Genomic DNA, 230686 nt, shown 5'->3' with positions numbered 1-230686 from the left:
GTTTCCCGGGCGTGTCTGACCGCTGGCTCGGAGCAGGACCGCCCGTTTCAGGGCGATCCGGTGACATTGCCTGCCTTGTCCGCGGCCCGGCCGATGAGCATCGACGGCGAGGGGCCCATGACTTCCTGCGTGGTCTTCGAGGTCTCTATGTCGTCACCCTGCTCGACCAATTCTTGGTGAGATCGCCAAATCGCCGAAGCCCGACACCGCCCTCGTCCGGCCTATCCGTCCTCAGTACTTCCCCGAAGTACGTTGCTCTACAACATTTCCCACCGAGCGATCCAGACGGATCAGTAGGTACGGCCGGAGTCCGGCCTGATGCGGCGGGCCTCCACAAGAGTTCGGTAGGCCGCACGCTTGCGCGGGCAGTCCTCCCGGCGGCAATCACGGTGCTGCTGCATCGCCGCGTGCGCCTGCTGCAACGTGAATGGACGCCCCGGCGCGGTGTGCGTGTAAGCCGCGAACCCGAGGGTCTGGGTGGGTTCCTCGTCCTCCAGCTCGACGCGCCTCATCACCCCGACCACGCCAGCGAACACCACCATGAGACCGGCGAGCACCGACCAGGCCACCGCGGTACTCATACCTGCCCCACCTGACAGGGAAATGTTGTCCAGCGGGCGAAACTCATTCGCGGCGAGGCCGTTTCGACATCCGTGATGCACATCAGCGCGTGTAGCTGGATTACGTCCAGGTGGCTGGGTGACGGCGTGATCACGGCGTCGACATCGGCGGCGCGCACCTGGTCGACCAGCGGGAGCACAGAAGGTCCGGGCCAGTGCAGGACAAAGCCGAGTTGCCGTGCGAGCCTGCGAATTCTGGCGATCTCCAACTCCGACCACGGGCTGACGGCCGGGTCGACCCACACGAATGCTGTCGGATGTGCCCTCACTGCCCGCCGCCTCCCTGCGCTGGTCCGTCGTAGGGCACCCGCCGCCGGGGAGCCGGACCGGGGGTGTCGGTTACGGCTCGGCGGCGGGGCCACCTCGAACGCTAAGCGTGGGAGAGCGGGAGGCTTGTCCCGTGAGGACAACAGCTGAAATCGGCTACCGCGGTGCCAATCCCATGCGGTGAGCCAACCCGCGCAATTCGCGTCCCGTGTGATCGCGGGAAGCCGTCGGCAACAGATCAGTCACGGTCTCGCGAATGAGGACATTGTTGTGGACGTACTGCGGTGCGAGCTGTTCAGCGGTAACGAGGGACTGGACACTCTGAACGCGGGTCGTACGGTCGGTGGCCAACGCTCGGCCGAGATCGCCGTGAAAGCTGGCCTGCCAGCTGCGCAGTGGAATTGCGGCGGGGTGCGCACCGTGGGCAAGTTCTGCCACCTTGCTGCCCTCGCCCAGTTCAGTGGCGAGCGATACCCGCCACAGCTGCACGTTGTCCGAACCGAAGTACAGCCCGGCGAAGTTCTCGCGCTGCTCGGGCAACCGCTGGGCCAAGTCATCGGCTTCGGTGAGATGGTCGTAGGTGCGTACCGCGTCCCCTTGGACGGCGGAAGCCAACGCAGCGATGAAGTGCAAGGTGCCGGCAACCTGGATCGCGTTCGGAGCCTGGGCGGCTGCCAGGTCGTCGATCGCCCGCACGGCCAGATCGTACTGGCGTTGCCTAGCTCCCGTTCCGCCCATGATGCCGCGCAGATAGGCGGCATATCCGAGCCATTCGGGTTCATCCAGCTCTCGCGCGCAGTCGTGTGCCATCCGTACGGCAATCATCGGCAGCCCACGGACTCCTAGATTCTTGCAGACCGATGCGGCGGCCCGATACGCATAGATCAAGGCGACCAACGCATCTCGGCGGTGTTCAGGGTCACGCACGTGGTAGGCATGCAGTTCGCCGAGCAGACCTGGAAGAACGTGGCCCATCGCGGCGTAATCGGCGTTCTCCCGCAACTGATCGGACAAGGTGCCGATCGCCTGAACCACCTCGGGCCAGGGACGTACGACGACACCAGGGTCCTCACCGAGATCGTAGGTCTCCAAGGCGGCCTCGACTCCGGTAATAGCCGCGTGCGCTTCGGCGGTGAGTGGGTCGGTCGGGGGGAACGGCTGGCCGGTCAGTTCCTGGGGTGCCACCCGCAATGCAGTAGCGAGAGATTCGAGCAGTCGGCGGCTGTCGACGTGCTTGTCTCCCCGCTCCAGCTTGCCGAGGTATCCGTACGAGATGCCGGCGAGGCCAGCCGCCACCTCGAGGCTCAGCCCGCGCCATGCACGGATCTCGCGCAGCCTGCGTCCTACTTCGTTCGGCGCAATATCGCCCATGACGCGAGGCTACGCACGACGCCACAGGACGTACAGGCGTCGCTCGGTTACGGGCACACTGTCACGGCTGCACGCCGACCCCCTCCGCGTACACCTGAATGATGCGGGGCGCGTGGAGGGTGCGGAGCATCAAGGTGGTCCAGCCGGTGCGGGAACGGTCTACGGCGAAGTCGTCGGCCTCGAGGAGCATGCGTTCGGGGCCCTGTTGCTCCATGGTGACCGCCGGGTGGCCTAACGGCACGTCTACCAGGGCCGTGCGGTTGCCCCACACGATCAGCCGGCGGCGGCTCATCGCGATCGTGCCGGCGGCGATGTTCTCCCAGTTGGAGGAGGCGTAGTGCAGCGTCGTCCGATAACTGCGGTGTGCCACCGACCCTCCGACCGGGCCGAAGACCACGATCCCTTCCGACTCGAGATCCGAACGCAGTTGTAGCGGTAGCTCTTTCGAGCCGAACGCTCGGGACATCCACTTCACGGAGAAGCATCGTAGGGGGATTACGCCGTCGGCGTCGACGGAGCTGGTCGAGCGACCTGCGCAAATGCCGAATCCGGACATCACAATTCGAACACGTCTCCGCAACATACACGAAGCTGGACGCGCGACCAGATGCCCGCTAGGTTGCGAGCGGCACTTGGCCGTGGAATGTCCTGGGGTGGCCCAGCGTCAACGTCCCGGCGGGCTTCACCGATACGGGACTTCCGGTCGGCGCTCAGCTGATGGGTCCGGCCGAGTCCGAGCCGCTCCTCGTTTCCGTTGCCGCGCAACTGGAATCGGAACTGCATTGGGAGCGTCACCGGCCCGAGCCCTGGTGGGTCGAATAGCCCGGTCGGACAGGTGCGTCAGGGCGACGGCGGACTCCAGGTCTCGTCGTCGGCCCGCGTGACGTCCGGGCAGCGGTTCGACTGCGGATCACCGGGACCCAGGTCGATCGCGGTGCCGTGCAACAGGACACAGCGCTGCTGCTGCCCCGGATCGCGGACATTGTCGCTGCGGAGAATGCCCAGCGTCGCATCGTGCGCGATGCGGCCATCGCTGAAACGCAACGTCCCGGTCATGCCCGCGTAGGGCTGTTCGCGGATCTCCATGGCGACGGCCGCGCGATTCGGGATCGTTTCGACCCCACCGGTCCGGGCACTGCGACCGGCGTTGCGGCCTACCGCGTCGAGGACCATTCCCGCCACCTCGTACGCCAGCCCGGTCCGGTCGGCCGGCCATGCGGGCCGATATCCCGCGTTGTCCCGGCTCAACTCGGCGAGCAGGGCGCAGAACTCCAGATAAGCCGGACCGGCAGGCAGTGTGCCGATCCGGTCCGCGCCCTCGACACAGGGGCGACCGCCCAGAACGACCGGAGCACCCTTGGTCACGTAGCGCACCGGCAGCCCGATCGGGATGGTCTCCAGACCGTGCGGATCGGCGATCACCCGGGTCACCGCGTCGTCGCCGAGGATGGTCGGCAGGTCGGCGCTGCCGCACCCTTGCACCGCGGACTTCAGGAAGGGCACGAAATCGTAGTTGCGCCCGGCGAACACGTGCACCGTGCGCGTATCGGCCATGCCGTTCGAGCACAGCGAGTCCATCCCGTTCAGACCGGCCTGATGTGCCCACACGAGTTTGTCGAAGCCGATGGGTCTCGGCCGCAGCTCCGCTTCCAACGCCGCCGCGAGCGACCGCACGTACAGATCGTCGGGCGCATCGGGGTAATAGACGACCACCTTGTCGTAGCGACGCTGCCCGGCCTGCGCACTACCGGCCGGATAACGCGCTCCCAGCACATAATCGGCGATCAGCCGCGCCTGCTGCACATTGCTCGGGACCGGTTGCAGATACAGCGGCGAAGCGTCCTCGAGGCCATCACCCGACAACGTCGTGGGGACGACCGGCACGCCCAGCTCCCCGAATCTGCCGATGACCTGCTGGGTGTCCTTGCTGCTGCGGTCCATCCCCACCACGGCCAGCACGCCGGGATCGGCTCGCACCAGCGGACGCAGCAGATTGTCGGTAACCCACGGCGCCGCAACCATATTCGCGCCGCCGTTGGCGACGACAACCCGCAACAGCGGCTCCGAGGATTGCGGCGCCCGATTCAACTCCCGTTGCCGCATGGCCAGGCCCGCCAGCTCCTCCACCTGCGCGCGGGGATACTGCTCGTTCGTTTTCGTCGAGTACGTCAATCCGGCGAAGTAGATCAGTGACACCAGCGGCCGCCGCGGGCTCGCCGCGTGCCGCTGCGCGGCGATCTCGTTCTGGCGGAACACCTCTCGCTGCATATCGGTCAGCACTTGATCGGAGCCGAAGGTCAGGCGGTCGTCGGCGCTGTAGCCGACGCACTCCCCCGCTCGAATCACGGTGCCGGGGTGGGATTCACACGGCGCTTGCTCCGGTAGCAACGACCGGGCCACCGGAACCGCCGCCACCAGCAGGACGACCACGGCCACCAGCGCGACGACCTGGCGCCGCCGCGTCCAGAACGGCGGCAGGGGCGGCAGCGACCCGGGTCCCGCGGGCAGCGCGCCGACCGACCGCACCAGCGAATCGGGCAGGGACAGCACCAGATACCAGGCGCCGTCGGCATGCCGGCGGCGCAGTGCGCCGATGGTGTCCCGCCACTGCGCGAGCGGTCCGCGCGGCGCTCCCGTGCGGCCCGGCGGTTCGGCGAACAACTCCTCGATCTCGCCGACGGGCCGGTTGTCGGGCGCATGGGTCATCGTGGCGACCACGGCCAGCGGATCGAACATGCCGGTGTCGTTGCGGATGTCGTTGACCGTGCGCAGGAACTTGCCCGCCACGCCGCCCGGTTCCACCGACTGCAGCAGCACCACCGGATAGGCCGTGCGCCGCCAACTGGAGGGCCGCAGCAGGCGGTGTCGATACGCGCACCGCAGATCCTCCAGAAACGCGTGTACGAGCAGCTTCGCTACCTGCTCCGGATCCTCGTGCCGCCGGTTTGGCTGGACCAGGCGGCCCGCGAAACCCAGGAAGCTGACCGACAATTCGGGGCTGAGGTACCGCTGACCCATGAACCAGCGCGCCTCCCGCGACAACCCCGGCGCCCGCCCGCTGACGAACAGCCACAGCTGCAGCGCCGGCCACAGCCGCACCAAAACCTGTACCGGCCATGGGGTCTTGTCGGCGGCGGCGTCGGCCGCATCGTGCACCGCGCCCTGCGGACGGCCACGCGCCACCCGCAGCAACTCGGGCACACAATCCTCGAGTTCCGCTGTGACATCGACATCGGCGGCGAATTCGCGGCCGACCAGCCACGCCGCGATGCGGTAGCGCGGGAAGGTGATCGGCCCGGCGCCGGAGTTGTCCATGGCCAGCCCGATCCGCAGCCGGTCGAGTAGTCCGACCAGCGCGGTGAGGGCGGAATCGGCGGATGTCGCTCCGGTCGGCGGATCGGCGGTCACCAGTACCCGCGGGGCGGCGCGCCCGTTCCCCCGCACCAACCATGCCGAGGTCCGTTCCAGCAGTGTGCTTTCCGAGGCCTTCGCGCCGACCAGGCACACGATCGGCGGCGGCAGCGGCCGGCGGCGGTGCCGCAGCAGGGTCCGCCAGAAATGCGGCCACACCCGCGGCTTCTCGTCCGGCACGAACAGCGCGCGCAGCAGCGCCAAATACTCGACGACGATTTCCGGCACCCTCAGTCCCCATCGTGCAGCGCGTGGCGGGCGCGGCGATCACCCCACCCGGTACGACGTTTCCGCCCGCACCGTGCTGCTCGCCGCCGCGGTACGGCCGAAAAACCGAGTGTGCCAGGTAATCCCGGACCGTGCCGGGCTTCGCGGCCCGCGGAGGTCGCCGCGCCGGGCTCAGAAGCCGAGCTTGCCCAGCTGTTTCGGGTCGCGCTGCCAGTCCTTGGCGACCTTGACGTGCAGGTGCAGATAGATGCGGGTGCCGAGGATGAGTTCGATCTGCTTGCGGGCGGCGGTGCCGACCTCCTTCAGGCGGGAGCCGCCCTTGCCGATCACGATCGCCTTCTGGCTGGGACGTTCCACGTAGAGCAGCGCGTGCACGTCGAGCATGGCCTCGTGTTCCTCGCGCGGCAGGATCTCCTCGATGACGACCGCCAGCGAATGCGGCAGTTCGTCACGCACGCCCTCCAGCGCGGCCTCGCGGATCAGCTCGGCCATCAGGGTTTCCTCGGGCTCGTCGGTCAGCTCGCCGTCGGGGTAGAACGCCGGGCCCTCCGGCATTTTCGAGGCGATGACGTCGACCAGCACCTCGACCTGCTCGCCCTTCACAGCCGACACCGGAACCACGTCCGCGTCCGGGCCGAGCAGCTGCGATACGGCAACCAGCTGCTGGGCGACCTGGTCCCGGCTCACCTTGTCGATCTTGGTGACCACGCCGAGCAGGGTGGTCTTGGGCGCCATCTGGGTGATCTGCTGGACGATCCAGCGGTCGCCGGGACCGATCTTCTCGTCGGCGGGGATGCACAGGGCGATGACGTCGACCTCGGAGTAGGTGTCACGCACCAGATCGTTGAGCCGCTGTCCCAAAAGGGTGCGCGGGCGGTGCAGACCGGGCGTGTCGACGAGGATGAGCTGGGTGTGCTCGCGGTGCACGATGCCGCGGATGGTGTGCCGGGTGGTCTGCGGGCGCGAAGAGGTGATGGCGATCTTCTGACCCACCATGGCGTTGGTGAGCGTCGACTTGCCGGTGTTCGGGCGGCCGACGAAACAGACGAAGCCGGAACGGAATTCGTCGCTCATTCGAACACCCCGGATTCGGCGTCGGGATCGAAATCGTCGGGTAGGTTGCCTCGGCGCGGAGCGGTCACCTCACCGCCGATCGGGTTCTCCACCCCGTACGGGTTCTCCTTCGTACCGCCGCCCGCCGCGCCGGTGAACGTCTCGACGACCTCGCCCTTGTGGTCGGTGAGAACGATCCGCGCCTGCCGCGACACCTCGTGCACGGCGCTCGCGCCCGGGTCCTGCCGCTGCCCGCCGACCACCACCGCCGCCTCGAAACCCGCTGCGCCGCTGGAGATCGCGGCCGCCACCGCCGCCTGCAACGCGGTCAGCGACAGGGCCCGCAGCTCCACCGCGCCGGCGGCGTAGGTGCGCCCGTCGGTGTCGCGCACCGCGGCGCCGCTGCCGCCGCCGGTGCGGCCCATCGCGCCGCGGGCCAGCACCAGCAGCTTGTTGTCCTCGGCGTCCAGTCCCGCGGTGTCAGTCATCGCCATCTCCATCCTCGTGTCCGGCAAACCCGTTGTTCCCCTTGCTTCTCGCGTCCACCTTCTCCGGTGCGCGCTTGACCACCACGGTGTGCACCCGCACCCGGCCGCGCGCGTCGGCGCCGCCCTCGCCGCGCAACTGCAACCCGTGCACCACGATCTTCGAACCCGGCAGCGGAACCCGGCCGAGCGCGTGCGCCAGCAGGCCGCCCACGGTGTCGACGTCCTCTTCCTCGATCTCCATGTCGAACAGCTCGCCGAGGTCGTCCACCGACAGTCGCGCCGCCACCCGGTACTTGCCGTGGCCGAGATCCTCGATGGGGGCGATCTCGTCGGTGTCGTACTCGTCGGCGATCTCACCCACGATCTCCTCGAGCACGTCCTCGATGGTCACCAGTCCGGCGATGCCGCCGTACTCGTCGACCAGTAGCGCCATGTGGATGCGGCGGCGCTGCATCTCGTCCAGCAGCGCGTCCAGCGGCTTGGAGTCGGGCACGAAGACCGGCGGCCGCATCACCTCGGCGACCCGCACCTTCTTACCCCGATCCGCGTATGGCACAAGGTCTTTCAAGTAGACGACACCCAGGATGTCGTCGACGTTCTCGCCGATGACCGGGATGCGCGAGTGTCCGGACCGCACCGCCAGCGACATCGCCTGCGACGCGGTCTTGTCCGACTCGATCCACACCATCTCGGTGCGCGGCACCATCACCGCGCGGGCCGGGGTGTCGCCGAGTTCGAAGACCGACTGGATCATCCGGCGTTCGTCGGAATCCACCACACCGCTCTGCTGAGCCATGTCCACGACCTCACGCAGCTCGACCTCGGAGGCGAAGGGGCCGTTGCGGAATCCCTTACCGGGGGTGATCGCGTTACCGATCAGGATCAGCAGGCGGCTCACCGGTCCCAGCAGCGAGCCGATCGTCTGCAGCGGCAGTGCCGCGCCGAGCGAGATCGAATAGGCGTGCTGCCGGCCGAGCGTGCGCGGGCCGACACCGATGACCACGTAGTCGACCAGCACCATCACCACCGCGGTCACCAGCAGCGCCCAACCGGTGCTCAGCCAGTCGGCCAGCGCGGCGGCGAGCAGCACGGTGGCGGTGATCTCGCAGACCAGGCGCAGCAGCACCATCAGATTCACGTAGCGGGGTCGGTCCACCACGATGCGGGCCAGGCGACGGGCGCCGCCGCGGTCGGCGCGCACCAGATCGTCCACGCGGGCCGGCGAGATGGTGGCCAGGGCCGCGTCGATGGCCGCGAACACGCCACCGACGGGGACCAACAGGATCGCCAGCAGCAGCAGGGTCAGCGAATTCACGCGTCGCCCTTCGCGGGGGGTTCGGGGCCTTCGCTCATGCCGGGTCCAAGGGGTCCCCGGGCGCGGTGAAACCGGTCTTGCCGAGCAACCGGCGATCGCGTTCGGCGAGTTCGGCACGCCGCTGCGCCTCGCGCAGGCTCTCGTACCATTCGGCGAGCAGACGATTCTGCAGGCCGAACATCTCCTTCTCCTCCTCCGGCTCGGCATGGTCGTAGCCGAGCAGATGCAGGACGCCGTGCACGGTGAGCAGCGCCAGCTCGTGGTCGAGCGCGTGCCCCGCCTTGGTCGCCTGCGCGGCCGCGAACTCCGGGCACAGCACGATATCGCCGAGCATCGACGGCCCCGGCTCGCCACTGTCCGGGCGGCCACCGGGCTCCAACTCGTCCATCGGAAACGACATCACGTCGGTCGGCCCCGGCAGATCCATCCACCGCATGTGCAGGTCGGCCATCGTGTCGAGATCGACCAGCACCATGGACAACTCGGCCGCCGGATGCACATCCATCCGCCCGATCACGAACCGCGCGACACTGACCAGCTCTTCCTCGGATACATCCATACCCGACTCGTTGGCGATCTCGATACTCACCCTGTCAGCCTAATCGCAGGTCGAACTACCACCGCCCAGCGGTGCACACGAGCCGCCCCGGCACCGTCAGCAAGCCACACAACCCCGCTCACCACAGTCAATCTTCGCAACCACCACGGTTTTCGGCGCGTCTCGGTTTTCGGGTGCCGCTGCGAAGCGACGAAGGAGCCAGCAGCGGCACCCGAAAACCGAGACCAAGGGCGCCGAAAACCCGCCGCAGCGAAGCGGAGGCCAAAATTACCGCCGCGTGGAGCGGCTGGCTGCTCGGCGCTGGGCTCGGTTGCCCGGGTAGTGGGGTAGCTGGGGACGATCCTCGGCCTCGTAACGGTCGTAGGCGTCGACGATTTCCGCTACCAGCCGGTGCCGGACCACATCGCTCGAGGTCAGTTCGGCGAAGTGGATGTCATCGATGTCGGTGAGGATATCGCTGACCACGCGCAGGCCCGACCTCGTCCCGCCGGGCAGGTCGACCTGGGTGATATCGCCGGTGACGACGATCTTGGAACCGAAGCCGAGCCGGGTCAGGAACATCTTCATCTGCTCGGGCGTGGTGTTCTGCGCCTCGTCCAGGATGATGAAGGAGTCGTTGAGCGAGCGGCCGCGCATGTAGGCCAGCGGCGCCACCTCGATGACACCGGACTGCATCAGCTTCGGAATGGCTTCCGGGTCCATCATGTCGTGCAGCGCGTCGTAGAGCGGGCGCAGGTACGGGTCGATCTTCTCGTTCAGCGTGCCGGGCAGGAACCCGAGGCGCTCGCCCGCCTCCACCGCGGGACGCGTGAGGATGATCCGGCTGACCTGCTTGCCCTGCAGCGCCTGCACGGCCTTTGCCACCGCCAGGTAGGTCTTGCCCGTACCCGCGGGGCCGATGCCGAACACGACCGTGTGCTCATCGATGGCGTCGACGTAGCGCTTCTGATTCAGCGTCTTGGGCCGGATGGTCTTGCCGCGACGGGACAGGATGTCCAGGCTCAGCACCTCGGCCGGGGAATCGGAGGATCCCTCGGTGAGCATGGAGAACGTGTGCCGCACCGCCTCCGGCGTCACCACGCGGTTGCGCCCGGTCAGTGCCACCAGCTGCTCGATGACCCGCTCGGCGAGCGCGACGTCGGCGGCCCGGCCGGTCAGCGTGACCGAATTGCCGCGGACATGGATATCGGCGTCGAGCAGACGCTCGAGTTCCCGGAGATTCTCGTCGGCCGAGCCGAGGAAGCCGAAGACTGATTCAGGAGCGAGTTCGATGCTGGAACGTACGGTCCGTGCGGCGGGGCTGGAGCCGTTGCCGCCGGCGCCGAGGCCGGCCTGGGGAGTAGTCGGGTCGCCGATGTCGCCTGAGGTTCGCAATAGGTGCTATGGCCTGCTTTCGTTCTCGAGCGTGTCGATTCGTTGTGCTGAAAGTTTAGCTCGGACCACCGACAACTCCCAGTGAATATGCGGCCACCAGCAGGTCACGGGCGCATTCCGCTAGGTTTCGCCGAGCGCGAACAGGGTACGCGCGATTCAGCGCTGCGACCAGTCGAAAGCGAAGTCGCGGAAGCGCCGGACGGCGTCGGAGGGCACCGCGGTCGCGGACCAGATCAGCCCGGCCGCCCGCACCGCACCCGGGTCGGCCAACGGCAGTAGGACCGGGGCGGGTTGCGGCCCGCGCACCGGCGCCTCTTCCATGGGCAGCAGCGCGACCCCCATCCCGGCGGCCACCAGACCCGCGACGGTCACCAGATCCGTGGATTCCAGGCCGATGCGCGGACGGAAATCGGCTGCCGCACAAAGGTCGTCGAAGATGCGTCGCATGCCGAAGCCGGTGGGCATGGCGATGAACTCGGTGTCCGCGGCCTCGGCCAGCCGCACCTGCCGCCGCCCGGCGAGCCGATGTTCGGCCGGCACCGCCAGCGCCAGCCGCTGCCGCAGCAGCATCCGCCAGCCGAGCCCCGCGACCGCCGGTTTCGGCGACACCAGGCCCAGATCGGCCTCGCCGTCCAGCACGTGTGCCGTCACCACCTGGGCGGCGTCCTGGCGGAGGCTGAAGGTGATGCGCCCCGAGCCGCGACGGAAACCCGCGACCAGATCCGGAACCAACCGTGCGCCGAACGAGTGCACGAACGACAGCCGCACGACGCCCTTGGCGGGGTTCGCGAGGTCCGCCAGTTCCCGTCGGGCCGCGTCCAGTTCCGCTTGGGCGCGGCGGGCGTGTTCGTAGTAGACGCGGCCGGAGTTGTTGAGCGTCAGGCGTTTTCCGTGCCGGTCGAACAGCCGCGCGCCGAGTCGGTGCTCCAGCCGGGCCAGCATGCGCGACAGTGTCGGCTGGGCGAGATGCAACTGATCGGCGGCCGCGCCGACGCGTTCCAGTTCGGCGAGCGTGAGAAACCAGTGCAAATCGTCACTCGGCACGCGCGTCCTCTTCCGCTAGACCTTCGCTAATGCTGTTTCGGCATGAACTTCGTGATCATTATGCATTTCCTTTCGAATGGACCGGCGTCGATGCTGGGGATATGACCACCACACCGGCCCCGACGTCGCCCGATACCTCGGCACACGACCGCCGGATCACACTGGCGTTGTTCGCGGCGGGGCTGACCACGTTCGCCTCGATGTACAGCGCACAGGCGATGCTGCCGAGCCTGTCGACGGCGTTCTCCGCGACACCGGCGCACGCGGCGCTGGCGGTATCCCTGACTACCGGACTGCTGGCGGTGGCGATCGTCCCGGTGAGCGTGCTGTCGGGCCGGTTCGGGCGGACCCGCGTGATGATCACCTCGGCCGTGGTGTCGAGCGTGATCGGGTTGGCGCTGCCGTTCAGCCCGACGCTGGATGTGCTGCTCGCCGGGCGCGCGATCCAAGGCCTGGCGCTGGCGGGTGTGCCCGCCGTGGCGATGGCCTATCTGGCCGAGGAGATCGGCACCGCGGGCCTGGGTGCGGCGATGGGAATCTATGTGTCCGGCACGACGATCGGAGGGCTCGCCGGGCGGCTGCTTCCGGCGGTCACACTGGAGCTGGCGTCGTGGCGGTGGGCGGACGCCGCGGTGGCGGTGGCCGCGGCGGTGTGCGCGGTGTGGTTCGTGCGGTCGCTGCCGCCGTCCCGGCAGTTCGTCGCCCGGCCGCTCGGGATCCGTTCGCTGGCAGGCGATCTCGTCGGGCATCTGCGCCATCGCACCCTGCTGCCCCTGTTCGGGCTGGCATTCCTGCTGATGGGTGGCTTCGTCTCGATGTACAACTTCCTCGCGTACCGGCTCATCGGCGAGCCGTTCGGATTGTCCGCCGCCACAGCGGGTTCCGTCTTCCTGATGTACCTGGCGGGCACCGTCACCTCCGCCACCGCGGGCCGCCTGGCCGACCGGCACGGACGCGCACGCATCCTCGCGATCTCGGTGGCGACCATGGCCGCCGGTCTCCTGATCACCCTCCCCGACAGCCTGCCGCTCGTCCTGATCGGCGTGTTGTTCTGTACCGCAGGATTTTTCGGCGCCCACTCGGTCGCCAGCGGCTGGGTCGGCGCCGCCGCCACCGGCAACCGAGCCACCGCGTCCTCCCTCTATTTGTTCGCCTACTACCTGGGCAGCTCACTGATCGGGGGCGCCGCGGGCATCGCCTACGGCCTCCGCGGCTGGGCGGGCCTGGTCGTCTACATAGCCGCCCTACTCACCATCGCGGCAGCCCTCACCACAACCCTCACCCTGCAATCCCGCCGTCAGGTGTGATGCCGGTCACATCCTGGCGCCGTCGGGAACCGTGACCACTCCGGAGCGTCCAAAGCCATGAGGGACAACACCGTTCGGAACGAAGGAATACACATGAGACTTCGGATGACTACCGTTCTCGTCTGCACGGCGATCGCGGGTTTCGGTCTGGTCACCGCCGGTGCGGCCGTGGCGACGCCGCCGGTCGTGCAGGTGGACCACCACCAGCCCGGCCCGCCGGAGGGCTGCCCGCCGCCTCCGCTGGGTCCGAACGGCAAGCTGCTGCCGCCGCCGATCGGTCCCGACGGCAAGCCGCTGCCGCCGCCGACCGGCACCAACGGTCAACCGTGCACCCCGCCCAACGGACACCCACCGATCCCGGGCGCCTGACCCCTTCTCGCACAAGGCACTTCCCCGCCGCCAGGCACCTAGCGGTGCAGGCAGTGGACGACACGGCCGCCCTGTTCAGGCTGAGCCCTCACGTTGCGTGGGTGCGTGAGGGCCCGCTCGAGCAGGGCTTCGTGCCGCCGAAGACCGTTCTCGCTGACCAGCATTCGTGACGAGACGCCGCGCAACCAACCCAATCGGTGCACCACACAACCAATCAGTGCGCGGCGCAACCAATCAGTGCGCGGCGCGACGAATCGGTGCGCGGCGTCTCAGCGATTCGAGTGCAGTCACCAGCGCGGCATGGCTACCAGCGCGGGGTCAAGGCGCCCAGCGCGCCGAGGGCGACGGCGGCGGCGGTCGAGGTGCGCAGGACGGTGGGGCCCAGTAGTACCGCGGAAGCGCCTGCTTCGGCGAGGGCCGTGAGTTCGCCGTCGTCCAGGCCGCCTTCCGGGCCGACGATCAGCACGATCCGGGAGGCCGTCGCGACGGGCAGGTCGACGAAGCGCGATCGGCCGGACTCGTGCAGGGCGGCCACGACACCGTTGTCTGCCTTGGTTTTCCGCACCAGCTCCAGCACGTCCGGCGTGCGATGCAGGTCCAGGACCTCGGGAATGTAGGCCCGGCGCGACTGCCGGGCCGCCGAGCGTGCGGCGGCCCGCCACTTGTCGACACCCTTGTGCGCCTTGCCCTCCCAATTGGCGACGCAGCGCGCGGCCTGCCAGGGCACGACGACATCCGCGCCCGCCTCGGTCATCAACTCCACCGCCAGCTCGGACCGGTCCGATTTCGGCAGTGCCTGCACCACCGTCACCGGCGGCGAAACAGGTTCCGCGACAGTCCGATTCAGGACCTTCAGCTCCAGCCGGTCCTTCTGCGCCGCGACCACCTCGGACTCGGCCAGCACGCCGGCGCCGTCCGAGAGGGTGACCGGCTCGCCGACTCGGATCCGGCGCACGGTCGCGGCGTGGCGTCCCTCGGGGCCCGCCAGCACCGCGACGTCGCCCGGCTCCGGAATGTCGTCGAGATAGAAGACCGTCGCGGCCACGGTCCGGTCAGCGTCCGCTGAACGAGGCCCGCAACCGCGCGAACAGGCCGCTGTTGTGCTCCGACTGCGCCGACAGCACCTCGGTGCGCTCACCGTTGCGCGTCGCCTTGTACTTGCGCAACAGGTCCGACTGCTTGCTGTCCAGCTTCGTCGGCACCACGATGTCCAGGTGCGCGACCAGATCGCCGCGCGCGCTGGACCGCAGCTTCGGCATGCCGTGCCCGCGCAGCACCGACACCTCGCCGGGCTGGGTGCCCGCGGGAATGGTCAGCTCGGTCGGGCCGTCGAGGATCGTATTGATCACCACCGTGGCGCCCAGGGCCGCGTCGACCATCGGCACCCGGATCGTGCAGTGCAGATCGTCGCCGTCGCGCACGAACATGTCGTGCGGCTGCTCGACGATCTCCACGTACAGGTCGCCCGCCGGGCCGCCGCCGGGACCGATCTCGCCCTGCGCGGCCAGCCGCACCCGCATGCCGTTGGCCACACCGGCCGGAATCGGCGCGGCGATCTCCCGACGCGACCGCACCCGGCCGTCCCCACCGCACTTGCGGCACGGGTCCGGGATGGTCTCGCCGGTGCCGCGGCAGGTGGGGCACGGCCGCGAGGTCATCACCTGACCGAGGAACGACCGCTGCACGGTCTGCACCTCGCCGGCGCCGCCACAGGTCTCGCAGCGCACCGGCTTGGAATTGCCGTTGGTGCCCGCGCCCTGGCACACATCGCACAGCACCGCGGTGTCGACGGTCAGATGCTTGGTGACCCCGACCGCGCATTCGGCCAGCGACAGCCGCGTCCGCAGCAGCGAATCCGCACCCGGCTGCACCCGGCCGCGCGGCCGACGCGGACCGGCGGATCCCATACCGCCGAAGAACGCCTCGAAGACATCCCCCAGGCCGCCGAAACCGGCGCCGGCGAAACCGGCGCCACCGCCGCCCGCCGACTCCATCGGGTCGCCGCCCATATCGACGATGCGCCGCTTCTCCGGGTCGCTGAGCACCTCGTAGGCGGTCGATACCTCGCGGAACTTCTCCTGCGCGTCCGCGTCCGGGTTGACGTCGGGGTGCAGCTCCCGCGCCAGCTTCCGATAGGCGCGTTTGATCTCCTGGTCGGTCGCGTTGCGGCCGACGCCGAGAATTCCGTAGTAGTCCCGTGCCACTTGCGTCTCTAGTCCTGTTCCGAATCTGTTCCGCTCACAACCGTTGCGGCCGTGGCCAACTCATCGCTCGGCGAGCACCTCGCCGATGTACCGGGCGACCGCCGCCACCGAGGCGATCGTTCCGGGGTAGTCCATGCGGGTCGGGCCGACAACTCCCATGCCCCCGAGCACCGTACCCGGCACACCGTACCCGGTGGACACCACGGAGGTGCCACGCATCTGCTCCACCTGCGTCTCCTCCCCGATCTGCACCGTCACCATGCCCGGTTGCTGCGCCGCGGCCAGCAGTTTCAGCACGATCACCTGCTCCTCGAGCGCCTCCAGCACCGACCGCAGCGAGCCGGGGAAACCGAAGTCGCCGACGTTGCGGGTGAGGTTGGCGGTGCCGCCGAGCACCAGTCGTTCCTCCGGGTGCTCCACCAGCGTCTCCACCAAGACCGTCGAGACCCGCACCAGCACGTCGCGCAGCCGGGGCGGGGCGTGCTCGGGAAGTTCGGCCACCGCCGTGGACGCCGCCGACAGGCGCTTGCCGTCCATGGCCTTGCCCAGCATGCCGCGCAGCGCCGCCAGATCCTCCTCGTCGACGACCGTGCCCAGCTCGACCAGCCGCTGATCGACGCGGCCGGTATCGGTGATCACCACCAGCAGCAGGCGCGCCGGATTCAGCGCGACGACCTCGAGATGGCGAACCGTCGAGGCCGAGACGGTCGGATACTGCACCATCGCGACCTGACGGGTCAGCTGTGCCAGCAGGCGCACGCCGCGGCGCAGCACATCATCGAGGTCGACGCCGCTCTCCAGGAATTCGATGATGGCCCGCCGCTCGGCCGGTGACAGCGGCTTCACCTCGGCGATGTTGTCGACGAACTGCCGGTAGCCCTTGTCGGTGGGTATGCGACCGGAACTGGTGTGCGGCTGGGTGATGTAGCCCTCGGCCTCCAGCACCGCCATATCGTTGCGCACGGTGGCGCTGGATACGCCCAGATTGTGCCTGTCGACCAGCGTCTTCGAGCCAATTGGTTCCTTGGTCGCGATGTAGTCCGCGACGATCGCACGCAGGACCTCGATCCGCCGTTGCTCCGTGCTCGGCATCGGCCCCACCTCCTCGCTCGCCATCGGTCCGGACCGGACACGCGACCACGTCACGGCACGACGCGATCGCACGGATCCGGGTTCATCCGGAACCCAGTCTAATTGCCCAGCGGACAATTACCGGCGCACGCGTCCCGACCTGCGTGGGGATGGGCCGCCGCGCAGGTTATTCGGGGCCGGCGGCCTTTCCGGCAGCAGCGTCCAGACCCAGCATGGCCAGCAGCGACGTGCAGTCGTCGGCATCGGTGGCGTAGCTGGCGACCGCGCGGGCGGCCATCGCGCAGCGGCGCGCGCCTTCCGCCTTCTCCGCGGCGCGAGACTCGGCGAAGTCGCTCTGATCATTGACAAGGGTGATGCGTGCCTGCGGCATGAGACTCCTCGGGGTTGTGTCGAACGCTACACCCCCGTTCCTCCGCTCTCAGCCCCAACCACCGAATAGGGAGGGCGCACAGCGGGGCAAGTCCGGAAAAACACCGGACAGTGAGGTGAGGGCGGAGTGGGCTGTCAGGTGAGGTGAAGACAGAGGGCTGTCAGGTGAGATGGAGGCAGAGGGCCGTCAGGTGAGGAGTTCGCGGACGACGGCATCGGCGAGCAAGCGCCCGCGTGCCGTGAGAACTATCCGGTCACGATCCACATGGGCCAGCCCGTCCGTGACGATGCGGTCGGCGGCGGCGCGTCCGGCGGGGTCGAGGTCGCCCAGTGGCAGGCCGGACCGCAGGCGGACCACCAACATGACACGTTCGGTGTACCGCTCCTCCGCCGTCAGCGCCTCCCAGCCCGCCACGGGCAGACCACCCGCCGCGACTTGGTCCGCATACCGTGCCGGATGCTTCACGTTCCACCACCGCACTCCCCCGAGATGGCTGTGCGCGCCCGGTCCCGCGCCGAGCCAGTCGCCGCCGTCCCAGTAGCCGAGGTTGTGGTGGCAGCGGGCGGAATCGTCTGCGGCCCAATTGGATACCTCGTACCAGCTGAGGCCCGCGGTGGCGAGGCGGGCGTCGATGCGCTCGTAGCGAGCGGCAAGGACGTCGTCGTCGGGGGCGGGGAGTTCGCCGCGCCGGACCTTGCGAGCCATCGCCGTGCCGTCCTCGACGATCAGCGAGTAGGCCGAGACGTGGTCGACGCCGGCGGCCAGCACCGCGTCGAGACTGGCATCCAGATCGGCGTCCGTCTCGCCCGGCGTGCCGTAGATGAGGTCGAGGTTGACGTGGTCGAATCCGGCGGCCTTCGCCTCGCGGGCGGCGGCGACCGCGCGGCCGGGCGTATGCGTGCGGTCGAGCACTCTCAGCACATGCTCGGCCGCGGACTGCATGCCCAGCGATACCCGCGTGAATCCGGCCTCGCGGAGGCGCTCGAAAAATCGCGGCGAGGTCGATTCGGGATTCGATTCGGTGGTCGTCTCGGCATCGGCGGCGAGAGTGAAATTCGCGCGGACGGCATCCAGCACCTCGGCCAGGCCGTCACCGCCGAGCAGCGACGGTGTCCCGCCACCGACGAATACCGTCGACACGTCCGGCTGCGGGCCGGGCAGCGCGCCGAACACCTCCGCGGCCGTGCGTAGTTCGCCCCGCAATGCGTCCATCCACGACTGCGGCGAGGCGGAGGTGCCCAATTCCCCGGCGGTGTAGGTGTTGAAATCGCAGTATCCGCACCTGGTCGCGCAGAACGGCACGTGAATGTAGATGCCGAACGGGCCGCCGCCGAAGTCCCGCAGCACGGGTCCGGTGTCGGGGCGCAGAGCAGACGACGTCACCGGTCCAGTCTGCCGAGCCGCCGAGTGTGACGCGCGGCGGGGCCATCGGCTACCAGGCGGCGGGCTCGTCCTCGCGGAGGCGCCGCAGGGCGCGCTCGATCCAGTTCTGGAACTGGCTCGCCAGATCCTGGGTGGTGGCGGGGCGCACGGTGAGGTGCTCGCGGGTCTGCTGTTGCACGTAGCGGCCGTCGCCGGTGACGTCGAACCAGCCCATGGCGTACCAGGGGTCGGGACGGCTGTGCAGGTAGCCCGTGAGCAGACCGGCCACGCCGGTGCCGTCGAACGGGCGGTCGGTGAGACGGTCGAATCGCTCGCGCGGACCGTTGCGGCTGTAACCGTCCGGTGGGGCACCCAGGTCGTCGACATGGAAGGTCTCCGGCTTGGCGCTGCCCGGCGGAGCGGACGGGAGGATGGCGGCCAGTCGCCCCGGCAGCTGTTCGGTCCGGAACAGGCGGCATCGGATCGGACCGTCGACGCCGTCGGCCGCTGTCTGGGTGAGCATTACCGCGTGGTACGGCGTCCGGGCGCCGAGGACCCGGTATTCGCGGGGCCGTCCCTTGCCGAGAACCGTTGACTCGCCGCCGATTTCGATCCGGAGTTCGGAGGCGGTCAAAGTGTGGAAGGCGAGGTTGATCTGTTCCTGCTCCTCGCCGTCGTACCGTGCGCGCACGGCCGCCCGATGCGCGGCGACCTCGTCGTTCGTGGCGAGACGGCTGGTGTAGTGCAGAGGATGGGGCAGGCGGTCGTTCGCGTCGCTGTACCACAGCACCGCGAAATCGTCGGGGTCCCAACTCCATTCGGGCATCGTGAGGTCTTTCGTTCGGGTTGTGCACAGCGCGGCCGCACCGAAATCGGGATCCGGTCAACGCAAGTCGGGCGAAAGGGCACGCGACGGCGGCAGTCCGCTCGCGCACGCCACCGGCGGAGGTCAGCCGGAAGGCGGTGGCGGATCGCCATAGTCGCCGCCGATCACGCCGCCTGGGATCGTCTTCGGCGCGGGGCCGAGCAACTCTTCCGCGTTCTCCATGTTCCGGAGCCATTCGGGCAGTTCGTGGGCTTTCTCGTCGTCCTCGGGCTTGCCGCGGCCACCGCCGAGACCGCCCATTCCGGGCATGCCCGTCATGCCCGCACCGGCCGCACCCACTCGGCCCGCAGCGGCCGCCGCGCCGCCCGCCGCCGACTGTCCGCCGGCCACACTGCGGCCCGGACCGCCCGCGACGCCGCCCAGACCGCCGCCGCTACCCAGCCCTCCACCGCCGTGTCCACCCGAGGAACCACTCGCGGTCGTCGGCGCGCCGATACTGCTCGGGGTGGTTCCGGCCTGCTCACCGAGCGCGCTCGCGGGAGCCGTCTGCGAGGGATCGGATCCCGCGGCCGCGGTGGACGGGTCCTGTGTGGTTTCGCCGGATTGGTCGCCGGTGCCCACCTCCGCGCTCGGCTTGCCCGTGCCGGGGTCCGGCGCGGTCCCGCCCGGATCCGGAATGTCCAGTCCGCCAGGGACGTAACTGTCGTCCTTCTTCGTCTCCGGCGGTTTGTACAGGGGGTTCGTCGGACTGTCCGGCACCGGGAGAACAGGGATCTGTTTATCTGCCTCGACAAAATTCGCGACGTAATTGTTCTTCATGGCTTCGCGCGCAGTGTTCTCGCAGTCATGGCGCACATGCGCCGAACTGGGCCCGTGCCACACCCCGAGATTCCAGCTTCGCGGGTTGTAGGCGGCACCACCGTCCGGGGGGCGATCCACGGCGTTCCTGGTGTTGTTCACCCCGTCGATCGCCGAGGAAATCTGCTGAGCGAGGTTCTGCAGCGGAACGGTCAGGTCCAACGCACGCTGGGCGTAGTTGCCGATCGCGGTCCGAGACTTCTCCGCCGCGGGACCATCCCAGGCCGCCTCGCTGGAATGCCGAATCCGATTGGCGAACAACTCGGCCGCCGAGGTCCAGCGCCGGGCGATCTGGGCGTACTCGTCAACGCTCTTGTTCGCCTCGGTGGTATTCAGCGGGTTGAAGGCATTGTAAATCCGCCAGTGGTTCCACTCGTCGGTGTTTTCGCCCTTGTTGGGAATCCTCGACGGTTCGGTCCCGCTCATTGCGGCGCACCGATCGCCGGCGGCGGCGTGACACCAGGCTGGATCTGTTGCGTGCCGATCGGACTGGGCGGCGTATTCGCCATCAGCTCGTTATAGCGGGCGGCAAATTCCTCGTCGGTCTGCACATAGTTTTGAGCGATCGTGCGATGCAGAGTTTGGATTTCGTCGACTATGTCGTAGTGCTGCTGCAGAATATCCCAGACATTATTCGCGGTGTCTTTGGACGGATCTACGATCATTGCTTTCCCGCGAAACCGTCCGACCACTATGCTGGCCGATTCGAGGCCATCGGTCTTCTCGCCGAGCCCCCACAATTCACGCCGGGCAATCGATTGTGCAAGGACTTGCAAGGCAGCGATCTCGTCCTTGAACGCCTGGCAGTCACGCTCTATGTACACGAACTCGTCGGCATTGACCCTGATCGCGTCGTTGAAGCTGACCGAAAGGGCCCCGTTCTGAGCGTCGGTGATCAAGCCGCCGAACAGTGTCGGTGACGGTGCGACATCATCAGCCATGATCGACATTCCTCCCCATGCTGCCGGCGACGGGTCGCCGACAGTCCGGCTCCGTTCTAAAGACTGCTCGGGATCGCTGGAGCAATCCCGTCAGCGAGGCGTTTCGCTATATCGCAGGCATGCTGCGAGCCCGACTTCCTCCGCGAGGACGGGTTGTCGATCGCGATCTCGACACTCCCGCCCTTGATTTCGACGTTGATCGTGCACGCCGTATGCGGGTCCTGCTGCCCGACAAAGGAGGTGAGGGCGGGCCGTCCACCGATGGTCATCTCCTCGGAAACGGTGAATTCCCGGTTGGCACGGACCGCCGGCAGTGTGATGTTGGTCGAGTCGATCGTCGCGCCGTACCCGTCGGATTGGATCCAGATACATCCGCGCCACTTGGTGCCGCCGCCCCCGTCGTGGTTGTCGACTCCCTTGTTCTTGAGCTGCTCGGCTTGCAGCAGCGCCTGCGGCAGGCCCGTGCAAGCATCGAACCCCGCCGGCACGTCCGCCGCGACCGTCGGTGTCGCCGAAGTACTGTTCGAACCACTTACCGACTCCCCGCCCCCGGAATTGCATCCGGTCAGGACAGCCACCAGGCCCAACACCACGACCCCGCCCCGCGCTACTTTCCCCCAGCTCGCCATGTCGTCCTCTCATGCCGGTACCGTCCCGCTCGAGGCCGGACCGCCCCCGTCGAGCTCGAATAGACCGTACCGGCGAGGTCATAGGCGCGCAAAGGGTGCGCGCGGTCGGCGGTGTGGCCGGTGTGAGTCCGGCCTACGCGGACACGAATCGGCGGCTGGCGGCAAGACTTGCCGCGTCGGGACAGATCGTGACCGCTCAGGCCGGATCCGTCACCCCGATGGTCCGGCAGGCCGTCAGTAGCCAACGGCCGTCTTCCTTCGGTGGTCCAGACGGCGGCGGGAAGCCCCAAGATCATTCCGGACGGAGGTTCTGCCGTCGATCTATGACCGATCTCACAAATTCGATCAATCGTCCAGGGAATTTCCCTCGAAATTCCGGAAAATATGGGTGGGCGGTCGGAACGACCCTGCTGACATGGCACAATAGGGTCCATGACTGGGCTTGGAGTACGACTGGTGGCGCGTCGCCACGTCGACTACAAGCGTGTCTGCAGTGCCTGCTGTCTGCCGGATTGCCTCCGGTAGAGCGGCCTGTTCCCGACTCGGCGTCCCCTCTCGACGCCCGATTACCCGGCCGCCCGAATACCGAAGGCGTGAGCCAGCCCCTCCGCCTGCCGCAAGGCCTGATCCACCCCGCAGGAGCGACCCTATGACGTCGAGTACCGACGCCGGTCCCACCCCCGAATCCACCCGCTCCGAGCGTGAGCAGGAGATCGCGCGCGAGCGTGCCGCCGCGGCACGCGAGCGACGCGCCCGCCCGCGCCCGGCGGCCGGTCCGCGCGAGCGCACCGGCAAGCCCGTCCGCCGCAAGTCCGAAGGACAGTGGGCGCTCGGCTACCGCGAACCACTCAACCCGAACGAGCAGAGCAAGAAGGACGACAACCCGCTCAACGTCCGCGCTCGCATCGAGAACATCTACGCCAAGGGCGGTTTCGACTCCATCGACAAGGGCGACCTGCGCGGCCGCTTCCGCTGGTGGGGCCTCTACACCCAGCGCGAGCAGGGCTACGACGGCACCTGGACCGGCGACGAGAACATCGACCTGCTCGAGGCGAAGTACTTCATGATGCGGGTGCGCTGCGACGGCGGCGCGCTGAACGTCGAGCAGGTGCGCACCCTCGGCGGCATCTCCACCGAATTCGCCCGCGACACCGCCGACCTGTCCGATCGCGAGAATCTGCAGTACCACTGGATCGAGATCGAGAACGTGCCCGAGATCTGGCGGCGTCTCGACGCGGTCGGGCTGCAGACCACCGAGGCGTGCGGCGACTGCCCCCGCGTGGTGCTGGGCTCGCCGCTGGCCGGTGAGTCGCTGAACGAGGTGATCGACGCTTCGCCCGCGATCGAGGAGATCGTGCGTCGCTACATCGGCAAGAAGGAGTACTCGAACCTCCCCCGCAAGTTCAAGACCGCGATCTCGGGCCAGCAGGACGTGGTGCACGAGATCAACGACGTCGCGTTCATCGGCGTGGAGCATCCCGAGCACGGCCCCGGCCTGGACCTGTGGGTCGGCGGCGGGCTGTCGACCAATCCGATGCTGGCGCAGCGGGTCGGCGCGTGGGTGCCGCTGGACGAGGTGCCCGAGGTGTGGGAGGCCGTCGTCGCGCTGTTCCGCGATTACGGTTACCGCCGCCTGCGCACCAAGGCCCGGCTGAAGTTCCTGATCAAGGACTGGGGCATCGAGAAGTTCCGCCAGGTGCTCGAGGACGAGTACCTGAAGCGGAAGCTGATCGACGGCCCCGCCCCCGAGCAGCCCACCCGCCCGATCGACCACGTCGGCGTGCAGAAGTTGCGCAACGGGCTCAACGCGGTCGGGTTCTCCCCCATCGCCGGCCGCGTGACGGGCAGCATCCTCACCCAGGTCGCCGACGCGGTGGAGCGCATCGGCGCCGACCGCATCCGCTTCACCCCGTACCAGAAGCTGATTGTGCTCGATGTCCCCGACGACAAGATCGACCAGCTGATCGACGAGCTGGAACCGCTCGGCCTGCACGCCCGTCCGTCGATGTGGCGGCGAAACCTGCTGGCGTGCAGCGGCATCGAGTTCTGCAAGCTGTCGTTCGTGGAGACCCGCAAGCGCTCGCAGGTGCTCGCGCCCGAACTCGAGCAGCGGCTCGCCGACATCAACGCCCAGCTGGACGTGCCGATCACGATCAATATCAACGGCTGCCCCAATTCGTGCGGCCGCTCCCAGATCGCCGACATCGGATTCAAGGGCCAGCTGGTCGACGACGGCGACGGGAATCAGGTGGAGGGCTTCCAGGTTCATCTGGGTGGCAGCCTCGGGTTCGACAGCGCCTTCGGTCGCAAGCTGCGCCAGCACAAGGTGACCAGCCTGGAACTCGGCGACTATATCGAGCGTGTGGTGCGCAATTTCGTCAAGAACCGCAACGACGGTGAGCGGTTCGCGCAGTGGGCTGTCCGCGCCGACGACGCCGACCTTCGGTAACGGGAGATTTCAACTATGGCAACCACTTTGGAGAAGCTCTCCGAGCACGAACTGCGCAAGATCGCGGAAGACGGTGCGGCGCAGCTGGGTCCGGACGCCTCGGCGACCGAACTGCTGCAATGGACCGACGAGACCTTCGGGCCCGGCTACATCGTCGCCTCGAACATGCAGGACGCGGTGCTGGTGCAGCTGGCCGCGCAGATCCGCAGCGGTGTCTCGGTGCTCTTCCTGGACACCGGCTATCACTTCGCCGAGACGATCGGGACGCGCGACGCGGTGGAGACGGTGTACGGCGTGAACATCGTGAACGTGCAGCCGGAACACACTGTGGCCGAACAGGATCGGCTGCTCGGCAAGGATCTGTTCGCGCGTGACGCGGCCGAGTGCTGCCGCCTGCGCAAAGTGGTGCCGCTGCAGAAGTCGCTGTCGGGCTACAACGCCTGGGTGACCGGCATTCGCCGCGTGGAGGCGCCCACCCGCGCCAACGCACCCCTGATCTCCTTCGACGAGGGCTTCGGCCTGGTGAAGATCAACCCGATCGCCGCCTGGTCCGATGACGACATGGCCCGGTATATCGACGAGCACGGGATTCTCGTCAATCCCCTTGTGGAGGAAGGGTATCCATCCATCGGTTGCGCTCCGTGCACGCGGAAGCCGGAACCGGGATCCGATCCGCGAAGCGGCCGCTGGGCCGGCCTCGCCAAGACCGAATGCGGGTTGCACGCGTCATGACTACTGCCACCGACACACGATTCGACACCCTGGCCGCACTCGAGAGCGAGTCCATCCACATCTTCCGCGAGGTCGCGGGCGAGTTCGAGCGACCGGTGATCCTGTTCTCCGGCGGCAAGGACTCCACCGTGCTGCTGCACTTGGCGCTCAAGGCCTTCTGGCCCGCGCCGCTGCCCTTCGCGCTGCTGCACGTGGACACCGGGCACAACCTGCCGGAGGTGCTGGCGTTCCGCGACCACGTCGTCGAGAAGTACGGGCTGCGGCTGCATGTCGCCTCGGTCGAGCAGTACCTCGCCGACGGGCGGCTGGCCGAGCGGGCCGACGGCATCCGCAATCCGCTGCAGACCGTTCCGCTGCTGGACGCCATCGCCGAGAACCGGTTCGACGCGGTGTTCGGTGGCGGCCGCCGCGACGAGGAGCGCTCCCGCGCCAAGGAGCGGATCTTCTCGCTGCGCGACGCGTTCGGCCGCTGGGATCCCAAGCGGCAGCGGCCCGAGCTGTGGAATCTGTACAACGGCCGGCACGCGCCGGGCGAGCACGTGCGGGTGTTCCCGCTGAGCAACTGGACCGAACTCGACATCTGGCGCTACATCGCCCGCGAGGACATCGAGCTGGCGACCATCTACTACGCCCACGAGCGCCCGGTCTACCAGCGCGACGGCATGTGGATGACGCCCGGCTCGTGGGGCGGCCCGGCCGAGGGCGAGGAGCTGGTGGTGAAGTCGGTGCGCTACCGCACCGTCGGCGACGGATCCACCACGGGCGCAATACTTTCGACCGCCGCGACCAACGAGGACATCCTCGCCGAGGTCGCCGCGTCGAGGCTCACCGAGCGCGGCGCCACCCGGGGTGACGACCGGGTGTCGGAGGCCGCGATGGAAGACCGCAAGCGAGAGGGTTATTTCTGATGTCCGACCTGTTACGACTGGCCACCGCCGGCAGTGTCGACGACGGCAAGTCCACACTGGTCGGACGCCTGCTCTACGACACCAAATCCGTTCTGGCAGACCAGATCGACGCAGTGACCCGCGCATCGGTCGACAAGGGCCTGGCCACGCCGGACCTGTCGCTGCTCGTCGACGGGTTGCGCGCCGAGCGTGAGCAGGGCATCACGATCGACGTGGCGTACCGCTACTTCGCCACTCCCCAGCGGACTTTCGTGCTGGCCGACACCCCCGGGCATGTGCAGTACACCCGCAACACGGTGTCCGGCGCGTCGACCGCGCAGCTGGTGATCCTGCTGGTCGATGCCCGCAAGGGCGTGATCGAGCAGACCCGCCGGCACGCCGCGGTGATGGCGCTGCTGGGCGTGCCGAAGCTCGTGCTCGCGGTGAACAAGATCGACCTGGTGGACGACGCCGCCGGCGTCTTCGACCGGATCGCGACCGAATTCAACCAGCTCACCACGAAACTCGGCTGGGCGCCGGAGGACGTGGTGGAGATCCCGGTGTCGGCGCTGCACGGGGACAATGTGGCCTCCCGCTCGGAGAGCACTCCGTTCTACGACGGCCCGTCGCTCATCGAGCATCTGGAGTCGGTACCGGTCGACGCGGACAACTCCGGCAAACACCAAGTGGGACTGCGCTTCCCGGTGCAGTACGTGATTCGCCCGCGCACCGTCGAATACCCGGACTATCGCGGGTACGCCGGTCAGGTGGCGGCGGGTGTGGTGTCGAAGGGCGACGAGGTGGTGGTGCTGCCGTCGGGCATCCGCAGCACCGTGGAGCGCATCGACACCCCCGACGGCGAACTCGCGACCGCGCACCCCGGCCACAGTGTCACGCTGGTGCTCACCGACGACGTCGATGTGTCCCGCGGCGACACGATCGCCTCCGCCATCGACGCGCCCGAGCCGATCGACGCGTTCGACGCGACGGTCTGCTGGCTGGGCGACAAGCCGCTGCGTCCGGGCGCGCGCCTGCTGCTCAAGCACGGCACCCGCACCACCCAGGCGATCGTCGGCGCGCTGCTGGAGCGCTTCGACGAACAGAAGCTCGCCGCAGATCCCGACCCGGAGGCCCTGTCGCTCAACGACATCGGCCGCATCTCGGTGCGCGTCGCCGACCCCGTCGTGGCCGACGACTACCGCGTCAACCGGCACACCGGCAGCTTCCTGCTCATCGATCCGGCGGGCGGAAACACCCTCGCCGCAGGGCTGGTCGGCGACGTGCTGTCCGCGGTCGAGGTCGGCACGGAGACCGAGGTCTGAGGGTGAACCCCGCAGTGGGCCGGGAGGATTCGGCCTCACGGCAGCTCGGTCCCCAGGCGCGGGCCGACCAGGCCGCTGAGGCGGGAAGTTCTCTCCGCGCCGACGCGGCCGGAGTCGCGCGGGGTGGCTCGTGCACCTTGGTGCGCTACGGCGCGGCGAGTCCGGCTCGTCGGCCGGGTAAGCCTGCGTTGATTGCGGTGGCGCATGGCAGTCGTGATCCGCGTTCGGCCGCAACGATGTTCGCACTGGTCGCCGACCTTGCGGCGCGGCGGCCGGATGTCGATGTTCGGCTGGCGTTTCTGGACCTGAGCACGCCGCCGGTGCAGCAGGTGGTGGATGCTGTTGCCGCACAGGGATATGCCGAGGCAGTGGTGGTTCCGCTGTTGCTGGGCAGCGCGTTCCATGCTCGCGTCGATCTGCCCGGTTTGCTGGCGGCCGCGCGAACTCGTCACCCGCGTCTGCGGCTGACCCAGGCCGACGTGCTCGGTGCGGATCACCGCCTGGTCACCGCCTTACGCGAGCGCGTCGTGGATGCGGGCGCCGATCCTGCGGACGGACGCGTCGGCGTCGCGATCGCCGCCGTGGGTTCTTCGTCGCCGGAGGCCAATCGGCGCACCGAGCGACTCGGCGGCCTGCTCGCCACCGGCACGGCGTGGCGCACCTCGGTCTGCTTCGCAACAACGAAACCTGCTCTGCCCGAGGCGATTTCGGACCTGCACGCGCAAGGTTGCGGCCGAGTCCTGGTGGCGCCCTGGTTCCTTGCCCCCGGCCTTCTCACCGATCGGCTGATCGCCGCGGCTCCCGGCCTCGCCCACGCGGAGACCATCGGCCCCCATCCCCTCCTCACCGAGGTCGCCCTCGACCGGTACCTCAACGCCGCCACGCCACCACTCGACCTGTCGGCCTGACCCGGCCCCTTCCATCGTTGTTCAGTTGCGAAACCAGCGCTCCAGGACGACGGCGACGCCGTCGTCCTGGACATCGGCGGTTACTTCGTCGGCCAGGGCGAGGATCGGCTCGACGGAGTTGCCCATGGCCACGGAATGGCCTGCCCAGGAGAGCATTTCGCGGTCGTTGTAGCCATCTCCGATGGCGAGGGTGGCCGCGAGCGGGACGCCGAGTTCCTGTCGCAGCCGCTCCAGCGCCCAACCTTTGGACACGCCTTGTTTGGAGGCCACCAGCCAGGGCTCGTTTTCGCCGTGCACCCAGCCCGCGCCCGGCAGGCTCTGCTCGGCCATCACCTTCACCATGTCCGCGAGCGAACCGCCCGGCCACCAGCCGTTCAGGCGGGTGGTGGGCTCCAGGCTCAGGTCCCGATCCTCGACGAAGCGGAATTCGCCCAGCCGGAAACTCCCGGGGTAGTACCCGGTGGCCCACGTGCCCACCCCGACCTTCTCCACCGACAGCACCATGTCGGGGAACAGCTTGCGTAGCACCGCTACCGAGGGCTCCGGGTCGAAGGTATGCACGGATACCGGGTTCCAGTTCGAAATATCAACGTGCACAGCACCGTTCGAGCACAGTGCCCGGCCCTCCGCCAACCCTAACTCCTCCAGCACCAAGCGGGTGGCCAGCAAGGTGCGGCCCGTAGTGATCACAACATGCGCGCCCGCCGCGACCGCGGCGCGCACCGCGTTCCGGACGCGGGCGGTAATCGATCCTCCGGTGCTCAGCAGCGTGCCGTCGACGTCGAGGGCTATCAGCTGCGGAATCTCTGTCTCCACGTGCTTCATTGTCACCGATGATGCAAGTGCATATGCGCGTCCCGACGGGATCACTGCCGGTCGTTACGCTCCTGGAGCGGCAGGTACGGCGTGATCGCGTGAGCGAGGTTGCTCATCGTCAGCGACTGCAACCACACCCGGCCGGGACCGGTCAGCGCCGCGAGGAACAGGCCGTCGCCACCGAACAGGATGTTGCGGATGCCGCGCAGGAGCGTGATGTCGAAATCGACCGTGGCGTCGAACATTCCGATATGCCCGGGATGTACCCGCAGCGTTTGGCCGGGTGCCAGGTCGTACTGGACGATCTCCCCCGACAGTTCCACCCACGCCTGCCCCGCACCGCCGACGCGCTGCAAGGTGAAGCCCGCGCCGCCGAAGATCCCGGCGCCCAGGCGACGCTGAAAGCTGAGCGCCACACGCACATCGCCGGCGGCACAGAGGAATCCGTGTCGATGCACCAGATACTCCACGCCCGGCTGCACCGGCACCGGCACGATTCTGCCGGGTAGCTTCGCCGCGAATGCCACCGTCCCCGGCTGCCCATCCGCGGAGTACTCCGTCATGAACCAGCCCGCACCGGCGAACGAGCGTTTCACGGCGCCGAATACGCCCCCGGGCATCACGCGCGACGAGGTGCGCAGCCGCACCGACTCGCTCATCCAGGACAGCTGTCCCGCCTCGGCGACCACCCGATCGCCCGGATCCAGGGTGACCTCGAGGACCGGCATCACGGTCCCGATGATTCTCGTGTCCACACTTCCAGTGTCCGCGCGCCGTCGCCGCTGACAATAGATGACGTATCAACTCAATGTCCGGTTTCCGCCAGCTCCGACTCGGTCGCGTTGGTTGACTGGGCTCTGTCAGCGAAAGAAGAAGTACCGCAACAGGAGTGGAGACGATGAGCGAACGATTCGAGTCCAAGGTCGTGCTGGTGACGGGTGCCAGCTCCGGCGTCGGAGCCGCAGTGGCGCGCCGGGTGGCGGCCGAGGGCGCCGCGGTGGTGCTCGGGGCGCGCGGCAAGGAGTCCGGCGACCGGGTGGCCGAGGAGATCCGGGCGGCCGGTGGGCGCGCGGTGTTCGTGCCGACCGACGTCACCGTGGCCGACGAGGTGGCGCGGCTGACACAGACCGCGCTCGACGAATTCGGCAGGCTGGACGCGGCATTCAACAACGCGGGCGCGGTGCACGCATTCGGCCCGATTCAGGACATTGATGAGGCGGGCTGGCGCGCCGACCTCGAATTGAACCTCACCGGCGTGTATTACGGCCTGCGACACCAGGTTCCGGCGATCCTCGGCTCCGGTGGCGGCGCGATCCTGAACAACGCGTCCAATCTGGGCGTGGTCGGCATGGGTTCGGTAGCACCCTACGTCGCGGCCAAGCACGGCGTGATCGGGCTGACCCGGGCCGTGGCGCTGGAGACCGCCCAGCAGGGCGTGCGAGTCAACGCCCTGGTCTCCGGCGCGGTGGACACCCCCGCCTTCCGCTCCTCGATGGGCGCCACAGAAGAGGGCGCGGCCGCAGTAGCCTCCATGCACCCCGTCGGCCGAATCGCCCACCCCGACGAAATCGCCTCCCTCTGCGCCTACCTCCTCAGCGACGAATCCACCTTCGTCACCGGCGCCGCAGTAGCGATAGACGGCGGCTTCACAGCGCAATAGCGCTGACCCACATCAGTTCTGGCTCTCCGCATCGAGAATATTGCCTCGCGAGCTACGAGATTGGATCTGTGACGGAAGTAGACCGAGGGGTGTGCGGGAGTGTCTCGATCGCGGACGCAAGCCAGGCGGGCGTCAGCGGCGGTGGGCGTCAGCGGCGGTGGGCGTCAGCGGCGGTGGGCGTCAGCGGCGGTGGGCGTCAGCGGCGGTGGGCGTCAGCGGCGGTGGGCGTCAGCGGCGGTGGGCGTCAGCGGCGGTGGGCGTCAGCGGCGGTGGGCGTCAGCGGCGGTGGGCGTCAGCGGCGGTGGGCGTCAGCGGCGGTGGGCGTCAGCGGCGGTGGGCGTCAGCGGCGGTGGGCGTCAGCGGCGGTGGGCGTCAGCGGCGGTGGGCGTCAGCGGCGGTGGGCGTCAGCGGCGGTGGGCGTCAGCGGCGGTGGGCGTCAGCGGCGGTGGGCGTCAGCGGCGGTGGGCGTCAGCGGCGGTGGGCGTCAGCGGCGGTGGGCGTCAGCGGCGGTGGGCGTCAGCGGCGGTGGGCGTCAGCGGCGGTGGGCGTCAGCGGCGGTGGGCGTCAGCGGCGGTGGGCGTCAGCGGCGGTGGGCGTCAGCGGCGGGAGCCGCCGCCTCCGCTGCTGCTGTGGGAACCGCCGGAGGAGCCTCGTGAGGTGGGGCCGTCAGGCTTGGGATTGCTTTTCGAGCCGTTGGAGGTTCTGCCGGGGACGCCGCCGGTGGATGAGTGGCCGGTGGACGTCGAACCGCCGCTCGCGGTTCCGGGGTTCGACGGACCTCCGCCGGATGAGGAGTTCCCACTCGAAGTTCCACCGCCGGAGGAGGTTCCGCTTCCTTGCGTGCCGCCTCCGGAGGCCACGCCTCCGGAGGCGGCACCGCTACGCTGGGACGAGTCGCCCTGCGCCCCATCGGTACCGCCGCCCGAGCCGGCTCCCGTACCGCCGCCCTGGCCAGTACCAGCTCCGACACCGCCTTGCCCCGCGCCGCCATCAGCACCACCCGCCGCGGAGCCATCCCCAGTTCCGCCGGAGCCGGCATCACCACCGACACCACTCGGGCCCACGCCACCTGACCCGACACCGCCTGGGTTCGTACCGCCGACACCAACTGACCCTGCACCGGAACCGACACCATCCGCGCCCGTACCGCCAATACCACCTGATCCGACATCGGAACCGACACCACCTGGGCCTGTGCCACCGACACCACCCGACCCGGCGCCTGCGCCGACACCACCTTGTTCCGTGCCAGCACTGCCGCCCGGGGCGCCTTGGCCTGTGCCGTTGCCAGGTGGGGCGGGGTTGGTGGGACTGCCTTGGCCGGGGATGTTGGTTCCTGCACCGCCCGGAACCGCGCCCCCGGTGATGCCTGTGGGACTGTTCGGCAGTCCGGCTCCGTTGGTCGTGGAATTGCCGAGGTTGTCGGAAACCGGTGTGCCGGAGTTGGTTCCGGGAGAGCTGGCTGACGGGTTGGACTGGGAGCTTCCGGGGAGGTGGGTGGGCTTGGGTGACGGGGCAGTTGGCTTGGTGGGCAGGCTGATCGAGGGGATGGTGCTGCTGACCGGGCCGATTGTGGGAGCGGCGAACGGCAGAGGGTTGGTGAACCGTGCCGGGTTGGCGTAGGTGGTTGCCATCGGTCGATCGGCCGGACCGCAATGGGTGCCCGGGCCGCGGCTGTGGGCGGAACCGGTGGTGGCCGTGGACGAAGCGGTAGACATCGACTGTGCTGCTGCGCCTTTCAGGCGCAGGGCGGCGGTCGTCGAGAGCAGCCCGTCCGCACCCGCCGACAACGCGGAACCGAAACCGCTCTGCAGGCCGGACCCGAAACCGCCCGGCAGCGCGGAACCGTAGCCGTCCGCACCGGCCGACCAAGTGACACCGGCACCCTCGAACGCGCGAATGTCGCCGAACTGGTTACGGGCGGGGCCAGCCAGCGCGGGTGCGAATTCCAATGCAGGGCCGTCGGTTCCGAGCGGCCCGCTGCCGAGCATCGAGGCTGCCGACATCGCCACCGCCGAAGCGACCGCGGCACTGGAGATTACGGCCGCGCCGCGGGCGTACCGGCCCAGATGTACTCCAGGGTCGGCCATCCGGGCGGCGGCGAGCGCCGCACCGATCGCCACGGTGTGGGCGGGATCCTGCGACATCACCAGCGGCCGGCCGAGTTCGCTCAGCACCCGGGCGACCTCCGGCGGCCGCGCCGCACCGCCGACGAGCAGCACCCGATCAATGTCTCCCACGGTGAGCCCCGCCGCGTACACGCACTTGCGAACCAGCCGAAGCGAATTGCGCACGGTCCACGTGCGTAATCGGGTGGTGTCGTCCAGCGGCACCACCTGCGAGACCGGCGGCGGCGCTCCCGGTGCGAGGGCCCGCGCGTACCGCGCGAGTACGGTGCCCAGCGGGCGGCCACCGTACTCGTGCGAACGCATCGGCTTGCCGAGCACGCCACGCTTGTCGCGATCCCCCTCAGTCCGTACGACCGCGACATCGAGGGTGTTGCCACCCAGGTCGTAGACCAGCGTGAGCCCGTTCTCGGACACGCCGTACTCGGCATCGAGCCATTCCACCGCCGCGACCGCCTCCGGCATCAGGGTCACATCGGTGGCGCCCGCTCGCTCCAGCGCGTGCCGAAGCGGCGACAGTCGGCGGTCGCTGTACACGGCGGGATAGGTGGCGACCGGCCCGGCAGCCGGTTCGTCGACAGCGAGGAGACAGGCGATGACCGCTGCCACCAGATCGGCCTGTGTCCAGATCCGCCCGTTCAGGACGACCGGCTCCGTGTAGCGCGTGAGATCGGCGAAATCCGTCACCACCGGGGCGAATCGCGGGAGCGTGCCCATTCGCGCGTCGCCCGCGCTGTCGAAGGTGACGGCCGTGCGGCGCACGCGCACGGCCGGCTGGTCGCGATCACCGGCAGCCGCCCAGACGGAGTTCACTGTGCCGATGCTCATGCCGAAGCCAACTGTCATTGCCATCCCGTCAACGCACCGAGACCACGGCCTCACGTAATCCAACCATGTGGTCGCGGTCGTTTACCAAACAGCGATCACAGGTTAGCTGGTGACCCTCCAATGCGAATACCGAACGGCCGGAAAAAGTTTCATACCCACCGGTCTATAGCACATAATCGCTGATAGACCAGTGTCCAAGGCGCAGAATGGAGTTCGCATCCGCCCCCAGGGGCCAAATGAGGCACAAAGTTGGCTACCTTCCAGTAATCGACCGCACATACCGACCGGTGTGCTGCGATACACCTGAAATGATCACTCGCCGCCCGAATTCGAGCAGCAGAACCCCAATGGCTGAAAGATTGCCACCCCCATGCACCGAAGCTATTCCGGCAGATCCACCATCACGTACGAACCGCCCGGTTCGCTCGAATTCGCGCCCTGCCGACCCGCCCCACCGTGTCACGATCCGGCCCCACCCATTCGTCACAGTGCTGAAGTCACCGCGACACCCCGGGACCGCACTCCATTCGTCACAGTGCCGAAGCCGACGCGCTCACACACAAACCGCGCCCGAGCCCCGCACAATGCGAGGCTCGGGCGCGGCAACAGTGAGATCAGGCGCGGGCGAGCACCTTACGCTTCCACCACGACCGACCGGCCGTAGCACCGCCCCGGATCGCGGCCGGACGCCGGGCCGCGACCAAGCGATCGAACTCGCCCGCTCCGGACACCGGTTCCGGCAGGCGGCCGGAGTTGAAATCGTCCACCAACTGCCGGATGGTCTCCTGCGCGCAGGACTTGTTGGTGCCGATGAAGCCGGTCGGGCCGCGCTTGATCCAGCCGGTCACGTAGGTCGACGGGAACACCGCACCACCCGCCGCGTCCAGGACCCGGCCCCGCTCGTTCGGAATCACATTGGCCCGCTCGTCGAACGGCAGGCCGGGCAGCGCCACACCGCGGTAGCCGACCGAGGTCAGTACCAGTCCGGCGTCGAGGGTTTCGAGCACACCGGTGCCGATCGCGCGCACCGTACCGTCGTCGGATGTGCGAAGTTCGTTGCGCTCCAGCTCGATTCCGGCCACACGATCGGCGCCGAGCACCGCCGTCGGCGACGACAGGTAGCGGAACACGATGCGCTTGCGGGCGCCCACCGGCCGATCGGCCACGCTACGCAGCAGACGCAGCTTCTGCTCCACCTTCTGCGGCATGCCCGGAACCGCCTCGGGCACTTCGCCTTCCACGACGATATCGACATCGGAGCCGAGCAGTCCCACGAATTCCGGCACGGTGAACGCCGATTCGGCCGGACCACGCCGACCCACGATCACCACTTCCTCGATCTTGCTGTGCCGCAACGACTCCAACGCGGCCGCAGACACGTCGGTGCCGGACAGCGTCTCGGGATCGACGGTGAGGATGCGGGCGACATCGAGCGCCACATTGCCGTTGCCGACGATCACCGCGCGCCGCTGGGACAGGTCGAACTCGCGGCCCGCGTGATCGGGATGTCCGTTGTACCAGGCCACGAACTCGGTGGCAGACACGTTGCCGGGCAGGCCCTCACCGGGCACCTCGAGCTTGCGGTCGGCCGAGGCGCCCACCGCGTACACCACCGCATGGAAGTGCCGCAGCAACTCCTCGTGCGAGACATGCTCGCCCACAGCCACATTCAGGTACGAACCGAAACCCGGCTGGGCGGAGATCACGTCGAACAACCGGCTCACCTGCCGGGTGCGGGTGTGATCGGGCGCCACGCCGTGCCGGGCCAGACCGTAGGGCACCGGCAGCCGGTCGAACACCGTCACCGATACGTCGGTCTGGGTGAGCAATTCGTCGGCGGCGTACATCGCCGACGGGCCGGAGCCGACGATCGCGACCCGCAGCGGGCCGCGGCCGGACTCGACCGCGGCCGCCGGGATCGGCTTGGCCAGCACCGGCCGGGCCCGCGCCTGCCGGTAGAAATCGGCGTTGATCTCGATGAACGGCTTCTGCTCCTCGGTCAGCTTCTTCGACGAGGTGATCGCGTCCACCGGGCAGGCCGTGGCGCACGCGCCGCAGTCCACGCACGCCTGCGGGTCGACATAGAGCATCTCCGCCGACAGGAAGTCCGGCTCGTCCGGCGTCGGGTGGATGCAGTTGACCGGGCAGGCGTATACGCAGGAAGCGTCGCTACAGCACGACTGCGTGACTACGTAGGGCATCGCCGGTCGCCGCTCAGCCGGCCCGGGAGCGCAGCGGCTCCGAACGGTACCGGGTGGTGTGGCCGTCGATGTGCAGCAGCTTCCACACCCGCTTGGCGATCGGGTTCATCAGCCCGATCTCCTTGGCCAGCGTGCGCACGTCGCCGAAGAAGTCGCTGAACTCCCGCTTGGCATCGTCGGTGCCGTAGAACAGCTCCTTGCGCACGTAGTCCGGGATGTCGAACTCGCGCCAGAACGACCGCGGCGGGGTGTAGATCGAGCGGCCCAGGATGAACATGACCACCGGCATCAGCAGCGACAGCGCGAACTTGTTGGCCGCCTTGGCCTCCGGCACGTGCTGCTTGAGGAACTCGTGCGCGAACGAGATGTGCCGCGCCTCCTCCGCCACGTGGATGGACATCACGCCGCGCATGATCGGGTGCACTTCCTCGCCCGAGCGCAGGATCGCCTTCTGGATGTGGTCGATCGGCTCCTCACCGGCGAGCACGGCCATGAAGAACAGGTTCGGGAACTTCGCGGCCACCGGCGCGCCGATGTACTTGAACTTGCTGACCAGCGGCCCCATGCCGGGCACGTCCAGGCCGATGCGGTTCACCATCTCCTGGAACATCAGGGTGTGGTTGTGCTCCTCGATCATCTCGTGGGAGCAGTAGCGGAACTCCGGCGAGCCGTTGGGCAGGCCGAAGTTGTGCGTCACCATGCCGCTGATCAGGATCGACTCGAACTGCAGGCCGACCTTGGCCACATTGGCCTGGCGGTACTTGCCGATGGCGATCTTCCGCTCCAGCGGCAGCGCCTGGTACCAGGGATGGCGGCCGAGGGCGTCACCGGACACCGGCAGTACCCAGCGCTCCTCGCCGGCGTCGGCGGCGAAGTCGGGGTTGTCCCAGTCGATGTCCTCGAACGGGTCGAAATGCTTGTTGACCGAGCCCTCGGACAGCAGCATCAGCTTCTGCGCATACTCCTGAGCCTGGGCGACCACGGGGTCGACGTCGGGCGTCGCGGCAACAGACATTGTCGTCACAGCCTCTCCATCTCGCTTACTAACTGTGTCCCATAGTTACACCAACACCCGAGATGGTCAATAGCGACATGACACCGGAACGAATTCGAGTGCACATCTGTACACCGAAGAACCCCCAGCATCGCGCCACAGCGCAGGCCAGGGCCGCATAAGCGCACCCCTACCGTGCAGTACCGTGTCTCGGATCACGTTCACCGAGTACCGCGCATGACGCGGGTTCACACGGTACTGATCATGGAAAAGTCACCGATACAGGTGCACCAGGCACGAATCGGCAGTCACCGCGCCGACAGTGGCCTCGTCGCCGGCGACGGCGGTCGCCGCGAACAGCGCGCCCGTGGCCACCAAGGACGCGGTGATCGCGGCCCGGCTCAGCCGCCGACCGAGCAGGCGGCCGGCACCGGCCCGCTCGGCGTCGGCCTGGCCCGTGCCCCACCAGCTCCGGCGTACCCGGACCGGGCCGAACTCCTCCTCCGCGGCGCGCCGGGCGAGGATCGCCGCGCCCTCGGCGACCGTGCGCTCCGGGTCGGGCGCCACGATCACGGGGCGGGCCAGGGCGGACGCGAGCACCCCGGCCACCTCGGGCGGACGGGCGGCGCCGCCGATGACCAGGACGCGGTCGACGTCGGCCATGGTGACATCGGCGACGCGCAGGCACTGATAGACGACCTCGAGGGATTTGCGCACGTGCGCAGTGCGGCGTTCGGTGATCACCGTATCCGTGTCGGCGTCCGGGTTCTCCGCGGAACGCCAATCCGAGCGGGCCATCTGAGCACCGAACGCGCGGCCGCCGAACTTGGTGGAGCGCAACGACTCTCCGACCACCGGATTGCCGGGACTGCCCGCGCCGACCCGGACCAGCGTGACTCGCAATCCCGAACCGCCCAGGTCGTAGACCAGCGCCAGGCCCGGCATCAAGGGCCCGCAGGCATCCTCCAGCCAGGCCGCCGCGGCCACCGGTTCGGCGGCCAGCACGGCTTGCTGAAGGCCGACAGCGTCGAGCGCCGCACGCAACTCCTCCACCCGCTGCGGCGGATAGCCGACGGGATGGGCGACGGTGATGCCGTCTTCGGGCGCCGGCTCGGCGCCGAGCACATCCACCAGCACGCTCGAGGCGACCGTCGCTACCAGGTCGGCGGGTGACAACGCGCGGTGGCCGACCCGCGCGGACGGGGCCGTGCGCTGGGTCAGATCGGCGAAATCGGTGATGGCGCGGCCGTGTTTGGGGATGCGGCCGACCCGCGCGGTGCCGGTGCTGTCGAAGGTGAGCGTGGTGCGCCACGTGGCCGGCTGCCCGCCCGACCGGCGACCTCCGCCCCTGCCGCCGATCCCGCCCTCGACGGCGCACACGGTATTGACCGTGCCGATACTGACTCCGAGCCCAACACGCATCAACGTCCCACCTCGATCGACTAACCGCAACCGAACCGTGATCCGAACGAGATACAGGCAACCACGGTGCTGAGAGATTGCCAACTACCGGACAAGTGGTTGTCCGCCCGAGCGCCGGTTACGCGGCATCTCGCCGGGTTATCCGGTACACCGACTTCTACCTGGGTAAAAGTTGATCTTCAACAGTCCGTGGAGCTTGTCTACAGCGGACACACGGCGGCGGAAAGTGGTTTGCTGACAAAGAACTCGCTGCTGAACCGGGCAGTCGGATCCGCGTGACAGCGAACCCTGTTGCCACACAACGCCTCCGGTCCGACGACTCACTCCGCGAGGATGTCGCCGACCATGGCCGCGGCCTGTTCCTCCCATTGCGCGTAGGCCGTCGGGAACGCCGAGGCCTGGGTGGCCTGCGCCGACTGCCACAGCGGCAGTTCGCGGTAGTCCGGGACCCGGGCGGTGAGGGCGTCGAGGAAGGCGCCGGCGGCGTACGCCGGATCGGTCAACTGTTCCGGCGCACCCCACCCGGTCGACGGGCGCTGCTGGAAGAGTCCCAGCGAGTCGTAGTCGACGGGCACGGTCAGGTTCTCCAACAGCGATTCCTGCAGCGCGGTGGCCAGCGCGATCACAGCCGCGTAGACGGGCAGCGCGCGCTCGCGGGCCGCCGCAACGACGACCCGCGCGTTGTCCCACTGATGCGGGCCCGGCTGGAATCGCTGCTGATATCCGACGGTTTCGCGCGGGAGCAGTTCTTCCGGCGCGGGATCGACGTAGGCGTCGCGCGGCGGCCGGGGCAACGGGATCGGGTCGGCGTACATCCGGACGAGTTCCGGTGCGACCACGCGCGGCCGGTCGTGCGCCGCGGCATTGTTTCCGGCGCAGAGCGCAAGCACAATACACACAGCCACGGCGACCAGCGATATTCGGGGAATTGGCATGGAAGAAGGCTTTTCTGTGCAGCCGACGCTCCCCACCCGTTTCCGTGCTCGCAATGTCGACATACGGCAGCGACGGCGGTGACAGGGACTACCCGGCGGCAATTTCCACCGGGCGAGAATTATGCGATCGCGCGTCTGCGCGACCCGACGAGCGCACGTTCCGAAGGACAGCGGAATTACTCGTTTCGCATGAGTGGTATTCGACCACATTCAAGCGAATGCGAACGCTATTTCCTCACGGTGTGTCGCGGCGCGGCACACCGTTGTCCCGTGATTTCAGCATGATCGAAACGTGATCACGCAGATCGCGCAATAGCAGGCATCAACGCGCCGACAGGTCAGGAATTCGGGTGGCCCGGGCGTAGACCGTTTCGCCGTCGGTCAGCCGCAACGCCTCGGCGTCACCGCGGGTGACCTGCGCGGTGAACAGATCGCCGGTGGCCGCGTTGCGCAATTCCAATCGCACTTCGAAGCCCAGCCGGACGATCCGCTCCACGGTGGCACGGGTGACGCCGGCCGATTCGGCGGTGCCCTCGTGCTCGGCCAGCGCCATGCCGGGGTCGCGCCCGATCCGAATATCGTGCGGCCGCACCAGATGCCCGTTCAATTTCGCCACGGCGCCCAGGAACGACATGACGAAATCGTTGGCCGGGCGGTCGTAGACGTCCTCGGGGCTGCCGACCTGTTCGATGCGACCGGCATTCATCACCGCGATCCGGTCGGCCACATCCAGGGCCTCCTCCTGGTCGTGGGTGACCAGCACGGTGGTGACGTGCACTTCCTCGTGCAGACGGCGCAGCCATTTGCGCAGATCCTGGCGGACCTTGGCGTCCAGCGCGCCGAACGGCTCGTCCAGCAGCAGCACCTGCGGATCCACGGCCAGCGCCCGGGCCAGGGCCATGCGCTGGCGCTGGCCACCGGACAATTGGGCCGGATAGCGGTGCTGGAAGCCGTCCAGACCGACGATGCCGAGCAATTCGTCGACCCGCTTGCCGATCTCGCTCTTGGGCCGCTTGCGAATCTTCAGACCGAATGCCACATTGTCGCGCACGGTCATGTGCTTGAACGCCGCGTAATGCTGGAAGACGAATCCGATATCCCGCTTCTGCGGCCGCACCCGGGTGACATCGCGCCCGGCGATGGTCACCACACCGGAATCCAGCGACTCCAATCCGGCGATCGACCGCAACAGCGTCGACTTACCCGAACCGGACGGCCCGAGCAGCGCGGTCAGCTCGCCCGAGGGAATCTCGATGCTGACGTCGTCGAGGGCGGCGAAGGTGCCATAGGACTTCTTGGCATTGGTGACAGTAATCATTTTCCTGCCTCCGGCATGGTGATCATTTCGCAGTGCCCCGCTTACGTTCCAGAACGGTCATGAGAAGAAGAGTGACGAGTGCCATGCCCATCAGCAGGGTTGCCGCACAGTAGGCACCGAAGATATTGCGGTCGTTCATGTATCGCGCGTTGACCAGTAGGGTCAGGGTCTGCCCGCCGCCGGGCAGGCCGGTGGCGACCATGATCACCGCGCCGAATTCGCCCAGCGCCCGGGCCACCGTGAGGACGATGCCGTAGGTCAGGCCCCAGCGGATCGCCGGCAGCGTGATCCGCCAGAACGTCTGCCAGCGCGAGGCGCCCAGCGTCGTCGCGGCCTGCTCCTGATCGTCGCCGATCTCGTGCAGCACCGGCTCCACCTCGCGCACCACATAGGGCAGCGTGACGAAGACGGTGGCGATCACCATGCCCGGCAGTCCGAAGATGACCCGGAAGCCCAGGCTCTCCACGCCGCCGAACCAGCCGCTCGCGCCCCACAGCATGATCAGTGAGACACCGACGACCACCGGCGACACCGCGAACGGCAGATCCACCACGCCCTGGACCAGGGTGCGGCCCGGGAAGTTCCCGCGCACCAGCGCGATCGCGGTCACGATGCCGAAGATGACGTTCAGCGGCACCACGATCAGCACGATGACCATCGAGATGTTGAACGCCGAGATGGCCGCCGGGGTGGAGATCCAGTCGATGAACTGGCCGATGCCGTTCTCGAAGCTGCGCCAGAGGATGAGCAACAGCGGCAGCACGAGCAGGGCCAGCAGATACAGCAGCGCCACGGTGCGCAGCGACAAGCGGGTGAGGACAGACAGTTTCATCGCGTCGCCTGCTCCTTGCGTGCGCTGCGGTCCGAGAACAGCCGCAGCACCAACAATGTCACGAACGAGATCACCAGCAACGCCACCGACACCGCCGCCGCGTTCACCGGACGGTCGACCTCGATCTGCTGCTGGATGTACTGCGAGGCGACCTGGGTCTTGCCGGGAATGTTGCCGCCGATCAGCACCACCGACCCGAACTCGCCGATGGCACGGGCGAAGGCCAGCCCGCCGCCGGAGATGATGGCGGGCACCAGCGTCGGCAGCACGATGCGGCGGAAGGTGGTCCAGTTGTCGGCGCCCAGCGAGATCGCGGCCTGCTCCACCTCCGCGTCGGCCTCAATCAGCACCGGCTGCACCGAGCGCACCACGAACGGCAGCGTCACGAACGCCAACGCCACCACCAGGCCGGGTTGCGTCGCGTTGAGATGCACGTCGATCGGGCTCTGCGGACCGTACAGCGACAGCATCACGATGCTGGCCACGATGGTCGGCAGCGCGAAAGGCAGGTCGATCAGCGCGTTCACCACGGACTTACCGGGGAAGTCGTCGCGCACCAGCACCCACGCCACCAGCGTGCCCATCACGACGTTGAGCAGCGCCACGACCACCGACACCAGGACGGTGACGCGCAGCGCGTCGAGGGCGGCCGGAGCGGTCACCGCGTCCCAGAATCCGGACCAGCCGTTGTCGAAGGAATGAAAGGTCAGCGCGGCCAGCGGCAGCAGCACGATCACGCTCAGCCAGAGCACGGCCGTGGCGATGCTCAGCGGTCCGACCGAGCCGGTCACCCGCAGCCACGATCGGAGGCCGCCCTTGTTTCTCGGCGGCGCGGGAGACCCGGCGCCGACACTGATGTCGCTCACTATTTGGTCGCCTTGTCATAGATGGCCGCGATACTGCCGGAGCCGGGCGCGAACAGCTCCTTGTCGACCTGTTTCCAACCGCCCAGATCCGCGATGGTCCACAATTTCTGCGGCTGCGGGAAGTCCTTGTTGAATTCCTCCGCCACCTCGGGGTCGACCGGCCGGAAACCGGCCTGCGCCCAGGCGCGCTGCCCCGCCGGGGTGTACTGAAAGTCCTTGAACGCCACGGCCTTCTCGAGATTGCGGCTGGTCTTCAGCACCGCGATGGGATTCTCGATCTTGAAGGTGACCGGAGGCACGGAGTACTCGATCGAGTCGCCCTGGCGCTGCGAGAAGATCGCCTCGTTCTCGTAGCTGAGCAGTACGTCGCCGGTGCCCTGCAGGAAGGTCTCGGTGGCCTCGCGGCCGGATTTCGGCTGCACCTTCACGTGCTCGGGGGTGACCAGTTTGCTCAGGTAGTCGAGGCCGCCCTGCGGGTTCTTACCGCCGTCGCTCTTCGCGGCGTACGGGGCGAGCAGGTTCCATTTGGCCGATCCGGAGCTGAACGGATTCGGCGTGACCACCTCGACGCCCGGCTTCAACAGGTCGTCCCAGGTCTTGATGTTCTTCGGATTGCCCTTGCGCACCACGATCGCGACCACCGAACCGAACGGGATGCCCTTGTGAGCGTCGGCGTTCCAGTTCTGGTCGACCAGGCCCGCATCCACCAGCCGGGTGATGTCGGGCTCGACGGAGAAGTTCACCACGTCGGCCTGAGCGCCGTCTTTGACCTTGCGGGACTGATCGCCCGACGCGCCGTAGGACTGCTGCACCTGCACTCCCGACCCGGCCGAGGTCTTGTTGAACGTCGGGATGACCTTGTCGAATCCCGGCTTCGGGGTCGCGTAGGCGTACAGGGTGAGCGTGCCGCCCTTGCCTCCGCCCGCGCTGGTGCCGGGAATATCGCTGGCGCCGCCGCTGCACGCACTGAGCACGGCCGCCGCCAGCACGATCAACGCGACGGCCGGCGCCACCCTGACCGGGACCCACGGGCTGCGAGACATCGGATGTGAACCCTTCCTGTGCCCGCCGGTACCGGTCACGGCCCCGACGGTGAAACTCCGACTTTTGCCGCTACGCTTTGCCGCACATAGGGATTCGGCAATGGCGCGGCCGACCCGAGGGGCCGCCACGACGGAAACGCTCTGAAAGGTGCGTCGGCAAGTCTAAGGGAGCCGACCCAGCGCGAGCGTCACCGCGCGCGCTCAGCGACAGTGAATGTCCGCGACCACGAGGCAGCCGACTGCGATCAACGCCAACTCATGGCGGACCTGCGGCAAAACACTCGATGACACGGGGGAACTGTAGCAGAGCAGAATGACTGCCCGCTAATCAATCGAAAACGAACCGGAGGAACCAAATGACCAGTCCGGACCGTATCCGACGCAGCTTTCCGGAACGGCGAGCCATCGAAGAAACCCCTGATCCGCACGGTGCGCGACCTCGGACGCGATGTCGGCGCCGCGGCGAGCACCGTGGGTCAGGAAGTGGGTGAACAGATGTCGAACAATACGAAAATGGTTGGGGCTGTACGGGACTCGGCGTCAGCCGGTCACTCGTCCTCGACCTCGGGCGGGCTCTCGAGCAGGTCGAGGATCCACTCCTCGGTGGCCGACTCCTCGCCGTCCTCGTTGGTCTCCTCGACCCGCAGCTGGTTGTGCAGCCGCACGCCCAAGCCGAGCACCTGAGCGGCCCGCACCATCTCCACGGCCTCCTCCGGAGACGCGTAGTGGGTGGCGAGAACGCGCGGTCCCTCGTCGAGCTCGTCGGAGTCCAGCAACTGCGCGATCTCCGCGAATTCCTCATCGGTTGACATGCCGTGCACAGTACCTCAGCGGGTCAGCAGCCAGGCGACGATCAGTAGCAGCAGGAGTGCGACCAGGGCTAATTGCACGCGAGAACGGGGCATTAGGCGGCCTCCTCGTGCATGGGGGGGCGGTGTCGGCTGCTGTCGGCGGGTGCGGAGCGGTCTCGGCCCAGCAACCGTAGGACGACGCGGAGGGTGCGGTCGAGGAGCAGGGCTATGGCGAAGCTGGCGGGGAGGGCTCCGATCATTACGACCAGGAATTGGGGAAGGAAGGGGAGGCCTGCTACCCAGAGTTCGAAACCGTCCCACCAGCCTGCTATGCGATGCACGGGGTTCAGCTTATGTCCTCGGGTGTGTGGCTGGGTTGGGAGGGGATGGCTGTGTTTTTGGCCTTCGCTTCGCTTCGGCGGGTTTTCGGCGCCCTTGGTCTCGGTTTTCGGGTGCCGCTGCTGGCTCCTTCGTCGCTTTGCAGCGGCACCCGAAAACCGAGACGCGCCGAAAACTTACGGGGTTGGCGGGCTACAGGGGAGGTTTTTGGCGGAGGGGGTGCGTTTGGCGGGTGGGAGGGCGAGAGGGGGTGGGGAGGCGAGAGGGGGTGAGAGGGCGAGAGGAGGTGGGAGAGGGTGAGAGGGCGAGAGGGGGTGGGAGAGGGCGGGAGGGGGTGGATGAGAGGGGGCTGTGGACGTGGGGGTGGTGGGGCGTGATGATGGGTTTATGTCGTCCTTTGATGAGCCGATCAGTGGTGTGGCGGGGGTGGGGCAGCCGTTGGAACCTGCTGTTCCGCGGGATGCGTTGGAGGATGTGGTGGATGTTTCGCTTGCTGGGGGGTTCATTCCGGGAGGGTCGGGGGGCTCGCATCGGTCGGCGTATCCGCCTATCGATGACTACGCGTTCTTGTCGGATTGTGAGACCAGTTGTCTGGTTGCGCGTAATGGGGCTGTGGAGTGGATGTGTTTGCCGCGGCCGGATTCGCCCAGTGTGTTCGGGGCGATGCTGGATCGGAGTGCGGGGCATTTTCGGGTGGGGCCGTATGGGGTGAATGTGCCGGCGGCTCGGCGCTATCTGCCGGGCGGGATGATCGTGGAGACGACCTGGCAGACCGAGACGGGGTGGTTGATCGTCCGCGATGCGCTGGTGCTCGGGCCGTGGCACAACAACGACAAGCGCAGTCGGACCTATCGGCGTACGCCGCGGGATTGGGATGCCGAGCATATTTTGCTGCGCACGGTGAAATGTGTGAACGGTGTGGTCGAGTTGGAGCTGACCTGCGAACCGTCCTTCGACTATCACCGCGGCGTGGCCTCCTGGGCCTACACGGGGCAGGTGTACGAGCAGGCGACCGCCAGCTGCGCGGACGTTCCGGGCGCGCCCGAACTCACCCTCACCACCGATATGCGGCTGGGGCTGGAGGGGCGATCGGCGCAGGCCCGCACGCGCATGCAGGAGGGCGACGAGGTGTTCGTGGCGCTGTCCTGGTCGCCGCTGCCGCCGCCGCGCACCTTCGCCGAGGCCGCGCAGAAGATGTGGGCAACGACCGAGTACTGGCGCCAATGGATCACGCTCGGGAAGTTTCCGGACCACGAGTGGCGCGGCTACCTCCAGCGCAGCGCGCTCACCTTGAAGGGCCTCACCTACGCGCCGACCGGGGCCCTGCTCGCGGCCGCCACCACGTCGCTGCCGGAAACCCCTGGGGGCGAACGCAACTGGGACTACCGCTACAGCTGGGTGCGCGACTCCACCTTCGCCCTGTGGGGCCTCTACACGCTGGGCCTCAACCGCGAGGCCGACGACTTCTTCGCCTTCCTCTACGACGTCGCCAACAGCGACAACGGGGACACCCTGCCGCTACAGGTGCTCTACGGCATCGGCGGCGAACGTGAGATCACCGAATACGAACTCGGGCATCTGCACGGTTACGACGGCGCGCAGCCGGTCCGCATCGGCAACGACGCCTACCAGCAGGATCAGCACGACATCTGGGGCACCATCCTGGATTCGGTGTACCTGCACGTGAAGTCGCGCCAGCAGGTGCCGGAATCGCTGTGGCCGATCCTGGAGCGGCAGGTGCGGGCCGCGATCGAGCACTGGCGCGAGCCCGACCGCAGCCTGTGGGAGGTGCGCGGCGAACCCCGGCACTTCACCTCGTCGAAGGTGATGTGCTGGGTGGCGCTGGACCGCGGCGCGAAACTGGCCGAGATGCACGGCGAATACGACTACGCCGAGAAATGGCACGACATCGCCGCGGAGATCCACGCCGACATCCTCGACAACGGCGTCAACGCCGACGGCGTCTTCACCCAGACCTACGGGGGCGACACCCTGGACGCCTCACTGCTGCTGGTCCCCCTGCTGCGATTCCTCCCGCCCGACGACGCCCGGGTGCGCAAGACCGTGCTGGCGATCGCCGACGATCTCACCGAGCAGGGCTTGGTGCTGCGGTATCGCACCGAATCCACCGACGACGGTCTGAGCGGAAAGGAGGGCACCTTCACCATCTGTTCGTTCTGGCTGGTGTCGGCGCTGGTGGAGATCGGCGAGGTGCAGCGCGCGCGGCATCTGCTGGAGCGGCTGCTGGGCTATTCGAGCCCGCTCAAGCTCTACGCCGAGGAGATCGATCCGAGATCGGGGCGGCATCTGGGGAACTACCCGCAGGCCTTCACGCATCTGGCGCTGATCAACGCCGTCATGCACGTGATCCGGGCGGAGGAGACGGTCGGCGCGGGCGAATTCCATCCGGCGCACCGGACCGCTTGAGCCCTAGCGGTCGGTCGGCGACTGCCCGCCCGTCGGCGTGCACTTGATCGTGTCGAACTTGGCTTGCCCACGCCATTCCGGGCGCGCCCGCAAACGCGCCTGGGAGGTGCCGTTGCGAGCCTCCACGACGACGGACTCCAACTGCTGACCGTCGTAACCCTGGGCCGTGCAACTGTAGGTCGGTACGGCGGCGGCCTCCGGGGCGACCACCACGGCCACCGCGGAACCCAATAACAGGGCGACCGGCAGACCGGCAACGAGTTTGGTGCGCACAACGACTCCATCCCGCGACAACACGTTCGGCCAGGTAACTTACCTCACCAGCCTGTCGGCAGCACCCGGATCGGGTCGCCGCGGACTAGGCGGCGTCGGCGCGTTCGCGGATATCGCGGAGGCGGACCAGGGTCTTCTCGATCTCGGTGAGGCGGCGGTCGCGGCTCTCCGGGGAGTGCACGGCGGCGGCCTCCTCGGCGGCGCGCAGCGATTCGTCGACCGTGCGCAGGGTCTGATTGGCGATCTCGGTGAAATGGTCGCGCAGGGTGCGCTGCACGTTGCGCAGCCGGAACCGGGATTCCTTGCTGACCTGGAAGATGACGTCGTCCATCAGCCGCGCCACGGCCACCTTCGCCTCGGACTGGCGACGGTCCCGGCGCATCTTGCGGTCCTCCCACACCGCGTTGATACCGAGCGCCGCCGCGGCCGCACCCGAATACCAGTTCACCAGAGGAAGATTCAGCAACTGGGTGAGCACGCCGACCATCAGCAGGCCGCCGTAGGAGCCCCGCATGGCGTTCAGAACCGATTGGGTCACACTGACTTTCGCGCTGCCCAGCGGTTCCAGCGACGCCACCGGCTCGAGTACCTCGCCCGGATTCTCCAGCCGCATGTCCGGCAGCGGCACATCCCATTCGGTGTGCGGGAACTTCTCCGACACCTGCTCGGCCAGTTCGATCGAGCGGTAGTGCGCGATGACGAAGTTCTCCTCGACCGCCTCGCAGATGCGGGCGTCCAGGTCGGCGCCGAACTCCTGCCAGCGACGGGCCGGGTCGCGCTTGCCGATCTCCGACTCGGCCTCCCGGATCAGCGTGCGCAGCCGGTGCCGCAGGTCGTGTTCGATGTCGGCCATCAGCTCCGAACAGCCGTCGGCCAGGGTGACCTGCCAGTTCGCCGAGCGCTGCCGCAGTTCGTCGGCGTCGGCGCGGGCGGTGCGCAGTTGTTCGGTGAGCGCGCTGCGGCGGCGCGGGTCGCGCAGCGTCTCGGCCTCGGTGCGCAGCGCCATCGCGAGGTGGTCGGTGATGGTGCGGATGTCGCGGACCGCGGCCTCGCGGGCCACCGCGTCGGCGCGCGCAAGCACGTACTCGCGCAGGTGATCCAGCAGTTGCGGCACGCCCGACTCGAGGTCGCGGCGCTGATCGCCGGCGGCCCGCAGGTGCAGTTCGGCGGAGATGGGCGCGACGGCGAATCCGAGCCCGGCCGCGTCCAGCAGTTCCCGGTTGCGCTGCTGCACCCGCGCCCAGTACGGGTACCGATCGATCTTGTTGAGCACGCAGATCACCGTCGGGCAGACCTGCTGGATGCGCTGCAGCAACGCGATCTGGTCGGGCGTGTACTCCGCCCCGGCGTCGGCGACGTACAGCGCGGCGTCGGCGGCCGCGATCAGTGACCAAGTGGTCGGGGTGTCGGCGGGTGCGCCGGGCGCGTCCATCACCACGAAGCCCTCGGCCAGCAGCGGGCTGGGCTCGGTGAACTCCGCGCGGATGACATCCGCGGCGGCGAGTGCCGGGCCCGGGTCGAGGGGGTCGACGGACTGGCGTTCGGTGCGTCCGCCGCCGATCGCGCGGACCAGGGTCGCCGTCGGCCGCGGACCGTACTCGGCGATCGCGGGCACGCTGATCGGGCTGTCGGTCGGGCTGACCGCCGTCCCGACCAGGCCGTTGACCAGCGTGCTCATGCCGTTCTTCGGCTCGCCGACCACGACCAGGCGCACCCGGGGATCGGCCACCCGCGCGCGGGCCATGCCCAGCCGGGCGGACAGGTCGGCCCGACCCGCGGTACGGGTCTGTTCGAGCAGGTCGTCGAGCAGTCCGAGCAGCGGCGCCATCGCGTCCGGATGCTTGGCGGCGGCGGATTCCACTGCGGCCGTTCCGGTCACAGCATGATGTGGTGGTCGGTGACGGGGTGCAGCACCGGGTGATCGAATTCCGCGCCGGTCGGGCCGGGCAGCAGGGTGCCGGACAGCGCGTGGTGGTCGCCGCCGGACAGGCTCACCGGCCAGGCCGCGGCGTCGGCCGAATCCGACTGGTACGACATCGGTTTCACCGGGTGCACGCCGTTGGGCGCCGGGTCGATGGTCGTCGGCGGCTTCACCGTGTGCGGCTGGGTCATCGGCTGCGTGTGGGTCGCGACGCCACCGCTGTCGCCGGGATCCGGCTGCACCGGCTTGCTGATGCTGGGAACCGTCGGAGCATGACTGGGCATGGTAGTGGGGGCGGACCCGGTCGGTTCGTGCGAGGGCATGTCGCGGGTGGGTTCGTGACCCGAGCCGTCGTGCGTCGGGAGCGTCGCGGTCGGCTCGTCGCCGTCGGACGGGGTGGGCCGGTGCGTGCCGCCCGCGGGCTGATCGGAGTCCGTGTCGCGCGGCAAGGTGACCGTGGGGGTGACGCTGGTGGGGTCCGTGTCCCTGGTCCCGCTCGGGTTCGTGGACGTTCCCGGCCTGGTGTTGTCCGGCGTCGACGGGTCGGGTTTGGTGGTGCCCGGCTCCGTGGTCGGCACGACCGTGGTGGACCGTCCCGGCCCGAAGATCGGCAGGCCCGGCGCGCTGGGGTCGGTGCTGTGCGACGACGTGCCGCCGGGAGTGGTCGGACCGACATGCGGCATGGTCGACGGCGCGGAGCTGCCCGTCAACGCCTGCGTGGGCGTCGACGACACCGGCGAATCCTCGTGCGGGCGAGTCGAACCCGGATACCCGGCGTGGTCCGGACCGCGTTCGGACAGTGCCGGCCCGGCAACGACGGGCACGGTCAACGGCACCGAACCGGGATGCGCGAACAGGACATTGCCGACCGGGTGCGCGACCATCTCCGGCTGAACGGTGTTCTGCAGCGGTGTCACGACAACGGGCTGAGCGATGACCGGCGCGGGCGGAGGCACCGGAGCCGGCGGAGCCGCGATAGGCGCGGGCGCGGTGGTAATGGGTTGTGCCACAGCGACATTCGGCATAGGCGCGGGCGCCACAGCGGGCATGGGAGCGGGAGCGGCGGCCAGGGGCGCGGGAACCCCCGCAGGGCCACCCGCAACCGGGACAGGCGCACCACCCACCGCGGGCGCACCTACCCCGGGGGCACTACCCACCGCGGGCGCACCACCCACCGCGGGCGCACCTAGCCCGGGCGCACCACCCACCGCAGGCGCACCTACCCCGGGGGCACTACCCACCGCGGGCGCGGCACCCATCGCGCCAACGGGCTGCACACCCGGACCAGCGGACTGCGCACCCACGACAGGCTGCGCACTCCCAGCGCCAGCGACATGTGTACCCGAACCAGCAGACTGCGCACCCTCCCGACCGGCGGCATGCACACCGGAACCGGCGACTTGCGCACCTTCGGGACCGGACGGCAATCCATGCGAACCCGGGATCACGGAACCCGATCCGGCCCCCGGTTGCACACCAGCCGCCACCGGACCACCGTGCACGTCGGTACCCGTACCCTGCGCGCCGATACCGTGCGAACCGGGGATCGCGGAACCCGACGGGGTGCCCGGCTGCGCACCGAACGCTGCGGGACCGGTGTGTCCGTCGATACCCGTGACCTGTGCGCCTGCCGAACCAGCCTCTTGCGCGCCCACTGGACCGGCGAACTGCGCGCCGTGCGAACCGGGGATCATGGAACCCGGTCCGGCCTCCGGGTGGGCAGCAGCTGCCGGACCGATGTGCGTATCCGTGGTTTGCGGGACGCCGATGGCAGTGGGATCTAGTGACGTGCCGGGGGCGTGGGAGCGGAGGCCGGGCAGCAAAGGGCCGTCGCCGGGGGTCGACGGGTTGGCGACGCCGCCGAGCCAGTCGCTGTAGTGGTCGAGTTGGTGACCGACATCCCCGACGACTATGTCGACCTGGGCGCCGCCGGTCACCCAGATGCCGTCGAGACCGATGTGGGCGTCGAGGGTCGCTTGGGTGTCGAAAAACACGCCGATCATGTGGCCGTCGCCGATCCCGTCGAACGCGTGGCCGGTGTCGGTGGTGCCGTCGGGCAGGCCGAAGCCGTTGGCTCCCAGCCCGTTCATGCCCGGGAGATTGAGACCGTAGGTGCCGGGCAGGCCGAGGCCGTGCCCGAACGCGCCCGTCGGATGCGGGTGGGCGTCGAACGGCCCGAACCAGTGCCCGTCCTCGTCGTCGGGCAGCACGCGACCGGTCGAGGCGACGTCGCCGACCGTGGAGCTGGTCGGATGCGTCAGATAACCGGGCAGGTCGAAGCCCTCGTCACTGAAGCCCGGCAGGCCCGGCAGCCCGAAACCGGGATCGCTGAGCGAGCCGAACGGCAGCGAACCGGAATCGCCGTAGTCGGGCATCGTGGACTGACCCGAACCGTGCGACCCGCCGGGCGCCTGCCCCCCGGAACCGCCCGACGACACCGACGGCGAATATCCGTCACCCGTCGGGACCGAGTACCAGTATCCGCCCCCGTTGAACGAGCCGTCCGGCGTGGACATCCCGAAGCCGCCGTCCTGCGGCGGAGTCCACTGGTGCGGGGCGGCGGGCTCGGCCGGCGCGGGCTTGCCGAGCACCGGGGGCGGCACGGAATCCGGATCCGGATCCGGATAGGTCACCACCGGGCTGGGCGCGTCGGGCTGCGGATCGTCGGGAACCAGGCCCGTGATGCGGCTGGTGTGCGACTCGTTGGTGGGCGCCGGGGAGCCGTTGGAGGCGATCAGCGCACCGCCGGTGACATACGCGCCCGCCCGCGCCACCCGCGCGACGCCGGTGGCGACACGATATGCGGCGTCTCCCGCGTGATCGCCCGCGCCCGGATCGTCGTCCTCGATGGGCAGGTCACGCGTCATACAAGCTCCGCTCTCAGGTGTTCGGTGTCCGAACCGAACGGTGGTGTTGCCAATTCAGATCGCTTTACACCTTATTTCCGGACAACCGGCCTGTCACATCCTTTGGGCCCGGTCGGCACGGCCGTCTTCGAACCGCCGAACGGGAACCGACCATACGCCGGTGCGCTCCACATCCTGGCAGTGCTGGTTTCAGTATGAAAGCCCCAAGATCAACGGGCAATACCAACCGGTCACACGCTCAGACCAGCGCGAACGCGCCGCTACTTTCCCTTCGACTTATCCGTCGACGACTCCGTGGAAAGCGCCGCCACGAAGGCCTCCTGCGGCACATCGACCCGACCGATGGTCTTCATGCGCTTCTTGCCCTCCTTCTGCTTCTCCAGCAGCTTGCGCTTGCGGCTGATATCGCCGCCATAGCATTTGGCGAGCACGTCCTTGCGAATCGCGCGAATGTTCTCGCGGGCGATGACCTTCGACCCGACCGCCGCCTGAATCGGCACCTCGAACTGCTGACGCGGGATCAGCTCCTTGAGCTTCTCGGTCATCCGCCGACCGTAGGCCTGCGCCGCGTCGCGGTGCACGATCGCCGAGAACGCGTCGACCGCCTCGCCCTGCAGCAGGATGTCCACCTTCACCAGGTCGGCCTCCTGCTCGCCGGCCTCCTCGTAGTCGAGGCTGGCGTAACCGCGCGTGCGCGACTTCAGCGAATCGAAGAAATCGAAGATGATCTCCGCCATCGGCAGCGTGTACCGCATCTCGACGCGGGTTTCCGACAGATAGTCCATGCCGCCCAGCTCGCCGCGCCGCGACTGGCACAGCTCCATGATCGAACCGATGAATTCGCTCGGCGAGATGATGGTGACCTTCACGATCGGCTCGTACACCGCCCGCGACTTGCCCTCCGGCCAATACGAGGGATTGGTGACGACGTGCTCCGTGCCGTCCTCCATGACCACCCGGTAGATCACGTTGGGCGCGGTGGAGATCAGATCCAGATCGAATTCGCGCTGCAACCGCTCGCGGGTGATCTCCATGTGCAGCAGGCCCAGGAACCCGCAGCGGAAACCGAAGCCCAGCGCCACCGACGTCTCCGGCTGATAGGTCAGCGCGGCATCGTTGAGCTGCAACTTGTCCAGCGCGTCACGCAGATCCGGATAGTCCGAGCCGTCCACCGGATACAGGCCCGAGAACACCATCGGCGACGGCTCGCGGTAACCGGTGAGTGGTTCGGCGGCACCGCCGCGCGCGAAGGTCACCGTGTCGCCGACCTTCGACTGACGCACATCCTTCACACCGGTGATGAGATAACCGACCTCACCGACACCGAGACCCTGCGTCGGCTTCGGCTCCGGGGAGACGATCCCGATTTCCAGCAGTTCGTGCGTCGCGCCGGTCGACATCATCTTGATCTTCTCGCGCGGCGTGAGCTTGCCGTCCACCACGCGGACGTAGGTGACCACGCCCCGATAGGTGTCGTAGACCGAATCGAAGATCATCGCGCGGGCCGGGGCGTCGGACGCACCCACCGGCGCCGGAACCTTCTCGATCACGGTGTTCAGCAGCTCCGGCACGCCCACGCCGGTCTTGCCGGACACCCGCAGCACATCCTCCGGCTCACAACCCACGATGTGGGCGAGCTCCGCGGCGTAGCGATCCGGATCGGCGGCCGGCAGATCGATCTTGTTGAGGACCGGGATGACCTCCAGATCCTTGTCCAGTGCCAGATACAGATTGGCCAGCGTCTGCGCCTCGATCCCCTGCGCCGCGTCGACCAGCAGCACCGCGCCCTCACACGCCTCGAGCGCCCGCGACACCTCGTAGGTGAAGTCGACGTGGCCCGGAGTATCGATCAGGTGCATCACGTAGTCGTCGCCGTCGACCGACCACGGCAGCCGGACGTTCTGGGCCTTGATGGTGATACCGCGCTCCCGCTCGATATCCATCCGGTCCAGGTACTGCGCGCGCATCTGCCGCTCCTCGACCACGCCGGTCAGCTGCAGCATGCGGTCGGCCAGGGTGGATTTCCCGTGGTCGATGTGGGCGATGATGCAGAAGTTCCGGATCCGCGCGGGATCGGTGAACGTCGTATCGGCGAAGCTAGGCACTCCACCCTCTCTCTGATTGCGCCGCCTCCGGCGTCGCGGGTTTGCGGTGTTCGATTGCCGCGGCTCCGCCACGGCGGGTTTGCGGCGCCCTATGGCTCGGTTTTCGGCGGCCGCCGCTTGCTCCTTCGTCGCTTGCGCGGCGGCCACCGAAAACCGAGCCGCGCCGCAAACCGTTGGGGGAGGCGGGGGCCGCTCGCTTGTGTTTCAGCTTATGGGCAAGCGTCGGCGGAGTTGAAACGGCCCTCCTCCCGGGGGCCGGTCGACGGGGTTGCCAGGAGATCTCGGGCACAGCACCGCTGGTTTGTGGTCTGGGGCATCTCGGCTCGGGACGGGTCGGAGGAAGTTCCGGGTTGGCAATTTCGCCCCTCGCGCAAAGGGGTTGGGGTGGGGTGAGTTTGCGTGCTTGCGCCGATATAGTCCGACTCATGGCCAGTGCGTGGAGTTCTCTCGGCAAGCAGTTGGGGACCATTGCCAGGGAGCAGGGGCCCAAGATCGTCAAGAAGCAGGCGCCGAAGCTGGTCGGGCGGGTGCAGCGGTCGCCGGTGTGGGAACGGGCGCTGGGGCGGCGGAAGGCGCCGGTGGTGGCGGTGCGGCCGACGGCGTCGACGCCGGTGCCGACGCGGGAGCGGGCTCGGCAGGTCGTGTATTGCCCGCAGTTGGACGGGCGGGCGGATCCCGGTGAGATCGTCTGGACCTGGGTGCCTTTCGAGGAGGATCCGCACAACGGCAAGGATCGGCCGGTGCTGGTGGTGGGGCGGGAGCGGAAAACGTTGCTGGGGCTTATGCTCTCGTCCAATCCGGAACGCGGTCACGATCGTCATTGGATCGAGATCGGTTCTGGGCCTTGGGATTACGCCGGGCGGCCGAGTTGGGTGCGGCTGGACCGGGTGCTGGACGTGCCCGAGGCGGGCATTCGCCGCGAGGGCGCCGTGTTGCCGCGGAAGACCTTCGATCGGGTCGCCCATCGGCTGTGCGCCGAGTACCACTGGTTCTGAACAGGACCGACGACGACAAGGGGGCGCGGTGGACAGCACACCGGAGGACAGCACCGCGGCACTGCGGCGGGTCATCGAACGGAATTGGGACGCACGCACTCCCATCCACGTGGCGTCCCGGTTCTACGCCGGCCGGGACGCGGACTCCTGGTTCGCTCCGTTCGAATGGGACGATCTCGGCCCGCTCGCCGACCGCGATCTGGTGCACCTGCAATGCCATCTGGGCACCGAGACCATCGCGTTCGCCCGGCGCGGCGCCCGCGCGGCGGGACTGGACATCTCCGGCCGATCGATCGAGTACGCGCACCGCCTCGCCGACGAGCACGGCGTCGACATCGACTACGTCCGATCCGATGTGTACGACGCGGTCCAGGCACTCGGCGCCGAGCGCTTCGACATCGTCTACACGGGCAAGGGCGCACTGTGCTACCTGCCCGACCTGGACCGCTGGGCCGCGGTCGTCCGCGATCTGCTGCGGCCCGGCGGCCGGTTGTACCTCGTGGAATTCCATCCCCTGCTGACCTCGCTGGGTCCCAAACCCGGCCCGGACGACGGCCCGGAACTGCTGCTGCGCCACGACTATCTCGAGGGCCGCGGCGCCGTCGAGCACAACGCCACCCACACCTACACCGACGGTCCCGCCCTATCCGCCGACGCCACGCGGGTCTACGAGTGGGCGCACGGCCTCGGCCACGTCGTCACCGCCCTGGTCCGCGCGGGGCTGACGATCACCGGTCTGCGCGAGACCGAACTGCTGCCGTGGCCGCGCTGGGAACGCATGGTCCGCGACGAGGCGAGCGGATGGTGGCGGCTACCCGCAGCCGATCCGCGGGTGCCGCTGCTCTACGCCCTCAGCGCCGCCAAGCCGTGAGACCGATCAGGAGACCATGTTGCGGGAACGGCCGAACAGCAGCCCGTACACCAGCGCGCCGAGCAGCCCACCGATGAGCGGGAACACCACGAACACCCAGACCTGCGCGAGCGCACCCGGCTGGTAGGGCGCGACGGCCAGGCTGCGGGCCGGATTCACCGAGGTGTTGTCGATCGGGATCGAGATGAGGTGGGCCACCGCGAGCGTGATGCCGATCGACAGCCCGGCCAGCGGCACATCCGACAGCTGGTCGGTGGAGGCCAGCACCACGAACACCAGCAGCGCCGTCAGGATCACCTCCACGGTGATGGCGGCGGCGAGGCCGTAGCCGTTCTGCACCAGCGTCCCCATCGGCCCGTCCACCTGTAGCTTCGACGGACTGTGCGCGCCCCACCCGTTGGCGCCGAGGCCGTCGCGCACCCGGTGGTAGCTCGGCAGGTTCTGTGCCAGCGCGTACACCACCGCGCCCGCCGCGAACCCGCCGATCAGCTGCGCCACGACGTAGCAGCCCGCGGTGACCGCGTTGATCCGCCCGAGCACCAGCTGGCCCAGCGTCACCGCAGGGTTCACGTGGCATCCCGAAATCGGCCCGATCGCATACACCAGAAACAGCAGCGTGAATCCGAACGCGAGCGCCACGCCGAGCGCGCTCACCCGCTCCCCCGCGATCACCGCCGTGCCGACACCCCCGAGCACCAGTACGAATGTGCCGATCGCCTCGGCGAGCAGCTTGCGCGTCAGCGGCACCGGCCGCCGTTCGACATCTTCCTCGACAACTTCCTGAGCAGTCGGAGACATGTATCTGCCACCCTTCCCGTTCGAACGGAATGCTTCGAGACCAGGTAATGCGCGGAGATTTCGGACGCTACGCCGGCCGGTACTCCGGCACAACGGAAACCGCGCCGCCACGCCGGACATTCGGAAATCGGGCACAACGGCGCGGCGCGCTCATCGTGCGGAATCGAGCACGATCGGCAGCTCGACCGGCCCGGTGGTGCTGATCTGCGGCACATACGCCAGATCCGCGGGATCGCAGGCGAGCGCCAGCCGGGGGAACCGGTTGAACAGCATCGACAGGGCGATCCGGCTCTCCAGCCGGGCCAGGGGCGCACCCAGGCAGAAATGCGGTCCACGGCCGAAGGCCAGCTGGTCGCGATGATCGTGGTCGATGTCGAAGGTGTCCGCGTCGGGGTAGTGCCGCGCGTCGCGGCCGACGCCGCCGTGCCAGAGCACCATGCTGCCCGCCGGGATGTCGACGTCCGCCACCGTGACGTCGCGGAGCGGATAGCGCATCAGCGCGCCGACGACCGGCGACCCGTAGCGCAGCGCCTCCTCCACCACATCGGCCCACCGCGACTCCTCGAGCGCCTTGGCGCGCTGCTCCGGATTTGTGCACAGGGTCACGACGGCCGTGCTCAGCAGGTGCACCGTCGTCTCGTGCCCGGCCACGATCACCAGCCACAGCATGTTGACCAGTTCCTCGGTGGTCAGATTGTTGTCCTCGTTGGCCTGCAGCAGGGCGGTGGTCAGGTCGTCGCCGGGTGCGCGGCGCTTGCGATCGAGCAGTTCGGTGAAGTAGCCGATCATGCCGATCATCGCGTTCTGGGCCTGCTCGCCGGTGCTCGTGGCCGACACGATGGTGGCGGTCCAGTCCTTGATCCGGGTCTGCTCGACGCCGGCGGGCACTCCGAACAGTTCGCAGATCACCCGGACCGGGAGCGGGGTGGTGAAGTTCGCGACCAGGTCGACCTCGTTGCCCGCCGGGAAGTTCGCGATCAGGTTCGCGGTGATCTTCTCGATCCGCGGTTCCAGGGCGGCGATCCGGGCCGGTGTGAAGGCCTGGCTGATCGTCTTGCGCAACCGGCGATGCTCGAGGCCGTCGAGGTTGAGCATGTGATCCATATCGGTCAGCGCGCGCAGCGGCCAGTCGGCCGCAATGGTGCCGTCGCGCAGGGCCGGGCAGTTGGTCGCGCTCTTGCCGAACAGCTTGTCGTCGAGCACCTCGCTGACGGCGCGGTAGCTGACCGCGACGAACGCCGGCACGCCCCCGGGCAGCTCGATCGGGATCACCTCGCCCGCGGCCCGAATGCGGGCGTAGGTCTCGTGGACGGATTCGCCAGCGGTAGGAAGCTGGATGACTGCGTCGGACATGATGTCTCCCAAGGGTTTTCCGGCTGTTCCTCCGCAGTCTCGGTGGTGTCGGGCGCTCGCCGGTAGCTCTTGCGGGATCTCCTGCCCGCCAAAACAATTCATCGGCACAAAAACGTAAGTCGCCCGTGACAGGCGATAACTCGCGCCACTGTCGCGACTGGTGGAGAATTCACGCACGCACCGGTCGCCGTCCGAGCCGAGGATCGAGCCACCCATGAGATACGACCAGCTGACCATCGAGGACGCCCAGCAGTGGACCGAACTCACCAACACCTTCGTGCCGATGGATCATCGGATCGGCGCGCCGGAACGCTGGACCTCCACGCTGAGCGTGCAGCAGACGTCCACCTACAGCCTGCTGCGCTGGGACGAACCGGGCGACCGGGTCGCGTACCGCACGCCCACGCATGTGCGGCGCACCCCCGCCGACGACTTCTATTGGCTGGTCCTCCCGCGGCACGCCCCTTTCACCCTCGGCTGGCAGGGCGACGGGTTGACGGTGCCGCCCGGCCGAGCCCTGCTGATGGGCCTGGATCAGGTCTGCCGGATGCGGCCCGGGCCGACCGCGCTGGCCCTCCAGTTACCTCGCACCGAGATCGACCATGCGGTCCCGGCCGCGGCGCCGCGGCGCACCGTGCTCGACCTGACCTCCGGCCTCGGCCGCGTCACCGGGTCGCTGATCCGCAGCGTGCACGCCGAGCAAGCGCGGCTCGGTGACCAGGAGTTCGATGGGCTGTGCGATCGGATCGGCGAACTGCTGTGCATGCTCGCGCTCGGCGATCTGCGGCCGCAGCGGGGGCAATTGGACGAGACGGTGGCGACGGTCCGGCGCTACGTGCGCGAGACGGTGGGATTCGGTGACGTGCGGCTGCCCGCGGTCGCCCGCGCCCTCGGCTGGTCGCCGCGACAGCTGCGCGCGGTGCTGCAGCAGGCCGGCACCACCTATCGCGATCTGCGCCGGGAGGAGGCGCTGCGAGTCGCCCGCGACATCATGGAACGCCCCGGGCCGCCCTCGATCAGCATCACCGAGATCGCCGCGCGCAGCGGGTTCACCGCGACCTGGTTCTCCGCCGCCTTCAAGGCCCGCTACGGTGAGACGCCGCGAGAGTTCCGGCAGCGGCGAACGCGGTCCGGGTGAGCTCCGCCACGGCATTCCTCACAACGGGATTGCCTCGGCACGGCCCCGGCCGGGGTGATTTCGCCCCGGACCATGCCAACTGGTAACCTCGATCGTCGGCGAGGCGCTGCGCAGCTGGCGTGGCGCGCCCAGAGACTTCAGAGCACGAAACCAACTGACGACAGGAATCAGAGGAACAGGCGTGGCCAACATCAAGTCCCAGATGAAGCGGATCCGCACCAACGAGGCGGCGCGGCAGCGCAACCAGTCGGTCAAGTCCGCGCTGCGCACCTCCATCCGCAAGTTCCGCGAGGCCGCGGCTTCGGGTGAGAAGGGCAAGGCGGAGGAGCTGCTGGTCTCGGCGAGCCGCGACCTCGACAAGGCCGCCTCGAAGGGCGTCATCCACGCCAACCAGGCCGCCAACAAGAAGTCGGCGCTGGCGCTGGCTTACAACAAGCTGGGCTGATCCCGCGCGGTAGCACTACCGCGCACCTACTTTCGTGATGCCGCCGTGGCAGAGGGTCTGTGAGAGCAGACGACCACGGCGGCTTTTGTCGTGTCGCGCAAGGTGACTCGCCAGGCTCGGGTCCGTCGGATACCGTGAGCGGGTGTTCGGTGGGGAGTTGAGCAGAATAGCGGTGCTGATCGCGGCGGGGGCGGCGTTGGCCGGATGTGGCGGATCTTCCGCTCCCGCAACGCATCCGGAGCCGGTGGCGGCCACCACGGCGGTGGAGTCGGCGGGGCTGCCGGGGTTCGGGTCGACCGGCGCCCACGGAAAGCTGGATACCGCGAGCAATCCCGACTGGATGGCCGCGTTGCCCGACGATCGTCCGCTGAGCCGGATTTCGATTCCCGGCACCCACGACACCCTGGCCGTGCACGGCGGTAAGGCCGGTCCGGCGGTCGTCACGCAGGAGACCTTCGACAAGGACTGCGCGGACGACCGCTGCACCTCGAAGCAGAGCCTGCGCATCCAGTTGGAGGCCGGTATCCGGGCGCTGGACGTGCGGGTACGCCGCGACGAGACCGACTCGCTCGCCGTGCAGCACGGGGGTTTCTTCCAGCAGGTGAGTTTCGACGACGTGCTCGGTGTGGTCGACGACTTCCTGTCCCGGCACCCGCTCGAGACGGTGCTGATGCGCGTGAAGGCCGAGTGCACCACCGTCGCCAAGCCTTTCGGCTGCGCCGATGCCGGTGGCGTGCCGCCGGACCTGGCCCGAATCGACCGGTCCCTCGCCGGGCAGCCGCGGATCTGGCGACCGTCGGCCACCGGCCGCACCGAGATCCCCGCATTGCGCGAGGTGCGCGGGCGGATCGTGATCACCCAGTTCAGCGATATCGCCGACGGCGACAGCCGCGGCCTGGCCGTCGACGCGCAGGACCTCTGGGACGGCCCCGACATGGACGCGAAGTGGGCCGCCATCGCCGCCCACCTCGACCGCGCCGCCACCGCCGCCCCCGGCACCCTCTACCTCAACTACCTCTCCGCCAACGGCGCCCCCGACCCCACCAAACTCCCCCGCCGCTACGCCGCCGTCGAAAACCAGTACGCCCTCGACCACCTGCGCGCCACACCCGGCACACCGACCGGGATCCTGATGACAGATTTCCCGGGCCCAGCGCTGATCGGGGAGATCATCCGCCACAACACGGGGTAGGCGGCCAACTTGTGACGCGCCATTCTTCCAACACAATGATATCACCGGTAATATCATCTCTGGGTGTCGGCGACTGCGAAGATCCTCCGGAGGATGTCTGAAAGCCCTACCAACGTGAGGTACAGCGACCTACACAGGGTTTGCACCGAACACTTCGGCGCTGCCCGTCAGGAGGGCACGAGTCACGCGGTCTTCAAGACACCATGGCAGGGTGACCCACGGGTCAATATTCAGCGGGGGCACGCCGGCAAAGCAAAGGCCTACCAGGTCAGGCAGGTGCTGGCGGCGATCGAGAAGCTGAGGCAGGCACAATGACTGGACACGAGAGCAAGTACAGCGATATGCACTACTCCTTCCGGGTGGCGTGGTCGCCGGAGGACGAGGAGTTCGTCGGCCGCTGTTTGGAATTTCCGTCGCTGTCGTGGTTGGCCGAAACGGTGCACGAAGCGTTCGACGGGATTGTTCGGCTCGTGGCAGAGACGATCGACGACCTCGAGCGGTCGGGGGAACAAGTTCCCGAGCCGTTCGCGGATCGCACGTTCAGTGGTCACTTCGCTTTGCGGATGTCGCCGGTGCTGCATAGGCGGCTGGCCATGGAGGCCGCCGAGCACGGGGTGAGCATCAATAAGTGGGTGAACGAGAAGCTGGCCAACGAGTGTGCGTGAGCGGCTGTCTTTCAGCGGGTTTCGTGGAGGTCGAGGATTCGGGAGAGGGCGTGTTCGAGGGCGAAGTCGGTGTCGGCGGCGCCACCCTTGACGTCGGCGTTGAGGGCGGCGACCACCTGGAGGGCGGTGCCGATGGTGGCGGGGTTCCAGCCGCGGGCCTGCCCTTGGGCTTTCTTGACCTTCCACGGCGGCATGCCCAGCGAGGAGGCCAGTTTGAACGGGTCGCCGCGGCCGGCCGAGCCGACCCGGGCGATGGTGTGCACGGAATCGGCGAGGGCGTCGGCGAGCAGGACGGCCGGGACGCCACGGTCGGTGGCCCAGCGCAGCGCTTCCATGGCGGCCGGGCGGTCGCCGGAGACCGCGAGTTCGGCGACGTCGAAGCCGGTGACCTCGGCGCGGCCGGAGTAGTAGCGGCGCACGGCGGCGACGTCGATCTTGCCGCCGGTGTCGGCGGCCAGCTGCGAGCAGGCCGCGGCTAGTTCGCGCAGATCCGAACCGACGGCCTCCAGCACCGTCTGCACCACCTCGCCGGGGACGCGGAGACCAGCCGCACGGAATTCGTTGCGCACGAACTCGATTCGCTCACCCGCCTTGGTGACCTTGGCGCACGGATGCACGACCGCCCCGGCCTTCTGCAGGGCCGGGGCCAGCGCCTTCGCGCGGCCGCCGCCGGTGTGCAGGATTATCAGCACCACACCCTCCGGTGGGGCCGACGCCGCCTCGGTGATCACCGCGACGGCGTCCTTGCCCGCCTCGGCCGCCGAGTCGAGGACGATCACGCGATCCTCGGCGAACAGCGACGGACTCAGCAACTCGGCCAGCTCGGAGCTGCTCGCGTCCCCAGCACGCAGCCGATCCACCGGTAGCGCATCCGGACCTGGTGCGACAGCGCGCACCTGCGCCACGATCGCGGCGACCGCCCTCTCGATCAGCAACTCTTCTTCACCGAGCACGAGATGGACAGGTCCGGGGCGTTCGGTCACGCGGACGATCCTACGGGTGTGGTCCGACATCCCGCCCCACCCCCGAAGCCCTTCGGCCATTTTGGCGGCCGCTCTCATGGCTGGTGGACGGATGAGGCTTACGGCGTTGATGGTTCGGGAGCGATCTATTGGTGGGCGCGGGGCAGTCCGGAAGCAATCCATCGGCGGGCACAGGCCGGTCCAGGAGCGATCCACCGCTGGGCGCACGTCGGTTCGGGGGCAATCCACCCGTGGGCGCACGTTGGTTCGGGGGCGATCCTTCGGTGGACGCGGGGTCAGGGCGGAGCGGGGCCGTAGTTCGATGGCGGGTTGATGGGAGGGCGAGTCGGTACAGCATGAGGATCAAGAGGCCGGTGATGGTGGTGGCCGTGAGGCCGGTTCGGAGGCCGCTGGGGACTATCAGTGAAATGTCCAGGGCGGCACCGTATTCGGCGACGGCCAGTAACCACCACAGGGGTGGGCCGGTCAGGTGGAGCAGCAGGACGGCGGCGGGCTGGTACAGGCAGGACAGTGCCGCGGCGACGGTTCCCAGGATGGTGATGGGAGCTACCACCGGCTCGACCAGGACGTTGGCCAGGATGGCGAGCAGGCCGACGTGGCCGGTGAGCGCGGCGATGATCGGGGTCGTCACCAGGAAGGCCGCGGTGGCGACGGCGAATGCCTCGGCTACCGGGCGAGGCCAGCCGTGCCGCTGCAACCACAGCGCCCAGTTCGGCGCCAGCAATATCAGCCCGGCCGTCGCGAGCACCGACAGCGCGAATCCGGCGTTCACGGCCAGTGCGGGCGAGTACGCGAGCAGACCGAGCACGGCCGCGCACAGGGCGGGCAGCGCCTGTTTCCGGCGCCCGGTCGTCGCGGCCAGCAGCGCGATCGCGCCCATCGCGGCCGCCCGCAGCACCGAGGGCGATGGTCGCGCGAGGATCACGAACATCATCAGCGCCGCCGCCGCGAGCGCGATGCCCAGCCGGGCGTCCAGAGTCAGCAATCGCACGGTGAGCAGCACGGCGGCGAAGAGGATGGAGACGTTCATGCCCGACGCGGCTGTCAGGTGCGCCAGGTCGGTCTTCTCGAAGTTCTCCCGCACGTGTTCGGGCAGGTGCGACACGTCACCGGCGACCAGCCCCGGCAGCAGCCCGGCGGCATCATCGGGCAGGGCGCGATCGCACGCGGCCACGAATCTCGCCCGCACCGCGCCCGCGATGTCCTGATACCACGGCGCTCCCGAGACCGTTCGCGGCGGACCTTGCGCCCGGAGCACCGCGACCGTCAGGTCCCGCCGCCACGGTCGGTCGGTCCGCGCGCGGAATTCCACTGTCTCCCCGGGCAGTACCCTCGGCCAGCCGTTGTCGGGCGCGATGATCACCACGGCTCCGCCCGCCCGCACGGGCACCTCGCCGTGCCGATACTCCCGCAAGTTGGCCCGTACCAGCCATTGGCGCCCGCCGAAGGCTTTGCGGGTCAACGGTTTCGGGTCATCCACCGGTGTGGCGACGATCGTCACATAGGTGCCCGGCGCCGCAGCTCGCAACGGATGCGTCGCCACTCGATACTCCTGCCAGGCGGCAGCCACCGCGAATCCCCCACCCGCCAACACCGCCGCCAACGCCGACACGACCACTACACCGCGACGGTGTCGCCGGGCCACGCTCAGGCCGCTCGCACGTCGGTTCCCGGCCCACCGCGACCGCTGTATCCCCGCAGCCAGCGCCACCCCGGCCACAACGAGCGCCGCCGCCAGCGTCAGCCCGACCCGCCACCCGCAGGTGACGGCCACAATCGTTGCGCCCCAGCACATCACCACCGCAGGCACCAGCCGCACATCCAGCGGCTGCGGCTCGACAACCGGATCGCCCACACCTCGCCGATTCTGTCCCGACCCGGACCCGGCGGAGCCGTCGACAGCCACGGAAGCCGAAGGCGTGCGACCACGAGGCAACTGAACCTTGATGCCCCGCCCACCGACCTCCCGCCGTGACGGCAGTGCGGACGTCCTCGGGCCGACACTGCCCCGGGAGTCAGTTGTTGAACCCGCAGGCGCTGGGCTCAGAGGGAATCGACTCGAAAGGGATGGACTCGAAGCGAATCGACTCGAACGGGACGGACTCGAACGGGACAGATACGACCGGGACGGACTCGAAGAGGATGGACCCGAAGCGAAGCGGCTCGAAAGGACTCGACGCACGGTGGTCGCCAGTGACCGAAGCGCGCTGAGGGTAGGCCTGGAGATGGAGGTGTTCATATCGTGACCAAGTCGCGGATGCGGGCGAGGCGGGAGGGGCCGATTCCGGTGACCTCGGAGAGTTGGTCGACGGAGGTGAAGCGGCCGTGTTCGGTGCGCCAGGCGAGGATGGCGCGGGCCGTGGTGGGGCCGACGCCGGGCAGCGCGTCCAGTTCGAGTTCGGTGGCGGAGTTGAGGTCGACTTTCGCGGTCGGGGAAGGTGGTACGGCGCCGGAGTTGCCGGGCCCCGGAGCCTGCCTGGTGCCGGGGATGACGACGCTGCCCAATTGTGGTGGGCCGGGATTCGATCCGGCCGGCCCGACCACCACCTGGTCGCCATCGGCCAGCCGTTGGGCCAGGTTCAGGCTCGCCAGGTCGGCGCCGTCGCGCGTCGCGGCGGCCGAAAGCGCGTCGGCGACACGGGAACCCGGCGGCAGGTGCAGCAGTCCGGGACGCTCGACCAGGCCGATCACGCTGACCACGAGTTCGGCCCCGCGGCTTCCGGCAGGCACCGGCGTGGCGGCTCCCGAGTCCGCCCCGCGACTACCCGCGGGCACTTGTGTGGCCGCGCCCGAGCCGGTCCCACGGCTACCCGCGGGCACTTGTGTGGCCGCGCCCGGGTCGGCCCCATGGCTACCCGAGGGTGTGGCCGCGCCGATCGCGCCCGCGGTCGGTAGCGCATCGGAGTCCGAATCCGCGGCGTCGGCGTTCATCGCGCTGGTCCGCACCACCGGCAACGGCGGAACCGGTTGTGCCACCGGTCTTTCCCGCTGCGCCGCCGCGCCCGCGATGATCACAGCCACCACCCCGACCACAGCGAGCACCAGCACTCCCCGCCGTCCCGGATCGAGCCGAGTCCCGCGGAACCGCTCCGGCACCAGCCGTTCGTGCCACGCCGCGAGACCTCCCGAGGGCTCGCTCAGCCACTGCGGTGTGCGCGGCCCCTCGACCACCTCGCCCCAGTCGTCGGCGGCGGACCGTTCCGGCCCCCGATCCTCCTCCGGTTCGAACTCATCGAGATCCCAACGCCCACCCGCAACAGACCGGGTACCGGCCGGTTCACCGGCCAGCACCCCGAGCCGCTCCCGCACCCGCCGCCGCTCCTCGTTTCGCGCCATGCGAGCCACCGTATGCACCCCGCACCCCGAGACCTCCCCGCCGACAAGCCCTTTCGCCAAACCTGGGGACAACCGATCCCCTGTGCACAACCAGCCGCACCATAGTCGAACCTGTCACACCGATCTGATAGCCCACGAACGTGTCCACCCAACATCTCGGTCCACGTAGCAATCAGCTTGCGGCACAGGGCCAACGACACCGAACGGCGCAACGGAACATCGTCACTCCGCTCGATCCAACAGCTCAGAGCATGTCGGAAGATCCGCCCGCCATAGCCCCGCGCAGAACACTCCTCCGCTCCATCGACCACACCAGACCAGAATGCAACCGAGGGGCCACTGGCCATGACGACCACTCCTCGATCAACCACACCACGCCAGGCAAGAACCCCACACACCGGTAGAGCCACTCACTACGAGCCGACCAGTCCGCTCGACCAACCACGCCACGAAGTACCCGCGCGACCGAGGGACCGCTCGCTGCGGGTCGAGTACTCCGCTCGATCAACCAGGCCAGGTAAGTGAACCGGGCTGTCCATCCGACCGGGAATCACCCGGCGTGCTTGCCTACCCGCTCAGTCTCGAGGGCGGCGGGCGTAGTGGACAGTTCTGGCGGTCAGGAGGAAGACGTCGGGGCGTTGGTCGATGCCCAAGGGGTCGTTCGGGTCCAGGAGGCGGTCCAGGGTGGTGCGGTCGTCGGGGGCCAGGTCGTCCGCCATGCCGCGGTAGCGTTCGATCCACTGGCGTACGGAGCGGCGCGGGCCGGCCTCCAGCGGGGCGGGGCGGTCCACGAGGAAGGTGCGGCTGTGGGCGTCGATTAGGCCCGCGGCGCGCAGCAGGGCCGGCCAGTCCTCGGTGACGGCGACCACGTCGGGCAGTTCGGCACGCATCCGGTCGAATCGTTCCGCCATCACAGCATCCAATCGGACCTGCAAACCCGGCCGACCGAATCCGATGTCGCGCGGCAGCCAGCGCGCCGACAAGCCGCCTTCGGCGATGGCCAGTACACCGCCCGGCCGCAGCAGTCCGGCCATGCGGGTGAGCGCGTCGAGCTGATCGCCGACATGGTGCACCACATTGGCCGACCACACCAGATCCGCCTCCGGCAGCCCGCCCAGATCCTGCGGGAACTGCGCCACCCGCGTGTGCACCCGCACGCCGAGATCGCGGCCCCGCTGCTCGGCGCGGGCGAGCAGTTCGGGTGTGCCGTCCACCGCGATCACCTCGGCATCGGGAAAACGCTCTGCCAGCACGCTCGCCGCCACGCCGGGACCGGCACCGATATCGAGGATCCGCTCCGGCTTCAGATCGGATAGCTCATCGAACGCACCGTGCAGGTAGGGGCTGTACGCCTCGCCCTCGTCCACCAGCATGTCGGCCATCGCGGCCCAGTCGAAATCGTCGTGGTTCATGACGTCGACAATGCCGACCGAGTGCGCATTCCGGCAAACATTGTTGCCAATTCGGCAAACGGTCAGGCGCAACCGCCGGGCACCACCAGCACGCCCACCGCGCCGGGCCCCAGATGCACGGCAAGCGTCGGCCCGAATTCCGCGCTGACCAGCTCGCGGATGCCGGGGATGAGGTCGTTGAGCTGCGCGGTGATGGTGGCGGCGGCCTCGGGCGCGCCGAGATGCTGGACGGCCACGGTGGCGCCGCCCTCCCCCGCCGCGTCGACGGCGGCCGCGACGAGCTTAGCGTGCGCCTTGGACCGCGTGCGCGCCTTCTCACGCAGCTCCAGGCGGCCGTCGACCATCTGCAGAATCGGCTTGGTGACCAGCTCGGTGCCGAAAAATGCTGCGGCCGAACTCAATCGGCCGCCGCGGCGTAGCTGCTCGGTGCGATTGACCACGATGAACGCCCGTCCCCTCACCGCAGCCGAAGCCGCCGCGTCGTAGACGACGTCCAGCACCGCGCCCTCGCGAGCCCGGCGCGCGGCGGCCAGCACCGGCAGACCGGTGCCGAGCCCGGCGCTGAGCGAATCCACCAGCCGCACCCGCTCGGCGGCGTCCATATCGCGGATCGCCTGCCTGCCCGCCTCCCAAGTGGCCGACAGCTGCCGCGAAATATGCACGGCCACAACGCCGTCGCCCTCACTGAGGGCCAGAGCCCGCTCGTAGGCGGCGCGCAGTTCGCCCGGCGCGGCGGCCGAGGTCGTCACGGTCGAGGACGCGTAATCGATGGGCTCGTCGTCGATGCCTTCCCGGTACGCCCGGTCATCGACCAGTACGTGCAGCGGCACCACCAGAATGCCCAGCTCCTCGACAAGGGCGGCGGGCAGGCTGGCGGAGGAATCGGTCACCACCACGACGGCCACGGCTATCCGGCCTCTCCCGAGCCGAGCGGCTGCGTGTCACGAACCATCGGACGCCGATACAACCCGTCGGCAAGCTCCGGTTCACCCACCCCCGAAGCCCCGCAGCGCTCGAGCGGCGGTCGATGGCAACAGGTGGCCGAGCGGTGTTTTTCGCTGAGTCCCAGGAGGATCCGGCTCATGCACCGGCCTCGGGCGCGCGGACCTCCGCCAGCGCCTTCACCATGGCGCGGGCGACGGCGCTGTGGCCTTCCCAGCCCCAATGGATGCCGTCGGGATTCGACTCGCCGTGGAAGATGTTGTCTCGCACGGCTTCCGCGAGATCTACGAGCGGCACGCCGGACTTCTCCGACCATGCACGGAGCGCCCGCACCGCCGGCTCGCGGCCGGTGTGCACGCGGCCGTAGGCCTCGCAGTCGTGCACGGACGGCAGCACACCGACGATCGGCAGTTCGGGCCGCAACTGCGCCAACGCGTTTCGCGACTGCTCCAGGTAGTCGACGCTGACGTGCGGCGGCAGCGCGACCGGCCTTCCCAGCTTGGACAGTCGCGGTTGCAGCCACTGGTAGCCGGTACGCACCTGCCGCCGCAGCGCGGGCGGCCGCACGTAACGGATGAGTTCGCGCAGCGCGGTCGGCAACGGCGACGGCAGCGAATCCATACCGCCCGTGGCGAACACCACCGCGCCCGCCCGCGGCACCGCTGCCCACACCCGCGGATCACCGATCAGCGCCCAGTGCGCATCCCGGCACGTCCAGCCGATCCGAGCAACCAACTCGACATCCCAATCCAATTCAGCCGCAACCAGATTCGGCCAAATCCGCGGATCGTCAGCCGCCAGCCCACCCTTGGGCCCGAAGTATGCCAGCGAATCCGCGATCACCAGCAAAACCGGCCGACCGGACCCCGCGGCCACACCGTCCTCAGGCACCGCCACAGCGCCGTCCGCAGGCGCCGCTGCCGGAGGATCGGCGGACGGCACCGCAGCGCCGCTCAGTGACGCCGCGGTGGGGGCGGGAGGCTGCGGTTCTGGGCGGCCGTCGGGGTCGGCGTGGCCGGACTGGGTCACGTCGATCGCCCTCGGAACAACCGCGATACCGCTCTGCGCAGGAACCCTCCGCCGGACCCGGAATCCGCCTCCGGCGCAGCAGGAGTCGTAGCCGCGGCGGTTTCACCGCCCACCGGGGTGCTCGCCGCGCTTTCGTCGGCTGCACCGGCATCGGCCGTAGTGGTGTCGGCGGAGTCGGCGGCAGGCGTGGTTTCCGTATCGGTATCCGAATTGTCCGCCGACGGTTCAGCACCGTCGGCCACTACGTCAGTTCCGGCCTCGGCCTTCTCCTCGGCCGCAACAGAATCGGATGCAGAGTCCGCCGGCGCATCAGGCTCCACAACGCCCGCTGCCGTCTCGACATCGCCCTGTTCCGCTACCGTCTCCGACGCAGCATCACCCGACAAACCGACCGCCTCGCTTGCCTCGGCGGTATCCGCGACCGCACTTTCAACGCTATCGCTCTGTTCGACAACCGAATCCGACGACTCGACCTCTCCAGCAGATGGTTCGTCCACCTCGGAAGTGCCAGTCGGCGCACCGCCATCGGCCGCGGTGTCGGCACCTTCTTGCCCCGCAACCGAATCCGACGGCGCGGACGCTACCGCTTGCTCGTCGGACTCGGTGACATCACCACTCCCGGTATCGGGATCCACAGCCGTCTCGGCTTCCCCGGATCCGGCATCGGCGGTGACAGCCGGTGTCCCCACCGGCGTCTCGGCATCGGAGCCGCCCTCCTCAACACTGCTCTCCTGCTCCACCACCGGCTCCGGTGGCGTCACCGGGCCGCCGAACAATACGTCCGGCAGATGCCGCACCGGCGCTTCGGACGCCTTGCGGAACAATTCGTCGGGCACGGATTTGCCGCGCTCGTAGTCGGGTTCGGCCTCCGGCTCCGGGTCTTGGTCGGCTGCGGCGGGCGCGGGCCCGCCGAACAAGGCGTCCGGTAGGCGCCGCACGGGCACCTCGGACGCCTTGCGCAGCAATTCGTCGGAAACCTGCCGGACCGGTTCGTCCCGGTCGTCGGAGGACTTTTCAGAGGACATCAGGTGCTACCTTCGCCGCCGCGTTCCACACATCGAGTCGCCACCCGGGCTGCTCGATGCTCGGACCGTGACTGCTCAGCTGCACCCAACTGGTATTGGCCAGCCCACCGAGCACGGGCCAGTTCTTCCGGGGCAACTCCAGCAGCGCGGCGGTCAGAGCGGCGATCAATCCGCCGTGCGCGACGAGGATGATGGTACGACCGGGCCAGTCCGGGCGCGCGGCGAACAGCTCACGAACCACCGGCAATGACCGGGCGCCGACCTCGAGCTTGCTTTCCCCGCCCGGCGGGGTGAAGTCGGCGTTGAGCCGCCAGGTCTGGCGCGCGCCCGGATACTGCGCGTCCACCTCGAGATGCGTCAGCCCTTCCCACTCGCCGAGGTCGGTCTCGCGCAGCCGCCGGTCGCGCACCACCTCGAGCGTCGTGTGGTCGGCCAGCGCCACCGCGGTGTCGTAAGCGCGCCGCAGGTCCGAGGACACGATGGCGATCGCGTCGTGGCCCAGCAGCTCGCGAGCGGCGTCCTTGGCCTGGCGTCGGCCCAGCTCGCTCAGCTCCGTATCGATCTGGCCCTGCATGCGATCGGCGGCGTTCCACTCGGTCTGCCCGTGCCGCAGCAGGATCAGGCGGCGCACGTTGGCATGCTTGTCGTAGCGGGCGCCCTGCTCCTCGGACTCGTCGAGGGCGTCGCCGAACCCGAGGCTCACTCGGAGGCCTCGGTCTCGTCGCCGCGCGGGCCCCCGATCCCGTCCACCGGAACCTGCGGGCAGTCCTTCCAAAGCCGTTCCAGGCCATAGAAATCGCGCTCGTCGCTGTGCTGGATATGCACCACGACCTCGACGTAGTCCAGCAGCACCCAACGTCCCTCGCGGGTGCCCTCCCGGCGCACCGGCTTGTGCCCGGCCAGCCGCAGTTTCTCCTCGACGCTGTCGACGATCGCGTTGACCTGCCGCTCGTTCGGCGCGGACGCGATCACGAAACAGTCGGTGATCACCAGCTGTTCGGAGACGTCGAGCACCACCACGTCGGAAGCCAGCTTCTCGTCGGCCGCGCGCGCGGCAATCCGCGCCATCTCGACCGCTTCGACGGATGCCGTCATCCAGCTCTCCCGTTCCCTCCCGGCACGTACAGGTGCCGCTTCGATATGTACTGCACGACCCCGTCCGGGACGAGATACCACACCGGCCGCCCCTCGGCAGCGCGGCGACGGCACTCGCTCGACGAGATCGCCAGGGCGGGGATCTCGATGACGGTGACCGCGTCGGCCGGCATGTCCCGCAGGTGTTCGGCGAGGTGGTCGATGTTCAACTCGTACCCCGGACGACTCACCCCGACGAATTTCGCCAGCTCGAACAGTTCCGCCCAATCCTGCCACGTGAGGATGCTGGCCAGCGCGTCCGCACCCGTGATGAAGTACAGGTCCGCGTCGGGATGCTGACTTTGCAGGTCACGCAGGGTGTCGACGGTGTAGGTGACCTTGGCGCGGTCGATGTCGGCCCGGCTGACCGAGAATCGCGGATTGGACGCGGTCGCGATCACGGTCATCAGATACCGGTCCTCGGCGGGACTGACCTGCTTACTCGATTTCTGCCACGGCTGCCCCGTCGGCACGAAAATAACCTCGTCGAGGTCGAAGCGATGCGCGACCTCGCTGGCGGCAACCAGGTGCCCGTGATGGACGGGATCGAAGGTCCCACCCATCACACCCAGTTTGCGCCGACCTGTTTCTTGCACGAATGCCGAGCTTACTGGGCGCGCGACAAAGTACCCGGCACCGCCGCCCTACTCGGCGGCCGGGGCTTCCCGTGGCCGGGAGCCCCGCGCGCCACGCCGAGTGAGAGCGGAAAGCCGACGGCGCAAGACCGCGCCCGGGAGAGCCGCCGTGCGGGCGGCGGCCGCGGCGGAGAGCAGGTCGGCGTGCAGGTCCCGGCAGTCGGGATCGTGTGCGGCGAATCGCGCACCGCTCTCGAAAACCTTTGCCGCACGGCGGTATCGGTGCAGCGCGACCAGGCAGGCGCCGAACTGTTCGTGCAGGATGGCGATTTCGGGAGGCGGATAGGGGATGTCGGGACAGGCGAGGGCGCGCTCGTAGAGCTGGGCGGCGGCGCGGTGGTGACCGGACCGGTAGTGGATGCGGGCGGCCAGCAGCGTGTGATGAGCGGCGTCCGCGGCCGACAAGCCCTGCCAGCGTTCGGCGGCGACGAGCGCGGCGGCGGCCAGATCGGCGTCGCGGCCGGGCTGGCCGCAGATCGCCGTGACGATCAGCGCGTGCAATCGAGCCAGCTGTTCGGCGGGCAGGACACCCGCACCGGCGGCCGCCGCCCGTCGCAACGCGCCCTCGGCCACCGCGGGGGTGTCGGCCAGTCGCGCAGTGCCGAACTCGATCAGCGCCGACAGCTCGGCGGGGCCGTACCCGGAATCGTCGGACGATACGAACCGCGACGGGTCGGCTGGGCGCTCGTCGGTCTCCCGGGGTCGGCTCGGCACGCGTGCATGGTCGCCCGCCGCACTTGCGGGCGGCTTAACGACTTCTAATGTCCCGCGCGGGAGTGCTATACCGGCAGCAGGCGGCTCACCACGGAGGTGAGTTGGCGGGCCGAGCGGCACTCGTGCATCTCGATCACCTCGGCGTACCGCTTGGCGGCGGAATCGCCTGTGCCCCACATCTTTTCCGACTCCGGATTGAGCCAGTAGGCGTGCTTGGCGACCCGCACCAATTCTTCCAGCGTGCCCAGCGCCGGGTCGCGGTAGTTGGTGCGGGCGTCACCCAGGATCAGCAGCGAGGTGCGGCTGGTGACGGCGTCCGGGAAGTTCTCGGCGAAACCCTCGAGGGCGGTCCCGTAGTCCGAGTGGCCCTCGATGCCGACCACCCGCGCCTCGGTGAAGATCCGCCGCGTTATCTGATCCAGCGGAGTGACCTGGTCGAACAGGTCGGTGACCTCGTCCACCCGGTCGACGAACGCGAAGATCCGCACCCGGGAGAACTGTTCGCGCAGCGCGTTCACCAGCAGCATCGTGAAACTGGAGAATCCGGCCACCGAACCCGAGATATCGCACAGCAGTACGAGATCCGGCCGTCCGGGACGCGGTTTGCGGGCGGCCAGCTTGATCGGGACGCCACCGGTCGACATGGATTTGCGCAGTGTCTTCCGCAGATCGATCTCGCCGCGCCGGGATCTGCGGCGGCGCGCCGCCAGCCGCGAGGCCAGCACCCGCGCCAGCCGCTCGCTGCCGCGGCGCAGTTCGGACAGTTCGTTCTCCGAGATGCGCAGGAAATCGGCGTCCTCGGCCTGGCGCTGTACGCCGTAGGTGGCGACGCGTTCGCGGCCGATGCGCTCGGCGACGCGGCGGCGGGTTTCGGATTCGACGGTGCCGCGGAAGTCCTTGATGCGCTGCCGCGCGGTGCGGCGCGCGACCTCGTTGTCGAAGTCGGAGTTGTCCATTCCCGCGGCGAGTCCGGCGAGGATCTTGCTCACCAGCAGTTCCGGTTGCAGATCCTTGAGGGTCTGATACGCCGAGAACGACGGTCCGTTGGCGGAGCGGTATTGGCCCATCTGCTCGACCATCTGCGCCGCGAGATCCTGCAGCTGCCGCGCCCGTTCGCCCGTGGGATCGGCAACGAGCAACTCCGCCAGCATCTTTCGCAGTTCGATGATGTCGACCTCGCCGTCGGGCTTACGCGGGATCTCCACCTCCTGCGCACCCGTGCGCTCGCCGAGCGCGGCGGGGAACCATAGGTCGAACATGCCGTCGAAGGTGGGCCGCTGCGCGGCGCGGCGCACCAGCGCGCAGGCCAGGCCCTCGCGGAGCATCTCCCGGTCCATCAGGTCGACCACCGTGAGTACCTGTCCGGCGTCGACGGTTTCCGACGGGCCCACCGGAATTCCGCGCCCGCGCAGCGCCTCCACGAAGCCGACCAGGTGCCCCGATAGTCCGTGCGGCGCAAGGGGTTCCGGTTCCGTCGCGGACGGTTTGCCTCGCAGCGCCGCCGAGACCAGCGAGCGGGTGGCGCGCGTGCCGGACACGGTCAGGCCAGCTTCAGCTCGGCCAGCGCGCGCTGGTGGTCGCTGCGGTGTTTGAGCACCACGCCCAGAGTGGCGCGGACGGTCTTGTCGTCGAGGTCCTTCAGGCCGAGGGCCAGCAGCGTCCGGCCCCAGTCGATCGACTCCGCCACCGACGGCAGCTTCTTCAGCTGCATGCCGCGCAGCACGTGCACCACCCGCACCAGCTGTGCCGACACCGCGGGCGCCAGCTCCGGCACCCGGCTGGCCAGGATGCGCCGCTCCAGTTCCTCGTCGGGGAAGTCGATGTGCAGGTAGAGGCAGCGGCGCTTCAACGCCTCGGACAGTTCGCGGGTGGCGTTGGAGGTGAGCACCGTGAACGGGCGCCGCACCGCCGTGATGGTGCCGAGTTCGGGGACGGTGACGGCGAAGTCGCTGAGCACCTCGAGCATCAGGCCCTCGATCTCGACGTCGGCCTTGTCGGCCTCGTCGATCAGCAGCACCGTCGGGTCGGTGCGGCGGATCGCGGTGAGCAGCGGGCGCGAGAGCAGGAATTCGTCGCTGAAGACGTCGGCCTTGGTGTCCTCCCAGCCGTTCTCGCTGGATGCCTGGATGCGGAGGATCTGCTTGGCGTGATTCCACTCGTACAGCGCCCGCGCCTCATCGATGCCCTCGTAGCATTGCAGGCGCACCAGTTCGGCGCCCGCGACCTGGGACACCGCCCGTGCCAGCTCGGTCTTGCCGACGCCGGCCGGACCCTCGATCAGCAGCGGCTTGCCGAGCCGGTCGGCGAGGAACACCGAGGTGGCGGTCGCCTTGTCGGACAGGTAGCCGGTCTTCGCCAGCCGCTCGATCACATCGTCCACCGACGTGAAGATCGGCTCGTGCACTGCGGTCTGCACTGGTCCTCCTCCGGAGCGGCCCGCCACTCCCGTACGGCCCGCCGGCCCGCAGGCCGCGAGCACACCGGTATGCACCGTATAGATATCCTTGTTCGACGGTACACATCCGACGTGCCCCGCAGATACCGGGTGTTACGAATCGCACGCGCGGACCGGTTGCCGGGCACGACCGAATGCCGCGGCAGCCGCCGACGGGAGAATTCTCCGTTGCCGAAGCGCTGCCACTATCGGCCCGCGGTCAGAGCGGGCGGACGCTGCCGAGGATCTGCTGGGCGACGGACGGGGTGAGTTCGCCGGTGGTGCCGGTGTCGGCGACGATGCCCAGAACCAGGGTCGATCCGCTCGGTGCGGTGAAGGCGAAGGTGTGGACGGCGTACGTGGTAGTGGTACAGCCGGGGCGGGAGGGACGCCATGTGCCGGTGACCTGAACTGCCTTGCCGTTCATGCCCTTAGCGGTAAGCGCCGTCGGCGGGGTGGCGCTGGCGTCGGTGGAATTGCTGTAGCCCGATTTGGCCGCGCTCAGCCCCATGGTGCGAGCGGCCTCGGCGAGATCGGCTGTCGGAGAGGGAGATATGAACGTGACCGTGCGATAGGCCGAACCGGGGCAATAGTTCTCGCCATCCGAAGCCGTTGCCGTGCCCGCGATCCGGTACGTGGTCGTTGCGGCGACGGTCCAGGTGTCGGGGACGTCGTAGGCGACCCTGTAGTTCAGCGCGGCGACCGTCCGGTATCCGGGCACGACGGGTGCCGGTGCCTTCACCCCACTTGTCCGCGGCGCGCTCGACCGAGTACTGCTCGCCGGACTCGCCTCATTCGACGATGAACCACGGTTCACCGCGAACACCACCGCCCCCACGATCGCCAACACCACAACCACACCAGCAGCCAGCAACCCGATCAGCAGCCCCTTGTTCCCACCGCCGGGCGGCGGCGGATAACCACCTTGGTAGGGATACTGCGCCTGTCCCGAGTACGGCGGTTGACCTGAAAACGGTGACTGGCCCGGATGCTGCGCCTGTTCTGAATACTGCGGCTGACCTGGAAACTGTGGCTGACCCGAATACTGCGGCTGGCCCAGATGCTGCGCCTGACCAGGAAACTGCGGCTGACCCGAATACTGCGGCTGGCCCGGATGCTGCGCCTGACCAGGAAACTGCGGCTGACCCGAAGACTGTGGCTGGTCTGGATGCTCCGGCTGGCCTGGATGCGGCGCCTGACCTGAATACTGCGCCTGGCCCGAGTGCTGCGGCTGCCCGTACCCGCCCACCCCGAATGGCGTCTGCCCCTGGTAGTTCGCCTGTCCCCCAGGGTATTCCGCCGAATACCCGGGCGGAGAAGGCTCGCCCGACGCTCCGTACAGCACCGTCTCCGGCGCCCCAGGCTGCCCTTGACCGCCGTACAACACCGTCTCCGGCGCCCCCTCAGGCTGGTCCTCCCCCGGCGTATTGGGCTGGGCGAGACCGTGATTGCCGGATTGTGCTTGCTCGGCGGGGTGGGCCGGGTCTTGTTCGCCGGGAGGGGTCTTCTCCGGGTGAGGCGCCGCGTTCCACCACTGATCGTCTGTCATCGTGTTCTCTCTGTTCGTTCGCCGCGTGTGCGGGCGGCGAACCATCACCCGGGTCAGGCGGGGCGGATTTGCCCGTCGCCCCAGACGATCCACTTCGTGGAGGTGAGTTCGGGCAGGCCCATGGGGCCGCGGGCGTGCAGCTTCTGGGTGGAGATGCCGATTTCGGCGCCGAAGCCGAACTGCTCGCCGTCGGTGAACGCGGTGGAGGCGTTGACCATGACGGCGGCCGCGTCGACCCGGTTGCCGAACTCACGGGCGGCGGCCAGGTCGCCGGTGACGATGGCCTCGGTGTGCCCAGTGCCCCAGGTGTTGATGTGTTCGACGGCCGCGTCCAGGTCGGCGACCACCCGGAGCGCGATGTCCAGGCTCAGGTACTCCTCGCCCCAGTCGGTGTCGTTCGCCGGGATCAGGCCGGGCAGGTCGCCGTGCACGGTGACGCCGTGCCGTTCCAGCGCCTCGATCAGCCGGGGCACCGCGATGGTGGCGATGGCGTCGTCGATCAGCACGGTCTCGGCCGCGTTGCAGACGCTGGGGCGGCGGGTCTTGGCGTTGAGCAGGATCGCCTCGGCCATGTCCAGATCGGCGGCGGCGTGCACGTAGACGTGGCAGTTGCCGGTGCCGGTCTCGATGGTCGGTACCTGCGCGTCGCGGACCACGGCGTTGATCAGGCCGGCCCCGCCGCGCGGGATGACCACGTCGACCAGGCCGCGTGCCTGGATCAGATGAGTGACGCTGGAGCGGTCGTCGCTGGGCAGCAGCTGCACCGCGTCCTCGGGAAGTTCTTGCGCCACAAGGGCTTCCCGCAGCACCTCGACGAGCGCGGCATTGGAGCGAGCGGCGGAGGAGGAGCCGCGCAGCAGCGCCGCGTTCCCCGACTTCAACGCCAGCCCGAACGCGTCGACGGTGACGTTGGGCCGCGCCTCGTACACCATCCCGACCACGCCCAGCGGCACCCGCACCTGCCGGATCTCCAGCCCGTTCGGCAGCGTCGAACCCCGCACCACCACGCCCACCGGGTCCGGTAGGCCCGCGACCTGGCGCAGCCCCGCGGCGATCCCGTCGACCCGGGCCGCGGTCAGGCGCAGCCGGTCGAGCAGCGACTCCTCGGTGCCGGCGGACCGGGCGATCTCGAGGTCCTCGGCGTTGGCGTCGAGCACGCGATCCGCGGCGGCCAGTAGCGCGTCGGCGGCGGCGTGCAGCGCGGTGTTCTTCTGTTCGGTGGTGAGCTGGGCGAGCGTTCGCGACGCCACCCGGGCGCGGCGCGCCGCGTCGTGCACCACCGTGCGGACGGTGTCCTGATCGGTGGCAGTGGGAGCAGTCATGGGTATCAGCCTACTGTGCGGATATGGCGCGAATCGCGGTGGTGGGCAGCATCAACATGGATCTGGTGACGACGACCGGGCGGCGGCCGGAGCCCGGTGAGACGCTGCTGGGCCGGGGCTTCGAGATGGTGCCCGGCGGCAAGGGGTCGAATCAGGCGATCGCCGCGCGGCGGGCGGGGGCGGAGGTCGAGTTCGTGGGGGCGGTCGGCGCCGACCTGTTCGCGCCGGTGCTGCGCCAGGTGCTCGACGACGCCGGTGTGGGGACGCGGCAGCTGCGCTCGGCGCCGGGGCCCAGCGGCGTCGCCTCGATCGTGGTGGACGAAACGGGCGAGAACACCATCATCGTCGTCGAGGGCGCGAACGCGGCACTGACCGAACTCGGCCCGGCCGATCTGGCGGCCGTCGCCGCGGCGGACATCCTGCTGTGCCAGTTGGAGATTCCCGTGCCGACCGTACTCGCCGCCGCCCGGCACGCCCGCGTTGCGGGAACGACGGTGCTACTCAATCCCTCACCCGCGCAAGATCTTCCCGCCGAACTCTGGTCCGCCGTGGATATCGCCGTGGTGAACGCGGGCGAGGCCGAACGACTGGCCGCGCCGCTCGACAGCGTGGCGCACGTCGTCGTCACACGCGGCGCGGCGGGTGCGGAGTACCGCGGACCCGAAGGCGAGGTGACTCATCCGGGCGTCCGGGTCGAGGTGGTCGACACCACCGGCGCGGGAGACACGTTCACGGGCGCGCTCGCCGCGCACTGGCACGAGGGCCCGGCCGCCGCCCTCGCCTGGGCCTGCACCGCCGGCGCCCTGGCCACGACGAAACTCGGTGCCAGCGCGGCGATTCCGAGTCGTGCCGAGGTCGAGTCGGCGCTGCCCCGGGCTCAGCGGAACTGATCGGCGTGGGCGGCGGCCCATTCGGCGAAGGTGGTGGCGGGGCGGCCGGTGAGGTCGGCGATGGCGGTCGTCGCCTGTTGCGGGTGCTCCACCATCGCGGCGAGGCCGTCGACGTACCACTCGGCGAATTCGCCCATCGCCGGGTGCAGCCGGTCGATCGTCTCCTGCCGGGACTCGGTCTCGAACGACAGGTCCCGTCCCAGCGCCGCGCCCAGTTGCCGGACTCGCTCCGCCCTGGTGAGGGTTTCGGGGCCGGTCAGCGGGTAGGCGATGCCGTCGTGACCGTCCTGGGTCAGGATCGTCGCGGCGACGCGGGCGATATCGTCCATCGCGATCGGCGCGTTCGCCGACTCGGGATACGGCTCGCGCACCGTGCCGGTGGTGCGCACCTGCTCCGCCCACATCGTCGTGTTCTCCATGAATTCGCCCGCGTACAGGTGCGTCCACGGCACGCCCGACTTCTCGACCGCGCGGGCGATCGGCTGCCAGTCGGTGGTCTCGTCGCCGGACAGGTCGACGATCCGGCCGACACCGGCCTGCCGCGCCAGCTCCACCACCTCGGTGACGGTTTCCAACACGGGCGCCAGATACATCCGCTGCACACCCTCGAGTGCCGCGGACAGCGTCGACACCCGACGCAGATACCCCCGCACGACCTCCACGCCCTCGGGTAGCTCGGCGCGTTCGGGGTGATTGGACAGGGCGCGAATGTCGTCCGCCCCCAGCGCAATCAGATGATCGACCACTTTCCGACCGATGTTCCCGGTGGCTCCGGTGACCAGAATCTTCATGGGAGACAGGCTAGTTGCCCACCCCTGGCCCGGGCACGTCGGATTTCGGTCCCGTCACGACAGGTTCTCGGCCGCGGCGCGCCACCGGCGGGGCGGAGCGCCGTGCGTGCGATGGAACAGCCGGGTGAAATATCCGGGGTCGGCGACGCCGACCCGGCGGGCGACCTCGGCGACCGGCAGTTCGGTCTCGGCCAGCAGCCGCCGCGCCTCGGCCATCCGCCGGTCGACGATCCAGTCCTGCACGGTGCGGCCGGTGCGGCGGCGCACCACGGTGGTCAGGTGTCCGGGCGTCATGCCGACCGCGCGCGCCACGTCGCGCAGCGACAGCGGTCCGCCGTGCCGCCGCTCGATCACGTCGAATACCTCGGCCAGCAGGGGCTCGCCGCTGCGCCGCAGGTCGCCCACGACGTCGGCGGCGAGCCGGGCGAGATCGATGAGCAGCAGGGTCAGGTGTGCCGAGGCGGCCTGCCGATATCCTTCGTGCCGGTCGGCGAGTTCGTTCTCGATCGCCGCGATCGCGCCGTCCCACAGTGGGCGGCGAGCCGGGGGCACCTCGAGCCGCAGCAGCCCACCGGACCGGCCGTGCAGGAACGGGAACAGCAGCGGATGCGACCGCCAGGCCGGCCACGACGCCCGGCCGTCATCCAGCACGGACGGGTCGAAGAACACCCCGACCCCGCTGCCGACGGTCCGGGCCGCGGCGATATCGACCACCTGACCGGCCCCGATCACGTACACGACGGCGTTGTCGGCATAGAACAGCACCGGGAAGTCGTGGATGTGCGGGCGCACTTCACGCCGCACGCCCGGTGCGCTGCCGTCGCGCAACAGCATGGTGTGGCCGTCGACCGCGCCGAAACGCAGCAGCGACACGGGCGGGACGGCGTTGTCGGTCCGGTAGTCGTACACGGGCACACCACGCCGGTGGCCCACCATTCTGGTCGACTCGCGCACGCCACCGAAGATAGTCCCATTTTCGCCGAGTATCACCCAACTACCCGCGGCCACATGTGTTCACCATGGATCACATGACCGAACATCGTCCACATTCCGTCACCACCGCCATGGGTAACCGGCACGACTACCTGCCCGCCGCCGGCCGCGACGCCTTCCTGCCCGCCTACGATCTGCTGACCCGCCTGCTAGGCGCGCCCCGGCTGCACGAGCGACTGGTCGACCAGGCCGACCTGAGCGACGACCATCGCATTCTCGAAATAGGCTGCGGGACCGGAAATCTCACGTTGCGGGCGAAGCGCGCCCGCCCCGCCGCCGAGGTGATCGGAACCGATCCCGATCCTCGCGCTCTGGCCCGCGCCGAGCGAAAGGCACAGGGGCAACGGGGCATTCGCTTCGAACGCGCCTACGCTCAGGAACTCCCGTACGGCGACGGCGAATTCGACCGGGTGCTGTCCTCGCTGATGTTGCACCACCTCGACACCGACATCAAGCAGGCGTTGGCCGCCGAGGCACTGCGGGTGCTGCGTCCCGGCGGGCGGCTGCATGTGGTCGACGTCGGCGGCCCGATGACGCCCGCCGACGGGCTCGCGGCCCGGCTGATGCTGCGCGAGGAGCACATCGCCGGGAATCTCGGCGACGGGATCCCGCGGCTGCTGCGCGACGCGGGTTTCGACTGCACCGTGGTGGATTCGCGGCGGCACCGCCATCTGGGCCGGGTCACCTACTACCGAGCGGTCCGGCCGGACTGAGACTTCCGGCTATCGGGTGTATCCGGCGACAAGATCCGACAGCTGGGCGCCCACCCGTTCCAGCGGCTCGGCGGAGCGAGTGGCCAGCGACATCACCACGGCGCCCTCGATCGCGGCGACGATGGTGGTGGCCAGCGACAGCGCGCGCTCGGGATCCACCCGCTCCGCGCGCAGGCGCTCTGCGAGGATCTGCTCCCAGTCGGCGAATGTCGCGCCGGCCGCGTCCGCCGCCGCCGGCGCCTCGGTACGACCCAGCGCCGCCGCCACGATCGGGCAGCCGGCGGTGAAATCGCTCGACACCATCGTGTCGCGCCAGAGCGACGGGAACGCCGCCACCGCCGCGGCCAGGTCCGCTCCGGCGGTGAGCTTGCGGATCAGCACGCTCGCCGCCTGCCCGGCCGATCTGGTGGCGGCGGCGACCAGCTCCGCCTTGCCCTCGGGGAAATTCAGGTAGACCGATCGCCGCGAGATGCCGCTGTGCTGCAGCAATTGCGCGATGCCGGTGCCCGCGACCCCGTTGCGGCGCATCAGATCGACGGTGCTGTCGATCAGCCGATCCCGAGCGCCCATGGTCCGATTCCTCTCCGTCCGCCCTGCGCGACCAGCCTACCTTGCCCTAGACCGATCGGTGTACTACCGTGCTGCTAAACCGATCGGTCTACCGCGACGGAGGAGCATTCCGATGGCGACCCTGCACGACCCACTGCCCCTCCCCTGCGGGCAGACGCTGCCCAACCGGATCGTGAAGGCGGCACTGAGCGAAGGGCTCGGCGATGCCGGACTGGGCCCCGACGAGCGCTTGCACCGCCTGTACACCCGCTGGGGCGCAGGCGGTTTCGGCTTGATCGTGACCGGCAACGTGATGATCGACCGCACGCAACTCGGGGAGCCGGGCAATGTCGTCATCGAGGACGAACGGCATCTGGACGAGCTGACCCGATGGGCGAAGGCGGCCGAGGACGGGGGTACACCGGTTTGGATGCAGCTGAATCATCCGGGGCGGCAGGCGAATCCGCTGGCCACCCGCAACCGGCCGGTGGCGCCCTCGGCCGTCGCGCCGGGTATTCCGGGCCTGCCCGTGCCGCGGGCGCTGACCGACACCGAAATCACCGACCTGATAACGCGTTTCGCTACCGCGGCCCGGGTCGCGGAGGCGGCCGGATTCGACGGCGTGCAGATCCACGGCGCGCACGGCTACCTGGTGTCGCAGTTCCTGTCGCCGCTGGCGAACCGACGCACCGACGAATGGGGCGGTGACGCGGAGCGACGCAGGCGGTTCGTGCTCGAGGTGGCCCGGGCGATCCGCACGGCAGTACGGCCCGGGTTCGCGGTGGGCATCAAGCTCAACTCCGCCGACTTCCAGCGCGGTGGTTTCACCGAGGAGGAGTCGCGGGCGGTGGTCGAGGCGCTGGCCGCCGAAGGACTGGACCTGATCGAAATCAGCGGCGGCAGTTATGAATCGCCCGCGATGATGGGCCGGGCGCGCGGTACGTCGGCGAGCACGCGGGCGCGCGAGGCCTACTTCCTGGAGTACGCCGAGACCGTGCGGCGCTCGGCAGGCGCGGTGCCGCTGGCGGTGACCGGCGGCTTCCGCTCGCGGGCGGCCATGTCGGCCGCGGTCGGCAGCGGCGCCTGCGACGCCGTCGGCCTGGGCCGTCCCGCGGCCGTATTCCCCAGCGCCGCAGCCGATCTCCTCAGCGGTGACGCCGCCGCGCTCCACCCCCCGGTGATCTCCCTGGGACTACGCGGCCGATGGGCCGGCGACAGCATGAAAACCGTCGACGGCGCGCTGGACCTGCAATGGCACACCGACCAACTCCATCGCCTCGGCGCCGGATCCGACCCGGACCTGTCTCGCTCACCCTGGCAAACCGCCCTGACGATGGTGCGGCGCAACGGAATCGACGCGTTCCGGCCGCGGCGCGGCGGCTCGGGGCGCGGCGGAAAAGGCGACCGAGGCCACGAACACGATGGTTTCGGGCACAGCGACCTGCGTCACGACAGACCCCGTCGCAGCAGGCTCTGGCGCAGCGCGATGGGACGCAATGAGGCCGAGCGCGGCGGGAGCGGGCGCGGCGAGGGGGCCCGCGCGGGTCGTCCGGAGGCGCTCGCGCGCAAGTTCCGTATCGAGCGGAGCGTGGGGCGTTACGTTGTCAATCCGGCCTTTCGGGCGCTGGATCGGCTGGGGGTGCGGTCGGCCTTCGCCACCGAGTTGGAGACCATCGGGCGTAAGTCCGGGCAGGCGCGGCGGGTACCGGTGTCGGTGCTGTTCGACGACGAGGGGGCTTGGATCATCTGCCAGCACGGCATGCGGTCGGGGTGGGGCAACAATGTGCGCGCGAATCCGCGGGTGCGGCTGCGGCGCGGAGACCGGTGGTACGCCGGGACGGCGGAACTGCGGCCCGACGACGACGTGGTCGCCCGCGCTCGCGCATTCGCTCCGCATCCGCTGCTCGCCCCGCTCACCGCGGCCGGCTTCGCCGCGTTGCAGACCACGCCGGTCTCGGTGCGAGTCATGTTCACCGGCAACGATTCCGCCGCGAGCTGATACATACGAGACGGGTCCGCGCTGTGACCGGAAACACAAACTGTGAAATTCCACATGCCGCGGTGGTGTACTTCTAGACTCCACGTGAACAACGGAGGAACCCATGACCGTCACCGTGCCGCCCGCGGAACGCTCCACTCCCGCCCAGCGCCACGCGACGGACAACCGCAACGCGCTCCCCGTCTCGATGATCGAGCGGATGACCCTGATCCTCGACGCGTTCGACGTCACCACGCCCACCTTGACGCTGCTGGAACTCGTCGAACGCACCGGCCTGCCGCGCTCGACCGTGCACCGCATCCTGGATCAGATGATCCGTCTGCGCTGGCTGGCGCACACGACCGGCGGCTACCGCCTGGGAATGCGCACGCTGGAGCTGGGCGGGCTGACCGCCGATCACAACGAGATCCGCGACGCGGTGGGCCCGCTGCTGCACGAGCTGTCCCAGCGCACCGGGATGGTCGGCCATCTGGCGGTGCTGGACGGCCGTGACGTGGTCTATCTGGACAAGGCCGGCGGCCGGTTCGCCACCGCTCTGCCCACCCGGCTGGGCGGCCGGATGCCCGCGCACGCCACGGCGCTGGGCAAGGCCGCGCTGGCGGCGCTGGAACCCGGCATCACCGAGGCGGCGCTGCGTGCCCGGCTGCCCCGCCTCACCCCGCGCACCGTGTCCGAGCCCGACGCCCTGCGCCGGGAGCTGGCGCAGATCCGGCTGCGCCAGGGCGTGGCGGTCGATCGCGAGGAGGCGGTCGCCGGAATCGCCTGCGTCGCAGCGCCGTTGCGAGCGCGCGGCACGGCACCGGCGGCACTCTCGCTGTCCGGCCGGGCCGACGCCATGAGCTTCGACCGTTTGGCGCGAGTCGTGCTGGAGGTCGCGCACGAAGCCGGACGCGCCCTCTCCCCGCACCACCAACGCTGGCACTGAGCCCTCCCCGCACCCTCACGGAATATTCTCAGCTCCCACAGACAACGCAGTCTCGAACTGCGCCTGCGGACGGCACCCGCCAGCTTGCCCGTAGCAGCCGCACGGTGCGGTCTGGAACCGTCCTGTGGACGGGTCCGTTGCCCGCCCTGTGGCGGCCGCAGGATGCAGCGTGGAATCAGAGGCGGCGGATGCGGGCCAGCCAGGCGGCGGTGTCGATGATGCCGTCGGCGGCGGGGTTCAGGTCGAGGTTCTCGACCTCCGCGGCGACCAGTCCGGTGACGCGGCCACGGTAGCTGCTGGGCTGGAGGTCCTCCAATTCCCAACCCGCGCCGAAGGATTCGCGGATCACCGTGTCGCTGATGCGCGGGCCGATGCCGGGTTCGGCGGTCGACAGCGCCAGCACGTGCACGTATCCGCCCGGCTTGGCGAGCGTGTGCAGGGCGCGCACGTAGTCGGCACGGGTCTCGGGTTCCGTGCCGAATATGTGGAACAGCGCGCTGTCGACGATGGTGTCGAACACCCCGAGTTCCGCGGCGGCCGCGGGCTCGCGACCCAGCCGCACCGCGTCGGCGACCTGGAATCGTGCTGCGGCAACCCCCTTTTCGGCCGCGTTGCGACGAGCGTAGGCGACGGCGCTGGGCGCCAGGTCGACGCCCAGCACGTCGTAGCCGAGCCGGGTGAGCATGATGGTGTGCTCCCCCGCGCCGGTGCCGGGGTCGAGCACGCGCCCGCTGATTCGGCCCTCGCGTTCGAGCGCCACGATCGCCGGCTGCGGCTCGCCGATGACCCACGGCGCGGTGTCGTTGTCGTAAACGGTGTTCCAGAACTCTGCGGTCTGCGTCATGCCCTCACTGTGCATCCTCAACCACGCTCGAGGTCAACACCGGCTCCGCGGTCATTCGTGTTCCGCCAGCCAGCGTTTCGCCCGCGTCGGCGAGGCGCGGCACAGCCAGGCGTCCTGGACGACCTCGGTCAGTTCGTCCACGCGGAGTTCACCGATCCGGCTGCCCCGCAACAACACCGACAGATGACCGTCGAAATGCGGTGTGCTGAAGAACGGCGAGGCCGGATCCTGCACCAACGCCAGTTTGTCCGACTCCGAGGGCACCCAGAACACGATCACATCCGCGAAGCGCTCGCCCGTGGCGGGGTCGAACGCGTCGGGTCGCGGGGTCCGGAAGAAGATGAACGACTTGCGTCCGACCTGGTAGATCGCGTTGCCCTGCGGGCCGTACTCGACCGTCACGTGCGGCATCGCCTGTGCCAGCTCGTGCACATCGTCCACCCGGGCGCGCCGTGCCATCGTCGTTACCTCAATCGGCAAGTCCGGCAAGGAGTTTGCGGGTGCGGGCGGCCGCGTCACCACCGGCGAACACCACGCCGTAGAACTCGGTGGCGCCCGCCTCGGAGACCTCTCGGAGCCGCGCCGCCACATGCTCCTCGGAACCGATGATCGCGAGGTCCTCCGGGCCCGCCGCGCCTTCCCGATCCATCATCGCGCGATACGACGGCAGCGAGCCGTAGGCGCCGAACACCTCCGCCGCCGACTGCCGCGCCCCGTCGACATCGTCGGTGACGAGCACCGGCAGGGCACAGACCACGCGCGGCGCCGGGCGACCGGCCTCGGTCGCGGCGGCGGTGATGGTCGGCGCGATGTGGTCGCGAATAGTGGCCGGGCCGGTCATCCACAGCACGGTCCCGTCGGCGCGGCGGCCCGCCAGCTTCAACATCTGCGTGCCCATCGCCGCGACCAGGACCGGCACCCGGCCCTCGTTCGGGACGCTCAGGGCGAGATTGGCACTGAGGGTCTCGCCCTGATAGGAGACCGTTTCGCCCTCGAGCAGCGGCAGCAGAATGGACAGATATTCCTTCATGTGCCGGGCGGGCCGCTCGAACCCGTAGCCGAACATGTTCTCGATGACGACCTGATGCGAGAGGCCGATACCGAGCGTGAGCCGCCCGGGGCCGGCCGCCAGCGCCGCGGTGCGGGCCTGCTGGGCCATGGCGGCCGGATGCCGCGGATAGGTGGGCACGACGGCGGTCCCCAGCTCGATGCCCGGCACCTGGCTCCCCGCCACCGCGAGCGCGGTCAGCGCGTCGATGCCGAAGATGTGCGACAGCCACGCCGAATCGAACCCCTCCTCGGCCGCCTGTGCCAGGTCGTCGGTGATCCGGCGCAGCGCGTCGGGTCCGGTCGGTTCGTTGAGCAAGATGCCGATCCGCACGGTGGGGCCTCCTCGGTCGATGTATCGAACACGTCGATGAATCGAACACACAACGTCCGTCAGTTCATCCACCCTATGCCCCGCCCAAGCCGCTCCATCACCCTGTCGACGCGTTCCCGCGAACCCACACCCGCCTCGACGCGCAGCCCGGCGTACCTGCCATGCGGACGAACTTCTCGACGCGCCGCGCGACATACCCGTGCCGCATGTATTCCTCGGGCGGGTTCGGGTTTGTGGTGGCGAATCGTGACCGCGCGGGGTGGGTGGCATGTCAAAATCCCGATGGTGCACGAACTATGGCGGCTGGACCAGGGACGTACCCGCTCGATCAGTCCGGAGAACCCTACGGGGGCGCCGGGGGCGGGGGGACGCGCGGCGACCGGGACGGGTGTGGCCGCGGCCGGTGAGCTGGGGGTCGGGTGGAAGGTGTCGCCCTCGATCGACCTCGCGCCCGGCGAGACGGCCACGCTCGCCGACGTCGCGGGGCCCGGCGTCATCCGGCATTTCTGGCTGACCACCGATCGCACCGCCCTGAGCCGGCTGCGGCTGCGCATGTACTGGGACGACGAGGCCGAGCCCGCCGTGGACGTGCCGCTGGGCGCGTTCTTCTGCAATGCGTGGGACGAATTGGCGCTGGTGAATTCGGAAATGGTGGTGGTCGCGGCCGCGGGCGGGCTGAACAGCTTCTGGCCCATGCCGTTTCGCGCGCACGCCCGGGTCACCCTGCACAACGGCGGCGCGGAGCCGGTGCCGGTGTACTACCAGCTGACCTATCTGGAGCAGGAGGTACCGCGCTCGGCGGGCTACCTGCACGCGCGGTGGCGGCGGTGCAATCCCCTCGGCAGTCCGGCCGTGCACACCGTGCTGGACGACGTGCCCGGGCCGGGCCGCTACGTCGGCACCTATCTGGCGATCGCGCCGAACGCGCCCGGCTGGTGGGGCGAGGGCGAGGTGAAGTTCTATCTCGACGGCGACACCGAATTCCCGACCATCTGCGGCACCGGCACCGAGGACTACTTCGGCGGCGCCTGGAATTTCGACCTCGGCGACACTTACCGGACCTACTCGACCCCGTATCTCGGTTTCGTGCAGGCCCTGCCCGACGACCGGATCTATCAGCCCGAACAGCAATTCGGCATGTACCGCTGGCACGTGCGCGACCCGATCTGCTTCGACCGGAGCCTGCGCGTCACCGTCCAGGCGCTCGGATGGCGCGACGACGGCTGCTACCTGCCGCTCGATCGCGCCGATATCGCGACCACCGCACTCTGGTATCAGCATCGATCGGTCACCGGCCGTCGGCGTTCGGCGATATCGCGGTGATTCGGCGAATACCGGCATAGTGCAAGGTGAGCGTATGGGCGCAGCGTGATGGCCGAGGATGAGCCGGTGGCGCGGGTCGACATCGTCCCGCCGGCGATCCGGGCAGCGGTGCGCCGTGGAAGGAAGTGAAGCTGATGTTGGTAGCCGGGGTCGACAGTTCGACGCAGTCGTGCAAAGTCGTGGTGTGCGCGGCGGACAGCGGAAAGATTTTGCGGCACAGCAAGGTTCCGCATCCGGACGGCACCGAGGTCCCCGCCGAGGCGTGGTGGCGGGCGCTGCGGTCGGCGCGCGAGGGGCTGCTGGACGGGGTGTCGGCGATCGCGGTCGCGGGCCAGCAGCACGGCCTGGTCGCGCTGGATGCCGCCGGTGCTCCGGTGCGACCGGCGCTGCTGTGGAACGACACGCGCTCCGCGCAGGCCGCGACGGACCTGGTCACCGAATTCGGCGGGCCGCAGGCCTGGGCCGACGCGGTCGGCATCGTGCCGCTCGCCGCGCATACCGTCGCCAAATTGCGCTGGCTGGCCGATCACGAACCGGCGCACGCCGATCGGGTCGCGCGGGTACTGCTGCCACACGACTACCTCACCTGGCGACTGCGCGGCGGCACCCCCGACCTCGAACCGACCACCGATCGCGGTGACGCCTCCGGCACCGGCTACTGGTCGCCGAGTACCGGCGAGTATCGGAAAGACCTTGTCGCCCTGGCCTTCCGGGATCGCCTACCGGAACTGCCCCGGGTGCTCGGTCCCGCCGAACCGGCGGGCCACACGTCCGACGGCCTGCTGCTGGCGGCGGGCACCGGCGACAATGCCGCCGCCGCACTGGGTCTCGGCATCGGCGCGGGCGACGTGGTGGTGTCGCTGGGTACCAGCGGGACGGTCTTCACCCGCGCCGAACATCCCAGCGCCGATGCCGACGGGGCGATCAACGGCTTCGCCGACGCCGCCGGGGCCTATCTTCCGCTGGTGTGCACGCTGAACGCCGCGCGGGTGCTCGACCGGACGGCCGCCCTCGCCGGTGTCGGCCTGCGCGAGCTGGAACGCCTTGCCCGCCAGTCGGTCCCGGGCGCGGCGGGCCTCACGCTGCTGCCCTACCTGGCCGGGGAACGCACCCCCAACCTCCCGGACGCCACCGGCACCCTGCACGGGCTCACCGTGTCGAACATGACCCCGGAACACCTGGCCCGCGCGGGCATCGAAGGCATGCTGTGCAACCTCGCCGACGCGCTGGACCGCCTCCGGGCCGACGGCATCCGCCCCCGCCGAGTGCTGCTCATCGGCGGCGCGGCAGCCAACCGCCTGGTCGCCGAGATCGCCGCCCAGATCTTCGAACTCACCGTCGCCGTCCCGGAACCCCAGGAATACGTCGCCCTCGGCGCGGCCCGCCAAGCCGCCTGGGCCCTCGCCGCCACCCCCGAACCACCGTCGTGGGCCGCACCTCCCGCCCAGGAATTCCCAGCCCCTACCGACGGCCCAGGTCAGGAGATCCGCGCCCGGTACGAACGCACCCGCCGCCTGCTCCACGGAAGTTAGCCGCCCGGCCTGCACGGACACAATCCGCCCGCACACGGCAATCCTCGCCACTTCGCGCCGATCCGTGTCCGCCCAGGCCGGATCACGATTTCCGGCGACGATTCCTGATGACCGCCACGACCTCGTCGACGCAGTGATCCATATCGTTGAACACGTCGGCGGCGGCATATCGCAACACGAGCCAGCGGTGCAACAGCAGCCAGTTCTGGCGTCGGCGGTCGCGCCGGAAGACGTCGTGGTCGGAGTGGAACTCCCGGCCGTCGATCTCGACGATCGTCCGGGATCGTGTGTGGACGAAATCGCACACGTACGGTCCCACGGGATGGTTCGGCGCCAACTTGATTCGCGTGCGAGCCATCGCGCGGGCGAACAGCCGCTCCGGTTCCGATGCCGCCTTGCAGGCGGCCTCCCGCAATTGCCGACGTAGGACAGGTGAGCCGTGCGCGCCGCAGCGTCCCAGTTCGAGCACCTCCTCGGGCGGCACGAGGCCGCCCAGGCATTTGTCCACCAATTGGCCCGCGGCAAGTTCGGGTAGTACCGCAACACAGTCGAGCAGGGTCACCGCGCGGCTGGTGATCGGGAGTCCCCACGCCTCGTCACTCGCCGCCGGGGGTAGGTCACGCCGGTACAGCCGCAACCAGTCCGGTGTCGCCCGATGCGCGTGCCGCGGGATCGTCGCCTCGACGACGTCCGGTTCGTCGGCCATTTGTCGCAACCAGGCGGCGGTGCGATGGCTCAGCGTGGCGGTGGGCATCCACGCCACCACGGCGGCACAGCGCGCCAGTGTGGTGAGCCGGTCCACGCAGTAGACGCGGGGCAGCACCCGGGTGTAAACGCCGCGGCGACATCGGTCATCGATGGTCGACGCGGCGACGCCCGCTGCGAGTAGCTGTTCGCGAGTTCGAATGCCGTACATGGGATCGAGGCTCCCCCAACCCTTTCGGCCGTCCACGAAGCCGACCTGGGGAAACGGAGACTCTGGGGATGGTCCTCCGAACTGGGGATAACTGCGCTCCGGCCTGCACGGACACAATCCGTGCCGACGTGGCGATATCTACCGTCCGGCGTCGATCTGCGACCGCTCAGGCCGGAGCCCTTCCCCGCCGCTGGGTCCGGTGCCACCATGGCGGCATGAAACCGGACGACTTCGAACTCGCGGAACAGCTGGTGCGGGAACGGTTTCCGGAGGCGCGGGCGGCATGGCTGGGCGGCAGCACGGCGGACGGAACCGCCACCACCACATCGGATTTGGATATCACCGTACTGCTCGCGGGGCCGCCCGCACCGTACCGAGAGTCGTTGGTGCATCGGGGGAAGCCGGTGGAGTTGTTCGTGCAGACCGAGGCGTCGATGGCGTATTTTCGCCGAGTCGAGGGCGAGCGGCGGAGGCCCGGGACGTTGCGGCTGGTCGGGCGGTCGGTGGTGCTGGTCGATCGAGACGGCAGCGGTGCGCGGTTACGCGAGGAGTCGTTGCGGAAGCTGGCGGCGGGGCCGAAGGCGTTGAGCGAGACGGAATTACGGTCCGCCCGCTACGGCCTCACCGATCTGCTGGACGACCTGTCCGGCGCGACCGATCAGGACGAACGGCTGCTGATCGGGACCACGCTGTGGATCCAGACCGCCGACCTGATCCTGACCGGCCACCGGCATTGGAGTGCGGGCGGCAAGCGATTGCAGCGCGAACTGGTTGCGTTCGATCAGGCCAACGGCACCGACTACGCCCGATCACTGGCCGACGCCGTACGTGCGGTCGCGGCCGGCAACCCGGCGCCCATGGCTACCACCGTCACAGCCGTCCTGGACTCGTTCGGCGGACGCTTGTTCGACGGCTACCGACTGGACGGGCCGAGCTGAACCGCAGCCGACATCTTGCCCGGCTTGCGAAACGAGAGCAGCGACCCAAGCCCCGGGCCGAAGTCGATCAATGAGCTTTCAGTCCCGGCCAGCCGTACCGGGCCGGTCCTGCCGCCAGACCCGCAACCCGTGGCGGCGCAACCGGACTCGGCGCCTCCGGCTGCTGCGCACCGCGTTCGCGGCGCACCTGCTCCATATCCATCCACTGGATGGACTGAACGGCATCCTCCAGCTCGGCGGAGGTCTGGAAGCCGAGCTTTGTGTAGACCAGCAATCCCTCCCGGAAACCCATCAGCGTGGGCAGGCTGGTGATCTGCGCGGCCGCGGTGAGCGCCTGTTCGGCCTCGGTGTCGACGGTCCCGTGCAGGATGTCCGGATGCTGATTCGACGATTCCTCGTAGATCGGCGCGAACCGGGAACACCAGCCGCACCACCCTGCCCAGAAGTCCACCAGCACGATGCCGCCGCGTGAGATGGTCCGGTCGAAGTTCTGCTGCGTCAACGCGTGCGTGGGCATGCGGTCCTCCCGGTGACGCTCGGTTCCGCCGATATCGGTCCGGATTCTTCCACGGACCCCGCACGTCTGTCGCGGCCTGCCGTCAGTCTCTGAACCGCAGCCGCGCGATGTGCACGCCGCCCTGTCCCCACCCGGCGCGGGTGATCCACAACGTCCCGCCGTCGTCGACGATCTCCGCCGCGTGCGCCGCGATATGACCGACCTTGTCCGCGGCCCGGAAGTGCAGCGGGTCGTCGCTGCGAAAGACGTCGGTGCCGACGTAGCGGGGCCGCGGGCCGATGAACAAATACCAGGAACCCTTGTGGCACAGCACGAACGGCGACTCGGTGGGTCCGGCGCCGGTCCCGGTACTGGGGTCCGTGTAAGCGATGGCGCGGTCGCTCCAATGCACCAGATCGGTGCTGGTCCGGTACGCGACCACATGGTGTCCGCCGCCCGGCTCGCTGGTCGCGCAGTAGTACATGACCCAGCGGTCCCCGAGCCGCAACACCATCGGATCACGGGCGTCGTAGCCGTCGCGGAACAGCGGACCGCCCGGGTGACGAGTCCAGCGCCGCAGATCGGTGGACGTGGCGAGATTCATCGCCGTGGCGGTGCGGTCGGTCCCGCCGCCGTCGTAGTACATGAAATACCGGTCGTCGGCGCGGATCACGTACGGCGCCCACAGGTGGGTCTCCCCGTAATCCGGATCGGCGGTCAGCACGGGCGGCCGTTTCGTCCAGGGCCCGGCCAGCCGATCGGCGGTCGCGTGCGCGAAAGCGACCTCCCGCCACGGGTCGGCCGGTTCGGTACCCGTGATGCCGAACAGATGCCAACCGTCCGAGCCCCGCACCACCGTGTGATCGTTGATGTACCACGGCCGCGTCTCCCCCACGCTCGGGTCGTAGACACGACGAAACCGGCCCGCACTCACCTGCACCCGTACACGGTGCCGTCCTCGTCGCCTCCGTACGCGCAGACACGCCGTCGAATCGTGCGACCCGGATCGGGTAGCCCCTCACCATGGGACCTCGCCTGGGCAAACACCCGAAGCGAACACCGTTCTACGGGACGCTGATGATGCTCACGGCCATGATCACCGGCCTGTGGGTGCAGGACATTCCGTGGCTCCCCCTCCGCGTCGTCACCTACGCCGCCCTGTTCTGCCTCGCCGCGGCCGGCTTCCTCATGACCTTCCGCGACTATTCGTAACGGGCTCAGCGACCGCGGCGGGCACGCAGGACCACGTCGTGGATGTGGTGCGTTCCGGCGGGCGGCGGTCCGGTGCGGGGGCGGGTTTCGGAAGTCTCGACGACCCAGCCGGAGTCGAGCAGGGCCGGAATGTCGGTGGGGTGATAGAACGCGGTGGGGTCGATGTCCTCGTGACCGGTGAGGTCGGCCGGGTCGTGGCCGACGAAGAGGAGGATGCCGCCCGGGGCCACGGCGTCGATCAGACCGCGCAGCGCGCGCGGGCCCGGTTGCCGAGGAAAGGGAAAGTACTGCACCGAGACCAGGTCGAAGGCCGCGGCGGGCATAGCCGTGGCGGTCAGGTCCGCGCGGGTCCAGGCGACCGCGCCCGGCCCCGGCACACCGACGGCCTCGGCGCGTTCCAGCGCGACCCGCGAAATGTCCACGGCGGTGACCTGCCAGCCCCGGCCTGCCAGCCAGCGCGCGTCACCACCCTCGCCACAGCCGACATCGAGCGCCTGTCCCGGCGGCAGGCCCGCGACCTCGGTGACCAGCACCGCGTTCGGCTCGCCGCTGAACAGTAGATCGCGGCTGCCGTACCGCTCGTCCCAGAACTGTGCGTCCATGATGGTTCGTCTCCTGACTGCCGAGGCCGGTGTCCGAACCGGCCGTCTCCAACCTGCCTCCGCCGCTACGGTTTCGACAAAGTTCTTTGCCGAATCGGCAAAGCCGTCCCTCTACCGATTGGTCATAAATATTGAACTCACCGGTTTTTCCAGCTAGCCTCACCGGCATGCTGGGATTCGCGCTGCCGCAATTCGGAAAGTCCGCCTACGACGACATCGCCCGCTTCGCATCGACAGCCGAGCGGCTGGGCGCGGGCAGCCTGTGGGTCGGCGATCGGCTCCTCGCCCCGACGCATCCGGTCCGGGGGTACGCCGGCACGGACAGCATCCCGGCGGAGTTCCGCACCGTCCTGGACCCGCTGGTCGCGCTGACGGTCGCGGCGACGGCGACCACGACCGCGCGGCTGGGCAGCAATGTGCTTGTCGCGCCGTGGTATCCGCCCGTCGCCCTGGCCAGGCAATTGACCAGCATCGATGTGGTCAGCGGCGGCCGGTTGCTGCCCGGGTTCGGCATCGGCTGGTCGCCGGAGGAATTCGAGGCGGCGGGTGTGCCGCTGCGCGAACGCGGCGCCCGGCTCGATGAACTCCTCGACGTCCTGGCCGCGATGTGGACCACGAATCCGGTCGAGCACCGCGGTCGGCACTGGACCGTCCCGCCGTCGTGGGTGGATCTGAAACCGGCGCAGCGCCCGCACCCGCCGATCTATCTGGGAGCGTTCACCCCGCCGGGCCTGACCCGGGTCGGGCGGCGCGCCGACGGCTGGCTCGCGGTGGTGCAAGTGCCGGGCCGCACGCACCGCGCCGACGAACTCGAGCAACAGCGCGCGGTGATCGACGAAGCCGCCCGCGCCGCCGGTCGCGACCCGCGAGCCATCCACACGTTCGTGCGCGTCAATGTCGCCGCGGGCAGCCGGATCGAGCAGGTCGCCGAGACGCTGCGGTTGCTCACCGACAACGGCTACGAGGACACCTTCGTCGATCTGATGTTCGCCGTCTCCGGCATCGATGAACATCTGGAGTGGGCGGACCGGCTGCTCAATCCCTGACCTCGCGCAGGTCAGCCGCCTTTTGCCGCGATGTGCTGTGCCGCGGGCGAGCGATACGGGAGCATGGACGTGTGGTGCGCTGAGCGCCGCGGTGTTCTCTGATCGTGTCCGTGATCCACTTCCGCTACGCAGGAGGACCGAGATCCATGGCGACTTTTCGGAACTACCGACGTCCCGCCCTGATGGCGACCACCTTCGCGACGATGGGACTGGCCGTGGCGGCGACCGCCGCGCCCGCCCTGGCCGCCAACACCATCGACCTCACCGGCGTCGGCCCGGCAAATATCGGCGTCGACTACAACTGCGAGGCCGCGGCCGGGGTGACCGCCATCCGCGCGATGGTCGGCGACCCGAACGCGGACAGCCCCTCGGCCTCCGGCGCCCAGGACCAGGTGACCTGCGACGGCACCCAGCAGACCGCCGTCATCGTGCTGGCCGGGGCGAACGGCGAACAGGCGCCGCTGTCGGCCGGGCAGACGGTCCAGGTGCGAGTCGCGCTGGTGGACGCCAACGACATCGTCGTCACCGGACAGGCGAAGGTGGTCTCGCTGCGGTGATCCCGTTCAGCGGGTGGTGTACGCCCCGCCGTTGAGATGGATCGTCTGCCCGGTGAGGTGGCGGGCCTGCGGCGAGGCCAGGAACTCGACCAGCCCGGCCATCTCCTCGGGCCGCCCCGGCCGCTTGTCGTGGGTGGCCGCGACGAGCTGGGAGAGTCGTTCGTCGGTGAGACGGCCCTGAAAGAAATCGGTGTCCTCGATGTATCCGGGGGACACCGCGTTCACCGTCACCCCGGCTGGGCCGAGCTGCGCCGACAGGCCCGCCGACCAGGCGGCCAGGGCCGCCTTGGCCGCGCCGTAGGAACTCGCGGCGTGCTCGGCGCCGATCGACCCGATATTGATCACCGACCCGCCCGAGCGCAGCCGATCCCGCAGGGCCGTGGTGGTGAGGACCGCGCTGAGCAGGTTCGCGGACAGGTTGTCGCGCCAGCGCCGCGCGGTCGCCGCCAGTGACTCCGGTTCGGGGCCCGCGAAATCGGCATTGCCCCCGGCCATGTTCACCAGCACATCCACACCCGGGCCTACCTGCGTAGCGAAGCTCTCGACACTCGCCGGATCCGTTGCGTCGCATTGGATTCCGAGCACACCCAGCTCGTCGGCGGTCCGCCGCACGCGGTCGGAGCGTCCGGTGATCACCACCTCCTCCCCCAGCTCGGTGAAGCGCCGCGCGACCGCTCGCCCGAGCCCGCGGCTGCCGCCGGTCACCACGATCGTTCTCGCCATCGGTTCCCTTCCGTCGGATATATTTAGCGCTAAACATACACCGCTCGGGAGAATCGGGACAATACGAATGACACTCGACACAGTGCCGACGGCGGCACAGATCGCCGCGGCCTGGGAACGCGAATTGCCCGGCGCGCGAACCCGATCCATCGAGATCATCACCCCGCTGTGGGGCGTGGCGAAGCTGCTCGCCGACGAGCGGCAGCGCACTCTGCAGCGGCTCGGCATCGACGAGTCGACCCTCGATCTGCTCAGCACCCTGCGCCGGGCGGGCCCGCCATATCAACTCACCACCCGGCAGATCACCGGCCGCAGTCTGGTCACCGCCGGGGCCATCTCACAGCGCCTGGCGCGCGCCGAGGCCGCGGGACTGATCACGCGCGCACCGACCACCTCGTCCCGGCGCGGCATCCTGGTCACGCTGACCGATGAGGGGCACGAGGTGATCGGGCGCGTGGTGCGCGAATTGCTGGACTACGAAACAACTCTCACCGATCGGCTCACCGGTGCTCAGCAGGCCGCACTCACCGACGCCCTGCGCTGCCTCGCCGCGGCAGTGCGGCCCGGGCACGAGTTGTAAACCGTCACAGCTGCCTTGCCGCGAGCAGTGCTGCCCGGCCACGAGTTGTCAACCGGCGCAACTGCCTCGCCGCGGCAGTGCTACCAGATCACGGGTTGTGAACCGCCGCAACGGGTTACCTCGCGTCTAAGCAGGCTGCGCGGAGTCGAATTCCGGCAGCCATCGGACCGGCGCGGTCTCGCGGATGTGGATCAGCACATCGAAAGCGCCGTGCAGGGAGGACAATCGCAGCCGGGCGTCGGCATCCTTGGCGGGGTCGTAGACGCCACTGATCACCCGGGCCTGCGCCGGTCCCTGCCGCCACTGTTCGGCCGCGGCCGGGACCTCGCCGCGCAGATCGACGTAGAACGCGGGCAGGTCGACCGCCGCCAGGGTCGCGTCGATCAGATCGGGCGCGGGCACTGGCGCGGTGGCGACGCCGAGGTCGCCGTGGTGGAAACCGACGGCCACCGACGCGTACCGCGAGCCGAAGTGCCGCCGCAGATGCGCGCCCGCACCGATGAAGGTGTCGGCATCCGCCCCGCCGACCTCGATCGCCAGTCCGGCCGTGTGCGCGAGGCCGTCCCAGTAGACGATGCGCACGCCTGTGGCGTCGTGCCGGTCGATGATGGTCTGCGCCGACGGTCGTTCGTCGCGGCCGAACCCGCCGAGTCCGGCGACGCTGTTCTCGTGGAAGGTGACGATGCGACGGACCCGCTCGATCGCCTCCGCGTGCTCGGCCGCGGCCTCGCCGCCCGGCGACAGCGACTCCAGCAGCGCCAGCGCGTCGCGCGCGTGCTCGGCGAACGGGCGGCCCGGGTGGATGCCCTGGTGCCGCTGGACGTGCTCGTCGATGCGGTGCGCGGTGCGGATGACCGACAGATACGCCTCGAGTTCCGCGACCCGCTCCGGCGCAATCCGCCGGACGTGCTCGAGCGCGACATCGTAATCGGCGAGCTGCGCCGCGACCGGCTCGACGCCGAACACGCGCACCCGATCGTCCGGGTGGGTCCGGTTGAACTCCCGGATCCATTCCAGCGTGGCCACCGTTTCGGCGGTGCGCCAGGGCCGCCACGCCTGCGCGAGCACCGAGCGCGCGTCCCCGGCGCCGGTCGCGACATACGCGTCGATGCGCTCGCCCGACGGCACGGAATCCTGGATCGCGAGGGCCCGGAACCCGTGCTCGGTCACCAACCGGCGAAACAGGCGGTCCCGCACGCCGTAGGTCTGCCGGGAGAACCGAGTCGACTCCCCGATCCCCACGACTGTCGCCGTCGCCAAGCTGTCGGCCAGGGCGTTCAGGTCGGCGCCCGTGTCGGTGGAATCGGTGCCGAGCACGGGGCGCGCGGCCGCGCGCAGCCACTCGTGCGGTGCCGTGTCGGTGATCGTGGTGGTCATGCGGTCCTCCCGGATCCTCGGTGTGCCGAACGCCTCAGCCTCACTCCTCAACAATGGTTGAGGTCAAGCCGTGCGGCACGGTGATCCGGGTCGCACCTTCGAGCGGCGCTACTCGCTGCGCCGCCGGTAACGCGTGCGAGCGCGGTCGTGGGCGGCACGGAGCAGTTCCCGGATCGGCTCCCGGGTGCGCGGCCCGGGATCGACCACGGCCAACCAGCCCGCGCCGCCGTAGACAGGATGGGCCAGCACGGTGTCACCGATACCGGAATCGCCACCGCGACTTGCGCTTTCGCGTGGCGGGTAGCCGGTCCACGCGGTGAAGGCGTCCTTACCGGCGCTGATGTTCACGCGGAAGGCGCCGGGCCGATCCAACCGGGAACCGCGATCGTCGGGGTAGTCCTTGGTCACGATGGTCGCGAACGGCTGGGTCGCGGTCGGCACCCGGCCGTCGGGCGCGTAGTAGAAGAACACGTCGCCCCAGGCGATCTCGGGAGTGCCGTCGCCGGGGCCCGGCCGCAGCACCAGCACTCCGCCGAGCGATTCGATGAACTCGATGATCTCGTCGATACTCACGCATTCCAGCGTTACATTGAAGTGCTTGTGGAGACTCCGGGCCGAATTGCCGAGGTGATCGAGTGAGAAGTCGCAACTCGCCGAATCTGCGGACGGTCGATGTCGCCCGCCGCGCCGGCTACTCCGTACAGCAGATCCGCAATCTGGAGCGCCTCGGCGTACTGCCTCCGGCGGCGCGCACCGACAGCGGTTACCGGATCTACGACGAATCCCATGTGCACGCGGCGCGCGCCTATCGAGCGCTGGCGGCTGGCGCGGGACCGGTCGAGGCCAAGGAGATCGTGCGCGCCGCCCATCGACGCCCCGTCACCGGCATGCTCGCGCTACTGGACGCGGCCCATGCCCGCCTGGACCGCGAGCGCCGCGATCTCGCACTGGCCGCCGCGGCCGTCCGCGCCATCGCCGAGGAGCCACTCGCGGACACCCGGCCCTCGGACGCGATGACCATCTCCGAACTGGCCGGCGCGCTCGGCGTGCGCCCCTCGACACTGCGGCACTGGGAGTCCGTGGGACTCGTTGCGCCCGGCCGATATTCGACCCGCGCCCGCAGATACACGCCCGACGACGTGCGGGACGCGCGCCTCGTGCACCAACTCCGCCTCGCCGGATACCGCATCCCCGCACTCCGCGACCTCTTGCCGCAACTGCGGAACGCGTTCCGGGGCAACGACGTTCGCGCTGCTCTGGCCGCCAGAGAGGCAAGCATCGACACGCGCTCCCGCGCCCTGCTCGACGGCTCGGCCGCACTCGCCCGCCTACTCGACTCCTGAGCCGCAGCGCCCCCACCAGGGATGGGCTCGTTCCACCCAACCGAAACTTCTGAACCGCAGCACCCGCCGCCAGACGATGCACTCCCTCACCCGGACCGCCACGGTCGACGATGTCCTACACCTCGCCAACGGCATAGCCGCGGCCACCGAATCCCTCCCCGGCCCAGCCCAGCGCGCCGAAGCCTTGGTCGACCTCATAGCCCACGGCCTATTGCGGTCGAATGAGTAAACCCACCCAGCAAGTTCGCTCTACCGGCAAACGAAACCCGGTCTGACACAAGCCGGCTCAGCCCAACACCAGCCTGATGCAAGTAAACCGAGCCGCAGCAAGCAGACCGGTCCGGCGCAACCGAACCAGGTGACGCAAACCAATCCGCCCCACACAACCGAATCCAGCCCACCGCAAACCAACATGCCCCGCACAACCGAACTTGGCCCGCCGCAAGCAATCTGCCCGACACAACGGAACCCGGCCCGACACAACCAACCTGCCCGGCACAACGGAGCCCGGCCCGGACGAACCGAGCCGGGCCTGGCGCCGGGTCAGCGGGCCGGGCGCCGGGTCAGCGGGCCGGGCATCTGGTCAGCGGGCCGGGCATCTGGTCAGCGGGCCAGGCATCGGGTCAGCGAGATGGGGGCAGCATGAGGACTGGGTCGTACACGGTGACCAGGACGATGATGTCGCCGTAGGGTGCCGTGCCGCGGGCCAGGCGATGGGCCATGCGAGCCAGGGGAATCTGCCAGCGGTATTTGGCGTCCAGCTCCGACTGGACGAAGGGGACCAAAGTGCCGCCGGTCACCACCTGGGCGCGTCCCTGCAGTTGATGCGATCCGAGGACGGGACTGCCGCGCCAATCACCGGGCTGCACGACGACCCGGCCGTCGCGCGCCAATTGCTCGGCCTCGGGTGCGTAGGAGGAGGTGCGGAACGCGAGTTGGTTGTGCCCGATCGGTACCACCAGCCGCGGTGTCGTCACCAGTTGCTGCGGGCCTGCCACCCGCGTCACCAAGACCGTCTTCGCCTGCTGCCAGATGTTCCGCGGACCCGGCCCACCGGCCGTCGGCTGCGGAACGGCGCCGGGATCCGGCTGGGCGACCTGCCGGGCGGTCGGAACATCGACCAGGGTTCCTGTCATCACATTCGATCCTTTCCGGTGCCGGTATCACCGGCCGGGTCTCGGGCACCACGACCCGGCCACCGCGTCTGCCGCGGGGTGATCGTTTGCCGGAACGCCGCTATTACAGACCGTCCAGTTGGTCTAACCGGCGAACGCGGGACCATACGGGTCCGCCACAGATTCGTCGCCGATGTCGAAGCCGCGCCCGACACTGCCCGAGCGTCGTCGGCCGGCTACCTCCGATACTCCACGCACCTCGACGACCCGGCAACAACGCTGATCAAAGGGCGTCCGAAGCGCGGCTCAGGATTTCGGTGCACGGGCGAACCGGAGGGTCACGAGCTGGAAAGGCCGCAGCCGCAATCGAACCCCGGCACCCTCCGCCACCGCGACGGCAGCCTCGGGCAGCGGTCGCTCCAGCAAATCGCAGACCCGGAATCCGGTGGCCTCGAAACCCGGTGTCACCACTGTCGAAGCGCGGCCGCCGTGCGCCTCGTAGACGCGCAGCACGACGTCGCCGCTGCCGTCGTCGGCGAGTTTGACGGCGCTGGTCACCACCGCGTCGTCGGCAACGGTGAACAGGGGTGCGACGGGTTCGGCGAGACCGCCCGACCGCCACGGGAGGTTCACGCGATAGCCCGCCCGCACCGCATCGCCGATCGAGGCGCCCGGCAGCAGTACGTGCCGGAACCGGTGATCGCCGTGGTCGGTCTCCGGGTCGGGGAAGCGCGGCGCGCGCAACAGGGAGACCCGAAGTGTCGTCGTGGTGCCACCGTCGGCGCGGACCGTGCGGTTGACATCGTGGCCGTAGGTGGAGTCGGTGGCCACCGCCACGCCCCAGCCCGGCTCGGCGAGGTGGACGAAGCGGTGGTTGCACGCCTCGAACTGCGCGTACTCCCAGCTGGTATTGGTGTGCGTGGGCCGGTAGAAGTGGCCGAACTGGGTCTCCGAGGCGTACCGGTCGGCGCGAATGTCCAGGGGGAAGGCCAGTTTGAGGAACTTCTCGGTCTCGTGCCACTCGACCCGCGTGTCGATGACCAGGGCCCGCTCGCCGGAGCGCAGCGTCACCGCTTGCTCGACCCTGGACGCGCCGAACGAGCGGCCGACCCGCACCTGCGCCGAAGTCGGCGTATCCGCTTCCGCCACAACAAAATCCACATCGGTGAGGTCGGTGACCCGGTTGCGATAGAAGCGGTCGACATCCCACGCGTCCCACGCGTTCGGCAGGTCCGGATGCAGCTGGAGCAGGTTGGCGGCCGCGCCCGGAGGCAGTGTCTCGCGCCGATTCTCGAGGTCGTAGACCGATACGACGAGGCCGCGTTCGTCCACTTCGGCTCGCAGCAGCCCGTTGTCGAGAACGAATCCCCCACCCGGACGCTCGGCCGGTACGCAGGGAGCGCCCTGCTCGGCGGGGGCCGCCGCGCCACCGGCCGGGACCGATCGCCACTCGTGCGGCGTCGCATTGCAGAGGTTGGGACCGGGCCGTCCGCCGCCGAGCGCCGACTGTGCGTGCTCGATGACGGCCGTCAGTTCCGCGGCGACCTCCGCGTACGTTCGCTCGGCCTCGCGATGCACCCAGGCGATCGACGAGCCGGGCAGGATGTCGTGAAACTGGTGCAGCAACACCGCTTTCCAGAGCCGATCGAGTTCGGCGTACGGGTACGCGAAGCCTTCGCGCACGGCCGCGGTGGCCGCCCACAGCTCGGCCTCCCGCAACAGGTGCTCGCTGCGCCGATTGCCCTGCTTCGTCCTCGCCTGACTGGTCAGTGTGCCGCGGTGTAGTTCCAAGTACAGCTCGCCGACCCACACCGGCGGGTCCCGATACTCGGCCTCGGCGCGGGCGAAGAAGCCGGCGGGCTTGTCCCACCGCACTTTCGGCGAGCCTTCCAGGTCGCGCAGCCGGGCGGCCCTCGCGATCATCTCCCGCGTCGTCCCGCCGCCGCCGTCGCCCCAGCCCGTCGGCGCCAGCGACATCGAGGCGCGGCCCTTGTCCCTGAAATTCCTTGCCGCGTGCGCGATCTCGCTGCCGTGCAGCGCGCAGTTGTAGGTGTCGACCGGCGGGAAATGGGTGAAGATCCGGGTGCCGTCGATACCCTCCCAGAGGAAGGTGTGGTGTGGGAACCGATTGACCTGGCTCCACGAGATCTTCTGCGTCAGTAGCCATTTCGAACCCGCCGCCTTGATGATCTGCGGCAGCCCGGCGGCGAAGCCGAAGGTGTCGGGCAGCCAGGCCTCCTCGTTCTCGATCCCGAACTCGTCCAGGAAGAACCGCTTGCCGTGCACGAACTGCCGCGCCATCGCCTCCGAACCCGGCATATTCGTATCGGACTCGACCCACATGCCGCCGGTCGGTACGAAGCGCCCCTCCGCGACGGCCGTCACGATCCGCTCGTAGACCTCCGGACGTGTGCACTTGACGAAGTCGTACTGCGCGGCTTGCGACATGGCGAAGACGAATTCGGGCTCGTCGGAGAGCAGCGCCGTCATATTGGCGGTGGTGCGCGCCACCTTGCGGGCCGTCTCGCGCAGCGGCCACAGCCACGCCGTGTCGATGTGCGCGTGGCCGACCGCGATCACGGTGTGCGCGGACGGTGTCGCGGGCGCGGTGAGCGCCTCGGCCAGACAGGCGCGGGCCGCCGCCGCGGTGTCGCCGACCCGCAGGGGGTCCACGGCATCCAGAGCCCGGTCGATCGCGCGGACGAGATCGTAGCGGCGGGCGGAATCCTCGGGCAGTTCGTGCATCAGCTCGCCGAGCACTTCCAGATCCTGCACCAGGTTCCAGACCTCGTCGTCGAAGATCACGAGATCCATCCGGCCCAGGCGATACCGGGGTTCGACGCCGGCGGTGGCCTTGTCGCCGAGCGGGGTCGGGCCGAAGAACGGGATGATCGGGTTCGAGGCCGCCTCGACATGCAGCAACACCTGCTCGCCGCCGACCGCCGGGGCCGCCACGCGCACCCACCGGCTGCGCGGATGCAGACCCTTCACCGGCGACCCGTCCGGGCGATAGATCAGGCCCTCACACTGAAAGCCCGTCATGGTCTCGTCGAAGCCCAGATCGATGACGGCCTCGACGGTCCGGCCCGACCACGCGGCAGGTACCGTCCCCTCGACCGTGAGCCAGCTCGTGCCCCACGGCGCGCCCCAACGATCCCCGGTTTCGACGGGTGTCCGGGGCGCGGCCAAGCCCTCGGCCACCGACACCGGCTCGTCCGGCGCGACCCAGATCGAGGCCCGCAGCGGCACCGATTCGGGGTAGATCGCGGGGACTATCCGTTCCGTGAGGACCCGCCCGAGGCGATCCTCGACCAACCGGCGGTCATCGTGCATGGCGGTCGCCCCCTTCGGGCCACGGACGTCATCGGCGGGCCCTACCCATTCTCCATAGCGACCGGCGACGCCGCCTTTTCAGCCGCCCGTGGCTTCCCGCCCGGTCGACTGGCGGATCCCGTTACGCCGCGCGCCGTTCTCGTGAGCGAATTCGCCCGGCGCGTGCGTCGTCTCGGCCGCGCCCCGCTGCTCGCGGGCGTTCCGCCGCGCCGCGATCAGGTGCGGAACCGTTCCGAGTCCCGCCCCGAGCAGTGCGCAGGAGACCACGCCGACGACGAACGTCGGCACGCCGAGCGAGGATGCGGCGGGTGTCAGGAGTCCGAGGCCGAGCGCGAACACCAGCACAGCGACGGACGGTAGGACGAACAGGGCGATGAGTCGCTTGCTCATGAGATATCCCCCTTGCAGGACAAAGAGAATCGGCACGACCCGATAGCGGCCCGGGTGAGCGTCTCCCCCCGATGGAGACCGTCGCGCAAGATCATACTGACCGGCCGGACTGGCAGAACGCCAGTAGCGCGAGCAACTTTCGGGCAGATTAGGGACCAAAGTCCCTAAGGAGCCCGAGCGCCCAGAATCAACATCGAACGCGGTTCCGGTTGTGGTTCAGGTGCGGCGCAGGCCCGCGACGAGGAGTTCGACCATGCGGCGGGCGTCGTAGCGCGGGTCGGCGCCGGCGCCGATGCACAGGTTGCCGACGGCGCGCAGCAGTTCGTAGGCCTCCATGTCGGGGCGGATCTCGCCCGCCGCCGCGGCGGTGTCGAGCAGTTCGGCGCACACGGGGACGAGGCGGTCGAGGAAGTAGGCGTGCAGCGTCCCGAAGGCGGCGTCGTCGGACCGCAGCGCCTCGGCGAGGCCGTGCTTGGTAACGAGGAAGTCGACGAACAGGTTGAGCCAACGCGCCAGTGCCGCATGAGGAGTGCCGCAGGTCGCCGCGAGCGTCGGACCGGCCTCGGCGCAGGCCTCCACCTGATGCCGGTAGACCGCGACGATGAGATCGGCCCGCGTCGGGAAGTGCCGGTAGATCGTGCCGACGCCGACTCCGGCGCGGGCGGCGATATCGCGCACCGGCACGTCGACGCCGGACGCGACGAACGCCGCGGCGGCCGCGTCCAGCAGCGTCTCCTCGTTGCGCCGCGCGTCGGCTCGCTTGCGCGCGGCCGGTCTCGCGCCGCCCTCGTTGTCGGCCATCGCGCGGCCTCCTCCCTCACCACCACTTGGCAAGCGGAACACAGTTCCGTATGTTGGTTATCGGAACAAGGTTCCGCTTGCTCTCAGAATGCCACACCCGGCAGGACGCCGCCCGCTCTCGCTCGGCGCGGCCCGGAAGGACGAACGACCATGGCGCACAACCCCACTCCCAGCTTCGGCATCATGACGGCTCCGATGCAGGTCGACTACCACGACATCCTGCGGGTCTGGCACGAGGCGGACACCGTCCCCGAGATCGAACACGCGTGGTTGTTCGACCACCTGCTGCCGATCGCGGGCGATCTGAACGGGCCGATCCACGAAGGCTGGACGCTGCTGTCGGCCCTCGCCGCGCAGACCCGGCGGCTGCGCCTCGGACTGCTGGTGACCAGCAACCGTTTCCGGCCGCCCGCCGTGCTGGCCAAGATCGCCACCACGGTCGACATCGTCTCCGGCGGGCGGCTCGACTTCGGCATCGGCGCGGGTTCCCGGCCCAGCATCCCGATGGCGCGGCGCGAGTACGAGGCGCACGGCCTGCCATATCACGACGCCCGCCATGCCGTCGGAGATCTCTCGGAGGCCCTCACGGTGATCCGGCGATTGTGGACCGAGACCGAACCGTTCGACTTCCACGGCGAGTACGTGCGGCTCACCGGCGCGATCAGCAACCCGAAGCCCGTGCAGCGTCCGCACCCCCCGATCATGATCGGCGGCCGCTCGGCCGGAGTCCTGCGCCTGGTCGCCGAGCACGCCGATCTATGGAACATCCCGGGCGGCGACCTGGACGACTGCCTCGAGCGCAGCGCCCTGGTAGACCGCTACTGCGCGGACATCGGACGCGACCCCGCCACCATCACCCGCTCGATCTTCCTCCCGGTGTCCTACGACCAGCCGGACGACACCCGCAAGGCGATCCGCGCGGCCCTCGACGCCGGTTTCCCCCACATCGTCCTCGGCCTGCCATCCCCTTATCCCCCGCAGGTCGCACGCTGGGTCGCCGACGAACTCGTCACACCGTCGGTCTAACGCCCGACAGGTCAACCTCAGCGATTTACCTTGCGGCCGAAGGGCTTTGACAGCCGAAGTACAGTGCTCGCAGGCACGGTGGATTACACCACTATCGAAGGACGCGCCATACCACCACCCAATAGCGATGCCACTTATACTGGGCGGCAAGGCTTTCGGCGTCAGGGGCAAGCCGACCGCGCGGCATCCGGTGCTCGCGGCGGGGCATTGCCTGCCAAGTCCACCTCGATGAAGCGGGGGCGGTAGATGCTCGCGTGGCGGTATACGTCGCCGCCGGGGGTGGTGTCCAGGCTGTTTACGTTGTAGGAGATGGCAAGTCTTGTCGGGGTGGAGAATTCGGGGTGTGCGTGGGCGTTGTAGGTGTAGATGTCGGGGTCGTGGTAGGTGCCTGACGGGCCTGTTTCCGGCGTGATGTACAGAGTGGTGGCGGGGCCGAAAGGTCCTTGGGGCGTGGGGGCGTAGCGGCCGATGAGGCGGTTGCTGAAACCGTTGGCGCCGTCCATGGTGACGAGCAGGTATTCGGCCTCGCGCAGTCGGTGCACCGAGAACTCGGCATTGATGCCGTCGGTGACGCGGGCCGAATCGGCTTCGGCGGCCGACCATCCGTGTCCGGTCCAGAAGGTGAATTCGCCGCGCAGGTCGGTACCGGTCACGCGAGCCACGTGGAGATACTTACGGTCTCCGGCGATCTCGACGCCGTAGACGTACGTCCGGTCGCCCTCCGGCTGCACCCACTGCCCCCAGAGGATTCCGCGGGTTCGGGGCAGCGGCGTGACCGACACGGGCCGGTGCAGGTCGTGTGGGTCGAATCGCGCCACCGACGAGCCGGCGAAGGCGATGTCGAGCGCGCCCGGACCGGACGATGTCCACTCGGAAACCGGAACCTGAAGTGCGCCACCGAGATACGTCGCCGCGCCGAGCCAGAACCAGTGCGCCGGATCGGCGGGCGCGACGACGGCCGCCGGACGCTCGGCGGACCCGCCGAGGACGGTGGACCACCTGCCCTCGGCGTCGCGGACGACGAACGAGTTGTGCACGAACCCGGCATCCGGTGGTCTGCCCGGCGGGTCGATCGGGGGCAGGAAGGTGTCGGAGAAGGCGAAGACCTCGCGACCGTCCGGCAAGGCGGCCGACCAGGTCGAGTCGCCGCCGGTCCATCCCCGCCCGGAGTCGCCGTACGCCGTGACGGCCGCCGCCAGGCAGGTGAGCGGATGCGCCGCCACGACCATGAGACCGCGCGTCGGCCACGGGACGAACAATCCCAGCCCGGCGGCCGCGACCACCACGACGGCCGACAACCGGGTGAACCTTCCCGCTCGTGGTCCGCGTCGCATGGCTTCCCTGTCGTGTCATGGTGGCACCGGCGTCCGTTAGCATGCACGGCTGTGAGTGAGGGAGCGCGCGTGGGCCTGCTGTATCCCACCCCGAATGCCGGAGAGGACGACTTCCTCGATCTCGCAGGGCAACTCGAACCCGCGCTCGATGTCGAGGTCGTCTATGTACCGTGGCCCGACGACGTGGACGATCTGGCCGCGCTGACTCTCGCGCAGGTCATCGATGCGCTGCGGCGGCTGGGCTCGGTGGCGCACCTGGAGCGGGTGCTGCCCGAGGCGCTGGCGGGACACGATGTCGACGTGGTGGCCTTCGCCGTCACGAGCGCCAGCTTCCTGGACGGCGCGGCGGGGGTCGAGGAACAGTTGCGCGCCCTCGCCCGCATCAGCGGACGTCCGGCGACGAGCACCACGGCCGCGTACCAGCAGGCGATCCGCTACCTCGGCCTGCGCAAGGTCGCCTTGGCCTCGGTCTACGACGCGGACGTCTCCGACCACTTCGTCGAGCGCGTGCGCGAGGCCGGGGCCGAGATCGTGCGGCGCGTCGACGCCGCCGCGGGCTCGGACCGCGCCTTGGCCGCCTGGCCACCCGACCGGATCGTGGATCTCGTCCAGCGTTCCGCCGACCCCGCCGCGGAAGCCGTCCTGCTCCCCGAGACCGCCCTGCACGCCTGCCATCTCACCGGCGAACTCGAACGGGCCGCCGGTGGCCCGGTCCTGACCGCCACTCAGGTAACCCTGTGGTCGGCGGCCCGCCTGCTGAACGTGCCCGCCGTCTCCCCTACCGCGGGACCACTTTTCGCCCCCAACGGCACCGAATAACGAACAGCCACCACGGGATACCCACCCGCCACCCAATCACCACCGCGGCGGCGGTGTGCCGGATGCGTTGGTTTCTGAAATATGTTGCAGTGCTTCCCTTCTCACACCACGGCAGGCGCTATACAGCCAGGGGCTGAAGGGCGGCACGGATAGTGTCGCGGAGCCAGCGCTGTGCCGGGTCGGCATCCAGCCGAGCGTGCCAGGAGAGTTGGATCTCCACCTCCGGCAACGGGGCATTGATGGAGAACCAGCGCAGCCCCAGGGCGTGGCCGTGTTGTTCGGCGAGACGTTGCGGGACGAGGGCGACGTAGCCACTGGACGCGGCCAGGAACGCGGCGACGGGAAAGGTAGGGACGACGGCGGCGACGGTTCGCTGCAATCCCTCGGCCTCGAGCGCGTCGTCGAGCGGGCCGCGGGCGCGTCCTCGCCGCGACACCGAGACATGCGGGTGGCGGCACAATTGCGCCAGTGTGGGCCGCCGGTGCCGCCCGAGCGGGCTGGCGGTCCGGACCGTGCCGACCAAGCGTTCCCGGTACAGCGCGGCGGTGCGGATATCAGGCGCAGTGTCGTCGCCGACACCGATATCCAGATCGACCGAGCCGTCGCGGAGAGCCTCGGCGCTCTCGCTGCCCTCCGCGACGAAACGCAGCGTGACGCCGGGCGCGACCGCGGCCGTGGCCTCGACCACCGCCGGCGCCAGGGTCGCGGCGACCCCGTCGTTGATGCGAATCGTGAAGGTGCGCGCCAGTTCCGCGATCCGGACCTCACGGTCGGCGGTGATCAACGCCGACGCCTCCTCGAGCAGCGACCGCACCCGGGGCGCGGTGCGCAGCGCGAACGGCGTCGGCGCCATCCCCCGGCCCGCGCGCACCAGGATCGGATCGTTCATCGCCCGCCGCAACCGGCCCAGCGCTCGGCTGGTCGCGGGGATCGACAGATGCAGGCGCTCGGCGGCCGCCGTCACGCCGCCCTCCCGGAGCAGCGCGTCGAACACACGCAGCAGGTTCAGGTCCAGCTGATCCGCCATACTTGCATGTTACGCAAGCCACCATCATAGAAGTTGCGCCGTACGCGCTGTACCGGGCCGAATCCCTTACCCAGCATGCCATTCGACATCCGTCCCGTGCGGGCGCGCCGCAAGATCACCGCCCCGGGAGCTGCATCTCACCGCCGAAAACCCGTTGGCGCCCAGGCCACACACACCCGGGCGCCAACGGCACGCGTCAGTTGTAGACCGCTCCGAACGACGGCACCGAAATAGTGCCGAGCTGGTACTGGAAGCCGTCGGGGTTGGCGTCGCTCACCGGCACGGGCCAGCGGTGCCACAGGGTGCCGTAGACGGCGGCCACGACCATGCCGGGGCCGGGATCGAGGACGGCCGTGCGGATCGTGGTGTCGACCGGAATGTCCTGGTGCTCGATGAGGGTGTTGGTACCGCTGCGACCGTTGGACAGATTGAGCCACACCACGTCCAGCCGCGCGCCGCTCTGATTCGGCGCGATGGTCCCCGGACCGCCGAAGAACCCGAACCGGAATCCGTCCAGGCCGAGCGCGATTCCCGAACCGTAGACGCCGGGCCCGCCGCCACGGCCGATGTCGGACTGCGCGGGAATCTGGAACGGCTGCGCAGGCAGCGCCACGTCGAAACGCGCGGGCAGGGCGGCGGCGAGTCGGTCCACGGCCTGCTCGGCCGCCGGATTTCCGGCCGCGGCGGCGTGCAGGCTCTGCACGGCGACGGTCCAGTCCGGCGCCGGGTCAGCGGCGGCGGGCCCGGCCGCGAGTCCGGCGGCCATCAGCCCGGCCGCGACGGTCACGGTGAGACGGTGGGTGAAGCGGGGTCTGCGCATATCGGATCTCCTCGAATTGTGCTGTACCGCATGGACACCGGGTACGCCTCGATCGGAGCGTAAGGGTGCGGAGAGACCGGCATCCCTGCTCCGATGCACCCGATCCACGCATAAAAGCACTTTCCCGGCGGCGACGAGCGGGGGCTCGCCGTGGACCGGGCGGGATTTCGGCACTCCGCGCCCGCCGGTGCGCCCCAGACTAATAGGTCCGCAACGTCCGCACAGCGCCTTCGAAGAGGTCGTCGCCGCCGGTATTCAGCTCGTTGTCGATGGCCCAGTCGACGACGACGCGCCACGGCCGACCGTCCGCGTCGTAGAACAGTTCCCGCTTGCGCCACAGCTGCCCGGCGTCGCCCCGGAAGGTCATGGTGACGGACATGCTCGGCCGCCCGTTCACCGCCACCTCGGCGAGGGTCACCTGCTGTTCGGTGATCCTGGTGCTCTCCCGGTACAGCCGGTACCAGTAGTCCGCGCGCTCGCGGGGTGTCCCGGCGGGTACATCCCAGCGCAGCACCAGCAGTTCCTGATGGATCTGCCCCTTCGCCAGCTGGAACGCCACCCCGCCTCCGTGGTCGTACAGGTCGTACGGCTCGTAGGCGGCCGGGACGGCGATGGAGATGCCGCCCCTGCGCTCGGTCTTCCACCCGGCCGGCACCGCGGCGGAGGCAGTCCCCGTCCCGGAGCGGCCACCGAGATCACCGGCCCACACCGCCCCGACGACACCGGCGACCGTGACGACGACGGTGATCAGCGCGGCGACCGCGGTCCGGAGCCGGTTCGGGTGACCCGCGCGGAGACCTTTCCGAACCCGGAACCCCTTGCGCGACAAGCTTTCGCGCGCCGAGTCCGGGTCCGCGACGCGGGCCAGGACGGCGGCGGCCGCCGCGGCGCTCGGTCGCCTGCCGGGCTCCTTGTCGAGCAGCCCCATGATGAGATCCGACAGCTCACCGGCGTGCAACGGCGCCTGCGGGGCGGCGCGGAGCACGGCCTGCAGGGTGGCGTGCCGCGTCTGGCGCCAGAACGGCGAGAAGCCCTCGACCGCGGTGTAGAGCAGCGCGCCGAGCGCGAACAGATCCGATTCCGGACCCGGCACCCGGCCCAGCACCCGCTCCGGCGCGGTGTAGTCGGCCGAGCCGATGAGGGCGCCGGTGCGCGTCACCGGCGTCTCCCCCTCGATGTGGGCGATCCCGAAGTCGGTCAGCACGACCCGGCCGCCGGGGCCGAGCATGACGTTCGACGGTTTCACGTCGCGGTGCAGCACCTTGCGGGCGTGGGCGGCGGCCAGTGCGCGCACGATCGGGAGCCCGATCCGCGCGGCCGCCGCGGGTGAGAGCGTGCCGCCGGTCAGGACGTCGGCGAGCGTCCGGCCTTCGATCAGCTCCATGACGATCCAGGGCCGCCCGTCCTCGGAGATCACGTCGAAGATGGTGACCACCGCCGGATGGTCGATCTGCGCCGCGGCGCGGGCCTCGCGTTCCAGCCGCGCGAACGCCGTCCGCCGGCTCTCCTCGGGCAGCGGCTCCGGCAGGCGCGGCTCCTTGACGGCGACATCGCGGTCCATCACGGTGTCGTGGGCCCGCCACACGGTGCCCATCCCGCCCTGCCCGAGTCGCTCGGTCAGCCGGTACCGATTGCCCAGCAGCACACCGTCTTCGAGGATCTCCCCGTGCGCCCGGTCCGGAATCGTCTCCCGCCCGGGGTCCGGAAGGGCCGACGTCTCGGTGGGCACGCTCCACTTGCCGGCCTGGTCCGGCTGCGGCGGCACTGCCCGGGTGACGTCCATCGCTGCATGATTCTTCGCTGGTCCCGGGCACGAGGGTGATATCGGCGGAACCGCGCGGTGCGCGTGCCCGGCGCGGGTCAGTTTAACCCGGAATCCCCGCGGCGGTGCGGGATACGGCGTGGCCGGGCGCTCGGCAAAAAGTGTTACGCGTCAACAATGTTGGCGTTACATGGTCGGTTCGCGGTGTTTTCGCTACCCTCTGGGCGGAAGAAGTTAGGCGCCGTTCTGGTACAGCGGTGCAGAGGAGGTGGCACGTCGGTGACTCGGATGCCGATGCGGCCGGGCCGGTGCGAACTCGGGGACGGACGGATCAACTGTGAATAGTGGGCCGGATCTGCCCAAATATCGTCTGGGAATTACCGGTTGGGGCCGCCGCGGCGTCCGTGGCCGGGTCAGCGTCCGGGTCCGCCTGCTGGCGATCGTGCTCATCTCGAGTACGACGCTGCTGGTGATCGGCGTGGGCGCGGCCGCCTATCTGGTGCAGTCGGGCCGGGCGGCGAAGGAGTGGGCCGACCTGGCCAGCAGCACGACGACGCCCGCGATCCTGATGGTGCAGGCGTTCGAGGAGGAACGCCGGCTCTCGGTGCTGCACCTGGCCGGTGACCCGGACGCCCAGGCCCAGCTCACCACCGCCCGCGGGCATTCGGACCAGGCGCTGGCCGCGGTGATCGCCAAGGGCGACGCGGCCCGCAAGCTGAACCCCGACGGCTCGGCCGCCGATATCGAGGGCTACAACAAACTCTTCGCGCTGGTGCCGCAGCTGCGCGGCGGCGTGGACGCGCGCCAGGCGCCGCAGGAGGAGATCTTCGCGGCTTTCACCAGCATTATCGAGACCATCGTCGGGGCGTCGATGATCGCCGCGCGGGTCGCGCCCGACGCCGCCATCGCCATCGAACTCGGCTACGGCGTCGAGCCGCTGCGCGCCGCCGAGGCGCTGTCCAAGGCCGACACGCTCGGCGCGATGGCGCTCACCGTGGGCGAGCTGACACCGGCGCAGCTGACCGAATTCAACCGCTACGTCGGCGAATTCCGCGGCGCGGTCACGTATTCCGGCGGCGCGCTGAAGGGCACCCGGCTGGCGCAGCTGCGGGCGATCACCGACAGTCCGGCCTGGCAGCAGCTGACGGCCATGCAGGAGGCCGTCGTGCTGCGCGGGCCGGTAACGGCGGACGACACCCGTTCCTCGGAAAGCGGCCGGTCCCGCGACGCGCGGTCGACGCGCGCGGCCGACCTTCCCCTCGGCATCGCCGACTGGCAGCGGGTCTCCGTCGAGGTGAACTCGGCGCTGCTGCGGCTGTGGGAGGACCAGAGCCGCGACGCGCACGTCATCGCCCGCGAGCAGGGCGACGACACGGCGGCGCGCTCCCTGGCGGGCGGCGTGGCGGTGCTGGTGATCGCGACCCTGGCCTTCGTGGCCGCGCTGGTACTGGCCAACCGGTTCATCGGCCGGATGCGCCGCTTGCGCCGCGACACTTTGGAATTGGCCGATCAGCGGCTGCCCGGCATCATGGCGCGCCTGGAGGCCGGTGAGGCCGTCGACACGAAAGCGGAAGTGCCGCGCCTGGACTTCGGTACCGACGAACTGGGCCAGGTGGCCGACGCGTTCAACCGGGCCCACGTCGCCGCGGTGTCGGCGGCGGTCGCCGAGGCCACGACGCGCGCCGGGGTGAACACCGTGTTCCTCAACATCGCGCACCGCAGCCAGGTCGCGGTGCACCGGCAGCTGGCCCTGCTCGACCAGGCCGAGCGCCGGGAGGAGAACCCCGACCAGCTCGAATTGCTGTTCCAGCTGGACCATTTGGCGACTCGCGCCCGCCGCAACGCGGAGAACCTGATCATCCTCGGAGGCGAGCAACCCGGCCGCCGCTGGCGCAAACCGGTGCCGCTGCTGGAGATGATCCGCAGCGCGGTCGCGGAGAGCCTGGACTACACCAGGATTCAGACCGGACGGGTTCCGGAGGCGCGCGTCGCCGGCAAGGCCGTCGCCGACCTCATCCACCTGATGGCCGAGCTGATGGACAACGCCACCGCGTTCTCGCCACCGCAGGCGCGTGTCGAGGTGACCGCGACGACGGTCGGCCGCGGCGTGGCGGTCGAGATCGTCGATCAGGGCCTCGGCATGTCCGTCGACGAGATCGCCGAACGCAACCGGGTACTGGCCGAGCCGCCGGACTTCAGTGTGGCGGCGCTGTCCTCCGACACCCGATTGGGACTGTTCGTGGTCGCCAAACTGGCCACCCGCCACGGGATTTCGATCCGGCTGGGCGAGTCGGTCTACGGCGGTATCCGGGCGGTCGTGCTGATCCCGACCGCGCTGATCGAATCGGGCGAGCCCCGGCCGGGCGAGTACGCGCCGGACACCGGCGAGTATGCGGCGGTCGAGACGAGCGCCGCTGCGGAACCGGCCGTGCCGAACGGCAGCGCGGCGGAGGCTCCGGCCGCGTCGGCGTGGTTCGAGCCGGGACGGACGAGTGTCGCCGTCGCGGATCCTGCCGACGACAGCGAGGCCGTGACCGGACCGCAGTACCGGCCGCGGCCCGCGCCCGCCACCCCGGCCCGGCCACCGCTGCCCCGCCGCCGCCGGCAGGCCACCGCCGTGCACGACGAGCAGGCCGCTCCCGTGCCCGAGCCGCCGCGGGAGCGCACCGCCGACGAGGCGCGAAACCTGATGTCCGCCATCGAGGGCGGCACTCGCCGGGGTCGCCACATGCGCCCCGAACCGACCGACACAGAATGATTCCGAGGAGACGGTAACGATGACCACTTCCCAGCGCACCGACCTCGGGTGGCTGCTCGACGAACTGATCAACGGCCTGGTCGGCGCCCGATCGGTGGTCCTGCTGTCCACCGACGGCCTGCTGCTCGGCCATTCGGCGCAACTGGAGCGGGCCGACGCGGAGAAGTTCTGCGCGATGGCGTCGGCCTTGCACAGCCTGGCCCGCACCGCCGGCGGCCACTTCGACGCCGGCGGCGTCTGCCAGACCGTGGTGGAACTCGACCGCGCGGTGCTGTTCGTCACCGCCGCCGGCGAGAACGCGTGCCTGGCGCTGCTGGCCGCCGAGACCGCCGATATGGGTATGGTCGCCTACGAAATGAATCAGACCGTCCAGCGGGTCCGCGCCCACCTGGCCGTCGACCTGCGGCAGCAACCGAATATCCCGAGACAGCAATGAGTTACCCGCGCGAGTCCTGGTACGAGGAGGACGCCGGACCCCTCGTCCGTCTCTATGCCGTCACCCGCGGCCGAGGCCGCGCGGCACGACCGGAACTGAACACCGGCACCCTGCTGATCGACGCGGGCATCGGGCTTCCGGTGCGGCGCACCGAACCGGAGTACACCGCCATCGTGCGGCTGTGCCGGGTGCAGCAGTCGGTGGCCGAGGTGTCGGCGCAGCTGGGCCTCCCGCTGACGCTCACCAAGGTGCTCATCGGGGATCTGATCGACGACGGGCGGCTGGTCTACCGGTCACCGGCGCCCATCGCGGAGACGGGCGCCGACGTCGATCTGCTCCGGGCGGTGCTGAACGGCATCAAGGCCCTCTGACACCAGCCTGGCGCCGGAACGATCAGATCAGCTGCGCGGCAAGTCGTTTCGCGTTCATGTAGGCGATCGCCTCGATCGTGACCATCGGGTTGACCCCGGAGGCGGTCGGAAAGCAGGAGCCGTCGGCGACGACGATGTTCGCCACGTCCCAAGTGGCGCCGTCGGGGTTGGTGGCGGAGGTGTCCGGCGAACCGCCCATGCGCGCGGAGCCCATGATGTGCAGCGCGCCCATCGAGCACTGGCCCGGACCGTAGCCCGCCGCCCGGCAGGCCGCGGCGAATTCCTCGTGCGAGCCCCGCTTTCCGGGCTCGTAGGCCACACCCGCCTGATGACCGGAGAAGATCCGGCGCGCACCGGCGGCGGCGAGAATCCGCGCCGATCCGTCGAGGCCGGTGTGCAGGTGGGCGGCGTCGTAATCCGACAGCCGGTACTTCACCACCGGCTCGCCACTGCGATCGACCGACACGGTGCCGTGGTCGCGGTCCCGGGTGATCACGCCGACGGAATTGGAGTGCGCGAAATCCAGCATGGTGGAACGGAATTCGGCGGCGCCGCGCCAGCTCATGAAGCCGGTCGCCAGCGCCGGGTTGATCGGGCCGGTCTCGTAGATGACGCCGTAGCCCCGGCCGTCGAGGTCGGCGTGCTCGCGGCAGATCCGCGCCTGCATGCCGCCCTCCCACGGGCGGATCTCCTCGTCGAACACGCCGAAGACCACCGCCGCCGGATGCAGCCGCAGATAGCGGCCGATGTTCTTGTTACGCAGGCCGGAACGCCGCAGCAGCGCCGGGGTCTGGATCGCGCCCGCGGCCACCACGACCGCCCGCGCCCGCACCCGGAATTCGACGCCGCTGGAAGTGCGCGCCGAAACCTCTTCCGCCCGGCCGTTTTTCACCGAGATCTGCCGCACATCGGCGTCCACGACGAGGCGGGCGCCCCGCGCGGCCGCATCGGCGAGCCAGGTCTTCGTCACCGACTGCTTGGCGCCCAGCCGACAGCCGTAACCGCACCGGCCGCACTCCGCGCCGGCGTCGCAGGCGTCGGACACGTTGCGCGGCAAGGTATCCACCGCCCAGCCCAGGGCCTGCGCCCCGCGCTCGAGTACGGCGTCGCGCGCCGACAGCGGGGATCGGCGGTCGTTGACGCCGAGGCGGCGCTGCACCGTCTCCAGCGCCCGGGTGAACTCCGGCTCGGTGAACTGCCGCGCGCCGAGTTCGGCCCATTCGGCGCGGACGTGGTCCGGGGTGGGCAGCGAGGTGCTCCAGTTCACGACGGTGCCGCCGCCCAGGCAGGTGCCCGCGACCAGGGTCAGCTGTCCTTCGGCCGTGGCGGAGGGGCCGGGCGCGTACAGGTGTTGCAGCGCGTCGAGTTCACCCTTGCCGAAATCCCGGTCGTCGTAATAGTTTCCGCGTTCCAGCACCACCACGTCGAGACCGGCCTCGGCCAGCACCGCCGCGGCCGTCCCGCCGCCCGCGCCCGAGCCGATCACCACGACGTCACACGACAGCGTGTCGGGTTCGGTGATCCGCAGCGGCGTCAGCGCGGGCTGTGGGGCCGTCCGCAGCGGGCCGAAGGGCGCGGCGTAGCCGATCTCCTTCCACATCGGGTTGGCGCCCGTCGGGCCGGGAGTCGCGTTGTACGCCAGCAGCGACGCCTGTTTGAGCGCTTGGAACACCGCCCGGACCGGGGCCAGGCGGGAGTCACCGAGCCGCAGCAGCGCCCGCTCCCGGTCCGCCTGCGACAGCGCGGAGAAGCGCCGCGGCCCGCGACCGGTCAGCAGGCCGAGGATCGGCGAGTCCCACAGATCGAGCAGGCGGGCCAGCTGCTGCTGCTCGGCCTCGCGCGGGTTGCGCGCCAGCAGGTCGAAAACAGTGTCCACCGCACCGAGTTCGGACGCCGACGGCAGCGTCAGCCCGTCGCCGGGAGTGAACGTATCGCAGATCATGCCGAGCGCCGCTCGCTGCTTGGCCGTAGGTTCCATCAGGCTCCACCCTTCGTGCTGCCTGGATTTCTACCACGGTGGAAGAACCTTCGCTCACAAAGAACCGAAGTACCGGGCGGTATCTTGCGCCGTCATTGCGGAATTACCAATCACTTGTTCGGACAGCCGAATCGGCCCGGGGTGAACGGGGATGGCATGCTCTCCGCCATGGCCGATATTCGCCTGGACATCTCCGATGCCGTCGCCACCGTCACCCTCGACCGCCCGGCGCAACTCAACGCCTTCACCCTCACGATGCGCGACGAGCTGATCGACGCGTTCGACGTCTGCGATCGCGACGACCGGGTTCGGGCGGTGGTGCTCACCGGCGCGGGGCGCGCGTTCTGCGCGGGGGCCGACCTGTCGGCGGGCGCGCAGACCTTCGAGGCGCCCGAGGACGACGGCTCGAAGCCGTTCCGCGACAGCGGCGGCGAGGTGGCGCTGCGGATGTTCGATTCCCGCAAACCGATCATCGCCGCGGTGAACGGGCCCGCCGTCGGCATCGGGATCACCCTGACACTGGCCGCCGATTTCCGGCTGGCCGCCGAGGGCGCTCGCATCGGCTTCGTCTTCAACCGGCGCGGCATCGTGCCCGAATCGTGCTCCAGCTGGTTTCTGCCGCGCCTGGTCCCGATGCAGACCGCACTGGACTGGGTGTACTCGGGCCGGTTGGTCGAGGCGCGAGAGGCGTTCGACGCCGGGCTGTTCTACGCCCTGCACCCGGCCGACGCACTGCTCGACGAGGCCTACGCGCTGGCCGCTCGCCTCACCGCGCACTCCGCTCCCGTCTCCGTCGCGCTGGCCCGGAAGATGTTGTGGCGCAACCTCGGTGCCGACCATCCGATGATCGCGCACCGCATCGAATCCCGGGCCCTGCGGCAACGCGGGGCGAGCGCCGACGCGCGCGAGGGCGTGTCGTCGTTCCTGGAGAAGCGGGCCGCGCGCTTCCCCGACAGCGTGAGCCAGGACCTGCCAGAAATCTTCGGAGACGACCTGGCGGTACCGCCGTTCACGTAGCGGACGGCCGTGGACGGTGGGACCTATTCGGGTGTACCGCGTCCCTCCGATCCCTACCGTGGCAAGATCACCTCACTTGCTGGCTGGCATCACCGGCCGAACGACCGAGCCTCCACCGCCTCATTCCGACACTGCTCTCGGTGCGCCCGAGCAACTCGGCCAGTTCTTTTACCGTACGGTCGGACAAAATTTCCGCATCCTCCTCGTCGGTCCACGACTTCCGCGCGCAGCCATACCGCAAGTTGGGGGCTACCCACCGGCCTACCTCACGTGCCGCTGCGGCTTTGCGGCGGATCGACAAACAGCGCCACGGGTAACACCAACGCGCTAGTTCCACCGCCGGACCGTTCGCAACCATCACGTTGAAGCAACCATCGCGACGATTTCGGCGCGCTGTGCGCGTGACTCCACACACGCTTGCGATCTCAGCGCAAAAGTGTTCCGCAATGAAAGGACTTGCCGTGACCAGACTGATGAATGGATATCCGCGAGCAGTGAAGCCGATCGCACCGTCTCCATCGATAATTCCACGAAGATAGTCCGGGCGGGAGTATTCCTGATCGGGTGGCCTGATCAGGTCGTGCTTCCTACCCACCAGCACGCCGAACTCTTCGAACTCCACACGAGCCGTGCGAGAGTACATGTACAGGAAGTTGGTGACATAGACGCTCGCAAAATTGGTCCGTCGAGTCCGCGCTCCGATATACGTATGTACAGGAATGTGGCGCTGCAGCCGTGGCAGTATATCTGCGTCGCGCTCGGAAATTTCGATGGACAATCGACCCTTCCCCGAACATCTGAGCATGCTACTCCCGACATCTAGGTCAGGGGGCAATTATGCGGCATTCACTGAATACGGATCATCGCGTTGATCCCCGTACATTCCATGCAATTTCCGATCTGCCGCATCTCTATTTCGGACACCTAGACCCCCGCTCGTATGTGGTGCGCGGCAAGGGATCTGGTGGAGGTGATCGCGACGTTGCGGCAGGTGCTGTGTGTGAAGGGCTGCGGGCCGGGGCTCAGTTCTTCCGCAGCGCGCCGACGATTCCCGCGCCCAGTAGGAGGAATCCGGAGATGAGCGCGAAACCGTAGGTGACCCAGGCATGGAGAGCGACCTGCATCGACGGGTCGAGGAAAGCCAGGTCGGCGATCAGCGCGAACGTCTCGTCGGGGAACAGCAGGTGCAGGATGCCGGGCAGAATGCCCCAGACCAGCGCCGCCACGGTGGTGCCCAGCGGCGAGAACGCGGCCATGACGACCACGAGCAGGAGCAGCAGCGAGCCGCCGATGATCTCCAGTGCGGCGGTCCAGCGGTCGGTGACCGCCCCGACGATCACCCAGTAGCGAATGTCCGCGCCGCCCTTGGCCGCCAGCGCGATGCCGATCGGCGTCACCAGGAGCCCGAACAGCACGCCACCCACGGTGCGGCCGCCCAGCGCGCGGTTCTGGAATTGCGCTCCCGGCGGCGTCCAGCCCGCGGGTGACTCGAACTTGTTCGGCATCGGCCGTCCCTTCTGCAATTCCCGCATGCCCGCGAGACCTCGCCGCCTCTGCCGCACTCATTGTCATGCCTGAGTCGGAGAAATGTCCGCCCCTGGTCGGAAATGTTCGCGGCGCGGACTTCTCGCGGTCGCTGCTGGTTAGCATCGGGTATGCGCTCGACCGATGTCATCTCCGAACCGCCGGCGCTGCCCGGTGTGCGCCGCCGCTTCGTCACCGCGCGAGGCGTGCGGTTCCATGTGACCGAGGCGGGCCCGGCCGACGGGCGGCCCGTGGTGGTTCTGCACGGCTGGCCGCAGCATCACTACACCTACCGCCATCTGCTCGCCGATCCGCCGCCGGGGCTGCGGATCATCGCACCGGATCTGCCGGGCTACGGCTGGTCGGGTCCGCCGCCGCACCGCTGGGCCAAGGAGGACGTCGCCCGGGATGTGCTGGCGCTGCTCGACGAACTCGACGTGCGGCGCGCGCTGCTGATCGGGCACGACTGGGGCGGCTACGTCGGTTTCCTGATGGTGCTGGGCGATCCCGGCCGACTCGACGGCTACCTGCCGCTGAACATCGCCCATCCGTGGCAGACGGCGCGCACGATGGCGCCGCACTTCTGGCGTTTCCTGCTCTACCAGCCACTCGTGGCCGGGCCCGGGGTGCCGTTGCAGCGGCACACCCGCTTCTTGGAGCGAGTCTTCCGCCTGGGTGTCACCCGTGGCGACGAGTTCACCCCCGAAGTGATCCGCACCTACACCGACCGCTTCCGTGACCCGGTCACCGCTCGCGCCGCCACCGACACCTATCGCACCTTCCTGCTGCGCGAGGTCCCTGCCAATCGGCGCCCCGAACGCCGCCGGTCCACCATCCCGATTCGCGCCCTGTTCGGCACCGACGACGGAGCCATCCACCGCTCTCTGGCCGCCGCCGAAACGGCCCGCGCCGACGACTACACCGTCGAATACGTCTCGGGCTGCGGCCATTTCATTCCGGAGGAACGCCCCGACCTGGTCCGCGCCCGCCTGCTCGATCTGGCCGCCGCGACCACCCCCGGCCGCTCCGAACGCGAGACAGGTTCGGGCAACGCCTGATTCGGCTCCGCTCGGGCGAGGAGCGGACATCGTCTGCCCCGCGCCACGCATGGTCCCGCACGCCGCGCTGGTTCACGCACGCCGCGCTGGTCCGCGCACGCCGCGCTGGTCCGCGCACGCCGCGCTGGTTCACGCACGCCACGCTGGTTCATGCACGCCGCGCTGGTTCACGCACCCCTGGCAGGTTCGGGAAGGGGTGCGGGAATGCGGAAGGGGTGCGGGAAGTGACGGGGCGTCGCTCGGTGTCGGGGTAGTGGGGCACGATGGAGCCCGTGACTACGACCGAGCTGCGGGAATCCGCCGAGGCACTGCTGCGGGAGTTGGCGGGCCCGCGGGCGCGGCTGCGGGAGGACCAGTGGACGGCGATCGAGGCGCTGGTCGTGCAGCGGCGCCGGGCACTGGTGGTGCAGCGCACTGGATGGGGCAAGTCGGCGGTGTATTTCATCGCCGCCAAGCTGCTGCGGCGCGACGGGCGGGGCCCGACGGTCATCGTGTCGCCGCTGCTGGCGCTGATGCGCAATCAGGTGGCGTCCGCGCGTCGCGCCGGCGTGGTCGCGGCCACCATCAACTCCGGCAACGTCACCGAGTGGGACGATATCCACGCGCAGGTGGCAGCGGGCGAGGTCGATGTGCTGCTGGTCAGCCCGGAGCGGTTGAACAACCCGGATTTCCGTGACGCGGTGCTGCCGAAGCTCGCCGCCGACGCGGGCCTGGTCGTGATCGACGAGGCACATTGCGTCTCCGACTGGGGCCACGACTTCCGTCCGGACTACCGCCGCATCCGCACCTTGATCGCGGACCTCGGCAGCGAGGTCCCGGTCCTGGCCACCACCGCCACCGCGAACGACCGGGTCGTCACCGACGTATCGAGCCAGATCGGCACCGACACCCTCGTGCTGCGCGGCGCGCTGGACCGCGAGTCGCTGCACCTGTCGGTGGTCCGCATCGACGATGCCGTACAGCGCACCGCCTGGCTGGGCAAGCACCTGCACGAGCTGCCCGGTTCCGGAATCATCTACACGCTGACCGTGGCCGCCGCGCACGACCTGGCCGACCTGCTCGCCACGCAGGGCCACCGCGTCGCCGCCTACACGGGGCAGACCGACACGGCCGAGCGGGAGTTGCTCGAACAGGCCCTGCTGGACAACGAGGTCAAGGCCTTGGTCGCCACGTCGGCGCTGGGCATGGGTTTCGACAAGCCGGATCTGGGTTTCGTCGTACATCTCGGCGCGCCGTCCTCCCCCATCGCCTATTACCAGCAGGTGGGCCGCGCGGGCCGCGGCACCGAACGGGCCGAGGTGCTGCTGCTGCCCGGCCCGGAGGACCGCCGCATCTGGAGCTACTTCGCGTCGGTGGCGTTCCCGCGCGACCACGTGGTGCGGTCCGTGCTCGAGGTACTCGATCGCGAGCGCGCGCAATCGACGGCCGCGCTGGAACCGCTGGTCGAGCTGAACCGTTCGCGCCTCGAGATGGTGCTGAAGGTGCTGGATGTGGACGGCGCGGTGCGGCGGGTGCGCGGCGGCTGGATCGCCACCGGCGTCCCGTGGGTCTACGACACCGAACGCTACGAACGCCTCTCGACCGCGCGCGAGACCGAACAGCAGGCCATGATCGACTACCAGGCGACCAGCGAGTGCCGGATGAATTTCCTGCGCCGCCAGCTCGACGATCCCGCCCTGGGCGAGGCGGGCTGCGGGCGCTGCGACAACTGCACCGGCTCCCGTCTCGACACCACCGTCGGCACCGACGAGCTGACCGCCACCCGCGCCCGGCTCGACCGCCCCGGCATCGATCTCGCCCCGCGCAAGCAGTGGCCGACGGGGATGTCGAAACTGGGAATCCCGTTGTCGGGCAAGATCAACGAGGGCGCGCAGACGGGACGCGTGCTGGGCCGCCTCAGCGATCTGGCGTGGGGCAAACGCCTGCGCGCCCTGCTCGACGGCCCGGACGAACCCGTCCCCGACCACATCGTGCAGGCGTGCATCACCGTGCTGCGCGAATGGGACTGGGACCAGCGCCCGACCGCGGTCATGGCCCTGGAGTCGCCGACGCATCCCCGCCTGACCGCCGACCTGTCGGCCCGGCTCGCCCACATCGGCCGCCTGCGCGACCTCGGCATCCTGCGCACCCGGCCCGATCGGGCGCCGGTGTCGGCCGCCAACTCCGCGCACCGCGTCGCCGCGCTGTTCGACTCCTGGGAACCGCCCGACCTGTCCGCCGCCGACGGCCCGATCCTGCTGGTCGACGCGCTCACCGATACCGGCTGGACCTTCACGCTGGCCGCCCGCACGCTGCGGCTGGCCGGGGCTCCGGCGGTACTGCCGTTCGCCTTGGCGACACCCACCTGATTCACCCTGCCCGCGGCGATGATCACCGACTATCGTCGGACCGATGGCCGGCAAGTCTGGCTCGCCGGCGGTCGAGCTGACCGTCGGGGAGCGCACGGTACGAGTGTCGAATCCGGATCGGGTGTATTTCCCCGAGTCCGGGGCGACCAAGCTCGACCTGGTCCAGTACTACCTGAGCGTCGGTGACGGGATCGTCAACGCGCTGCGGGACCGGCCGTGCATGCTGCACCGGTTTCCGAAGGGGCTGCCGGGCGGGAAGGTGCACCAGAAGCGGCTGCCCGCGGGCGCGCCGGAGTGGATTCCGACCGTGCGGGTCTACTTTCCCCGCTACGGTCGCACCGCCGACGAACTGTGCGTGAGCGAACTCGCCGACGTCATCTGGGCCGTGCAGATGTCGACGGTGGAGTTCCATCCCTGGAATTCGCGGCGCTCCGACACCGAGAAACCCGACGAGTGGCGCATCGACCTGGATCCCATGCCGGACTGCCCGTTCTCGCGTGTGCAACGGGTGGCCGGTGTCGTGCGCGAGGTGCTCGGCGAACTGGGCGCGGTCGGCTGGCCGAAGACCTCCGGCGGCAAGGGATTACACGTCTACGTGCGGATCGCCCCGGACCACGGCTTCCAAGACGTGCGCCGCGCCGCCCTCGCCTTCGCCCGCGAGGTCGAGCGCCGCGCCCCCGAGGACGTGACCACGACCTGGTGGCGCCGCGACCGCGATCCGAAGATGTTGTTCGTCGACTACAACCAGAACGCCCGCGACCACACCATCGCCGCCGCCTACTCGGTGCGCGGCGTTCCCGAGGCCACCGTCTCCACCCCCGTCCGGTGGGACGAGATCCCCGACCTGGACCCGCGCGACTTCACCATCGCCACCGTCCCCGACCGCTACGCGAAACTGGGCGATCTCCACGCCGACATCGACAACACGGTCTTCGACATCAATCAGCTCCTGGAATGGGCCGATCGCGACAAGGTCGAGGTCGACCTCGACGATCCCCCCGAATCCTGACCCGCCCGGCCTCCCGCTACTCACATCCGCCCGCCGGGTACGGTCCCCCTTGGGCGGGCGTTCCCGGTACCGTGGCGCGCCCATCATGCGTAGAGGAGAGGTGCACATGTCCGCGGCTGCTGTTCCGATCGCTCTCGGACCGGAGGCGACTGACCTGCTGACGCGGGCCATCGGTGCGGGCGGGGCGGTGGTGGCGCCGCCGGCGGAGGCTCGGGCGCTGGTGTGGGACGGCGGTCCGGCCGGGTTTCCGCGGGAGTTGCCCGCGGGAATCGAGTGGGTGCAGTTGTTCTCCGCCGGGGTCGAGGAGTGGTTCGACGCCGATATCTTCCGGCGGCATCCGGATGTGGTGTTCACCTCGGCGGCGGGTGCTTTCGCGCGCAGCGTGGCCGAGCATGCGTTGCTGCTGTTGCTCGCGGGAGTCCGTTATCTGCCGGAGCACGTGCGCGCCCGCGGCTGGCGGCAGACCGACTTCTTCCCGCACATCGGGACGCTGCGCGGGGCTACGGTGACGATCATCGGCGCGGGCGGCATCGGACGGGAACTCGTCACGCTGCTGCACCCGTTCGGCGCGCGGGTGATCGCCGTGAACCGTTCCGGCACTCCGGTTTCCATGCCCGGCGTGGTGGAGACGGTTGCGGCGCACCGTCTTCCGGAGGTGTGGCCGCGCACCGATCACGTCGTCGTCGCCGCGCCCGCCACTCCCGAGACGCGCCACCTCGTCGGCAAAGCCGAACTCGCGCAGTTGCGGCCGACCTCGTGGGTGATCAACGTCGCGCGCGGCAGCCTGGTCGATACCGACGCGCTCGTGCAGGCCCTGCGGGACGGCGCCATCGGCGGAGCGGGCCTCGACGTGACCGATCCGGAGCCGCTCCCGGACGGGCATCCCCTGTGGGAACTACCGAATGCGATTGTCACACCGCATGATTCGAACCCGCCGCACCTGCGCAACGCCGCGTTCGCCGAGCGCGTGCGCGACAACGTCACCCGTTTCGTCACCGGCCGCGACCTGATCGCCCGCGTCGACGTGGTTGCCGGATACTGAACTCCGGCTCGTTCACACCGCTCCGGACGCGTGCAATGCCTTGACCGTCGGTGAGGCGGGGATCGCGCCCGGGTCGGGGTGCGTACCCAGGACTCGGTCGGCGGTGCCGGAGGTGGTGACCGTGAACCAGTAGTGCTCGTTCTTGAAGTGGTGCAGCCGGTGATTGCGCCGCACTGCCTGGAACAGTCGCGTACGGGGCTGGTATTCGGTGTGGATCAGGTAATGGGACCACTCGTAGTTCAGTCCGAGCACACCGAGGACCACGAGGAAGGTCAGCCCGAGACCGAGGCGCGGGAACGCCAGCGCCGCAATGAGAATCAGGGCCGGAAGCAGCCAGAGGAACGTCTGCCAGGGAATGAAGACCAGCGGCACGGCACGCGGATCGGCGTGATGCTCCCGATGTTTGCGGGCGAGCAGGCTGTCGAAGGTAACAGGCCCCAACCGGCGCGGCCGCCAATGCAGCACGCACACGTGAATCACCCACTCCGCGAAGGGAAACGCGGCCAGCATCACCACCGGCAGCACGGCATCGGTGAGCCGCCAGTCGCCGACCACCACCCGCGCGACCAGCGCCGCGACCAGCAGTCCGGCAATGATCCACGGTGACGGGCGGCGCGCGAACACCCGGAAGGCGCTGCCCAGCGTGACCTGCCGACGCCCCCGACTCTCCTCGGCGGCCATCCTGCCGCGCGCCCGGCGATCGATGTCGGCCGCCCGGCCGCGACGCTCGCGTATCCGATCGATGACACTCATTGCGGTTCCTCCTCGAGCCGACGCAGCATCGCGTCGAATTCCGTTGCCGCCAAGGACAGCAGCGCGTGCGCGGCCTCCTGGGCGGCGGTGCGCGCACCGGCGTGGATCGCCTCGGCCAGCGCGCGATAGCGATCGATCCGGCTCACCTCGGCCGCCATCACCGACGCCAGCGCCGCGAGGGCGGGCTCGTAGACCGCGCGCAGGTTGTTGAACAACAGCCGGTACACGATCGAATCGGCGCCGTCCACCACGTGGTCCCAGAATTCGAGGGCCACGACCTGCTGCCGCACCGGATCCGGCTCGGCCGCAAGCTTTTCCAGCGCCTCCCCCAACTCGGGCGCGAGCGTGGCGCCGGCACGATCGGCCGCCAGTCCGGCGACCTCGCGTCCCATCGCCAGCCGCGCCTCCAGAATGCTGCGGATCACCGCGTGGTCGAGTTCGCCTCGGCGCAGGATGAGCCGGGGCAGCATGTCGACCCCCGCGGAACGCCGGAAGTCGCGGATCGTGGTCGCCCCGCCCTGGCGCACCTCGACCAGACCGGTGTGGGCCAGCCGCTGCAACGCCTCCCGCACCGTCGGCCGCGACACGCCGAGCACCTCGGCCAGCTGCCGCTCGGCGGGCAGAGTCGCCCCCGGCGCCAGCTCACCGTCCAGTACCTCGTCGACGAGCTGGTCGAACACCGTGTCGGGAACTGTCCGCCGATCGATTCGCTGGCAGGGCCATGCGCCGACAGTAGAACCGGATTGGTAAGAGGTCAAGTGGTCAGACCAATTTAGGAAACACCACGCCGGTACCGCTCGATCAGGGCCTGCACGGCTGCCACCTGCGCGCGTTCTTCGGTCCGCTGCGCTAGCGGTTCACCGTCTCTCGAAAAGCACTGCGGCGCCAAGGAACCCGGCGGCGGCCAGTGCCAGGCACCACACCACCGCCACCAGCGGGCTCGTCCCCACCGCGGTCCCGGCGAGCAGGCCGCGGAGGGTGGCGACGACGGGCGTCGCGGGTTGGTGGTCGGCGAAACCGCGCAGCCAGGACGGCATGGTGGCAGTCGGGACGAACGCGCTGCTCACGTAGGGGATGAACATGATCGCGTAGGTGAAGCCGCCCGCCGCTTCGGGATTGCGGGCCAGCAGCCCGAGTGCGATCGCGATCCAGGCGACGGCGTGCACGAACAGCAGGATCACGCCGAGCGCCGCCGCCCACGCGAGCGGCCCGGCGTGCGGCCGGAAGCCGAGCGCGACCGCCGCGACCAGCACGATGGCGATCACCCCGGAATTGCGCAGCACCCCCTCGCCCACATGTCCCGCCAGCAGCGCCTGCCGGAACGCGGGCAGCGTCCGGAACCGCTCGATCGCCCCGCCCTGCACGTCGCGCGCCACCGCGGTCGCCGTAATCGAGGCCCCGAACCCGGTGCACAACAGAATGATTCCCGGCACGGCATACGCCACGTAAGGCATGTCGACCTGGATCGCGCCCCCGAACACATACACGAACAGCAGCATGACCAGAATCGGCAACAACATCGAGATGAGCAACGTATCCCGGTCCCGCACCGTCCGCCGCAAACACCGCCGCACCATCACCCACGAATCCACCCCCGCCCCCACGATCACCGCCATCCGCCGCCCCCCGGCATCCGGACGTCGGGACGCATCCGGGATGACGAGACCCGGCGGAGACGCGGGAGCGCTCGGGCCCGGCTCATCGGCCCGCGGACTCGACGATGTCGGCCGTGCGCGTGGTCGCGTCGTCGTTCGAGTTCAGCTGCACCGCGAGGTCTTTGGCGCGGGTGGCGAATTCCGGGCGCTGGATGCGGCGCAGGCCCGCGGCGAGCCGATCGCGGTCCAGCCGCTGGAAGCTCACGTGTGCGCCGACCCCGAGGCGCTCTACCTGCGCGCCCCACATCGGCTGGTCGAACGACACCGAGCACACCATGGTCGGCAGCCCGGCGCGCAGTGACTCGAAGGTGGTGCCGATGCCCCCGTGGTGGACGGCGGCGGCGCACAGCGGGAACACCAGGTCGTGAGCGAGCGGGCCCACCACCCGGATGTGCGGGCCGGTTTCGGCGTTCGCGGCGTCGAGATCGCTCCACCCGGCGCTGACCAGACCGCGCAGCCCGAGTTCGGTGCACACCTCGGTCACCATCGCCAGCACCGCGTGGGTGTCGCGGATCGGCATGCTGCCGAAGCCGAAGTACACCGGCGGCGCATCCTGTCGCAGCCAGGACATCAGGTCGGTGTGGTCCTCGGCCAGTTCGCCCACCGCCTCGCGCGCCGTGCGCTCCAGCGGCAGGAAACCCACGAACGGCCGCCGCGGACCCCACTGCTCGGGCAGGCCGGGTACCAGCGCGGCGTCGTAGATCTGCACCTCGGGCACATTGTCACGGGCCAGCTCGGCGGCGGTGCTCGCGGTGGTGCGCGGCAGACCCAGCTCCCGGCGCAGCCGGTTCAGATAGCGCATGAACACGACGCGGCGCAGATTCTCCGCCACCGCCCAGGTCGCCCGGTTGATCGCGGCCGGAGGACGCCAGTGCGGCGGCAGCGCGCCGGGAAACGGGTAGGCCGCGTTGGCGCGCGACGGAAATCCGTGCAGCGACACCATCGGCACCCCGGCCGCCTCCGCCACCGCGTGTGCCCGGTCCTCGGTGAGCAACGTGGACACGATCACCTCGGCGCCGGCGCACACATCGATCACCTCCCGGTTCATCCGGTCGGCGTAGTCGGCCATCTGCTTGCCGACCAGCTGCATGAGCCGGAAGCTGCTCCCCGCGGCCAAAGCCCGCTGACCCTCCGGTGAGGAGTACAGCTGCTGCACGTCCGGGCCGCAGCTCTGCGCCGGGAGCCCGGCGCGGGTGGCGAAGTCGACCAGATTCGGCGGGGCGCCCAGCCGGACATCGTGGCCGCGCCGCCGCAGTTCCAGTCCCAGCGCGACAGCCGGTTGCACGTCACCGCGCGTGCCCGTCAACGGGATCGCCACCTTCATACCGTCTCCTTCCCGATCGAACGTCCTCCCGCACCGTCTGCGCCACCCGTAGGGTGAGGGCGTGCACATCGCGATGTTCACCGATTTTCACCCCGACACGGTCGGCGGCATCCAGACTTCGGTGAATTCACAACGCCGCGCCCTGCGGCGGCTCGGGCATCGTGTCACGCTGTTCACCATCCCCGGACCGGCGACCTCCGATCCGGATGTCCGGACGCTGACCGGCCTGCCGGGCGTACGCGTGAACGGCTACCCGATGGTCATACCGACCAAGACCAACAATCGGTTCATCGATGCGGAATTCGCCGCGCACGAGCCGGTCGACGTGGTCCACGTCCACACCACCTACGGCGCGGGGATCCTGGGCGTGCGCGCTGCCCGCCGCCACGGGCTGCCGCTGGTGCAGTCGGTGCACAGCCGCGACGACGCCTTCATCGAGAACACCTCGCCCGCACCGTATCTCAGTGCCGTCACGATGCGCGCCCTGCACGGGATGTTCCTGCGCGATCCCGCCCCGATCCCGCGCAACGACGAGTCCCGTGCCGCCCGGCACGCCTGGAGCACCGTCGTCGGGCACGCCCGCGCCGCCGACGCGGTGGTGGTCCCGACCGAGCACTTCGCCGCCCGGCTGCGCGCCCACGGCCTCAAACGGCCGATCCACGTGGTGTCCAACGGAGTCGACGACGATCTCCTCGAGTCGCTCGGGCCGCCGCGCGCGGACACCGACGACGCGGCGCCGTTGCGGGTGCTGTGGTGCGGGCGGTTGTCGGCGGAGAAGCGTCCCGTGGCGGCCGTCGAGGCGGTGGCGCGAGTCCCGGGCTGCACCCTCGACATCTACGGCGACGGCGACGACGAGGACCGCGTGCGGGCCGCCGCCCGGGTGGCGGGCGACCGAATCCGGTTGCGCGGCGCGGTCACTCAGGCCGAATGCCTGGCGGCGATGCGGGAGCACGACGTGCTGCTGTTCCCGTCGAGCGGGTTCGACACGCAGGGCATGGCGCTGCTCGAGGCGGTCGCCGTCGGACTGCCGGTGGTGTACTGCGACGGCGATCTGGCGGAGTCGCTGCCCGACGGCGGCGGCGTGTGCACCCGCGACGCTTCACCCGCCGCGATCGCCGAGACGCTGCGCGAGCTGGCCGACGACCGCGCGGCGCTGCGGGCCATTCGCGAAAAGCTTTCCACCCGGGCCGATTCCGTCCGCCAGTCCCGGCAGACCGATCGCATTCTCGCCGTCTACCGCGAGGCGTCCGTCACGGCCGCGACCGGGCGGACGCCGAAAGGCCCTGGATCAGAGCATATTTCCGGTATACCGACAGCACCGGGCGCGCTCCCCCTGCTCGGCCACAGCCTGCACGTCCTACGCGACGCGCTCGGTTTCGTCACCTCGCTCACACCGCTCGGCCCGGTGGTGCGCGTCCGGCTGGGACCGCGCCCGGCCTACGTCCTCACCACGCCCGAACTGATCCGGCAGGTCGCCTTCGGCGAGGCCGGCGAATTCCACCGCGAGGATCTGCGCGAGGCGGTGCGCGACATCATCCACGGCGCCTCCAACGTGCTCAGCGGCAAGCCGCACGAACAACGCCGCCGATTGGTGGCCCCGGCCCTGCGCCAGCGCCGCCTGCTCGAATATGCCGGGGTGGCAACCGATATCGCGGAACGCTGGGCGAGCACCCGCCGCCCCGGCCCGGTGAACCTGATGGACGAGGCGCACGCCCTGGTACTGGACACGGTCTCGGCCACCCTGTTCACGGCCGATTTCGGCGCCGACGCGAAACAGGAGATCCGCGAACATATTCCGTGGCTGCTGGGTCAGGTGATCCAGCGTGCCGCCCTGCCCGCCCCTGTGCGCCGGATGCGACTGATCGCCGATCGCCGTTTCCGGACCCGGGCCGCCCGGCTGCGCGCGGAGATCGGCGCGGTCGTCACCGAGTACCGCCGCCGCGACCACGATTTCCACGATGTGCTCTCCGCGCTGGTGCGGCACGTCGATCCGGAGACCGGTGTCCGGCTGTCCGACGAGCAGATCATCGATGAGCTGCTGCTGATGCTGGCCGCCGGCGTCGGCTCCACCGCCTCGATACTCGGCTGGCTCTGGCACGAGCTGATGCGGCATTCCGACGTGGCCGAACGGGTGCGCGCCGAACTGGATTCCGTAGTCGGCACGGGGCCGGTCCGCCCCGAACACGCTGCGGCACTGCCGTATCTGCGGCTGACGCTGCAGGAGACACTGCGCATGTGGGCGCCGTGGGTCAGCACGAACACCGCCGCGAGCGAGGTCCGGCTCGGCGACCTCACACTGCCGCCGGGCGCGGTAGTGGCCTTCAGCCCGTACATGATTCATCACGACCCCCGCTGGTTCCCGGAGCCGGAGACCTTCGATCCCGAACGCTGGGCGCCCGGCCGGGTCGAGTCCATCGACCGCGCGGCCGTGCTGCCCTTCGCCGTCGGCCCCCGGCATTGTCCCGGAAGCAATTTCGCGATGCTGACCATCACGCTGCAGACCGCGGCGCTGCTGTCGCGCTGGGACCCGATACCCGATCCCGGTTACCGGGTGCGGCCGTCCAATCGCGATTTCGTCGTCGCGCCGAGCCGTCTACCGGTGACCCTGCGCCCGCGACCCGCGCGCACCGCCGCTCAGGACACCGCCTGATCCTCGGGATCGATGAATTCGACACCGGTGATGATGTCGGGCTCGATACGCACGATGTGGTCGCGCGGACCGGGCAGCCAGGGCCGCAGCAGGGTGCGATAGCGCTCGATCTCGTCCGGATCGGTGACCACCTCGGCGGTGCCGGTGACGATGACGCACCAGCCGCGCCGGGTGCGCTCGTCGATGGTGTCGGCCTCGTAGGCCACCACCTGCCGCTCGGGACTCATCGCGGCGCCGCGATTGGCATGGATGACGATCGCGTCGTCGTCGACGATGTGGTTGACCGGGCGGATGGTCGGCAGCGCGTAGCGGGCGAACACGAGGCGCCCGAACCGCACACTCGCGAGCAGCCGCAGCGACTCGGCGTTGGTCAAGTCGCGCGGTACCTGCTGCGCGGGAGCGCCCATACCGTCGATTATCCGCCGATGCTCGCCGTCGTGCAGAGGTGATGTGAATGGGCTGGACGGCCGCTGCTGCCGTGGGTGATCCTCGGCTCGGCTGGTCATTCGCTACATGTCCCACTCGTCGTGAACCGTGTGCATCGGGGTCCTAACGACGTTCCCGTAATCGCATCCGGTCAAACTGCGAAGTGCTAAAAAGACTGATGACCTCGGAACCGTACCATCCCGACGAATTCGCGATCGGGTTGGCGGAACTGACCACGCTGGTGCTGTCCACCCCCGATGTCGAGTCCTCGCTGCGCGACATCGCCGATATCACCGCGCGCATGCTGCCGAACCGGCCGATGGTGGCAATCACGCTGCGCCGCAACGACGAAACGGTCACGGTGGCCTCGACCGGCCCGCACGCGACCGTGATCGACGAACTGCAACGCGGCCAGGGCCTGGGCCCGTGTCTGGAGGCGCTGCACACCGCCGAGCCGGTCGCCGTCACCGACATGGCGGCCGAAAAGCGCTGGGGCGCCTATCCCGCCCGCATGCTGGAACAAGGCATCCGTTCGGTACATTCGCAACCGCTGCTGGTCGACGGCGCGGCGGTGGGCACGCTCAATCTCTACTCCGCGCATCAGGACGCCTTCGATCTGACTGCGCTCCAGGCCATTTCGCTCACCGGTCAGCACACCGCGGTACTGCTGGCCTCGGCGATCAGCATGGCGCGCCAGACCGAGCTGACCGCGCAGTTACAGGCGGCCCTGGCCTCGCGCTCGATCATCGACCAGGCTCTGGGAATCACGATGGCACAACGACATTGCGACCGAGACGGTGCGTTCGAAGTGCTGCGCGCCGCGTCCCAGCGCGGCAACGTGAAACTCGTGACCGTCGCCGCCGCCGTCATCCGCGGCGTCACCGGCGCGGACCCGACGCCGCCGCATTTCAACCGTCCCAGTCGGTCTCGTTCGGCACCTGGCGATATGTGACGGTCACACTTCCTTGACAACACAGCGGCCTCGGCCGATATCCGAGGCGGCTACACTTCTGACAGAAGTCCTTCCCGAGTCCAGTAGCGCGGCTGGGGGCCTCTTCCCCTATCTCAGAAGGTTGCCATGCCCGCTGTCGCGCATCACGCAGCTCGGTCCGCTCGCGCGGTCACCGCACCCGAAGAATCGGGTGCCACCGTCGTTCCCCCGCTCCACGCGGTCACGGACGACGCCGAGCCGGCGCACGTCGCATTCGACACCGCGGTCGCGATGCCGGAGGCGCCGCACACCATTCCGGAATCCAACGACCGCCTGGTCCGGCACCTGTTCGATATCGGACTGCAATTGCACACGGTCCGTGCGGTTTTCGAACAGGAGTTCAGCACACCGGAGGAGTTGCACGCGGCCCGCGCCGCGGTGGTGACCGTGCTGGACGATCTCGACACCATCATCCGCGACGCCGGAACCGCCATGCTGGATCTGGCCTTGCAGCAGACCCCGGCCGCCCCCGAGCGCCCGCGCCGTCGTCGACGGCGCTGACCACGGTCAGCCGCTCTCCCCGGCCACGCTGCGATCGGGCTGCGGCCACTGCGGTCCGGCCGTCTGCTGCACCAGGCCGGTCCAGTCGTCGGCCAGCGTCGCCAGCAGGAACCAGGCCGCGTACACCCGCTCGTCGCCGACGTCGTCGATGCTGCGTAGCAGGTGGGCGGCGCGAACCTGCGCCGCGGCCATGGCGTCGACGGCCGCGCCCAGCGACCGGGTGCGTGGCCGGGCCACCGTGTGCTCGGCCGCCCAGCGGTCGATCCGTGCGATGAGTTCGCCACGGCGGCCGTCGATTTCGGCCGAACGCAGCGGATCGCCGCGGCGCTGGTGGTGCAGTGCCGCGAGGTCCTGCGCCCAACGGGTCACGGGGTGGTCGCCGGGCTGGTCGCCGATATGGCCGAGGAAGGCGGCCAGCAGTTCGTGCCAGTCCGGCAGGATGGGAGCGGGGCCGTCCGTGCGCCATCGCGCGGCGCGCGAGCGTCGCACACCTCGGCCGGAGACCATGGGCCCGGCGGACGGTCGGTCCACACCGTCCGGTTGCGGTACGAACATCTCGGTGTACCTCCAAGCGGCGAACGGGCGCACCCGGCGCCACACGCGAAACGCCGGACCGCGAGCCCGGCGCGGCAAGGGCGGACCGCGCCGGATCCGGCGCGCCGCAATCTGCGAAGGGGACATCTCCTGCGGCGCCGGGTGCACTGTCAAGCATGCGCGTTTCGCCCGGCCCTCCCACTGCCCTTTCGGTGGCCCTGCGGTGACCATCGCGGTGGCTCAGGGCAGAACGAGCGCCTGCGCGATCAGGGCGGCGTACAGCGTGAGCACGAACAGCACGGCCGGGACCAGCGGATACGGCTCGTCCCGGGGCGCCCGCGCGAACCGTATCGCGCCCCACAGCGGTAGTACCAGCAACACCGGGGGAATCCACGCGACCAGCGCACCGGGCACGTCGAATGTCCAGGGCCGCACCAAGATCAGATCGCAGGCCACCGCGATCACCGCGCACGCCACCCCGGCGGCCGTGCTCCCGGCCGCACCGAGCACGTTCGAATAGAACCACTCCCCCGGCCGCGGTGCGCGAGCCGTCTTGCGCGCGAACTCGAACTGCAGGAATGCCCCCGCGAAGAGCACGGCCACCGCCGCGGCGGGCCATCCGGACGCCACCTGACCGGTGTCGATCGCCGAGACGACGAGGTAGCCGATGATGAACAGCTGCACCGGATAGGTGACCGCCAGATTGACCATGATCGCGTCGCGGACCGTCGCCGACACCCGTTCGAGACCCCACAGCGCCAGGCCGTAGGCCAAGGCAGCGGCGATCGTCACCGCCGAATTCACCGACAGCGCCAGCGATCCCGCGATCGCACCGGCCGCGATCAAGACCATCGCCACTCGCAGGTCCGAGGCGCGGACCGCACCGGTCACCAGCGGCCGATCGGGATGGTGCACGCGGTCGTAGTCGAGATCCTTCTGCTCGTCCACCATGCGCAGGTACAGCAGCACGAACGCCACCACGACGATCCGGACAACGGTGGCTCCGGCGGGCCGCCACGGCGCGTTCGGATGCGACACCAGCGCGGCCGTGGCCTCCAGCGCCAGCGTGAACAGCACCGCGTACAGCAGGTAGTGCGGTTCGTAGCGCGCCCGCGTGAACCGGGCGAGGCGGATCGCGGCATTCCCGTCCCGCCGCACCGCGGTCCCTTCACTCATCGTCGTGCCCAGCCGTTTTCGCCATTCACGCCTGCCCCGCCGCGAACTCCAGCTCGATGCGGGCGGCCGACGCACCGCACTGGAGCACGTCGCATCGGACCGTGTCCGGCGCGGAACCGACGAGTTCGGCCGTGCATTCGGCGCCGCGGTCCAGTTCCACGAAGCGGTCGAACCTGCTCGCGACCCGCCGCAAGCGCGGCGTGCGCGGCAGCAGCATGGCCACGGCGGTCTGGCGGGCCGCCTCGATCAGCAGGCTACCGGGAACGTGGTCGAGCGGGTGATCGAACAGAAACGGGTGCGCGGTGTCCGCGGCGAGGGCGGCCGTGGCCGACACACCCGCGTGCCGGACCGGTGCGACCACCACATTGCGCCGGTTCTCCCGGCCCACGGCGGCCGCGTTCGCCCGCTCGGCATGCGCGGGCGCGGTGTGAAAGGGCCCGAGCCCCAGGCTTTCCCGGAACTCGGTGCGTGTCCTGGCCCACTGCCGCTGAGTGATCCAGAAGAACGAGCCGTCGACGGTCATCATGGGCGTTCCCCCGCAGTCGATCTCGAGCACCATGTCCAGCCCGCAGACGACGCCCTGACGCCGGTGCCGCCGGGCGATGCCGACGGTCATCACCAGGTCGGCGGGCGCCCGGCCGATCGACCACGCCGCGGTATCGGCGGCGGTGCCGTTGAATTCGCGCACGACGAACGCCATATCCTGTGGCACGGCGAAGTATTCGTGCGTGATCGCGATCGCGGCCTGGCGCGCGGCCTCCATCACCAGCAGCGGATCGTACTGCGCCACCAGCGGTTCGATGTGATCGCCGTAGTAGGCGTGCATGCGCGGGAGCTGAGCGCCGGCCACGAACTCCTCCGGCGACCGCGCGTGCAGCGAGGTGACGAAGACCTCCGAGACCGCGCAGCGGTGCGCCAGCTGCCGGGAGATCGTGCGCACGTGGCTCGCGGCCCGCACCATCGCGGTGTCCGTCGTCATGGGAGACCCTCCAACCAGTCGGGTGCGCCGACCGGCCGCAAGGTCTGCGGTCCGGTTCCGGTGCGCATGGGAAGTACCTGGGATCCGAGCACGATCACCGACCACGGATCCATCGCTCGATCCGCCGCCCAGGCCGCGCGCAGCAGCGCCGCGCAGGCCTCGTCGGACCGCGGATCGAAGCCGTCCGGCGGTCCGCCGAGGTCGGCCAGAATGCGCTCGATCGCCGCATCGCGTTCGAATTCGCGTGCGGGCGTTCGGGAATAGAGTTCTTCGGCCAGTTCCGCCGCGTGTCCCGAGCACTCCGTGCCGGTGCCGATATCCGCCAGCACCCGCGAGCGGGTGTGCTCGTCGAAATAGATGGCGAGTTCACGCAGCACGTCGGCCGGATCGTCCGGCGAATGCACCAGGTTGAGCAGAAAGCTGTCGCGGCCGAGCAGGTGGCGCAGTTCGCCGGGGCGCCGCTTGCGTGGGTCGGTCGCGCCCTTCGCGGCGGTCAGGCGCACCGGTGTCGGGAGTTCGCCCACCGGTCCACCGACCACCAGCACGAGGGCATCGGAGATGCCGACCAGCAGATCGGCGAGGCGACGCCGTTCGGGGGAGGCGATATTCCAGGCGTAGTACCACAGGGCGCGCACCAGATGGCGGTTCACCGCCAGCGGGCGCGCACTCACCACCCGGAAGTCGTTGTCGCGCAGCCATTGCAGGGTGGGCAGTACGGCGCGGCCGACGATGGCGTCCGGCTTCAACAGCAGCATCGAGTGCTCGCGCGCGAATTTCGCGGCGTCCAGACCAGCCTCGTCCAGCTGTGCGACGGATTCCTGCACGTAGGTGTCGCCGCTGTAGATGTCCGCCTTGGCGGGCAGCGGAGTGAGCGGGACCAGCAGGTCACGCAGCGCGGCGGTCATCGGCGGTCACCCCGATCGGCTCCGAGGACCGGTTGCGGCCGCTCCTCGTCCACTCCGGCGGCCGCCAGCACCTCCTCGATCGACGGCAGCGGTGTGCCGAGATACCCCGATTCCAGGCAGTGATCCAGCAGCACCCGCAGGTATTCCTTGCCGCTCTCGGGGCCCGGACGGCCCAGCAGCGCTTCGGCATTCGCCGTGGCGAACCGCACCCTACGGGCGAAATAGCTGGTGTAGAGCGCGCCGACGCGCAGGTAGTACTCGCGCTCGATCGGCTCGAGATCGTCGGCGTCGAACGAGGTCTCCGGCACGAACGTCGCGACGTGGAACGACGGGTACTCGGCCAGCACATCCGAGACCTCCCGCAGCGACAGACTGTCCCGGCCGACCGCGTGAAACGTGCTGCCGCACCAGGTCTCGGCATCGGCGGTGACCGCTGCGATCACGTCGGCGACATGATCGACCGGCGCGGGCGCGAGGGTGGCGTCGTAACGGCCCGGCAGCGACCGCAGCTTGCCCTCCACGATCAGCTTCACCACGGAGTACAGGTTCTTGTAGTCGCGGATCACCCCGGTGCCGGTGGCGCCGGTGACGATGCCCGGACGCACGATCGCCCACCGCAGCCCCGGGGTGCCCCGGACGAGCAGCTCGGCGCGGAACTTGCTGTCCTCGTAGCCGTTTCCGAACTCCTGCCCGGCCTCGAGTTCGTCCTCGCCGATCGTCCCGCCGCGCAGGCCGCACACGTAGGCCGTGCTGACGTGCACCAGCGGAACGTCCCAGCGCAGGGCCTGCTCGACGGCGTGCGCCGTGCCGCGCACATTCAGGTCGTCGTACTCGGCGGCGGTGGCGTCGAAGGCCGTGGTGGCCGCGGCGTGCACGAGCACGCCGACCCGTTCCGCCAGCTCGGCCTCGGTCCGGGCGTCCAGGCCGAAGCCGGGTTGCCGAACGTCACCGCGCACCGTCCGCACGCCGTCGACCGGACCGCCCTCGTTGTTCGACAGTCGCGAATTACGGTGCAGCACAGCGGTTACCGGGCTGCCCGCGGCGACGAGCCGGGCCGCGACCTCGGATCCGACCAGCCCGGTGGCGCCGGTGATCAGGACCTCCGACCGCCCCGTCACGACAGCGTCCGTTCGATCAGGGCGATCACGTCGCCGACCCGGAGTACCCCGGCCACCTGCTCGGGCCGGTAGCGCGGAAGGCCGAAGGCCCGCTCCAGCACCACCGTCAGCTCCATCAGTCGCAACGAGTCGAACCCGAGGTCCTCCACGAGCCGCCGATCGTCTCCCGTTCCGCCCGGCTGGGGGGCCATGGCGACGACGAGATGCCGGACACGCTGCGCCACATCACTGTCCACGCCGGTCATCGCGGTCCTCCTTCTCGCAGATGGGGTTGCCTGCCGCCGGAGGTGAGCAGATCACGGGCCTCGTCGAGCGGCAGGTCGGTGTCGAGATAGCCGGCGACGCGCAGCCAGTCGTAGCTGATGTCCAGGGTGCGCCGCCACTGCTCTCGGGAGTCGAAGGAGGCCGGGAAGTCGCCGCCGCCGACGTGGCCGCGCACCCGAGCCACGAGATCGTCCAGCCGAGCCAGCTCGGCCAGGGCGTCCTCACCGGCCGCGAGCGTCTGCGCGAAGTTTACCCGGCCGGCCTCCTCGACGGAGCGCAGCAGTTCCCCGCGACGGGAGGCCGCGGCCGGAAGCAGCCGCGTCAGTGTCGGTCCGGGCGCGACGTCCGCGGGCAGCGGATGAATTCCGTACGCGCACAGCACCATCCGTACCGCCATCGCCACCATGCGGTGCGCGGCGATGTCGGCGACGGCGCCCTGACCTCCCTTCATCGCGCCGACCAGATCCTCTCGCGCGTTCTCCAGCACCACGTTCGACCACACCAGGTCGAGCGCGCACGCGGTGAACCGCTCGGCGGGCAGCGGTGCGAGCGTCGCGATCGCCGCGTCCTCCCGTCCGGCGCCGGACAGTCCCAGTACCGGCACCGCCGGTCCCGGCGCCGGGGTGTACGGGCGCAGCGGCTTGCACATCGCCAGTGCCGGCGTGATCGGACCGTCGCCGCGCCACTGCAATCCGACCAACCCCAGCCGCACGAACTCGGCCAGCTCGGACCCGATGTCGGCGCGCCCCAGCACCTCTCGCAGGGACCGCCGCACCACCACCGATCGCCAGGCGCGCCCGGCCGCGTCCGACAGCACGAACACATCGCGGTCCGCGCGCAGCACGTGCACGCGCTCGCCGATGCCCCAGGTCGTCACCCCGGGCATCCGGGCCAGCACCACCTGATCCGGATCGTCCGCCACCCCGGCCACGCCGAATTCCGCAGCCAGCGCGACGATTTCGGCGACCGTCGCCGATTCCGGCAGCGCGCGATAACGATTGGCCAGTTCCGCCGCATGCGGTTCCGGCTCACCGCTCACCGGCTGGGTGAGTATCCGGTCCAATTGCTCGGGCAGCCATTTGGTTTCGATGTAGGTCTCGCCGTAACCGGTGGCCCAGGCCTTGACCGCCTGCACCAACCCGTCGCGAGCCCAGGCCTCGGCCTCCTCCCGCTCGCCGAGGGCGGCGAGGGCGACCGCATAGCGCAGGGCCTGGCGGGCGCGTTCGGCCCACCACTCGCCCGCCTTGCGCGCGAACTCCGGATTCGGCAGCAGCGCAAGCAGTTCGGCGAGTTCCGGGGAGCCGGGATCGGCGCGCAGGACGGTGGCGCGCAGGAAACGCTGACAGCGGTTGAGCACGTCCTCGTCCAGCGCGGCCGGGTCCGTGGCCTGCGCCACCCGCCGCAGCTGCGCGCGCAACTGAGCCACCGAACGGGTACGCACCTCCACCCGGCGTCCGTCCAGGAACAGCACCGTGGGCAGCGTCGGCAGGTCCTCGTCGCCGGGCGCGACGGCCAGGAAGTCGACGTCGGAACCCTCGTTGCCGAAACCCTCCGCCAGCGAGCCCTCGAACAGCACCGCCGACCGCGCCGGCACACTCACCTGGTCCAGGGCACGGTCGAGCAGCCGCCGGGCCGCCGCGACGGTCAGCACCGGTTCGGGTCGCGGGCCGTCCTGTGCGTCCTGGTCGCGGTCGGTCGGGTCGTGCACCACGGCGCCTTCCAGGCCCCCGTCGCCGAACAGCTGCCACATGTGCCGCCGGCGCGGTTTGCCGCTCGAGGTGCGTCGGATGAAGCCGCGCGGGCCGGTGACGATCCGCGCGGTCTGCGCCGGTCCGAGCGCGGCCCGCAGCACACTGCGGGCCTGTTCCAGCCACGGACCCGGCGCGGTCTCGGCGAACAAGACGATGCCCTGGGCGCCGGCGTCGGTGTGGGCGACCGCGGCGAGTTTGCCCTTGGTGATGCCGGTTTCGCGGGCGACCCGCGATTCGATGTCCTCCATGAACACCGACCGTCCGCGCACCTTCAGGCTCGAGCCCATCCGTCCGAGCACGAAAACCTCGTCGCGGTAGCGGAATCCGGCGTCGCCGGTGTAGAGCCGCCCGTTGTCGATGCGGGTGCCGCCCTCGGTGGTCGTGGTGTAGCCCAGCGCCACGGAGTCGCCGGTGACCACCATCTCCCCGAGCGTGCCGTCCGGCAGTTCGCGGCCGTCCTCGTCGACCACCCGCACCTGCGACTCCGCCGTCGAGAAGCCGAGCCCGGTGATCCAGCCCGGACCCGTCACCCAGCGGCCGTCGCCGAGTTCGGCCTCGGCCACCGGCCGGACCGGCTGCCCGAACCGCAGGCTCGCGCCGTCCAGCCGCAGGGCCGTCACGGGTCGTTCGCGCGCGGAGGAGGTCACCATCAGGGTCGCCTCGGCCAAGCCGTAGGCAAGGGTGAATGCGCGTGCCGAAAAGCCCTGCGGTCCGGCCATTTCCGTGAACGCGTGCAGATCGGCGACCTCGACGGGTTCGGAACCCACCGCCAGCGTCCGCCACCCCGACAGGTCCAGCCCGGCCACCTCCTCGGGCGAAACCCGGTGTGCCACATAGCCGAGCGCGAACGACGGCGACGGCGTGTGCTGCGCGTGCGTCATCGCCCGCAACCACCGCATCGGGTCGCGAATGAACTGGTCCGGCCGCATCAGATACAGGTCGCCCTGATTGGTGACGGTGGTGAAGAACGCGCCGACCAGGCCCATATCGTGATACAGCGGCAGCCAGGACGCCATCGCCTCGCCGTCGCGCCAGTCCACCAGACGGGTGATCATCTCGATGTTGTTGGCCAGGTTCCGCCACGACACCCGCACCCCGCGCGGGGTCCCCGTCGAACCGGAGGTGAACTGCAACAGCGCGCACTCGGCGGGCGCACCGAATTCCCGCTCGGACACCGGTTCCGGGTCGTCGGCGAGCACCGGGTCATCGGTTCGTCCGGCCTCGGCCATGGCCTGGCACACCAGCGGACGCAGGTCGGCCGAGGTCACCACCAGCCGTGGACGCGCCTGCCGCAGAATGGCCGCGACATGCGAAATGTATTGGGCCAGATCACCGAAGGTGGGCGGGGCGATCGGGGTGAACACGCCGCCGGCCGCCCACACCGCGTAGAACGTTGCGACGCAGGGGAATCCGGTCGGCATGATCACGCAGGCGCCCTCGCCGTCGCCCAGCCCTGCGGCCCGCAGGCGCGCGGCCACCGCCCACGCCAGCTCGGCCAGCTCCCGATAGGACCGGAACTCCCAGCCGTCGGCCTCGTCGGCCAGATGAATGCCGGTGTCGGTGGCCGGATTCGCCAGCCAGCCCCGCACCGCGTCGATATCGTTGTCAGCCTGCATGGGGACCGTCTCCTTCGGCCAGTACCGTCACGGTGCCACCGGTGCCGTCGACTCGAATCGACATGCCGGTGCGGAGCATCGTGGTGGCGTCGCGCAGTTGCACGACGGTCGGCACGCCCAGTTCGCGCGCCACGATCGCGACGTGGGTCAGCGGGCTGCCGCGCTCGATCACCAGCGCCGCCGCCGACGGCAGCGCGGCCACCCAGCCGGGATCGGTGCGGTAGGTCACCAGCACGCCGCCCGACACGTCGCGCGGCTGGTCGACCACGACGGCCGGGCCGGTGCCCACCCCGGGTCCGGACGGTGTCCCGGTGAGCACGGCCCCGGCGGTCGCGGCGGGCATATCGGTGATCGGTACCCAGCCCTGCGCCGCCAGTTCCGCGCGCCCGAATCCCGGTCCGCGCGTGACGAACCGGGAGGGGGCGACGAGCCGGGCATCGGCCGCCCGCTGCTGAGTGCGCGCGGCGATCAGGGCCCGCAGCGAGCCCGTGTCCGCGCCCTCGTAGCAGCCTCGCAACTCCTGCACGGTCAGCTGGAACACATCGGCGAAATCGTCGATGACGCCGCGCGCGGCCAGATCCCGGCCCATCACCCGGATCATCCGCTTCACCATCCCGAACGCGCGGGTGCGGCAGAACCGGAGCCGTTCGCGATGTGCGGCGCATCGGCCGACCTTGCGGCGCAACCGTTCGTACAGTGCCCGGCGCACGCCGTGCAGATGCTCGTCCAGATAGGTCTCGGCCTCGGTGCCGCGGCGCGTCTGCTCCTGCGGCAGGGCGGCGCGCAGCAGCACGAACAGGCTCGCCGGATCCTCACGCAGATCCGGTGTCTCGAGCTTCAGTTCATCGATGCTGCGATAGCCGTAGCGTGCGATGTACTCGTCGACGCGGGCGAGGAAGTCGGTCCGGCCCGCGCTGGCGAGTTCGTCCCGGATGCCTTCCGGCGCAGTCGATTCGATGAGGGCGCGGAGTTCCGGGTCGGCGCGTACGACCTCCGCCAGAGCCGCCATCGCGCGCGCGGGCTCGGCCGACTCCACCTCCTCGCCCGGTCCGGCGACCGCGTACAGGAACCATTCCGGCGCCTTGGGCAGGAATGCTTTGGTCAGCACGTACAGCAGGCCGGTCAGGGTCAGCAGCATCGCGTCCAGCACCATCATCGGCCCCCAGCGCCGGACCAGTTCCCGGTCCAGCTGCCGGTAGCGGGCATAGGCCTGCTCGCCGGTCAGCGCGGCGTCGTCGACCGTGTCGAATTCGTCGTAGACGCGGTAGAACTCGGTCAGGAACCGCCGCATCATGCCGTCTATGCCCGCGATGCGGCGCACGTAGACCGCCGTGGTCACCGTGCGCGACCACAATCGGGCGAGCGGATTGCGGAAGGTGAAGGGCCGCAGCGTTTTCGCTATCTCGTCGGGCAGCGGCTCGGCGACACCCAAGGCCGCCTCCAAGACCCGGCGGTTGAGCGGGTAGCCGGGCGCGATACCCACCATCCGGTACCAGTGCAGCAGGTTGTAGTAGACGCGGCCGTGGAAGCAGCCGAGCAGGACGCCGGTCCAGTCGTCGGTCTGGCGCAGTTGCCGGGACGGTACCCGCAGCGATTCGGCGTAGCCGCGGTAGACCCGGCCGTAGATGTCGGCGGCGGTGGTGAACGTGAGGGGCGAGGTGATGCCGTTGAAGCTCTCGAGGATGTTGGAGTTGTCCCAGATGCGCAGTTCATCGGGGTCGAGCCGCTCCCCGGCGCCGCGTAGCGGGGCGCCGACCGGGGTGGTGATCGGGCGGGCCTGCAAGACCCACAGCCCGTCCGCGTCCGCGGCCCATTCGATGTCCTGGGGCGCGCCCAGCGCCGCCTCCACCCGGCGGCCCAGTTCGACCAGCTCGGTCAGCTCGGCCTCCGACAGCACCGGCGCGGCGCGCTGCTGCTCCGGTACCGGGACCTCGACGCAGCCGTGGTCGCCGTCGGGTCGGATCGCGGTGGTCTTCTCGCCGTGCACCGATTCCACGACGGCTCCGGAAAGCTTGTCGACCACAAGGGAATCCGCGTCCACCGCACCGGAGACCAGCCCTTCGCCCAGGCCGTATACCGCGCCGACCACCAGTTCGTCCGGTGCGCCGGTCATCGGGTTCGCGGTGAACAGCACGCCGCTCGTCCGCGCCTCGACCAAGCGTTGCAGCAGCACCGCCGGAACGCCCGGCAGCGGCAGACCGTGGGCGAACGCATAGCGGATCACCCGTTCGGCGAACGCCGATGCCCAGCAGGCTCGCACGGCGGCGCCCACCGCCTCGACGCCGCGCCGGTTGAGAAACGAATCGAACTGTCCGGCAAAGGAATACGTCGCGCCGTCCTCCGCGGACGCCGACGACCGGACCGCGATCGCCGCGTCGCCGAACTGTGCGCAGGCGGCCCGCACCCGGTCGGCGACCACCACCGGCAGGGCCGTCGCGGCGATCCGCTCACGCAGCGCCGCGCCGCGCCGCAACGCCTCGCCGACATCCGTTGTCCGCGCGAATGCCGCTGCCGCCGTGACTAACTCGTCGTCGAGGTGGTCGAACAACCCGGCCTCCAGGACCACCCACTCCGGTACCCGGAACCCGCTCTCCCGCAATCGCCACAGCCCACGCGCCTTACCTCCGCCGGCCTCGGCACCCTCGGTGTCGGGACTCACTACCTGCACACACCCTCCCGTCGCTGACGCGGCACCGCCTACGTGGCGGACTCGCCACGGGTATATCCGACATACCCGACCCTGGGGCCGTTCCTCACTCGGAGCGATCTCAAACCAACTGGTGCGCAGGCGGTCACCACGGTGTTGTTGAGATATAGGATCGGTATCCAGAGGTGTTAACGCGTATTTCCGCAGATCGCGGATTCGATATCGCCTGGCCGCCCGCACGGCGCCGGGCTAGGCTACGAGACGCTCGTGACCATCGGCGAAGGGTGTTTGTCGGCGTGAGTTGGTCTTTCACACCGGACGAGTTCGCACACATCTGGCGCGAGACCGACCTGGATCGCCACCCGTTCCCGCTGCGGATCCTGGAAACGCCGCGCACCGACGACGAGGCCGCGGCGCTGCGGCGCACCCTGGAGGCCCGGCTACCGCTGCGCGCCGACCCCGATCTGTCCGCCTGCCTGCGGATTCTCGCCCAGCCACAGACCCGGGTGGTGGCCCTCGGCGGCGGGCACGGGCCGGGCAGCGAGATCCGCGCGCTCGGCGCGGCCGTCTACGACCACGCCGTGCTCGCCGTGCAGGAACCCGGCGGCTGTCCCGGCTTCGGCGGCGTCGTGCACCTCTCCATCGGCCACAGCGCCAAGCTGGGCGCGCGGATCGCGGCGCTGCTGCCGGAGACGCCACCGGGCCGCGAGCCCGCGCGTTCGGCGCCCACGGCGGCGGTCCGCGACGAGGAGACGGTGATGGCCACGCAGCCGAGAGTCCCCGCATCCGGCGGCTGTTGCTGCGCCCGCACACGGCCGAGGGGCACATCCGCATCGAGGCGGCCCTGGATCGGGACAATCCGCCCGCGCCGGTCTACTACACCTGGATCGACGTCGCCGACGACGGCCGCTACCTGATTCGCGCCGGTGACGAGGTGCATATCGTCCCCGCCTCGGCGCAGCAGCTCGCCGCGCACCTACAGAAACGGATTGCGAGGTGAACCGGCCGCACGGCTGACCGGGACCCGCCCGACCGATTAGGCTGGGTCACGACCGACCGATCAGAGGGGGTGCGCATGACGATCGAGGCGAGTCAGGCCGACATCGCCAAGTTCCTGGACGCGGCGCAGCACGGCTCGGTCCGGTTCGACCCGGCAGCGGCTCGCCGGTGCGCGGAACTCTACGACCAGCAGATCGCCCGGTTGCGTCACCTGCAGCAGCGCCTGGAATCGGTGTCGCAGCTGCACGGCTTCGGCGGCTTCTTCTCCGCGGAGCAACTGCAGGCCGGCTTCTCCCGCAAGGCCCGCGACGCCGCCGAACTGCTCGACCGGCACATCGCCGCCTCCTATCGGATGAAGGAGGGCTTCCTGATCAGCGCCGGACTGTACGAGGAGGCCGATGCCGCGCACGCCGCCGCACTGCGCGCGGTCTCCACGAGGCTGTCGCGATGACCACGGAATACCGGTACGGTCCGCAGCCGCGCCGCAACGACCCGGACTACATCAGCGCGATGGAGCATTTCGAGTCGTTGACGCACGAGCAGATCCACGCCGGCACCCAGCGCATCGACGCCGGTGAGATCCTGCAGGCCTCGCTGGTGTGGCTGGAGGCCGCGGGCACCCTCACCACCTCCATGCCCTTGACGCGCAACGAGGTGGACCGGGCGATGAACGGCGCGGGCTGGCAGGGCGCGGCCGCCGACGCCGCCGACGCGTGCACCCGCGGCCTGGCCGAATCCGTCGAGGAGCTGGCCGCGATCATGGGCGAGGTCGGCGCCCGCCTGGGCGCGCTCGCCGCCGCGGCCGAAGCGGTGAAACTGGCCGTCGTGCCCCCCGGCAACTCCGGCCCGATCGGCGCGATCGCCCGAATCCTGGAGGCGGCACACGTCCTCGACGCCCAGCTGGCACAGGAGGCCCTGCGCCAAGAGGCGCTGCTGGCCATGAACATGATCTACAAGCCCGCCTACACCGCCGCAGGCACCGCAGTCCCAGCCCTCCCCGACTCCCCGGCCCTCCCCGGCGGCGCCCCCGACTCTTCCCCCACGAAACCCTCTGCCCCCCAATCCCTTCCACCGCAAAACTCGTCCCCACACACGGCACCACCACAGGATCCGGCACCGCCACAGGACCCGGCACCGCACACCGCCCCGCCACAGGATCCAGCGCCGCACACCGCGCCGCCACAAGGCTCCGTGCCCCCGCAGGACTCCGCACCCGACCCGGACGGTCCACAACCACCCCGGCCAGAGTCCCCTACCCCGGGACAGCAAGCACCCCAGCCGCCCCAATCCTCCACGCCGACAACGCCTACCCCACCCACACCATCGTCACCCCCGCAGGACTCCACGCCCGGCCCGGACGGTCCGCAACCACCCCGGCCGGAGCCCTCCACTCCGGGACAGCAGGCGCCCCAATCCTCCACGCCCACAACCCCTCCGCCGCCAACCACGCAACCTGCACCCATCCCCACGCCGGAGCACACGCCCGCACCGCCGCAACCCCCGACCGAGACGGCTCCGCCACCCGCCGCGCCGCCACCGTCCCCGGTGCCCCCACCACCCCCGGCCCCCGAGCCCGCCCCGGCCCCGCCACCACACACGCCCCCACCCCCACTGGAGCCCGGCCCACCTCTCTCCGACGAGGAGGGCCAGCCCGGCATCACCGGCCCGATCCCGGACACCTCCAGCCCCACCACTCCCGAACAACCCGGAGTCAGCCCACCCGGCCGCTGAGCAACTCACCCGTCCCGCAACCCTGACACCACGACAGGTGACAGGGCATATCAGTCGACAGAGGAAATGCGCGATGGTTTTTGCAGCCCGCCGGCCGGAACAACTCCACCATCAGCTGCACGAGACCATCCAAGTCGAACACCCCGACAACAACACGCTCATCACCGCGCCGTCGGAGGAACACCGCCCCCAAACGCGACCACGCCCACCTCCTACAGCGGCTGAGCGACGCATGAGCATTCGCTACCCGAGCGCCGAATAAAACACTCGAGGCGAGCACGCCGTTCATTCGTCCGGCATGATCCGGTTCCCCTGCTACACCTTCACCAGATCGTCTGCGTGAATCACGGGGCGCTGCATGCCTTCTGGGAGGTCGGTGGTGGAGCGGCCGACCATGGTCTGTAGTTCGGTGCTGTCGTATTCGGCGACGCCGCGGGCGACGACGTGGCCGTCGGGGGCGATCAGGTCGATGACGTCGCCGCCGTGGAAGCGGCCGCGGACGCCGGTGATGCCGGCGGCCAGGAGGGAGCGGCGGCATTGGGCGACGGCCTGTACCGCGCCCTCGTCGAGCAGCACCGCGCCGCGGCTGTCGGCGGCGTGCCGGACCCAGAACTTGCGGGCGGACAACCGGACCGGGCGGGCGGCGAAGGCGGTGCCGACGGAGGCGCCGGTGAGGGCGGCGGCGGCATCGGTCGCGGCCGCGAGCAATACCGGCACCCCGGCGTCGGCGGCGAGGCGGGCCGCCGACAGTTTCGACGCCATGCCGCCGGTGCCCAGCGCACCGCCGCTACCGGCGATCACGCCGTCCAGGTCGGCGCTGCTGCGCACCTCGGGGATGAAGTTCGCGGCGCCCTTGCGCGGGTCGCCGTCGTAGAGACCGTCCACATCCGACAGCAGCACCAGCGCGTCCGCGCCGACCAGATGCGCGACCAGCGCCGCCAGCCGATCGTTGTCGCCGAAGCGGATCTCCTCGGTGGCGATGGTGTCGTTCTCGTTGACCACCGCGATCGCGTGCAGTGAGCGCAGCCGGTCCAGCGTCCGCTGGGCGTTGCGGTGATGCTCGCGGCGGGAGAAGTCACCGGCGGTCAGCAGCACCTGCCCGACCGTCCGGCCGTATCGCGCGAACGACGTACCCCAGGCGTGCGCCAGCGCCAGCTGCCCGACGCTCGCCGCCGCCTGTTTGGTGGCCAGATCCCTTGGCCGCGAAGACAATTTGAGTGGCGCGATCCCCGCCCCGATGGCGCCCGAGGACACCACGACGACATCGGACCCCGCCCGCATCCGCGCCTCGACCGCGTCGGCCAGCTTGTCCAGCCGTCCCGTATCGAGACCGCCCGCCAAACTGGTCAGCGCCGACGACCCGATCTTCACCACCACGCTGCGCGCGGTCGCGACGGCTTTGCGCGCCTCGCTGATGTCCTGACCCGAATCAACCTGCGTCATAACAGAACTCACTCCACAACACCGAACATCGTTGCGCCGCGGCACCGTTCGACGGCCTCACTGGCCGTCCTCGTCCTCCGAGACCAGCCCGCGCCGCACCCGGGAGGCGTGCTTGCGCTCGGCCGCCGAGATGCGTTCGGTCTGATCGAGCCGGGGATCGGTACCGCGGCCGGTCATCACCAGATCCACGCCCGCGGAGATCTGCGGTTCCCACTCGAAGCTGATGTCGCCGATGGTGACCGGCGCGCCGGGCTCGGCGCCCAGCCGCTCCAGTTCCGCCTCCACGCCCAGCCGGGCCAGCCGGTCGGCCAGGAAGCCGACGGCCTCGTCGTTGTCGAACTGAGTCTGGCGCACCCAGCGTTCCGGGCGCTCGCCGCGCACGATGAAGCCGCCCTCGACCTCCGGGTCGACGGCCACCGTGAAGCCACTCTCGCCCCGCACCACCGGCCGGATGACCGGACGCTTCGGGGCCGCCTTCGGATGCGCCTCTCGGTACTCACGGATCAGTTCGGCAAGCGCGAAAGTCAACTGCCGCAAGCCTTCCCGACTCACCGCCGAGATCCGGAAAACCGGCCAGCCGCGCGCGGCGAACTCCGGTGTCACCAGCTCGGCCAGTTCCTCGGCGTCGGGGATGTCGACCTTGTTGAGGATCACCACGCGCGGCCGATCGGCCAGATCGCCGAGACCCGCATCGGCCTGCAGCGCGGGCTGATACGCGGCCAGCTCCGCTTCCAGCGCGTCGACGTCCGACACCGGATCGCGACCGGGCTCCAGGGTGGCACAGTCCACCACGTGCGCCAGCACCGCGCACCGCTCGAGGTGGCGCAGGAAGTCCAGGCCCAGGCCGCGTCCCTCGCTCGCCCCTGGGATCAGACCGGGCACGTCGGCGATGGTGAAGGTGGTGTCGCCACTGGACACCACGCCCAGATTCGGCACCAGCGTGGTGAAGGGGTAGTCGGCGATCTTCGGCTTGGCCGCGGACAGCACCGACACCAGCGACGACTTACCGGCCGAAGGAAATCCGACGAGCCCGACATCGGCGACCGATTTCAGCTCGAGGACGAGATCGCGCTCCTCGCCCTCCTCGCCGAGCAGCGCGAAGCCGGGCGCCTTGCGGGCCCGCGACACCAGGGCCGCGTTGCCGAGTCCGCCGCGGCCGCCGCGGGCCGCCACGAACCGGGTGCCCGCCCCGATCAGGTCAGCGACGATATCGCCGTCCGGGCCGATCACGACGGTCCCGTCCGGCACCTTCAGCAGCAGCTCACCGCCCTGCTTGCCGTTGCGGTTGCCGCCCTCGCCGGGCTTGCCGTTGCCCGCCTTGGCGTGCGGGTGGAAGTGGAAGTCCAGCAGGGTGTGCACATTGGGATCGACCTCGAGGATCACGTCCCCGCCGTTGCCCCCGTCCCCGCCGTCGGGCCCACCCAGCGGCTTGAACTTCTCCCGATGCACCGAAGCACATCCGTGCCCGCCCTTACCGGCGCGCACATGCAGCACGACGCGATCGATGAACTTGGACATATTCCTGATCATCCTCCTTCTCGAATGGTCGGCTGCAAACAGAAAACGGGCCAGGGTGTTTGTCACCCTGACCCGCTTCGAAGTGTGGTGGAAGGCTCCGCGCGGCTCAGGCCTGCGTCGGCTCCGGAACCACGATGTTGACGGTCTTGCGGCCACGCTTGGTGCCGAACTTGACCGCGCCCGCCTCGAGGGCGAACAGCGTGTCGTCACCGCCGCGGCCGACGTTCACGCCCGGGTGGAAGTGCGTGCCGCGCTGACGGACCAGGATCTCGCCGGCCTTGACGGCTTGGCCGCCGAAGCGCTTCACGCCGAGCCGCTGGGCATTCGAGTCGCGACCGTTACGAGAGCTGGACGCACCCTTCTTATGTGCCATGGTTGTTGAACTCCTCGTACTTGGGGTGAAACCCCGTAGTCGCTTACTTGATGCCGGTGACCTTCAGGACCGTCAGCTTCTGACGGTGGCCCTGACGCTTGTGGTAGCCGGTCTTGTTCTTGAACTTGTGGATGCGGATCTTCGGGCCCTTGGTCTGCTCGACGACCTCGGCGGACACCGACACCTTGGCCAGCTTGTCCGCATCGGTGGTCAGCTCCGAGCCGTTGACGACCAGCACCGGCGCCAGCGACACCGCCGCGCCCGGTTCACCCTCGATCTTCTCGACCTTCACCAGGTCACCGACCGCGACCTTGTACTGCTTTCCGCCGGTCTTGACGATCGCGTACGTTGCCATCGGTCGGCTACCCTCTTCCTCTACTAGTGCTCGGCACTTTGCTCATGCGACGACTCCCGGTCGACAACCGGAGACCGCCGTACGTCTGGTCTGGTAATCACGCTGCTTCCGCGCTGCGCTTCGAGAAGCGCCACAGCTTTCAGGTGACACAGCGCAATGCTGTCACCGAGCAGCGACTGGCCAAGATTACAGGACCCGCACCCGCCCGGCCAAACCGGGGTGACGCGCGGGCGCGAACGCCGACGGCCCGCACCGATCCGGTGCGGGCCGTCGCTGGTCCTACCCTCAGTTCGGCTGTTCCGGCGCTCCCGCGGCCCGTCCGGCGGACCGGCGGCGCGGACGGCTGCGCGGCTCGACCGGAGCGGCGGGGATGTCGGTGAAGTCGACGGCCGGCTGCTCCTGCTCCGCGCTGGAGAGCACGAACACCGCGCCCTCGCTGTCGGTGCTGGGAGCCGCGGTGGTGCGCGCCACCCGGCGACGCCCCCGGCGGGCGCCGGCGGCCTGCTCACCGGTCGAAGCATCGCCGACGCTCTCGGTCGCAGTGCCCTCGGCGATCGTGGCCGCAGCATCATCAGCCTCGGCGTCACCCTCGACCTCAGCGGCAGCCGCCTCGGCAGCAACCTCGCCTTCGTCCCCGGACGTCGCAACGGATTCCGGCGCGGCGCCGGACACCGCGGGAGTCTCGGATACCACATCGGCGTCGGCCGCCTCGGCCACCGACCGACCGACACCGGACTCTTCGGCATCGCTCGCCGTCGCCGCTTCCCGCTCCTCCGCCTCGGCCGCGTTCGCCGCGGCCTCGGCTCGCAGTGCGGCCGACCGGCTGCCACGCCGGGCCCGCCGCCGCGACCGCCCCGGCGTACTCTCTTCCGAGCCCGCGCGATCGGTGGTCCGGCTCGTGCCCGAATCCGCCTGCGCCGCAGTCGAAGACATCACCTCGAGGTCGGCCTCGGCGGCTTCCTGCACCGCTTCGGCGGCCGCCACCGCGAGATCGGCCTCGACGGTCGCCACCGTGGCGGCCTCCTCGGCTTGATGCGCGGCCATCGCCAGCGCCACCGGATGCGCCCGCTTGACGGCCGCGTCCTCCTCGGTGTGCGGCTCGACCGGTGCGGCGGTCCCGTTGGTGGCGGGCGCGACCGGCGCGGGCGCCGGTGTCTTGTCCTTGCGGCGGCGACGGCCCTCGCGACGGCCGCCGCTCTCCTCGACGGCCGGGGTCTCGACCGGATAGTTGTGCACCAGGATGCCGCGCCCGTGGCAGTGCTCGCAGGTGGTGGAGAACGCCTCGACCAGCCCGGTGCCCAGCTTCTTGCGGGTCATCTGCACCAGACCCAGCGAAGTCACCTCGGACACCTGGTGCCGGGTGCGGTCGCGGCCCAGCGCCTCGGTCAGGCGGCGCAGCACCAGATCCCGGTTCGACTCGAGCACCATGTCGATGAAGTCGACCACGATCATGCCGCCGATATCGCGCAGACGCATCTGCCGCACGATCTCCTCGGCCGCCTCCAGGTTGTTCCGGGTGACCGTCTCTTCCAGGTTGCTGCCGCCCGCGCCGGTGAACTTGCCGGTGTTGACGTCGATGACGGTCATGGCCTCGGTGCGGTCGATGACCAGGGTGCCGCCGGAGGGCAGCCACACCTTGCGGTCGAGCGCCTTGGCCAGCTGCTCGTCGATGCGGAAGCTGCCGAAGACGTCGACGTTCGTGTTCTCGTGCCGCTCGACGCGGGTCAGCAGATCCGGCGCCACCGTGCGAATGTAGTTCTCGACCGTGGTCCAGGACCGGTCACCCTCGATGACCAGCTTCGAGAAGTCCTCGTTGAACAGGTCGCGAATCACCTTGACCAGCAGGTCGGGCTCCTCGTAGAGCGTCTTCGGCGCTCCGGAGCCGTTCTTGGACTGGTTCTCGATGGTCTTCCAGGTGGCCTGCAGCCGCTCCACGTCGCGAGCCAGTTCGTTCTCGGCGACGCCCTCGGACGCGGTGCGGATGATGACCCCGGCATCCTGCGGCACGATGTCGCGCAGGATCTCCTTGAGACGCTTGCGCTCGGTGTCGGGCAGCTTGCGGCTGATGCCGGTGGACGAGCCGCCCGGCACGTAGACCAGGAAGCGGCCGGCCAGCGAGATCTGCGTGGTCAGCCGGGCTCCCTTGTGCCCGACCGGGTCCTTGGACACCTGCACCAGCACGGTGTCGCCGGGCTTGAGCGCCTGCTCGATCTTGCGCTCCTTGCCGCCGAGTCCGGCGGCCTCCCAGTTCACCTCGCCCGCGTACAGCACGCCGTTGCGGCCGCGGCCGATGTCGACGAACGCCGCCTCCATGCTGGGCAGCACGTTCTGCACCTTGCCCAGGTACACGTTGCCGACCATGGACGCCTGGCCGCTGCTGGTCACGAAGTGTTCGACGAGGATGTTGTCCTCGAGCACGGCGACCTGGACGGTCGCGGCCGGGTGTTCGGGGAAGGTCTTCTCCCGCACCACCATGACGCGGTCCACCGATTCGCGACGGGCCAGGAACTCCGACTCGGTCAGGATCGGCGGGCGGCGACGGCCGGCCTCACGCCCGTCGCGCCGGCGCTGCCGCTTGGCCTCGAGGCGCGTCGAACCGCTGATGCCCTGCACCTCGTCGCCGGAGCCGCGGCGCTTGTTGCGCGGCTCGCGCTCGTGCACAACGGTGTTCGGCGGATCGTCCTCGCTCGCCTCGGGCTCGGCGTCCTCCCCCGCCTTGCGACGACGGCGACGGCGGCGACGGCGGCTGGAGCCCTCCGGCACGGCGTCCTCGTCGGACCCGTTCTCGGCGGCTTCGTCGTCCTCGGAGGCGGAGTCGTCCTCGGAGTTCTGCTCGTCCTCGTTGTCGTCGTCCTGGTCGCTGTGCTGTTCGCCACGTCCGCGGCCGCGACCGCGACGACCCCGGCGACGGCGGCGTGAGCGGTTGCTGTCGTCACCGTCGTCGCGGGACTGGTCGTCGTCCCACGAGTTCTCGGTGTCGTCGGTGTCGGTGTCGGCGTCGTCGGCCTGCTGTTCGGCCGGCTTGCTCGGCTCCGCCGCCGCGGGAGGCTCGGGCGCGGCCTCCTCGACCGGCGCGGCCTTCTTCTCTTCCTCGGGCGGGGCCTGCCGCTCGGCACGCAGCTTGCGCCGCATCTCCTGGGCGGCGGTCGCGTCGGGCGGCAGGAACAGCGGCGCGGCCACCACGGCGGGCGGCTCGAAGGCCACCGGCTCGGGAGCGGGCGGTTCCGGGGCGTGGAAGGGACTGGTGAACAACGACTGCCGCAGCGGGCGGTCGGGGGTGGCAGGTTCAGACCGCGCGGTCTCGGACGACGGCGGCTCGGCGGACTCCGCGCCACCGCTCGCTGCCGCCGTGCCGACGGATACCGCGGTCCGCGTGGACGCCTGCGAGCTTCTCCGGCTCGGCGGGCTCCGCGGTATCGGCAGGCGCGGCGGCGGCCTCGGCGGGCGGCGCGGCTGTGCCCGGCTCCGAAGCCTCGGGGACGAGCGCCTCCCGCACCGATTCGGCCACCGTGCGGTCCAGGCTGGACTGCGCGCTGCGGGCCTCGGCGCCCAGTTCGGTCAGATGGGCCAGAATGCGTTTGCTGGTGGTGCCGAGCAGTTTTGCCAGCGCATGGACCCGGATACGTTCGGGCAACTGCGCCGCCTCCCCTGCCCCGGCCGCCTCTTCGGAAGCGGGTTCACCATTACTTTTCGACGTTCCCAGCGGCTCTTGATCGGCCACGAAATCTCCTCGGGCCCCCGGGCGCGTCCCTCCCGTACGGGGAGGTGACGCGGCCGACGCGGGGGCACTGTTCGTTCGCCTCACGCCGCGGGGGCGCGAGGTCCTATGGTCTCGCCCCGCGTGCCCCGTTATCACCTTGTCGTTCGTCGGTCGGCTAACTGGTCACGCGGCGCCTGGCTGTTGGCTTCAACACCGGATGCGAGCGCTCATCCAGCGTGCCCACCGGATGGCCGAGTCTTGGTAACCGTCCGTGGGCAGCGATGATCGGCGTCGAACCGCGGTGCCATGGCCGCGACCGCCACCTGCCGCAAACGGCGGGCGTCGATCACTTCCACAGCCAGTATCCCACACCGTGCGCCGGGCGTTCGCCATCGACGTACTCCCGCGGCGGCGCGCGGGCCCCGCGAACCCCGCCGATCTCCGGCGGGGCCGCGGCCCCGGGCACGGTGTTCGACGCGGTCCTACTGGGGAAGTTCGGGGAACCAGAGCGCGATCTCGCGCTTGGCGGATTCGGGCGAGTCGGAGCCGTGCACGAGGTTGTACTGGGTCTCGAGCGCGAAGTCGCCGCGGATACTGCCCGGCGCCGCCTTCTCGACCGGATCGGTGCCGCCGGCGATCTGCCGGAAGGCGCTGATCGCCCGCGGTCCCGCGAGGACCGCCGCCACGACCGGGCCGGAGGTGATGAATTCGATCAGGGAACCGTAGAACGGCTTCTCGGCGTGCTCGGCGTAGTGGGCCGCGGCCAGCTCCTCGGAGACCGTCTTCAGCTCCAGGGCCGCGACCTTCAGTCCCTTGCGCTCGATGCGGGTGATGACCTCACCGATCAGCCCCCGGGCCACGCCGTCGGGCTTGATGAGTACCAACGTCTGCTCAGTCACGGCGACACTCTAGCTTGGGCCTTTGGCGTCGCCTTCGGCGCCGCGGGTTCGCGGCCCCCTGTGGCTCGGTTTTCAGCGGACGAGACTCGCGCTTCGCGCATGCGCTTCGTCCGCTGAAAACCGAGCCGGGCCGCGAACCAGACCGGGTGGTCTTTGGGCGGATGGTTTCAGGCTCGTTGGCTGGGGAGGAGGCCCTGGTCCATGCGGCGGCGGACGTCGGAGCGCAGGAGGAGGATGAAGGCCCAGACTGCGGCGAAGACTACGCCGATGACGAAGATCGAGATGTGGATGAAGCCGCCCAGCAGCAGTAGGACCTGTAGGGACAGGTTGAAAGGCAGTGCCCACGATCGCCTTTGCAGGCCTGCGCCGACGATCATCAGGACCGCCAGGCCGACCAGGCAGGCTACCGACCACCAGCTCAGGCCGCCGCCGACCGAGCTCACCACGGGCAGTGCCAGCAGTACGGTGATCGCTTCCAGCACCAGCGCGCCGGCCATCACGCCGCGCAGGCCCTTCCACGGGTCGGCGGCGGGGGGCGGGACTTCCTGATCGCTCATGGCTGCGCCTGCCTCATACGGGGTCCTTTCCGAACAGGGAGCGGGCCGCACCGGCGGTGACGACCGAGCCGGTGACCACGATGCCCGCGCCGGACACCGGTTCGCCGGATTCGGCGGACTCCTCCGCGATCGCGATCGCGGTTTCGACGGCGTCGGTGAGTGTGGTGGCGGTGACGACGCGTTCGTCGCCGAAGCGCTGTACCGCCAGATCGGCCAGATCGTCGGCGGCGAGGGCGCGCGGAGAACCGTTGGTGGTCACCACGATCTGGTCGAGCACCGGCTCCAGCGCGGCCAGGATGCCCGCGGCGTCCTTGTCGGACAGCACCGCGACCACGCCGACCAGCTTCCGGAAATCGAACTCGCTGGTCAGTGTCGCCGCCAGCGCCCGGGCGCCGGCCGGATTGTGCGCGGCGTCGATGAAGATGGTGGGCGCGCTGCGCATCCGTTCCATCCGGCCGGGACTCACCGCGGCCGCGAATCCGGCTCGCACCGTGTCGATATCGAGTTGCCGCTGCGCGCCCGCGCCGAAGAACGCCTCCACCGCCGCCAGCGCCAGCGCCGCGTTGTGCGCCTGATGCTCCCCGTGCAGGGGCAGGAAGATCTCGTCGTACACCCCGCCCAGACCCTGGATCTCGAGCACCTGGCCGCCGACGGCGACGCGCCGCGACAACAGCCGGAACTCCGCGCCCGCACGGGCCACGGCCGCGTCGGCCGTCACGGCCCGGCGCAGCAGCACGTCCATCGCCTCGGGATCCTGCTCGGCGATGACGGCGACGGTCTCGCGCGGCACCAGCGGATCCTCGGGCGCCTTCTTGATGATTCCGGCCTTCTCCCCCGCGATGGAGGTGAGATCCGGGCCCAGATAATCGGTGTGGTCCAGCCCGATCGGGGTGACGACCGCGACCTGGCCGTCCACGACATTGGTGGCGTCCCAGGTGCCGCCCATGCCGGTCTCGATCACCGCGACATCGACCGGAGCCTCCGCGAACGCGGCGTAGGCCATGCCGACGAGCACCTCGAACTTGCTCATCCGCGGCCCACCGGCGTCTTGCGACTGCTGATCGATCATCTCGAGGTAGGGCTGCAACTCGCGATACAGCTCGACATAGCGGGCCGGGCTGATCGGCTGGTTGTCGATGGCGATGCGCTCGGTCGCCAGCTGCAGGTGCGGGCTGGTGAACCGGCCGGTGCGCCGGTGCATCGCGGTGAGCAACGCGTCGATCATCCGGGTGACCGAGGTCTTGCCGTTGGTGCCCGCGACCTGGATGGCGGGGTAGCCGTGCTGCGGCGAGCCCAGCACATCCAGCAGCGTGGCGATGCGGGTCAGCGTGGGTTCGATCTTGGTTTCGCCCCAGCGCTGGTCGAGTTCGGCCTCGACCAGCGCCATCTCGGCGAGATCCACCGGAGACGGTCCCGAATGCAGGCGTTCGGCGCCGCCGCGCTGCCGCTCCGGTTCGTCGTTCACACCGCTCCCTTCATTGCTTTCCCTTGTGTGTCATGACTTCTCACTTGCGCGCCGCGATCTCGTCGAGCCGCGCCCCGATCCGCGCCACCTCGGATTCCGCGACCTCCCTGCGGCCGCGGATCTTGGCGACGACCTGATCGGGCGCCTTGGCCAGGAATGCCTCGTTGCCGAGCTTGGCGGTGGTGCTCGCCAGTTCCTTCTGCGCGGCCGCGAGATCCTTCTCCAACCGGCGGCGCTCGGCGTCCAGGTCGACCGTGCCGGAGGTATCCAGTTCCACCGTCACGGTACTGCCGGACAGCCGCACCTCGACGGAGGCCGTGGCCGAGAAGCCGTCGCCGGGCTCGGTGAGACGGGCCAGCGCGGCGATCTCCGCGCGCAGGCCGGTCAGGTCGGCGGTCTCGATACCGACCAGCTGTGCGGCCACCTTCTGCTTGTCGGTGAGACCCTGGTCGCTGCGGAAGCGGCGGATCTCGGTGATGAGCTTCTGCGCGTCGGCGATCCGGCGGGCGGCGACCGGGTCGGCGGCGACGCCGGCGGACTGCGGCCACTGCGCGATCACGACCGACTCGCCGCCGGTGAGGCCCTGCCACAGCGTCTCGGTGACGAACGGGATGACCGGATGCAGCATGCGCAGCAGCGCGTCCAGCACGCTGCCCAGCACGACGCGGGTGGACGCGGCCCGCTCCTCCGACTCGGCGAACTGCACCTTGGCCAGCTCCAGGTACCAGTCGCAGAGTTCGTCCCAGGCGAAGTGGTACAGCGCCTCGCACGCCTTGCCGAACTCGTAGCGGTCGAACGCCGAATCCGTCTCGGCGCGAACCTCTTCCAGCCGATCCAGGATCCAGCGATCGGCGTCGGTGAGGGTGTCACGGCCCGGGATCGGCTCCGGGACGGCGCCGTTCATGAGCGCGAACTTCGTCGCGTTGAACAGCTTGGTGATGAAGTTGCGGGAGGCCTGCACGTGTGCCGGGCCGACCGACAGGTCGCTGCCGGGCTGCGCGCCGCGCGCCAGGGTGAATCGCGTGGCGTCGGCGCCGTATTCGTCGATCCAGTCCAGCGGATCGATGCCGATGCCCTTCGACTTGGAGTACTTGCGCCCCTGCTCGTCGCGAATCAGGCCGTGCAGGAAGACATCCCGGAACGGCACCGGCGCCGCACCCGGCTGCTTGCCCGCGGTGACGGCCGGGTCGTCGGCGACGAACGTGCCGAACATCATCATCCGGGCGACCCAGAAGAACAGGATGTCGTAGCCGGTGACGAGCACGCTGGTGGGATAGAACTTCGCCAGCTCGGGGGTGGCGTCGGGCCAGCCCATCGTGGAGAACGGCCACAGCCCGGAGGAGAACCAGGTGTCGAGCACGTCCGGGTCCTGCACGTAACCCTCGGGCGCCTGCTCGTCCGGTCCGACGCAGATGATCTCGCCCTCGGGGCCGTACCAGATCGGGATGCGGTGACCCCACCACAACTGCCGCGAGATGCACCAGTCGTGCATGTCGTCCACCCAGGCGAACCAGCGCGGTTCCTGGCTGGGCGGGTGAATCACGGTGTCGCCGTGGCGAACCGCGTCCCCGGCGGCCTTGGCCAGCGACTCCACCTTCACCCACCACTGCATCGACAACCGCGGCTCGATCGGCTCGCCGCTGCGCTCGGAATGGCCGACACTGTGCACGTACGGGCGCTTCTCGGCGACGACGCGGCCCTCCTCGGCCAGCCGCTCGCGCACCTTCTGCCGCGCCTCGAACCGGTTCATCCCGTCGAATTCCGTTCCGGTGCCGGTAATTCGGCCGGATTCGTCCATGATGGTCGGCATCGGGAGCTGATGGCGCAGACCGATCTCGAAGTCGTTGGGGTCGTGCGCCGGCGTGATCTTCACTGCGCCGGAACCGAATTCGGGGTCGACGTAGTCGTCGGCGACGATCGGGATCTGCCGTCCCGTGATGGGGTGGTAGAGGGTGGCGCCGATCAGCGACCGGTACCGCTCGTCGTCGGGGTGCACGGCCACGGCGGTGTCGCCGAGCATCGTCTCCACCCGGGTGGTGGCCACGATCACGTGCGGCTCGTCGTCGTTCAGGGAGCCGTAGCGCAGCGACACCAGCTCGCCCTCGACGTCCTTGTAGTTGACCTCGATATCGGAGATGGCGGTGCGCAGTTCCGGCGACCAGTTCACCAGTCGCTCGGCGCGGTAGATCAGACCGGCGTCGAACAGCCGCTTGAAGATCGTCTGCACGGCGCGGGACAGGCCGTCGTCCATGGTGAAGCGGTCGCGGCTCCAGTCGACGCCGTCGCCGAGGCGGCGCATCTGACCCTGGATGGCCCCGCCGGACTCGCGCTTCCAGTCCCAGACCTTGTCGATGAACAGCTCGCGGCCGAAGTCCTGCTTGGTCTTGCCGTCGACGGCCAGCTGCTTCTCCACGATGGTCTGGGTGGCGATGCCGGCGTGGTCCATGCCGGGCAGCCACAGCACCTCGTACCCCTGCATGCGCTTGCGGCGGGTGAGCAGGTCCATGAGGGTGTGGTCGAACGCGTGGCCCATGTGCAGATTGCCGGTGACGTTCGGCGGCGGCAGCACGATCGAGTAGGGCGGCTTGTCGCTGTCGGCGCGGGCGGTGAAGTAACCAGCGGCTACCCAGCGCTCGTACAGCTCGGCCTCCACCTCGCCGGGATTCCAGCTTTTGGGGAGGGCATCGGCACGATTACGTGAGTTCTCAGAGGCTGTGCTGGTCACCGTGCGATTCTAAGGAGGGGGGCCGAATACCCGAAGGGCGGGGTTTTCGGCGGATGAGGGACGCCGGAAACCCCGCCCACAAGATTCAGATTACCGCCGATTCCGGCGTGGTCGCACTATCCATATGCAATTCTCAGGTTTTGCCCGAATCCGTTGCGTTGGTGCATGTTTGCCACTTGGGAACGACTCAGGAAACGAGCGAAACGTCGGCCTCGACCAGATCCGCGTTGATCGCCATGGCCGCCGCCGACGCCGCGCCCGCCGCGGTAATCACCTGCGCCCGGGGATCGGCCACATTGCCCGCCACCCACACACCCGGGACCGAGGTGCGGCCCGACGCGTCGGCGGCCACCCAGCCCTCGGCGTCCAGCGCACAGCCGAGCGCCGACAGCACGGTGTTGTCCGGGACGAAGGTCGGCGCGACGAACACCACCGAGCGCGGCACCACCTCGCCGTCGGCCAGCCGCACGCCGCGCACCCGGTCGTCCTCGACGACCAGCCCGGCCACCTTGCCCTCGACGATCCGCACGCCGCGGCCGGTGATGCGACGGCGCTGCTCGGCGGTCAGCGTCATGGTGTGCGGGAAGAAGACCAGGTCGCCGGACCACTGCGGGAGCAGCAGGGCCAGGTGCACCGCGCGGGCGACCGCGCCGGGCTCGGTCCCGCCGATCAGGCCGAAGGGCCGATCGGAGACCTCGTAGCCGTGACAGTACGGACAGTGCAGCACATCGCGGCCCCAGCGTTCCCGCACGCCCGGCAGGTCCGGCAGCTCGTCGCGCAGGCCGGTCGCGACCAGTACCCGGCGGGCCCGCAACGCCCGCCCGCCGGCGAGCCGGACGGTGAAGTCGGGCCCGGCCCCGGCGGCGACCACCCGGTCATCGATCAGCTCCACCCCGTACCCGGCGACCTCGCGGCGCCCGGCGGCGAGCAGTTCCGACGGCGGCATGCCGTCGCGAGACAGGAAGCCCTGCATGTGCTCGGCCGGCGCGTTGCGCGGCTGCCCGGCGTCGACCACCGCCACCCGCCGCCGCGAGCGGCCCAGCATCAGCGCCGCCGACAGTCCGGCCGCCCCGCGGCCCACGATCACCACGTCGTATCTCGTCTCACTCATAGTCGCGACGGTGCCGGATCGGTGCGGAAACGGCAAAGAGATTTGCCGTTTCCGGGAAGGCGCGGAGGATCGGGAGCATGACCGGCAATCCCGCCCTCGACGCCGCCCTCGCCGATGTCGGCCCGCGCCTGCGCATGCTGCGCACCCGGCGCGGTGTCACGCTGACCGAACTCGCGGCGGCCACCGGCATCTCCAAGAGCACGCTGTCGCGGCTGGAGTCCGGACAGCGGCGGCCGAGCCTGGAACTGCTGTTGCCGATCGCGCACGCGCACGAGGTGACCGTCGATGATCTCGTCGCCCTGCCGCGTTTCACCGATCCGCGGGTGCAGGGCACGGCTCGCCGGGTCGCCGGGCGCACGATCCTGCCGCTCACCCGGCGGCCCGGCGCGATCCAGGCTTACAAGATCACCATTCCCGCCGACGAACCCGTGCCGGAACCGAAGGTGCACGACGGGCACGAATGGCTGTACGTGCTGTCGGGCCGCCTGCGCCTGTTGCTCGGCGCGCACGATCTCGAGCTGGGTCCGGGCGAGGCCGCGGAATTCGATACCCGGCAGCCGCATTGGTTCGGCAGCGCCGGGCCCGGGCCGGTGGAGATCCTGAGCATCTTCGGCAAGCAGGGCGAGCGGATCCATCTGCGGGCGCGGCCGCGGACACACTGAGATCTTCCGGCACCGGCGATTTCGGGGCAGGTATCAGGGTCTTCCCTGTTGCCGAACGGATTTCGAGGCGGGACCCTGGAGTGGGTGAACCCTCCCCTGGACGCCGGGCGCGATCCGGCACCCGACCCCCGCGTAGTGACCCCGGCGGCCGTCTCGGATCTCCGCGGCCGCACCGTCGCCGAATTACGTTATCCGGCAACGGCTGCGCTGCTGTTCACGGGCGTGCCGGGGGCGGGCAAGAGTACGGCGCTGCGGCAGTTGTTCGGCAGTGTCGACGACACCGTGGAGGCGGTCGTCCGCCGGGGCGCGACCCTGGTGGACTCCCAGCAATCACGCAACTGGTGGCGGCTGCGCCTGGGCCGCTTGCCGTACGCGCTGTGGCTGCCGATCGTGCACATCACCCACTACGGCCGGATCCGGCGCGCACTGCGCGAGGCCGACAGCCCGGTTGTCGTGCACGACTGCGGAACCCGCCGCTGGGTACATCGGATGATCACGACGTGGGCCAGGCACAGCGGCCGCGAGGTACACATCGTGATGATCGACGTTCCGCCCGGCGCGGCCCGCGACGGCCAGCGGGTACGCGGACGCCGGGTGAGCCGGATCAGCTTCGCCCTGCACAACGCCCGCTGGCACCGCCTGGTCGAACGAGTAATCGCCGGTACCGCACCACATCCCGTCCCCGCATCCGTGGTGATCGTCGACCGGGCGACAATCTCAGGCGTGCAGGTGATCTCCTTCGACGCTTGAGCACACCGCCGTGTACTGCGGCACGAAAGGGCTCGGTCAGGGGACGAGGACCGGCTGTGCGGCGGGTAGGGCGCGGAACGTGGCCGGGAGGACGCCTGCCGGTTCGCCGTCCGCGGTGGCGGGGGCGGACGGGGCGGTCAAAGTTATTGTCGCCGCGCGGTATTGGGTGACGGCGGGGTGGTCGATGCGCTTGCCCGAGGACAGGGCGGGGAGCATGCGGAGCATGTCGCGGCGGGACATGGCGCCGACCACGGTGAGGTCCAGGAGGCCGTCGTCGAGCCGCGCGTCGGGGCAGATCAGCATGCCACCCCCGTAGGTCCGGCCGTTGCCGACCGCCACCATCACCGCGGGGGTCTCCACCACGGTATCGGTTTCCCCTGGCACGCCCGACAATTCGATGCGGTACGGCACCGCCAAGCCGCCGGTGAGTTCTGCGAGCGCGGCGACGGTATAGCGCAGCGACCCCTTCGGCCGCCGCATTCGATTGGCGCGCAAGGTGACCCGGGCATCGAAGCCGGTGCCGGTGATCGTGGCGAAGCGCAGCGGCCCGCCGTATTCGGCCGTCACCGTGGCGGAGTCGATCTCCCCGAGGTCTATCGAGCGAAGGTTTCCGGCCAGGACGATGTCGACGGCCGCCGCCACGTCGTCGGGAACGCCCAGCTCCCGCGCCAGATCGTTACCGGTACCGCCCGGCACCAACCCCAGCGGAACACCGCTGCCCGCGATCGCCTGCAGCGCCAGGCACACCAGGCCGTCGCCCCCGGCGCACACCACGGCGTCCGGGGTCGTGCCCTCGGTCACGGCCGCACGGACCAGCTCGACCGATTCCGCGGCGGTCCCACCGTGCACCTCGACTACCTCGACGCCACGTTCGGCGAACCGCGCCCGCGCGGACGCCGCCGCCGAAACACCCCGGCCCTGCCCGGACAGCGGGTTCGTGACCAACAGGACCGACCGGATGCCGCTCACCGTTCCGACCTCTCGCCGTACTCACGGACGTCAGCCGACATCCGCCCGGAGAATGCTACGGACGACTCGGCGCGGTCGAGCTCGCTCACGGGATGAGCTTGCCGGGATTGAGGATGCCGACCGGGTCGACCGCCGCCTTGACCGCGCGCAGCACCTCGATCCCGAGATCGCCGATCTCCGCGGGCAACCACGGGCGATGGTCCGTGCCGACGGCGTGGTGATGGGTGATGGTCCCGGCGGCGGCCGCGATGGCATCGCCCGCCGCGCGCTTGGCCCGCAGCCACTGTCCGATCGGATCGTCGAGCTGCTTGGCCACCACGGTGAAATACAGCGACGCCCCGGTCGGGTAGGTGTGCGAGATGTGGCACATCACCAGCGCCGGAGTGCCCTGAGCCGACAGCGAGTCGCTGAGCGCCGCGGTCACCTCGGCCTTCAGCCGCGACAGATTCGACCAGCTCGTCGCGGTTTCCAAAGTCTCGCAGAGGATTCCGACGTCCAGCAGGGCGTCGCGCAGATATGGCGCCGCGAACCGGCCGCGCTCCCACTCCCGGGCGGGCTGTTCGCCGAGCGCGGCGCCACCGGCCGTGGCGAGCAGCGCCGTCGCCTCGGCGGTGCGCGCCGCGACATGCGCCGCACTGCCCTCGAACGTGGTGATCGCCAGGCATCCCGTCACGGACTCGCCGCCGACATCGCCCGAGCGCGCCAGGTTGAGCCCGGTCTCGGCCTCGTCGGAGAGCCGCAGCACGGTGGGCGCCGCCCCGGCCTGCACCACGGTACGCAGCGCGGCCGCGCCGGTGGCGAAGTCCGGGAACGACCAGGCCTGGTACGCAACGGTTTCCGGAATCGGATGCACTCGCAGGGTAACCGCCGTGATCACGCCGAGCGTGCCCTCCGATCCGGCGAACAGCTCGCGCAGATCGGGTCCGGCCGCCGAGGCGGGAGCGCGGCCGAGGGCAAGGGAGCCGCCGGGGGTGGCGATCAGCATCCGCTGGATCATGTCGTCGAAGCGACCGTAGCCCGCCGACGCCTGCCCCGACGAACGGGTCGCGGCGAAGCCGCCGATGCTGGCGAACTCGAAGCTCTGCGGGAAATGCCCGAGCGAAAGACCATGCTCCCCAAGGATTTTCTCCGCCTGGGGACCGGTGAGCCCCGCGCCCAGGGTGGCGGTGCCACTCACCGGGTCGACCTCGCTCACCGTATCGAGCCGCCGCAGGTCGAGGGCGATCACGGCGTCGAAGCGGTCGCGCACCGGGTCCACGCCACCCACCACGCTGGTGCCGCCGCCGAACGGCACCACGGCGAAACCCTGTGCGGCGCATTGCGCGAGCACCGCTACCACCTGCTCGTGATCGGCGGGGTAGACGACGGCGTCGGGAGCGTTCTGCGGACCGTCCGCGCGACGGCGCAGCAGATCGGGCGTGCTCTTGCCACCGGCGTGCAGGAGCCGGTCCCGGTGGTCGACCGAGACGTGATCGACGCCGACCACCGCGGACAACCCCGCGAGACCCGCCGCTGTCAACGTCGAGTCGCGGAGCGGCACATCGCCCTCATCGCGATGAGCCACCGGCTCCCCGGACACCCCGAACACCTGCGCCAGCAGAGTCCGAATCCGCTCCGGAAGTGGCGCATGACCAGCCGGAATGCCCCAGGCGTCCCACACCATACTCGGGCGCGGCGCAGACTCGCCCGGCATTCGCGACGAAGTTTGCTCGTGCTGCGTGTCCGTCATGCGTTACAGTCTGACATAGAATGTCAAGCAGTAACGAAGGTGGCACTGCCATGCACGCGATCGACATCACCGGCGCCGACGAACTGTCCGCCATCGACGTGGCGATCCTCGACGCGGGTCGCGCCTGCGTCGAGGAGTTCGGCGTACGCCGCACCACGCTGTCCGAGGTCGCGCGGCGCGCCGGGGTCAGCCGGCCCACGGTGTACCGGCGCTGGCCCGACACCCGCTCCCTGATCGCGGAACTACTGGTGCGCGAAATGCGGGGCATCGTCGGCAAGACGATGCCCGCGCGCGGCACCGCGCGAGCCCGGCTGGTGGAGGGCGTGGTGGCGGGCGCGGCCATGCTGCGCTCGAACCGGTTGTTCGCCAAGATCTTCCGCACCGACACCGACCTGATGCTGACCTACGTGTTCGGCCGCCTCGGGCGCAACCAGCACGAGCTGATCCTGCTGTTCGCCGCGGTGATCCGGGAGGGCCACCGAGACGGCTCGATCCGCGACGGCGACCCCGATGAACTGGCCACCATGCTCCTGCTGATCAGCCAGTCCGCGGTGCAGTCCGCGGGCACGGTCGGCGATCTCCTCGACGCCGACCACCTCGACGCCGAACTGGCCCGCGCCATCGACGGCTACCTGATCCCCGACGGCGCCGAGCGCCTCGCATGAGTGATCGGAGCGATGGGATGCACAGGACCGCAGCGGGTTTCGGAGATTCGGCGCTGAACGCCGGGCGGCGGGAGCGGGAGCTGCGGGCGCTCGGGGACGGCGGGGTCGTGGATGTGCTGGTGATCGGGGGCGGGATCACCGGTGTCGGGGCGGCGCTGGACGCGGCGAGCCGGGGGCTGCGGACCGTGCTGGTGGAGCAGCATGATCTGGCCTTCGGTACGAGCCGGTGGAGTTCGAAGCTGGTGCACGGCGGGTTGCGGTACCTCGCGAGCGGCGGCGTCGGGATCGCGCACGAGAGCGCGGTGGAGCGCGACGTGCTGCTCACCACCACCGCGCCGCATCTCACCCGGGCCCTCCCGCAGGTGGTGCCGTTGCTGCCGGAGGTCGGCGCGGCGCAGCGGGCGCTGGTGCGGGCCGGGCTCGCGGCGGGTGATGTATTGCGGCGCAGCGCCGGCACGCCCGCGGCGGTACTCCCCCGGTCGCGGCGGATAGCCGCCGCCGAGGCCCTGCGACTGGCTCCGACGCTGCGCCGCAACGGTTTACGCGGCGGCCTGCTCGCCTGGGACGGCCAGCTGGTGGACGACGCCCGACTGGTGATCACGATCGCCCGCACCGCCGCCGCCTACGGCGCGTCCGTACTGACTCGCGTTCGGGCGCAACAGGTCACGGGCGACTCGGCCGTCCTGCACGACGCCTCGACCGGCGAAACCCTCACCGTCCGAGCCCGTTCGGTTGTCAATGCCACCGGCGTCTGGGCGGACCAGGTCGATCCGAGCATCGAGCTGCGCCCCAGCCGCGGCACCCACCTGGTGTTCGACGCGGCCGCGTTCGGCGGCCTGAGCGCCTCGCTGACCGTGCCGATCCCGGGCAGCACCAGCCGTTTCGTCTTCGCCTTCCCGGCCGCGCACCAACGCGTGTACCTCGGACTCACCGACGAGGACGCCCCCGGACCGGTCCCCGACGAACCGGAACCCTCCGACGCGGAGATCGATTTCCTGCTCGACACCGTCAACACGGTATTGCGAGAGCCCTTGCACCGCAGCGATATCCGGGGCCGATTCGCGGGTCTGCGCCCGCTGCTGCGCACCTCCGGCGACAGTACCGCCGACATCTCCCGCGAGCACGCGGTGCTGCACTCCCCCGGCGGGCCGATCACCGTCGTCGGCGGCAAACTCACCACCTACCGCAAGATGGCCGAGGACGCCGTCGACGCCGCGGTGGCCGCCGCCGGATTGCCTGCCTCCCCCTGCGTCACCAAGCGGATCCCGTTGGTAGGAGCGGTGTCCGGTGCGACTCGCGACCGTCTCGCCGCGCCGCCGGTGCTGATCGAACGGTACGGCGCCGCGGCCGCGGAGATTCTCCGATCGGCCCGGGAGAATCCGGCGCTCGCCGAGCCCGTGGCACCCGGAATAGACGTGTTGCGAGCCGAATTCGCCTATTCGGTCACTCACGAGGGCGCGCTGCACGAGGACGACCTGCTGGACCGCCGCACCCGCATCGGCTTGGTCGACTCCGATCGCGCGGCGGCGCTCGCGGCCGCTCGAGCGGCCTTCGCGGAGGCCCCGTCGGGACCCGGCCCGGCCGCGCGCACCTGACGGCCGGATACCCGCGGCTCAGGACTTGTTGCCGCCCAAGCGGAATCCCGCCCCGGTGGGGTCGGTCACGGCGGCCATCCGCCCGTACGGGGTGTCCTCGGGCTCCTGCACCACCGCACCGCCGAGGTCGAGCACCGTCTTGACGGCGGCATCGACATCGTCGGCGCCGAAGTAGACGTGCCAGCCGCCCGGCACCTCGACCGGCAGGAACACCGAGGTGTCCATCACCCCGCCGAGCATCGGAGTGGTGGAATGGATTGTGGTGTAGCGGAATTCGGCAGCGTCGGAGATCGTGAACGGATCCTGCCAGCCGAACGCCGCGCGGTAGAACTCGAGCGCCGCCGAATAGGCGGAGGTGTGCAGCTCGAACCACGACGGGATACCGACGTGCTCGCTCCAGCGGCCGTCGCTCACGGTCCCGAGCGCACCGAATCCGCGGTGCGTGCCCGGCTGCCAGACGCCGATCCCGGCGCCGCCCGGATCGCCGACGACCGCCATGCGGCCCAGATCCGCCACGTCCATCGGCGGCAGCACCACCTGCCCGCCGTTCGCGGCCGCGGCGTCGACCGTGGCCTGCGCGTCCGAGCTGTTCAGATAGACGGTCCACTGGTCGGGCCCGCCCGAACTGCCGTCGTTGTGCATCGCCCCCGCGACGGCCCGCCCGTCCTTGGTGAAGGAGATGTACCCGCCGAATTCCGGACCGCCGCGCTCGGCGGCCCAGCCGAACAACTCGCCGTAGAAGGCGATGGCGCCGTCCGGATCGGTGGTGAACAGATCCACCCACGTGGGGTCGCCGGGCTTGAAGGTGTAGGTCATGGTCGCTCCTCGGTCGTGGTCGACGGTCACCTGTAAGGACTGCGCGACGCCCGGAAACTCATCGACCTCCTTGACCTGAAGTATGGTTCAGGTCCAACGATGGAGTCATGAACCCTCCTAAGACCGCTCTCGTCACGGGAGCCTCCGCGGGTCTCGGCCGCGCGACGGCGCTGGCACTGGCCGCACGCGGGTGGGACCTCGTCCTCACCGCCCGCCGCCTCGACCCGCTCGTCCGCGTCCGTGACGCGACCGGCGCCATCGCGATCGCCGGCGACGTCGCCGACCCCGCCCATCGCGCCCGCCTCGCCACCGTCCTCGGCGAACTGGATCGGCTGGACCTGGTGGTGAACAACGCGAGCGCGCTCGGCCCCAGCCCGATGCCACGCCTGGCCGACTATCCACTCGCCGAGTTCGCCACCGTGCTGCACACCAATGTGGTTGCGCCGCTGGCGATCCTGCAATCGGCGTTGCCGCGACTGCGCGCTACCGACGGCATCGTGGTCGATATCAGCTCCGACGCCGCGGTCAACGCCTACCCGGGCTGGGGCGGCTACGGCGCGTCGAAGGCGGCGCTGGACCACCTCACCGCGACCTTCGCCGCCGAGCATCCGGACCTGCACGTCTACAGCTTCGACCCGGGCGATATGCGCACCGCCATGCACCAGGCGGCATTCCCCGGCGAGGACATCTCCGACCGCCCGGAGCCCGACACGGTCGTCCCGGCCCTGCTGCGCCTGATCGACACCCGGCCGCCGAGCGGGCGATACGTGGCCTCCGATCTGGCGGTGGCGCGATGACTGTGGCGCTGCGAGACTTCACGGTCCCCGCCGAGCGGGCTGCCACCGCGCCGCCCGAGGCCCGCGGTATCGCCCGCGATCTGGTGCGCATGCTGGTCGCCGACGGCAACGGCCTGACGCACGCGCGGTTCCGCGAACTGCCGCGTTTCCTGCGCGCGGGAGACCTTGTCGTGGTGAACAATTCGGCGACCCTGGCCGCCGCCGTCGACGCCCGCTATCAAGGCCGCCCCGTCGTCGCGCACTTCGCCGGCGCACTCGACGACGGCGGCTGGGTCATCGAATTGCGGTCACCCGAGGGCGTGCCGTTCACCGGCGCCGATCCGGAACCCGGTGACCGCCTGGATCTTCCGGGCGCGCGGGCCGTACTGCGCGCACCGTGGCTGCCACCGGCCCGCCGACTGTGGATCGCCGACCCGGACACCGACATCCTCCGGCTGCTGGCGCGCCATGGGCGCCCGATCACGTATTCCTATGTGCGACAGCGCTGGTCACCGGACTACTACCGCACCGCGTTCGGCCGCGAACCCGGCAGCGCCGAAATGCCCAGCGCCGGTCGGCCGTTCACCGACCGTCTGGTGACCGACTTGGTCACGACGGGCATCCAGCTCGCCCCCATCACCCTGCACGCCGGCGTCTCCTCTCCCGAAGCCGGTGAGCCACCGAGCCCCGAGCGCTTCTCGGTCCCGGAAAGTACCGCGCGACTGGTGAATTCGACACACGCGACCGGTGGCCGCGTCATCGCCGTCGGCACCACGGTCACCCGGGCCGTGGAATCGGCCACCGACCCCGACGGCCGGGTACGCCCCCGCAGCGGCTGGACGGATCTGGTCCTCGGCGCGGCACACCCGGCCCGCGCGGTGGACGGACTGATCACCGGCTGGCACGAGCCCGGCGCCTCACACCTCGACCTCCTCGAGGCCGTAGCCGGGGCCGATACGGTCGCCGCCGCCTATCGCACGGCATTGGACACCGGCTACCTGTGGCACGAGTTCGGCGACACCGCGCTGCTGCTGGCCGACCGCTGAGTCGGACCGGGCCTCTATTCAGTGGGTAGCGTTTGTGAACTTACCGGCGTACGCTCCCTCCATGACCGAGTGGCAGCCCACCGCGTGCATCCTCTGCGAGTGCAACTGCGGCATTCAGGTCCTGGTCGGACCCGACGGCCGTTCCTTCGAGAAGATCCGCGGCGACAAACTGCACCCCGCCTCCGCGGGCTACACCTGCAACAAGGCACTCCAGCTGGACCACTACCAGAACGGCCGCACCGGTCGCCTGACCGCGCCGCTGCGCCGCCGACCGGACGGCTCCTTCGAGGAAATCGACTGGGACACCGCGATTTCCGAGATCTCCGAGCGGATGCTCCGGATCGGCGCAGAACACGGCGGCGAGTCCCTCTTCTACTACGGTGGTGGCGGCCAGGGCAATCATCTGGGCGGCGGCTACGCCCCGGCGACCATGGCCGCCTACGGCATGCGCTACCGCTCCAGCGCGCTGGCGCAGGAGAAGACCGGCGACTTCTGGGTGGGCGCGCGCATGGCCGGGCACCCGGTGCGCGCGGATGTCGAGCACGCCGAGGTCGCCCTGTTCGTCGGCAAGAATCCGTATCAGTCGCACGGCTTCCCGCGCGCTCGCGCGGTGCTGAAGGAGATCGCCCGCGACCCGGGCCGCTCCATCGTCGTGCTCGACCCGGTGCGCACGGAGACCGCCGAGCTGGCCGAGTTCCACCTCCAACTGCGCCCCGGCACCGACGTCTACCTGCTCACCGCGATGGCCGCGATCCTGCTGCGCGACGATCTGATCGCGCACGACTGGCTGGCCGAGCACGCCGACGGCGTCGAGGAGGTGCTCGCCGTGCTGCGCACGGTGCCCATCGAAAAGTACTGTGCCATCGCCGATGTCGACCTCGAGCTGGTGACGGCCGCGACGCGCCGCATCGCCCGCGCCGAGTCCGTCGCCGCCTTGGAGGACCTCGGTGTCCAGATGAACCGCTACTCGACGGTGGTCAGTTACGTCGAGAAACTGGTGTGGCTGCTCACCGGGAATCTCGGCAAACCCGGTACCCAGTACGCCTTCTCGGGCCTCGTCGCGCTCGGGCACGACCGCGGCCATCCCGCCGACGCCGGGCCGCGCAGCCCCGTGGCCGGCGCGCGGATCGTCAGTGGCCTGGTGCCGTGCAACGTGATCAGCGAGGAGATCCTCACCGATCATCCGGCCCGGTATCGCGCCATGGTGGTGGAGAGCGCCAATCCCGCGCATTCGCTGGCGGATTCGGCGCGGATGCGAGAGGCGCTGGCCACCCTGGACCTGGTCGTCGTGATCGACATCGCGATGACCGAGACCGCGCGGCTGGCCGACTACATACTCCCGGCGCCAACCCAGTTCGAGAAGTACGAGGCGACGTTCTTCAACTTCGAGTTCCCGCGCAACATCTTCCAGCTACGGCATCCGATACTGCCCGCACCGCCGAATGTGCTGCCGGAACCGGAGATCCACGCCCGTCTCGTCGAGGCGTCCGGTGCGCTGACCGAGGACGATTACGCCCCGCTGCGAGCAGCGCTCGCCCAGGGCCGCGAGGCGTTCGCCATGGCCTTCCTGGGCATCCTCGCCGACCGGCGCAAGGCCAAACTCGCACCGGTACTGCTGTATCGGACGCTGGGCCCCACCCTCCCCGACGGCGCCGACGCGGCCGCGCTGCTGTGGGCCGCCGCCTACAACTGCGCGCGCAAGAATCCGACGGGCGTCGAGCGCGCCGGATACGGCACCGGCCTGGCGGCCGGGGAGCGCCTGTTCGAGGCGATCCTGACCGGGAAGCACGGCGTGGTCATCACCGACGACACCGTCGAGGAGACCTGGAATCGCCTGCGGGACGGCAGGATTACGCTGAACATCCCCGAACTGCTCGCGGTCGTGGCCGATCTCCCGGAGCCGCGCGCCGAGCAGGAGTGGCCGTTCGTCCTGGCCGCCGGTGAACGCCGTGCCTTCACGGCCAACACGATCATGCGCGACCCGAGCTGGCGCAAACGCGACGACGGCGGCGCGCTGCGCATCAGCACGGCCGACGCGCAGCGACTCGGCCTGTCCGCCGGTGATCTCGTGCGCGTCACCACGCGCCGCGGCAGCACCGAGGTGCCCGTGGAACCCACCGACCGGATGCGCTCCGGTCACCTCGCCCTGCCGAACGGCTTGGGACTCACCGTATTCGACGCCGACGGCACGGTGCTCACCAGCGGCGCGGCTCCGAACGAGCTGACCGAGTACGACTCTCGCGACGAATGGGTCGGCACGCCGTGGCACAAGTACGTCCCCGCCCGGCTCGATACGGTACCCGCATGAAGCGCACGACCTTCGCGAACTGGCCCTGCTCCGTCGCCCGCACCGTCGACCTGATCGGCGACTGGTGGACGCCCCTGGTGCTGCGCGAGGCCTATTACGGCACAACGCGTTTCGACGACTTCGAACGAGTCCTGGGCTTGAGCCGCAACGTCCTCACCCAGCGCCTGACCCGGCTGGTCGAGGAGGACATGCTGGAGCGCGTCCGCTATCAGGAACGCCCGGCCCGCTACGAGTACCGGCTCACCGACAAGGGCCGGGACTTCTTCCCCGTGCTGCTGGCCGTGATGCGCTGGGGCGACCGCTGGGTCGCGCCCGAGGCGGGCCCGCCGGTGGTCCTGCACCACGAGAGCTGCGACCACGACACGCACGCCGAGGTGGTCTGCGCCCACTGCCGCGAGCCGCTGCGGCACGGCGAGGTGTCCTCGCGACTGGGGCCGGGCTTCCCCGACCGGCACCGCGACAACGCCTTGGCCACAGGACGTTTCACCGCCTGAGCGACTAGTCCGCCTCCGCCTCCAGCTTGGGCACGAGGCGCTCCAGCATGCCCTCGAGCAGCCGCTCCTCCGCCGGCGACAGCTCGGCGAGCGCCTTGTACGCGCGCACCTGTGAGCCGCGAATCCGCTCGGCCAGTTCGCGGCCCGCGTCCGTCGCGGCCAGGTACTTCACCCGGCGATCGGACGGATTGACCGTGCGCCGGACCAGTCCGCGCGACTCCATCCGGTCGGCGACCCCGGTCAGATTCGACGGGTCGCACGCCAGCCGACCGGCCAGCACCCGCATGGGGAGTTCGGCCGGTGGCTCGTTGAGCGCCAGCAGCAGCTTCGCCTGCGTCAGCGTCAGCCCGTGGCCCTCCGCCGCGGTGAGGAAGTCGTGCAGGTACGCGGACACGAATCGCGAGATCAGCACCGCGAGCGCACTCTGCGTTGTGCCCGGTGTCATAGCGCCGATCCTACCGCCGCGATTGACAACCACGATCTTTGAACCCTTAGATACTTGAAGACTTCAAACATATCCTGCTTCAAGCTTCTGGAGGTGTCCGTGGCGGAACGCAACGGCTCGCTGCTGACCGGCATCCTGGCCTTCGCGACGATGATCGTGACGGTGATGCAGACCCAGGCCGTGCCGATCCTCGGCCTGATCGCCACCGACCTCGGCATCTCGACGACCTCGGTGAGCTGGGTGACCACCGCGACGCTGCTGTCGGCGGCCGTGTGCACGCCACTGCTTGGTCGCGTCGGCGACCTGTACGGCAAGAAGCCCACGCTGCTGGGCGTGCTGGTGGTGGCCGCGGTCGGCTCGGCCGTCTCCGCACTGGCCGGCTCGCTCGGCACGCTGCTGGTCGGACGGACGCTGCAGGGCGTCGCGACGGCGATCTTCCCGCTGGCGCTGGCGATGCTGCGCGAGGAGGTTCCGGCCGCCCGGCTGCACCACGCGATGGCCATCGTGAGCGGCACGCTCGGCTTCGGCGGCGGCCTCGGGCTGGTCGTCACCGGACTGCTGACCAAGGGCGGCGATCCGGATTACCACGTCGTGTTCTGGTTCACCGCCGGGCTGTCGGTGCTCGCGCTGCTCGCGGCCGCGGTCGCGGTGCCGGCCACCGGCGTGCGGCATCCGGGCAGCGTGGACCTGCCCGGCGCGATCACCCTGGGCGGATTCCTGATCCTGCTGCTCCTGCCGATCTCCCAGGGTCACGAGTGGGGCTGGACGTCGGCCGCGACGCTGGGGTGCCTCGCCGCGTCGGCCGCGCTCGCCGTGGCGTGGGTGGTCGTCGAGCGGACGGTGGCGGCGCCGCTGGTGGATCTGCGGATGTTCACCCATCGCCCGGTGCTGTTCACCAACCTGGCCGGCATGTTCGTCGGCTTCGCGATGTTCCTGCTGTTCATGGGCATTTCGTATCTGGCCCAGATGCCAGAGCATCTCACCGGGTACGGCTTCGAGGCCTCGATCCTGCGGGCGTCGGTGGAGTATCTGCTGCCGACCGCGCTGGCCTCGATGGTGGCGGCGCCGGTCGGCGGCATCCTGGTCGGCCGGCTGGGCGGCCGACCGGTGCTCGTGCTCGCCGGACTGGTCGGCGTCGCCGGATTCGCCTGGCTGGCTCTCGCCCACTCCGCCGCCGCGTCGGTGATCGGGGGCGGTGTGGTCGTCGGCGTGGCGATCAGCCTCGCCTACGCCGCCATGCCCGCGCTCATCGCGGGTGCGGTGCCGCAGCATCAGAGCGGCATCGCCAACGGGATCAACTCCATCTCCCGGACGGTCGGCAGTTCGCTGGGCAGCGCCGTCATCACGACCCTGCTGACCGCGAAGCTGCTCCCCCACCTGCCGCTGCCCGCGGAGGGGCAGTTCAGCATCGCGTTCTGGGTGGGCGCGGGCGCTTGTGCCGCAACGGTTCTCGCCGCGCTCGCGGGTCTGCGGCCGGAGCCGCGCGGCGCGACCACCGATCGGCCGGCAGCGGAGGTCGCGGCCGTACGGTAGCCGCGCTCAGTACGGAGCGGGCTTGTTCGTTCGGGCCCAAGCCTTTTCGGCTTCGGTGCCGGGTCCGGGCGGAACGAGCCCCGCGATCATCCAGAGGTCGCGTGGCGACTCGTAGGTGTGGAACTCCCAGTGCAGTCCGCGTTCTCGCGTGTAGGGCTCCATGATGGCGTTGAGCCGCGCGGTCGAGCGTTTGCGCAGCTCCGGGTCGTCGAGGTGACGCGCCAAGTGTTCCACGACGATCCGCACCGTATCGGCCGCGGGCTGTCCGCCGACGTAGAACGCGGACTCCGCGACCTCCTCGAACAGGACGACCACGTAGAACGCGGGCAGTCCGAAGCCGGTGTAGAACTCGGTGATGTCCGCGGCGAAATCCTGTTTGTCCTTGTCCGAGTACGTGTTCGCGGGATGATAGATATGCCACAGCGGCATCGGAGTGCCCTCTCGTCTTTCCGTAATCCGTTGCGCGACAGTCTCAGCGGGGAATCGGGAGCGTGAGATTCTCGACCGGCCCGGCCAGTGCCGCCTTCACCAGCCGGGTCACCTCGTCCACCAGGACCTCGGTGTCACCGGCCTCGACACCGTCGAAGACCGCCGCGGCCACCTGGCTCGGGTCGATCTTGTCGACCGCGAGCGGCCGGACCATATCGGTATCGGCGAAGCCGAGATGCACCCCGACCACCTGGGTCCCCTGCGCGGCCAGTTCCAGTCGCAGCGAATTGGTGAGCGACCAGAATGCCGCCTTGGACGCGCCGTACGCCGCCGCGCCCGCGCCCCAGGACAACACCGAATGGATATCCACCAGCGCACCGCCGCCATGGGCCGCCAGCACCGGCGCGAACGCCTGGGCGACCCGCAGCGGGCCGAAGACGTTGGTCTCGAAAGTGGCTACCACATCGGCCATTTCGGCCGTCAGCAGCGGCGCCGGATGCAGCACGCCCGCATTGTTGACGACGATCTCGACGTCGTGCGCCAGCGCCGCCGCGGCCGTGACGGCGGCCGGATCGGTGACATCCAGCGCGAACGACTCGACCCGTGGATCGTCGGCGGGCTTGGGCGCCCGCGCGGTCGCGTAGACCTTGGCGGCGCCGCGGCGCAGCAGTTCGTCGACGAATGCCTGCCCGAGTCCGCGCTGACCGCCCGTCACCAGCGCGACCGCGCCCTCGATTGTGCTCATGTGTCATCTCTTCCGCGTCGTAGTGGATTTTTAGATTATGCTCATCATCTAACGGGATGCGCAAGACTGGAAGGGCCGATCGCGCGCAGCGGGCGCGCGACGGACCGACGGAAGGGGTAAACGTGCCGAGAACGACTCGGGCACAGGCGGAGTCGCACCGCAGGCAGGTCCTCGACGCGGCCGCCGCGCGGGTGCGGGAACGCGGCACGGCCGCGGTGACCGTGCCCGAGGTGATGGCGGCCGCCGGGCTGACACACGGCGGCTTCTACCGGCACTTCGACTCGAAGGAGGATTTGATCGCGCAGGCGTGCACGGCCGCCTACACCGAGAAGATTCGCGAAATGGACGAGATCCGGGGGACAGCGCGGACGGTGCGGCGGCCCGGCGCGCGTTCATCGGCCGGTACCTGTCGGCCGCGCACCGCGATGCCGCCGGGCGCGGGTGCGGGATCGCCGCCTTGGCCGGGGATATCGGGCGCGCGGGGTCGGACAGCCCGCTGCGCGCGGCCTATCTCGACGGCATCCGCAACATGCTGGGCAAGCTCGCCGAATACGGCGAACACCCCGCCGACGATCGCGCGGTCCTCGTCGAGTTGTCGGTGATGGCGGGCGCCCTTCTGCTCTCCCGCGCCACCGCCGGTGACGAGCTGTCACAGGAGATCCTCGACGCGGCCAAGGAGTTCCTGCTCGAGCGGTGAACGGGCGCTAGCCGAGCCGGTCGAGGAATGCGGCGGCGGCGTGATGTGAAGGAAGCCGGACGAATTCGACGCCGCGGTCGGCGAGGTCGGCCTGCGCGGCGAGATAGCGCGTGCGATACCGGCCGTGGGACTGCCACGCCCACAGGATCACCCGAACGTTGCGGGTCGCGAGAGAACATGTCCCGCCAGCGCTCCCGATTGCCGTTCCACAGTTCGCGGCGGGTGAGTGCGCGGCCCAGCGTCCGCATGACGATCTGCCTCATGACCAGCCGCCGGGGCAGGTCGAGCCAGATCACCGTATCGGCCCGGCGCCACACCAGATCGCCGAGTTTGCCGTGGTAGTTGCCGTCGACCACCCACGAGTCCCCGGCGATCCGCTGCGCGACCGCGGACCGGAACTCGGGCGGCGACATCGCGGTCCAGTCCGCTTGATGGTGGACGGCGTCCAACTCCACATACGGAATGCCGAGCCGCCGGGAGATCCGCCGCGCCAGCGTGCTCTTGCCCGATCCCGAGGTCCCCACCACCGAAATCCGCCGCATCGTCACCCGGGCATTGTCCTAGTCGGATTCCCGCAAGCCCAAGTCTTTTTCGGCGTGCAGCAGGGCCAGGACGTCGAAGCCCGAGTGCAGCATCTCCTCGACGCCGACATCATCGGAACGCCGGTGCAGGTAGATCAGTGCCTCGAGCGCCGTTTCGCTGCCCGCCACGCGCAGCGCGTCGGCGCGGCTGACGGGTCCGTCGCCACAGTCCTGGTGGATCACGTACGCGTACAGGACGCGGCGGACGTCCTGCTGCACCTCGGTCGCCTTCAGATACGTGTTGATCTCGGCAGCCGCGGCGGTCCGGGACCCATCGGACTCCACGACCGTGGCCGTATAGGTGTAGTTCCGTTCCGATTTGGTCCAGCGCGCACCGGTCAGATGCCCGGTCTGGAAACCCACGTCCGCGAGCCGCTCGGCAATCTGTAGCGGATCCTCGGAGCGCAGGTAGCCGGGAGCCGGCTCGTCGAGCCCGGCCTGCTGGGGGTACGCCTCGTAGACGACCTTGATCACCAGGCAACCCTAACCGACCCCACCCCCACGAAGCCCCGCCTTCGCCACGCCACCACCAGCCCCACCGTTCCCCCAGAACCGCACCCACTTTCCCGCCCTCCCCCACCCGAATTCCGCTCCCATCCCCCGGCCGAGGGCATAGTGCCCCATGCCGATCGAGGGTCTGGACGCGGAGAAATTCACAGTTTGCGGGCCTCGATAAGCGTGCGGGAGGAGTGGGCGAGGAAGGAGCCTCGCCGCTCGATGTGTTCGTGAAGGGTGCGGAGACGGTCACGGTGGGCCTCGACGGTGAAGCCGGGGACGATCCAGATCACCTTGCGGAGGAAGTAGACGATCGCACCGATGTCGTAGAACTCCATCCGCAGCCGCTCATGTCGCTGGTCCACGATCTCGAGCCCCGCCGCCCGGGCCGCCGCGGCCTCGTCGTCGGGGTGGCGCTCGCGCCGGGCCGCGGGTTGCGGGCCGAGGAAATATTCGACCAGTTCGAACACGCTGGCCGGGCCGACGTGCTGGGCGAAATAGGTGCCGCCGGGCCGCAGCACCCGGGCGATCTCGTGCCATTGGACGGTCGCCGGATGTCGGCTCGTCACCAGATCGAACGCCGCGTCGGCGAACGGCAGCGGGGGCTCGTCCGCATCGGCGACCACCACCGCGCCCCGGGGGTGCAGCAGCGCCGTGGCCTTGGCGATGTTCGGCGGCCACGATTCGGTGGCGACCATCGTCGGCGGAAACACCGCGGCCTCGGCGAGGACTTCACCGCCGCCGGTCTGGATGTCCAGTGCGGCCGTCGCGGTCGCGAGCCGCGCGCTCATCGAGCGCTGATAGCCCCAGGACGGTCGCTGTTCGGTAGCCCGCCCGTCCAGCCAGGAGAAGTCCCAACCCGCCACCGGCGCCGACTCCGCTTCCGCCAGCAGCGCTTCGAATGTCCGCTCCATGGCCGGGCATTCTGCCGACAACTCGGCTCGGCTTCGAACGATTTCTTCACCACCGGTGTGGCGCGGGTGGGGGACGATGGGGTCGTGGGGATTTCTCTGGACCTGGCCGAATCGGTGATCGCCGCGGCGCGAAAGGCAGCAGGTGAGGCGGGCGTGGTGGTTTCGCTCGCGGTGGTCGAGACCGGTGGTGAGCTGGTGGCATTCGCACGGATGGACGGCGCTACCCAGGGCACCGGGGAGGCGGCGAAACGCAAGGCGGAGGCGGCCATCGCGCTCGGGTTCGACACCGTGCACATGACCGCGACCGACGCGGCGGGGCAGCCGTTGTTCGGCGGCCCGCAGGCCACCGACTCGCATGCGCTGGTACCCAACGGCGGTGGGATCGTCATCCGGGTCGGCGGCGCCGTGATCGGCGGGCTGGGCGTCTCCGGCGCGGCCGCCTCGATCGTCGACCACCGGATCGGCAGTGCCGCCGTCGAGCACCTGAACTGACGGGCGCTAGCCGCCGAAGACGCCGCAGCCGAAGCCGAGGGGAACGCCCTGGCCGACTCGCAGGCCCAGGGGGGCGGGGGGAAGTTCGGCGGGTTGGCCGTCCTGGACAGCGGTCAGGGTGTGCGGGCCTTGGGTGGCGGGGACCCAGCCGGTCAGCGCGTAGGCGCCGGCGGGGCGGACCCGGGCGACCGGAACTCCGTTGTCGTAGAAGGTGACCGGAGCGGCGGGGTCGTCCACGAACGCCTGCAGGGTGTATCGGCAACCGGTGCCGTAGTTCGTCGCCACGCCGACGCTCAGATCGGGTGTGGCGCCGAGCCTGGTCACCGACGCGTCGGCGGGCTGAGCCACGAGCAGCCCGAGCGCCGCGGCGGCGACCGCTCCCGCGGCCACCGTGCTCGCCCGCCCGACCGTAATCCTCGAAATGCTGTGCATAGTTCCTCGTCGTTCTCCGGTCCTCGGTGCGCGGTCCCCGGCACCATACCGCGTAAGCTCGACCACCTGGGACGGTTTGTGTCGCCACTGGTCCCCGCCGGTCACACCCGGTTCGATCGACGGATCCGTCGTAGGCAGGAGGACGAGACAGTCATGCATCGCAAGGCGCCGACACAGGACATCGACGAAGCCGAACTCACCGTCACCCCGCCCAAGCGCGAGGCGGCCGGACTGACCGCCGTGGCTGTCGCGCTGGATCGCGGCGTCGAGGAGATGGGCCTGATTCGCACCGGCCGTACCCTCGCCCGGCTCAACCAGCGCGACGGCTTCGACTGCCCCAGTTGCGCGTGGCCCGACCCCACCGGCCCCCGCCGGGTCGCCGAATTCTGCGAGAACGGCGCCAAGGCCGTCGCGGAAGAGGCCACGCTGCGCACGGTGACACCGGAGTTCTTCGCCGAGCACTCGATCGCCGAGCTGGCGACCAAGTCCGGCTATTGGCTCGGTCAGCAGGGTCGCATCACCGAACCCATGGTGCTGCGCCCGGGCGACACGCACTACTCCCCCATCGCGTGGGAGGAGGCGTACCGCCTCATCGCCGACACGCTCCGCGCCTTGGACAGCCCGAACGAGGCACTGTTCTACACGTCCGGCCGCACCGCCAACGAGACCGCGTTCCTCTACCAATTGCTGGCCCGCTCGTTCGGCACCAACAACCTGCCCGACTGCTCGAACATGTGCCACGAGTCCTCCGGCGCGGCGCTGACCAGCTCGATCGGCATCGGCAAGGGTTCGGTATCGATCGACGACTTCCCGAAGGCGGACCTGATCCTCATCGCCGGGCAGAACCCGGGCACCAACCACCCCCGCATGCTCAGCTCACTGCAGCACGCGAAGAAGCACGGCGCGCGGATCATCGCGGTCAACCCGCTGCCCGAGGCCGGCCTCCTCGGTTTCCGCGACCCGCAGACCGTGAAGGGCTACACCACCGGATTGCGCATCGCCGACGATTTCCTGCAGATCCGGCTCGGCGGCGATATGGCGCTGTTCCAGGGCCTGGGCAAGCTGCTGCTGGAGGCGGAGGACCGCGCTCCCGGCACCGTGGTCGATCGAGCCTTCGTGGAGAGCCACACCGCCGGTTACGAGGCATACGAAAAGCATTTGCGCGCAGTGGATCTCGACGTGGTCGAGGAGGCCACCGGCCTGACCCGCGCCGAACTGGAGCACACTGCGGCGCTGCTGGCGGAGTCGAAGGCCACGATCATGTGCTGGGCGATGGGCCTCACACAGCAGCGCTACGGCGTGCCCACCATCGAGGAGGCCACCAACCTGCTGCTGTTGCGCGGCATGATCGGCAAGCCGGGCGCGGGCGTCTGCCCGGTGCGCGGACACTCCAACGTGCAGGGCGACCGCACCATGGGTATCTGGGAGCAGATGCCCGAAACCTTCCTGGCCGCACTGGATTCCGAGTTCGGTATCCGTTCCCCGCGCGAACACGGCTGGGACACCGTCGATTCCATTCGCGCGATGCGGGACGGCCGGGCGAAGGTGTTCGTCGCCATGGGCGGCAACTTCGTCTCCGCCACCCCCGACACCGAGATCACCGAGGCCGCGCTGCGCAGCTGCGGGGTGACCGTGCACGTCTCGACCAAGCTCAACCGCAGCCACGTGGTGCACGGCCGGACCGCGCTCATCCTGCCCACGCTCGGCCGCACCGATGAGGATCTGTCCCCCGACGGCGCCAAACAGCGTGTCTCGGTGGAGGATTCGATGTCGATGGTGCATCTGTCGACCGGTCGGCTGCGGCCGGTCAGCTCGCAGTTGCGCAGTGAGGTCGCGATCGTGTGCGAACTCGCGCGCGAGCTGTTCGGCCCCGGCCATCCCGTGCCGTGGGACGAGTTCCGGCGCGACTACGACCGCGTCCGCGACGCGATCGCCCGGGTCGTCCCCGGCTGCGCCGACTACAACGCAAAGGTGCGGCAGCGCAACGGCTTCCAGTTGCCGCACCCGCCGCGCGACGCCCGCGAGTTCCGCACCGCCACCGGCAAGGCCAATTTCGCGGTCAACGAGCTGCGCTGGCTGCCGGTGCCGGAGGGCCGGTTGATCCTGCAGACCCTGCGCAGTCACGACCAGTACAACACCACCATCTACGGTCTCGACGACCGCTACCGCGGCATCCACCACGGCCGGAAGGTGGTGCTGGTCAATCCCGGCGACATCACCGCGCTCGGCTTCGCCGACGGCGACCTGGTGGATCTGGTCACGGAATGGACCGATGGCATCGAGCGCCGCGTGACGGGATTCCGGCTGGTGGGCTACTCGACGCCGCGCGGCAATGCCGCCGCCTACTACCCCGAGACGAATCCGCTGGTCCCCTTGGACCACGTGGCGGAGCGATCGAACACACCGGTCTCCAAGGCGGTGACCGTCCGCCTGGAACGTCATTCACACACCCGATGAGGGACATCGAGGCCACGCAGTGAGCAGAGTTACCGCACGACGGAAGACACTTCGACTCACGCCCGACGGGCAGATCCGGCGGCCGGACACCCTGGCCGTCGAGGAACCCCTCGAAATGCGCGTCGACGGGCGTTCCCTCACCGTCACCATGCGCACACCCGGCAGCGACATCGATCTCGCGCACGGATTTCTGTTGAGCGAGAACATCATCGGCTCCCCCGACGATATCGTCTCGGCCCGCTACTGCGCGGGCACCGACGAGAACGGGCAGAACACCTACAACGTGCTGGACATCCAGTTGCGTACGCCCACACCGGTTCCCGCCCGCAATTTCCTCACCACCAGCGCCTGCGGCCTCTGCGGCAAGACCGCGCTGGACGAGGTCCGCACCCGCACCCGATTCCCCCTGCCCGCCGCGGGTCCGCTGCTCGACACGGACATCCTCGCCGGGCTCCCCGGCGAATTGCGCTCGCGCCAGTCGGTTTTCGACGCCACCGGCGGCCTGCACGCGGCGGGCCTGTTCACCACCGACGGCCGCGCGCTCGCCGTGCGCGAGGACGTCGGCCGACACAACGCCGTGGACAAGGTGATCGGCTGGGCGTTGCGCGAGAACCGCGTGCCCGCCCACGATCTCGTCCTGATCGTCAGCGGCCGCGCCTCCTTCGAATTGGTCCAGAAGGCCGTGATGGCCGGGATCCCCGTACTCGGCGCCGTATCCGCACCCAGTTCGCTGGCCGTCGACCTGGCCGACGAGTCCGGGCTCACCCTCGCCGGGTTCCTGCGCGGCGACACCATGAACGTCTACACCGGGGCGCACCGGCTGCGCCTACCGGACACCGCGGCCGCGAACGGTGCTACGCTGCGCCACTAGAACACGTTTCAATTCAGTGGGAGTTTGCATGGCAGCGCAGCAGATCCGCGCGGCGGTCGAACGGTACGTGCAGCTGGTGGCCACCGGCCCGACCGCGGACATCCTGGCCCTCTACGCCCCCGACGCGGTCGTGGAGGACCCCATCGGCAGCGAGCCGCGCCGCGGGCACGCCGCCATCGGCGAACTCTACGACGCCCTCGCACAGGTCCAGCGCAAGACCGAACTGGACGCCGTCCGCGTCAACGGCCGGCACGCCGCGGTCTCCTTCACACTGATCACCGAGGCGGGCGGCACACGCATGACGCTCTCCCCGATCGACGTGATGGAGTTCGACGACGAGGGCCGCATCACGAGCATGCGCGCCTACTGGGGGCCCGACGACGCGAAGATCGACCCGATCGAGAGCTGAGGCCCCGGTTGCGAAGCGCAGCCGATCGGCCATCACCTCGCACACCCCGACACCAAGCGTCGCTTCCACGAATTGGTCGCGGTCTCCGGCGTACTGAACGAGCTTCGATCGATCCCGGCCGTCCCGGCAGGCGAGGACGACATCCTGCGGGTGCACACCCCGGAACACCTGGCGCGCATCAAGTCCGAGAGCCTGCAACCCAAGGGCGGCGACGCCGGCGACGGCTGCTCGCCGTTCGGACGCGGCGGCTACGAGATCGCGGCGCTGTCGGCGGGCGGGGCGATCGAACTCGTCAAGGAGGTCGTCGCGGGCACGGTCGACAACGGATACGCACTGGTGAACCCGCCCGGACATCACGCGACGCGGGCCACCGGCATGGGGTTCTGCATGTTCAACAACGTGTCCGTGGCCGCGGCCTACGCCAAGGCGGTACTGGGGTTGGAACGCGTGGCGATCGTCGACTGGGATGTCCACCACGGCAACGGAACCCAGGACATCTGGTACGACGATCCGTCGGTGCTCACCGTCTCGATCCACCAGCACCTGTGCTTCCCGCCGGGATCCGGTTACCGCGAGGAACGCGGCACCGGCGACGGCCACGGGTACGCGCTCAACATCCCACTCCCGCCGGGCAGCGGCGACGCGGCCTACCTGCATGCCGTCGATCGGGTCGTGGCGCCGGCGCTACGCGCCTTCCGGCCGGAACTCGTGCTCGTCGCGTCGGGTTTCGACGCGAGCATCCTCGACCCGCTGGCTCGCCAGATGGTTACCAGCAGCGGCTTCCAGCAGCTCACCCGCGCACTGCTGGACCTCGCCGCCCAGCTCTGCGACGGGCGGATCGCCTTCGTTCAGGAGGGCGGCTACAGCCCGCACTATGTGCCGTTCTGCGGGGTGGCCGTACTCCGGGAACTGCTCGGGAAGGAATTCGTCGCCGATCCCTACACACCGATCGTCAGCACCCAGGGCGGCGATGTCCTGCTCGACCACGAGGCGGCCGCGATCGAGGCCGCCGTGCCGTTGCTGGATGTCCTGAAGGAGCGTGGCGCGCACCATTCCGGCGGCTCTCGCGAGTTGACCCCGGCGCCCTGACCCGCCGGACCGTTCGCCCGCCCCCTTGTCCACACCGAATGTCCGGTTTACGGTGGGCAGCATCCGATGTGGCGGGGCGGCGAACGGGAGGATCCCATGCGGATCTCGGTCCAGCGTGCAGGCGACAACTTGCGGGTGCGGATGCGGCTGGACGTCAACCGGCGGCGGTGGCTGATCACGACCATCGGGCTGTGGCTCCTGGCATTGGCGGGTGCGATCACCGGCCTGTGGGCGGTCGTGGCGCCGGCGACGTGGTTCCGCGCCTATCCCGGCCTGGGCCTGAATTGGGTCGCCGCCGATGGTCCGTTCAACCAGCACCTGTCCGCGGACGTGGGCGCGTTCTTCCTGGCGCTGGCAGCCGTCTCCGCCGCGGCGCTGTACTACGGCGACAGCCTGCTCGCCCGCGCCGCCGGACTCGGCTGGCTGGTCTTCGGGGTGCCGCACCTGATCTATCACCTCGCGCACAAACCGGCCGAGATGTCCACCGGCAACTACGTTTTCAGCCTGATCGCGGCCCTGCTGCTGCCGGTGGCCGGCGCCGTCGTGCTGATCGCCGCGCCGCGCGAGCGCGTCCAGCTGCGCGACCCGGCGCCCCTCACCATTCGCCTGCCCGGCCGTAAGCGCTGACCCGCGCGTGAATTTCGGGCCGGCCGATGAACTTTCCGGCCCCGCCCCGTCGTAACAAGTGGAGCCGCTCAGGCGATCCGGAACATACGGGATAAAGGTTCAACGGCGAACCACGGGGGATCAATGGCGATCCCCGGCAGCGGGCGCGACCGGTACACCGGTCGTCACCGATTCCGCACCGAGATCAACAGCGTCACTCCGACGTGACGTCTCCGCCGACGAGGTCGTCGCGCGGCAGGTCGGCGAGGGTGGCGAGGGCGCTGAGAAAACCGCGCCGGTCGGCCGTCGACAGCCGGCTCAGTAGCCGCTCGTCCATGGCTTGGATGTCGGCTTGCGCGGCACGCGCCAGGGTGCGTCCGCGCGCGGTCACCGCGAGCAGCTTGGCCCGCCGGTCCGCCGGGTCCGGCCGGCGTTCGATCAGGCCGCGCTCCTGCAGGTCGTCGAGGATCGGGATGATGCGGGTCTTGTCCGCGCCGATCTCCTCCGCCAGCACCCCCTGACCGCGAGCCGGGCCACGCCCCAGGGCCAGTAGCACCGAGTACGCCCACATGGTCAGCCCGTGCGAGTCCAGAATCGGCCGCTCGGCCGCCATCAGGGCGCGGCCGAGCGGCGCGATCATCGCCGCCAGATCCGGACGCTCCGTCTTCGCCATGCGGACAAATCTACGTGCTCAAAATAATAGGCATGGACATATGATATGCGTCTGCTTACTATCTACATATGCTTGATATTCGTGAACTGAACCGGCGCGCCGTGGACTACAGCGTCGACATCGTCTCTGCCCTGAAACCCGCCGACCTGGACCGGCCCACCCCGTGCTCGGCCTGGAACCTCTCGGACCTGTTGTCGCACATGACCGTTCAACATCGCGGTTTCGCCGCCGCGGCCCGCGGGCACGGGGCCGACGAGGCCGTCTGGCAGGCCGGGCCGCTGCCCGCGGATCCCGTCGCCGACTACGCCGCCGCGGCGGCCGATGTGATCGCCGCCTACGCCGAACCCGGGGTGCTGGATCGGCAGTTCGCCATGCCCGAGTTCGGCCCGGGCGTCGAAGTGCCCGGCAGCCAGGCCATCGGCTTCCACTTCATCGACTACGTCGTGCACGGCTGGGACGTCGCGCGCACCCTGGACCTGCCGTACCGGCTCGAGGATGACCTGGCCGGACCGGCGCTGGAGATCGCCCTCGCGGTCCCCGACACCGAACAGCGCGAGCAGCCCGGCTCGCCCTTCGCCCGCGCCCTCCCCACCCCGGACTCGGCCACCGCCCTCGACCGCATCCTGCGCTCCCTCGGCCGCTCCCCATCCTGGCCCGAGTGATCCGTGACCGTCTTCACACCGTCTGCCCGTCACGTCGCACAATGGTTTCTCGTCCAAGGGATAGTCCCCTCGGAAGGAGAGATCATGAGCAGCACCCGAATTCCCGCCGTCACACCCGAGCAGGCGGGGCTGTTCACCCGGCTGCTGTACCGCTACAGCAAGCGCCGGTTCGGCGAGGTGCCGGAGCCGTTCGCGGTCGCGGCCAACCATCCCCAACTGCTGGCCGCGACCGCCGTGCACGAGGGCATGGCCGAAAAGGCTTGCACCGCATTGCCGTTGCCCATCCGGGAGATCGCGGTCTACCGGGTGGCGTGGACGGTGGGTTGTTCCTGGTGCGTCGATTTCGGCGCCATGCTGATGCGGCTGAGCCATCTCGACATCGGCAAGCTCGAGCACATCGCCGAGTACGAGACCTCACCCTCGTACAGCGACGACGAGCGCGCGGCCATCGCCTACGCCGACGCCATGACCGCCACCCCGACCACGGTCACCGATGAGCAGGTCACCGACCTGAAGAAGCGCTTCGGCACCAAGGGCGTGATGGAACTGACCTTCCAGATCGCCCTGGAGAACTCGCGCGCCCGCAGCTATTCGGCACTGGGCATCACCGCCCAGGGCTTCAGCACGGACTCCTGCCGAGTCCCCTGGGCGCAGTAGCCCGGCCCCGAAAAGGCCGTCAGCCCACCGCGAAACAGCGGTGGGCTGACGATCGGGAGAAAAAGTCTCAGGCCGACTTCTCGCGGCGCTCCGGTGGCTGGCGCTTGCGGGGCACGATGGTGGGGAGCACGTTGTCGTTGACGGTGTCGGCGTTCACGACCACCTTGGCGACATCGTCGCGGCTGGGGATGTCGTACATCACCGGCAGCAGCACTTCCTCCATGATGGCGCGCAGGCCACGAGCGCCGGTGCCGCGCAGGATCGCCTGGTCCGCAACGGCTTCCAGGGCGTCCTGGGTGAATTCCAGGTCCACGCCGTCCATTTCGAACAGCCGGACGTACTGCTTCACCAGTGCGTTCTTCGGCTCGGACAGGATGCGCACCAGCGATTCCTTGTCCAGGTTGGTCACCGAGGCCACGATCGGGAGCCGGCCGATGAACTCCGGGATCAGGCCGAACTTGATCAGATCCTCCGGCATCACCTCGGCGAAGTGATCGGCGGTGTCGATCTCGCTCTTGGAGCGGACCTCCGCGCCGAATCCGATGCCGCGCTTGCCGACCCGATCCTGAACGATCTTCTCCAGCCCGGCGAACGCGCCCGCCACGATGAACAGGACGTTGGTCGTATCGATCTGGATGAATTCCTGGTGCGGATGCTTGCGGCCACCCTGCGGCGGCACGCTCGCCTGCGTGCCCTCGAGGATCTTCAGCAGCGCCTGCTGCACGCCCTCGCCCGACACGTCGCGGGTGATCGAGGGGTTCTCGCTCTTGCGGGCGATCTTGTCGACCTCGTCGATGTAGATGATGCCCGTCTCGGCGCGCTTCACGTCGTAGTCGGCGGCCTGGATCAGCTTCAGCAGAATGTTCTCGACATCCTCACCGACATAACCGGCCTCGGTGAGCGCGGTGGCGTCGGCGATCGCGAACGGCACGTTCAGCATCTTGGCCAGCGTCTGCGCCAGGTAGGTCTTGCCGCAGCCGGTCGGGCCCAGCATCAGGATGTTGGACTTGGTCAGCTCGACGGGCTCGTTGCGGGAGTCGCGGCCCTTGTCCCCCGCCTGGATGCGCTTGTAGTGGTTGTACACCGCGACGGCGAGCGTGCGCTTGGCGGTGTCCTGCCCGATCACGTACTGCTCGAGGAAGTCTCGGATCTCAGCGGGTTTGGGGAGCTCGTCGAGCTTCACCTCGCTGGACTCGGCCAGCTCCTCCTCGATGATCTCGTTGCACAGATCAATGCACTCGTCGCAGATGTACACCCCTGGTCCCGCAATGAGCTTCTTGACCTGCTTCTGGCTCTTTCCGCAGAACGAGCACTTGAGCAGATCGCCGCCATCACCGATGCGCGCCATCTCGTGGGTCCCTACTTCCTTGTCCGCGTGCAACCGTCTGTCCAGCTGCCGACAAGCCGCCTTCCGAACAACGCTACCCGCCGCACATCGTTCAGTGTCCGACCCGATCGGATTTCGACGCTTCGGCAGTGTCGTTCGGGCCTTCGGCCGTGCCGTCAACCTCTGAGCAAAGGTCCCTAGAGTGACCGTACCCGGTAGATCCGACGGAGGTCGACAACTCGAGCATGTTTCTCATGTGCGCCTCCCGCCGCCGCTGCCCATATTGCCATCGCGACGGGTGCTCGCGCGGCGATACCGGACGACGGGAGGCGTGGTGATCACTTCTTCTGCGCGCTGAGCTTCCGGTACTCGAACACCTGGTCGATGATGCCGTACTCCCGGGCATCCTCGGCCGTCAGGATCTTGTCCCGGTCGGTGTCCTTGCGGATGGTGTCGGCGTCCTTGCCGGTGTGCCGGGCCAGCGTGGTCTCCATCTGCCGCCGCATGCGCTCGATCTCGGCGGCCTGGATCTCCAGATCCGACACCTGGCCCTGAATGCCACCCTCCAGCGACGGCTGGTGGATCAGTACGCGGGCGTTGGGCAGGCAGGCGCGCTTGCCGGGCGTGCCGGCGGCCAGCAGCACCGCGGCGGCCGAGGCGGCCTGACCCAGGCACACGGTCGCGACGTCGGCGCGCACGTACTGCATGGTGTCGTAGATCGCCATCAGCGCGGTGAACGAGCCACCGGGCGAGTTGATGTACATGGTGATGTCACGGTCGGGATCCAGCGACTCCAGCACCAGCAGCTGCGCCATGATGTCGTTGGCCGAGGTGTCGTCCACCGTGGCGCCGAGGAAGATGATGCGCTCCTCGAACAGCTTGTTGTAGGGGTTGGATTCCTTGACACCGAAGCTCGAGTGCTCGATGAACGAGGGCAGGATGTAGCGGGCCTGCGGGCCTGCCGGGGCGATGCCGGACAGGCCGGCGCGGGGGTCGATGAGAGTCATCTCTGTCTCCAAAGGTTCTCGAGCGGTGGCTAGTTGGCGGTGCCGTTGGCCTGGCGGGCGTGGGCGATCACGCTGTCGATGAAGCCGTACTCCAGGGCCTCCGCGGCGGTGAACCAGCGGTCGCGGTCGGCATCGGCCGTCACCTGCTCGATCGACTTGCCGGTGTGTTGCGCCTGCAGCTCGTTCAGCTCGCGCTTGGTGTGGGCGAACTGCTCGGCCTGGATGGCGATGTCGGCGGCCGAACCACCGATACCGGCCGACGGCTGGTGCATCATGATCCGCGCGTGCGGCAGCGCGTAACGCTTGCCGGGCGCCCCGGCGGTCAGCAGGAACTGGCCCATCGAGGCGGCCAAGCCGAGACCGAAGGTGGAGATGTCGCACTCGACCAGCTGCATGGTGTCGTAGATCGCCATGCCCGCGGTGACCGAACCACCCGGGGAGTTGATGTAGAGCGAGATGTCACGCTCCGGGTCCTCTGCCGACAGCAGCAGGATCTGGGCACAGATCTTGTTGGCGATGTCGTCGTCGACCTGGGTGCCCAGGAAGATGATGCGCTCGCGCAGCAGACGCTCGTACACCGAGTCACTGAGGTTGAGCCCAGCGGTCGGCGATGTCATGACCGGCTTGACCCCATCAAAAGCGACAGCCTCATTGATTGTCACGGATACCTGCCCTCTCTCACCGGCTCGGTGCTCGCAAGCACAGCCTTAACTGATTCGCTTTCCCAAACCCTAACGAAGCAGGGCGGCACCGAACTCCCGGTACCGCCCTTACTTCGCTCACAGCGCAACACCGGCAACCGCACCGGGCGCCGGCGCCGTGCGCATTCGACTACTCCGCGCTCGCGCCGGCCTTCTCCGCCGACTCCTGCTCCGCCGTCTCCGGCTCGGCGTCGGAATCGTCCGGGCTGCCGAACATTTCGGCGGTGTCGACGACGTTGCCGTCGGTGTCGGTGACCTTGGCCTGACCGACCACGGTGGCCAGCGCCTTGCCGCGACGCACGTCGGCGAAGATCGCGCCCAGCTGGCCGGCCTGCTGCACCTGCTGGATGAACTGCTCCGGCGACATGCCGTAGCGCTGCGCCTGGAACAGGATGCGCTCGGTCAGCTCCTGCTGGCCGACCTCGGTGTTCTCCGATTCGGCGACGGCGTCGAGCAGCAGCTGGGTCTTCACCGACTTCTCGGCGGCCTCCTTCGAGTCCTTGTCGAACTCCTCGCGGGAGGAGCCCTGCGCCTCGAGCGCCTCGGCGAACTTGGCCTCGTCGTGGTCGAAGCCGTGCACGGCGTCGTGCAGCACGGCGTCGATCTCGCCCTGTACCGCGCCCTCGGGCAGCGGCACCTCGGTCTGCTCCAGCAGCGCCTCGAGCACCTTGTCGCGGATCTCGCCGGCCTGCTGCACCTTCTTGCCCTGCTCGACCCGCTTGCGCAGGTCGTCCTTCAGCTCCTCGACGGTATCGAATTCGCTGGCCAGCTGGGCGAATTCGTCGTCGACGGCGGGCAGTTCACGCTCCTTGACGGAGTTCACCTTGACGGTGATGACCGCCTCCTTGCCGGCGTACTCGCCCGCGACCAGCGTGGAGGTGAATTCCTTGGACTCCTCGGCCGACAGGCCGATCAGGGTCTCGTCGAGGCCCTCGATGAGCTGACCCGAGCCGACCTCGTGCGACAGGCCGGTGGTCGACGCCTCCTCGACCTCCTTGCCGTCGACGGTGGCCGCCAAGTCGATGGAGACGAAGTCGCCCTCCTGAACCGGGCGCTCGACGCCCTTCAGGGTGCCGAAGCGCTGCCGCAGCGACTGCAGCTGCTGCTCGATGTCCTCGTCCTCGATCGAGATCGGGTCGACGGTCACCTCGATGCTCGAGTAATCGGGCAGGGCGACCTCCGGGCGGACGTCGACCTCGGCGGTGAACGCCAGCTCCTGGCCATCCTCGATCTTGGTGATCTCGATCTCCGGCTGGCCGATGACCTTCACCTCGGAGGTCTGCACGGCCTCGCCGTACTTGGTCGGCAGCGCGTCGTTGACGACCTGCTCGAGGATCGCGCCCCGGCCCAGGCGAGCCTCCAGCAGCTTCGCGGGAGCCTTACCCGGCCGGAAGCCGGGAATGCGCACCTGCTGGGCCAGCGCCTTGTACGCCTTGTCGAAGTCCGGCTTCAGCTCCTCGAAGGGCACCTCGACATTGATGCGGACCCGAGTCGGGCTCAGCTGCTCGACGGTGCTCTTCACGGACATGCTCCTTGTTCGTAGTTCTCTGGGTTGACGTCGTCGGTTCCCCCCGATCGCATCCGCCCAGCCTAGTCGACCTGCGTGAGCGGGCCGAATCCACCTCACCCGGTCAGGCCCCGACCTTCACCGCGTCGGTCACGAAGACCAAGGTCTCGTTCGGCTTCACGCCGTTACCGCCGCGCCCGTAGCCGAGGTTCGGCGGGATGATCAGCAGGCGGCGGCTGCCCTCGGTGATCCCGGCCAGGCCCTGGTCCCAGCCGGGGATGACCTCGCCCGCGCCCAGGGTGAGCGGGAAGGGCTGACCGCGATCGAAGGAGCTGTCCAGCTTCTGGTGATCGGACCAGGTGACCAGCGTGTAGTTCATGGTCAGCTGCTGACCGGCCTGCGCGGCCGGGCCGGTGCCCACCACCAGATCCTTGGTGATCAACTGCTGAGGAGGGTCGCAGTCGCCGGGGATGGTGATGGTCGGCGCCTCACCGAAGCCGCCGGTCGTCTTCACGTCGTCGGCGGTGCACTCCCGGCCGTGCCGCTGCGGCGTGGTCTGGGCCTGCGAGGCGGCCGACGCGGACGTCGTCGCCGCGGCGGAGTCCGACTCGTCGTCACTGCCGCACGCGGCCAGCGCGAGTACCGCGGCCGCGACCATCCCGGTCGACACGATCCTGCCCACCATGCGCATGCCGCGCTCCTCCTCCTGCTCGGGCCACGCCACCACGGCGGCGGCGGGTTGCCGCGCCGAACCTACACGCAGACACGCCTTCACGCACCGATCCGCCACATCGCCGCGCTCACCCGTCGAGGGCGGGCGTCGATCGGGGCAGCACCACGGTGAAGGTCGCGCCCCGGCCCGGCTCGCTGTCGACGCTCACGCGACCGCCGTGGGCGGCGACCAGGGCCTGCACGATCGACAGGCCCAGGCCGGTGCCGCCGCTGGCGCGGGTGCGGGAGGAGTCGGTGCGGTAGAAGCGCTCGAAGACCTTGGACGCGGCCTCGGGCGACAGTCCCGGCCCCTCGTCGGAGACATCGATGCGGACCTCGTCCGCGGCGGGCGTGAGGCGCACGGTGACGGGGGTACCGGGCGGGGTGTGCGCCAGGGCGTTGCCGAGCAGGTTGCCCAGCACCTGCCGCAGCCGGTCGGCGTCGCCCCGCACCTCCAATGTGCCGGTGCCCGAGGCGATATCGAGCGAGATGGCACGGGTCGACGCACTCGCCTCGCGGGCGGCCATGGCCTGCGCGCTGTGCACCGCGTCCCCGGCCAGCGACAGCAGATCGACCGGTTGCCGCTGCAGCGGGCGCTGCGCGTCCAGCCGGGCCAGCATCAGCAGATCCTCCACCAGCAGCCCCATCCGCTCCGCCTCCACCTCGACGCGTTCCAGCACCAGCCGCGGATCTCGGCTCGCCCCTTGGCGATACAGCTCGGCAAACCCGCGGATCGTGGTCAGCGGCGTGCGCAGTTCGTGACTGGCGTCGGCGACGAACTGCCGCATCTTGGCCTCCGAACGCCGCGCGGCCTCCTCCGACGCCTCGGTCGCCGCGACGCCGTGCTGGATCTGGGACAGCATCGAATTCAACGACCGCGCAAGATGATCCACCTCGGTGTCGACCCCGCGCACCGGCACGCGGCGGCTCAGATCACCGGCCGCGATGGCCGCGGCCGTCTCCTCCACCTGGCGCAGCGGGCGCAGGCTGCGGCGCACCACTAGGTAGCCGCCCACGCCCAGCAGCAACAGCGCCGCCGCACCGGTTCCGGCCTCGAATATCAGTAGCCGCGAGACGGTTTCACGATTGTCGTCCAGGGACAGGGCGATGGTGGTGGAGCCGTACTGGTTGGCGGTGGTCAGCACCCGCCACTTCGTCGACGAGCCGTCCGCCGAATCGACCGTGACGGGAGTTCCGATCGGCACGCCGGACAGGTCGGGCCCGTCCGCCGGCGCCGGGCGGCCGGTGTCGTAGACCTGTCCGTCGGGCGATTTGCGCAGCTCGTAGAACTTGCGCGGCTGGTCGGTGGGGGCGGGTTCGCGCGGTGGCGGGCTGGGCAGGTCGGCCGGAACCCAGATCGTGCCCTGGCCACCCGTGAGCTGCCGCATCGGATGCGGCTGCGCCCAACCGCGCGACGAATCGTAGAGCTGTTCGTCGGTCCGCGCGGTCAGCGAGCGCGACAGCGCCGAGGTGACCGCGAACCCCGAGGCGACCAGGACCACCCCGGCCAAGACCACCATCGCGACGACCAGGCCGATCCGCAGCGGAATCGCCGAGACGCGCCGACCGAGCGCCGACCGCACCCTCAACGGAGCACCCGTCTACTCCGCACGGCGGGGCGGGCCGAATCTGCAGCGTTCACGCACCCCATCTCTACTCGGCGACACTGGGAGATTGCTGGAAGCGGGCTGGGCGTTTTCTCAGGACTCCGCTCGCACGCCGTCCAGGTGGTCGGCGAGGCGTTGCAGGAACGGCCGCTGCCCGGTCCCCAGCTTCTCGTGCGCGGTGGTCAGATCGAACCATTCGGCGCGGTCGATCTCGGGAAACTCCCGCAACTGCCCCGACCGCGGCGGCCACTCCATCTCGAAGGTGCCCGGGACCACCCGCTCCGGGTCGAGGTCACCCTCGACCGCCCACACCAGCACCTGCTTCTTGCCGCGGCCACTGCCGTACCGCACCTCCCCGAGCGCGACCCAGTCCCCGTCGGGCACCGGCAGCCCGAGTTCCTCGGTGAACTCCCGCCGCGCGGCCGGCAGCGAATCCTCGGTCTCCGGCTCGTACTCCCCCTTCGGAATCGACCAGGCCCCAGCATCCTTCCGCGCCCACAGCGGCCCACCCATGTGCCCCAGCAACACCCGCACCTCGGGCGCACGACGAAAGAGCAGGACTCCGGCGCTGTATTTCATGTCCCACAGTGTGCCCTGGTCTCACCCCATTCCTGGGAACCGTCGACAATGATGGTCGGTGCGAGCCGGGCCGAGGAGGTAGGAATGTCAGCCGCACCCGGTGACTTCCGGGATCAGATCGCCGAGGCCCTCACGGCACTCGGTCCGGCGGGCTGGCACCGAGCCGACGCGGTCTTCGCGATGACGATCTCCGCCGAGGCCGGGCATATCGTGTACGCCGTTGGCGAGCGGGCCGTTCCGATGGCCCCGCCCGAATCCATGCTGCGGATCGTTCGGGAGCACCGCGCGGTGGCCGCCCGGACGGCACGCGGGCCGTGGTGGCGACTGCTGGTGCGCCTCACCGACTCCGGTTCGCCGGAAGTGAGCCACGACTACGGCGAGCAACCCTTCCCGCCGGGACAGTTGTTCGAGCCACAGGCGTATCGCTCGGACCTCTCGGCATATCCGCGCGATCGGGTACCGGTGTGGCTGGCCGCCTACATCGGCCACGGCGACCGGCAGCGACGCACGCCGCGGCAGGCGGCCGCGCAGGAGCACGCGGACCGCTCCGGAAATATATGGGCGACGTTGGCGCCCAACGAGTTTCCGCCGTTCCCCACGATGTGGGCGCGTTGGGCGACGATTGCCGCCGCGTTCGTGGCCGCCGGCTCGCAGTCGGGTCCCCGCATGCTGCCCTGGACCGGTGTGTTCGAGGGCGCGGATCACGACGGTTCCACCCTGCAGGCGCTGCCCGGTGGCCGCGCGGTGCTGTCGGGCGGAGTATGGAACGCCCCGGCACTGGAGGCGGCCTACAACGAAGGTGCGCCGCTCCCGAATCTGTATGCGGGAGCACCACATTGGGTATGCGAGCCGGTGCTGAATCCACGCATCGAGTCCGGCCTGCTGTCGTTCTGCTACTGGTGGGAGGCCGGTCACTGGTACCGGGGCGAGTCCCCCACCTCGGACGAGTGCGACACCGCCGTGCCGGGAATGTGGACCGCGGACACCGTGCGCGAGATCGTCGCGGATCTGGTGCCCGTCGAACGCGGTGACCGCTCCGGCGCGATCACCGCGCTGATCGCCGCCGCCGAAGCCGGAGCCGTCAGCCGATCCGTTCTCATCGACGTCTTCGGTGACGACGAGCACCTCGACCTCGACGGCGCGCTGCACCAGTACCTGCTCGCGGGCCTGGCCCCGCCGGAGCCCGCGCCGATGCCGGCCGAGGAGGCGGTCTCGAGGGTGCGCGACTACATCACCGGACTCGACCTGGACACCACCGGATATCCGTTGTCCCAGTTGACCGCCGAGCGTTTCAGCGTCGGGTGGATGGTCTACGTTCCGCCGCCGGAGGGCACGGTCGCGATCGGCCGGGCGGTCTTCTATATCGGTGACGACGGCGTGCTCGAGGTTTCGGCGACCGTGGCCCCAGAGGCCTACGTCGCGGAGTTCGAGCGGAGGTTCGCCGAACGCCGGGGCGTGGCCTGACCGATCACCCGATTGTCGACGAGAGGTAGGTACCGATGGAACGCTGGGAACAAGACGCGCTGCGTTCGGCCAACTACGGCATGCGCAATCAGGTCGATCATATGCTCGACCTGCTCGCCGACCAGCGCACCCAACTCGCCGCGGTGCAGCAGCAGCTGGATACCGCCCGCTTCACCGCCACGTCACCCGACGGCTCGGTCGAGGTGACCGTCGACGCGTCCGGCGTCCTCACCGACGTGCGGTTCAGCGAGAACGCATTGCGCGGCACCGCCGAGCAGCTGAGCACCTCCGTCACCGAGACCGGGCGCGCGGCTGCCAGGCAGGCTCAGGAGCAGACACGGCAGTTGCTGACCCCGCTCGCCGACGCGATGCCCGACCTGCCCGATCTGGTACCGGGCGCGCCCAGCCTGCGTGACCCCGTGGACGCGGACATGCCCCGCGACTGACGACAGGAGATTCCCAGCAATGGGGACGTCGACCCCCTGAAATTCGGGGCAGGTAACGGAGAATGTGGTCGCGGTTCCGTGGGTGCGGGTGAAGGGTTTGCCGGATGAGTCGATCGCTTCATGTCGATTCAGACCTGGTGCGCGCCTTGGTGTCCGAGCTGTCCGCGGCAGCCGACCAGGCGGGCCGGGATCTGACCGAGTTGAAAAGCGTACTCGCCCACCAGGGCGAGCCGTGGGGCGACGACGAACCCGGGCAGCAGATCGGCGAGGCGTACGTCCCCCAAGCGGACCAGAGCCTCGAGGGATATGAGAATCTCGTCGACAACCTGCGCCGGCTGAGCACGGAAATCGGCGGCGCCGCAGAGAGTTTCGACCAGCAGGATCAGGATCTCGGCAATCTGATCGGCGAGGTAGGCAACGACTTCGCACCGAATTCCGCCCAGCCCGGGTACCCGACACAGGTCACTCCCGTCCCGTTCGCACAGAGTCCGCAGCAGCAGCCCGAGTCGGCGTATCCCGGCGATACCGCGGCGAATACGGCCGGGCAGCCGACCACCACCCCCGCGCCCTCGACGCAGTCGGGTGATCCGGCCTCCACCCCGACACACATACCCACCGGGTACGATCCGTCCGGCATGCCGACATCGGACACACAGCCGTCCGAGTCAGCCGAACCCCCTGCGCCCCAGGCGAATCAGGCAACCACAGCCAGCGCTCCGGCGAGCGCGCCCGGTGGGACGGCACCGCCATCGGCCGCCGGCACGGACCCCGGTCGAGCACGCACGACAGATCGTGCGCCGGAGTCTTCGCCACGTGCCGGGAGCAACTCCGCCACACCGCGGAAGAACACGCAGACACCGTGGTCACGTGGCTCGGGCTGGTCGCCCCCGACCGGGGCCACGCGGCGACCGAACTCCCCCGGTTCACCGTGGTCACGGTCCGGCCCCGGCACTCCCCGACTCGGGCGGGTATTCGGACCGGAGCCCGGCGGACCGGGCGCGGTACCGCCGAACCAGCTGCGGAAGAACCGAAAGGACAAGGCGCGCAAGGACAAGCAGCGCGCCGCTGCCGCACCGGATCCGGTAGTACCGACCGACGCCAGGGCCCTGGAATCGGCTCGCGCCATGGCCGAACGTCATGGCTTGCGACTCAGCGGATTCGATACCTCGGGCATCGGAATCCGGGCGGCCGAGGAGATCGCGGCAGCCCTCGACGACCTGCTGGGCAAGTATCCGTTCGTCGCGCTGAGCGGCCTCGAGATCGCCGAACTGGGCAACGGCCGCGTCTCCGAGGTACGAATGGACCCACCCGGCGAGCCCGGGCGCGGACCGCGACTGCTGCTCGACCGCACACTGGTCGCGAATCCGGCTCGGCTGGCCGTCGCGGCCGAGCGCGCGGTGCGGGCCGGGAAAGCGATACCGGAATCGGCTGAGCGACCGCTGTATTCGGCCGTCGTGGCCGCCTTCGGGCGGATTCTGGCGACGCCGGCGGGCTCGCGTCTCCGCCGGTCGGCACAGCGTGCGCTGATCACCGAGTACCACCGGATCAGCGGGCCGTGGTCCGGCCGCGACACGCTCGCCCATGTCGTGCACGGTTATCGGCGCTGGCGTGACGCGCTCGGCGGCAGCGTGACAGCGGGCAGATTCGATCCGGAGGCGGCGTTGGTCGCCGCGTTCACGGAGGTCGAGTTGCGCGGGACCGGCGCGTGCGGTCCGGCGAAGGTTCTGCACCTGCTGGTCGTGGAGGGCGCGCGCGGGCGGTCGAGTTCACGGTGACCACCCTCGCTCCGGGGCTTCCGGATTGGGCAACCAGTTGGTTCCTAGGTCACTGTCCGGTCGGTGACCCGGGCGAGATGCGCGCTGTCGCGGATGCTTTGGTTCGTTCGGGGGAACGGGTGACCGAGGTGGTCGGCCGGCTGGAAGGGCTGGCCGCGCGCGAAGCGGCCGCGGCGATCGAGGGCGAGACCGGCACGGCGATCCGGAAGGCGCTGGGGCAGCAGATCGAGAACGGCCGCGCCCAGGCCGAGGCCTTCGACGCGCTCGCCCAATTCATGTACGAGTCGGCGAACACCGTCGAGCTGGAGCAGTACACGCTGCGCGCGATCGGCATCGCGATGGTGGCGACCATCGCTGGGAGCGTCGGCACACAGACCCTGACCGCCCGCATCAATGCCGATGTCGCCGCGGGGCAGGCGCGTCGCCGCACCCTCACCTGGCTGGTGCAACGCGGCACGGCGTTCAGAGAGGCGTTCCCCCATCTGGCGGCGGCGGCCAGCGGGCTCGTGCTGGGGGCGCTGTCCATGGGCGGGGCGACGGCTGCGGCCCAGTACGCCCAGATCGTGAACGGCCGGGGCGAACCGGGCCGCGTGACCGAGATGAACTGGAAAGACGTCGGAATCGCGACTCTCGCCGGAAGCGTGGGCGGCGCGACCGGCGGGCTGGTCGCGCGGATGGTGGCGCCCGGATTGCAACGTCTGGCCGCCGATGCCGCTCTGCCCATGCCGACGGCGCTTGCCGCCCTCGCCGCCGGTGGCCTCAGCGGCGCCGCGGGCGCGCTTGCCGGAGGCCTGACGGTGCACGAATTGACCGGCGGCGAGGTCAATCTGGCCGAACTGATGCTCGTGGGCGCGGGTGGCGGCATGGCGGCCGGGCTCGGCATCGGCCTTCACGCCGCCCGCGCGGCCGCCCGCATGCGGCTGCCCGGCGAGGTGGTACCGCGCACTACCTCGGAAAGCTCGGAAAGCCTTGCCCGGTCGCCGGATCCGGAACCGATCAAGGGGAATTCCGACGGACCCCCGATCGAGTCGACAGCGAGTGACGGACACGCGCCGCGGCCCGAGCTGTCACCCGAAATGGTCCGGGCCGGAAACGAGATCGCCGGTGAATTCGCGCGCAATGTGCGGCCCGACGACTTCGCTCCGGAGGCCCGCCCGGGTGCGCTCGAGTTCGCCGCCACGCATGCCCCCGACGCGCCGGGCGGCTCCGGCAAGTATCGGGAGATCGGCCTGGACCAGTGGCAGCAGATGGCCGACGCCGAGGCGCATCGGATGCTCGCCGGGCTGCAGGGTGGCACGGAGGCTCCGCCCGGGACCGCCTCGTCGCCTCCGGCTTCGCCCTCGGCGGGCGGGTCGGGGTCTCCTGTCGGCGGGGAAGGCCCGTCCGCGGGAGGACGTCCGGCCGGTTCCGGGCAGAACAATGTGTGGGCCAAGATCTTCGACCATATGAAGTCCGGGGCGGTGGGGTCCGAGTCGGCCGCTCCCGCCGCGGGTATGCCGGGCAGATCCGGCCCCGCCACCGGAGAACCGCCCGCGGCCGCGATCGGCGGCGATGCCGGAAATCCACTGATGGCCCTGGCGGGCAACGTCATTCACGTCGGCGCGGGAGCCGGCCTCGAGGGCGGCCCCGGAGCGGTGCGCGGCGCACTGGGACCGATGATGAATGCCGACGGCCCGATGCCCGGCACCGGCGGCACCGGCCCGCACGTCGCCGCCGCGCGGGACCTCGGCGGCGGAGTAGTGACCTTCGCGGGGGAACCTGGTGCGACGCAGGGCGGTTCACTGCCCCCCGTCGGCCCCGGGCCGCGAGGCCCCGCACGCGGTGGCGGCCTGAGCGAGTTGCCGCCGGACGGGGATTGGGCCTCGCTGCTCGATCTCGGCTTCCTCGACGGACCGACGTCGCCGACGCCCGAAACCCCCGGACCACGCCCGGCCGTCGGTCGCGATGCGCCGCCTACGCCCGGGCGTGAAGCCCCGGCAGCGCCCGGCCCGACCGAAGCCACTTCCCCGTCGGCTCCCGACGCGAAACCAGCTCCCACGCAGCCTGTTTCGGCACCGAACAACGGCACGCCTCCACCATCGAACACCCCCGCCCCCACCAATACACAAACGCCACGAGACACCTCCGCGGGCGCTCCCACATCACCGGCCACGCCGGCATCACCGACGACGCCCACACAGCCGGAGTCGGTGCCGCAAGTGGAGACCGGCACCGCACCTGTACATGACCCTGCGGGTTCAAACGCTACGAACGCCGACAATCCGTCGGCGGGTGGTACCAGTGCGTCGCCACCCAACCCGGGTGCATCAAACACTTCCCCCGATCAAGCACCATCGACGGCTGCCGCCTCCGCGGCGGCAACCGCAGCACCGACCGCGGCCGCATTCGGTCTGGCAGCAGGAAATTTCGACCCACAAGACGAACCCACCACCCCCGCACCCACCGACCCTTGGACACCACAAGACACACAACCGCACACGAATCCGACTGCGGCCCAGCACAACCCACCCGCACCTGCGGCACCGCCACCCAGCGGCCCGCCACCCCCGACCACACCCGGCCCCGCCACCGCGGCAACAACACCGCACAACCAGACGGAGACAGCGCCGCCACCCAGCGGCACATCCCCCACAACACCGCTCGACGAGACGCGGGCAGCACCGCCGGGCGGCGGCACACCACCGACACCCGGTCCCACCGCCACGTCACCACTCCACCCAGCGCAGACGACGCCGCCACCCGGCGGCCCTCCTCCGCCGACGCCACCCGGCCCGACCACCACACCACCCCTCGGTCAGGCGGGAGCACCACCCGGCGGTCCACCACCGACACCGCCGGGCACCGCACCCGCGATACCTCTCGGTCAATCGCAGTCGTCACCGGCGACGAGCGCGTCCGGCGCTGCGACACCATCGGGTCAGAGTCTGGGACCGGCGGCTTCGACCGGTGCGTTGTCGCCCGGCTCGGGCGTCTCCCCCGGGTCGCTGGCCGCGTTCGCGGCGGCGGTGCCGCTCGCCGGGGCGGACCAGCAGGACGACGAGGACAACGGCCTGCACGACGTCCCCGACATGTACCCCGGCCCCGTACCCGCCGACGCCACACCACACGTGCCGATCAGCGTCCCGGATCCGCATCGGGCGCCCGAATTCGGAAGCAACAAAGACCGTCCCGACGAATGGCAGCAGCCGTCGGGCACCGACTACGTGATCCCGGGCGCGCCGAAGGTGAGCGGAGATCCGCCGCCCGACGCCATCCCGATCATCTCCCATCCCGAGCAGCCCGCCGTACCGGCGCGGCCGAACGCTCTGCCCGCCACGTACACACCACCCATCCCGGCCGACCCGGAGGGCTCCCGGGAGGAGGACCAGGACCCGTCCCGCCCGGAGCCGATCCCGGACGTCGCGCCGCTGCCCCGCGACGACGCCAACACCGAGACCGGCCTCGCCGGCCCCGAGGCGATCCCTCAGGAGAGCCCCGCGCGCTCCCGTTACGCCACCGCGCCCGACCCGAAAGCCCCTGGGGCACCGCAGGATCCCTCCCGGCCACCCCAGCTGAACCCGCACAGCCTCGAGTACCTCTTCGACCAGAGCGGCGTCCCCGCCATCGGCGGCCTGCCGACCATCGAACCCGCCCAACCGCTCCGCAGACGCCGCGGTCCGGCCCTCCCGCGCCCGACCATGCAGGCGCCGACCGGCGGCGGCGACCCGAAGCGCCGCCGCAAGAACCAGCCCGATCCGGCGCCTCCCCAGCCGCCCGAGCGGCCGATCACGCCCCCGGAGAACGCCGAATCCAGCCAGCCCGCCCAACAATCGTCGGCACCGCGCCTACGCGACACCTTCAAGGTCCGCGGAACGGACGAGAACACCGGCACGGTCGGCGAGGAAGGCCATCGGGTGCAGCCCACCGGCCGGGCCCGCGAGTGGGTACGCTCGCTCCCCGAGAAACTCCCGTGGCTCACCCAGGATCAGATCGACACCGCGGAACTGCTGGTCTCCGAATTGGTGGCGAATTCCCTCCGACACACCGCCGGCCGCATCGAGATCATCACCACCACTACAGATTCCGAAGGCACACGCAAAACCCGCTTCGCCGTGACCGACGAAAGCGAGTTCGTCCCGGACCACACCGGCATGCCCGACTGGGATGCGGAACGAGGCCGCGGCGGCGCATTCGTAGACCTGCTCGCCGACGACAACGGCACCGATCCCCTACCCAACGGCAAAGCCACCTGGTTCGAACTCCACCAACCCTTCGCGGCCACTCCGGAAGACACTCCGGCCACCGCCTCTGACCCGAATTCACCGATGCACGGCTTGTCCGAGCGGGAGATCGAAGTTCTCACCCTCGTCGCCGGGGGCAAGTCGAATCGAGAAATCGGCACGGCACTGGGCGTATCCGAGTCGACGGTCATCCAGCATCTCACCAACATTCGACGCCGAGTCGGCACCGGAGATCGCACGGAGCTGGCGGTAGCAGCGCAACGCGCGGGATTGCTGGCCGAACCTGCCACCACATCCACCGAAACACCCACACTGTCCGAACGCGAGCTCGAAGTACTCGCCCTGGTCGCCGCCGGTAAATCCAACCCGGAAATCGCCGCGGAACTCGTGTTGTCCGAACGCACCGTGCAATCCCACATGTACCGAATCGGCAGGAAATTCGGCACCGGTGACCGCACAGAGTTGGCCGTCGAGGCGCAACGCGCGGGATTGTTGCCCGAACCTGCCACCACAACCACCGAAACACCCACACCCCCGCTGACCGAACGCGAAATCGAAGTACTCGCCCTCGTCGCCGCCGGTAAATCCAACTCGGAAATCGCCGCGGAACTCGGGATATCGGACGGAACCGCCGTCACCCATCTCCGGAACATTCGGCGCAAGTTGGGCAGCGGCGACCGAGCGACCATCGTGGCGCGAGCAGGCGAGCTCATTCCTCTCGAATCGCCTGCACCAGAAGGAGTTACGCAGCCGGCCGAGTCCCCCGTCGAACAGCCTGCGGCACCGGCACCGGAATCCGAAAAGCCCGATGCTGCCTTCGCTCACCATCGGTATCGCCTCTTCACGGCCCTGTCGTCCGGCGGCGTCGTACCGGACGAGCATCTAGCGCTGGCGTTGGCCCAGATGTCGAGGGAGTCCTACAGCGAGGCATTCGGACGGCTCGAGGCGGCCGAGCGGCAGCTGGTCACGTCCGCGGTGGTCAATGCCGGTCATCGGCAGGCCATCACCGACAGCCAGCGGGAAGCACTCCACAAGCTGGCCTCACTGGTTTATGAGGACTCGCTCCCCGACGCACCACCACCCGACCTGGGCCGCAGCAAACTGTCCGCCCGCGAGGTAGAAATCCTCCGCCTCACCGCGGAGGGCCGGTACAACAGCGAGATCGCACAACAGCTCGGCTTGTCGGCGGCCACGGTGAAGACCCATCTGTCCCGCATCGGCGGCAAGCTCGGCAATACCGACCGCACGGGAATGACGGTCGCGGCGATCCGCACCGGCCAACTCGAGATCGGTGCGGTATCGCCCTTACCCGGAGACACCGAGAATGCGCTGACAGAACGGGAGGTTCAAATTCTCGGGCTGGTCGCGGAAGGCTGGTCCAACAATCGGATCGCGCAGGAACTCGGTCTGTCCTCGGACGCGGTGAAGAACGGCCTGCGGCGCAGCGCCGACAAACTCGGGACCGACGACCGCACCTCCACCACCGTTGCCGCGATTCGTACCGGCCAACTCTCCCTCGGCACGTCGTCGCAATCGCCTCCGGCCACCGGTCCCGCCTTGTCCGAACGCGAGACAGAGATCCTCGACCTGGTCCGACAAGGCATGTCGACCCGGGAAATCGCGACAGCTCTCGATATTTCGGAAGGAACGGTCGGCACCCACCTGGACCGCATGGTCCGAAAACTCGGCGTCGACGGCCGGACGGCCCTGGCCTCCGCGGTCCCAGCCCGAGCGGACGGCGACAACCCGGCCGATCACAGTCCCCCCAGGCAGCCCGGTGGCACCCCCGGCGCCACTCGGGAACCACCCCCGGGCCCCACCACCCGTTTCGTCCCCGAGATCGATCCGGCCGAGGCGCTCGACGCCGGGCGACCGCGGCGACGCCGGGCGGCGACGCACGTGCCCGGCGATGCGCCGTTCGAGGTGCTGGCGTTCAATGTCGATCCGCGCACCGGGCTGCCGTGGGGTGCTGGGGCCGAACAACATTCACCCGCGGCGCCTCCGGACGACGCCGCGAGTGCGGTTCCGCCCGCGGCGGAGCTGATGGCGGCGGTGGATCCCGGGCTGCTGAGCCTGGTACGAGAAGGCATTGCGGCGGAACACGAAGCCGCGCAATTCGATTCCGCCGAACCGGTGACACATGCGGAGGTCGAGCGGCTCCGGCGGCTCGACACCATGCTCGGCCGGCTCGACGAGTTGGGCGCGGCGATGGGTCGGCCGGACACGGTCACCGCTGGCCGACTTCAGTTGCTGGTACAGCATTTTCATGCCGCGGCGGAGTGGCTGGCGGCGTTGCTGGACGCGGACAGCGCTACTCGGCCCGACCGTCAGGTCCCCCACAGCATCGACCAGCAGTCACGGTTCGCGGAGGAGGCCGTCGCTCGCTACCGAGCCGCGGACGATCGGGTGGATCAGCTGGCGGCGCAGTTGGCGGTCCCACGACCACAGAATGCGGCCGAGCCCGCCGACCCGGGTCTGTCCGGGGTGGTCGACCCGAGCCTGCTGCGGTTGGTACGAGAGGGAATAGCAGCGGAACATGAAGCGGCAGTAATTGATCCGCGCACCGCGGCTCTGCACACGGACCTCTCGCGCTACCAGCGGCTGCACGACATGCTCGCCCGCCTCGACGAGTTGATCGCGGCGCTGGACACGAACGCGACCCCCGCGCCTCCGGGACGCCTGCGATTGCTCGTGCACCACTTCCACGCCGCAGCGGAATGGCTGGCCGCGTTGACCACCGCCGACAACGCTACCCAGCCGGACGGGCAACGCCCCCAGAGCATTCACGAGCAGGACCGGCAAGCAGTGGTGGCTGTCGACCGTCTCCGGGCGGCCGAAGAACGTCTCGTGGCACTCGACGCGAATCTCCTCGCAGGCGAGCGGTCCGCCTCGCCGGCCGCGGCGTCGGGCACCGTCATCCCCCGCTGGGTCGAGGGGATTTCCGGACCGCACGAGGATTCGATCACCGGGCTGATCACGGGCGTCGACCCGGAAAGCCACTCGAATCACCTTGTCCTGCAGGCCGTCGAGGCCCGGGGGCCATCGCACCTGGTGCTCCGCGGTGTGACCCGGAGCCCGTTCACCGTTCGCGTCGAGTCCGACGGCGTCGCGGTGGAAGCACACATCACCTACCGCCACCACGACGACGGCCGGGTCGAGGCATGGATCGCCCACCAGGATCCGGACGTCGGCAATCCACGCTTCCCCGCGGTCTGCGCGATGATCGACGCCGCCCTCCTGGGACGATTCCCAGGCCGGTCGATCGCGCTCACCGAAAACTTCGCCGGCAAGGCGCCGCACACCGAGCGCACACTCGTGCCGGCCAAGCCACCGGAGACTCCGGTGGAGCCCACCGTCGCACCTCCGGCCCCCGTGGACGCCGGTCCAGCGGGACAGGCACCAACCCCGGTTCTATCGGAACTCGGGCAGCCCGGCGATCCGCCGGCGCAAGGCGAGGAGTTGCCACCCCGCGCGTACGCCGAAGAAAACCTCACCCAGGAAAACCTGGGTTCCGTTGCGGCGGCGAGTGATCGAAGCCCGGACCACCCGATCAACGAGGACGCGTTCGCTCTCGTGAAGATGACCGTGGGCGGCCGGGAGGTCGTCGGGGTCGTCCTGCTCGATGGCACGTCCAGACCGAAGGGCGGTCACCGGGCTTCCGCGGCCGGTAAGGAGGCCGGGCGCGACAGCATGGTCGCCGCCCTGGAGCGGGCCGATCGTGAAGGCGGGCTCGACCCGGTGGCAGTCGTCCGCGACGTCGTGGCGTCGGCTCAGACCGCGATCCTCGGAACCACCGCCGACTCCGGCACCGAGCCTCCGGCCGCGACGATCGTGGTGGCGCTGTTGGAATCCGGGCGGCTCACCGTCGACTGGGTCGGCGACAGCCGGGCGTACTGGGTCCCACTGGACGACGGGCCCGCGATCCAGCTCACCACCGACGACTCGAACGTCCAGAAGGTGATGGACGCGTTCGGCACGCCCCGCGAGGAGGCCAAGCATTCCGCGATCGGCCAGGGGCTCACCTACAGCCTGGGCCGCCCCCTTGACGGACTAGATTCGCACGCAACAACTTTCGAACAGGTGCGGGGCAAGGGCGTCGTCGTGGTGACGTCGGACGGCATGTGGGAGCCGCTCAGCCCGGACGACCCGGAGCCCATCGCGGCCATCCTGCGCGAGGCCCTCACCCGATCCGGCGGCGATCTGAGCACCGTGCCCCGCGCCTACGTGCGGGCCGCCATTGATGCGGGCGGCCGTGACGACATCACCGTCGCCGCGGCACTCATGACCGGCACCGCGCCCGGTGTCACCGAGAAGGCAACGGGCGCGGGCGCTTCCGCGCCGGACGCGGGTGGCGCGAGCAACCCGTGGGCCGGCCGGCCCGCCACGACTCCCGCCGGAGCGACACCCGCACCGAACACCACGACGCCGTGGAGCGACGTGGATGTCACACCGCCCGAACCGCCTGGGGCCCAATCGGTTACCGGCAGCAAGCCGGTTGCCGGCGCCGGAGTTCCCTGGAAAGCCGACGCGACCCCCCGACGCAATCCCGCACCCGCCCTCCGCGGCCCCATGGGCGTCCCAGACCCCAGCGACCCCTTCGGCGACCGAGGAAACCCCCTCGACCACGGCCGCAACCTGGGCCGGGGAAAGCGCCGCGCCGAACAATTCGTGCAGACCGAGATAACCGGCGGCGGTTTCGCCCGGGGCGGGCAGCCCGATGAGGAGCCCGCACGCGACGAACCTCCCGACATCGACACCTTCGTCGAACAGATCGACTCCGGCACACGCCCATTGTCCAAGCGCCAGCGCGCCATCCTGAAGATGGTTGTGCAGGGCGAGCCGAACGCGGCGATCGCGAATTCGCTGGAAATCTCCGAAGGGGCCGTCAAGAGTCAGGTCAAGCGGATCTTCGACCGACTCGGCGTATCCAGTCGTGACGAGTTGTCCGGAGCCGACCGTGCTACTGCCGCCGCGTTGTCCCAGCGCGGCGGCACACGCGCACTGTCGCGTACCGAGACGTCGATTCTCGGCATGATCGTCCGAGGCGAATCGAACGCGGCGATCGCGGATCGCCTGAACATCCCCGGAAAGACCGTCAACAGCTACGTCAAGCGAATCTACGACAAACTGGGCACACCGGATCGCGACGCTTTGACGGGGAATGTCGACGTCTTCCTCACCGCCTTGTCGCAGCACGCCGACCAGGCATTGTCCCAGCGCCAGCACACAGTCCTGCGGTTGGTGGCCCGGGGGAAGACGAATGCGGAAATCTCGACGTACCTGTTCGTCTCGGAGGAGACGGTCAAGAGCTACGTCAAGCTGATCCGCAACAAGCTGGGCGTGAGCCACCGCAGCGATTTGGTTGTCACTGATCGGGCCGCATCGAAGACGGGCGGCTCCGCTGCGACCGGAAATTCAGCGCCGAACGCACCGGAGACCGCGTTCCTCGATCTCCGGCGCCGAGTCACGCTCGCCTTCCTCGCCGGTAACCGTGCCCTGCCCTCTTCCAGCGTCCCCGGACTGTCCCGAGCCACCGATGCCGAACTGGTGCATGAGGTTATCGAGCACGTGGAGGATCCCGAACTCATCGACGCCACACTGGAATTGGCGAGCACGGACAAGGCGACCTTCCTTCTTGCCACCTCCCGGTTGGACTCGGTCCAACGGCGACGAATCAACGATGCCACCATTGCGGTCCGCACCGGGCGGCGAATGAGCGGCCTTCAGCTCGCCGCGGTGAACAAGCTGGCGGCAGAGGTGCTCCGGCAATCCATACCCCCTCTCGAAGAGAAAGCCGGTCCGCTCACAGAAACCGAACTCGACATACTTCGACTGGTCGCGGCGAGCCGGACGAACGGTGAGATCGCACAGGAACTCGCCGAGACGGAAGACTTCGTGAAAGGCGCGCTCTCGCGCATTCTCGAGAAGCTGGACGCCCGAGACCGCACTCATGCCGTCGTGCAGGCACTGCGCCGAAAGCTGTTCCCGCTGCGGGAAATACCGGAGCCGGACCCCACCCTCGCACATCAGCTGAACGACCGGGACCGTCAGATTCTGGCTCTGCTGGCAATACACGACACGAACCAGGACATCGCCACGGCCACGGAGCTGTCCACGAGCATCGTGGCAAGCAGTGTCCGGAACCTCATCCGCATATTCGGCGCGCAAAATCGGACCGAGGCGGTCGTCCGGGCTCTCGCCGTGGGAGCCCTCGATCCGAGCGAGATACCGGCGGCTCATTCGGACCCCGTCCGCGAAATATCGGGCGACGAATCAGCGGCTCTCGCGCGCTTCGCCGCAGGCGAGAATGTCCGCGGCATCGAAACCACCGCACGCGCACTGGGTGCCCGGGGCAGAACCGAGGCCGTTGTCCAAGCACTGCGCCACGGACACCTTCGTCTCGAGGAGATACCGCTTCGCGACCAGCCCGCCCCGCTCTCCCCTCGAGAACAACAGATCCTTCCTCTGGTCGCCGCGGGAATGACGAACAGCCGTATCGCGTCGGCCCTCGGATTGTCGACGGAGACGGTGAAGGCCGCATTGCCGCTGATGTTTCGCAAGCTCGGTGTCGGCGACCGCACGGGCGCGGTGGTCCAGGGCCTGCGCCGTGGAGATTTCGACCTGAAATCCGTCCCCGCGACCGCGCCGCCGACCGCGGAGCCTCCACAGAACGATGCCACGACCGCCCCCGTCGGCAGCACGCCCTGGAGTACCGACGCCACAAGCGAATCGCCGGACGCCGCGGCCGACCCCACCACCGCCTACGACACCGTGCAGATGCCTGCACACCTGCACTATCCCGAACTCGCCCAACGGGTCGACTACACCAATGTGCAGATCACCTATTACGGCGGGATTCACGACGACGACATGGGCTACACCACAGGCCCTCTCGGTGACGTCTTCTTCTTCACCCCCGGCAGAATACGAACCGCACCCGTGCCGGCTACTCACCTCCAGTTGCTCGGAACATATCCCGATCCCGATCCGAAGGTCTTCTCGTTCGGCCAGTGGTCGATGGAGGGCGGCCGCGATGTGAAGATCGTGTTCGGCAGCCAGCTGCTGCCGCACGGATCCGATCTCCGATTCGTCGCCTACGGGCTGGCCGAGCTGACGAAGCGAAATGTCCAATTCACCTTCGACGACGGGATATTGGGCGACCTGTGGCGCACCCACATTCCGGCGGGTGCGCCGACCGTGGGCCAACTGATCGAGAACCGGGGCGAACGGAACGGGCCGGCAATTCCGGGAGCGCGCGACATATTCCTCGGGGCCACCGAAGACTTCTGGTTGTACGTGGTGGCGACGGACGCCGCGGAGAACTCGCTACGAGTCACCTTCTCGGTCAACCCGGTCGGCGGTGAGGCGGGACGAGTCACCCTTGTCCTCACTCGCGACGATGACGTGATCACGGCGTGGTACACCGATGTGACACTCGGCCGGGATGCCGACCGCGTGAGCGCCGCGATCGAGGTCTTCCACGCCCGGGCAACCGGCCCGTGGTTGGACCGATCCGGCGCGATCTTCGCCGGGACGGACGCGCCCGTCAGCGGAATCGACCCGAACGCGGCTGTGCACGAGTTGCAGGTCCGATTGCAGACGGCGCGGAACGACCTCGCCACGTTGTTGCTGGTGGTCCCGGAACTCACCGAACCCGTACTGGTCGAGCAGGCGGTGACGATTGCCCAGCAGTGGCTCCGCGGGGCCGGCGCGGAGGGCCTGGCTGCTGCGGGACAGGAGCTGGACGCCCTGGTGGACTGGTTGGGATTGCGGCTCGCAACGCTTCGGGAGAACGATGCCGGTTCGACGCCGTGGCAGCGATCCGACGTCAGCCCAGCGCAACTCGATCGCGAACTGGCGAATCGGCTGGGTATCACGGAGCCGGGCCCGCCTGCGCCGCAAGCCGCCGACCCGGTCACCGAACTGCGCGCTGCGGCCGAGGTGTCGAACGATCCGACGCTGCAACAGCTGGTGGAGGTGCTCGACCAGCTCCTCACCGCGCACCACGCCATCGCTGGTCTCCAGGCCACCCCGCAGGCGGCCGCCGCACCCGCGCCCGCGCAGCCCGTCGAGGACCCGTTCGCCCTGAATCGTCCGGCTCCCAAGGGGTTCCGGCCGCGCCGCGCCGGTCCGGGACCGGACGGGCTGGATCCGTTCCTAGCCTTCCACCACAACCCGAACGGCCAGGAATGGACCGGAGGAAATCGCCACCAGCCGGGGGCGCAACCGGCCGTCCCGGTCCAGGCAACAGGTGCGGCGGCCGGGCGGATCGTCGTGGACACGCCCGACGAGATGGCACGGATGGTCGGGCCGAATCCCACCGTGGCAGGTTTGGTGACGGCCGTGGAGCTGGCGGGCGACACGAAAACCCTTGTGCTGCATGCGGTGGAGGCGCAGGGGCCGAGTCATCTGGAAATGAAGAATCAACTCGACGTGCCCTGGCTACCCACCTTCGATATCGGCGGCCTGACCGTGACATGCAATATCCGGTACCGCGTCAGCGACAGTGGGCAGATCAACACCTGGATCGTTCACCATGACCCGGAAACCGCCGACCCCCGGTTCGACCTCTTGCGGCACCAGATCGACCTCGCGTTGGCCGGTCACTTTCCGAACCGGGCAGTCCACGTCGACGAAGTACACCAATACGGGACGGACTGGCGCAATCCGCACCGAATCGACGGAGCGGCACGAGTACTCCCACCGGGCATCGAGCCGGGGGTTCCGGCGGCGGCACAACCGCTGGCACCGGGACAGACCCGCATCAACCACCGCCTGCGTGCCGCGCAGCCCGGCGCCTACGACGCGGGACTCCGCAAGGCGCGGCACACGGGTCCCCCGGCCACACCGAGCCGGACGGAGTACGACGGCGCGAAAACCACCTTCCGGCCCGGCGCACGGTACGGGCAGCCGCAACGGACGGTCGACGTCGTCGTTCTGGACCAAGACGACGCCGGGGTTTTCTACTCCCAGAAGAATCGGAATCCGCACTCTACCAACGGATTACGCCCCTTTCTCCTGCTCCGCAGCGGAACTCTCATCACGAGTTCCGAAGGCGAACACTCCGATCTACTGAACGCCTACCTGGCCGAATACGCCGACGAGGACGAACGGCGGCAGAGCACACGGCCCGACGACACATCCATTGTCGCCGGATACGGACGGTGGGAGCTATCCGAGGGCAACCCGGAATTCGTGGACCTGTTCTCGGGCACCTTTTACGATGACAGCAGACGCAGCTCGAAGGCCCGCACGCAGGTCCTCCACCGGCTCGGCGAGCGAATCGACCTGTCGACGATCCGGTTCAGGTCGGCACTGGACATCGTCGGTCCGGCGTGGTGGTCCCCGGCGGAGAACGACGGAGACGCCGCGGCGGCGAAGACGGTGCCCGAGCCCCGGGAGCAAGTGGATCTCCAAGCATTGACGGCCGAGTTGCGCAAACATCTGCGCGGCGGCACGGAGGAGTTCTCGTTCGAGGTCGAGTCCGTCCGCATCCCGTACGGCGGGGGGTTGTCGATCGATGTGACCTGTCAGCCGGTGCTCGGCGAACCCGCCCGGGCGACCATCGACGTGAGTCCGGCGAGCACCACCGCCACGGCACAGTACAGTTCACTCGATTTCGGCCCGGAGCCCGGACGCACCCACCCTGCCTTCCGGACCGCGCACGAAGTACTGACCGATTGGCTGACAGCCTCAGGATTCAGCTGGGCCGACGGCACCGGAGAACTCCTGTCTCCGCCCGCACCGGCACCGGTCACGAACCCGCCCGCGCATCCCGACGACAACCCGTTCGCTCTGAACCGCCCGGCCCCCAAAGGATATCGGCCACGTCGCGCCGCACTGGGGCACGAGGGGCCCGACCCGTTCCTGGCCTTCCACCACAACCCGAACGGCCAGGAGTGGACCGGCGGCGAGCCGGAGAATCCGGATGAACAGCCCGCCGCGCCGAAGGCCGAGCCGCCACAGCCGAAGTCGCCCGACGCGGGAGACCCGGCCGAGGTGACCGAGCCGCCGACATCGTCGCCCGATACGCCGGCGGCGACGCCCGACACACTCGTCCACCTAATTCGCGGCAACCGCACGATGGGTGTCCGTCTCGGCGCCGAATTCCTCAACAGCACCGGCTACGAGCTGATGCAGACGGTGACGGCGCTCTATCTCATGCAGCAAGGAGGCCCGGCAGTGGCCGGTGCGGCCGCGTGGGCCTTGCGGCTGCCGCACCTCGGTGGCGCACTGATCGCAGGCCATGTGACCGACCACTATTCGTTGAAGAAGCTGTTGATCGGCAGCCAAGGTCTCACTGCCGCCGGCGCCTTGACGGCGGCGGGGGCCCTCGCGTCCGGAAGCGCCCACTCGGTTCCGATCCTCATCGGGACGACGCTCGTCGGAGCGGGGTCGTCCGTGATCTACTCCAGTGCCGCCGACAAGGTGCTCGTCGAAATGGCCGGCGACGCTCAAGCTGGGCTGGTTCGTTTCAACAATCTCAAAATGAATGCGACCCGTGTCCTGGGTAGCGGACTCGGACCGCTCGTGTTGAAGGCGGGCACTTGGGCGGCGCCGCTCATAGACGCCGCTACCAGCATCGTCAATCTCGCGACACTGTGGAAGATGCCGGATTTTCCGACCGCTCCGAGACCGGAGAACTCGGCATCCGGTTGGAAACACATGCGCGAGTCGATCGCCGAGGGTTTCCATACTGTCCAGAATCTGCCTCTCAGAAGGCGACAGAACGCGAATCTCGGACTGACCAACTTCTACCTGGGACTGCAGGGAATACAATTCACGGCGATGATCACCAGCTCCGGTCTCTCGGAGTGGCAACAGGGAGCAGCGCTGCTGATCACGCCCCTTGGCGGTGTCGTCGGAAACCTCATACCACAGAAGTGGCTGGAAAAACCCAGCATCGAAACGTTGTTGACGGCCAGACTAGCGGGGTTGGCCGTACCCGCGATCATCCAGGCCGCCACCAACAACCCTTGGGTGGCTTCGGCGGGCTTCGCCAGTACCTGGGCGGTCCTCGGTGCAGCCGGAATTCCCGTCGCTACGTACATGAACAAGACGATTCCCTCCGACGTGCGCGGGCGGGTTCGATCCATCACTGTCGTGACGACCAACGGCGCGTTCGCCCTCGGCCCCGCCGTCGCCGGCGGCGCGATCGCGCTGTTCGGCAGCGAGGCCACCGGCATTTCCATCGCCGCCACCTTCGGCACCGTCGCCACCTGGTCGCTGTACAAGCGGCTGTTCAAGGCCAAGAAACTGCTGAACTGCATCAACCAGACGTCAACGGCGGTCTGGGCACTCGGCCTCGACTCGGGAAAAAAGCCCAAGAAATGGCAGAAGAGCGCGAAGCACCTCGAGGAGGCCATTTCGACCCAGCTCGTCGAAATCGAATTCGACCCGGAGACCGACGATCCCGTCGCCCGGACCATCGACGACGTACGGAATATGAAGAACGGCGCCGACACCGCCGTCCTGCTCCTCGGCAACGGCACGAAGCTGCACTCACTCACCATCACCAACACCGACAACAAACCCGGCGGCAACGTCGTCGTCTTCGATACCAACATCACCGAACCCGGCGACCCCCATGTCGATCCCGGTGACCCCGAACGCATTCCCCGAGTCCGCACCGTCGAGGAATGGAAACAGTCCTACCCCGACATCGACGAAGCCTTCGTCGCCTTCCTGACCGCCGACGAAGACGGCGCGCTCACCAACCTATTTCCCCACGACCCCGAGCTGCCCGCCCCGCCGAAGAAGGGCAAGGTGCTCGGGCCGCTAGGCGACGAAGCGCGCACAAACTCCGCGGCCCCGCCGATCGAGGAGTACCGGCACTTCGGCGGCGAGACCGGACGCGCCCTGTCCTATCCCGAGGCGGCCGCAGTCATCGACGCGGCTCTGCGGAGACTGCCCGGGCCGATGACGACGGATGCCGTGACCGTCGACGTCGGCCAATTCCTGGTGCATATCGTCCGATTCGACGATGTGGGGAATCCGCAGGCCTCGATGGAGAACCGCGTCCTCGAGATGCTGGCGCTGCGCGGTGCCGAGCGTGTCCCCCGCGTCTACTACGTCGGTCACACCTTCGCCATGCCCGACGGTGGGCATGCCATGGTGTCGATCCGCAGCGGAATGCCCCAAGCCGTTCAGATCGCGGACGTCACAGCTCCGCCGGAAGACCTTGTTGCCGAAAGCATCCGGCACATTCACCGGCAGCTGGGCGGGACACCGGCTGAGAACCGCGACCCTCGCACGCATTTGCGAGAATTGGTCGAGGCCGAGACCCGCTGTGTCGAGCCGTTGTTCGCCGAGTTCGGTGACCTCCTGTACACGCTAGACATACCGGCGGACCCCTTCGCACCGGTGCTGGACCGGCTGCCGTTCCTGGAGCCGGAACGATTCCGGGTCCTGCTGTGCGAACCGCGTTTCGGGCACCTGCTCATCGCCGTGGTCGACGGACGCCTCATCGTTTTCGACCGTGATTTCGCCAAGCGGGAAGCTCAGCACCACGACCGCCCCAGCCTGGTCGACGAGCCCGAACCACCCGGCGGCTATATCTACGGTGGCGACGTACTCACGTTGCTCTTGCAGATTCAGCGCATCATCCACGGTGTCGTACAGCTCGATCGGGCCGCAGCCGCCGGAGCACTCACGCCGGAACAGGCCGCCTTCACCCGGACGGCGTTACTGCGCGCCTTCGTCACGGCGAGACCCGCCTGGCGGCTGCAAACGACGCTGCCTCCCGTACCGGTCACCGCGGCGATCGGCGGCCGGCGCGGCCTCGGAGCCGGTATCGACCCGACACTCGCGCGCACACTGGACGACCGGACATTGCTCGCCAACCTGGCGGCGGGCTTCCCGGCTCGCGCGACGCTGACGGAAGCATTCCGGACCGCCATCGGATCCGGCATGCTGGCCCCGCAACACCCGCTGCCCTCAGCGGCACAGCTGGCCGGACATTTCGGAATATCCCCTGCCACAGCGGGTTTCGTCTATGCAGAGTTGCGACGCGAGGGGCTGGTGACGACTCGCCAAGGCGTCGGCACCGTAGTGGCGGACCGCCGTGACACCTCAGAAGCCGTTGAGTCCGCGGCTACTTCGGGATACGCCGTGCGCGGTGTCGTCGCCCCGGCGGAACTGGCCGAGATGCTGGCGGGCCAATCGAATGTCACCGCCCTGGCAGATGGCCTGCGGGCGGCAATCCACGCGGGCGACCTGCCGGTCGGCTGGAAGCTCCCCGGTGTCAAAGAACTCGCCGCGGACCTGGGGGTCTCCGGGTCGACTGTCGCCCGCGCCTACCGGCGACTGGCCGAACAGGGACACCTGGCCGTCCACCACGGCGCGGGCACAGTGGTGGCGGATCGGGAGCGCGCTGCCGGAGAGTTGTCCGAGCCTCGGTCCGCCCCACCTGATGCCGTGCCGCACTCACCGGCCACCCGGACGAACGCGGACAGTCCTGCTCTCCCGGGGCCCACGGGTTTCGTGGACCCGGAGGCGCCCTTCGATGGCCCGCACCGCCCCTGGAAGCCCATACGACAGCAGGCGCGCGAGCTGGGTACCGTTCATATCGACGGTGGCGGCTTCGGGCCCGGGGAGCGGCAGCCGAACACCCGCGAAGCCGCGGTGCTCAACCTGGTCTACCAGGGTCTGACCCCCGCCGAGATCGCGGATCGGCTCGGCACGAGCACCGGCTCGGTGAAGAGCCACCAGTCACGGGCCGCAGCGAAATTCGGCACCAACGGCGCCATCCCGACGGTTCTCGCGGCCAAACGGCGGGGACTCATCGACGTCGGTGACGCGCCGGCGATCGGAGCGGTCCGGCTCTCCGAAGACCAGCGAGAGCTATTGGGCTTCATGGCGCAGGGCCTGTCGGACGAGGCGATGGCCCGGCGGCTGGGGGTGAGCCCGGCCACCATCCAGCGCCGGCGCGATCGCATCGGCGACGCGGTCGGCGCGACGGGCAGCGTGCCCATCTTCATGGCGACTCTCCGTCTCGGCATCCTGGACGACGAAGGAGCCACGACCGAAGCCTACGACGAGGCCCTCGCCATCGACATGGAACCGGAACTGGCACTGGAGATCTCACCGGAGCAGCGGCGCATCTTCGGTGGTCTCCAGGATCGGGCCGCGGCATTCGCCCGTGCTCGGACGGCGCCCGACCCCGCCTTCGCCGCGGCGGCCGGGCCGTACGTATCGGATCTGCTGACTCGGGCGAAGTTCGACCTGACCCGAACCCGAGGTTCGGGATATGGGTTGGACCAGTTGCGGCGCGCTGACGAAGTGCTGGCCGAGATCCGCACCCGCATGCCGGGCGAACAGGTGATCGGGGTCGCGGCCGACGCGATCCACGTTCTGTGCCAACGTCTTTCACGGCTCTTCGGGGCACCGCGGTCGCTCCGTCACCGCTCGGCGCGGATGCGAGCGCTGACCCTCGAGCAACTCGGCACCGGCACGCCCGCCGCGACCGCGCTCGAACAGACCGTGGAACTGTTGCGGAGAAGCGCTGCCGCGGGCGCCCCGCCGACGCCCTCCGCCCGGGAGCGGGAGGTGCTCGAGCTGGTGGAGGCGGGCCACAGCAACACCGAGATCGCGGCCGAACTCGCGATCTCGCCGGGCACGGTCGAGCAGCACCTGAAGAACATCCGCCGGAAGGCCGGCGGCGACCACCGAGCGCACGCGCCGGCAGCGGCGACGGACGCGATGCCGCTGTCCGCCCGGGAGAACGAAGTCCTCCGGCTGCACCGGGCGGGCATGACGACGGCCGAGATCGCCGCGGCGCTCGATTGCGCACCCGGTACGGTACGCACGCACTTCCGCCGCATCCGTTACAAACTCGGACCCGACCTACTGAACAAGACCTCCCCCGCCGATCCCGGTGCGGCCGCCGCAACCGCCGCCCACGACAGCGCGAACCGCGGCCCGCTCCCGGCCGACCCCGCCGCGCGGCAACCCGCGCCGAGGCAGCGCGCCGCGCACCCACCGGTCATGCGCGGCGGCATGGGTGTGCCGGACCCCGACGCACCGTTCGACGGACCCGACCGACCGTGGGCACATCCCCGCGGACGCGGAGAACCGCCCGAGGTCTGGCACATCGACGGCGGCGGCTTCGGCCGCAAGCTGTGGCGCGGGAAGAAGGGGGTCCAGTCGGATCCGGCCACCGCCGAACCGGCACCCGCCGCTGCCCCGGCAGAGCCCGCCCCAGAATCGACGGTCAGCCCGAAACCCGAAGCGCCGGCGGGTGATTCGGTTTCGGTGCGGGAGTTGTTCGTCACCAACAAGCCGTACCGGCAGCTGTATATCTCCAACGCGGTGACCGGACTCGGCGACAGCATCCAGCAATCGTCCCTGCCGCTACTGACCATGGGCCTGACCGGTGACCCGATGGCGGCGGGGCTGACCACATTCGCCCTCTGGGTACCGTCGATCCTGTTCGAACTCCCTGCCGGGTATGCCGCGGACTTCTACAACCGCGGTAAGACGATGCGGATCGCGCAGTGGGCCGGCATGGCGTCCGTCGCGGGGGCCGGCGCAGCGGTCGCCCTCGGCGCGCGGGACATCGGGCTGATACTCGCCGGGATGACGCTGGCGGAGGTCACCGCTGCCAAGTTCTACGCCCGCAGCCTCGACAGCACGGTCCGGGAGCTCGTCACACCCGAACAGTTCGAGAGTGCCACCCGCATGACGCAGGCCGAACGATACGTCGCGGGCACCGGAGGACGGGTGCTCGGACCGATCCTGCTCGGCGTGAACCAGGTGCTGCCGTTCGCGGCGAACGGTGTCTCGTACGCGATCAACCAGGTGAGCCTGTCGAAGCTGCGAGGCAGCCTGCCGACTCGTGCTGCGGCGGAACGCACCAATCCGCTCCGGGATATTCGCGAGGGTGCGTCCCAGATCTGGCAGGATTCGTTCCTGCGGGAGTACACCGCCATCACGCCTGTCACGAACGTGGCGGCCGCAATCCTCAATCTGCGCGCCGCCGTAATCGTCGACGAGGCTGCATTGCCCGGCGTAGCCGCCGGATTGGTGCTCGGTGCCGGCGCCATCGGCGGCGTTGCCGGAGCACTACTGATCCCCAAACGCTTGATAAACAAGACCGAGGTCGGTGTCCTGTACCCGGCGGCACTGGCGGGTTTCACGGGTGTGGCCGCGCTGCAGTCCGTGACCGCCAACCCGATCCTCGTCGCGGTCGGCACGCTCGGCGTCTCCCTGATCGGCGTCGGCATGAATGTCCGGGTAGGGACGCACCTGCGGCAAGTGGTTCCGAGCACACACCACGGGCGATCGACCAGCGCCAAGGACCTGGCTCTCGCCACAGGGCCCGCGGTCGGCGGTCTGATCGGCGGCGCTGTGTTGTCCTCGCACGGAGTGGATGTCTCCGGATGGTTGTCGGTCGGTCTCATCGGCGCGGCTGCCGTAGCTGTCACCGCACGGCAAGTGATCATCGGCAGCAGACACCGAGTCGAACAGCTGCGAAGGCTATTCGGTCTGCGCCGCGAATCGGTCACCCCGGTATCCGAGTCGATCGATGAAAATGCCGAGGAGACAACATCTCCCACCGACCAGGCCGAAGAGGCAAACCACGCGACAGCGCACCACCGCACCGCACCGCCCGCAACTATCCTCGGCCCTACCGGATTGGCGGACGACCCCCTCGCCGACTTCGGCACTCCGTGGAAACCCGGCCGCAAGCGCATCCCGCGTCACCGGCAAATGGAAATGCTCGCCCAAGCCCATATCGACGGCGGCGGCTTCGCCCGCGGAAGCGGGGAAGAACCCACGAAAAACCCTGCGGGACAAGCTGTCACACCGCGCGAGGTAACCGTCCCCCACGCTTCCACGGCCACGGACGAACGCACCTACACCGCATGGCTGCAAGGCCTGAGTGATCGGGGCGTGGATACCGAACGGATGATGTCCGACCTCACCAAAGTGTGGGACTTCCTACGCCACGACCCGAAGTGGGCCTTCGATCCCGACGGCCACCACGACGCCATAATCCTGTTCGGCAGCCCGGACGACGGCAGCTCGGCCGTCGTAGCCAACCTGACCCGTGAGCACGGACTGGACGAGATCCCGGTCGTCTTCTCGGGTTACGACAAGGAAGCCGCCGAGACGGGAAACCCCCAGCGGCCCTGGATGTCCGAAGCCGCCAGGTTCCGGTTGGGTGCCCAGCAAACGGGTCTGGGCGCCCACCACGGCATCGAGGAGCCGCTCGCCGAGAACACCCGGCAGAACGCGATCAAGTCCGTCGCCCTCCTCCAAGAGCACGGACACGGCGTCGAATCCATCATCGCCGTGTGCACCCCGCAGCACGCGCGCCGGGTGTGGGCGACCATCGATCGGCAGTGTCCGGAGGTCCGGCACATTTCCATCGTCGTCGCCCCGGTTTCGGTGGACAACTACATTCGCCACGGCCTGCGCTCCGACACACACCCGGATCCACACCCGCACGAGGTCGTCACGGCGATCCTGAACGAGGTGAGCGGTCTGCTGGAGACCCCGCCCGAGGGCCTCATCACCGCGCAGCCGATTCCGCGCGACGTACTCGTCGCCTACCGCGACGTGGCCGAGACGCTGGGCATCCGTATCGCGGACAACCTCGGCGAGCATCTCGATCCGCGACGCGCGGAGGCCGAGCGAGCGGGTAAAGACGGCGGATCGGATCGCGAATGATGTCGTAGGTGACGGCTACTCTGACCGACATGGGCGTGGAATATGTGAATCCTGAGGACATGTCGGCGGATCCGGCCTTCAGCCGAGCCGTGGTGGTAAACAATCCGACGAAGACGATCGCAGCGCTGTGAAGACCTACGCGGTGTTGCTGCGCGGCATCAATGTGGGCGGCAAGAACAAGGTGCCAATGGCGGATCTGCACAAATGCCTCGAAGGGCTCGGATTCACAGACGTCTCGACGCTGATCGCCAGCGGCAACGCGATTTTGAGGTCCAGTCTGCGCCCCGACGAAATCGCGGGTCGTATAGAGGAGTCCTTGCCTGCGACCTTCAGTCTCGATGAAGACTTGATCAAGGTCCGTGTGCTCAGCCACGACCAGTTCCACGCCGTGGTCGATAACAAGCCGACGGGCTTCGGCGAGCATCCGGAGATATATCACAGCGACGCGATCTTCCTGATAGGCATCGACGCCGCTCAGGCGATGTCGGTATTCAATCCGCGCGATGGCGTCGACAAGGTCTGGCCGGGCGACGAGGTGATCTATTCGCAACGACTCAGCTCACAGCGCACGAAGAGCCGACTCAGTCAGATCGCGGGAACACCGGAATACAGGTGCATGACGATCCGCAGTTGGAGTACCACGATCAAACTTCGGGCCTTGCTGGACGGGTATCCACCTGTCCCACCTCCCGTCAGTGGTGACAGGCGCGACCGCCGAGCCACCTAGGCTTGTCGGATGACCACTCCGAGCACCCCGTGGTCGAGCCGGACCGAGGCACGATCCACCGAGCAGCTCGGTACGACTCCCGGGAGCACGCCCACGGCGCAAGCCGGCGGCGAACCACCGCAGCGAAGAAGGTCGACGCCGCTCTTCGATGCCGGGATGTTCATCGGAATCGGCATATTCACAATCCTTCTCATCACTTTCGGCCACAGCGCGTTCGAGACGTCCCCGAGCGCGCCGCACTCGCCGGACCGGTCGGCGGCCGCGGCGCAGAGTCCCCGGACCGGCAATCCGGCCGTTCGGATCACGAGTGGTTTCACGGTCGGCAAGGTGGTCGCCAACGATGGCGCGACGTTGCGCGTGCGGGGCGTGTCGGGATCGACGACGGTCGTGCGCGCGGATCGGGACACGCGCGTCATGGTGCTGCCGGGGTCGCAGGTGTCGGATGTGCGGGCGGGCACGATGATCATGGTGTACGGCGACAAACAGGGCGACGGGTCGATCGCCGCCAATCTGATGATGGGCGTGACCCTTCCGATTCCGGGCCGCTGAGCACGCTCGCCCGCGAGCCTTCCCAGGGGCGGGACTTTCCCGGCGTTCGCGCCGCCACACCCCACCTACACTCGGTTCATGGCGCACCCCACACCCTGGGGATCGAGCGGAACCTCGCCCGATCCGCCCGACCCTCCGGGCCGGACGAAACGTGCCGCGTACCGCCGGCCCGATCTCGCACCGTATCTGGCCGCGGCACGGGAGAACTGGGGTTACGTCACCGCCGCCGTCGCCGGCCTGGTCATCCTGATCCTGTTGTTCCAGCCCTGGCTCACCGCATCCGGTCCCGACGGACGCGCCTCGACCAACGCGTTCGGCCGGATCGATGCGACCACCGCCTATCTGACCGCGTGGTCGTCGGAGCACAATCCGATCGCGAAGATCACCGGGCTCTGGGCGATCATGGCCGCCGCCGCCATCGTCGTCACCTGCGTCACGGCCGTGCTCAGTCTGCGCCTGCGCACCGAACTCGCCTCGCGCGTCGCGGCGATATCGGCCGTGGCCGCCGCGTTCTTCATCATCATCACGCTGGTCTACATCAACAGCAAAGCGCCCGAGCTGAAGTCGATGACGGCGCGCAAGTACGACGCCGGCGGTCAGCTGGGATCGCTGATGGCGTGGGCCTTCGGTAACGGCAGCCTCGCCATTCCGGGCATCGCGCGCAAGCCGTACTCGAGCGCCGGGCTGACGCCGTGGGGCATGATCGCGGGTGGGTTGTCCCTGGTGGCAGCCGTTGCCGCGGTAACACAGTGGCTGCTCGATCACCCGGCCAGCCGGATGCGGATCCGGCTGCGGTTGCGCTCTCCGATCGTCGCCACCACCGCGCCGGCGGGCGGCGCGAGTTCGCCGGGCGTCGCCACCAGCGCGTCGGGGGTCGCCGCCGGTTCGTCCGAGCAGGCCACCGGTTCGTCCGAGCAAACCGCCAGCCCGGCCGAGCCAGCGACAGGCTCGTCGGAGAAATCCGCGAGCCCGGCCGAAAAGGCCGGGGACTCCGGCACATCCGGGGACTCCGACAAGGCCGACTGAACCCGGCCCCACCCGTCGGCGCGCGACCATCCGGCGATCGCTGAGTACCGTGAGCGCATGCCGGACCGAACGCCGACGCGGGGAGGACGCCCGCGTGATCCCGCGCTGGACGCCGCGCTGCTGGCAGCCGCGGCGCGCCTGGTTGCCCAGCGTGGTTACGGCGCACTGACCTTGCAGGCGGTCGCGGACGAGGCGGCGACCAGCCGTCCCGCCCTGTACCGCCGCTACTCCGACCGGGCCGAACTGGTGGTGGCGCTGCTGATCGACCGATTCGGCCTGCAACCGGGCGCGCGGGATCTGGGCGGGATCGAGGCCGAGATGCTGGCCATCCAGCGGCATCAGGTCGAACTGTTCAACGACCCCGTGCTGCGCAACGCCCTGCCGGGTCTGCTCGAGGACCTGTCCCGCAGCCCGGGGCTGGCACAGCGTTTCCTGACCCGTTTCCTGATTCCGCGGCGGGTCTCCACCGCGTGCATTCTGGACCGCGCGGTGGCCCGGGGTGAGATCGCGCCCGGCACGGACCCGGAGTGGATCTGCGACCTCATCACCGGACCGATGCTGATGCGAGCACTGATCCCGATGCTCGGCCCGATCGACGAGACCCTGGTCCAGCTGACCGTCCGGTCCGCGCTCGACGCCGTCGGCTTCCGGACCGGCCACTAAACCCGATTGTGGTTGACGCCACACTTGTGGAGCCATAAGCTCCATTACGTTACAGCGCGTAATGGTATCGGAGGCATGATGCGCGTCGAGATCGAATTCCTCAGTGGCGGCGTCGCTTTGCGCGGATGGCTGTATCGGCCCGAACAAGTACCCGATCACGGGGCACCGCTGGTGGTCATGACGCACGGCTTCGCGGGCGTGAAGGAGTGGGTGGCGCCGTTCGCCGAGGTATTCAGCCAGGCGGGACTGGCGTGCCTGGTGTACGACCACCGCGGCTTCGGCACCTCCGACGGCGAACCGCGCTACGAGGTCGACCCCGCGGCACAGATCGATGGCTACCGCGACGCGATCACCTTCGCGCAGACCCTCGACGGCATCGATTCGAGCCGAATCGCGGTGTGGGGCACCAGTTATGCGGGTGCGCACGTACTGGTGGTGGCCGCCACCGACCGCCGGGTGCGGGCCGTGGTATCCCAGGTGCCGCTGACGCACGGCTGGGCCACGTTCAGCCGGTTGGTGCCGCCCACCATGCTGCCGGTTCTGCACGAGGCGATCGCCGCCGACCGCCTCGCCCGCGCCGCGGGCAAACCGCACCAGACCATCAAGGCGGCCTCCGACGATCCCGGCGACCTGGTGGCGATGCCCGGCACCGAGGTCTACGAATGGCTGATGGCCAACGGACCACAGGTCCCCACCTGGCGTAACGAGGTTACCCTCAGCAGCGTGGACAAGTTCCAGTCCTACGCTCCCGAGGCGTTCCTGCGCCGCGTCTCGCCGACCCCGCTGCTCATGGTCGTCGCCGACCACGACACCCTGACCCCGACCGATATCGCCCTGGCCGGGTACGCCGAGGCCCTCGAGCCCAAGCAGCTGGAACTGGTGCCCGGCGGCCACTTCGCGGTGTACGAGCAGCGATTCGATCAGGCGTCCGCCGCCGCCCGCGACTTCCTGCTCGCCCACCTGGCCGGGTGACCACGAAGACTGCGGCGGTCATCGGTTCATGACAGTTCTGGCCTTGGCGATCGGCCACGCCGAATTCACCGCCAGCACAGTGGCCGCCGGTGTCGGTGCGTCCGACATCCGGCGCATTCCCGTTCCGGCACAGGCGAAGTGGGATGCCTGCCGCGATCTCCTGCTCGAGGTCGCCGGTGAGGACGAGATCACCGCGATCGGCATCGCCTACCCGGAGCCGGGCGACCTCTCGGCCGCAACCTTCCAGCGGCCGAAGGCTTCCGGGATCGTCGCGGCGGTGCGCCGGATGTTTCCGGTCGCCATCGTGCAGGTGGCGACGCGTGATCTGTGCCGCCTGCTCGCCGAGCGGACCCTCGGGCCGGTGCCCGGCCCCGAGGCGGTGCTCGCCGGCGCGGGCATCCTCGCGCTCATCGCGGAGGAACGCGCCCCCCGCGCTCCGGCCCGCCCAGCCGCCTTCCACACCGACCCCCGCGCCGCACTCCGTCCGAGCCGCCGCGCCCTGGCCTGCGTACACCGCCGCCGTTGACGACTCCCGCGCCCAGCCACGACTTCCGCCACCGACCACAACTTTCCTGGCCAGTCACGACGTCCGCGCCCACTCACGACTCCCGCCGCCAGTCACAACTCCCGCCGCCGGCCACAACTCCCGCCGCCGGCCACAACTTCTGCCGCCCGATGACGACTCCGTGGCCGGTGAGGATTGGGGTGGGCGGCAGCGGGTAGAGGGCTAGCATGCGAGTCCTTGTGACCGGGTGGCCCAGTTTCGTGCACGGCGAAGCGACTGCCGGGGATGTGGTGAGCATGCGGCGGGTGTGCGATGTCCTCGCGTCCGCCGGCATACCGCACGACTCGGCGTGGAGCCCCGCGTTCCGCCCGGACGCGTTGCATCTGGACGACGCCGATTCCCGGCGGTACTCACACCTCGTGTTCGTGTGCGGACCTGCCCACGGCGAACAGGTGCGGCAATTGCACGAGCGGTACGCGACCTGCCGGCGCATCGCGGTCGGCGTCTCGGTCCTCGACCCACGGGACGCGTCGGTGACCGGATTCCACCGCGTTCTCCCCCGCGACGATCCGCAGACCGCGCACCCCGACCTGGCCGTGGCGGCGGGCATGACCACGGTGCCCGTCGTCGGGGTGGTGCTGGCCCCGGGCCAGTCCGAATACGGTGCCGCGCGCCGTCACCAGTCGGTCCATCGGGCGTTGGAAGACTGGCTGAGCGAGCTGGACTGCGCCCGCCTGGCGATCGATACCCGCCTCGCTTCCGACGATTGGCGGCAGTGCGCGACACCCGATCAGCTCGCCTCGATATTCGCCCGGCTGGACGCGGTGATCACCACGCGCCTGCACGGCCTGGTCTTCGGATTGCGTGCCGGTGTCCCGGTGCTCGCGGCGGATCCCGTCGCCGGTGGCGGCAAGGTCACCGCGCAGGCGCGGGCGCTGGACTGGCCCGCGCTGGTCTCCGCCGACGAGACCCTCGATCGGGAACAACTCGACCGCTGGTGGCGGTGGTGCCTGTCCCCCGCGGGACGAGAACGTGCCGGGCGCCGCGAGTTCGTCACCACCGAGCCGCTGGCCGGGAAGCTACTCGACGAATTGCTCACGCGTCGGTGAAGGTCGCGCCGATCTCGATCATCTGCGCCACCGCGTGCGCCGGGTCCACCAACCCTTCCGGCGTGTGCAGGCCCGCCGCGACGGGTTCCCCGCGCAGACCCAGCAATCGTTCGGCGCCGAGCGCGACACCGAGTGCGGTCAGCGGACGCTGCCCGCCCGGATGGAAGAGGTAGCGGCTACGGGTGAGCGGAGTTCCAGCGGGACCTACTCCCGCCAGATCGATGCGGGTCTCGAGCGAAGGGGCCGCGCCGCGCCGCCGACCGGCGGATTCACCGACGGCGAAGTCGAAGCGGACATCCGGTGCGCCCGTCGCCAACGCCAAGCTCGTCACGTCGAGGATGGGGATGCTCCGGCCCGGCAGCGCGGTGCCGTCGATTCTGACCACCTCCGCCTCCGCCTGCTCCTCGGGCAGCCAGGTGAAGATCCCGTCGCGGCGGATCAGTCCGGCCGAGGTCGCCGCCATCAACCGCTCCAGATCGGCGACCGCCGCGGGTCCACCGGCGTCGGTCTCGTCCAGCACCGCGCCGATTCGGATGGCATCGATCCGGTCGAAGTCGCGGGCGAAGTGCAGTGTCGCAAGCACGACGAGACCGGCCAGATAGTGACTGGCCAGCAGAATCGGGGCCGCGCCCGGCCGCTGGGCCCCCGCGACCACCTCCGGTCCGATATCCACCAGACCGCTGGAGATGCCGAGATACGGCACGGCATGGCGCTGCGCGTAACCCAAGCCGTGCAGGTGCGAATCCCACACGGCCGCAACCACCGCCGAGTGGCCGGGCCCGGCGGGCAGGCCGAGGTCGCTACGCCGCAAGTCGATGGTCACCGCGGTGGCGTTGCCGAGTTCGTCGGCCACCCGTGCGGCGCGCTCCGCATTCCGGCCGGCGATGGTCAGCGGCAACCGCGGATGCCATCGCCGCAGCAGTGCCGCCGCGCCACCTCCTGCTTGGCCGGAACCACCCATGATCAGCACCGATTTCGATTGTCCCACTGGTGAAGTCCTCTCCCGCCGATAAGCTACATTTTGTAGCCTACACTTTGTAGCTATACTCGACCGCAAACGCAAGGAGGATCGTGAAGACGTCACCGGCTCGCCTGTCCAAGCAGGCGCGGCGAGAGCAGTTGCTCGATACGGCCATGTCGGTGGTGCGCGCCCACGGGGCCGACCGGTTGACTCTGCCGACTCTCGCCGAGGCCGCCGGGGTGAGCCGGCCGATCGTGTACGACCACTTCGACACCCGCCCCGGCCTGTTGCTCGCGCTGTACCGCCGCCTCGACGAACGCCACCGCGCCGCGACCGAACAGGCCCTGCGGAGCGCCGCACCGAGGCCGAGCGAGATAGCGCGCGTCATGAGCGCCGCGTACTTCGCCTGCGCCACCGACATGCCGGAGTTCAACGCCATTTCCGCCGCGCTGAAAGGAGATCCGGAGATGGAGGCGATCCAGCACGAACTACTCGACGGCTACACGGACGTGATGGCCGCCGCACTGGCGCCACATTCCGATCTCACCCTCGGGGCGCTGCGGCTGCGGTGCATCGGCGTACTCGGCGCGGCCGAAGCGATCGCCACGGAACTGAACCACGGCCGGACGAGTGCCGCCGAGGCAACGGCCGCACTCGCCGACCTCATCGTCGGCAGCACCACCGACGCCCCGAAACCGGGCTCCGCACAGCACAATTAGACGGCCGCTACTATCGTGGCCGTGTCACCCCCAGATAACCAGCGTCACGGTTCCACGTCGGACTGGTCTACATATCCGAACATCCGCACGGTTCTGGCGGTCACGCACAATACGACGGCGGCGTCCCGGCTCTTCGACACGCTCGACCTGCTCGCCGCGGATCCACGGATTCGCATCAATTTCTCCTGCCCGGGATCGTCGCATTTCGACAGGGACCTCGAGTCGTTTCTCACCGAGCGCGGAGTGGTTGCAGTACCGTGGCATCGGGCAGTGGCAACAGATTTCGATCTGGCGATATCGGCGAGCTACGGCGGCGAATTGCATCGTCTGCGAGCGCCATTGGTTGTTCTGCCGCACGGCGCGGGTTACAATAAAATCCTGCTCAAACCTCAAACCTCAAACCTCAAACCTCAAACCTCAAACCTCAAACCTCAAAAGCGTGTTCGGGTTATCTCCCGAATGGCTGCTGCACGATGGGCAAGTCTTCCCCTCCGTGATCGTGCTGTCGCACAATGAGCAGCTCGAGCGATTACGGGTGTCATGTCCGGCCGCCGTGCCGAAAGCACTTGTCGCTGGTGACATCTGTTTCGATCGCCTGCGAGCAAGCACGCCGCTGCGGCCGAGTTATCGCCGTCGTTACGGGCTCGGCGACGGGCAGCGCCTGATCGTCGTGTCGACGACGTGGGGCGAGGATTCACTGCTCGGCACCGACTCGGACCTGCCACGCAAGCTCGCCGCGGCGCTACCGGTGGACGAATATCGGATAGTCCTGGCATTGCATCCGAATATCCGTTCGCTGCATTCACGATGGCAGGTAGCGGAGTATCTGGCGGGCGCCGCGCGGGCCGGCGTCGACGTTCTGGACAGTGTGCGGGATTGGCGCACGGCGGTAGTCGCCGCCGACCTGGTAATCGGTGACCACGGGTCCATTTCTTTCTATGCCGCAGCATTGGGAATTCCGGTCCTGCTGGCCGCCGCGCCGATACACGCGGTCGACCCCACATCTCCGGTCGCGTTGTTATTGCGCACCGCGCCGAAACTCGATATCGCGACGAATACCCGACAGCAAATCGAGCATGCGATCGCCTCGCACAATCCACCGGAATATGCCGACCTGGCCGCGCTCGCGACGTCCCGACCCGGCGACGGCGCGGCAACACTCCGCGCCGCGGTCTATCGCACGCTGCGCCTGCCCGAACCCTCCGAACCCGCGGAAATCTCGACTCTCCCGCTTCCCGCACATCCCCTCACCGGCCCGAATGCCCATGTGGTGCACGTCGACATCGATGCCGATCGGGCTGCGACGATCACCCGCTTCCCCGCCGAACGCCTCCACACCGGCTTGTCCAACGGCTGGGGCACGCATCTGTCGGTCGAAGTGTCCGAAACGCGCGCCCAGTGGCTGTACTCCGCGGACGTCCTGATCGGGGAAGCGGGCGCGAATACCGAGCGATGGATCGCCGAATCGTTGGCCGGGCTACCCGGTTGCGCGCTGGCCACGGCGCCGACACTCTACGGCGACTGGTTGGTCGGTGACAGGACGTCGTTGCTGCGTGTGACTGCTTCCGATCCCGCGCATCGCTTGTTCGTGTCCGTGGCGTACCAGCTCATATGCCAGGGACGAACACTCGGCGAATTGACAGGCAAATGGGAGATCCACTGCGCCACAAACACTTTCGTCGTCACCGTGACAGACGCAACATGACGGTCACTCCGCCGACGCGACATCGATCTGCTCCTGCACCACCGCGGCGATGGAACGGAACGCGAGATCCGAGTAGATCGAGTGCCCTGCCCGGTAGCGTTCCACCGCTGTCGCCCGGTCCCCCGCCGCGAGCGCGCAATCACCCAGGGCAACAAGGATTTCCGCCTCGTCGAACCTGCGCCGTCGGTGCCGCATCACGGAGAGGGCCGACTTCAGCAGCTCCTCGGCCACGCTGACGGTGCCGCCTTGCTCGAGCAGTTTTCGTCCGCGCCAGGCCAGGATCTTCGCGGCATTGTCGGGCTCCGGTGATGCCGCCGCGGCGAAGAAGTCGTGGGCGTCCGCGAGCAGAGTCAGTGCCAGGCTCGGTTCCTCCACCTTCGCCCGGTGGAACGCCGCCAAGGCAAGTCTGCGACCATCGCCGATCCCTCGGGCGAGTTCGTAGCTGTGCCGCAAGGTGTCTCGCGCCGCCTCGACAGACCCGCCGACCAGCTGTGCGAGCCCGAGCCCTTCCAGTGCGGACGCCTCCAACTGCGCGGCGAGGCGGGATGGCGGCAACCTGCGCGCGGCCTGGACACCTCGCTCGAACGACGCCACCGCCTGCGGCGCCGCACGCCGCCAGTAGTGCACGAAACCCGCCTGCGTGTGCAGGAAGCTCGCCGCCTCCGCCAGGTCCGACCGCTCCGCCGCGGTGATGCCGTGCGCATTGACCGCGAGCATCGCATCGAGGCGTTTGTCCTGCTCCTGGAACGGCCACAGCAAGACGGACCACCGCGCGACCAGCGCGTCACGACCGGCGCCCAGCGCGTACTCCGCCGCGGTCACGAGATTGTCGTGTTCACGTCGCAGCCACTCGCGCGCGCCGTCGGCATCGGTGAACTCACCGGTGCCCGGCCCGGGAAACCGTACGGCCGGAAACAGCAGATTCCGCCACGGCCGGTTGGGCGCGAGCAGAGTGTCCGCGGCTTTCAGGCCACGGTCGTAGTAGTCGATCAGGCGTTCTTCCCGGCGGTCACGCTCGCTGTCGGCGAGCCCGCGAGCATGCACGCGGACCAGATCGTTGATCTCGTAACCGCCAGCGCGTTCGGTGACCAGATGCAGGTTCGCCAGTTCGATTGCGCACCAGTCGACTTCGTCGGCCGGGAGGTTCAGC

The 230686-nt window shown here is 69.4% G+C and carries 199 protein-coding genes and 3 pseudogenes (1 of these 202 running past the window's edge); 79 read left to right on the top strand and 123 right to left on the bottom strand.

Features of this window, described 5'->3' with window-relative positions; translation table 11 throughout:
• Window positions 1-290: 290 nt before the first annotated feature.
• From ACFMRZ_RS31570 to ACFMRZ_RS31555, 4 genes are all read right to left on the bottom strand, one after another.
• Window positions 291-581, bottom strand: a complete 291-nt coding sequence (locus ACFMRZ_RS31570; RefSeq protein ID WP_400181879.1) for a hypothetical protein — start codon at window positions 579-581, stop codon at window positions 291-293.
• Window positions 578-889, bottom strand: a complete 312-nt coding sequence (locus ACFMRZ_RS31565; RefSeq protein ID WP_400181878.1) for a hypothetical protein — start codon at window positions 887-889, stop codon at window positions 578-580. The genes ACFMRZ_RS31570 and ACFMRZ_RS31565 overlap by 4 nt, the downstream gene beginning before the upstream one ends.
• A 154-nt stretch (window positions 890-1043) precedes the next feature.
• The gene (locus tag ACFMRZ_RS31560; protein WP_280270260.1) at window positions 1044-2258 is read right to left on the bottom strand and encodes a helix-turn-helix transcriptional regulator; all 1215 of its coding nucleotides are present in this window, start codon (window positions 2256-2258) and stop codon (window positions 1044-1046) included.
• Between the two features lie 61 nt (window positions 2259-2319).
• Window positions 2320-2733 (bottom strand): hypothetical protein, encoded by a 414-nt coding sequence (locus ACFMRZ_RS31555; protein WP_280270261.1) that lies wholly within the window; start codon window positions 2731-2733, stop codon window positions 2320-2322.
• Between the two features lie 155 nt (window positions 2734-2888).
• Between ACFMRZ_RS31555 and ACFMRZ_RS31550 the strand changes: the two are divergent.
• Window positions 2889-3080 (top strand): annotated as a pseudogene (locus ACFMRZ_RS31550) (amidase family protein); the annotation flags it as partial.
• An 18-nt stretch (window positions 3081-3098) separates the two neighbouring features.
• Here the strand turns inward: ACFMRZ_RS31550 and ACFMRZ_RS31545 are convergent.
• The 7 genes and pseudogenes from ACFMRZ_RS31545 to ACFMRZ_RS31515 form a co-directional block, all read right to left on the bottom strand.
• The gene (locus ACFMRZ_RS31545; RefSeq protein ID WP_400181877.1) at window positions 3099-5897 is read right to left on the bottom strand and encodes an ABC transporter substrate-binding protein; all 2799 of its coding nucleotides are present in this window, start codon (window positions 5895-5897) and stop codon (window positions 3099-3101) included.
• A gap of 171 nt (window positions 5898-6068) precedes the next feature.
• Window positions 6069-6971, bottom strand: a complete 903-nt coding sequence (era, locus tag ACFMRZ_RS31540; protein ID WP_400181876.1) for a GTPase Era — start codon at window positions 6969-6971, stop codon at window positions 6069-6071.
• Between the two features lie 140 nt (window positions 6972-7111).
• Window positions 7112-7444: pseudogene (locus ACFMRZ_RS31535) on the bottom strand (cytidine deaminase); the annotation flags it as partial.
• Window positions 7431-8753 carry a hemolysin family protein gene (locus ACFMRZ_RS31530; protein WP_280270265.1) on the bottom strand — a complete coding sequence of 441 codons (1323 nt, stop codon included), beginning with the start codon at window positions 8751-8753 and terminating at the stop codon, window positions 7431-7433. The gene ACFMRZ_RS31530 and the pseudogene ACFMRZ_RS31535, both read right to left, overlap by 14 nt.
• Window positions 8754-8787: 34 nt before the next feature.
• Window positions 8788-9342, bottom strand: a complete 555-nt coding sequence (ybeY, locus tag ACFMRZ_RS31525) for an rRNA maturation RNase YbeY (protein ID WP_187684444.1) — start codon at window positions 9340-9342, stop codon at window positions 8788-8790.
• A 237-nt stretch (window positions 9343-9579) separates the two neighbouring features.
• A complete protein-coding gene (locus tag ACFMRZ_RS31520; RefSeq protein WP_280271243.1) occupies window positions 9580-10668 on the bottom strand; it encodes a PhoH family protein in 1089 nt (362 codons plus the stop codon).
• Window positions 10669-10842: 174 nt separating this feature from the next.
• Window positions 10843-11730, bottom strand: coding sequence for a LysR family transcriptional regulator (locus ACFMRZ_RS31515; protein WP_400181875.1), 888 nt, complete (start codon window positions 11728-11730; stop codon window positions 10843-10845).
• 101 nt (window positions 11731-11831) lie between these two features.
• On the opposite strand from ACFMRZ_RS31515, the gene ACFMRZ_RS31510 reads away from it, so the two are divergent.
• Both ACFMRZ_RS31510 and ACFMRZ_RS31505 read left to right on the top strand, forming a co-directional pair.
• Entirely contained in the window at window positions 11832-13037 is a 1206-nt protein-coding gene (locus tag ACFMRZ_RS31510; RefSeq protein WP_400181874.1) for an MFS transporter, read from the top strand.
• Between the two features lie 105 nt (window positions 13038-13142).
• Entirely contained in the window at window positions 13143-13406 is a 264-nt protein-coding gene (locus ACFMRZ_RS31505) for a hypothetical protein (protein WP_400181873.1), read from the top strand.
• Between the two features lie 304 nt (window positions 13407-13710).
• Here the strand turns inward: ACFMRZ_RS31505 and ACFMRZ_RS31500 are convergent, their stop codons facing one another.
• The 9 genes from ACFMRZ_RS31500 to ACFMRZ_RS31460 all read right to left on the bottom strand — a co-directional run bounded on the left by ACFMRZ_RS31500 (window position 13711) and on the right by ACFMRZ_RS31460 (window position 21637).
• Complete coding sequence (locus tag ACFMRZ_RS31500; protein ID WP_400181872.1) at window positions 13711-14451, bottom strand: 16S rRNA (uracil(1498)-N(3))-methyltransferase; 741 nt, start codon at window positions 14449-14451, stop codon at window positions 13711-13713.
• Between the two features lie 7 nt (window positions 14452-14458).
• Window positions 14459-15610: a molecular chaperone DnaJ gene (dnaJ, locus tag ACFMRZ_RS31495; protein ID WP_400181871.1), complete on the bottom strand. Its 1152-nt coding sequence runs from the start codon at window positions 15608-15610 to the stop codon at window positions 14459-14461.
• 60 nt (window positions 15611-15670) lie between these two features.
• Window positions 15671-16702 carry a heat-inducible transcriptional repressor HrcA gene (gene hrcA / locus ACFMRZ_RS31490; protein ID WP_280275872.1) on the bottom strand — a complete coding sequence of 344 codons (1032 nt, stop codon included), beginning with the start codon at window positions 16700-16702 and terminating at the stop codon, window positions 15671-15673.
• Window positions 16703-16868: 166 nt separating this feature from the next.
• Window positions 16869-17072 (bottom strand): hypothetical protein, encoded by a 204-nt coding sequence (locus tag ACFMRZ_RS31485; protein WP_280275871.1) that lies wholly within the window; start codon window positions 17070-17072, stop codon window positions 16869-16871.
• 186 nt (window positions 17073-17258) lie between these two features.
• Window positions 17259-18455, bottom strand: coding sequence for a radical SAM family heme chaperone HemW (hemW, locus tag ACFMRZ_RS31480; RefSeq protein ID WP_400181870.1), 1197 nt, complete (start codon window positions 18453-18455; stop codon window positions 17259-17261).
• A gap of 49 nt (window positions 18456-18504) precedes the next feature.
• On the bottom strand, window positions 18505-19260 hold the full coding sequence (locus ACFMRZ_RS31475) for an ESX secretion-associated protein EspG (protein WP_400181869.1): 756 nt from the start codon (window positions 19258-19260) through the stop codon (window positions 18505-18507).
• Window positions 19261-19383: 123 nt separating this feature from the next.
• Window positions 19384-20544, bottom strand: a complete 1161-nt coding sequence (locus ACFMRZ_RS31470) for a hypothetical protein (RefSeq protein ID WP_400181868.1) — start codon at window positions 20542-20544, stop codon at window positions 19384-19386.
• A complete protein-coding gene (locus tag ACFMRZ_RS31465; protein WP_400181867.1) occupies window positions 20541-21059 on the bottom strand; it encodes a hypothetical protein in 519 nt (172 codons plus the stop codon). Before ACFMRZ_RS31465 ends, ACFMRZ_RS31470 begins: the two co-directional genes overlap by 4 nt.
• Before the next feature lie 56 nt (window positions 21060-21115).
• Window positions 21116-21637: a DUF3558 domain-containing protein gene (locus ACFMRZ_RS31460; RefSeq protein WP_400181866.1), complete on the bottom strand. Its 522-nt coding sequence runs from the start codon at window positions 21635-21637 to the stop codon at window positions 21116-21118.
• A gap of 483 nt (window positions 21638-22120) precedes the next feature.
• On the opposite strand from ACFMRZ_RS31460, the gene ACFMRZ_RS31455 reads away from it, so the two are divergent.
• The 6 genes from ACFMRZ_RS31455 (at window position 22121) to ACFMRZ_RS31430 (ending at window position 27986) form a co-directional block, all read left to right on the top strand.
• Window positions 22121-22213 (top strand): Ms4527A family Cys-rich leader peptide, encoded by a 93-nt coding sequence (locus ACFMRZ_RS31455; RefSeq protein ID WP_400181865.1) that lies wholly within the window; start codon window positions 22121-22123, stop codon window positions 22211-22213.
• Window positions 22214-22337: 124 nt separating this feature from the next.
• Entirely contained in the window at window positions 22338-24137 is a 1800-nt protein-coding gene (locus ACFMRZ_RS31450) for a nitrite/sulfite reductase (protein ID WP_400181864.1), read from the top strand.
• Window positions 24138-24152: 15 nt separating this feature from the next.
• On the top strand, window positions 24153-24869 hold the full coding sequence (locus ACFMRZ_RS31445; RefSeq protein WP_400181863.1) for a phosphoadenylyl-sulfate reductase: 717 nt from the start codon (window positions 24153-24155) through the stop codon (window positions 24867-24869).
• Window positions 24848-25777 carry a sulfate adenylyltransferase subunit CysD gene (gene cysD / locus ACFMRZ_RS31440; RefSeq protein WP_400181861.1) on the top strand — a complete coding sequence of 310 codons (930 nt, stop codon included), beginning with the start codon at window positions 24848-24850 and terminating at the stop codon, window positions 25775-25777. Before ACFMRZ_RS31445 ends, cysD begins: the two co-directional genes overlap by 22 nt.
• On the top strand, window positions 25777-27078 hold the full coding sequence (locus ACFMRZ_RS31435; RefSeq protein WP_400181860.1) for a sulfate adenylyltransferase subunit 1: 1302 nt from the start codon (window positions 25777-25779) through the stop codon (window positions 27076-27078). Before cysD ends, ACFMRZ_RS31435 begins: the two co-directional genes overlap by 1 nt.
• A gap of 140 nt (window positions 27079-27218) precedes the next feature.
• A complete protein-coding gene (locus ACFMRZ_RS31430; RefSeq protein ID WP_400183019.1) occupies window positions 27219-27986 on the top strand; it encodes a sirohydrochlorin chelatase in 768 nt (255 codons plus the stop codon).
• Window positions 27987-28007: 21 nt separating this feature from the next.
• Here the strand turns inward: ACFMRZ_RS31430 and ACFMRZ_RS31425 are convergent, their stop codons facing one another.
• Together ACFMRZ_RS31425 and ACFMRZ_RS31420 are read right to left on the bottom strand one after the other, a co-directional pair.
• The gene (locus ACFMRZ_RS31425) at window positions 28008-28802 is read right to left on the bottom strand and encodes an HAD family hydrolase (protein ID WP_400181859.1); all 795 of its coding nucleotides are present in this window, start codon (window positions 28800-28802) and stop codon (window positions 28008-28010) included.
• Between the two features lie 50 nt (window positions 28803-28852).
• Window positions 28853-29557, bottom strand: coding sequence for a TIGR00266 family protein (locus tag ACFMRZ_RS31420; RefSeq protein ID WP_400181858.1), 705 nt, complete (start codon window positions 29555-29557; stop codon window positions 28853-28855).
• 143 nt (window positions 29558-29700) lie between these two features.
• On the opposite strand from ACFMRZ_RS31420, the gene ACFMRZ_RS31415 reads away from it, so the two are divergent.
• On the top strand, window positions 29701-30462 hold the full coding sequence (locus ACFMRZ_RS31415; RefSeq protein WP_400181857.1) for an SDR family NAD(P)-dependent oxidoreductase: 762 nt from the start codon (window positions 29701-29703) through the stop codon (window positions 30460-30462).
• 596 nt (window positions 30463-31058) lie between these two features.
• Here ACFMRZ_RS31415 and ACFMRZ_RS31410 read toward each other — a convergent pair.
• The 12 genes from ACFMRZ_RS31410 to ACFMRZ_RS31355 form a co-directional block, all read right to left on the bottom strand.
• The gene (locus tag ACFMRZ_RS31410) at window positions 31059-33416 is read right to left on the bottom strand and encodes an Hsp70 family protein (protein WP_400181855.1); all 2358 of its coding nucleotides are present in this window, start codon (window positions 33414-33416) and stop codon (window positions 31059-31061) included.
• Window positions 33417-34030: 614 nt separating this feature from the next.
• A complete protein-coding gene (locus ACFMRZ_RS31405) occupies window positions 34031-35617 on the bottom strand; it encodes an FAD-dependent oxidoreductase (protein ID WP_400181854.1) in 1587 nt (528 codons plus the stop codon).
• 13 nt (window positions 35618-35630) lie between these two features.
• Window positions 35631-36632 (bottom strand): diiron oxygenase, encoded by a 1002-nt coding sequence (locus ACFMRZ_RS31400; RefSeq protein WP_280275876.1) that lies wholly within the window; start codon window positions 36630-36632, stop codon window positions 35631-35633.
• 252 nt (window positions 36633-36884) lie between these two features.
• Window positions 36885-38033 carry an Hsp70 family protein gene (locus tag ACFMRZ_RS31395; RefSeq protein ID WP_400181853.1) on the bottom strand — a complete coding sequence of 383 codons (1149 nt, stop codon included), beginning with the start codon at window positions 38031-38033 and terminating at the stop codon, window positions 36885-36887.
• A 320-nt stretch (window positions 38034-38353) separates the two neighbouring features.
• Window positions 38354-38968: a hypothetical protein gene (locus ACFMRZ_RS31390; protein ID WP_280368311.1), complete on the bottom strand. Its 615-nt coding sequence runs from the start codon at window positions 38966-38968 to the stop codon at window positions 38354-38356.
• A gap of 322 nt (window positions 38969-39290) precedes the next feature.
• Complete coding sequence (locus ACFMRZ_RS31385; RefSeq protein ID WP_280275854.1) at window positions 39291-40286, bottom strand: sulfate ABC transporter ATP-binding protein; 996 nt, start codon at window positions 40284-40286, stop codon at window positions 39291-39293.
• Between the two features lie 22 nt (window positions 40287-40308).
• Window positions 40309-41118, bottom strand: coding sequence for a sulfate ABC transporter permease subunit CysW (gene cysW / locus ACFMRZ_RS31380; RefSeq protein WP_280275853.1), 810 nt, complete (start codon window positions 41116-41118; stop codon window positions 40309-40311).
• Complete coding sequence (gene cysT, locus ACFMRZ_RS31375; RefSeq protein WP_400183018.1) at window positions 41115-41915, bottom strand: sulfate ABC transporter permease subunit CysT; 801 nt, start codon at window positions 41913-41915, stop codon at window positions 41115-41117. The genes cysW and cysT overlap by 4 nt, the downstream gene beginning before the upstream one ends.
• 68 nt (window positions 41916-41983) lie before the next feature.
• Window positions 41984-43027 carry a sulfate ABC transporter substrate-binding protein gene (locus ACFMRZ_RS31370; protein WP_400181852.1) on the bottom strand — a complete coding sequence of 348 codons (1044 nt, stop codon included), beginning with the start codon at window positions 43025-43027 and terminating at the stop codon, window positions 41984-41986.
• 201 nt (window positions 43028-43228) lie between these two features.
• On the bottom strand, window positions 43229-43318 hold the full coding sequence (locus ACFMRZ_RS31365; protein ID WP_324194030.1) for an Ms4533A family Cys-rich leader peptide: 90 nt from the start codon (window positions 43316-43318) through the stop codon (window positions 43229-43231).
• 257 nt (window positions 43319-43575) lie between these two features.
• The gene (locus ACFMRZ_RS31360) at window positions 43576-43839 is read right to left on the bottom strand and encodes a hypothetical protein (RefSeq protein WP_280275851.1); all 264 of its coding nucleotides are present in this window, start codon (window positions 43837-43839) and stop codon (window positions 43576-43578) included.
• Between the two features lie 92 nt (window positions 43840-43931).
• The gene (locus ACFMRZ_RS31355) at window positions 43932-44159 is read right to left on the bottom strand and encodes a hypothetical protein (protein WP_400181851.1); all 228 of its coding nucleotides are present in this window, start codon (window positions 44157-44159) and stop codon (window positions 43932-43934) included.
• Between the two features lie 385 nt (window positions 44160-44544).
• Here ACFMRZ_RS31355 and ACFMRZ_RS31350 point away from each other — a divergent pair, with 385 nt between their 5' ends.
• On the top strand, window positions 44545-46584 hold the full coding sequence (locus tag ACFMRZ_RS31350; protein ID WP_400181850.1) for a glycoside hydrolase family 15 protein: 2040 nt from the start codon (window positions 44545-44547) through the stop codon (window positions 46582-46584).
• A 3-nt stretch (window positions 46585-46587) separates the two neighbouring features.
• Here ACFMRZ_RS31350 and ACFMRZ_RS31345 read toward each other — a convergent pair whose 3' ends face one another.
• From ACFMRZ_RS31345 to lepA, 4 genes are all read right to left on the bottom strand, one after another.
• Entirely contained in the window at window positions 46588-46857 is a 270-nt protein-coding gene (locus ACFMRZ_RS31345; protein WP_400181849.1) for a hypothetical protein, read from the bottom strand.
• Window positions 46858-46942: 85 nt separating this feature from the next.
• Window positions 46943-48736 carry a hypothetical protein gene (locus ACFMRZ_RS31340; protein ID WP_280368318.1) on the bottom strand — a complete coding sequence of 598 codons (1794 nt, stop codon included), beginning with the start codon at window positions 48734-48736 and terminating at the stop codon, window positions 46943-46945.
• Window positions 48733-51645: a hypothetical protein gene (locus tag ACFMRZ_RS31335; RefSeq protein ID WP_400181848.1), complete on the bottom strand. Its 2913-nt coding sequence runs from the start codon at window positions 51643-51645 to the stop codon at window positions 48733-48735. Before ACFMRZ_RS31335 ends, ACFMRZ_RS31340 begins: the two co-directional genes overlap by 4 nt.
• A gap of 260 nt (window positions 51646-51905) precedes the next feature.
• Window positions 51906-53750: a translation elongation factor 4 gene (gene lepA, locus ACFMRZ_RS31330; RefSeq protein WP_400181847.1), complete on the bottom strand. Its 1845-nt coding sequence runs from the start codon at window positions 53748-53750 to the stop codon at window positions 51906-51908.
• Window positions 53751-54175: 425 nt separating this feature from the next.
• Here lepA and ACFMRZ_RS31325 point away from each other — a divergent pair, with 425 nt between their 5' ends.
• A complete protein-coding gene (locus tag ACFMRZ_RS31325) occupies window positions 54176-54745 on the top strand; it encodes a type II toxin-antitoxin system PemK/MazF family toxin (RefSeq protein ID WP_400181846.1) in 570 nt (189 codons plus the stop codon).
• Between the two features lie 28 nt (window positions 54746-54773).
• A complete protein-coding gene (locus ACFMRZ_RS31320; RefSeq protein ID WP_400181845.1) occupies window positions 54774-55616 on the top strand; it encodes a class I SAM-dependent methyltransferase in 843 nt (280 codons plus the stop codon).
• A gap of 6 nt (window positions 55617-55622) precedes the next feature.
• On the opposite strand, the gene ACFMRZ_RS31315 is transcribed toward ACFMRZ_RS31320, so the two are convergent.
• Window positions 55623-56414 (bottom strand): aquaporin, encoded by a 792-nt coding sequence (locus tag ACFMRZ_RS31315; RefSeq protein WP_280273159.1) that lies wholly within the window; start codon window positions 56412-56414, stop codon window positions 55623-55625.
• Window positions 56415-56564: 150 nt separating this feature from the next.
• The gene (locus tag ACFMRZ_RS31310; RefSeq protein WP_400181844.1) at window positions 56565-57767 is read right to left on the bottom strand and encodes a cytochrome P450; all 1203 of its coding nucleotides are present in this window, start codon (window positions 57765-57767) and stop codon (window positions 56565-56567) included.
• Window positions 57768-57981: 214 nt separating this feature from the next.
• Between ACFMRZ_RS31310 and ACFMRZ_RS31305 the strand changes: the two genes are divergently transcribed.
• The 4 genes from ACFMRZ_RS31305 (at window position 57982) to ACFMRZ_RS31290 (ending at window position 61207) form a co-directional block, all read left to right on the top strand.
• Window positions 57982-58905 (top strand): AraC family transcriptional regulator, encoded by a 924-nt coding sequence (locus tag ACFMRZ_RS31305; protein ID WP_280273161.1) that lies wholly within the window; start codon window positions 57982-57984, stop codon window positions 58903-58905.
• Between the two features lie 181 nt (window positions 58906-59086).
• On the top strand, window positions 59087-59350 hold the full coding sequence (gene rpsT / locus ACFMRZ_RS31300; protein ID WP_280273162.1) for a 30S ribosomal protein S20: 264 nt from the start codon (window positions 59087-59089) through the stop codon (window positions 59348-59350).
• 157 nt (window positions 59351-59507) lie between these two features.
• Window positions 59508-60542 carry a phosphatidylinositol-specific phospholipase C gene (locus ACFMRZ_RS31295; protein ID WP_400181843.1) on the top strand — a complete coding sequence of 345 codons (1035 nt, stop codon included), beginning with the start codon at window positions 59508-59510 and terminating at the stop codon, window positions 60540-60542.
• A 311-nt stretch (window positions 60543-60853) separates the two neighbouring features.
• Window positions 60854-61207, top strand: coding sequence for a type II toxin-antitoxin system HicB family antitoxin (locus ACFMRZ_RS31290; protein WP_400181842.1), 354 nt, complete (start codon window positions 60854-60856; stop codon window positions 61205-61207).
• 11 nt (window positions 61208-61218) lie between these two features.
• Here ACFMRZ_RS31290 and holA read toward each other — a convergent pair whose 3' ends face one another.
• From holA to ACFMRZ_RS31220, 14 genes are all read right to left on the bottom strand, one after another.
• On the bottom strand, window positions 61219-62190 hold the full coding sequence (gene holA / locus ACFMRZ_RS31285) for a DNA polymerase III subunit delta (protein WP_400181841.1): 972 nt from the start codon (window positions 62188-62190) through the stop codon (window positions 61219-61221).
• A 10-nt stretch (window positions 62191-62200) separates the two neighbouring features.
• The gene (locus ACFMRZ_RS31280) at window positions 62201-64045 is read right to left on the bottom strand and encodes a ComEC/Rec2 family competence protein (protein ID WP_400181840.1); all 1845 of its coding nucleotides are present in this window, start codon (window positions 64043-64045) and stop codon (window positions 62201-62203) included.
• A gap of 380 nt (window positions 64046-64425) precedes the next feature.
• Window positions 64426-65526 carry a helix-hairpin-helix domain-containing protein gene (locus tag ACFMRZ_RS31275; RefSeq protein WP_400181839.1) on the bottom strand — a complete coding sequence of 367 codons (1101 nt, stop codon included), beginning with the start codon at window positions 65524-65526 and terminating at the stop codon, window positions 64426-64428.
• 575 nt (window positions 65527-66101) lie between these two features.
• On the bottom strand, window positions 66102-66938 hold the full coding sequence (locus ACFMRZ_RS31270) for a class I SAM-dependent methyltransferase (protein ID WP_400181838.1): 837 nt from the start codon (window positions 66936-66938) through the stop codon (window positions 66102-66104).
• Window positions 66939-67000: 62 nt separating this feature from the next.
• The gene (locus ACFMRZ_RS31265) at window positions 67001-67843 is read right to left on the bottom strand and encodes a DegV family protein (protein WP_400181836.1); all 843 of its coding nucleotides are present in this window, start codon (window positions 67841-67843) and stop codon (window positions 67001-67003) included.
• A gap of 175 nt (window positions 67844-68018) precedes the next feature.
• Window positions 68019-68771: a diglucosylglycerate octanoyltransferase gene (octT, locus tag ACFMRZ_RS31260; protein ID WP_400183017.1), complete on the bottom strand. Its 753-nt coding sequence runs from the start codon at window positions 68769-68771 to the stop codon at window positions 68019-68021.
• Between the two features lie 134 nt (window positions 68772-68905).
• Window positions 68906-69745, bottom strand: coding sequence for a hypothetical protein (locus ACFMRZ_RS31255; RefSeq protein ID WP_400181835.1), 840 nt, complete (start codon window positions 69743-69745; stop codon window positions 68906-68908).
• A gap of 178 nt (window positions 69746-69923) precedes the next feature.
• The gene (locus tag ACFMRZ_RS31250; RefSeq protein ID WP_400183016.1) at window positions 69924-70508 is read right to left on the bottom strand and encodes a histidine phosphatase family protein; all 585 of its coding nucleotides are present in this window, start codon (window positions 70506-70508) and stop codon (window positions 69924-69926) included.
• 125 nt (window positions 70509-70633) lie between these two features.
• Window positions 70634-71029, bottom strand: coding sequence for a ribosome silencing factor (rsfS, locus tag ACFMRZ_RS31245; protein WP_280273172.1), 396 nt, complete (start codon window positions 71027-71029; stop codon window positions 70634-70636).
• On the bottom strand, window positions 71026-71664 hold the full coding sequence (gene nadD / locus ACFMRZ_RS31240; RefSeq protein WP_280273173.1) for a nicotinate-nucleotide adenylyltransferase: 639 nt from the start codon (window positions 71662-71664) through the stop codon (window positions 71026-71028). The genes rsfS and nadD overlap by 4 nt, the downstream gene beginning before the upstream one ends.
• Before the next feature lie 48 nt (window positions 71665-71712).
• Complete coding sequence (locus ACFMRZ_RS31235; RefSeq protein WP_400181834.1) at window positions 71713-72417, bottom strand: hypothetical protein; 705 nt, start codon at window positions 72415-72417, stop codon at window positions 71713-71715.
• 65 nt (window positions 72418-72482) lie between these two features.
• On the bottom strand, window positions 72483-73928 hold the full coding sequence (locus ACFMRZ_RS31230; protein ID WP_400183015.1) for a VWA domain-containing protein: 1446 nt from the start codon (window positions 73926-73928) through the stop codon (window positions 72483-72485).
• Between the two features lie 29 nt (window positions 73929-73957).
• On the bottom strand, window positions 73958-74833 hold the full coding sequence (locus ACFMRZ_RS31225) for a MoxR family ATPase (RefSeq protein WP_280273175.1): 876 nt from the start codon (window positions 74831-74833) through the stop codon (window positions 73958-73960).
• A gap of 238 nt (window positions 74834-75071) precedes the next feature.
• Complete coding sequence (locus ACFMRZ_RS31220; protein ID WP_400181833.1) at window positions 75072-75593, bottom strand: hypothetical protein; 522 nt, start codon at window positions 75591-75593, stop codon at window positions 75072-75074.
• 318 nt (window positions 75594-75911) lie between these two features.
• On the opposite strand from ACFMRZ_RS31220, the gene ACFMRZ_RS31215 reads away from it, so the two are divergent.
• Entirely contained in the window at window positions 75912-76055 is a 144-nt protein-coding gene (locus ACFMRZ_RS31215; RefSeq protein WP_400181832.1) for a hypothetical protein, read from the top strand.
• A 398-nt stretch (window positions 76056-76453) separates the two neighbouring features.
• Here the strand turns inward: ACFMRZ_RS31215 and ACFMRZ_RS31210 are convergent, their stop codons facing one another.
• On the bottom strand, window positions 76454-77722 hold the full coding sequence (locus ACFMRZ_RS31210) for a glutamate-5-semialdehyde dehydrogenase (RefSeq protein ID WP_400181831.1): 1269 nt from the start codon (window positions 77720-77722) through the stop codon (window positions 76454-76456).
• 23 nt (window positions 77723-77745) lie between these two features.
• On the opposite strand from ACFMRZ_RS31210, the gene ACFMRZ_RS31205 reads away from it, so the two are divergent.
• Entirely contained in the window at window positions 77746-78612 is an 867-nt protein-coding gene (locus ACFMRZ_RS31205) for a ribokinase (RefSeq protein WP_400181829.1), read from the top strand.
• Here the strand turns inward: ACFMRZ_RS31205 and ACFMRZ_RS31200 are convergent.
• Together ACFMRZ_RS31200 and ACFMRZ_RS31195 are read right to left on the bottom strand one after the other, a co-directional pair.
• Window positions 78600-79403: an NAD(P)H-binding protein gene (locus ACFMRZ_RS31200; protein WP_400181828.1), complete on the bottom strand. Its 804-nt coding sequence runs from the start codon at window positions 79401-79403 to the stop codon at window positions 78600-78602. The two genes, ACFMRZ_RS31205 and ACFMRZ_RS31200, sit on opposite strands and share 13 nt — an antisense overlap.
• Before the next feature lie 54 nt (window positions 79404-79457).
• Window positions 79458-80357, bottom strand: a complete 900-nt coding sequence (locus ACFMRZ_RS31195; RefSeq protein WP_400181827.1) for a helix-turn-helix transcriptional regulator — start codon at window positions 80355-80357, stop codon at window positions 79458-79460.
• A gap of 74 nt (window positions 80358-80431) precedes the next feature.
• Between ACFMRZ_RS31195 and ACFMRZ_RS31190 the strand changes: the two genes are divergently transcribed.
• Window positions 80432-81109, top strand: coding sequence for a class I SAM-dependent methyltransferase (locus tag ACFMRZ_RS31190; RefSeq protein WP_280368214.1), 678 nt, complete (start codon window positions 80432-80434; stop codon window positions 81107-81109).
• Between the two features lie 9 nt (window positions 81110-81118).
• On the opposite strand, the gene ACFMRZ_RS31185 is transcribed toward ACFMRZ_RS31190, so the two are convergent.
• The gene (locus tag ACFMRZ_RS31185) at window positions 81119-81679 is read right to left on the bottom strand and encodes a TetR/AcrR family transcriptional regulator (RefSeq protein WP_280273183.1); all 561 of its coding nucleotides are present in this window, start codon (window positions 81677-81679) and stop codon (window positions 81119-81121) included.
• Window positions 81680-81791: 112 nt separating this feature from the next.
• On the opposite strand from ACFMRZ_RS31185, the gene ACFMRZ_RS31180 reads away from it, so the two are divergent.
• Both ACFMRZ_RS31180 and ACFMRZ_RS31175 read left to right on the top strand, forming a co-directional pair.
• Entirely contained in the window at window positions 81792-83657 is a 1866-nt protein-coding gene (locus ACFMRZ_RS31180) for a nitroreductase family deazaflavin-dependent oxidoreductase (protein ID WP_400181826.1), read from the top strand.
• Window positions 83658-83760: 103 nt separating this feature from the next.
• Window positions 83761-84582 carry an IclR family transcriptional regulator gene (locus tag ACFMRZ_RS31175; RefSeq protein WP_342228446.1) on the top strand — a complete coding sequence of 274 codons (822 nt, stop codon included), beginning with the start codon at window positions 83761-83763 and terminating at the stop codon, window positions 84580-84582.
• 175 nt (window positions 84583-84757) lie between these two features.
• Here the strand turns inward: ACFMRZ_RS31175 and ACFMRZ_RS31170 are convergent, their stop codons facing one another.
• The 3 genes from ACFMRZ_RS31170 to ACFMRZ_RS31160 are packed head-to-tail and all read right to left on the bottom strand — an operon-like array spanning window position 84758 to window position 86807.
• On the bottom strand, window positions 84758-85426 hold the full coding sequence (locus tag ACFMRZ_RS31170) for a class I SAM-dependent methyltransferase (protein ID WP_400181824.1): 669 nt from the start codon (window positions 85424-85426) through the stop codon (window positions 84758-84760).
• Between the two features lie 51 nt (window positions 85427-85477).
• On the bottom strand, window positions 85478-85885 hold the full coding sequence (locus tag ACFMRZ_RS31165) for an MmcQ/YjbR family DNA-binding protein (RefSeq protein WP_400181823.1): 408 nt from the start codon (window positions 85883-85885) through the stop codon (window positions 85478-85480).
• Window positions 85886-85895: 10 nt separating this feature from the next.
• Window positions 85896-86807 (bottom strand): LLM class F420-dependent oxidoreductase, encoded by a 912-nt coding sequence (locus tag ACFMRZ_RS31160; protein ID WP_280273187.1) that lies wholly within the window; start codon window positions 86805-86807, stop codon window positions 85896-85898.
• A gap of 246 nt (window positions 86808-87053) precedes the next feature.
• Between ACFMRZ_RS31160 and ACFMRZ_RS31155 the strand changes: the two genes are divergently transcribed.
• On the top strand, window positions 87054-88130 hold the full coding sequence (locus ACFMRZ_RS31155) for a glycoside hydrolase family 172 protein (RefSeq protein ID WP_400181822.1): 1077 nt from the start codon (window positions 87054-87056) through the stop codon (window positions 88128-88130).
• 131 nt (window positions 88131-88261) lie between these two features.
• A complete protein-coding gene (gene xylB / locus ACFMRZ_RS31150) occupies window positions 88262-89662 on the top strand; it encodes a xylulokinase (protein WP_400183014.1) in 1401 nt (466 codons plus the stop codon).
• An 82-nt stretch (window positions 89663-89744) separates the two neighbouring features.
• Here the strand turns inward: xylB and ACFMRZ_RS31145 are convergent, their stop codons facing one another.
• Window positions 89745-90578, bottom strand: coding sequence for a DUF559 domain-containing protein (locus tag ACFMRZ_RS31145; RefSeq protein WP_400181821.1), 834 nt, complete (start codon window positions 90576-90578; stop codon window positions 89745-89747).
• A 215-nt stretch (window positions 90579-90793) separates the two neighbouring features.
• Here ACFMRZ_RS31145 and ACFMRZ_RS31140 point away from each other — a divergent pair, with 215 nt between their 5' ends.
• Window positions 90794-91516 carry a nucleotidyltransferase domain-containing protein gene (locus tag ACFMRZ_RS31140; RefSeq protein WP_400181820.1) on the top strand — a complete coding sequence of 241 codons (723 nt, stop codon included), beginning with the start codon at window positions 90794-90796 and terminating at the stop codon, window positions 91514-91516.
• A gap of 67 nt (window positions 91517-91583) precedes the next feature.
• On the opposite strand, the gene ACFMRZ_RS31135 is transcribed toward ACFMRZ_RS31140, so the two are convergent.
• Both ACFMRZ_RS31135 and ACFMRZ_RS31130 read right to left on the bottom strand, forming a co-directional pair.
• Complete coding sequence (locus tag ACFMRZ_RS31135; RefSeq protein ID WP_400181818.1) at window positions 91584-92033, bottom strand: thioredoxin family protein; 450 nt, start codon at window positions 92031-92033, stop codon at window positions 91584-91586.
• Between the two features lie 82 nt (window positions 92034-92115).
• Window positions 92116-92907, bottom strand: coding sequence for a glycosyl hydrolase family 32 (locus tag ACFMRZ_RS31130; RefSeq protein WP_400181817.1), 792 nt, complete (start codon window positions 92905-92907; stop codon window positions 92116-92118).
• Window positions 92908-93035: 128 nt separating this feature from the next.
• Between ACFMRZ_RS31130 and ACFMRZ_RS31125 the strand changes: the two genes are divergently transcribed.
• Window positions 93036-93224: a hypothetical protein gene (locus ACFMRZ_RS31125; protein ID WP_280273192.1), complete on the top strand. Its 189-nt coding sequence runs from the start codon at window positions 93036-93038 to the stop codon at window positions 93222-93224.
• 5 nt (window positions 93225-93229) lie between these two features.
• Here ACFMRZ_RS31125 and ACFMRZ_RS31120 read toward each other — a convergent pair whose 3' ends face one another.
• A complete protein-coding gene (locus tag ACFMRZ_RS31120; protein ID WP_400181816.1) occupies window positions 93230-93826 on the bottom strand; it encodes a class I SAM-dependent methyltransferase in 597 nt (198 codons plus the stop codon).
• A gap of 167 nt (window positions 93827-93993) precedes the next feature.
• Between ACFMRZ_RS31120 and ACFMRZ_RS31115 the strand changes: the two genes are divergently transcribed.
• Window positions 93994-94872: a TIGR03619 family F420-dependent LLM class oxidoreductase gene (locus tag ACFMRZ_RS31115; protein ID WP_400181815.1), complete on the top strand. Its 879-nt coding sequence runs from the start codon at window positions 93994-93996 to the stop codon at window positions 94870-94872.
• A gap of 146 nt (window positions 94873-95018) precedes the next feature.
• Window positions 95019-95429, top strand: a complete 411-nt coding sequence (locus ACFMRZ_RS31110) for a hypothetical protein (protein WP_280271196.1) — start codon at window positions 95019-95021, stop codon at window positions 95427-95429.
• Window positions 95430-95435: 6 nt separating this feature from the next.
• Here ACFMRZ_RS31110 and ACFMRZ_RS31105 read toward each other — a convergent pair whose 3' ends face one another.
• A complete protein-coding gene (locus ACFMRZ_RS31105) occupies window positions 95436-96152 on the bottom strand; it encodes an SDR family NAD(P)-dependent oxidoreductase (RefSeq protein ID WP_400181814.1) in 717 nt (238 codons plus the stop codon).
• Window positions 96153-96219: 67 nt separating this feature from the next.
• On the opposite strand from ACFMRZ_RS31105, the gene ACFMRZ_RS31100 reads away from it, so the two are divergent.
• Window positions 96220-96732, top strand: a complete 513-nt coding sequence (locus tag ACFMRZ_RS31100) for a MarR family winged helix-turn-helix transcriptional regulator (protein ID WP_280271194.1) — start codon at window positions 96220-96222, stop codon at window positions 96730-96732.
• 126 nt (window positions 96733-96858) lie between these two features.
• Here ACFMRZ_RS31100 and ACFMRZ_RS31095 read toward each other — a convergent pair whose 3' ends face one another.
• Window positions 96859-98109 (bottom strand): erythromycin esterase family protein, encoded by a 1251-nt coding sequence (locus tag ACFMRZ_RS31095; RefSeq protein WP_400181813.1) that lies wholly within the window; start codon window positions 98107-98109, stop codon window positions 96859-96861.
• 108 nt (window positions 98110-98217) lie between these two features.
• Window positions 98218-98682: a DUF6194 family protein gene (locus ACFMRZ_RS31090; RefSeq protein WP_280271192.1), complete on the bottom strand. Its 465-nt coding sequence runs from the start codon at window positions 98680-98682 to the stop codon at window positions 98218-98220.
• Between the two features lie 62 nt (window positions 98683-98744).
• Here ACFMRZ_RS31090 and ACFMRZ_RS31085 point away from each other — a divergent pair, with 62 nt between their 5' ends.
• Entirely contained in the window at window positions 98745-99452 is a 708-nt protein-coding gene (locus ACFMRZ_RS31085; RefSeq protein WP_400181812.1) for a MerR family transcriptional regulator, read from the top strand.
• A 623-nt stretch (window positions 99453-100075) separates the two neighbouring features.
• Here ACFMRZ_RS31085 and ACFMRZ_RS31080 read toward each other — a convergent pair.
• The 4 genes from ACFMRZ_RS31080 to ACFMRZ_RS31065 form a co-directional block, all read right to left on the bottom strand.
• On the bottom strand, window positions 100076-100588 hold the full coding sequence (locus ACFMRZ_RS31080) for a hypothetical protein (protein WP_280271190.1): 513 nt from the start codon (window positions 100586-100588) through the stop codon (window positions 100076-100078).
• A gap of 285 nt (window positions 100589-100873) precedes the next feature.
• Window positions 100874-103900: an alpha-mannosidase gene (locus tag ACFMRZ_RS31075; RefSeq protein WP_400181811.1), complete on the bottom strand. Its 3027-nt coding sequence runs from the start codon at window positions 103898-103900 to the stop codon at window positions 100874-100876.
• Between the two features lie 78 nt (window positions 103901-103978).
• The gene (locus ACFMRZ_RS31070) at window positions 103979-104290 is read right to left on the bottom strand and encodes a hypothetical protein (RefSeq protein WP_400181809.1); all 312 of its coding nucleotides are present in this window, start codon (window positions 104288-104290) and stop codon (window positions 103979-103981) included.
• Window positions 104291-104506: 216 nt separating this feature from the next.
• Window positions 104507-105091, bottom strand: a complete 585-nt coding sequence (locus ACFMRZ_RS31065) for a TetR/AcrR family transcriptional regulator (RefSeq protein ID WP_400181808.1) — start codon at window positions 105089-105091, stop codon at window positions 104507-104509.
• Window positions 105092-105241: 150 nt separating this feature from the next.
• Between ACFMRZ_RS31065 and ACFMRZ_RS31060 the strand changes: the two genes are divergently transcribed.
• A complete protein-coding gene (locus ACFMRZ_RS31060; protein ID WP_400181807.1) occupies window positions 105242-106117 on the top strand; it encodes an LLM class flavin-dependent oxidoreductase in 876 nt (291 codons plus the stop codon).
• A gap of 161 nt (window positions 106118-106278) precedes the next feature.
• On the opposite strand, the gene ACFMRZ_RS31055 is transcribed toward ACFMRZ_RS31060, so the two are convergent.
• The gene (locus tag ACFMRZ_RS31055; protein WP_400181806.1) at window positions 106279-107415 is read right to left on the bottom strand and encodes a hypothetical protein; all 1137 of its coding nucleotides are present in this window, start codon (window positions 107413-107415) and stop codon (window positions 106279-106281) included.
• Window positions 107416-107502: 87 nt separating this feature from the next.
• On the opposite strand from ACFMRZ_RS31055, the gene ACFMRZ_RS31050 reads away from it, so the two are divergent.
• On the top strand, window positions 107503-108270 hold the full coding sequence (locus ACFMRZ_RS31050; RefSeq protein WP_400181805.1) for a hypothetical protein: 768 nt from the start codon (window positions 107503-107505) through the stop codon (window positions 108268-108270).
• Window positions 108271-108388: 118 nt separating this feature from the next.
• Here the strand turns inward: ACFMRZ_RS31050 and ACFMRZ_RS31045 are convergent, their stop codons facing one another.
• From ACFMRZ_RS31045 to ACFMRZ_RS31035, 3 genes are all read right to left on the bottom strand, one after another.
• A complete protein-coding gene (locus ACFMRZ_RS31045) occupies window positions 108389-109297 on the bottom strand; it encodes a LysR family transcriptional regulator (RefSeq protein WP_400181804.1) in 909 nt (302 codons plus the stop codon).
• 196 nt (window positions 109298-109493) lie between these two features.
• Window positions 109494-110117 carry a hypothetical protein gene (locus tag ACFMRZ_RS31040; RefSeq protein ID WP_400181803.1) on the bottom strand — a complete coding sequence of 208 codons (624 nt, stop codon included), beginning with the start codon at window positions 110115-110117 and terminating at the stop codon, window positions 109494-109496.
• A gap of 199 nt (window positions 110118-110316) precedes the next feature.
• On the bottom strand, window positions 110317-111900 hold the full coding sequence (locus tag ACFMRZ_RS31035) for a serine/threonine-protein kinase (RefSeq protein ID WP_400181802.1): 1584 nt from the start codon (window positions 111898-111900) through the stop codon (window positions 110317-110319).
• Window positions 111901-112216: 316 nt separating this feature from the next.
• Between ACFMRZ_RS31035 and ACFMRZ_RS31030 the strand changes: the two genes are divergently transcribed.
• The 3 genes from ACFMRZ_RS31030 to ACFMRZ_RS31020 are packed head-to-tail and all read left to right on the top strand — an operon-like array spanning window position 112217 to window position 115444.
• Entirely contained in the window at window positions 112217-114637 is a 2421-nt protein-coding gene (locus tag ACFMRZ_RS31030; RefSeq protein WP_400181801.1) for a nitrate- and nitrite sensing domain-containing protein, read from the top strand.
• 19 nt (window positions 114638-114656) lie between these two features.
• A complete protein-coding gene (locus ACFMRZ_RS31025; protein WP_280276234.1) occupies window positions 114657-115073 on the top strand; it encodes a roadblock/LC7 domain-containing protein in 417 nt (138 codons plus the stop codon).
• Complete coding sequence (locus tag ACFMRZ_RS31020) at window positions 115070-115444, top strand: DUF742 domain-containing protein (protein WP_280276235.1); 375 nt, start codon at window positions 115070-115072, stop codon at window positions 115442-115444. Before ACFMRZ_RS31025 ends, ACFMRZ_RS31020 begins: the two co-directional genes overlap by 4 nt.
• 22 nt (window positions 115445-115466) lie before the next feature.
• On the opposite strand, the gene ACFMRZ_RS31015 is transcribed toward ACFMRZ_RS31020, so the two are convergent.
• Entirely contained in the window at window positions 115467-117422 is a 1956-nt protein-coding gene (locus ACFMRZ_RS31015; RefSeq protein ID WP_280361054.1) for a GMC family oxidoreductase, read from the bottom strand.
• Between the two features lie 168 nt (window positions 117423-117590).
• On the opposite strand from ACFMRZ_RS31015, the gene ACFMRZ_RS31010 reads away from it, so the two are divergent.
• Complete coding sequence (locus ACFMRZ_RS31010) at window positions 117591-118439, top strand: crotonase/enoyl-CoA hydratase family protein (protein WP_400181800.1); 849 nt, start codon at window positions 117591-117593, stop codon at window positions 118437-118439.
• Between the two features lie 67 nt (window positions 118440-118506).
• On the opposite strand, the gene ACFMRZ_RS31005 is transcribed toward ACFMRZ_RS31010, so the two are convergent.
• Both ACFMRZ_RS31005 and ACFMRZ_RS31000 read right to left on the bottom strand, forming a co-directional pair.
• The gene (locus tag ACFMRZ_RS31005) at window positions 118507-119217 is read right to left on the bottom strand and encodes a hypothetical protein (protein ID WP_400181799.1); all 711 of its coding nucleotides are present in this window, start codon (window positions 119215-119217) and stop codon (window positions 118507-118509) included.
• A 244-nt stretch (window positions 119218-119461) separates the two neighbouring features.
• Entirely contained in the window at window positions 119462-119944 is a 483-nt protein-coding gene (locus ACFMRZ_RS31000; RefSeq protein WP_280276239.1) for a hypothetical protein, read from the bottom strand.
• A 150-nt stretch (window positions 119945-120094) separates the two neighbouring features.
• Between ACFMRZ_RS31000 and ACFMRZ_RS30995 the strand changes: the two genes are divergently transcribed.
• The 4 genes from ACFMRZ_RS30995 (at window position 120095) to ACFMRZ_RS30980 (ending at window position 125420) form a co-directional block, all read left to right on the top strand.
• Window positions 120095-121021 (top strand): alpha/beta fold hydrolase, encoded by a 927-nt coding sequence (locus ACFMRZ_RS30995; RefSeq protein WP_400181798.1) that lies wholly within the window; start codon window positions 120095-120097, stop codon window positions 121019-121021.
• A 272-nt stretch (window positions 121022-121293) separates the two neighbouring features.
• Window positions 121294-123369: a RecQ family ATP-dependent DNA helicase gene (locus tag ACFMRZ_RS30990; RefSeq protein ID WP_400181797.1), complete on the top strand. Its 2076-nt coding sequence runs from the start codon at window positions 121294-121296 to the stop codon at window positions 123367-123369.
• A gap of 43 nt (window positions 123370-123412) precedes the next feature.
• Window positions 123413-124378 (top strand): non-homologous end-joining DNA ligase, encoded by a 966-nt coding sequence (gene ligD / locus ACFMRZ_RS30985; RefSeq protein WP_400181796.1) that lies wholly within the window; start codon window positions 123413-123415, stop codon window positions 124376-124378.
• A 106-nt stretch (window positions 124379-124484) separates the two neighbouring features.
• Window positions 124485-125420, top strand: a complete 936-nt coding sequence (locus tag ACFMRZ_RS30980; RefSeq protein ID WP_400181795.1) for a D-isomer specific 2-hydroxyacid dehydrogenase family protein — start codon at window positions 124485-124487, stop codon at window positions 125418-125420.
• 12 nt (window positions 125421-125432) lie between these two features.
• Here the strand turns inward: ACFMRZ_RS30980 and ACFMRZ_RS30975 are convergent, their stop codons facing one another.
• From ACFMRZ_RS30975 to ACFMRZ_RS30960, 4 genes are all read right to left on the bottom strand, one after another.
• Window positions 125433-126101 carry a sterol desaturase family protein gene (locus ACFMRZ_RS30975; protein ID WP_400183013.1) on the bottom strand — a complete coding sequence of 223 codons (669 nt, stop codon included), beginning with the start codon at window positions 126099-126101 and terminating at the stop codon, window positions 125433-125435.
• A gap of 68 nt (window positions 126102-126169) precedes the next feature.
• A complete protein-coding gene (locus tag ACFMRZ_RS30970) occupies window positions 126170-126853 on the bottom strand; it encodes a FadR/GntR family transcriptional regulator (RefSeq protein WP_400181794.1) in 684 nt (227 codons plus the stop codon).
• Window positions 126854-127030: 177 nt separating this feature from the next.
• Window positions 127031-127789 carry an ABC transporter permease gene (locus ACFMRZ_RS30965; RefSeq protein ID WP_400181793.1) on the bottom strand — a complete coding sequence of 253 codons (759 nt, stop codon included), beginning with the start codon at window positions 127787-127789 and terminating at the stop codon, window positions 127031-127033.
• Window positions 127790-127871: 82 nt separating this feature from the next.
• Window positions 127872-129152 (bottom strand): glycosyltransferase, encoded by a 1281-nt coding sequence (locus ACFMRZ_RS30960; RefSeq protein WP_400181791.1) that lies wholly within the window; start codon window positions 129150-129152, stop codon window positions 127872-127874.
• Between the two features lie 61 nt (window positions 129153-129213).
• Here ACFMRZ_RS30960 and ACFMRZ_RS30955 point away from each other — a divergent pair, with 61 nt between their 5' ends.
• Window positions 129214-131802 (top strand): cytochrome P450, encoded by a 2589-nt coding sequence (locus ACFMRZ_RS30955; protein ID WP_400181790.1) that lies wholly within the window; start codon window positions 129214-129216, stop codon window positions 131800-131802.
• Here ACFMRZ_RS30955 and ACFMRZ_RS30950 read toward each other — a convergent pair.
• Window positions 131787-132209: a pyridoxamine 5'-phosphate oxidase family protein gene (locus tag ACFMRZ_RS30950; protein WP_280276248.1), complete on the bottom strand. Its 423-nt coding sequence runs from the start codon at window positions 132207-132209 to the stop codon at window positions 131787-131789. The two genes, ACFMRZ_RS30955 and ACFMRZ_RS30950, sit on opposite strands and share 16 nt — an antisense overlap.
• A 197-nt stretch (window positions 132210-132406) precedes the next feature.
• Here ACFMRZ_RS30950 and ACFMRZ_RS30945 point away from each other — a divergent pair, with 197 nt between their 5' ends.
• Both ACFMRZ_RS30945 and ACFMRZ_RS30940 read left to right on the top strand, forming a co-directional pair.
• A complete protein-coding gene (locus ACFMRZ_RS30945) occupies window positions 132407-133180 on the top strand; it encodes a GAF and ANTAR domain-containing protein (RefSeq protein WP_400181789.1) in 774 nt (257 codons plus the stop codon).
• Between the two features lie 126 nt (window positions 133181-133306).
• On the top strand, window positions 133307-133720 hold the full coding sequence (locus tag ACFMRZ_RS30940) for a hypothetical protein (protein WP_400181788.1): 414 nt from the start codon (window positions 133307-133309) through the stop codon (window positions 133718-133720).
• A 6-nt stretch (window positions 133721-133726) separates the two neighbouring features.
• On the opposite strand, the gene ACFMRZ_RS30935 is transcribed toward ACFMRZ_RS30940, so the two are convergent.
• From ACFMRZ_RS30935 to ACFMRZ_RS30900, 8 genes are all read right to left on the bottom strand, one after another.
• Window positions 133727-134275: a DUF4254 domain-containing protein gene (locus ACFMRZ_RS30935; RefSeq protein ID WP_400181787.1), complete on the bottom strand. Its 549-nt coding sequence runs from the start codon at window positions 134273-134275 to the stop codon at window positions 133727-133729.
• Window positions 134276-134494: 219 nt separating this feature from the next.
• Window positions 134495-135430, bottom strand: a complete 936-nt coding sequence (locus tag ACFMRZ_RS30930) for a hypothetical protein (protein WP_400181786.1) — start codon at window positions 135428-135430, stop codon at window positions 134495-134497.
• Between the two features lie 25 nt (window positions 135431-135455).
• On the bottom strand, window positions 135456-136409 hold the full coding sequence (locus ACFMRZ_RS30925; protein ID WP_400181785.1) for a ScbA/BarX family gamma-butyrolactone biosynthesis protein: 954 nt from the start codon (window positions 136407-136409) through the stop codon (window positions 135456-135458).
• Window positions 136406-137314: a nucleoside-diphosphate kinase gene (locus ACFMRZ_RS30920; RefSeq protein WP_400181784.1), complete on the bottom strand. Its 909-nt coding sequence runs from the start codon at window positions 137312-137314 to the stop codon at window positions 136406-136408. The genes ACFMRZ_RS30925 and ACFMRZ_RS30920 overlap by 4 nt, the downstream gene beginning before the upstream one ends.
• The gene (locus ACFMRZ_RS30915) at window positions 137311-138432 is read right to left on the bottom strand and encodes an SDR family oxidoreductase (RefSeq protein ID WP_400181783.1); all 1122 of its coding nucleotides are present in this window, start codon (window positions 138430-138432) and stop codon (window positions 137311-137313) included. The genes ACFMRZ_RS30920 and ACFMRZ_RS30915 overlap by 4 nt, the downstream gene beginning before the upstream one ends.
• Window positions 138429-138677, bottom strand: a complete 249-nt coding sequence (locus ACFMRZ_RS30910; RefSeq protein ID WP_400181781.1) for a phosphopantetheine-binding protein — start codon at window positions 138675-138677, stop codon at window positions 138429-138431. The genes ACFMRZ_RS30915 and ACFMRZ_RS30910 overlap by 4 nt, the downstream gene beginning before the upstream one ends.
• On the bottom strand, window positions 138674-142063 hold the full coding sequence (locus ACFMRZ_RS30905; protein WP_400181780.1) for an AMP-binding protein: 3390 nt from the start codon (window positions 142061-142063) through the stop codon (window positions 138674-138676). Before ACFMRZ_RS30905 ends, ACFMRZ_RS30910 begins: the two co-directional genes overlap by 4 nt.
• On the bottom strand, window positions 142053-144731 hold the full coding sequence (locus ACFMRZ_RS30900) for a phosphoenolpyruvate synthase (RefSeq protein ID WP_400181779.1): 2679 nt from the start codon (window positions 144729-144731) through the stop codon (window positions 142053-142055). Before ACFMRZ_RS30900 ends, ACFMRZ_RS30905 begins: the two co-directional genes overlap by 11 nt.
• A gap of 275 nt (window positions 144732-145006) precedes the next feature.
• Here ACFMRZ_RS30900 and ACFMRZ_RS30895 point away from each other — a divergent pair, with 275 nt between their 5' ends.
• The 3 genes from ACFMRZ_RS30895 (at window position 145007) to ACFMRZ_RS30885 (ending at window position 147440) form a co-directional block, all read left to right on the top strand.
• On the top strand, window positions 145007-145627 hold the full coding sequence (locus ACFMRZ_RS30895; RefSeq protein WP_400181778.1) for an ESX secretion-associated protein EspG: 621 nt from the start codon (window positions 145007-145009) through the stop codon (window positions 145625-145627).
• 158 nt (window positions 145628-145785) lie between these two features.
• Window positions 145786-146160, top strand: coding sequence for a hypothetical protein (locus tag ACFMRZ_RS30890; protein WP_280276260.1), 375 nt, complete (start codon window positions 145786-145788; stop codon window positions 146158-146160).
• The gene (locus ACFMRZ_RS30885) at window positions 146157-147440 is read left to right on the top strand and encodes a hypothetical protein (RefSeq protein WP_400181777.1); all 1284 of its coding nucleotides are present in this window, start codon (window positions 146157-146159) and stop codon (window positions 147438-147440) included. Before ACFMRZ_RS30890 ends, ACFMRZ_RS30885 begins: the two co-directional genes overlap by 4 nt.
• 315 nt (window positions 147441-147755) lie before the next feature.
• Here ACFMRZ_RS30885 and proB read toward each other — a convergent pair whose 3' ends face one another.
• The 11 genes from proB to ACFMRZ_RS30830 all read right to left on the bottom strand — a co-directional run bounded on the left by proB (window position 147756) and on the right by ACFMRZ_RS30830 (window position 161586).
• Window positions 147756-148883 (bottom strand): glutamate 5-kinase, encoded by a 1128-nt coding sequence (proB, locus tag ACFMRZ_RS30880; RefSeq protein WP_400181776.1) that lies wholly within the window; start codon window positions 148881-148883, stop codon window positions 147756-147758.
• Between the two features lie 57 nt (window positions 148884-148940).
• A complete protein-coding gene (gene obgE, locus ACFMRZ_RS30875; protein WP_400181775.1) occupies window positions 148941-150401 on the bottom strand; it encodes a GTPase ObgE in 1461 nt (486 codons plus the stop codon).
• Window positions 150402-150507: 106 nt separating this feature from the next.
• On the bottom strand, window positions 150508-150774 hold the full coding sequence (gene rpmA, locus ACFMRZ_RS30870) for a 50S ribosomal protein L27 (RefSeq protein WP_280276264.1): 267 nt from the start codon (window positions 150772-150774) through the stop codon (window positions 150508-150510).
• A gap of 43 nt (window positions 150775-150817) precedes the next feature.
• Window positions 150818-151129 carry a 50S ribosomal protein L21 gene (gene rplU, locus ACFMRZ_RS30865; protein WP_040747090.1) on the bottom strand — a complete coding sequence of 104 codons (312 nt, stop codon included), beginning with the start codon at window positions 151127-151129 and terminating at the stop codon, window positions 150818-150820.
• A gap of 285 nt (window positions 151130-151414) precedes the next feature.
• The gene (locus ACFMRZ_RS30860) at window positions 151415-154381 is read right to left on the bottom strand and encodes an Rne/Rng family ribonuclease (protein ID WP_400181773.1); all 2967 of its coding nucleotides are present in this window, start codon (window positions 154379-154381) and stop codon (window positions 151415-151417) included.
• Between the two features lie 34 nt (window positions 154382-154415).
• Complete coding sequence (locus tag ACFMRZ_RS30855; RefSeq protein WP_400181772.1) at window positions 154416-154850, bottom strand: translation initiation factor IF-2 N-terminal domain-containing protein; 435 nt, start codon at window positions 154848-154850, stop codon at window positions 154416-154418.
• Between the two features lie 461 nt (window positions 154851-155311).
• Entirely contained in the window at window positions 155312-155728 is a 417-nt protein-coding gene (gene ndk / locus ACFMRZ_RS30850) for a nucleoside-diphosphate kinase (RefSeq protein WP_400181771.1), read from the bottom strand.
• Between the two features lie 167 nt (window positions 155729-155895).
• Window positions 155896-156285, bottom strand: coding sequence for a DUF4233 domain-containing protein (locus ACFMRZ_RS30845; RefSeq protein ID WP_400181770.1), 390 nt, complete (start codon window positions 156283-156285; stop codon window positions 155896-155898).
• A gap of 13 nt (window positions 156286-156298) precedes the next feature.
• Window positions 156299-157672, bottom strand: a complete 1374-nt coding sequence (locus ACFMRZ_RS30840; RefSeq protein ID WP_280276292.1) for a folylpolyglutamate synthase/dihydrofolate synthase family protein — start codon at window positions 157670-157672, stop codon at window positions 156299-156301.
• 118 nt (window positions 157673-157790) lie between these two features.
• Window positions 157791-160475, bottom strand: coding sequence for a valine--tRNA ligase (locus tag ACFMRZ_RS30835; protein WP_400181768.1), 2685 nt, complete (start codon window positions 160473-160475; stop codon window positions 157791-157793).
• Between the two features lie 187 nt (window positions 160476-160662).
• Window positions 160663-161586 (bottom strand): NAD(P)/FAD-dependent oxidoreductase, encoded by a 924-nt coding sequence (locus tag ACFMRZ_RS30830; protein ID WP_400181767.1) that lies wholly within the window; start codon window positions 161584-161586, stop codon window positions 160663-160665.
• A 77-nt stretch (window positions 161587-161663) separates the two neighbouring features.
• On the opposite strand from ACFMRZ_RS30830, the gene ACFMRZ_RS30825 reads away from it, so the two are divergent.
• Both ACFMRZ_RS30825 and ACFMRZ_RS30820 read left to right on the top strand, forming a co-directional pair.
• A complete protein-coding gene (locus ACFMRZ_RS30825) occupies window positions 161664-162248 on the top strand; it encodes a helix-turn-helix domain-containing protein (protein ID WP_400181765.1) in 585 nt (194 codons plus the stop codon).
• Window positions 162249-162332: 84 nt separating this feature from the next.
• Window positions 162333-162998, top strand: coding sequence for an AAA family ATPase (locus ACFMRZ_RS30820; RefSeq protein WP_400181764.1), 666 nt, complete (start codon window positions 162333-162335; stop codon window positions 162996-162998).
• A gap of 36 nt (window positions 162999-163034) precedes the next feature.
• On the opposite strand, the gene ACFMRZ_RS30815 is transcribed toward ACFMRZ_RS30820, so the two are convergent.
• Together ACFMRZ_RS30815 and ACFMRZ_RS30810 are read right to left on the bottom strand one after the other, a co-directional pair.
• Window positions 163035-163967, bottom strand: a complete 933-nt coding sequence (locus ACFMRZ_RS30815) for a YegS/Rv2252/BmrU family lipid kinase (RefSeq protein WP_400181763.1) — start codon at window positions 163965-163967, stop codon at window positions 163035-163037.
• Between the two features lie 85 nt (window positions 163968-164052).
• Window positions 164053-165630 (bottom strand): FAD-binding oxidoreductase, encoded by a 1578-nt coding sequence (locus tag ACFMRZ_RS30810; protein ID WP_400183012.1) that lies wholly within the window; start codon window positions 165628-165630, stop codon window positions 164053-164055.
• A gap of 116 nt (window positions 165631-165746) precedes the next feature.
• On the opposite strand from ACFMRZ_RS30810, the gene ACFMRZ_RS30805 reads away from it, so the two are divergent.
• Both ACFMRZ_RS30805 and ACFMRZ_RS30800 read left to right on the top strand, forming a co-directional pair.
• Window positions 165747-166361 carry a TetR/AcrR family transcriptional regulator gene (locus tag ACFMRZ_RS30805; RefSeq protein ID WP_400181762.1) on the top strand — a complete coding sequence of 205 codons (615 nt, stop codon included), beginning with the start codon at window positions 165747-165749 and terminating at the stop codon, window positions 166359-166361.
• A gap of 17 nt (window positions 166362-166378) precedes the next feature.
• Window positions 166379-167956 (top strand): glycerol-3-phosphate dehydrogenase/oxidase, encoded by a 1578-nt coding sequence (locus ACFMRZ_RS30800; RefSeq protein ID WP_400181761.1) that lies wholly within the window; start codon window positions 166379-166381, stop codon window positions 167954-167956.
• An 18-nt stretch (window positions 167957-167974) separates the two neighbouring features.
• Here the strand turns inward: ACFMRZ_RS30800 and ACFMRZ_RS30795 are convergent, their stop codons facing one another.
• Window positions 167975-168772: a VOC family protein gene (locus ACFMRZ_RS30795; protein ID WP_400181760.1), complete on the bottom strand. Its 798-nt coding sequence runs from the start codon at window positions 168770-168772 to the stop codon at window positions 167975-167977.
• Window positions 168773-168879: 107 nt separating this feature from the next.
• Between ACFMRZ_RS30795 and ACFMRZ_RS30790 the strand changes: the two genes are divergently transcribed.
• The 4 genes from ACFMRZ_RS30790 (at window position 168880) to ACFMRZ_RS30775 (ending at window position 173396) form a co-directional block, all read left to right on the top strand.
• Complete coding sequence (locus tag ACFMRZ_RS30790) at window positions 168880-169569, top strand: SDR family NAD(P)-dependent oxidoreductase (protein WP_400181759.1); 690 nt, start codon at window positions 168880-168882, stop codon at window positions 169567-169569.
• Window positions 169566-170594: an S-adenosylmethionine:tRNA ribosyltransferase-isomerase gene (locus tag ACFMRZ_RS30785; RefSeq protein ID WP_400181758.1), complete on the top strand. Its 1029-nt coding sequence runs from the start codon at window positions 169566-169568 to the stop codon at window positions 170592-170594. Before ACFMRZ_RS30790 ends, ACFMRZ_RS30785 begins: the two co-directional genes overlap by 4 nt.
• Window positions 170595-170655: 61 nt before the next feature.
• Complete coding sequence (locus ACFMRZ_RS30780) at window positions 170656-172902, top strand: molybdopterin-dependent oxidoreductase (protein ID WP_400181757.1); 2247 nt, start codon at window positions 170656-170658, stop codon at window positions 172900-172902.
• A complete protein-coding gene (locus tag ACFMRZ_RS30775) occupies window positions 172899-173396 on the top strand; it encodes a winged helix-turn-helix transcriptional regulator (RefSeq protein WP_400181756.1) in 498 nt (165 codons plus the stop codon). Before ACFMRZ_RS30780 ends, ACFMRZ_RS30775 begins: the two co-directional genes overlap by 4 nt.
• 4 nt (window positions 173397-173400) lie before the next feature.
• Here ACFMRZ_RS30775 and ACFMRZ_RS30770 read toward each other — a convergent pair whose 3' ends face one another.
• The gene (locus ACFMRZ_RS30770) at window positions 173401-173841 is read right to left on the bottom strand and encodes a MarR family transcriptional regulator (protein ID WP_280363282.1); all 441 of its coding nucleotides are present in this window, start codon (window positions 173839-173841) and stop codon (window positions 173401-173403) included.
• 93 nt (window positions 173842-173934) lie between these two features.
• Here ACFMRZ_RS30770 and ACFMRZ_RS30765 point away from each other — a divergent pair, with 93 nt between their 5' ends.
• On the top strand, window positions 173935-175374 hold the full coding sequence (locus ACFMRZ_RS30765) for an MFS transporter (protein ID WP_400181755.1): 1440 nt from the start codon (window positions 173935-173937) through the stop codon (window positions 175372-175374).
• A 6-nt stretch (window positions 175375-175380) separates the two neighbouring features.
• Here the strand turns inward: ACFMRZ_RS30765 and ACFMRZ_RS30760 are convergent, their stop codons facing one another.
• Together ACFMRZ_RS30760 and ACFMRZ_RS30755 are read right to left on the bottom strand one after the other, a co-directional pair.
• On the bottom strand, window positions 175381-175803 hold the full coding sequence (locus tag ACFMRZ_RS30760; RefSeq protein ID WP_400181754.1) for a tautomerase family protein: 423 nt from the start codon (window positions 175801-175803) through the stop codon (window positions 175381-175383).
• A gap of 43 nt (window positions 175804-175846) precedes the next feature.
• Window positions 175847-176548, bottom strand: a complete 702-nt coding sequence (locus ACFMRZ_RS30755) for an SDR family oxidoreductase (RefSeq protein WP_400181753.1) — start codon at window positions 176546-176548, stop codon at window positions 175847-175849.
• A gap of 56 nt (window positions 176549-176604) precedes the next feature.
• On the opposite strand from ACFMRZ_RS30755, the pseudogene ACFMRZ_RS30750 reads away from it, so the two are divergent.
• Window positions 176605-176793, top strand: a pseudogene (locus ACFMRZ_RS30750) (hypothetical protein); the annotation flags it as partial.
• Between the two features lie 62 nt (window positions 176794-176855).
• Complete coding sequence (locus tag ACFMRZ_RS30745; protein ID WP_400183070.1) at window positions 176856-177245, top strand: hypothetical protein; 390 nt, start codon at window positions 176856-176858, stop codon at window positions 177243-177245.
• A gap of 7 nt (window positions 177246-177252) precedes the next feature.
• On the opposite strand, the gene ACFMRZ_RS30740 is transcribed toward ACFMRZ_RS30745, so the two are convergent.
• The 3 genes from ACFMRZ_RS30740 to ACFMRZ_RS30730 all read right to left on the bottom strand — a co-directional run bounded on the left by ACFMRZ_RS30740 (window position 177253) and on the right by ACFMRZ_RS30730 (window position 179235).
• A complete protein-coding gene (locus tag ACFMRZ_RS30740; RefSeq protein WP_400181752.1) occupies window positions 177253-177396 on the bottom strand; it encodes a hypothetical protein in 144 nt (47 codons plus the stop codon).
• 409 nt (window positions 177397-177805) lie between these two features.
• Window positions 177806-178300, bottom strand: coding sequence for a hypothetical protein (locus ACFMRZ_RS30735; RefSeq protein WP_400181751.1), 495 nt, complete (start codon window positions 178298-178300; stop codon window positions 177806-177808).
• Window positions 178301-178479: 179 nt separating this feature from the next.
• The gene (locus tag ACFMRZ_RS30730; RefSeq protein ID WP_400181750.1) at window positions 178480-179235 is read right to left on the bottom strand and encodes a class I SAM-dependent methyltransferase; all 756 of its coding nucleotides are present in this window, start codon (window positions 179233-179235) and stop codon (window positions 178480-178482) included.
• Between the two features lie 84 nt (window positions 179236-179319).
• Here ACFMRZ_RS30730 and ACFMRZ_RS30725 point away from each other — a divergent pair, with 84 nt between their 5' ends.
• A complete protein-coding gene (locus ACFMRZ_RS30725) occupies window positions 179320-179727 on the top strand; it encodes a heme-binding protein (protein WP_400181749.1) in 408 nt (135 codons plus the stop codon).
• Window positions 179728-179733: 6 nt separating this feature from the next.
• On the opposite strand, the gene ACFMRZ_RS30720 is transcribed toward ACFMRZ_RS30725, so the two are convergent.
• On the bottom strand, window positions 179734-180159 hold the full coding sequence (locus tag ACFMRZ_RS30720) for a hypothetical protein (RefSeq protein WP_280276283.1): 426 nt from the start codon (window positions 180157-180159) through the stop codon (window positions 179734-179736).
• Between the two features lie 153 nt (window positions 180160-180312).
• Between ACFMRZ_RS30720 and ACFMRZ_RS30715 the strand changes: the two genes are divergently transcribed.
• The 5 genes from ACFMRZ_RS30715 (at window position 180313) to ACFMRZ_RS30695 (ending at window position 185612) form a co-directional block, all read left to right on the top strand.
• Complete coding sequence (locus ACFMRZ_RS30715) at window positions 180313-182616, top strand: FdhF/YdeP family oxidoreductase (RefSeq protein ID WP_400181748.1); 2304 nt, start codon at window positions 180313-180315, stop codon at window positions 182614-182616.
• A 19-nt stretch (window positions 182617-182635) separates the two neighbouring features.
• Window positions 182636-183487, top strand: coding sequence for a formate dehydrogenase accessory sulfurtransferase FdhD (gene fdhD, locus ACFMRZ_RS30710; protein WP_400181747.1), 852 nt, complete (start codon window positions 182636-182638; stop codon window positions 183485-183487).
• 28 nt (window positions 183488-183515) lie between these two features.
• A complete protein-coding gene (locus ACFMRZ_RS30705) occupies window positions 183516-183896 on the top strand; it encodes a nuclear transport factor 2 family protein (RefSeq protein WP_280276286.1) in 381 nt (126 codons plus the stop codon).
• 24 nt (window positions 183897-183920) lie between these two features.
• Entirely contained in the window at window positions 183921-184985 is a 1065-nt protein-coding gene (locus ACFMRZ_RS30700; RefSeq protein WP_400183011.1) for a class II histone deacetylase, read from the top strand.
• A gap of 96 nt (window positions 184986-185081) precedes the next feature.
• Window positions 185082-185612 carry a hypothetical protein gene (locus ACFMRZ_RS30695; RefSeq protein WP_280276288.1) on the top strand — a complete coding sequence of 177 codons (531 nt, stop codon included), beginning with the start codon at window positions 185082-185084 and terminating at the stop codon, window positions 185610-185612.
• Window positions 185613-185805: 193 nt separating this feature from the next.
• Here ACFMRZ_RS30695 and ACFMRZ_RS30690 read toward each other — a convergent pair whose 3' ends face one another.
• Window positions 185806-186264, bottom strand: a complete 459-nt coding sequence (locus ACFMRZ_RS30690; RefSeq protein WP_400181746.1) for a MarR family winged helix-turn-helix transcriptional regulator — start codon at window positions 186262-186264, stop codon at window positions 185806-185808.
• Between the two features lie 68 nt (window positions 186265-186332).
• Here ACFMRZ_RS30690 and ACFMRZ_RS30685 point away from each other — a divergent pair, with 68 nt between their 5' ends.
• Window positions 186333-186926, top strand: coding sequence for a TIGR03086 family metal-binding protein (locus ACFMRZ_RS30685; RefSeq protein ID WP_400181745.1), 594 nt, complete (start codon window positions 186333-186335; stop codon window positions 186924-186926).
• An 84-nt stretch (window positions 186927-187010) separates the two neighbouring features.
• Window positions 187011-187583, top strand: coding sequence for a carboxymuconolactone decarboxylase family protein (locus tag ACFMRZ_RS30680; protein ID WP_280272460.1), 573 nt, complete (start codon window positions 187011-187013; stop codon window positions 187581-187583).
• A 67-nt stretch (window positions 187584-187650) separates the two neighbouring features.
• Here ACFMRZ_RS30680 and clpX read toward each other — a convergent pair whose 3' ends face one another.
• The 7 genes from clpX to ACFMRZ_RS30645 form a co-directional block, all read right to left on the bottom strand.
• Window positions 187651-188931: an ATP-dependent Clp protease ATP-binding subunit ClpX gene (gene clpX / locus ACFMRZ_RS30675; RefSeq protein ID WP_187684583.1), complete on the bottom strand. Its 1281-nt coding sequence runs from the start codon at window positions 188929-188931 to the stop codon at window positions 187651-187653.
• A gap of 317 nt (window positions 188932-189248) precedes the next feature.
• A complete protein-coding gene (locus tag ACFMRZ_RS30670; RefSeq protein WP_280272459.1) occupies window positions 189249-189917 on the bottom strand; it encodes an ATP-dependent Clp protease proteolytic subunit in 669 nt (222 codons plus the stop codon).
• 29 nt (window positions 189918-189946) lie between these two features.
• A complete protein-coding gene (locus ACFMRZ_RS30665) occupies window positions 189947-190534 on the bottom strand; it encodes an ATP-dependent Clp protease proteolytic subunit (protein WP_280272458.1) in 588 nt (195 codons plus the stop codon).
• Window positions 190535-190748: 214 nt separating this feature from the next.
• Window positions 190749-192140, bottom strand: coding sequence for a trigger factor (gene tig, locus ACFMRZ_RS30660; RefSeq protein WP_400181744.1), 1392 nt, complete (start codon window positions 192138-192140; stop codon window positions 190749-190751).
• A gap of 109 nt (window positions 192141-192249) precedes the next feature.
• The gene (locus ACFMRZ_RS30655; protein WP_400181743.1) at window positions 192250-192900 is read right to left on the bottom strand and encodes an FKBP-type peptidyl-prolyl cis-trans isomerase; all 651 of its coding nucleotides are present in this window, start codon (window positions 192898-192900) and stop codon (window positions 192250-192252) included.
• A gap of 25 nt (window positions 192901-192925) precedes the next feature.
• On the bottom strand, window positions 192926-194356 hold the full coding sequence (locus ACFMRZ_RS30650) for a sensor histidine kinase (protein ID WP_400183010.1): 1431 nt from the start codon (window positions 194354-194356) through the stop codon (window positions 192926-192928).
• 180 nt (window positions 194357-194536) lie between these two features.
• Window positions 194537-195022, bottom strand: a complete 486-nt coding sequence (locus ACFMRZ_RS30645; protein WP_400181741.1) for an NUDIX domain-containing protein — start codon at window positions 195020-195022, stop codon at window positions 194537-194539.
• Window positions 195023-195106: 84 nt separating this feature from the next.
• Between ACFMRZ_RS30645 and ACFMRZ_RS30640 the strand changes: the two genes are divergently transcribed.
• The 12 genes from ACFMRZ_RS30640 (at window position 195107) to ACFMRZ_RS30585 (ending at window position 226151) form a co-directional block, all read left to right on the top strand.
• Complete coding sequence (locus ACFMRZ_RS30640) at window positions 195107-196486, top strand: hypothetical protein (protein ID WP_400181740.1); 1380 nt, start codon at window positions 195107-195109, stop codon at window positions 196484-196486.
• A 35-nt stretch (window positions 196487-196521) separates the two neighbouring features.
• Window positions 196522-196932 carry a YbaB/EbfC family nucleoid-associated protein gene (locus ACFMRZ_RS30635; RefSeq protein ID WP_400181739.1) on the top strand — a complete coding sequence of 137 codons (411 nt, stop codon included), beginning with the start codon at window positions 196522-196524 and terminating at the stop codon, window positions 196930-196932.
• A gap of 104 nt (window positions 196933-197036) precedes the next feature.
• Window positions 197037-198707 carry a hypothetical protein gene (locus ACFMRZ_RS30630; protein ID WP_400181738.1) on the top strand — a complete coding sequence of 557 codons (1671 nt, stop codon included), beginning with the start codon at window positions 197037-197039 and terminating at the stop codon, window positions 198705-198707.
• A 119-nt stretch (window positions 198708-198826) separates the two neighbouring features.
• Complete coding sequence (locus ACFMRZ_RS30625; protein WP_400181737.1) at window positions 198827-220600, top strand: MFS transporter; 21774 nt, start codon at window positions 198827-198829, stop codon at window positions 220598-220600.
• Between the two features lie 8 nt (window positions 220601-220608).
• Window positions 220609-220731, top strand: a complete 123-nt coding sequence (locus tag ACFMRZ_RS30620; RefSeq protein ID WP_400181736.1) for a hypothetical protein — start codon at window positions 220609-220611, stop codon at window positions 220729-220731.
• The gene (locus ACFMRZ_RS30615) at window positions 220728-221327 is read left to right on the top strand and encodes a DUF1697 domain-containing protein (RefSeq protein ID WP_400181735.1); all 600 of its coding nucleotides are present in this window, start codon (window positions 220728-220730) and stop codon (window positions 221325-221327) included. The genes ACFMRZ_RS30620 and ACFMRZ_RS30615 overlap by 4 nt, the downstream gene beginning before the upstream one ends.
• 9 nt (window positions 221328-221336) lie before the next feature.
• Window positions 221337-221876: a hypothetical protein gene (locus ACFMRZ_RS30610; protein ID WP_400181734.1), complete on the top strand. Its 540-nt coding sequence runs from the start codon at window positions 221337-221339 to the stop codon at window positions 221874-221876.
• Between the two features lie 78 nt (window positions 221877-221954).
• Window positions 221955-222902 (top strand): hypothetical protein, encoded by a 948-nt coding sequence (locus ACFMRZ_RS30605; RefSeq protein ID WP_400181733.1) that lies wholly within the window; start codon window positions 221955-221957, stop codon window positions 222900-222902.
• 57 nt (window positions 222903-222959) lie between these two features.
• On the top strand, window positions 222960-223565 hold the full coding sequence (locus ACFMRZ_RS30600; protein WP_400181732.1) for a TetR/AcrR family transcriptional regulator: 606 nt from the start codon (window positions 222960-222962) through the stop codon (window positions 223563-223565).
• Window positions 223566-223640: 75 nt separating this feature from the next.
• The gene (locus ACFMRZ_RS30595; protein ID WP_400181731.1) at window positions 223641-224537 is read left to right on the top strand and encodes an alpha/beta hydrolase; all 897 of its coding nucleotides are present in this window, start codon (window positions 223641-223643) and stop codon (window positions 224535-224537) included.
• Window positions 224538-224565: 28 nt separating this feature from the next.
• Entirely contained in the window at window positions 224566-225063 is a 498-nt protein-coding gene (locus ACFMRZ_RS30590; protein ID WP_400181730.1) for a hypothetical protein, read from the top strand.
• Between the two features lie 206 nt (window positions 225064-225269).
• Window positions 225270-226151, top strand: a complete 882-nt coding sequence (locus ACFMRZ_RS30585) for a polysaccharide pyruvyl transferase family protein (RefSeq protein WP_400181729.1) — start codon at window positions 225270-225272, stop codon at window positions 226149-226151.
• On the opposite strand, the gene ACFMRZ_RS30580 is transcribed toward ACFMRZ_RS30585, so the two are convergent.
• Window positions 226138-227139, bottom strand: coding sequence for a saccharopine dehydrogenase (locus tag ACFMRZ_RS30580; RefSeq protein ID WP_400181728.1), 1002 nt, complete (start codon window positions 227137-227139; stop codon window positions 226138-226140). The two genes, ACFMRZ_RS30585 and ACFMRZ_RS30580, sit on opposite strands and share 14 nt — an antisense overlap.
• Window positions 227140-227222: 83 nt before the next feature.
• Here ACFMRZ_RS30580 and ACFMRZ_RS30575 point away from each other — a divergent pair, with 83 nt between their 5' ends.
• Both ACFMRZ_RS30575 and ACFMRZ_RS30570 read left to right on the top strand, forming a co-directional pair.
• Window positions 227223-227831 (top strand): TetR/AcrR family transcriptional regulator, encoded by a 609-nt coding sequence (locus tag ACFMRZ_RS30575; RefSeq protein ID WP_400181727.1) that lies wholly within the window; start codon window positions 227223-227225, stop codon window positions 227829-227831.
• A gap of 247 nt (window positions 227832-228078) precedes the next feature.
• The gene (locus ACFMRZ_RS30570) at window positions 228079-229536 is read left to right on the top strand and encodes a hypothetical protein (protein ID WP_400181726.1); all 1458 of its coding nucleotides are present in this window, start codon (window positions 228079-228081) and stop codon (window positions 229534-229536) included.
• Window positions 229537-229539: 3 nt separating this feature from the next.
• On the opposite strand, the gene ACFMRZ_RS30565 is transcribed toward ACFMRZ_RS30570, so the two are convergent.
• Window positions 229540-230686, bottom strand: the 3' portion of a protein-coding gene (locus ACFMRZ_RS30565; RefSeq protein WP_400181725.1) for an NB-ARC domain-containing protein. 824 nt of this gene lie beyond the right edge of the window; only the last 1147 of its 1971 coding nucleotides appear in the window; its start codon lies off the right edge, out of view; the stop codon is at window positions 229540-229542.

Origin of the sequence: Nocardia sp. N2S4-5 (assembly GCF_044628355.1) — a bacterium.
GTDB lineage: Bacteria > Actinomycetota > Actinomycetes > Mycobacteriales > Mycobacteriaceae > Nocardia > Nocardia wallacei_B.
Note: the sequence above shows the minus strand (reverse complement) of the source record. Positions and strands in the feature narration are given on the sequence as shown.

Excerpts from the sequence above, each read along its gene's own strand:
- ACFMRZ_RS31570 (WP_400181879.1), bottom strand. The coding sequence starts at position 581 with ATGAGTACCGCGGTGGCCTGGTCGGTGCTCGCCGGTCTCATGGTGGTG.
- ACFMRZ_RS31560 (WP_280270260.1), bottom strand. The coding sequence starts at position 2,258 with ATGGGCGATATTGCGCCGAACGAAGTAGGACGCAGGCTGCGCGAGATC.
- era (WP_400181876.1), bottom strand. The coding sequence starts at position 6,971 with ATGAGCGACGAATTCCGTTCCGGCTTCGTCTGTTTCGTCGGCCGCCCG.
- ACFMRZ_RS31510 (WP_400181874.1), top strand. The coding sequence starts at position 11,832 with ATGACCACCACACCGGCCCCGACGTCGCCCGATACCTCGGCACACGAC.
- ACFMRZ_RS31505 (WP_400181873.1), top strand. The coding sequence starts at position 13,143 with ATGACTACCGTTCTCGTCTGCACGGCGATCGCGGGTTTCGGTCTGGTC.
- hrcA (WP_280275872.1), bottom strand. The coding sequence starts at position 16,702 with ATGCCGAGCACGGAGCAACGGCGGATCGAGGTCCTGCGTGCGATCGTC.
- ACFMRZ_RS31485 (WP_280275871.1), bottom strand. The coding sequence starts at position 17,072 with ATGCCGCAGGCACGCATCACCCTTGTCAATGATCAGAGCGACTTCGCC.
- ACFMRZ_RS31475 (WP_400181869.1), bottom strand. The coding sequence starts at position 19,260 with ATGCCCGAATGGAGTTGGGACCCCGACGATTTCGCGGTGCTGTGGTAC.
- ACFMRZ_RS31470 (WP_400181868.1), bottom strand. The coding sequence starts at position 20,544 with ATGAGCGGGACCGAACCGTCGAGGATTCCCAACAAGGGCGAAAACACC.
- ACFMRZ_RS31465 (WP_400181867.1), bottom strand. The coding sequence starts at position 21,059 with ATGGCTGATGATGTCGCACCGTCACCGACACTGTTCGGCGGCTTGATC.
- ACFMRZ_RS31455 (WP_400181865.1), top strand. The coding sequence starts at position 22,121 with ATGACTGGGCTTGGAGTACGACTGGTGGCGCGTCGCCACGTCGACTAC.
- ACFMRZ_RS31450 (WP_400181864.1), top strand. The coding sequence starts at position 22,338 with ATGACGTCGAGTACCGACGCCGGTCCCACCCCCGAATCCACCCGCTCC.
- ACFMRZ_RS31445 (WP_400181863.1), top strand. The coding sequence starts at position 24,153 with ATGGCAACCACTTTGGAGAAGCTCTCCGAGCACGAACTGCGCAAGATC.
- cysD (WP_400181861.1), top strand. The coding sequence starts at position 24,848 with ATGCGGGTTGCACGCGTCATGACTACTGCCACCGACACACGATTCGAC.
- ACFMRZ_RS31435 (WP_400181860.1), top strand. The coding sequence starts at position 25,777 with ATGTCCGACCTGTTACGACTGGCCACCGCCGGCAGTGTCGACGACGGC.
- ACFMRZ_RS31415 (WP_400181857.1), top strand. The coding sequence starts at position 29,701 with ATGAGCGAACGATTCGAGTCCAAGGTCGTGCTGGTGACGGGTGCCAGC.
- ACFMRZ_RS31410 (WP_400181855.1), bottom strand. The coding sequence starts at position 33,416 with ATGAGCATCGGCACAGTGAACTCCGTCTGGGCGGCTGCCGGTGATCGC.
- ACFMRZ_RS31405 (WP_400181854.1), bottom strand. The coding sequence starts at position 35,617 with ATGCCCTACGTAGTCACGCAGTCGTGCTGTAGCGACGCTTCCTGCGTA.
- ACFMRZ_RS31400 (WP_280275876.1), bottom strand. The coding sequence starts at position 36,632 with ATGTCTGTTGCCGCGACGCCCGACGTCGACCCCGTGGTCGCCCAGGCT.
- ACFMRZ_RS31395 (WP_400181853.1), bottom strand. The coding sequence starts at position 38,033 with ATGCGTGTTGGGCTCGGAGTCAGTATCGGCACGGTCAATACCGTGTGC.
- ACFMRZ_RS31390 (WP_280368311.1), bottom strand. The coding sequence starts at position 38,968 with ATGCCAATTCCCCGAATATCGCTGGTCGCCGTGGCTGTGTGTATTGTG.
- ACFMRZ_RS31385 (WP_280275854.1), bottom strand. The coding sequence starts at position 40,286 with ATGATTACTGTCACCAATGCCAAGAAGTCCTATGGCACCTTCGCCGCC.
- cysW (WP_280275853.1), bottom strand. The coding sequence starts at position 41,118 with ATGAAACTGTCTGTCCTCACCCGCTTGTCGCTGCGCACCGTGGCGCTG.
- ACFMRZ_RS31370 (WP_400181852.1), bottom strand. The coding sequence starts at position 43,027 with ATGTCTCGCAGCCCGTGGGTCCCGGTCAGGGTGGCGCCGGCCGTCGCG.
- ACFMRZ_RS31360 (WP_280275851.1), bottom strand. The coding sequence starts at position 43,839 with ATGTCAACCGATGAGGAATTCGCGGAGATCGCGCAGTTGCTGGACTCC.
- ACFMRZ_RS31350 (WP_400181850.1), top strand. The coding sequence starts at position 44,545 with ATGTCGTCCTTTGATGAGCCGATCAGTGGTGTGGCGGGGGTGGGGCAG.
- ACFMRZ_RS31335 (WP_400181848.1), bottom strand. The coding sequence starts at position 51,645 with ATGACGCGTGACCTGCCCATCGAGGACGACGATCCGGGCGCGGGCGAT.
- ACFMRZ_RS31325 (WP_400181846.1), top strand. The coding sequence starts at position 54,176 with ATGGCCAGTGCGTGGAGTTCTCTCGGCAAGCAGTTGGGGACCATTGCC.
- ACFMRZ_RS31315 (WP_280273159.1), bottom strand. The coding sequence starts at position 56,414 with ATGTCTCCGACTGCTCAGGAAGTTGTCGAGGAAGATGTCGAACGGCGG.
- ACFMRZ_RS31310 (WP_400181844.1), bottom strand. The coding sequence starts at position 57,767 with ATGTCCGACGCAGTCATCCAGCTTCCTACCGCTGGCGAATCCGTCCAC.
- ACFMRZ_RS31305 (WP_280273161.1), top strand. The coding sequence starts at position 57,982 with ATGAGATACGACCAGCTGACCATCGAGGACGCCCAGCAGTGGACCGAA.
- ACFMRZ_RS31290 (WP_400181842.1), top strand. The coding sequence starts at position 60,854 with ATGACTGGACACGAGAGCAAGTACAGCGATATGCACTACTCCTTCCGG.
- ACFMRZ_RS31275 (WP_400181839.1), bottom strand. The coding sequence starts at position 65,526 with ATGGCGCGAAACGAGGAGCGGCGGCGGGTGCGGGAGCGGCTCGGGGTG.
- ACFMRZ_RS31270 (WP_400181838.1), bottom strand. The coding sequence starts at position 66,938 with ATGAACCACGACGATTTCGACTGGGCCGCGATGGCCGACATGCTGGTG.
- ACFMRZ_RS31250 (WP_400183016.1), bottom strand. The coding sequence starts at position 70,508 with ATGCAGGGCCAGATCGATACGGAGCTGAGCGAGCTGGGCCGACGCCAG.
- rsfS (WP_280273172.1), bottom strand. The coding sequence starts at position 71,029 with ATGACGGCATCCGTCGAAGCGGTCGAGATGGCGCGGATTGCCGCGCGC.
- ACFMRZ_RS31215 (WP_400181832.1), top strand. The coding sequence starts at position 75,912 with ATGCTGCGCCTGACCAGGAAACTGCGGCTGACCCGAATACTGCGGCTG.
- ACFMRZ_RS31210 (WP_400181831.1), bottom strand. The coding sequence starts at position 77,722 with ATGACTGCTCCCACTGCCACCGATCAGGACACCGTCCGCACGGTGGTG.
- ACFMRZ_RS31205 (WP_400181829.1), top strand. The coding sequence starts at position 77,746 with ATGGCGCGAATCGCGGTGGTGGGCAGCATCAACATGGATCTGGTGACG.
- ACFMRZ_RS31200 (WP_400181828.1), bottom strand. The coding sequence starts at position 79,403 with ATGAAGATTCTGGTCACCGGAGCCACCGGGAACATCGGTCGGAAAGTG.
- ACFMRZ_RS31190 (WP_280368214.1), top strand. The coding sequence starts at position 80,432 with ATGACCGAACATCGTCCACATTCCGTCACCACCGCCATGGGTAACCGG.
- ACFMRZ_RS31185 (WP_280273183.1), bottom strand. The coding sequence starts at position 81,679 with ATGGGCGCTCGGGATCGGCTGATCGACAGCACCGTCGATCTGATGCGC.
- ACFMRZ_RS31180 (WP_400181826.1), top strand. The coding sequence starts at position 81,792 with ATGGCGACCCTGCACGACCCACTGCCCCTCCCCTGCGGGCAGACGCTG.
- ACFMRZ_RS31175 (WP_342228446.1), top strand. The coding sequence starts at position 83,761 with ATGACCGTCACCGTGCCGCCCGCGGAACGCTCCACTCCCGCCCAGCGC.
- ACFMRZ_RS31170 (WP_400181824.1), bottom strand. The coding sequence starts at position 85,426 with ATGACGCAGACCGCAGAGTTCTGGAACACCGTTTACGACAACGACACC.
- ACFMRZ_RS31165 (WP_400181823.1), bottom strand. The coding sequence starts at position 85,885 with ATGGCACGGCGCGCCCGGGTGGACGATGTGCACGAGCTGGCACAGGCG.
- ACFMRZ_RS31145 (WP_400181821.1), bottom strand. The coding sequence starts at position 90,578 with ATGTACGGCATTCGAACTCGCGAACAGCTACTCGCAGCGGGCGTCGCC.
- ACFMRZ_RS31140 (WP_400181820.1), top strand. The coding sequence starts at position 90,794 with ATGAAACCGGACGACTTCGAACTCGCGGAACAGCTGGTGCGGGAACGG.
- ACFMRZ_RS31135 (WP_400181818.1), bottom strand. The coding sequence starts at position 92,033 with ATGCCCACGCACGCGTTGACGCAGCAGAACTTCGACCGGACCATCTCA.
- ACFMRZ_RS31125 (WP_280273192.1), top strand. The coding sequence starts at position 93,036 with ATGGGACCTCGCCTGGGCAAACACCCGAAGCGAACACCGTTCTACGGG.
- ACFMRZ_RS31120 (WP_400181816.1), bottom strand. The coding sequence starts at position 93,826 with ATGGACGCACAGTTCTGGGACGAGCGGTACGGCAGCCGCGATCTACTG.
- ACFMRZ_RS31115 (WP_400181815.1), top strand. The coding sequence starts at position 93,994 with ATGCTGGGATTCGCGCTGCCGCAATTCGGAAAGTCCGCCTACGACGAC.
- ACFMRZ_RS31110 (WP_280271196.1), top strand. The coding sequence starts at position 95,019 with ATGGCGACTTTTCGGAACTACCGACGTCCCGCCCTGATGGCGACCACC.
- ACFMRZ_RS31105 (WP_400181814.1), bottom strand. The coding sequence starts at position 96,152 with ATGGCGAGAACGATCGTGGTGACCGGCGGCAGCCGCGGGCTCGGGCGA.
- ACFMRZ_RS31100 (WP_280271194.1), top strand. The coding sequence starts at position 96,220 with ATGACACTCGACACAGTGCCGACGGCGGCACAGATCGCCGCGGCCTGG.
- ACFMRZ_RS31095 (WP_400181813.1), bottom strand. The coding sequence starts at position 98,109 with ATGACCACCACGATCACCGACACGGCACCGCACGAGTGGCTGCGCGCG.
- ACFMRZ_RS31080 (WP_280271190.1), bottom strand. The coding sequence starts at position 100,588 with ATGACAGGAACCCTGGTCGATGTTCCGACCGCCCGGCAGGTCGCCCAG.
- ACFMRZ_RS31075 (WP_400181811.1), bottom strand. The coding sequence starts at position 103,900 with ATGCACGATGACCGCCGGTTGGTCGAGGATCGCCTCGGGCGGGTCCTC.
- ACFMRZ_RS31070 (WP_400181809.1), bottom strand. The coding sequence starts at position 104,290 with ATGAGCAAGCGACTCATCGCCCTGTTCGTCCTACCGTCCGTCGCTGTG.
- ACFMRZ_RS31065 (WP_400181808.1), bottom strand. The coding sequence starts at position 105,091 with ATGGCCGACAACGAGGGCGGCGCGAGACCGGCCGCGCGCAAGCGAGCC.
- ACFMRZ_RS31060 (WP_400181807.1), top strand. The coding sequence starts at position 105,242 with ATGGCGCACAACCCCACTCCCAGCTTCGGCATCATGACGGCTCCGATG.
- ACFMRZ_RS31045 (WP_400181804.1), bottom strand. The coding sequence starts at position 109,297 with ATGGCGGATCAGCTGGACCTGAACCTGCTGCGTGTGTTCGACGCGCTG.
- ACFMRZ_RS31040 (WP_400181803.1), bottom strand. The coding sequence starts at position 110,117 with ATGCGCAGACCCCGCTTCACCCACCGTCTCACCGTGACCGTCGCGGCC.
- ACFMRZ_RS31035 (WP_400181802.1), bottom strand. The coding sequence starts at position 111,900 with ATGGACGTCACCCGGGCAGTGCCGCCGCAGCCGGACCAGGCCGGCAAG.
- ACFMRZ_RS31025 (WP_280276234.1), top strand. The coding sequence starts at position 114,657 with ATGACCACTTCCCAGCGCACCGACCTCGGGTGGCTGCTCGACGAACTG.
- ACFMRZ_RS31020 (WP_280276235.1), top strand. The coding sequence starts at position 115,070 with ATGAGTTACCCGCGCGAGTCCTGGTACGAGGAGGACGCCGGACCCCTC.
- ACFMRZ_RS31015 (WP_280361054.1), bottom strand. The coding sequence starts at position 117,422 with ATGGAACCTACGGCCAAGCAGCGAGCGGCGCTCGGCATGATCTGCGAT.
- ACFMRZ_RS31010 (WP_400181800.1), top strand. The coding sequence starts at position 117,591 with ATGGCCGATATTCGCCTGGACATCTCCGATGCCGTCGCCACCGTCACC.
- ACFMRZ_RS31000 (WP_280276239.1), bottom strand. The coding sequence starts at position 119,944 with ATGCCGAACAAGTTCGAGTCACCCGCGGGCTGGACGCCGCCGGGAGCG.
- ACFMRZ_RS30995 (WP_400181798.1), top strand. The coding sequence starts at position 120,095 with ATGCGCTCGACCGATGTCATCTCCGAACCGCCGGCGCTGCCCGGTGTG.
- ligD (WP_400181796.1), top strand. The coding sequence starts at position 123,413 with ATGGCCGGCAAGTCTGGCTCGCCGGCGGTCGAGCTGACCGTCGGGGAG.
- ACFMRZ_RS30980 (WP_400181795.1), top strand. The coding sequence starts at position 124,485 with ATGTCCGCGGCTGCTGTTCCGATCGCTCTCGGACCGGAGGCGACTGAC.
- ACFMRZ_RS30975 (WP_400183013.1), bottom strand. The coding sequence starts at position 126,101 with ATGGCCGCCGAGGAGAGTCGGGGGCGTCGGCAGGTCACGCTGGGCAGC.
- ACFMRZ_RS30965 (WP_400181793.1), bottom strand. The coding sequence starts at position 127,789 with ATGGCGGTGATCGTGGGGGCGGGGGTGGATTCGTGGGTGATGGTGCGG.
- ACFMRZ_RS30960 (WP_400181791.1), bottom strand. The coding sequence starts at position 129,152 with ATGAAGGTGGCGATCCCGTTGACGGGCACGCGCGGTGACGTGCAACCG.
- ACFMRZ_RS30950 (WP_280276248.1), bottom strand. The coding sequence starts at position 132,209 with ATGGGCGCTCCCGCGCAGCAGGTACCGCGCGACTTGACCAACGCCGAG.
- ACFMRZ_RS30945 (WP_400181789.1), top strand. The coding sequence starts at position 132,407 with ATGACCTCGGAACCGTACCATCCCGACGAATTCGCGATCGGGTTGGCG.
- ACFMRZ_RS30940 (WP_400181788.1), top strand. The coding sequence starts at position 133,307 with ATGCCCGCTGTCGCGCATCACGCAGCTCGGTCCGCTCGCGCGGTCACC.
- ACFMRZ_RS30935 (WP_400181787.1), bottom strand. The coding sequence starts at position 134,275 with ATGTTCGTACCGCAACCGGACGGTGTGGACCGACCGTCCGCCGGGCCC.
- ACFMRZ_RS30930 (WP_400181786.1), bottom strand. The coding sequence starts at position 135,430 with ATGAGTGAAGGGACCGCGGTGCGGCGGGACGGGAATGCCGCGATCCGC.
- ACFMRZ_RS30925 (WP_400181785.1), bottom strand. The coding sequence starts at position 136,409 with ATGACGACGGACACCGCGATGGTGCGGGCCGCGAGCCACGTGCGCACG.
- ACFMRZ_RS30920 (WP_400181784.1), bottom strand. The coding sequence starts at position 137,314 with ATGACCGCCGCGCTGCGTGACCTGCTGGTCCCGCTCACTCCGCTGCCC.
- ACFMRZ_RS30910 (WP_400181781.1), bottom strand. The coding sequence starts at position 138,677 with ATGACCGGCGTGGACAGTGATGTGGCGCAGCGTGTCCGGCATCTCGTC.
- ACFMRZ_RS30905 (WP_400181780.1), bottom strand. The coding sequence starts at position 142,063 with ATGCAGGCTGACAACGATATCGACGCGGTGCGGGGCTGGCTGGCGAAT.
- ACFMRZ_RS30890 (WP_280276260.1), top strand. The coding sequence starts at position 145,786 with ATGACGATCGAGGCGAGTCAGGCCGACATCGCCAAGTTCCTGGACGCG.
- ACFMRZ_RS30885 (WP_400181777.1), top strand. The coding sequence starts at position 146,157 with ATGACCACGGAATACCGGTACGGTCCGCAGCCGCGCCGCAACGACCCG.
- proB (WP_400181776.1), bottom strand. The coding sequence starts at position 148,883 with ATGACGCAGGTTGATTCGGGTCAGGACATCAGCGAGGCGCGCAAAGCC.
- obgE (WP_400181775.1), bottom strand. The coding sequence starts at position 150,401 with ATGTCCAAGTTCATCGATCGCGTCGTGCTGCATGTGCGCGCCGGTAAG.
- rpmA (WP_280276264.1), bottom strand. The coding sequence starts at position 150,774 with ATGGCACATAAGAAGGGTGCGTCCAGCTCTCGTAACGGTCGCGACTCG.
- rplU (WP_040747090.1), bottom strand. The coding sequence starts at position 151,129 with ATGGCAACGTACGCGATCGTCAAGACCGGCGGAAAGCAGTACAAGGTC.
- ACFMRZ_RS30845 (WP_400181770.1), bottom strand. The coding sequence starts at position 156,285 with ATGAGCGATCAGGAAGTCCCGCCCCCCGCCGCCGACCCGTGGAAGGGC.
- ACFMRZ_RS30840 (WP_280276292.1), bottom strand. The coding sequence starts at position 157,672 with ATGGCGCTGGTCGAGGCCGAACTCGACCAGCGCTGGGGCGAAACCAAG.
- ACFMRZ_RS30830 (WP_400181767.1), bottom strand. The coding sequence starts at position 161,586 with ATGAGTGAGACGAGATACGACGTGGTGATCGTGGGCCGCGGGGCGGCC.
- ACFMRZ_RS30825 (WP_400181765.1), top strand. The coding sequence starts at position 161,664 with ATGACCGGCAATCCCGCCCTCGACGCCGCCCTCGCCGATGTCGGCCCG.
- ACFMRZ_RS30810 (WP_400183012.1), bottom strand. The coding sequence starts at position 165,630 with ATGGTGTGGGACGCCTGGGGCATTCCGGCTGGTCATGCGCCACTTCCG.
- ACFMRZ_RS30805 (WP_400181762.1), top strand. The coding sequence starts at position 165,747 with ATGCACGCGATCGACATCACCGGCGCCGACGAACTGTCCGCCATCGAC.
- ACFMRZ_RS30800 (WP_400181761.1), top strand. The coding sequence starts at position 166,379 with ATGCACAGGACCGCAGCGGGTTTCGGAGATTCGGCGCTGAACGCCGGG.
- ACFMRZ_RS30795 (WP_400181760.1), bottom strand. The coding sequence starts at position 168,772 with ATGACCTACACCTTCAAGCCCGGCGACCCCACGTGGGTGGATCTGTTC.
- ACFMRZ_RS30790 (WP_400181759.1), top strand. The coding sequence starts at position 168,880 with ATGAACCCTCCTAAGACCGCTCTCGTCACGGGAGCCTCCGCGGGTCTC.
- ACFMRZ_RS30785 (WP_400181758.1), top strand. The coding sequence starts at position 169,566 with ATGACTGTGGCGCTGCGAGACTTCACGGTCCCCGCCGAGCGGGCTGCC.
- ACFMRZ_RS30780 (WP_400181757.1), top strand. The coding sequence starts at position 170,656 with ATGACCGAGTGGCAGCCCACCGCGTGCATCCTCTGCGAGTGCAACTGC.
- ACFMRZ_RS30775 (WP_400181756.1), top strand. The coding sequence starts at position 172,899 with ATGAAGCGCACGACCTTCGCGAACTGGCCCTGCTCCGTCGCCCGCACC.
- ACFMRZ_RS30770 (WP_280363282.1), bottom strand. The coding sequence starts at position 173,841 with ATGACACCGGGCACAACGCAGAGTGCGCTCGCGGTGCTGATCTCGCGA.
- ACFMRZ_RS30760 (WP_400181754.1), bottom strand. The coding sequence starts at position 175,803 with ATGCCGCTGTGGCATATCTATCATCCCGCGAACACGTACTCGGACAAG.
- ACFMRZ_RS30755 (WP_400181753.1), bottom strand. The coding sequence starts at position 176,548 with ATGAGCACAATCGAGGGCGCGGTCGCGCTGGTGACGGGCGGTCAGCGC.
- ACFMRZ_RS30730 (WP_400181750.1), bottom strand. The coding sequence starts at position 179,235 with ATGGAGCGGACATTCGAAGCGCTGCTGGCGGAAGCGGAGTCGGCGCCG.
- ACFMRZ_RS30720 (WP_280276283.1), bottom strand. The coding sequence starts at position 180,159 with ATGCACAGCATTTCGAGGATTACGGTCGGGCGGGCGAGCACGGTGGCC.
- ACFMRZ_RS30715 (WP_400181748.1), top strand. The coding sequence starts at position 180,313 with ATGCATCGCAAGGCGCCGACACAGGACATCGACGAAGCCGAACTCACC.
- ACFMRZ_RS30705 (WP_280276286.1), top strand. The coding sequence starts at position 183,516 with ATGGCAGCGCAGCAGATCCGCGCGGCGGTCGAACGGTACGTGCAGCTG.
- ACFMRZ_RS30695 (WP_280276288.1), top strand. The coding sequence starts at position 185,082 with ATGCGGATCTCGGTCCAGCGTGCAGGCGACAACTTGCGGGTGCGGATG.
- ACFMRZ_RS30690 (WP_400181746.1), bottom strand. The coding sequence starts at position 186,264 with ATGGCGAAGACGGAGCGTCCGGATCTGGCGGCGATGATCGCGCCGCTC.
- ACFMRZ_RS30685 (WP_400181745.1), top strand. The coding sequence starts at position 186,333 with ATGCTTGATATTCGTGAACTGAACCGGCGCGCCGTGGACTACAGCGTC.
- ACFMRZ_RS30680 (WP_280272460.1), top strand. The coding sequence starts at position 187,011 with ATGAGCAGCACCCGAATTCCCGCCGTCACACCCGAGCAGGCGGGGCTG.
- clpX (WP_187684583.1), bottom strand. The coding sequence starts at position 188,931 with ATGGCGCGCATCGGTGATGGCGGCGATCTGCTCAAGTGCTCGTTCTGC.
- ACFMRZ_RS30670 (WP_280272459.1), bottom strand. The coding sequence starts at position 189,917 with ATGACTCTCATCGACCCCCGCGCCGGCCTGTCCGGCATCGCCCCGGCA.
- ACFMRZ_RS30665 (WP_280272458.1), bottom strand. The coding sequence starts at position 190,534 with ATGACATCGCCGACCGCTGGGCTCAACCTCAGTGACTCGGTGTACGAG.
- ACFMRZ_RS30650 (WP_400183010.1), bottom strand. The coding sequence starts at position 194,356 with ATGGTGGTCTTGGCCGGGGTGGTCCTGGTCGCCTCGGGGTTCGCGGTC.
- ACFMRZ_RS30645 (WP_400181741.1), bottom strand. The coding sequence starts at position 195,022 with ATGAAATACAGCGCCGGAGTCCTGCTCTTTCGTCGTGCGCCCGAGGTG.
- ACFMRZ_RS30640 (WP_400181740.1), top strand. The coding sequence starts at position 195,107 with ATGTCAGCCGCACCCGGTGACTTCCGGGATCAGATCGCCGAGGCCCTC.
- ACFMRZ_RS30635 (WP_400181739.1), top strand. The coding sequence starts at position 196,522 with ATGGAACGCTGGGAACAAGACGCGCTGCGTTCGGCCAACTACGGCATG.
- ACFMRZ_RS30630 (WP_400181738.1), top strand. The coding sequence starts at position 197,037 with ATGAGTCGATCGCTTCATGTCGATTCAGACCTGGTGCGCGCCTTGGTG.
- ACFMRZ_RS30610 (WP_400181734.1), top strand. The coding sequence starts at position 221,337 with ATGACCACTCCGAGCACCCCGTGGTCGAGCCGGACCGAGGCACGATCC.
- ACFMRZ_RS30605 (WP_400181733.1), top strand. The coding sequence starts at position 221,955 with ATGGCGCACCCCACACCCTGGGGATCGAGCGGAACCTCGCCCGATCCG.
- ACFMRZ_RS30600 (WP_400181732.1), top strand. The coding sequence starts at position 222,960 with ATGCCGGACCGAACGCCGACGCGGGGAGGACGCCCGCGTGATCCCGCG.
- ACFMRZ_RS30595 (WP_400181731.1), top strand. The coding sequence starts at position 223,641 with ATGATGCGCGTCGAGATCGAATTCCTCAGTGGCGGCGTCGCTTTGCGC.
- ACFMRZ_RS30590 (WP_400181730.1), top strand. The coding sequence starts at position 224,566 with ATGACAGTTCTGGCCTTGGCGATCGGCCACGCCGAATTCACCGCCAGC.
- ACFMRZ_RS30585 (WP_400181729.1), top strand. The coding sequence starts at position 225,270 with ATGCGAGTCCTTGTGACCGGGTGGCCCAGTTTCGTGCACGGCGAAGCG.